This is a genomic window from Staphylococcus schleiferi (assembly GCF_025558325.1).
Lineage (GTDB): Bacteria > Bacillota > Bacilli > Staphylococcales > Staphylococcaceae > Staphylococcus > Staphylococcus schleiferi.
The window spans coordinates 865,072-1,095,757 of sequence record NZ_CP094712.1 but is presented as its reverse complement, the minus strand read 5'-3'; the positions used below and the strand labels follow the sequence as shown (position 1 = coordinate 1,095,757).

The window sequence follows — 230,686 nt, the reverse complement described above, 5'->3', positions numbered from 1 at the left end:
CGCGCTTCTTAACAAACGCTCGAAGTGTTCTTTTGAAGTAAATAATTTACCGTCATAAACGCGGATATATTCATAAATGCCGTCGCCAAAATTATAACCTCTATCGTTAAAAGGTACTTTTGCTTCACTTTCATCGACAAAACTTTGATTCAATAATATTTTTGTCATACTTATCCCTCCACACAAACCGAATAAATGGCCTCTAAATAAATGCTCGTTGCGTTGAATAACTGCTTCTTAGTAATATATTCATTTTTTTGGTGCATTAAATCTTCAGAGTCATCAAACATTGCTCCGAATGCGACACCTTTATCTAAATTACGGGCATATGTCCCGCCACCAATTGTAAATGACGGTTTCATATCGCCTGTTTGGTTACGATAGGCTGTTAATAGTTTTTGAATAAATGGATCATCTGGATTTACAAAGTGTGGTGTTTGGACTTTATGCAATTCAAGTTCAAAACCTTTTGCTACCAATTCTTTTTCAAATGCTGCAATCGCAGTATCAAAATCAAAGCCTTCTGGATAACGTAGGTTAATACCAAAAGTACCTCCATTTTCACGATCATAACGAATCACACCAGGATTAGTAGTGACATCGCCCATTTCATCAGAATGAAATTGCATATTCATTTTCTCTCCGAAATGTGACTCAAATAAGTATTGGTCACTCAATGCTGCCCATGCTTTCGCAGATTGATTTAAGTTTAATGTATTTAGGAAATGAATTAAATATAATCCTGCATTGACACCGATAGCTGGATCCATTGCATGTACAGCCTTACCGTACACACTTAATTTTAAAATTCCGCTGTCAACTTCATGTTCTCCTGTCAATTGATGCGCTGTTAAAAATGCCTCAAATCGTTGAATCGTGTCCGTCATATTTTCTTTAACTAAAATATGCGCATGTGCTTTATCAGGCACCATGTTGTAACGTTCACCAGATTCAAATTGTTGCAACTCAATTTCAGGTTCATCTTCATCAAGCGCTAATGTTCGTTGTTTAATATCAAAAGTTGTAATTCCTTTTTCACCATGAATTAACGGGAACTCTGCATCTGGTGCAATACCGATGGACGGCATTTCCTCTGTTTTAAAATAGCGCTCTGTACATTTCCAATCAGATTCCTCATCACTTCCAATGATAATATGTATTCTTTTTTTCCAATCCACATTCATATCATTAAGAATCTTAACTGCATAATATGCGGCGATGGTTGGCCCTTTGTCATCTAATGTCCCACGTGCAATAATGCGGTCTTCCGTTTCAACCGGGTCAAATGGATCTGTATCCCATCCGTCTCCAGCAGGCACAACGTCGACATGACCTAAAATTCCGAACAACTCTTCACCTTTTCCAATCTCAATACGACCTGCTAAGTGATCTGTATCAAATGTGTTAAATCCATCTCTTTCAGCGAGTTGATACATATAATCTAATGCCGCTCTTGGACCAGGTCCAACTGGTGCTTCTGCGGTAGCTGCTGCATCATCACGTACGGATTTAATAGATAAAAGTCCTTTTAAGTCTTCGATCATTTGCGCTTCATATTCTTGTACTTTTTCTCTCCACATGCTGATCATCTCTTCCTTTTTAATAGTTGTACTTTCTATTCTACATGAATTATTCAATAAACAACAGTAAAATTGATGGACTCACATTTTATTTTTCAAACATAATCAATCGTTTGCGACAGACGAAGCGCCATCTGTCCTCATCAGCACGCGGACACTCCTTTTTATTTTTATTGAATAAAAAAACGAACCAGTTCACTTGATATACACCAAATACTGATTCGCCGACAAATTCAAATTGAAATGTCTTCAATTTGAATGAACTAGGGTTGTAGAATTTTTGATACAAAACAACTTTGTAGTCAAATTTGTAATATTTCTCAACCCTAGAAAGTCATTGTAAAGCGATGAAATAACGCAATCACTATTGGTCGTTTAGACGTATATGTCATTCGTCATCTAGTTAAATGAATGAAAGTACACCAAAATGATTAATCGTTTCACAAATCCTTTACATTATGATTGATTCTTATTATTCAATTCTTCTTCAGTCACAATACGCAAATTATTTGCTGGATTACCGCCGCCTTCATCATCGAATTTGGCTGCTCTTTTATCCGTTGTGTCTTTAGTATCGTTATTTAACAACTGTTCTTTTTTATTATTAATAAAACCTTTTGGATCTTGCTTAGCTTCATTTACATAAGCTTTTGGATCCTCTTTCACTTTATTAAATTCTTGTGTCGCAGCTTCACCAAGTTGCGAAGCTTTTTCTTGTGCACGTTTTTTATAATCTTCTGGGTTTTCTTTATACTTGTTATATTCATTTTTTAATTTGTCACGGTTATCTTTATTAGAAAGTACAACTGCAGCAACAGCACTTCCAATACCGATAGCCGCTCTTAAAAATTTTCCAGATTTAGCCATGATATCACCTCAATTTTGTTTAGTGTAAGGTTACCCGGCTAACAAAGAATTAAACATTAATTTTTTGGATTCAAAGTGGGATAAAGCGTAGTTAATTCTTCAGCAGTCAACGCCCGACATTCACCTGGCTTTAGCGTCTCATCCAATTGAACATCACCAATGGCTATCCGCTTCAATGCCAGCACTTCATTATTAATCGCATGAAACATCCGCTTAACTTGATGATATTTTCCTTCTTGAATCGTAACAAGTGCCGTATTAGGAGGCTCTAATATTTCTAATTGCGCAGGTTTGAGTAATCCTTCTTTTAAAGTGATTCCTTTTTCAAAAGCGGTAATATCCGACATTTCAAGTTGTTTTTTAGCTTCAACCCAATAAGTTTTTGTAACATGCTTGTTCGGGCTCATTAATTCATGATTAAACTTCCCATCATTAGTAATGAACAATAAGCCTTCCGTATCTTTATCTAATCGACCTACAGGAAATAAATCTAAATGTGAATCGTCCTTCACTAAATCAATAACCGTTTGATGGACTGGATCTTCGGTTGCTGAAATAACGCCTTTAGGTTTATTCATCATTAAATATTGAAAAGGTTCCTATTGAACCTTTTCACCATTCACTTCTATTAAATCGGTATCCGCATCGATTTGAAACTTTGGACTTTTAATACGCTCTTGATTACAAGTTACAAAACCTTTTTTAATTAATACTTTGACCTCAGAACGTGTACCGAATCCCATTTGAGAGAGAAACTTATCAATTCTCATTATAAGAAACCAACTTTTTGACGAATTTTATTTGGAATATTACCTAAAAACTTATCTGCAAGTCTCGTTTTGATTGTAATACCACCGTAGATTAATGCACCAATAACTGCACAAATCACAGTTATGATGAATGCACCTACATGACTCGCTGGAGAAATAAAGAGTTGCAATACGTAATAGATAGCTTCTACGATAATCATCATTAAAAAGCCATAGAATAAAATTTTACATGTATCTAAAAGCGTGTCATAAAATTTAAAACGCGCATATTTTTTTAATACAACAAAATTACATAAAATCGCAAAGAGTAATGCAATTGCAGTACTTAAAATCGCACCAGCTGTTTCAAACATAATAATAAGCGGCATGTTTAATAAAAATTTCAATACGACAGAACCTAAAATGATAAAAACAGTGAGTTTCTGCTTATCAATACCTTGAAGCATTGAAGCAGTGACACTTAATAAAGAAATTAAAATTGCAACAGGTGCATAATAAAACAATAATCGACTGCCATCAATACTATATTCATAAAAAACAGTATATAGTGGCACAGCTAGAGACATAATCCCTAAACTTGCAGGTACAGTAATATACATTAAGACACCTAAAGCCGTTTGAATTTGGTGATGCATCTCTCTAAAATCACCTTTTTCATACGTTTTTGTAATAAAAGGGATCAAACTAATCGCAAAACCTGCCGCTAAAGACGTAGGTATCATGACAATTTTGTTTGTCGTCATGTTTAACATGGTAAAGAACATATCTTGTAAACGTGTTTCAACCCCAGCAATCGCTAAAGCATGATTGTGAGTTAATTGGTCAACAATCATAAATAATGGAAAATTCAAACTCACAATAACGAAAGGAATACTGTAAGATATAATTTCTTTGTACATATGTTTATACGAAACATCGATTCCTGTCGTATCGGATTCAACCATTTCATGTATCCCTTTACGACGTTTAATCCAGTACCACCATAGTGTCAAGATACCTGCAATTGCCCCAATTGCCGCACCAAAAGTTGCAATACCATTAGCTAATAAGACTGAACCATCAAAAACGTTCAATACAAGATAACTTCCTAAAAGGATAAAAATAATACGCGCAATTTGTTCTGTCACTTCTGAAAGCGCAGTTGGCCCCATAGATTTATAACCTTGGAAAACACCTCGCCAAGTTGCAAGTACAGGTATAAAAATCACCACAAAACTAATTGTTCTAATAATAGATGTTATTTGATCAACTGTCCAACCTGCTTTTTGATCGGTATTGTTTGCAATTGTTATTGACGCAATTGTTGGAGATAACAAATACAGTGCTAAAAAGCCTAAAATACCGGTGATACTCATCACCACAAAACTCGATTTGTATAACTTTTGACTGACACGATATGCGCCTAATGCGTTATACTTTGCCACATATTTTGATGCTGCAAGCGGAACACCTGCTGTCGCTACCGCTATCGCGATATTGTATGGCCCATACGCATAGTTAAAAGGCGCTAAATTATCGGCGCCACCGATAATTCGATAAAACGGAATAATATAAATGATACCTAAAACTTTAGTAATGAGGATACTTAATGTGAGTAAAAAAGTTCCTCTTACCAATTCCTTATTTTCACTCATAGCCAACCTACCTACTCTTCAATTTTTCAAACTCAAATTATAACACAATATGGTTATTATACACCGAATAAAGATATGTTAAAATCAAAATATCAACTTTAAGGGGTTTTTACAATATGTATCAATCAATCGTCATCGGCGGTGGACCCAGTGGGCTTATGGCTGCAATATCAGCGAGCCAACATGGTAAGTCCGTCCTATTACTAGAAAAAAAGAAAGGTTTAGGTCGCAAATTAAAAATCTCTGGTGGAGGGCGTTGTAATGTAACGAATCGTCTCCCCTATGCTGAGATCATTAAAAACATACCAGGAAACGGTAAATTTTTATATAGTCCCTTTTCTATTTTCGATAATCAATCCATTATAGATTTTTTTGAAACACGGGGTGTGCCTTTAAAAGAAGAAGATCATGGACGCATGTTTCCGGTATCGAATCAATCACAAGATGTTTTAGATGCACTCATCAAAACACTTCATGATCATCATGTCACTATTAAAGAACAACATGTGGTGACATCCGTTGAAAAGCAAGACGAAGGCTATTTTATAGTCAAGTTGCAAGATGGCACAACATATCAAGCTAAATCCATTATTATTGCAACAGGTGGCACAAGTGTCCCACAAACAGGTTCTACTGGAGATGGTTACCGTTTCGCTACGGCATTGGGTCATCATATTACACCACTTTTCCCAACTGAAGTCCCTATTAAATCAAATGCCCCTTTTATTAAAAAGCAACAATTAAAAGGGCTTAGCTTGAGTAATGTTGGGCTTTCAGTATTAAGAAAAAATGGTAAAAAAAGAATCACTCACCAAATGGATATGATCTTTACTCATTTTGGTATTAGTGGTCCTGCTGCTTTAAGATGTAGTCAATTCGTCTATTATGAACAAAAAGCACAACACCAAACACATATTAAAATGCAAATTGATGCTTTTCCTGATGTTAAAGAAGATGCATTAAAACAACAAATTGAACAAAAATTAAAATCTCAACCTGATAAACATATTAAAAATGCACTCAAGGGACTTATCGAAGAACGATACTTATCTTTTATAATAGATGAAGCGAACATTGACCCTCAAACGACTTATCATCATTTAAGCCAACAAAAATTGGCTGAACTCACGCATTTGTTAAAAGCCTTTACTTTCGATGTACATGGAACCCTCCCCCTTGAAAAGGCATTTGTCACAGGTGGCGGTGTTGATATTAAAGAAATTGTACCGAGCACAATGGAATCAAAGTTGGCACCTGGTTTATTTTTGTGCGGTGAAGTTTTAGATATTCATGGTTACACCGGGGGATATAATATAACAAGTGCATTGGTAACAGGTTATGTTGCAGGCTACTTTGCAGGATTTGTAGAATAATCACTGTTACATTGTTTAATATTCCAAAATAAAGACGAGGCTGAAACAAAAATGTCTCAATAATCGATGAAATCCGAGGTTTTCGTAAAAAACGAAAAATCTCGGATTTTTTCCTTATCAGGAATTAAAATAGATATTTCTATTGGTAGAGTTAATTGAGACATGTTATAATCTTTATACATAAGGCACCTCGTTAGTTTAGTTTTTGTTGTGATGAATTAAATTATACGAAAGTGCCTTATTTTTTTAAGTATAATGGTGAATGATTACATATATATAAGCGAAGTATTTATAGCGAGACTCCTGAGGGAACAGGACGAGCCGAAGACTACAGGCTGAGGCTGTCCCCTCGGAAAGCGAGCCTATATAATACGAAGCATGATAATAAAAAGGAAGCTCGAAGATGATTTTTATCAAAATCATCTTCGAGCTATTTATTTTGGTATTTATGTCCCAGACTCGTCTTTTAACTCTTCTTTAATAATCATATTAAATTATATAAGGTAGGAAACAGGATAACACTGGAAAATCCTTCGTTATCCCTGTCCACCATGAAGCGACACATCATTAGATGCGTTTATATTCTAAGCCCCCATCGCCCCATGCGTGCATACCACCTTCGATATTGACCGCATCAATATCATGTTGATTTAAATAATCTACAACCTTTGCACTTCGAACGCCCCCAGCGCAAACGACATAATATGTTGTATTTTTATTAAAATCTTCGAGCTTTTCAGGAATCTGATTCATTGGAATATGCTCCGCTTCAGGAATCATTCCCATCGCAACCTCTTCATCTTCACGAACATCGATGACATGAACAGGTTCTGAGCTCATAATCATTTCTTTTAATTGATCGACACTGATCTCTTTCACGCTTTCTCATCCTTTCAATTATTTCGCAACAATATTAACAAGTTTTTGCGGAACCGCAATCACTTTCTTAATCTCTTTACCCTCAATTACTGTTTTTACACTGTCATTAGCTAATGCCATTTGTTCCATTTCTTCTTTTGACAGATCTTTAGGAATTTCAACTTTCGCACGCACTTTGCCGTTGACTTGTAGTACAATCTCAACAACTGCAGCTTCAAGAAGGGATTCATCATAACTAGGCCATGGTTGGTAAGTAATCGTTGTCTCATGTCCTAAAATTGACCACAATTCTTCCCCTAAATGTGGTGCAATCGGTGCTAGCATTTTAACAAAACCTTCTACATAAGCACGAGAAATCGTCTCTGCTTTATAACAATCATTGATAAATACCATTAATTGACTGATTGCTGTATTAAAGTTAAGAGATTCAAAGTCTTCCGTTACTTTTTTAACTGTTTGATGATAAACATTTTGTAATGCCGGCGTCTCATCTTCAACAACTTTATCTGTTAATGTACCATCTTCATTTACGAATAAACGCCAAACGCGATCTAAAAAGCGACGTGAGCCATCTAAACCTTTTTCACTCCAAGAGATTGAAGCTTCTAAAGGTCCCATGAACATTTCATAAAGTCGTAAAGTATCTGCCCCATGAGAAACAATAATATCATCAGGATTTACGACGTTTCCTTTCGATTTACTCATTTTCTCATGACCTTCACCTAAAATCATACCTTGATTAAATAATTTTTGGAATGGCTCTTTAGTTGGAACCACACCTAAATCATAAAGCACTTTATGCCAAAAACGCGCGTAGAGTAAGTGTAATACCGCATGTTCGACGCCGCCAATATATAAATCAACAGGTAACCAATGTTTCAATTTTTCAGGGTCTGCTAACATTTGATCATTTTTAGGATCAATATAGCGTAAATAATACCAACAACTTCCAGCCCATTGTGGCATTGTATTGGTTTCTCGACGCCCTTTCATGCCTGTTTCAGGATCTGTAACATTCACGAAATCGTCTATATTTGCTAATGGAGATTCACCTGTACCAGAAGGTTTGATTTGATCCGTTTTAGGAAGCAATAATGGTAATTCATTTTCAGGTATAGTTGACATTGAACCATCTTCCCAATGAATAATCGGAATCGGTTCACCCCAATAACGTTGACGACTAAACAACCAATCTCGAAGTTTATAATTAACTTTCTTTTCACCGACACCTTTTTCTTCAAGGAGTTGAATCGCTTTCGCAATCGCATCTTCATTTTCAAGACCATTTAGCGCTTCAGAATGAATATGCGGACCATTACCCGTATAGTAAGGTGTGTCAGCGTCATTATCGATAACTGTTTTAACTGGTAAATTAAAAGTCTCAGCGAATTCATAGTCACGCTCATCGTGTCCAGGAACAGCCATTACCGCGCCAGTACCATAAGAAGCGAGCACATAATCTGCAATCCAAATTGGAATTTGTTCGCCTGTCATCGGATGAATCGCATAAGCACCTGTAAAGACACCCGTTTTTTCTTTCGCTAAATCCGTACGCTCTAAATCAGATTTTTTAGCTGCTTCGTCTTGATATTGTTTGACTACTTGCGATTGTTCAGTCGTTGTTATTTCATTGACTAAAGCATGCTCTGGACTTAATACTAGGAAAGTGGCACCATAGATTGTATCAGGTCGCGTCGTAAACACTTCAATCGCTTTTTCCGATTTCGCTTCTTTATAAATAACTTTGGCACCCTCTGAACGACCAATCCAATTTCGTTGCATGTCTTTAAGTGACTCTGGCCAATCCAAATCATCTAAATCTTCTAACAAACGATCCGCATACTCTGTAATACGGAGCACCCATTGTTTCATAGGGCGGCGTACAACGGGATGTCCTCCACGTTCAGATACACCATCTACAACTTCTTCATTTGATAGAACCGTACCTAATGCTTCACACCAGTTTACTGGAATTTCATCGATATAAGCTAAACCTTTTTTATACAATTGAATAAAAATCCATTGCGTCCATTTATAATAGTCTGGATCTGTTGTACTTAATTCACGATCCCAATCGTAACTAAAACCAAGCTCTTGAATTTGTCTTTTAAAAGTTTGGATGTTTGTACGCGTAAATTCTGCTGGATCATTACCCGTATCTAATGCATATTGCTCTGCAGGTAAACCAAACGCATCCCACCCCATCGGATGAAGCACATTGTAACCTTGCATTCTTTTATAACGTGACAAAATGTCAGTTGCAGTGTAGCCTTCTGGATGCCCAACATGTAAACCCGCTCCTGAAGGATATGGGAACATATCTAATGCATAAAATTTCTTTTGACCTAAATGATCTTCTGTTTTAAAAGTTTTGTTTTGTAACCAATACGTTTGCCACTTTTTTTCAATTTCTCGATGATTGTAATTCACTACTAAATCCTCCTATTCATAAAAAAACATCTCGAACTATTCTTCAATGGTAAGGGACGACTCATGCCGCGGTACCACCCTTATTCACGCTAAACGTGCACTTCATTAAAAATAGTTAGAGATGTTAATTATTATTTAATTACATTGGCAAGTTCACTTAATGTTTTCACTAGTTCGCACCACCACTAGCTCTCTTAAGAAATACAGTTAAGTTACTACTCCATTTTAATCACTTGAAAATAGCACAATTCCACTCAACATTTCACTTATAAATAAACATTGAGACGAAACCGTTTAAAACTATGCTTCCGATGACTTTAATCATTATCTATATTAAAAAATTTAACACAAATATGCAAGCCTCATTTTAGCATCGCTAATGATATAAAATCTTTGGATCCACTTTTCTATCATAGATAGACAAGAAAATCATTGCGATAACTAACAATCCTATCATAGATAAAAACATCACTTGCATATTAAAGAGGTCTACTAATATCCCACCGATTAGCGGACCGAAAGCTTTACCGACAGTCGAAGCTGAATTGACGATACCTTGATAGACACCTTGGCGACCCTTTGGTGCTAATGCATTTGCTATCGTTGGGACAGCAGGCCATACAAACATTTCCGCAAACGTCATAATGACGATACCTACGACAAAAATTGAAAATGATTTGGCAAAACTCGTCACTAAAAAGGATAATATAAAGACGAACAAACCAAAATATAATTGTTTTTTTAACTGCCCTTTGAAAAATTGAACGATGGGTGTAATTAAAGGTTGACCAATGAGTATCAAAACACCGTTAATGGTCCATAATAAACTATATTGACTCATAGAAATGCCAATACTTTGTGTAAATGAAGCAATCGTTGTTTGCCATTGAACATACGTAATCCAACAACAAGCAAACATGACACACAATAAAAGAAGTGCGTTAAAATGCTTTTTATTCTGAAGATGTGCAATTTCTTCAATCGTTTCGTGTTGCTTAACTGTCGCATGGTAATCCATGTTGAAATTAAATAGAGCGATGAAGAAAAATACAACATACATCGCAAGGTTTGCCATAAATATATAATTAAAGCTAAGTTCTGCTACGACACCGCCTAAAGCTGCCCCTAAAGCAACACCGATATTTTGGGCTAAATAAATGGCATTAAATGTTTGTCTCCCACCTTGTGGCCAAACAGCACCTGCCATTGCATAAATAGCCGGAATAATCATACCGCCTCCAAATCCAAGCATAATGAGCCAAACTGCATACCATGGCCATCCGTGAAATAAATTCAATAGGAGGGTTGCACATAAACTGATAATCGTACCCAGCATGATTGTTCGATAGCCACCCAACTTATCAAACAAAGTTCCACCTAACAAGTTACCCGCTATCATACCAAATGAATTCACCATTAATACAACACCGGCTGTACTTAACGATTTACCTAGAGCTTGACTCATATAAATCGTGTTGAGTGGCCATAAAAAACTCGCTCCCGTAATATTTATTGCCATACCAATTACAAGCCACCATATTTCTTTTGGCATTTTCATTGATGACACACTCCTTTTCTCTCTAAATCACACTATAACACGATTAGTCTAAAATATGTTAAAATCTTGAAATACAGTTAATAAGAATTTTAACACAGTATCAAAAAATCCGTTTTAATTATGAATTTTGAAAGGACGATAATCATGGGGGTTTATTTTCCATACGCATTTAATCAAAAACGCTATCACACATTAAACTATCTTCTAAAAAATAAATTTAATCAAAAAATATTCAAAGTGGCACTCGATGCCGGCTTCGATTGTCCAAATCGAGATGGAACTGTCGCACATGGCGGTTGTACATTTTGTTCTGCAGCGGGTAGCGGAGACTTTGCGGGTAATCGTGTTGATCCAATAGAAGTACAATTTAATGAAATAAAATCGCGCATGCATGAAAAATGGCATGAAGGCCAATATATTGCCTATTTCCAAGCATTCACTAATACACACGCACCTGTAGAAGTGCTCCGCGAAAAATTTGAAAGTGCTTTAAAACAACCTGGCGTCGTTGGTTTATCCATTGGAACACGTCCAGATTGTTTACCAGATGATGTTGTTGAATATTTAGCCGAATTGAATCAACGTACATATTTATGGGTCGAATTGGGTCTCCAAACGGTCCACCAGTCTACATCTGACTTAATCAATCGCGCACATGATATGGATTGTTACTATGAAGGTGTCGCTAAACTTAGAAAACATAATATCAATGTCTGCTCTCATATTATTAATGGGCTACCTGGTGAAGACTATGACATGATGATGGAAACTGCTAAAACTGTGGCACAAATGGATGTTCAAGGGATTAAGATTCACCTTCTCCATCTATTAAAAGGAACGCCAATGGTAAAACAGTATGAAAAAGGGTTACTTAATTTTATGTCTAAAACAGAATATATTCACTTAGTGTGTGACCAACTTGAACAACTGCCACCTGAAATGGTCGTTCATCGAATCACAGGTGATGGTCCGATTGATTTAATGATTGGACCAATGTGGAGTGTGAACAAATGGGAAGTATTGAATGATATTGATGCTGAACTTGAAAGACGTGGTACAGTACAAGGTCAATACTATGAAGCACAGGTACAACTATGATCGTTGAACGTATCCTCCCATTCGCAAAATCACTCATCCAAAGTCATATTACACCCGAAAGCGTTGTAATTGATGCAACTTGTGGAAATGGTTATGACACGCTTTTTCTAGCACAGGCCGTCCCTTCCGGTCATGTGTATGGCTGTGACATTCAAGCAACGGCAATTGAAAATACCGCGAAGAAAGTTGCCGATTTTAAAAATGTGTCACTTTACCAAACGGGTCATGAAAAAATTACCCAATATATTTCAGAGAAACATCACAATCGCATACATGCTGCACTTTTTAATTTAGGTTATTTACCTAAAGGAGATAAATCTATTGTCACACGGCCTTCAACGACAATTCAAGCGATAGAGCACATTTTTGAACTTTTGCAACCTCAAGGTATCATCGTGTTAGCGGTATATCCTGGGCACGATGAAGGTTATGAAGAAAGTCAAGCGCTATTGCAATATTTAACAGCATTTGATCAGCAAAAAGCACATATCTTGAAATACGAATTCATCAATCAACAAAATCGTCCCCCTTTTATTATAGGCATTGAAAAAAGATAAAACAAAAACGGGATTTGAGACGTTCTATGGCCTCAAATCCCGTTTTTATTATATATCGCAACCGTGTATAATGGAATTCAGTAAATCTTTTAAGTTTTGTTCTCGGTTTTCAATTTCACTACACGCAAAGTTAATCAATTCTTGTTTATCTTGTTCTTTTTCTTCATTAAAATGAATAATGACTGTTCTTTCATCATCAGATGGTCTTTCTTTTACTAGCCATTTCAACTCTACAAGATTGTTGAAAGTTCTTGTCCGTTTGTACGTTTTGACTTTGACATAATGATCCATGTCTTTTAATGTCATTGACCCCTTATCCCAAAGTGTAAGTAAAATCAAAAATTCTTCTTTTGATAAATGATACTTCTCCTCAATCGCTTCAAAAATATATTCAACCTCTTTTTGAAGATTATCTAATAACACAATATCGCTTACTTGATAGTTTTTCTTTTTAGCCATGATTAAGCCCCCATTCAATTAGACTGCCTATCATGAATCTTTACCCAAATTATTATAATTTAATCATAATGTATAAAAGTTTGATTTATTGGTAATAAATTAATTTTAAATCTTAAAATACCACTGACAATTCTAGGTTTGTAGTTATTTTTCTATGATTTCTATCAAACCGAAAATATCATAGATGATTATAAATGTAAATTAAATATGTCATAATCCAACACGCTTTCAATTGTGCATAAATAGATTCACGGTGACCATAGTCATGACGGATATATAAAATAAGAAAGCACCTCAAAAAACGTCTAAATGACTTTTGAAGTACTTTCTTTGGAAATTGAGAACTTATGTCCGCGTTTGTCTAAATTTTTATCTTAATTAATCAAAAAGATGATCGATAGATTGTTGCATATTTTTTAAGATATTCACTGATTTTTCAAATTTTTCTTTTTCTTCTTCATTTAAAGGTGTTTCAACGATGCGTGTTGCGCCTTCACCATTAATTACTGTTGGCACACCTGTGTATACACCACTATGGCCATACTCACCTTCTAAGTAACTTGATACTGTTAAAACTGTATTTTGATTTTTCAAAATCGCTTTAGAAATGTGCATTAATCCCATAGCTACACCATAATACGTTGCACCTTTTGCTTTGATAATATCGTATGCAGCATCACGTGTTTGTACGTAAATATCTTCAATTAGATGTGATTTTGAAGGATCATTTTTCAATTCATCATAAATTGAAACACCTGCAATTGTTGCACTTGACCATACTGGAACTTCAGAATCACCGTGTTCACCAATAATATTCGCATGAACACTGCTTGGTGCAACGTCAAATGCTTCACTAATTAAATGTTTAAAGCGTGCAGTATCTAAAATTGTGCCTGAACCGATGACTTTATGCTTAGGTAAACCAGAATATCTAAGCGTTACATAAGATAAAATATCAACAGGATTAGCAGCAATAAGGAAGATACCATCGAAACCACTGTCCATAATGGAAGTGATAATATCTTTATAAATTTTAGCATTTTTCTCTACGAGGTCTAATCGTGTTTCACCGACTTTTTGTGGAGCACCTGCGCAAATCACAATAAGATCAGCGTCACCACAATCGCTATATTCACCTGCTTTAACTTTTACAGGTGATTCAGCATATGGCGCGCCGTGATTTAAATCAAGTACATCACCAAGTACTTTGTCTTTATTAATGTCGATAATGACTAATTCATCAGCGACGCCTTGACTTACCATTGTAAATGCATAACTCGCGCCAACTGCGCCATTACCAACTAATACGACTTTATTACTGTTTTTTCCCATTGAAAAACACGCTCCTACTTTGCAAATTTATATTTATCACAATAATTGTGATTCTTTTCACATATAATCTACCATGTTTATCACAATATTTCAATAAAAATTTATTGTAATGCAAAGAGAAATTATTTTCCAATATTTGTCAATAGTTTAAAATAATTACTTAATACTATTTTCATCATCGATTAAATATCCTGCTGCGAAAACTTTATTATTTAAAAAGCTGAGGATATAACGCATAACGGCTTCACGTTCAGGTTCATTATGAATTTCATGCGCTAACCCTTCCCACGCTTTAAAATAAAGCTCATCGTAATTAAGATTATTCACAAATTGATAAGTTACTTTCGTATCTGAAATCACATCTTCTGTACCATACATGACGCACATAGGAATACACATGAATTGATTCATATGATCCGCAGTTTCTTTCATTGTTCTAATCACTTCTTTGTACCAATGGTAACTTACTTTCTTCAACATCATTGCATCATTTAATGTTTCTTCTTGAACTTCAGGATTTCGAGTCAAATCAGTGACTTGAAATCCGAGATCAAATTTGGCACTTTTAGAGACATCTCCAATGTTCGCTGTTAAGAAATTTTTACGTGTCTTATTACTATTATGAAAAGCCATCAATGGCGAAATTAAAATCAATCCTTCAATATCAAGTTGCACTTTTTCTAATAAATTGACACAAATGAGCCCACCTAATCCGACCCCAATAATAAATGTAGGAAGATGATACGCTTCTGCAATTTCAATCCACTCAAGTACCCGTTCTTGATAGATTTCAAAGCTTTCGATTTGGCCCTTATTCATACGTGACGTTTGGCCTTGTCCAGGTAAATCGCCCATAATCACATGATAACCATTACGTTTTAAATGTGTGATGACATAGGCGTATCTTCCTGTATGTTCTAACATATTATGAACAATAACGATGACGCCTTTAGCTTTATTATCTGTTTCCCATTTCCACATACAACATTACCCTTCCTTTACGTTCTTCCTTTTATTATAGCGTGATTTTATTCATGTTTGCGAATAAAAAGGAAATCATAAAAACAGGATAGAAATCTACTTGAGACGTAAATTTTCTATCCTGTTGATATGCGTCACTGACAACTATTAAAAAAGCGCGTGTGATCTTTAAATATTTACTATGATGCTGCGCTTTCCATTTTTAAGATAATTTAAAAGTTTTACGTATGAACGGTAAACGTAATAATAAAATTGCTAAAAGCAATTCATAAAAAGTAGGGAAAAACTTTGCGACTAACATTAAGAAAAATTGACCAATCAGTGAGCCATTTCCCTGAGAAGCATTAAAATTCGCTATAATACCAGCATCAATGAGATTCAACCCTATAATTACAACAGCTACAAGCCACAATCGGTGTGTCAGCACCCCCACAATTAAACCAATTAGAACTAAAATAATAAGTTCAAAAACAAAGTATTGTACAAACGTATCTAACTGCGTCCCAAATATATAAAATGCCATATCTCTAAACATGTTATAATCTCCCTTAAAAAGATTTCACTCTTATTTTAACATGCACATAACGATTGAAATTTAAAGATATCGTAAAGTTTCAATCGCGAACTTTACATTGCGTTAATATTTAGCACTGTTTACTTTTTAAAGCGCATCTTTACAACATTTTCACACCTACTTGATAATCATATGATACGTTTTAGTTGAAAATAAATTTAAATTGAAGGTGTCGTTAATGAAAATCATCGTTAAATGTGTGATTAGTTTATTGTTTTTGCTTATGATGCCCCTCTTTTTAGCACTAGCACAAGAACCGATTGATACTAATTTACAGAAACCACCACTCACCGTTTCACACAATTTATCATCTTAGTCACAAGTAACAAATAAAAAATTTAAATATTCATAATTCTAAAAGAAAAATAGATGCTAAAATTGTAATTATGTACTATGAAAACGTTTTCTTCCATTATCTGTTCATGATACACTATTATTATGACAATGAACAAAGGATATGGGAGGAATTGAAATGAGCTTAATCAAAAACTTTTTTATTACACTATCAAACAATGCTTATTTAAACTCATTAGCAAAAACTGTAGGACCTTCATTAGGTGCAAATAGAGTTGTTGCTGGTAACACGATAGAAGAGGTTGTCGCTACAATTAAGAAATTAAACGACAAAAATATTGCAGCAACCGTCGATAATCTAGGTGAGTTTGTCAATAATGAGCGTGATGCAATTGCAGCCAAAGAAAATATATTAAAAGTTATGGATGCGATTCACGAAAATCAACTCAACGCGCATATGTCGGTTAAGCTCAGCCAATTAGGTAGCGAATTTAATCGTGCCTTATGTTTTGAAAACATTGAAGAAATTGTTTCGAAAGCAAATCGCTATGATCATATGCACATTAACATCGATACAGAAAAGTACGATAGCCTTTTCGATATTACACAAACTTTAGATCGATTAAAACCCAATTATTCAAATATTGGAACAGTGATTCAAGCTTACTTATTTAAAGCAGATGTACTCATCGATAAATATCCAGAACTCCGCTTACGTTTAGTTAAAGGCGCTTATAAAGAATCACCACATATCGCCTATCAAACGAAGGAAGAAATTGATCAAAATTATATTCGACTTATCGAAAAAAGATTATTAAATTCTAAAAGCTTTACTTCAATTGCCACACATGATCACAAAATCATTAACCATGTTAAAAAATTTGTTGAGGACAATCATATTGATAAATCTCAATTCGAATTTCAAATGTTGTATGGATTTAGAAGTGATCTAGCAGAGTCGATTGCAAAGGAAGGATATAATTTTACGATTTATGTCCCTTATGGTGATGATTGGTTTGGTTACTTCATGCGACGATTAGCGGAAAGACCTCAAAACTTAACATTAGCCTTCAAAGAATTTGTAAAACCAAAAGTCCTTCTCTCTATAGGTGCAATTGGACTTGCAGTCGGTACATTATTTAAGCTGTTAAAAAATAAATAAAATAGTTTGACACTCATGTCAACTTTAGAAAGCCACAACATGCCAAAATAGTAGCTGTTGTGGCTTCTGCTTATTAATGTCACATTAACAAAATGGAGTGGCTGTCTCTATTGACATCATGTCTTAGCGCCACTCCACATCATCGTTTTCAATTATAAAATTTTGGTAATCGCTACGTAATTGAAATATGAGCGCTTTATTTCATTAAAACTGTTTTAATAAGTTAGCCATTTCTATTGCACCAACGGCGACTTCTGCCCCTTTATTGCCTGCTTTTGTACCTGCACGTTCAATAGCTTGTTCAATATTTTCAGTTGTTAAAACACCAAATATTACAGGAATGCCTGTATCGTCTCCCGCTTTAGCAATGCCTTTAGCAGCTTCGTTACAAACATAATCATAATGGGATGTTGCACCACGAATCACACAGCCAAGTGTAATCACTGCATCATATTTTTGAGTTTGTGCCATTTTCTTTGACACAATTGGAAGTTCGAATGCTCCCGGTACATAAGCAATATCAATATCGTCAGCTTCGACTTGGTGGCGTTTTAACGCATCAAGTGCCCCTTCGACTAAACGACCTGTGATAAAATCATTAAAACGACTTACAACAATCCCTATTTTTAAACCTTTACCTATAAGTTGACCTTCAAATTTCATTTTTCTTCCTCCTATATTTAAATCATATGTCCCATTTGTGTTTTTTTGACGTGCATATAATCATGATTGTGTTCATTTTCTTCAGCTATGAGCGGAATTCGCTCATCAATTTGAATTCCATAACGTTTTAAACCATGAAATTTTTCTGGATTATTACTCAATAAATGCACGCGCTCTACATTAAAGTGTCTTAACATTTGTGCTGCGATATCGTACTCTCTTAAATCTGGTTCAAAACCTAACGCTTCATTAGCGGAAACTGTATCATAGCCTTGCTCAATCAACTCATAAGCTTTTAATTTATTCATTAAGCCAATGCCTCTACCTTCTTGGGGTAAGTATAAAATCATGCCACCATGTTGTTCAATATAGGCCATTGCCGCTTCAAGTTGATCTCCACAATCACAGCGTGCACTATGAAAAATATCTCCTGTAGCGCAAGCAGAATGAATACGTACATTCATCGTTGGGTGAATCTCACCCTTCACAATAGCTAAATGTTCAGTACCATCTATATTCGAAGTGAATCCATACATATCAAAAGTACCAAATCGCGTAGGTAACTTAACTTTCGCTTGTTCCGTTATGATTTTACGATTCACTTTAATGTGTCCAACAAGATCCTCAATAGAAATCATTTTCAATTGATGCATCTCTTTGAACTGTTCAAGTTGCACGCCTTTAGCCATTGTTCCATCTTCATTCATAATTTCACAAATTAATCCTGCAGGTGTAGCACCCGTTAACCGTGCTAAATCAATAGTGGCTTCTGTATGACCACGACGTTCTAAAACACCATGCGTTTTTGCAATCAACGGAAATAAATGGCCCGGTTGGTTAAAGGTATGTTGGTCCATTTGTTCATCAATTAAAGCACGTGCAGTCTGCATCCTTTCAAAAGCGCTAATTCCAGTTGTCGATTGGATATGATCAATACTTTGTGTAAAAGCCGTACCATGTGGATCGTTATTGTGTTTAACCATTCCATCCAATCCTGCTTTTTCAGCGATTTCTTTTGTAATAGGTGCACATATGAGTCCTCTTCCATATTTAGTCATAAAATTAATGGTGTCATCGTGCATCCACTCCGTTATAGCAACAAGATCTCCTTCATTTTCACGATCTTCATCGTCTACAACAATAATCATTTCTCCTTTTTTTAAAGCATTGAGCGCTTCATCAATTGTATCTAATTTCATTACTTACGCCTCCATTAAAATCCTGCTTTCAGCAAATCTTCCATAGATAGGTCTGATTTTTGTGTTGCAATCGTTTGGACATATTTAAATAACATGTCTGTCTCTAAATGAACAGGATCTCCTTGTTTCTTCGTAGATAAAGTTGTCGCTTTTCTTGTTTCTGGAATTAAATGAATGTCAAAAGCATGAGGGTGCTTTTTAAAAATTGTTAAACTGATACCGTCAACAGCAATAGACCCTTGAGAAACCATTTGATTCATTAAAATAGTGGGTGCTTCAATCGTATAAATCCATTCATTTTGTGATGATTGAATTTGTTTGATACGACCTTTCCCATCTACATGGCCTTGCACAAAGTGACCTCCTAAACGGCCAGTGGCTAATAACGCGCGCTCTAGATTGACTTTATCGCCTGCCTTAAGTTCTGCAAGATATGTTTTATTTTCAGTACCTAAAATAACTTCCACTGAAAAACTGTTTGCGTTAAAAGTGGTTACCGTTAAGCACGTGCCATTGACACTTATAGAATCACCAATATGCATATCTGTTAATATATGTTGACATTGTATAGTCAGTTCAGTTGTGGGGTTTCGCTTTTGAATTTTTTCAATTGTACCTATTTCTTCAACGATACCTGTGAACATGGATTCACTTCCTCTTCATTCGTAATTTCATGTCGGTATCTATTATTTCACTGTGTACAATTTCAAATTGTGGTAGTTGGTCTAAAGGCATTACATCGTCTGTTTGATAAAATTGATATTTACCTTGACCACCTATGATTTTCGGGGCTAAATATAGGATGAAGTTAGTCACATCATGTGACGCTAAAAATTGTGATGTCACGTTCGGTCCGGCTTCAACAAGTATCCGACCGAAACCTTTTTGAAATAAATCTTTTAATATAAAATCAACATTTAATTGATTCGCTTTAATAATATGAATATGGTCTTTTGTCGATGTTAAACTATGGTTCTCGGTATAAATATAAATCGGTGTCGTTTCATCTTTAAAGAGTTGCGCATTCCAGTTCACGTCACCAGAACGCGAAAGAATGACTTTTGCCGGATGATGTCCGTCTTCAATACGCGTTGTCAAACTTGGATTATCTTTGCGAAGTGTCCCATTACCAGTGATAATGGCATCATGATTATGCCTCAAATTAAAAACATCTTGCTTTACAGCTTTTGATGTAATCCACTGACTCTCTTCAACATCTGTAGCTTGTTTGCCATCTATACTTGCACTGACTTTGACAGTTACAATAGGTCGTCCCTCTGATTTACTTTTGAAAAAGTCAGCATATAAATCCAAGGCTCGTTTCATCGGACGGTACTCTACATCAATACCCGCTTCTACCATCATTTGGTGACCCGCTGTATCTAAAGTGATATCTTTAGCTGCGTATACCACCTTTTTAATCCCTGTGTCGATGATTCTTTTGGCACAAGGCGGTGTACTTCCATAATGAGAACAAGGCTCTAATGATACATAAATCGATGCATCTTTTACATTTGCTTCACCAGCCATATCAATGGCTTGAATTTCAGCATGTTTGTCGCCTTTTCTTAAATGTGCGCCTAATCCAATGATTCTACCGTGTTTAACTACAACAGCGCCTACAGGAGGATTCGTTCCTGTTTGGCCGTTGACCATTTGTGCGAGTTGTATTGCTTGTTCTAAATAATTTTCCAATCTTTCACCTCAATAAAAAAACCACTCGTTTAAAATCGAGTAGTGGGAATTAGGAATCGCTATCTCTTAAAAGATAGACGTATTCATTTATCATTTGGTACGACAAATAAGCTTCACAATACTTTGTGAAAATGTCCTACCTATTCTTCCTCCCATCCAGACTCTAACTGTCGGCTCTAGATTCTCACTAGATCAGCCATATCGCTTTGCAATATGGGTCGCAGGCTTTAATTTACTGCCGGTTGGGAATTTCACCCAGCCCCGAAAGAATATATGAAATTGTATTGAGTATAAAAGATACGCATGGACTGTCGAAGTCCATGCGTCTATATTACCGTATCTTTTTAAATTTTACAATTGTTTGAATATAAAATCAGGAAATAAACTTATTCTATAAAAAATCATTATTAAATAATAATATAACTTACTAAAAATATGACTTGTCCTCTAACGCATCACAATCATAGTGACGCTTTAAAGAAAGTGAACCGAATCTTTTGAAAGAATAGATAAATCATGTTGTCATTTTCTAAGTTGAATGCCTTATTTTTTCTTTTTCTTCTTCTTGTCTTTTTTCTTTTTCTTCGCCTTTTTCTGCGCTTTCTTTTTCTCTTTTTCGAGCGCTTTTTTAGCTTTATACGTGTCATATAAATTGTCGACTGCCCTCACGGCTTGTTGAACAATCATTGTCACACCATTACGTTCAAAATTGACACCATTGGTAATTTGACCAATTGCTCTTAAGTTTCGCAAAGTTCCATACAATGGACTGATTACTTCATTTGTAGACGGCACGATTTGAATTCCACCCATTGGATGCGGTTGTATAATTTCTCGATTCGCAATATCCAACAACAGTGCATCGTCCTCATCTAACTGACTCAAATGTTTTTTCGGCCCCGTCGCATTGATGACGATACCCACTTTTAATTCATCCTCTTTATTTTTAAAGGCAAGTCGATATTTACCGTAATATTGGCGTACATTTTCGAGTCCAGATAATATTTCTAAATCACCAGCTTTAATTGCGTCAATCAACAATAAAGCTGTTTCTCTCGGCATCGGATTCGTATTTTCTTTTAAATATCTATGATACTTCGTTATAAATTGGGATTGATCTTCACGACTCAAACTGTTCCAAATCCAATCCATATTTTCTTTTAATGCCTCAAATACACTCTGCAAAGCCCCTAAATCTTCAGGATGATTCAAGTCATAATTTAAATCACGGACCGCATCATATTTTCGACGTTTAAGCAATTTTTGAAGTGGAATCTCTCGCACTTCACATTCTTTTTTAAATAATTCCACCGCTTCTTCTAATGGAACCACACCCATATTTTCTGCTTTTAACTGGTCAAAATTTTCAAGAGTGAGATATTTAAATTTAATCGTTTGCATCTCACCCCGAACACTTGGCAACTTACCACCACGACTCGCCATAATAATTGGCTTTTTCTGGTGGTGCGACAATGCATAACGAATGACGTCTAAACTTGCCAAACCCGTACCGATAATAGCAATTGTGTCATCTTTTTTAACTTCTGACAGTGTTTGATTAGCTGGATAAGGCGCTTGAATATAACCCTTTTGACCTTTGAGTTGGTAAGGGTCGTGATATGACATCGTACCAATTGTAAAAAACACATAGTCATAGTCTTTACAAGATTCCACTTCATCATCAGTACATACAACGATTCGCTTAGGAATGATTTCATTGGCTTGCTCTTCAATATACATATGTTTAACTTCTTTTTTAATTACATTTACATTGTCGAATGCATGATCAAATTGTTCTAGATAGCTTTTCATGTAATGACCAAATACATAACGTGGCAAATAGTCCGCATCACCGTAATTAAATGTATCTTGCTCGTTATACCATTCTCTAAATTCTAAAATATTATCGATATTCAATGACAGCATATCAACTGGTACATTGATGAGCAAATCCTCACTATCATTTTGAAAGGGCTTGCCTTGCCCCATATTTTCCTCGTTATCATAAATATCTAATTGAATTTTCTTAAAATGCTTGTATTTAACTAATTGTCTGAGCACACTCACACCTGCTGTGCCCATTCCTATAATGGCTACTCTCATCTTGCATCATCCTTATTTTAAGTATCTCATTCAAATTCATTATACCCTTAATGAAAAGAAATAATGAAAAAACGTTATTTTTATATGCGAATGTGATAAAGAACACTAAAAAAATTACTATGGTATAATAATCTCACAAGATATTTTTACCCTTTTTGTTTAATTGAAGATATGATATTAATATTCGGAGGCTTTGTCATCGTGTATAAAAAATTGGCTTTATTTATGTTAAGTTTGATTATTTTGTCTGGTTGTTCACTTCCCGGTTTAGGTGGGACTTCAAAAGATAGTGTAAAAATCACAGCACTATCGACGAGTGAGTCACAAATTATGGCACACATGGTTCGACTTAAAATCGAGCATGATACAAAAGGAAAAATCAAACCCGCAATCATTAATAATTTGGGCTCTAGTACGATTCAACATAATGCTTTAATCAATGGAGATGGAAATATTTCTTCGACACGTTATACGGGTACGGATCTTGTCGGTGCATTAGAAATGGACCCAGTCAAAAATCCTAAAAAAGCAATGGCGATTACTCAAAAAGAATTTGAAAAACGTTTCCACCAAACTTGGTTTGACTCTTATGGATTTGAAAATACTTTTGCGTTTATGGTCACTAAAGAAACAGCACGTAAGTATCATCTAAAAAATGTATCAGATTTAAAAAAACATAGCGATGAACTGCGTTTAGGAACAGATAGTACCTGGATCAAACGCGCCGGTGATGGGTATCCTGCTTTTACAAAAGCATATGGTTTTGATTTTGATACAATCCGACCGATGCAAATTGGTTTAGTGTACGACGCTTTAAAAAATAAAAAATTGGATGTGGCATTAGGTTATACTACTGATGGTCGTGTTTCAGCCTATGACCTTGTTGTTTTGAAAGATGATAAACACTTCTTCCCACCTTATGACGCGAGTGTCGTTGCAACAGATCAAATTTTAAAAACACATCCTGAACTCAAACAGTCTTTAAAAGATTTATCAGGTAAAATCAATACAAAACAAATGCAAAAATTGAATTATGAAGCAGATGGAGAAGGAAAAGAGCCTGCTGTTGTCGCAAAAGATTTCTTAAAAGCCCATCATTATTTTGAACATTAATTACGACAATATTTAATAGCTGAACTGAAAATGAAATTGAACAAGCTTATAATAGAGTGAGGTGATTGATTTTGATTAAAAAAATTGGTAAAGTGCTCATTTTAACAATTGCTTTATTTTTCCTCTTAGGACGTCGTAACAAAGCGGAATAATAAAGCATCGACTGTATCAACGCATATATAAAGCAACTTTGAATCACACATACACTTTCTTCCTAGAGTTATAACATAAATAAAGCGGAACAGAAACCTACACTCGAGTGTTTGGATTCTGTTCCGCTTTATTTTATTGATTATCATATATTCTTAAATTCTCTATAGACTAGTAATTTTTACCATCTTGATGTTTTTTGTCATCTTTATAAACATACCAGTTAAAATATTTACCTTCTGTTTTCATATCTTTGTAAAAATCTGCCATAATGACGGCGTTACTTTTCGCCCAATTAATATCTGTTGCATATTGATGTTCACCAGGATTTTTAGGATTCCATCTCATACTGTACAACGTATTCTGATTTGGGTTTGATAAGTAATGATCATGGATAAATTCTGCGCCACCATAAATCGCTTTTTCTGGTGTATCCCAGCCTTTTTTCTTCGCATATTTAGCACCTGTTTTAATAGGGTCTTCATCAAGTGCCCCAACACCATAAAAATTATAATATTTTTTACCGTCAATATCGACACCGTTCGACAACTCTGACATAACTGAGCCAGTTTCTAATAAAGCGTGTGAAATTAAGTAAACTTCATTCACTTGTTTTTCTTTAGCAGCATTTAAAAAATCATCCGTATGTGCCAATAATGTTGGATGATTTCTCAACATTCTTTTAATTCTGTTTTTATCAATACCTTGATATTTCGACAAATTTAAAAATTGATACTTCTGTCTCTTGTCATCCATAAACACCGAACTATCCATCGCATCGCGAATTTCTGAATCAGATGCGTCACGCCAATTCGTATGATTTTTATTTGAAACTTGTTGACTAGTATAGTTATCAATTTGTTTCTTTGCTGCCTTATCAAGTGTCACATCTAGTTTCTCAACTTGCTCTACTTGATTAACATGCTTAAAAAAGATTTGATCTTTAATCATGCTAAAAAAGAAAAAACCTGCAATAACAAAAATAATAAAAGACGCTATTACAGCAATTATCGAGCCATTTTTGTGCTTTCTCATAAACACACCTCTTCAGAATGTTTCATTTTAATTCATATATTTATTTTATCCGCTTGAAATCAAATTTTACCACCTTCAATGCATCTATACAACGAGATACCCCCGTTGTTACACATTCATAAAAAAATAGTAATGAATATGTAAAGTTCTTCATTACTATTCATCGCGATGATAATCCATCATAATGAAACTTGCAGCTTGAGAGCGGTTTTTATAATAATAACGTGCGAGATCAATCGTACCTTCGACTTCGCCATCTCGATACATCATTTGTTTTGTCATGTTGTTAATCATTACAAATTCTGAACGATCTCGGATAACATCTAAATCATCATTGCGCGCGAAAAAATGCTCTAAATTTAAATGATCGTAGTCCATAATTTCCTCCTCGAATGTTAACTAATAAATTAAATGTCATTAAAATGCATTCAACGACAAATATACAAAGAATTTAAACCTATTTGTCATTGCTAAAACTTGTATTAAACATAAAATAGCACAAATCGTGGAATGCCTCAATCTTTTAGCTGTGTTACAAAGGAAATGACCGGTCAGTTCATTTATTATTGAGGAGTCATGTCCATGCAATTTAATACACTTTATGTCCAATACTATAAGTTAATCCATTTTTTACTGCACAAGTATCATATTGATTATAATTATGATGAGTACTTTCAACTTTTATTAATCAAATTATGGTCTCTATCTTTAAAATATAATCCTTCTTTCAATCAAAGCTTCAAAAAATATATCACCTATCACTTACAATTCTATCTTATTGATTTATTACGTCAATCATCTCAAAAGCCCACACCGTTGCCGCTAGAAATGAAGCAAATAGAATTACAAACGACAGCTCTAAATACGACGCATTTGTTGTTAAGCGATTTAACAAAAACCTTGAAGCCTCCGGAACAGCAATGGTTGCGATACTATTTACAAGGCTATCGACAAAAAGAAATTCAACAGTTGATGCAACGTTCTCCGACTACAATAAGGAAATATAAGACGCATGCTTTGAAACACTTGAAGCAAGTTCTCACATATGAAGATATTAAGAAAGGATTTTAACAATGACGATACAATATGCGCACGAAACTATGCTTTACCTCAAAACTTCTGAAAATATAGAGTATCCACTTTTGATTAAATATGTATCTCATACGCACCATAGCCAGCATTCTCTTCATCGCTTCTTAAACGATTTGGCATTAGCGTCACAAAAAGACCTCCGCACTCAGAAAAATTTCTCTATGCAACTTTTAAATACGTATCATTTATCACCCTTCTATTTGAATCCAAGACTCATCCTATGCCCCATGCAACCTCAACGTGCACCTGTACAGATATTCATCAATATGGTTCAAGTCATCGCAGCCTCTTCTTATTTTGAACAAACGAAAGTCCATTTTGAACACAATATCACCCTCGTCGTCCCTATACCACTCATACAATTTATAAAAAAATGGAAAGATGCAATGATGCTTTCCAAATTATTATAGCTTTATTTTGCTTTATTAAATTTATAATCGATGAGTCGCTTTGTAAAATAGCCATTCGCTACTTTCATCAAATAGACAATGAGCACTAAAGAAATCAACGCACTTAACATAATCGTGATCACTAATCCTACTGATAAATTCATATTCGGTTGGATAAAATAATGGGCTGAACTTAAACATAAGAGTAATGCCCCTATAAACAGTCCTAGTAACAGCACATTGACAACAAACAAACCTATCAAAGTCATTGTTAAATAACTGGACGTTTTTAATTCATTCGAAAAAATATGATTCCTTAAATAATAGGAAACAAATCGCTGTGGTGTACGATATTGATTCTGTATATCATCCATGTCATGCGATTTTAAATATGTGCGCAGTGCTTTTTTCTCACGTTGATTAAGATACCATAAGTCTTTTTCAATTTGATGTTGAAATGCTTGATTCTGCATGTGCAACATAGGCCCCCTTTCATCTTTGTAGCATTTTCCTTGTTCACTTTATCATAACACAAACGCCTACCTTAATAAGCAACTCACTCATTAGAAATTAAAAAGTGACTGCATCTAAAGCATACACTCATGCTTCAGAAACAGTCACTTTTTTTAACGTTTAAGCTTGTTATAAACTTTTCGTAGCTTGACTCCCATAAAGGAAAAAGCCATTGAACTCATTTCAAATCTATCTCACAAGTTAAAAATTATAAGATACTTAATCCAGAAGATTTAATATCTTTCTCAAATCCTTTAACTGTATCTACAGATAATTCATTGATGTCACGTCCAATGTTAGACACTTTTTTCACAACGTCTGATGGACAAGTAATGATATCTGCACCAATTTCATCAGCTTGAATGACATTGAATAACTCGCGACAGCTTGCCCATAATAATTGCACGCCTTTTTTACTATGTGTCACTTCAACTGATTCTTTCATTAATGGCATAGGGTCAACACCTGTATCTGCAATACGTCCTGCAAAAACAGACACATATGTTTCTACACCTTCAGTGACAGCTTCAGTGATAGCTTTAACTTGTTCAATTGTATAGACAGCAGTGACATTTAATTTAACGCCTTTAGCTGATAATTTTTCAATTAATGGAATCATTGATTCGCCTTTTGTATTGACAACTGGAATTTTAACAAAAATGTTTTCACCAAATTGTTGGATGATTTCTGCTTCTTTTTCCATTGTTTCCATGTCATCGCCAAAAACTTCGAATGAAATCGATGCATCAGGAATTGCCTCTACTGCTTCTTTAGCAAATTCCACATAGTCTTTAACGCCAGCTTTTGCCATTAAACTTGGGTTTGTAGTAAAACCGTCTACCTCTTTATTTTGATAAGCTTTTTTCATTTGTTCAATATCTGCACCATCTGCAAATACGCGTACTTTCAATTCTGCCATTTTAAATAGCCTCCTTATTGCTGTTAATCCTATTTATAGTTATACCATTTTTAAGTCCTATTCTGCTATTTTAACGCTTTGCATTTGAACAACATTCGTTCAATTCACAAATAAAATATGATATGATTACTATCGATAAATAAAGGAGGCGCACTATGTCCAAATCAAAAAAATACTTTTACTTATCGGTATTGTTAATGCTTATTAGTTTTTATTTTAATACACAAAATCCTATGCTCGAAAAGCATTTTACTTCAATTGTAAAATTGATTTTTGTATGTAGTATTGTAAACTTCGTCATTTTAGTTGCATCCATCGTTTTTGCAGACAAATCAATCAAACATTTGCCAGAGCAACGCAGTTGGATACATAAAGCGTCACGAATACAACCGTGGATTCTTTTAGTGGTCATTTGTATTCATATTGTAAGTTCCCTATTTACCTTTGGTATTATTTAAATGACGCATGAAGCCATTTAAGGTTCAGGTGATTGCATGAAATATATTTATATCTTTATAGGTGGTGCGATAGGTGCATTGTTGAGATGGCAAATCAGTTTCATCCCTGTTGACTCACAGTTTCCAATCGGCACCTTTCTTGCTAATTTAATCGGGGCAATGGGTATGGGATATTTTACCCGTCTCTCTACAAAGTGGTTTACCCAACATCCTCAAGTCAAACAGGGCATAACAACTGGCTTTTTAGGGGCATTAACCACTTTTTCAACCTTCCAATTTGACCTCGTTCATTTAGCTGAATATGGTCATTTACTGATACTACTAAGTTATGCGCTCGTCAGTTATTGTTGTGGCATTTTATGCTGTTTTCTAGGTTATCGATTAGGAGGTTTTCACAAATGAATGTCCTACTATTATGTATAGGTGGCGGTATTGGGGCTGTCCTTCGAGCAATGGTAACAGCTCGCTTATCTAGCTTTGATTTTTTCAAAATACCGATAACTACCTTATTCGTTAATTTGTTAGGTTCTTTTCTAATCGGCTACCTTTTTCAAATTTATACTGCCTCACACGCAGCGCAATTATTTTTTGCTGTCGGTATACTGGGCGGTTTTACAACATTTTCAACATTATCATTAGAGTTATTACAAATGCTTCAACAGTCGAAAAAACGACTTCTATTTGTCACATATAGCGTCCTGCAATATGGTGCATGTTTTATCGCTTGTTGGTTAGGTGTCCAATTTCATTTGTAAAATAATTCATACATACTAAAACATAAACCCGAGATCTCGCTAACGTTGCGAAATCTCGGGTTTTTGATAGTTTTTATTGACCGTTAAATTGTAGAGGATCTGGTCCAATACGACGATCTTCATTGAGCGCATCTAAGCGACCCATCTGTTCTTGAGATAATTCAAAATCAAAAACATTTAAGTTTTCTTCAATACGACTTGGTGTGATTGATTTAGGTATTGTTACAACACCATGTTGTACATTCCAACGAATAATGACCTGTGCTGCTGAACGGTTTACTTCATCTGCAACACTTTTTACCGTCGCATCGTCTAGAATTTGTGCATTCATTAAAGGTGACCAAGATTCCATAAGAATATTTTGTGCATCAAGATACTCATGTAAAGCTTTTTGTGTCAAATATGGATGGAATTCAACTTGGTTAATCACAGGTTTGATACGAACATTGGCAAGTAAACGATCCAAATGTTCAACATTAAAATTACTTACACCAATATTTTTAACTTTTTGATCTTGGTAAAGATCTTCCATCCCTTTCCACGTATCAATCATTAAATCTTCATCAGTTCCTGGCCAATGTACAAGATATAAATCTAAGTAATCTAAACCTAAACGCGATAATGAAGCTTGATAAGCTTTTTCCACATTGTCACGACCATAATCACTTAACCAAAGCTTAGACGTAATAAACAAATCTTCACGCTTTAAGTCATTTTCTTCTAAAGCTTCACGAATACCTTCGCCCACTTTTTCTTCATTTTTGTAAATCATCGCCGTATCAATACTACGATAACCATGCTTAATCGCATGCTTAACCGCATCCTTCGCAGAATCATCATTTTCTACACGGAAAACACCTAAGCCCACCTGAGGCATACGATTTCCATTATAAAAAGACTTTTCATACATACAACATCGCTCCTTTACTCTATCCACCTTACATGCTATATCATTTTCAGCAGATGTTAAAGCCATTGAACTTGGGAGCGAGACAGAAATCTATTTGATTTCGTTGTCTCGCCCCGGCAAGGATGACTAGAGCTGGACAAGCTACCAAAGCGTAGAACAGCTCAGTCAGCTACTGCGCTTTCTACTTTTTCGTACGCTTATCATGCGAGACAGAAATCTATTTGATTTCGTTGTCTCGCCCCGGCAAGGATGACTAGAGCTGGACAAGCTACCAAAGCGTAGAACAGCTCAGTCAGCTACTGCGCTTTCTACTTTTTTCGTACGCTTATCATGCGAGACAGAAATCTATTTGATTTCGTTGTCTCGCCCCGGCAAGGATGACTAGAGCTGGACAAGCTACCAAAGCGTAGAACAGCTCAGTCAGCTACTGCGCTTTCTACTTTTTTCGTACGCTTATCATGCGAGACAGAAATCTATTTGATTTCGTTGTCTCGCCCCGGCAAGGATGACTAGAGCTGGACAAGCTACTAAAGCGTAGGACAGCTCAGTCAGCTACTGCGCTTTCTACTTTTTTCGTACGCTTATCATGCGAGACAGAAATCTATTTGATTTCGTTGTCTCGCCCCGGCAAGGATGACTAGAGCTGGACAAGCTACTAAAGCGTAGGACAGCTCAGTCAGCTACTGCGCTTTCTACTTTTTCGTACACTTATCATGCGAGACAGAAATCTATTTGATTTCGTTGTCTCGCCCCGGCAAGGATGACTAGATCTGGACAAGCTACCAAAGCGTAGGACAGCTCAGTCAGCTACTGCGCTTTCTACTTTTTCGTACACTGATCATGCGAGACAGAAATCCTATGTTATTTGGTATTTCTAAAAATTTTTGATTCCAATTCAACTAGCCATTTTGATCATTGAATCCTCTAAAAACAGTCAAAAAAAGAGGTCAAGACATCAATCTGTCTTAACCTCTAAATATTAAATGCTTCATCAAATGACAATAGACAACTTAATTAAAAGATTCAATTTCATCCATAATACTTTGAAGCGCATTAACATCATATTGAATACGACCATGGAAAACAAATTTGTTAAAGAACTCATTCAACTGTTCTGGACCTACTAACACTTTTGTTGTTCCTTGTGTTGCAAAGCTTGAAATCGTTACATCGCCTTCACGTTTTGGATTAAAATATAAAATCGTAGTTGGCGTATATTTTAAATCCAATTGACGTTGCAATTGTGTCGCAACTTGCTCAATATGATTGATTTGTTTTGTATAATCTTTGATTGAAAGTGCATTTTGTTCACCATCTTGTTGGTCCAGCACAACCATTTGTGGTGTTGATGGATCTAAATCTAATGTTTTGAAAACTTGCTCTAACATTGGATTTTCTGAAAATTGATTTTGACTTACGCCTTGATATACATGACCTTTTAAAAGTTCAGAATCAATAATATAAAGGCCTGTACGTGTCAAAACGAGATGACTAATACGTGTAATATCCTCTAAATCATTAGTGGGTAAAAAGATATTGGCCATGATATGCATATCTTCTGGTCGAATACGTTTTTCTTTGACTAATCTTTCACGTATTCCAAGTAAACGCATATCTGTCACATATTCACTACTATTTTTTGAAAATAATTTTAATGCATCAATTTCTCTATTTTTTGAAGAAAGCATTGTTTCATATTCTTCTTTATGTTGCGTGTCCGCTTTTTTCTTTTCAATTCGAACTTTTTCAAGCTCTTCTTCATGCTCATGAGTCAGTTGATCTTGCTTCGTTTGATATTGACTTGCGTAACTTTCTTTCGCTTTCTTTTTACTTTTGAGCGCTATCAAAAACAAAATAAAGAATAATGCTGCAATTACAATAGCAGCAATGAGGCCTATTTCGATTGGACCAAATTGTGTCATTTGCAATACCTTCCTTTTATCTACATTTCTACAGTTATTTCTATTATATTAAATAACTATAAAATTAGCGATAGTTAAAGCAATAAAATTTATTGTAAAGCAGAAACCGCTTCTTTTAATAATTCAATTTTATCTGTTTTTTCCCAAGGTAATTGCACATCATTTCGACCAAAGTGACCATATGCGGCTGTTTGTTTATAGATTGGGCGTTGTAAATCAAGCATTTTAATAATTCCAGCAGGTCTTAAATCAAAGTGATCACGTACGGCTTGAATTAAAGTATCCTCACTGACTTTTCCTGTGCCAAATGTATCGATAGCGATAGAAACGGGCTGAGCGACACCAATAGCGTAGGCAAGTTGCACTTCACATTTATCCGCAAGTTGTGCAGCTACAATGTTTTTTGCGACATAGCGCGCTGCGTAGGCTGCAGAACGGTCGACTTTTGTAGGATCTTTTCCTGAAAAAGCACCCCCACCATGACGGGCATAACCACCGTAAGTATCCACAATAATTTTACGGCCAGTTAAGCCTGCGTCACCTTGTGGACCACCAATGACAAAACGCCCTGTTGGATTAATGAAAAATTTAGTCTCTTCATCTAATAAGCTTGGGTCTACTGTTGGATAAATAACATACTCTTTAATGTCATTTTGGATTTTTTCTAATTCAATTTCTTCGTGATGTTGTGAAGATACAACAATTGTATCAATACGTTTGGGTTGATTTTGTTCATCATATTCAACCGTCACTTGGACTTTACCGTCTGGTCGTAAATAATCTAAAGTTCCATTTTTACGGACTTCTGATAAACGTTTCGATAATTTATGTGACAGGTCAATTGGTAATGGCATGAGTGTATCTGTTTCATTTGTCGCAAAACCGAACATCAAGCCTTGATCGCCAGCACCTGTATTTAACTCTTCGTCATTCATTTCATCACGATATTCTAAAGCGCGATCGACACCTTGTGCAATATCAGGTGATTGTTCATCTATCGCTGTTAAAACAGACATTGTTTTATAGTCGTAACCATACTTCGCACGTGTATAGCCAATCTCTTTAACTGTTTCGCGTACGACTTTTGGAATATCTACATAAGTGGAAGTAGAAATCTCACCCGCGATTAAGGCCATACCTGTCGTCACTGTCGTCTCACAAGCGACACGTGCATTTTTATCTCCTTTCAAAATTTCATCCAAAATTGCATCAGAAATCTGGTCTGCAATTTTATCAGGATGACCTTCTGTTACTGATTCTGAAGTAAATAAGCGTCTGTTGTATGTCATAATAAACTCCTTTATATAATGGATTACGAACATTCTCTCTCTGAGCTCAATAAAAAAAGAGCCTTTCAACACTATAAAATAGAGTGAAGGCTCTAACGTCCATTCGCTCTTATCGTTCAGACCATATTTGTCTGCAAACGGTTTGGCACCTTTCTTCGTTAAAAGAGGTTGCTGGGTTTCATTGGGTCCATGTCCCTCCACCACTCAGGATAAGAGAATCCGTTAGCACTATATTACATAACTTTTATCAGTCTGTCAATTTCGTACTTATGCACAAATCACTTCTAAAAACCTTTCCTATCTATAAGGTTGATGTTGAATACATCGATATTCATGTAAGAAGCCACTAAAAAAATGATAAATTTGAGTGAACCATTGAAACTTTCGATGAATTTAACGCTGAAGTCATAGTCATAATACGTAAAAATAAATATTTAATCTAAAATCTGTTATTTCCCCTTAAATATAGTAGGGATTATTTCTCTAATATGTTATACTCTTAAATTGTAAAGGCTTACATTCAACAAAATTCGGAGGGGATTAGATCATGTCATTCAATACTAGTGCGTTAGAGGCATTAATCGATAAGCCAAGTTCACATTTTCAACTTACAACAACCGAACTTTATAACAAAATCTTAAAGCGTGATGAAGCAGAGTTAACAGAACTCGGTGCCATCAATGCGAAAACGGGTGAATACACGGGGCGCTCACCTAAAGATAAATTTATTGTAGACAATCCACAGGTAAAAGACGATATCGATTGGGGGTCAATCAATCAACCGATTTCTGAAGAAAAATTTCTCAATCTCTACCATAAAGTTATTGATTACTTAAATGACAAAGAAGAATTGTTTGTTTTTAATGGCTATGCAGGAAGTGATTCAAATTCACAACTTAAACTGACAGTAGTTAATGAATTCGCATGGCATAATTTATTTGCACAAAATATGTTTATTAAACCAACTTCTAAAGAAGAAGCTTCAAAAATCAAAGCAGATTTTACATTAATTTCTGCACCTCACTTTAAGGCAGACCCAAAAATCGATGGTACACGCTCAGAAACTTTTGTTATTATTTCTTTTAAGCATAAAACAATTTTAATTGGCGGCACAGAATATGCGGGTGAAATGAAAAAATCAGTCTTTTCTGTCATGAACTATTTATTACCAAAACATGATATTATGAGCATGCATTGTTCAGCAAATGTTGGAGGTAAAGGTGATGTCGCTCTGTTCTTTGGACTATCTGGAACAGGTAAAACAACATTGTCAGCAGACCCAAATCGTAAACTCATTGGTGATGACGAACACGGTTGGAACGAGAACGGTGTTTTCAATATTGAGGGAGGCTGCTATGCGAAAGCGATTAATTTATCAGCTGAAAAAGAGCCACAAATTTTCAATGCGATTCGATATGGTACTGTACTTGAAAATTTAGTGGTTGATACACATGGATATATTGACTTTGATGATAATCATTATACTGAAAACACACGCGCTGCTTACCCGATTGACCATATCGATAATATTGTGCTCCCTTCTAAAGCATCTCATCCAAATACAATTATCTTTTTGACAGCGGATGCATTTGGTGTTTTACCACCTATCTCTAAATTAAATAAAGATCAAGCGATGTATCACTTCTTGAGCGGCTTTACATCAAAATTAGCGGGTACAGAAAGAGGCATTACTGAACCAGTCCCTTCATTCTCAACTTGTTTCGGTGCACCATTCTTACCTCTTAGAGCTGAAGTTTATGCAAATTTACTCGGTGACCTTATCGATAAACATACCGTTGATGTTTACCTTGTCAACACAGGTTGGACAGGTGGCAAATATGGTGTAGGTAATCGTATTGAATTGAAATATACAAGAAAAATGGTCAATGATGCGATAAATGGTGCGCTTAAAAATACACAATTCGAAAAAGATGAAGTTTTTGGATTGTCGATTCCTACTGAAATTGAAGGCGTACCGAGCACAATTTTACAACCTAAAAATACTTGGTCTGATAAAGAAGCCTATACTGATCAAGCACAACTTCTTGTAGAGCGATTCAAAGATAACTTCAAAAAATTTGGCGAAAATGCACAAGATTTAGAACTAAACGGTGGATTTAAATCGAATTAGAATATCACTGATTTATTTAAGCCATTTCATAATTATATGTATGCAAAAAAGCGCGTCCAGTTTAATTTAACGGGCGCGCTTTTATATTTTGTCATGCTGATAAATTATATTTTTAGTCGATCATCTTTATTCATGATTGATTGTCGTGTCGACGCATCCAATCCTGTATGAAAGCTAAAACTTTTTTCATGGCTTGTGGTCTCGGTACATGACCTTCATCATGTTGATAGAATGTTTCATACCGTGCGCCAATTTGTTCTAAATGTTGTTCCAAATAATACGCTTGATGAATACCGACTTGACGGTCTTGTTTACCATGAATAATTAAAATAGGAGGCGATTCAGCATCAATATCAGAAAGTGGATTTCGATTACGATAGGCTTGTATATCTTTTTTAGGATGCCCTACCATTCTTCTTAACATACCTCTTAAATCTACTCGCTCTTCATACATTAATTTTAAATCCGTAACGCCACCCCAAATTATATAGCTATTGGCTTTAACAGTTTGAAATGTAAGTAACCCTTGAATCCCACCTCTAGAAAATCCAACAAGATGCAGTGACGCTTGCGGATACATATTTTTTAACATCGTTGCGGCAACTACAACATCATTTAAATCTTTACCCGCAAATTCATCAAAACCTTGACTTCCGTTACTTCCTCTATAATATGGCACAAATACTAAAGTATGTGGGCTTATAAATTGAAGTAATCTTGCTAAACGAACGCGTCCTACTTGTCCTTTACCGCCACGTAAGTAGATTACGATTCTGTTCACATAAGAATGGGGTACCAAGCAGAGTCCTTTAACGTTAAGGTCATCAACACGATACGTCCATTCCTCCACTTTATGCGATAATAATTCACTAGGCATTCGTTTAGCTTTGATAAAAGCCAAGTTCTTTCATCCTTTCTACACATGCTAATATCGCAGGATCATTTAATAAATAACTTTTTTCATCATCTTTAATAGTATCTAATGACTTTGTAAGAATAGGTCCATACGTTTCATGATAATAAGTTTTATCTTCAATCTGGTCGACAAATACGACATAAACATCTTTTTTGAAACAATGTGATTGCCCTTGCACTTCATATTGCGCAATATAATAAAGCGCGTCTATCGTTGAGCCAGTTTCTTCATATAATTCACGTTGCACAGCCTCTTGACTCGATTCATTAATTTCACGTTTACCGCCTGGAAATTCAATCCCTCTATCTTTATGTCGCGTTAACACAAGATTTTGATTGTAAATTGGTAACGCTAAAACGTGTTCACCATTTTGTTCATCGTGATGATTTTTAAATTCAAGCACCACCGTTTGATGATGACTATCGGTAAACTTCACACCCCATACGCCCTTTCTATCTATGTTACAATATAACCTATTGAAGGAGGTTACAACTTGAAAACTTTGTTTATCAAACTGATTCGTTTTTATCAACGTTTTATCTCACCTTTGACGCCACCTTCCTGCCGATTCTATCCAACGTGTTCCAACTATACGTTAGAAGCGATTCAAGTTCACGGTGCATTAAAAGGAAGCTGGCTCGGCTTAAAACGAATTTTAAAATGCCATCCATTTCATAAAGGCGGCTTTGATCCTGTCCCTTTAAAAACATCTCATACGCATCACAACGCTAATAATAAAGAGTGATTCACTTCGGGCGGTTTAAAATATAACCGCCCATTTTTTAAAGTGCCCGATCCTGTTACAATATCTTCTTTAAAATAAAAACCGTCTTCAGGAATATCTCCTGCATAATTGCCCTCACGACTTAATAAAGCAGTGTAATATCGACTCAAACCACATTCGTACATACCACCTAAAACAAATTGTACATCTTCTTTTTTTAATCTCTCAATAATGGAGAGTACTCGATCAATCCCTCCTAAACGAAAAGGTTTCAATACAATGATACGAACAGCTTTACTTTGAATCCATTCCATAATCGCCTCTTCACTTGTCGCATGTTCATCGATCGCTATAGGTGGCAAGGACTGATCATCTATTTTGTCATCTAAAGATTGGAATGGTTCTTCTATATAAGCAAGTTGATACGATTTTAATTGTTTTAAAGTGGCTTCATCTTTTTGAGTTAGTGTTTGGTTAGCATCTGTAGAAACCGGAATCATCGGATACATCGTTGTGAGCATCTTAACTTGTGACAAAATGTCCGCATTCCATTTCAGTTTAATTCTCCCCGCTTGATCTAATTTCATAAGCCGCTGATTAAAATCACCATTAATTGTAATTGTCATTGGAATCGAAAAACATTCCAATGGATAAAACATCGGATACATAGCCATGATAATCGTTGCACGTGCAGCAGGAAATGGATCTAAAGTTGAAACGAGTTTTTGACCTTCACTAAAATTACGAATTTCTTGCCCTCTTACATTTTCAAACCATTTCTGTAAGGTTTGTTTTACATCCGTAATTGTCTCATGATGATACCAATCCGTTTCAAAAGCATTACATTCACCAAACCATAATTTGCCATGCTCATCTTGTAATGCAACAAACAACGTATGTCTATGTGTGAGTTTAATTTTTGCTGTTTGAATCGGATGTACAAATCGTGGGTCAAAACGGTAAAAATGAATGCCCATTAATTTCATTGAAATCCCTCATTTAACAAACGTCTTTGTAATTTACCAGTACTTGTATATGGAAGTGCTTTTACAAAATAAATAAATGCAGGTTGTTTATATTTGGCTAAACGCGCTTGTAAATATCCCTCAATATTTTCAATCGCTTGTTGTGCAACCACATATAAAATCGGTCTTTGTCCCCATACATCATCATCAATGCCCGTACACATCGCATCTTGAACTTCAGGATGTGATTTAGCTACAGATTCGATTTCAAAAGGATAAATGTTTTCGCCACCGCTAATAATTAAATCTTTGCGTCGATCATAAATAATGACGTCGCCATCTTCGTCCATACTCGCGATATCACCTGTTTTAAAATATCCTTCTGCATCAAAAGCGTTCTCAAGATGTGAAGGATATAAATAACCATTCATCACATTTTGTGCTTTTACATAAAGTTCTCCGTGCCCATTTTCGTCCGGAGATACGACTTTCAGATTAACATTTTCACTTGCATGGCCAACTGTATTCGGTTTGCTTTTCAACAACTGAGGTGAAGCTGTTAAAAATTGTGAACATGTTTCAGTCATGCCAAATGAATTATAAATCGGCAACTGATATTGTAGCGCCTGACGAATCAATTGTTCATCTAACTTGGCACCACCTAACAGTATTTTTTCAAGTTGATAAGGTTGATTGAGACCGTTTTGCATTAAACGCATTAATGTTACAGGAACTAAAGAAATATGCGTAATCCCTTTATGTTGAATAGCCTCTATAATAACATTTTCATCGAATTTTTCGAGTAAGTACACGGTAAATCCGTACTGCACACTTCTTAATAAAATACTTAAGCCTGAAATATGAAATAACGGTAACACTGCAAGCCACTTAGACGATGGACTAAAACCTAAACTTTCAATACAAGATTCTGCACTAAATTGGTGATTTGCGAAAGTTTGTGGAACTGCCTTTTGAGGTCCAGTTGTCCCCGATGTAAACATAATCGATGCAATTTGATTTTCAGATACAGAATGAGGAATATGAGGTACCTCTTCACTGATTAATGTACTTGAATATATAACTTTCGTTTTTGTTGTAAATAGGATATTCTGTGTACTGATAATTAAATCAATACCGATTGCATTCATTTGTTGGTCAATTTCATAGGCTGTTAAGCGATTGTTAATCAATGAAATTTCTATTTGATAAAGCCAAGCTGCATGTAAGAGCACAACGCTTTCAATTGAATTATCAATATATAGCCCCAGTCGTTGTCGATTTAAAGCCTTCAATGCGGCCCCTTTTTCAGTCGCTAACTGTAATAAGTCTTCAAATGTCAACGACTCTGATGGGGTCTCTATCGCAATTTTTCTCGGCTGTTGCTTGGCTTGTTGTACGAGCCAATGTTCCATATTCGTCTCCCCCCGAATAAATCTTAATAATACTATTATAGTCTTAATCGAACGCACATGCATGATATAAATCTAAATTTATTTTCATGAAGCAGCGAGAAATAAGATTGGGGATTCGTATTATTTTTATAAAAAATGGCAATTACGTTTTAAAGCAATTAAATAGTGGAATTTTAAAACTATCGTACAAATCAAGAAGAACCCTACAAATTCACTCTGATTTGTAAATATAGATCCATTTTTAATGCGTAAATTATTTCTCAATTGGAGGTGAAGCGTATGACTACGCCTACAGAAAAATTACTGGCTTCTTTAAGTTATTTTAGTGTTTTTTTCGCACCTATTTTATTTCCAGTTATCGTATGGATTGCTGCGGGACCACCAGTCTCCACACATGCTAAAAAGGCGCTACTTTATCACATTTTACCTTGGATCTTAATCCTCATTGCTGTTATTTGTTTTGGCTTAACTCAATCTTACAACCATACTGCAGCTGCCGTTCTATTCATCCTGGGTATTCTTACAGCTTTAGGAAGTGTATTTTATCTTATTTATAATTTATATTGCGGGGTTAAAGTACTTGTGACAGATGAGTAACATGTTGCTTAATAGATGCAATTTAAAGAACAATGTTGTATCGTTTTATAAACGAGTCGCGTTACCTATTGGAGGTTTAAACATGAAGCAAAATCAACCTAATTTAGCGATTTTTATTTCGATCTTGCCATTACTTGCTTACCTTTATTTACAAGGATTTTATGTTGTTATTTATAAAGAAAGCGCTATTGCTCGTGTTCTTGCAGTGTCTGGCATGCTTATTTTCACCATACTTTGTTCTATTGCAGTCTATAGTGCTTTTATCCACACGCAAAAAGATAAATCAAAATAATAAAATCCGAGGTTTTCAAACAGATGAATGAAGACCTCGGATTCTATCTTTTATTAAACGAGTTTTATTGATATTTCGTCTTTAATTAAATTGTTTTATCTTTTTTACGTTTTCGACCTATCATCACCGTACCTAATGTAAGCAATAATGTACCCATTAACCAGCCAGCTTGTGATGTGTTAGATGCTCCTGTATTTGGCAATTGTTTTTCAGTCTGGTGCTCACCTTTAGACATTGATTGGTTTTTCTTGTTCGTTGATGATTTCATCTGACCTTTACCTTGTTGTTGATCCGCTGGCGTTTGTACCATTGGTGGTGTTGGTTGCTCTGGTGTCGGTTGTTCCGCTGTTGGTGGTGTCGGTTTCTCTGGTGTTGGTTGTTCCGGCATCGGTGGTGTCGGTTCTTCTGGTGTTGGTTGTTCTGGCATTGGTGGTGTCGGTTCCTCTGGTGTTGGTTGTTCTGGCATCGGTGGTGTCGGTTCCTCCGGTGTTGGTTGTTCTGGCATCGGTGGTGTCGGCTCCTCTGGTGTTGGCTGTTCCGGCATTGGCGGTGTCGGTTCTTCTGGTGTTGGTTGTTCTGGCATTGGTGGTGCCGGTTCTTCTGGTGTTGGTTGTTCCGGCATCGGTGGTGTCGGTTGTTCTGGTGCTGGTTGTTCTGGCATTGGTGGTTCAGGATTCCAGTTCTTCAATGGGAAGAACCCTGCATCGATACTGTTATCGTCTTTCGTTACCTCGATTTTCGCCACTAAACCATCAGAATCTTTTTCTGTATTCGCTGTTGTATGTTTACTTGTTGCTTCGTATCCTTCTGGCGTTGTAAATACCACTTCGTATTTACCTTTTTTAACATTCGTGAACTGGTAGTGACCTTGCGCATCACTTTGCGTTTCTGCCACGACTTCACCTTGTTCATTTTTCAATGTTACCGTGACATTCGCTAATTCTTTTTCACCTTCATTTTGTACACCATTGTGGTCGCCATCTTCCCATACAAAATCTCCAATTGTGTAGGTTGGCTCCTCTGGGTTCCAGTTCTTCAATGGGAAGAACCCTGCATCGATACTGTTATCGTCTTGAGTTACTTCTATCTTCGCCACTAAACCATCAGAATCTTTTTCTGTATTCGCTGTTGTATGTTTACTTGTTGCTTCGTAGCCTTCTGGCGTTGTAAATACCACTTCGTATTTACCTTTTTTAACATTCGTGAACTGGTAGTGACCTTGCGCATCACTTTGTGTTTCTGCCACGACTTCGCCTTGTTCATTTTTCAATGTTACCGTGACATTCGCTAACCCTTTTTCACCTTCATTTTGTACACCATTGTGGTCGCCATCTTCCCATACAAAATCTCCAATTGTATAGGTTGGTTCAACTGTATCTTCTTCAAATGACAGAATGCCCATCTGTTGCCCACGTTCGATTTCTTTTGGAAGTTCTGATTCAAGGTAGATTAAATCACCATGTTCTTCAGTTTCAGTATCCACACCTGTATTCTTACCGTGAATAACATCGTTTGGAATAGAATCTTCAACTGTATTAATCACATTTCCGCCTTCTATGATGATTTCAGGTTGTGGTGGTACAGGTGCTACAGGTGGAACAGGGATATTTTCACCATTTCCATGACCTTTACCAGAATGAAGTTGAATGCCATCAATCCAGTTTAAAGTTACAGGATATCTATTATTGTATCGATAATTTTCAATTGAATTTTGCGTCACTTTTAAACTGATATCTCGGTTGCCATCAAATTCTCCTTCTAAAACGGCAATTAAAGGTCTTTCCACTCTGCTATCTGTAAGTGGTATGATTTCTAATCGATCCTGATTTGAAGCAATTTTGAAATTTGAAGTTACATTATTCAATGATTCAAGATGATTATGCATACTTTGATTTGGTTTTGAGCCATTAGTTATTTCATATATTTTCAAGCTTTGTTTACCAAAATCAATCCCACTATTTTTATCATTTATGAAAGTGACTTTTTGTAAATTGTATGATTTTGAAAGAGGATTAATGTATGTGATATGTTTAAATTTATGATTGGCTTTATCTAAAGTAATAAAAGCACCTTTTAAGCTAGAAATATTTGTAGCTGTGACTGGGTTTAAATAATTTACAGCCAAGTTTTTCTCGGATTTAAGGCTTCCAACTTCTGCTTTTACATTGATGTTTCCATTATTTAAAACTTTACTTGTATCAATAAATAAAGGCAACTCAAGGTTAACATTCACATTTGATTTATTATTTACAATGTCAGTAAACGTATATTTAATCTTATTACCTGCTACTTCACTTTGTGCTAATACGCCAGATTGACCTTCTAATAAAATATTTGCTGCTTTTTTATCAACAGATATACCATTTGTGTTAATGTTATCTGACAGTTCTACTTCGAAGAAATCTCCACTTCTTGTATTTTCAGGTAATTTCGCATTTAATTTTAAGTTTAATCTTTCCGCTTTTTGTGGATTGATAGCTTGTGTGCTATTAACATTTGTTAAATCAATTTTCACATTTTGAAGTTCTGTTGAAATGTTTTTTGCTACTTTACTTTGATCTGCCTCTTGCTTGTTGTCAGTTAACAGCGCTGGATTTGCTTGTGCTTCTATTTTTTCTTCATTTTTGACAGGTGCGACTTGTGACTTTTGCGATTCAGCTTGGACATTTTCTTTCTTTTTATTACTTAATGTTACTGCTTCTTCATTTTTAGTTTCAACTGGCTGTGCTGAAACAGCTTGAGGTATGACTTCTTCTTTTGTTGAGTCTCCATTTTCCTCACTTTGAAGAGCGAATTGCGCTAGTTCGTTATTCTCAGTTGCTTTATTTGCGTCAGTGGATTGTGGTGTTGATTCTGCAGTTGACTTCCCAGTTTCAACTGCTACAGCGGGCTTCGTTTCTTCTGATGCCTCTGCTTCATTATCTTGACCAATACCAACGATAAACATTGTCCCTAATAATATTGATGCTGCCCCAAATTTATATTTTCTAATTCCAAATTTTTGTTGATTATTCACTTTTTCTCTCCATCTCGTTCTTTTTGCGCAATATTTCCGATTACACTAAGCGCAATTGTATAACGTGATGATTCGAAAGACAATATTATTTGAAATAGTTAATAAAAAGTTTATATTTGCAATAATTTAAGGTGTGTTTATTTGGTTCGTGTTATATTTTTAAGAATTAATTTAGAAATAAAAATTCAGCATATATTTCGCATTTTTAATCTTTAACAGTAAAGCTTATCAGTTTTACTTTGCTACATTCCTAATTTATCCATTGTGTTTTCAATACTTTGATACATGTCTTTAAAATCTTCTAAACTTTCTTCTGGACTAATTGTACAGATTCTTAAAACATTCTCATCATTTAACATTGTCGTAAATATACCTGCAATATTGTATTTTCTTAGCGTTTCTGACAACAATATATTTTTTCTCTCAGATTCCTCTCGTTGTTCAGCTTTTACTTTAAATGTAACAATGCCAAGACTCGCGGCTGTTACAAGTTCTAAACGTTTAGATTGTTTCACTTGTGCTTCAAACCATTCTGCATATTTCATAGATTGGTTGATCATTGCGGATATTTTTTCAGTTCCAAACGTTTGCAATGTCATCCACAATCGAGGTCCCCGTGCAGGTCTTGTTAACTCAGGCCCCATATCCCACCAATCCGGTTTATCTGTTGTTGACTCTACGTCTTGTAGATATTCTCCTCCAGCACGATATGTATTTAGCAAATATCGGATATCTTTTACAAGACAAAACGCAATACCATAGATTTGGTATAACCACTTATGTCCATCCCATACAATCGAATCTGCTTTTTCAATGCCTTTCGCTAAATGACGTTGATTTGAAAGCACGACTGATGCACCATATGCACCATCAACATGAAACCACAATTGATATTTTTCGCAAATTCTGGCGATTTGATCTAACGGATCTATAGCACCTGTATTGGTCGTTCCACATGTTCCAATGACAATAATCGGGATTAAACCTTTTTCTTGATCAGCCTGTATTTGTCGTTCTAAATCGTCACTTTGCATCTGAAAACTCTCTGTATCAACGTAACGCCAATTTTCTTTGGGTATCCCTAATAAATGTAATGCCTTATGATTGGCAGTATGTGTTTGTCGCGTCATATATACAGTCGCTTTAGAAATATCATTAACGGAAACTTTAGCATCTCTTGCGGCAGCCAGTGCTGTAAAACCAGCCATCGTTCCACCTGATTCAAGAATGCCTCCCGCATGCTCACCTTTTAAACCTACTTGCTGAATCGCCCAATGAATTACCTCTTTTTCCATTGCACTTGCCCCAGGCGCTAAATGCCAACCACCCACGTGAGAATTATAAGATGTCGCAATCATATCTCCTAACCACGATACATACTCAGCTGGTCCCGGGATAAAACCATAATATCTAGGGTGTCTTAAATTCGCATCCAACTCTAATGCATCGATTTCTTCTTTCATAACTTCTTCGATTGGTCGGCCTTGAGATTGAATCGAGGATAAATTAAAAGGTTTACGAATCTCTTGGCGATTCAAAAACCCTCTTTTCGCATTAAAATCGCCTTGATTATAATGCTTGAAAATCTTATTCACAAATTGATTGGTTAACTTTAAAATTTCTTCCTCTTGAATTTTATGCATTTGATTTTGTTCATCATTCATATAAATCCCCCCAAGTTCATCCATAAAAGTTAATCACTAATTATGAAAATAACGATACAATATAAAAAATGTGTTAATTCATAACATTCCTATAGAAATCTACTTCAATGGGTAATATAACACTAAAAATCTTAAAGAGCCAGTCGTAAAAAGCAAAAAGAAGAGGCAAAATAAATGTTGCTTTGCCTCTTCTTTTTCATCTATATGTAATAGAACTATTAAGTTTTATAGATCTATAGTAATTTGTTGGATTTTTCTTACATCTACCGTGTCGCTCATACGGTGTTGTTGTAATTTTTTGTTTAACTCTATAGTCATTTTGTCTTTATCATCATCGCCTAATTTTATGACAATTTTACCGTCATTTAAGCCATTTTCATATAGGCCGTAATTATCAATAAGCTTTTTACGAAGTTTAAAGTCTAATTCTTTTAAAGACACTTCTTCTTTATTTATAGAAAAATCATTGATGTTTGATGAAGAAATAAAATCACTATTTTTTTGATTTACAACAATATTAGGTCTTTTTACATAATCACGATATACTTTTTGGTTAGTCTCAGTAATACCTCCTATAGATTTAATTTCAGCACTTTTATCAGTACCCTCTTGCACAACAAAAACATCTAAGCCCTTATATTGTTTCTCTTCATCTTGATATTTTTTAATATCATTACCGTCTAATGTAATTGTTAAAAGTACACTTTGTGGCGTTATAACTTCTAATTTTTTATTAGTTGTATAACCTGAAACATTGTAATATTCAAAACCTGGTTGAGAATAATATGATTTTAAATCTTGTGCTTCTTTATTGATTTGAATACTCCCATCACTAGCGAATGTTGCCGCATGACTTTGTATACCAACACCTGTTGTTAAGATACCTACAGCCAAGCTGACTTTTATAATTGTGGATTTTTTCATGATGTTTCTTCTCCTTCGTATGCTGTCATCTAAAGTGTGTCATTTAAGACTTTTTAATTATATAGAGATACTAGGAATTTTAGTATTAACCATTTTTTAAATAATTATTAACTTATGTTCTAACAATTTAATAAGTTAAACCCCTATTTTAGTTTTGCAACTTAAAATAAGGGTTTTCTTGATTATTTTATATTATATTTTATTGACCATTATACGCTTTATTGATCATTTTATTAAAACGATTTTGGTGTGCTTCACTTAATGTATTTACTTTTTGTTGTGCAGCAATTCTGTCTTGATAACGATGTGTGTCAACATATTGATTTACTAACGCTTCCGCTTCTCTTACATGATTACGTTTAATTGCACGTTTTTCTCTATCTGTGTAACCAGACGTATCACTTTGACTTAAACCATACAAGTAGCCTGATTTTTGGAAAGTAGTAGATTCGTCAATGTCAATTACATGACTTTCAGTGACAGTTTCCGTTTCAACAGTTGCTTGTTTCGGCTCCTCAGATTGAGATGTTTTTGAATTCTCTTGTTGTGAAACTGGTGCTGCTACTTTTTCAGTTTTTACCTGTGCATTGTCCATTTGTGCTTCCACTTTATCACTTGTTTTTTCACCGTTAACAGTAGCTAAAGATTTAAAATTACGGCCTTGAATCACTTCAAATTTTGTTTCATGTTTTATTTGTGGCGCAGCAACCATTGGTGTATGTACTGTTGTCTCAGTAAAAACTGGAGGTTGTGGCTTTACTGTTTGAGGCACTTCAATTTCCATAAAATTAAATGATGGTTGTACAGCTTTTGTTTGGCTAGATTGAGCTTGTACATCAGTATTTTTCTGTTTCAACGCTCTTGGATGTCTTAATCTTTCATCGTCTTTAGCTTTTTTAGCATCTTCTCTAAGTTTATTTTTTAAGTTTTCATCATTTTTATTTGTTTCAGTTAATACTGGTATGTCTTTGGGACGAGCTAAACCAATTTCTTCAAAAAATTCATCAATAATAGTTTCTAAGTCTTCAACTTTTTGATCTAACATCCTCTTATTTATTGGTTTTCTCCATTCACGTTCTTTTGTTTTATAACCAACTATCAAGTCAAGTCTTGTATACAAACTTTGTACATCTTCAGTCTTTGAAAAGGCTTGTCCCAACATTAAAATTTTATTCTCTAATTCGTTTATTTTAATATTTGCATCATATTGATCTTTTCTATTAAAGCTCTTTAAATCTTTATTTTTATTTTCTATGTCCTCAATTTCACGATCAAAATCGCTTTTATTTTTCTTTAAATCATTATAAATAGATATATCGTTGATAAGTCAAACCATAAGTGTTGCTTGCTAAAGCTTTACGATCTTTTTTACTTTTTTCTATCTGCTTTTCTTCTTTTAAAAAGAAATTCATAGCTTCCATTTCAGCCATAAAGCGTTGTTTATATTTTTTTACTGCTTGGGCGTATTCTGGTTCGTCATATTTTTCATAACCACTAATTGTTATTGAATGTATAAAATCTTCTAAGTTCTCTTTGTATTGCTTTGAGGTATAGGATAGCGTACTACTAGGCTCCATTATTGATAAAGCTTTAGATTGATACGGATTTTTCTCCCCGGAAACTATCGCAAAAGCTTCGCCTCCTACTAAAAAGTGTGAAGCGAGAACTGCACCCGCAGATAAAACAAGTAACTTCTTTTTCATTAATTAATCTCCCTTAATATGAATATATTTATAACCGCAAATTATTTTTTAATCTCCCAATTAATTAATTTGCGAGTTTTGATTATATACTGGTTTAAAAATAAGAGAAATTAAATCGGAATTAATTAATTTTTAACAATTCTTAAAGCGTTTAACAATTGATTAAGAAATAGTGTGCAAAACTTTGTTTCATGTCACATCATTCATTGAATCACTTACTTTAATTCTTAACTCAATTTTTAATATCTTATATACTTAATATTTCTTTACTAAAAATTATTGACCCAATATAAAGGTATCCATCTTTTTTTGTTTAAAGTATTCATCTATTTCCATCAATATTGGAAATGTGTTGAATTGTGAATGACTGATTAAAACGATGATATAATTGATGGCTTTATGCTGTTGCTTTAATAAATCCTGCAAAGCATTCGTAAAATTTCTTTTTCAGCAAAGCATACCCAATAAAGACTATAATACCAATGAAAAATTCTGGTTTAGACAAAATGTTGTTACTAAACCACGTAAAGCCATTTATAAATATTTGCATGTCTTTCCCTCCTCGCGCATGCACTAGTTATAGAAACGAAGGAAAAGGTAAATCATTATCCGTTGAAAATACATCATCAAAACCTCTAGGATAATGGTATTCAAAATCATCTTTATCTTTTGGAAATACAAATTTACCTCCTACTTGCCAAATATAAGGTTTAAAATTGTACTTTAACCGATTTTTCTTACTTTCCCATAACAGTAATAATTCTTTAGGATCTGCTTGGAAATTAGACCAAATATCGTGATGAACAGGAATCACAACATCCGCTTTTAAGCTTTCTGCCATTCTCAGCATATCTACAGATGTCACTTTGTCTGTAATCCCACGTGGATTTTCACCATAAGCCCCTATCACGACATTCACATCATTTTCATTTCCATGCTTTGCAAAAGCGTTAGAATAATGTGAGTCACCTGCATGATACAAAGTACCACCAGAAGTTTTAAATAGATAATTAACTGCAATCTGATCCATATCTACTGGCATTTTATCTTTTAAAGTAATTGAAGGATCCGCTGTAACTAAAGCCGTTCTATCAAATGCTTCTAACACTTGAATTTCAACACTTTTGACTTGCACGGTATCGCCAGGTTTGACTACGATACAACGTTCCTCGGGTACGCCCCATGATTTCCAAATATTCACCACTTCTTTAGGCCCAATAAATGGCACATCATGACGACTATTTTGTAATATAGCAGCCGCTGTATGGATATCGAGATGATCTGAATGAATATGTGTCACAACAAGTGCATCCGCTGTTCTTATTTCAAAAGGATCGATGACAAAAGGTTGAACCCTTAAGTTAGGTTGTAAATTTTGGCAACCGCTCATTCGTTGCATTTGGTGACCCTGTTTCATCTTTTGAACTTTTTTCGTACGCTTTCCAGTTCCACACCATAAATCACATAAAATATTCGTATCTTCATATGTTTTAAGCCATATTCCGGTACAACCTAGCCACCACATCGCAAATGTTCCCTTTTCAACGATTTCACTTTCAATCTCTTCGTTAAGCCAGGTTCCCCATTCAGGAAACGTGTTCATTATCCATTTTTCTTTCGTAATTTCATTGACATGACTCATGAATAACTCCTCCTTTATATAAATGTAAGCGCTCACTTTTGTATCAGTTTAAACGCAATATGTATAAAGCAAAAGTCCAATATGTGTACAAAAATTTTGTACATTATTGGACTTGTTTTAAGTAAGATCAGTTTGATAAAAAACTATTTCGCTATACCCGTCACACGGATAACTTTCAATCAGTAATTCAAAAATTTTGAAGTTAAATTGATATGTATCGTCATCATTCTAATAGTCATTTTTTCATAAAAAATAGCAATCAAGAAATGGTTCATCCCATTACCCAATTGCTATGTAATCGTTTAATTTAGCCAAGACCTAAAAGTTTACCTACTAATTCTACGCCATGTTGTACTGTACCCACAATCGCAACGCCCATGCTTGTCCAATCTTGTCCAATTGCAGAAGTCACAATATCAGTAATAGATTTGAATAATTCTTCCATTGTCTGCACCTCCTTTATGTTTCTATTTATATTTTATATTACATTTTAGATATTTTTATATTCATTTCTTAATTACATCGTTTTTATGCCTAAGTGTTAAATTTAATGTTACAAAATACAGTTAAGCATGCCTAAGTGTTTAATGAAACTAAATTTAGTTATATATTTAAATTAAACAGATGTGTTTTGTATGCTTTTAAAGCCAATCAAATAAAAAAGGCAGTAGCGCAAGAGTTAAGTACATCCTTTTGGATATGCTTTTCTCGATTCAAACGCTACGTGCCCTATATGATGATGATTTCAATAAATCCCTATTCTATGCTATCACACTCTTATAAAAATCTCGATACAACCCTTTATTTACCATCTGTCCATGACTTTATCGGTTTAGCCGTGTGATTTTGCCAGTCAACCTCATATATTGTTGTGAAAGTTTTTGGATCGTAATTTTTATAGTTTTCGCCTTTCCAAAAGAAACCATTCCATAAGATTTCATAAAAATCTGTTTCACGCTGGTAGGTCACTTTGAGACGTGTTTTTTTCTGATCATTGTTTTTATGTGAAAATACACCTAAAAATTCAGGATTAAAGTTGCCACGCGCCAACAATGGGATTTGGTATTCAGGAATAAAGTTTTGACCTGCATTCGCATTACTATTTCTTTTAGCTAAAAACAACTCATTACCATAGGTGCCCCCATTGTCTTCAGCATCTCTACCATAAGGACCCCAACCATTATTCATGAATTTATTCGCTTCTACACCCCAGCTCACTTGTTTATAATCCGTTCCTTGATTAATATATGTCCGATAATTCTTTTGCTTATAACTAATCGTTTCTGAAAAAGAATATTTGCCATTCAAACTTCCTGTTGGATTATTAGAGACATTAATATCCCCTCCACCGCCATAGCTGAGTGTTTTCTGAACTTGAAATTGATCTGTCTCATTTTTTGGTGCATAATCCACAAGTGTCGTTGAATCACCTTTTAAAGCACTTAAAGTTACGTTGTATTTGCCTGCCCATGGTAATACTGAGCTGTTATAGTCATTAGGATTGGGTTTGATATAGCCTGAATTGATCGTTCCTGTAGCTTTCAGAATTAAAGTTTCTTTATTGTAATTTTTATCCTCAATAAAGTTAAAATCCAATATTTGTGAAATTTTGAAGCGATCTGCATCTGCAGTAGCTGTCGTTTTAAAAATCGTCGTATTGCCATCAGCCGCTGAAGCTTTTACTGATGAAACCTCTTGTGCTGCTAAGGCTTGAGCTGAAAGTAATAAGAATGTGGCTGAAGTGAGAATGGTTGTTTTAATCAGATGATTTATTTTCATAATTGCTCCTACCCTTTCACTTTAATTTCATGCGTTTTCCAATTAATCTCATATTTTACTATAAAATTACGGTTTGTAAACGCATTGTGTGCACGACTCGCATCGATATAGCTTGCATGTGAATCTGGTATCTGTCTCCATATACTTGTGACATCTAAATTTCTGCCTAATGAAATTTCAATTTGAGATGTTTCGCTTGTATTTGGATCATGCGAAATCGTTGTTAAAAATGCTGGATTAAAACCGCTTAATACTAATGGCGGTAGTTCGCTGTCAGATACAAAGAAATCTCTGGCTTTATTGCGTATAGAATTCCCCCCGAAAAAGAGAAATTTATCATAAGCTGACACTTTTGTACCATCTATATTAAATTCATTTGCTTTAACTGCCCACGCCACATTTTTTGAATTTTGATTTGCTACTTCACTAACATAACTGGATTGATTATAACTAATTGTTTTTGTGTAATTGGATGATCCATTAATATTCAATGATAGATCCGTTTTAAATGAACCACCGATGGTATAGCCGAGTGTTTCTTTTACATCAATAGAATCCGTTCTATTTTTAGGTAAAAAGTTGATAATACTCGCATTTTGATCATCCACTTTAAGCGCTACATTATATTGAAATGGCCAAAGCATTTGCGCAATATATGGAAGTTGACGATTTCTTTGGTATCGCGTTCTAGATTTAACAAAACCCTGTGTTTTCACAATCAAAGCATCTTTATTATATTTTGGGTCTTTAATAAAATCGAATTGAATATTTTGAGTTACTCCCCATTTGTGACTGCTAATATCTTTAGTTCTTTTAATCACTTGTGCATTGTCACCAATATCTTGGTAAGCACTTGCCGCTAAAACTTCGTGCTGTTGTGCGACAATAAAAGATGCCATTAGACTAAAAATTGCCACACTTTTTAAAAGTCTACTCTTCTTCATTGTCTTAGCCTCGTTTCTAAAAATATTTTTTATTTCAATCTTATCTTATCACTAAAGTCCAAAAATATTTCTTAACTCTATATTAAATATTTATAAATAGTAATTGAATCAAAAGTTTTATAAAATCTAAATTCGAATTCCCTTTTGAATCAACCATTTCATCTGATTTCAAATAAAAAAGCCACTGGCGTACAGTAGCTTAAATCACACATCAACCAAGTATTATCGCTAGATAGCAATCTTCTAGATATCGATGGTAGCGTATTTCCTAATTAGACTTCACGGCACAGGTAACTTCTTATGTTGCAATGTCATCGATTTGTTAAAAAACCTATACCAAAAAATATTATAAAAATGATTAAAGGTATGAGCACTACTATATTAATCATATTTATAACAAACCAAATTAATCCCGTTTTATTTAACTGCTTATCTAATGAATTCATATTCCATGCCGAAAAGATTCCAAGTGCTAAAGACGTCCCGCCGAAAAATAACAATCAGTCATCTAAATTTTTAGTAAATATCACATATATAAATATGCCTATAAATAATTCATCACATTAACGAAATGTATTGCTTTAACCATATAAATCACACCTCCAAAGAAAAAATAACGAATAAGTTTCTTACATTATAAATTTAAACCACAAATAATCAATACCAACATTTAAAGTATATATAAAAAACTGCGTCTGCACAGCTTACAATTTTGAAACTTCAAGACCGAAAATACTTTTATTAGTAGATCAACTTATTTATGTACAGGTGCCTCAATTTTCTAAATTTTATTGTCTATAAGCTTTTAATACTTCAATAATAAAACAAATGGATTGATTTCATTCAAATATAAAAGCACTCTCGTTATAATTTATAGTTAAACAAATTATACGAAAGTGCTTTTATTAAATCTTTTCGATTGAACTCATCATTAAATATAACGTCTTAATAAGGTTTTGAAACTTCCTCTACTAATTTAGCACTATGATTTTGCCAATCAATTTCGTATACAGCACTAAATGTTCTTATTCCAAATCTTTTTTGATTTTGGCCTGCCCAGAAAAATCCATCCCAATAAATTTTATACAAATCTGTTTCGGCTTGATATGTAACTTTTAATTTTGTTTTCTGTTTATCGTCTTCTTTATGCGTTAAAACACCTAAAAATTCTGGGTTGAAGTTTCCACGTGATAATAATGGCATTTGATGTTCTGGGATAAAGTTTAGACCTGCATTACCACTTTGAGTTCTTGACTTCATGAATAATTCATTTCCAAATCTACCACCATTATCATCAGCATCACGGCTATAAGGGCCCCAGCCATTATTCATAATTTTATGGGCTTCTACTCCCCATCCCACATGTTTATCATTCGTTTTTCTATTAATAATTGTTCTATAATTCTCTTGCTTATAATTAATAGTTTCTGAGAAAGTATATTTTCCATTCAAACCGCCAGAGAGTTTGTTAGAAATATTAATATCTCCTCCCCCACCATAGCTTAATATTTGTTGAACTTGAAAATTTTCATTTTGATTTTTAGGTGCATAATCAACAATTGATGTTGAGTCATTATTTTCCGCAGTTAATGCGACATTATATTGTCCACCCCAAAGCAAGTGAGATGAATAATAATCATTGGGATCTGCCTTTTGGAATCCAGAATTAATATTACCAGTAGCTTTAACGATGAGTGTATCTTTATCGTAAGTTTTATCTTTAATAAAGTTTAAATTTAATATTTGAGATATTTTGTATTTATCAGAGTCAGCAGTGGCTGTTGTTTTATAAATTGTTGTTTTGTCGTTAACTTTTTCCACCTTAACAGGTTGAATCGCTTCTTCTGCAAATGCATGGCTTGTAAGTAATAGAAATGCTGTTGATGTAAGGATTGTTGTTTTAATCATTTTATTTATTTTCATAATTAATTTTTACCTTTCACTTTAATTTCATGTGTTTTCCAATTCACTTCATATTTGACTGTGAAATTACGATTCACAAATGCGTTATGTGTTCTTTTAGCAACTAAGTAATTTGAATAAGGATCTGGTATATGTCTCCAAACATTTGTAATATCCATATTTCTACCAAGTGAAATTTCTATTTCTGAAGTTTCACTCGAATTCTTATCATGTGACACTGTTGTTAGGAAAGAAGGATTAAATCCACTTAATACTAATGGTGGTAATTGATTATCCGGTACAAAATAGTCTCTTGGTGAATCATGATATGTGTTGCCACCAAAGAATAAATAGTCATCATAAGCAGAAACTCTTTTTCCATCTCTATAAAATTCGTTTGCCTTAACACCCCAAGCGACATTTTTAGAGTTTTGTTGCTCTACTTCACTGACATAGTTTGATTGATTATAACTAATTGTTTTTGTGTAGTTGGAAGATCCGTTGATGTTTATAAATGGATCTGGCTTAAATGTACCACCAACTGTGTATCCTAATGTTTCTTTAACATCTACAGAATCCGTTTTATTTTTTGGTAAGTAATTAATAATATTTGTATTCTTATCAGCCAGTTTTATTGAAACATTATATTGGAACGGCCAATACATTTGAAAGACACTTTTATATTGGAAATTTCTTTGATAGGTTGTACGGGGTTTTATGTATCCTTGCGTTTTAATAATTAAAGCATCCTTATCATAATTAGGGTCTTTTATAAAATCAAACTGAATATTTTGTGTTACACCCCATCTTTTACTACTAATATCTTGTGTCCTTTTAATGACTTGTGCATTGTCTCCAATGTCTTCAAAATCATTTGCTGCAAAAACGTCTTGTTGTTCAGCGACAATAAATGATGCAATTAAACTAAAAGCTGCTACACTTTTTAAAAGTCTATTTTTCTTCATTGCCCTTGCCTCTTTTCTATGATTTTTGATTACATTTTTATATTATCATTATTTTATACTAATATTTCTTAACTTATCCTTAAATATTTTAAAAAAATAATTAACCAAAAAGTTTTACAAAATATAGTTAACAAAGGCTTATTATAACAATGATTATGATAAAAAAGTCAGACACAACTTCATTACTTTCTATTATATTTAAATAGTTATTTGATAGCTTATTCACAAATTGAGTATGACCTTATCTTTCTTCAAATACTATTTTGATTATTAATTCCTTATATTGATATTTATACATTTTGACTAAATAGCCGATTCCTTTAAATAAAAATAGCAAAGTATTCACTCACATGAGTTTAATAAGAATGCTGCGAATAAGTATCTAAACTTTGATATGTCTGGCTTTAATAAATTAAAAAACGAGCCTGGGACATAAATACCAAAATAAATAGCTCGAAGATGATTTTGATAAAAATCGTCTTCGAGCTATTTATTATCATGCTTCGTATTATATAGGCTCGCTTTCCGAGGGGACAGCCTCAGCCTGTAGTCTTCGGCTCGTCCTGTTCCCTCAGGAGTCTCGCTATAAATACTTCGCTTATATATGTAATCATTCACCATTATACTTAAAAAATTAAGGCACTTTCGTATAATTTAATTCATCACAACAAAAACTAAATTAATGAGGTGCCTTATGTAAAAAGATTATAATATGTCTCAATTAACTCTACCAATAGAAACATCTATTTTAATTCCTGATAATGATTTATCCCAACATGTCAATGATATCGTTGAATCAATACCAGATATTGAATTCGAGGGATTCAAACACCATCGTGGTGCGACTGCTTACCATCCTAAAATGATGTTAAAAATCATTCTGTATGCCTACACACAATCTGTTTTCTCTGGACGTAAGATCGAAAGATTACTTCATGATAGTCTTCGCATGATGTGGCTTTCTCAACGTCAAACACCTTCCTATAAAACTATCAACCGTTTCAGAGTCAATCCTAAAATTGACGCGCTATTAGCTTCGCTATTCATTCAATTCCACCATCAATGTCTCAAACATCATTTAATCGATGACAAAGCCCTATTTATTGACGGGACTAAAGTAGAAGCTAACGCAAATCGCTATACATTTGTGTGGAAGAAAAGTATCCAAAATCATGAAGCTAAAATGAATGAAGACTCAAAGGCGTTGTATCATACATTAGTTAAAGAACAAATTATTCCCCAAATTAAAGAAGAGAATGATAATGATTTAACTCAAGAAGACATTCATTTAATTGGCACATACTTAGATAAAGAAATCGAAAGTTTAACACAAGAAATTGATAAAACTGAAAATGTAGAAACAAGGAAAATGAGACGGAAAGCTAGAACAGTCATAAAAAAGCATAAAAAGAAAATGGATGATTATTCACAACGTAAAGCGAAATATTGATATCAAAAGTCGATTCTTAAAGAACGAAATAGTTATTCTAAAACGGATCATGATGCCACGTTTATGAGAATGAAAGACGATCAAAGGTGACATATTCAACACACAAAACTGGCCATATGCGGAAATTAACGATGAGTTTATTTGTCCCAATCATAAACGTCTAGGATTTAAAAGGTATGCTTATCGACATAACCGTTATGAATTTAAAAGAGATTTTAAATTATATGAATGTGATGACTGTTCAGCTTGTCCATTTCGAAATCAGTGTATGAAATCTAATTCAAAAGCAAATAAAAAAATCATGAGAAATTGTAATTGGGAGTACTTCAAAGCTCAAAGTAATCAAAAGCTTTCTAAACCAGAAACACAAAAATCTACAATCAAAGAAAAATTGATGTAGAACCCGTTTTAGGATTTATGAAAGCTATTTTGGGGTTCAATCGAATGTCCGTGCGGAAGATAAATAAGGTCAAACGAGAGTTTGGCTTTGTCCTCATGGCATTAAATCTAAGGAAATTAGTCGCATCTAGTGCGGCTAAACTGATGATAAAAGGAAAAAATCCGAGATTTTTCGTTTTTTACGAAAACCTCGGATTTCATCGATTACTGAGACAATTTTGTCCCAGACTCTCTGAATTAAATCCTTAATGTTTCCTTTCATCAATTTTTCTTATCGGAACTAAATATAAACAAAACAAAGAAAACAAAAGGAATAATACCAAATGATCTAGTTATGATATTATAGTTCCCTGTTATTTGAGGCAAAATAAAAAAGGCAAGAGCTGTAACTATAAGCAAAACTAAATATATCTTTCTTTTCTTATTCATAATTACAGAACCACTCCAATAAATACTCTTGCTATAACCCCTGCTATTTGACGATTAAATCCATTTTGTACTAAATATTCAGTTATACCATCAAATAATTTCCCTTCAAATCCAGTCAAATAATCACAAAATTTATTTATAGATTGATAATGAAGAACAACTAATTGAGTACCAGTTCTCTTTTCTACTTGCTTAACTATGTTATCCCAAGCTTTTTGTCCAACTTTATTAACTACAGCTTTAATAGATTTAGCCCCAGCTTTAGCAGCTATCGTTGCTTTTCCTCTTTCTGCAACTCCATCTCTATATTGCTTCGCTTTAGATTTTAAAATCTCAGCTTCATTAGGATCTTTAAAAGAAGTTTTATTCTCTTCAATACTTTCTATCAAAGCATTTCCGATTTTTTCTCTTTGTTTCATTTCTTCATCAACTACTTTAACAGTTTCAGCATTAGCTTTACCTGATTCTACCGTAAAATATACAGGTCCCATTAAAAGAGAAATCGCAATAGTAGAAGTAGCAATCTTTCTTATATTTTTATACATTGTTAAAACACCTTATTCAGAATTTAAACCTCCCTTAATAAACATCCCAATATATAATATATCATACCGTTGCTTTATTCCAATGGCCTTATTGACGTTGAGCCTCTGAACCCTTAACAAACCCAAAACTTGTCGAATCGTCGGCTTAATAGCTCACGCTATGCCGACATTAGAGATGGTTTTCACTCTTTCACGTTGCTTTCTAGAGAACTTTAAAAAACAGTCTTCTAATTTATGTTTGCGACGATCAGGTAAAATATCGATGATATCATGGGTTACACTATCACAGTAAATAAAGCTCATCGCACCTTCGACATCTTCCGTTAATTTGAATTCGTCAAAAGCTAAGTGCTCAGCTAAAACATGATGTGCCTGCGTCTTCACCGAATCACTTACCTCTTTTAAATGGCGATGGACAGTTGAAGGTGATACACATAGACTTTCAGCGACATCCTTTTCAGAGATGACTTTAGATAGTTTCCGGGTCATCATGCGTTTGACCTCATTTGAGATGGTACATCGGGGTTGAATATAAGGTGTTTGAGCTGTAAAGGTTTGTTGACAAGCTTTACAGTAAAAGCGCTGTTTCTTCAATTTTAAATAGGCAGGTCTTTCAAAAATTAATCCCATATAAACTTTCGTTTTACGAAAACCGTGTTTAATAATTAAATGGGCATCATTTTTAATTCCACAACACGCACAAGCACTGGGATGATATGTCAATTGGCCTTCGTATAATAATGCCTTTACGTTTTTATGTACATGTAATCCTAGATTTTGAGTGATTTTTAAATTTTTGACTTTAATTCCAAGCATTTCTGATATATCATTATACATAGGCACAATATCTCCTTAATGGTTTGTTTAGTCACTTACAATTATAGAGATATTTGTGCTTTTTTAATATCAAAAATTAAAATAACGGTCAGTGAATATTTCGCCAACCGTTAAAAATATACAACCCAAAAAAGTAAGATAAACTTTTTTGGCGCCCTAGTGAAGAGCAAGAGCTAGTTGATTACTGGTCTAACCACTATTTAGTATGAATTATTAGTCACATTGCGCTTTATTTTTCTATAGATGTTTTGAAATCACAATCACCATACTCAAGGCATTTTATCAGCCTTTTTCTTTAACTTAAAATTCACTTTTAAATATTTGTGACTAAATTTGTGTTTTTGGCACCTTTATTCAGCCACATTGTGACCAAAAATTTTAAAAACTAAGTTCAGTATAGTTAAATTTAGTTCTCTATGTATTTCATATATTGGCGCCAAACCCTTGATACGACTAGGTTTTGACCCTTAAAATAAAAAAACACCGAAAAAGTAGTTTAAACTTCTTCGGCTCTTTACGGATGTAGAGTCTTTTTTATTTCTATTTTTTAACACCCACGCTGAGATTATCGCTCTCGTGCATCGAAAATTACTTTTACATACATAGATAGATATTAATGCACCAGAATGTTTGTTGTAGAAAGCTGTTTTAATTGATTAATCCAATGTATTAGACAAAATGAAGCGTATATGTTAATTTATAAATATAAAAGGCAACACACATGAAGTGTATTACCTTAGCGAGACCGTTAAAAAGACGGTGGATAAATTTAAGTTATAAAATAACCATCATGCTCTCCAAAGCTAGTGATGGTTATTTTTTGGATTTATTATTGATTGAGACCACTAAATGTATGAGCGCTACGGTAAATGAACCGAACCCTAACATAATCATTAGTGTATCTGCAATACTAATCATTAAGGCTTCTCCTTTCTAAAGATTTTGTTGATGCACTCATAGGCATCACCTCACTTTATACTAAGATAGCCACCATCTATCTAACTTTCTCACCACCTCATTTTATAGTGACACCAACATTTTGTCTAGGTATATTAAATTTATATTAGTATTTACATGATTAGCAAAAAGCACTCTTGAGAGCTGGCACAAGATAACTACTGATATGAATACTGTTCGTTTACACTTATGCAAGTGAAATAATTGATTGATAATGCGCTCAGTAAGTCAATAACAAACTAATACTCTATTACTAAATCCACTGGCTACCAGTAAAAAAGCCAAAATAACATTGATAATAGTTAATATTACCATTATAACTAATACTTTTTTTGAATCACTTTTCATTTTAACCCTCCTTTGATATAATGAAGAAAGGACACATAGGGGGGGATTCCCTATGTGTGAGAACAAGTTAATAAACTTATAGTTTCTAAAACTGTATGAGCTATGTTTAGATACAAAAGTAATAAACTAGCTTTTACAGTTTTTTCATCTCGTTCTCGTTTCTTTCTCTCAATACGCTTCAGCTATAACACCCCCTCCCTTTAGGAGCTTTTTGTCAGCATAGTCATCACCCCCTTTCATTAAATTTAAAAATTTTTTATTTCTTATTTATTTCTCGTTGCCAGTTCCATTCCATTTGCAATTCTCTAATCTCACTATCTAATAAACTTTCCATATCACCTTCAAGGTAATATTTTGTTAAGTAGTTTAAACAAGATTCATCTTTTTCACCTGTTTCATATGCAAATATAGCTTTCACTACTTCCTTGACCTCACTATTTTCTAAGATGTTTTAATTTCTTGATAGTTCATGTTGAACCCCTCCAGTTTTTAATAATTTATTTTGATTTCAGTTATTTATTGATTTGCTTAATCAAAATAGCCACAAGAAGAAGCGTGCAGGGCGAATGCAATGAGTTCATCTTGACCCTTAGCAAGCTTATGTAGTGATTGTTTGTATATGACAATAGACATTACAATCACTTTGTTGCTATACGATGGTGCTTAATCAATTTAACTGAAATCAATTGAGGATAAACTGGTTGCCAAAATGAAAATCACTTAACCCTTTCATTCATTGGATGGAGGGATTAAGTGCAAATAAAAAAAGCCTCACAATGTGAGACGTTTTAATTCTTCTATATTTAATTCATCATAATCAACAATACATGATACTAATTCATCAAAATTCAGACTTTCAGATTCTAATATCATTTCTTCTATTGATTCTAAATCTTGAACTTCTTTAATCATCATAGGTAAAGGTAATTCATAAAAAGTTATTTCTCTAACAAGGCGAAAGTTTTTAAAGTCTATATATACTTGAATTTCACCTTCTTCATTATCTAACTCTGTGTAGGCAATATCGCATCTTCCCTTATTCATGAGTTCATCAATGATTTCCTTAACATTTATATCAACTCCATATTCTTTATCCTGAAACAGTGCAATGTTTTCAGCTACTTTCTTTACGTCATTTTCAGAATAAATAATAAATTGTGTTGTGTTCATGTTGAACCCCTCCAGTTTTTTTAATAATTTGTTTTTGATTTCAGTTATTTATTGATTTGCTTAATCCACATAACAACAAAAATAAGAATGCAGGGCGAATGTAATTCGTTCATCTTGACCCTAGCATGCTTATATAGTGATTGTTTGTATATGAAAATAGACATTACAATCACTTTGTTGTTATAGGATGATGCTTAATCAATTTAACTGAAATCAATTAATCATCAACTGGTTATTAATATATGCACTTGATCTCTTCTTTGTTTTGAGGGATTAAGTGACTAAAATACCTAGTGATCGTTTGTAAATTAGATTTACAGTATTGACATAAGCAATCATCGTGCTGGCACAAGATTACATTTAAAATCTGATGTAACTTGTGAATGCGTCATGACTGCTTTAATAATGCGTCAGTAAATCTAATACAAACCATTACTCGTTCAACTGGTTACTAATATAAAAAAGCACTTAATCCATATTTTTCTGGACTAAGTGCTTTATTTTTTATGTATATTGTTGAAAAAATTACGTGATTGATTCCTTGTGACTAAACGACTCAAATCTTGTGACTATATTTACAGTTTTTCATTTTGTGACTAGCCACTTTGTGACCAAAAATTTCTAAAAGCAAGTTTAAGATAGTTTAATAACATTTTTCCAGGAATTATTGATAATCGAAAAAACCTTGATATAACTAGCTTTTTTAGCCAAATAAAAAAAGCACCAAAAAAGTAAGATAAACTTTTTTGGCGCCCTAGCGGAGAGCAAGGGATTCGAACCCTCGAGACGCTTTTGGCGCCTACACACTTTCCAGGCGTGCTCCTTCGGCCAACTCGGACAACTCTCCATAATCAAATTAAAAAAATCAGAAGCGATATTTCACTTCTGATTATATGACTCCTACGGGACTCGAACCCGTGTTACCGCCGTGAAAGGGCGGTGTCTTAACCGCTTGACCAAGGAGCCATGGCTCCACAGGTAGGACTCGAACCTACGACCGATCGGTTAACAGCCGATAGCTCTACCACTGAGCTACTGTGGAATAACAATGGAGCGGGTGATGGGAATCGAACCCACAACATCAGCTTGGAAGGCTGAGGTTTTGCCATTAAACTACACCCGCAGTCATAATAAACGATATAGGCGGTTGATGGGAATCGAACCCACGAATGTCGGAACCACAATCCGATGCGTTAACCACTTCGCCACAACCGCCGTGATTTAAGAAGTGGTTCAGGACGGAATCGAACCGCCGACACAAGGATTTTCAGTCCTTTGCTCTACCGACTGAGCTACTGAACCATATTACAAATGGCGGTCCCGACGGGAATCGAACCCGCGATCTCCTGCGTGACAGGCAGGCGTGTTAAACCGCTCCACTACGGGACCTTAAAAAATTGCGGGAGGCGGATTTGAACCACCGACCTTCGGGTTATGAGCCCGACGAGCTACCGAACTGCTCCATCCCGCGCTAATATTATTTCAAAACAACTTACTTATTTATCTTACCAAATTGTTAATCTAATGTCAACAATTTTTTAAATTTTTTAAAATATTATTGATTTAAAATAAATGATTTTAATGACTCCTACGGGACTCGAACCCGTGTTACCGCCGTGAAAGGGCGGTGTCTTAACCGCTTGACCAAGGAGCCAAAACATTAGAAATATTAACGACTTTTTAAGTATATAGTTTACGCTCAAAAACGTCAACGCCTTTATCACAAAAAAATGTGTAATATCCACCCCTTTTAAGTAAATAAATAAGTTAAGTGAGGAAATAATATAGTAGAACTTGAGTGATTTATGCTAAATGATGATGCATTTAAGGATAATAGACAGCTAAATCTATTAAATAATACACGTTGATTGCTAGATTGATAAGCTTCTTTCAAACAAAAACTCGATCTTATTTTTATTTATGGCAAAATCACGTGAATAATAACTGTCCACTCTTCCATAAATAAAGACTCTCAAGGCGAAAAAGGGTGCCTTGAGAGTAAATGGAATCTTAAACATGATTAGGAGAATACAAACATTATGTAGAAATAAAATGAATTCTACACCTAACATTATATTTAGGTTAACCTAATAATTCAAGCGATAACACTTTATTTTCAGAATTTGTACAAATTTTAATCTATTAATCAAAATTTGTTAATATTTTTTTCTTTAAAAATAAGAAAGAGTCATAGCCGTCTTGCTCACAAAAATGTCCGCCCTCTTCCTGTAAGTAAAACTTGGCATCTAACGCCTCACATAAGCGCTTCGTTGCTTCATAAGGTACCACTGTGTCATTTTTAGCAGCGATACCGAATCTATGTAGTATTTTATTTTGCAAATTTTCAAAGTCTACATCTTGTTGGACAAAAGGTTCGAGTTCAGGCATGTCAGAAATACCATCTTTAAAACCAGATACGATAGCTAGACTTCCAATATGATTGACATCTAAATCATTGAGAAATTTAAGCGTTGTAATAGCACCCAGACTGTGTGTGACAAAAATTGTATCACTATTCACTTCTGTTACATTTTGGTTCATATAATCTAACCAGACATCAACTTTAGGATGGCTTGAATCAGGTAAATTCAAAATTTCTACTTCATGACCTTCCAATTCCAAAGATTGCTTTAACCAAGGAAACCAATGCTTGGTGGAATCTGCTTGATAACCGTGAACAATATAAACTTTTGTCATTTTCAAAACTCCTTTTTTACTGCGCCAATAATAAATATCATACCATGCGAATAGGATATATTCACGTCTCAACGGTTGGAGCAGTAAAATAATGGATTATCCGTTAATGAATTCTTGTGTAGTTATTTTGACGCTCACTGTTTTCATTTCAAACGATTTTAATCATTTGAGCACTGTAAAGTGACACTTTATAAATAAAAATAGGTGTAAATCATTAGAAAATGATACACACCTCTCATTAAAAACTGATCAATTAAAAACAATCTCAGGACAGCTATTAAGCTTATTAAAAACAGTCCTCTAAGTTTAAAAACACGTTTTAAACCAATCTCGGTAATAATTTAGAAACCGCATCTTTCGCTTGTTGAATACAGTCAGGTAATCCTACCGCTTCAAAAGGCGCACCCGTAATTTGTAAGTGTGGATAATTCTCATATATATGTTGCTGTATTTCTTTGATTTTACCGATATGGCCCACATGATATTGAGGACTCGCATAAGGCATTTTATTAACAATAGTAAAATCGGGTTCACCATAAAAAGTCATCATTTGTGACAAATCTTTTTTAGCTATAGCAACAAGTTCATCGTCCGATTTCTCGTTAACAATGTTGTCACCTGGTTTACCAATATAAGCACGAATCAACACTTTACCTTCTGGTGTTGTATGGGGCCATTTTTTGGTTGTCCAAGTACATGCCGTAATATCTGTTTGACTAGTTCTTGCAATGACAAATCCTGTTCCATTGTATGTGTTTTTAATATTTTTTTCATCAAAAGCAAAGACTATAGTTGCCACTGAAGACGCTTGAAGTTGATAAAAATAATCAAATGTCGGATCACTACTGAACCAATCTCTAAACGATTGATGTGGTGTTGTCACAATAACGCCATCATAAAATACTCTTTCCTCTTGCGCTAGTTCAACAAAGTAACCCTTTTGTGTTGCCACTAAATCATGAACTTTTGTTTCATACTCGAAATTCACATCATGATTAACTAACCAACTTTCTAGTTGATTAATAAAGTCATTGAGGCCATTTTTGAATTGTTTGAACTGGCCTTGTGGTCCTTTATGATTATGATGCGCAAGTTGTTGTCTTTCCTTTTTAACTTGTTGCATCCCTTTAATAATACTTCCATGCTTTTCTTCTAAAGCTTTAAAATTAGGAAATGTGCTCATTAAACTTAACTGATCAATATCTGTCCCATAGATACCACTTAAAAGAGGTTCAATTAAGTTTTCAAGCATTTCATCCCCTAATCTTGCTCTAAAAAAGTGACCCACTGAAATATCATTTTCATCTTCCATTGCGATTGGTTTTAAAGAAAGATCTTTCAGCGCACGGAGTTTTCCTTTAAATGAAATTAACTTTGTCAGCATAAAAGGCTTTAAGTCCGTTGGAACCCCTAAAATGGATCCTCCAGGTATAGGATATAATTGATTATGCGCATAAATATAAGATTGACCTGTCTCATTAGTGACAATATCTTCATCTGACATACCGATTGATTTTGCTACTTCAGTCATAATGGTTTTGCGTCCCAAATAAGACTCTGGCCCAAGTTCAATAGTATAGCCATCACGTTGCACTGTTTTAACTTTGCCCCCTGCGCGATCCGTTGCTTCATAAACAGTAATCTCGACATGAGGATATTGGCTTTTAATAAAATATGCACTCACTAATCCAGTAATACCCGCGCCAACGATTGCAACTTTTGTCATTTTTCATCACGCTTTCGAAAAAATATTTGAAATTTCATCCACAATCGCTCCAATAAATAGAGGATGTGTGTCTGGCATAGGTGGGCGGTGATATGTGGCTCCGACATCGTCACATACAACCTTGCATTCATAATCATTATCATATAACACTTCTAAATGCTCCGCTACAAACCCAACTGGTGTATAAATAAAGTGTTGGTAATGATTTTTTTCATAAAGACTTCTTGTTAAGTCTTGTACATCAGGCCCAAGCCAAGGCGTACCCGTTTTCCCTTCTGATTGCCAGCCAACTGCAACATTTTGAATCAAAGATTGCGCTTTAATCAGTTTCGCTGTTTCATTTAATTCAAATGGATATGGATCGTTATTTTCTACAATCATTTTTTCAGGTAAACTGTGTGCAGAAACGATAAGTACGGTTTGATCATGTGCTTCTTTAGGAATATTTTCTAAAGTTTCATTCACGCGCATTGTCCAATAATCAATAAATTTCGGTTGCGCATAATAATGATTCACATGCTGTAATTGAATGCCATATTGATCCGCTTTTTCTTGAGCACGGCGATTATAAGAAGCAATAGAAAAATTAGAAAAATGTGGTGCTAATACAACCGTTACTGTTTCTTTAATACCATCATTGTGCATTTTGTCGATGGCGTCCTCAATATAAGGATGAATGTGTTTTAAGCCGATATACAACTTAAATGAAAGATCATCATAGCTGTTGTTTAAAGCTTCTAGCAATGCTTCTGCTTGTCTTTCAGTTGTACCTGCTAACGGCGATAATCCACCAATCGCCTCATAACGTGAAATCAAATCTTCCAACTCTTCATCTGACGGCTTTCTACCATGTCTGATATCAGTGTAATAGGGTTCTATATCGCTTTTTTGATAAGGTGTCCCATAAGCCATCACTAATAAACCTATTTCCTTTTTCATCTTAATCCGTCCTTTATATACTCGATTCTCTTAATTTTGCTTCGTATAATCGTGAACAAACTGTGATACACGACGCAATGTGTCAGGTTTCACTTCAGGAAAAACACCATGCCCTAAATTAAATATATGGCGCCCATGAGCCATCCCTTGATCTAAAATCGGCTTCAATCGAGATTCAATGACAGGCCATGGTGCAAGTAAGACGCTAGGATCTAAATTACCTTGTACCGCCTTAGTCACACCTCGATTTTTCGCCTCATTGATAGTAATTCGCCAGTCTAAGCCCAATACATCAATTGGTAATGAATGCCAAGACTCAATAAGATGACTTGCACCCACTCCAAACATAATCACTGGCACATCGTATGCTTTAATCCCTTTTAGTAATTTATCCATACAAGGCTTAATGTAATAATCATAATCTGCTTGATTCAAGGCCCCTACCCAAGAATCAAAAACTTGAATGAGCTGTGCTCCAGCTTGAATCTGTGCACCTACATAAGTAATAGACATTTCTGTTAATACATCCATCAATTTAAACCAAGTTGCCTCATCGCTATACATTAATGCCTTAGTCAAATTATAATTTTTAGAAGGCCCGCCTTCTATCATATAACTTGCCAATGTGAACGGTGCACCTGTAAAGCCTATCAGTGGAACATTTAATTTTTCTTCTGTTAATAATTTAATAGTGTCTAATACGTAAGGAACATCTCGTTTAGGATCAACCTTTCCTAAAGCTTCTACATCAGACATCTTTCGGATAGGGTTGGCAATCACAGGGCCAATACCAGATTTAATATCTACATCCACACCCATTCCTTTTAAAGGTGTCATGATATCTTTATATAAAACAGCTGCATCTGTTTGATATTGCTCAACAGGAAGTGCTGTCACATATGCACAAAGTTCAGGTTGATGTGTAATCTCAAACAGTGAATACTTTTCTTTTAACTTTCGATATTCTGGTTGAGAGCGCCCAGCTTGCCTCATGAACCATACAGGTGTATGCTGAACGGCGTCCCCCTTAATTGCGCGTAAAGTTGTATCATTTTTCGTCGTACTCATATGTTCCTCCTTAAACAACGTCATTCTTCACTAATATATCACATTACGACTTAATTCCTTTACCAACTGGCTCAAATGTCATAAAAAATTTAAAACTACATTTCATTTGAAATCTTTTCGAGGATTTACATACTTCATCGAATCGTACGCATCTCAAACGCCAAATGGATGTGAATTGCAATATAACAAAATTCAATATTCATTATAAATTGAAAAATGATTTAAGATGAGATAAACTCGTTGAGTGGGAAATTGATTCAATATTATTGAAGCTTCATTTATGAAAATTGAAGAAAACTACCAAGCCCAACTGAATCATCTTTGTTTTTATCTCAAATTTTTAGTAAAAGTATTGATGTTGCGCCGTTTTTAGCTGTTGTTTGTTTGCGCGAAATAACACATTTTCCACTAATCTTTAATTGTTTTTTAACTATGCATAAAATAGTGGTTATTTCAAAGAATACGGCTTATAATAAATGCAATAAGGAGGCGATCACCATGAAATTCTATATCACATACGGAACTTACGGATATTTACGCCAAATCCAACTTAACAATCAATCACATCAATTGCTTATTTTCTCAGGTGACGATCAATCCGTTATGATTGATGAAACAGAAAATGAGACAGTATTTCAACAACCTAAATCTTATCGCGTATTAACAAGATTAGGTAAACTATCAGCTGATAACTTTCATGCGCTTATTTCTATTCCTACAACAGAGGATCATAAATATCAATTAGAAAATAAACTTGAAAATTATGTACCAAGCTTAGATTCAAGTGAAGGTTTTAATAGCTTTAGATTACTAAAACCTATTCACAGTAATATTTATAAAGTTTTCTTTGGTTTTACATCACGTAAAGCTTATGAAGATTTCAAAAAATCTTCGGCATTTCGTGAGCACTTTTCAAAAGAAGGTGTTAGACCCCTTGCAGGATCTTCAAGTGCGCATGCTTCATATTTGGAACAATATTTCTATCCAATCAGTGAAGAGGATACAACTGAAGAATCATAAAAAGAAAAGTCATTTGATGCATGAATCATTTCATCCATGTCATCAAATGACTTTTTTAATCTTTTAATAAGCTTTCTTGATATTTCAGCTTCTTGATTGTTGCATTGACAGTTAAGTACCCTACTATAAAAAAGAGTATGAATAAGTAGAAATAGCTTATATTCAAAATGATATAAACGATGCTCAATATAATACCTATAATTAAAACTGTGTGCTGCAAAAATTTTCGATAACCTTCAATCACATGCATCTCTGAAACCGGCCAAACTTGTGGCCACAAACTATACGCTTCTTGCTTATAAAATTGAGACATTTGTAAAACGATAATATACATAGATAAACCGCCAATGATAGCACTTACAATTGGATGACTTAACCATATCATTAACGCGATAGCGATAATCACTAAGCGTAAAGTTAAATTAAATGCGTCGCGCCCTCTTAAAAAGTTTCTTTTAAATAGAAACGGATACATTTGTTTGTCATTAAATGGTTTTGGCGTTTTTAAAAGAAAATCTAAATAACGTCTTCGAACAGCTTGCTCTTGTATCCCTTTGACATCAGTAAACATATTTACAAATTTATAATAATTAATTTGATGTTGATGGGCTTGCTTAATCATAAACTCCCATGGGAAATGACTTTTTTGATTTAAACGGTTAAATAACACTATCAATGCGAGTAAAATGACAATGCTACCTACCCCTTTAATATCAAAAGGCCCCAGTATTAAATAGTAACCTGAAAGATAGACTAAAAATAGTATTAATTGCACTGACCAATTCTCAAGTCGATATCGGTACCATTGCCACTTGATGATTAACCCTAATAAAGGAAATATAAAAGCCATTAGAACCACAAGAATAAATGCATGCATACGGTCTGGATATACCGTGTGTACTAATGGATATGCAATGATAAGCAAAACAATCTGTAATGGTATACGTGCTAAATAACTATATTGGATACTCTCCTTTATATATGCACGCATTTGCTTTTCAAAAGGGAGTAAAAATAAGCGGTCTGCATCTTTAAGTAATGTTTTTAAAGGAAATAAAGACGTAATTGATAATACGATTCCGATTATGAGTGCGTAATTGACATCTTTTGGTACATTTTTTAACCACTGACCATAACCGAGTATAAATGCACCAAACAAAATGAGTAGAAACACACTGAAATGGCCATTAAAGATGAAACGATTATAATAATTTTTTTCAGCTCTAAGCGCTTTTAGTCTTTTTTGAAACAGTTCCTTTGCAGCTGTCATCATGAAACAGCTCCTTGTGTAACATGAATATAGATATCATCTAAAGTCGCGCCCGGCATTTCAGTTTGCTGACGTAATTCATCTAAATCACCCATTGCAACGATTTCTCCATGATCCAATATAATGAAGCGATCACAATAACGTTCAGCAGTCGCTAAAATATGTGTACTCATTAAAACGGTACGTCCTTCTTTTTTCTTAGCTTCCATTAAATCAAGCATAGATTGGATTCCTAATGGATCTAGCCCTAAAAATGGCTCATCAATGATATATAAATCGGGTTCTACAATAAACGCACAAATAATCATGACCTTTTGCTTCATTCCTTTAGAGAAATGACTTGGGAATACAGAAAGTTGTTCTTGCAAGCGAAATGTTTTTAATAGTGGTTCTGCACGCTTCATTGCCTCATCATAATCGATACCATAAGCCATTGCTGTCATTTCAATATGTTCTTTTAGCGTTAAAGCATCATAAATTACTGGCGCTTCTGGAATATAAGAGAGATGTTGTCTGTACGCATTAATATCTTCTTTAATATCAATGTCAGAAATGGACATTTCCCCTTCTGTCGGTGTTAACAATCCTAACATATGTTTAATCGTTGTACTTTTACCGGCACCATTTAATCCAATTAAACCAACGATTTCTCCATCTTTTAATTCAAAATTTATATTTTTAATCACAGGTTTCTTACCATAACCACCTGTTAAATGTTTTATATGCACAGTCATTAACTTGCACCTCCGTAATTTTTATTGTATCAAAAACATCGTTATAATTGCTATTTAATCGTCGTTGTATAAAATCGTTACATCAAAAGATACACATGCTATAATAATAATTAAATGAAGAAACGGGGGTACACAATATGACAAAAACAATTTTTTCTCAAATCATCGATTGGGAGATCCCAAGTTTTAAAGTGTATGAAAATGACTATGTTTATGCTTTTTTAGATATTTCTCAAGTTTCTAAAGGTCATACTTTACTTGTTCCTAAAAAACCATCTCCTAACATCTACGAAACAGATGCTGAAACAATGAAACATATCGGTGAGGCACTACCTATCGTAGCCAATGCAATTAAAGAAGCATTCCATCCAGATGGTTTAAATATTATTCAAAATAACGGTGAATACGCTTCACAATCTGTTTTCCACCTTCATTTCCATTTGATACCTCGTTATGAAAATGACATTGATGGCTTTGGTTATCAGTGGGATACACACGAAGACACAATAGACGACACTCAAAAAGCAGCATTAGCTAAAGAAATTGCCGCCCACATTTAATATGAATATTTTGCGTTCTATCGCTTAATTTCATTAGAATTGGGTATAGATATAAGAAAAACATTCGAGGAGGAAAACTATGAAAGCCGTTCGAATCACACTCGGTGTTGTAGCCGGAGTCGCAACAGGATTAGGCGTTGCATTGATTAAAAAAGATGGACAAACACGTATTGCGAATCCTAGACCTGAACGCCCTAAAACTGAATTAGAGCAAGAAGTGGATACAATAAAACAAAGTGTCAATGATATCGTAAACTATGTGACACAAATAAAAACTGAAAGCCAAAGTTTTGCTTCTTCTATTGGAGACGAAGTAAAAACGATGATTGGTGAATTCCAAGCGGATATTGACCCTAACGTGAAACGCATCCAAACACATATCGAAAATTTACAAAATCGTGGACAAGAAATTACAAATTTTCCAACAAAAAAATAAATTTTTAGTGTGTGATTGTTCATTATTCGATATAATATTTTTAGGCATGATACTTCAAAGTATCATGCTTTTTTATAGTCTGAGAAAGGAGCAACTCATCATGAAACAAAAACAACAACAAATTGAAGGGATGCTTTACACACATAAAATCGCGATGCTTTCTAAAGTGCTTTGGAAAAATGCAGAAAGCGATTGGCAAGCATGGTTGAGGAAGTCAGACATCACTATGAATGAACACTTAATTCTTTTGACAATATATGCATTTGAACGTGCTACAATTTCTGACATCTCTAAATATGGCGTGATGCATGTTTCAACAGCGTTCAATTTTGCTAAGCGTTTAGAACAACAAGAATTACTTTCACTTAAAAAAGATACAAGTGACAAAAGAAATACTTTTATAGTGTTAACAGAAAAGGGAAAGCAACTTGTTGAAGAGATATTTGATCAATATGATGAAAGTAAAAATCATATTTTTAATGTCTCTAAACAATATAAGGATGAAATGTTTCACCTTCCAAACTTTAGCGATGCCCATTACCTTGTGTCTAAATTACAAGGCAAAGAATTCATAGATGACGTTAATTTGTGTCAAGAAAATTTACGAAAAAATTTGCTTGACGAACAGTAAATTCAGGTAGATAATACCTTATATTACTGATGCAGAGGAGTATCCAAATGTTAAATTGTTTGCGTTCAATTGATATACATTCTAGATTTGGTTTACCTAGAATTGCCTTCATAAGTTTTGTAACAGTGGTTATCACTTTTTTTATAAGTTTTGAAGTGTTTCATTATTATTCAAATGTACCTTTTACAGATCAAAATTTTTTAATGTTTATTGTCTTAATGTTACTTATATATCCACTTCATAAACTGATTCATATTGTGATGGTGTTACCCTATTTCAAGCACCTAAAAACTTATAAGTTAATTCGTAAATCATGGATACCTTTATATAATATCTTTTTAGATAAACCGGTACGTAAGTTCTATTTTTGTATTTGCTTATTGATGCCACTTATCGTTATTACGTTAAGCTGTATCTTAATTGCACGCGCATTTCCAGAATATGGCCATTACTTTATGTTTTTACTGGCACTTAACGCTGGCTATTCTGTAATGGATATTCTTTACCTCAAAGTGATATTATTTTCGCATCAAGGTCATTATGTCGAGGAACATAGTAACGGATTTGTACTATTAGAACATAATTATCATTCATAAAAGTATAAAACCATTCAATCTGAACATCAAAGCCATCAAATTGTTAATCGATTTGATGGCTTTGACTTTGTTTTAAAAGCTTTTTTGTAAGATAAGCGTTTACGATTACATCATTTGCGCAACGATATGATTAACTCCAAAAACGACATTTTTACCCTATTCTTCTCTATTCTATAATAAAAAAATTCATTATATTTTGTTTTTTCTCATCTTTTAGTCTGATATTTACCCTTCATCGTTGGTCTGAGCCTGACATTATGGTATATTATTTGTGTTAATTTTAAAAATAAAGGAGCTCATAAGATGAAGAAAGGCATACAAAAATTAGTTATTCCTGTTACAGCAAGTGCATTATTACTCGGAGCATGTGGAAATGATGCCCCTACATCAAAAGGAGAAACTTTAATCTCATCTAAAGCAGGTGACGTTAAAGTTCAAGACGTTTTAAAAGAAATTGGTAACGAACAAATTGCAAGTGACTCTTTTAAAGTATTACTTAATAAAATATTAGAAGAAAAATATGGTAAAAAAGTCGATGATAAACAAATCGATAAAGAAACAGATGAAGAAATCGAAAAATATGGCGGTAAAGACCAATTTAAAAACTTATTAAAACAACAAGGTATGTCTTTAGATGAATATAAAAAGCAACGTAAAATGATTGCTTATCAAAAAGAATTACTTAATGACAAAGTAAAAATTTCTGATAAAGAAATAAAAGATAATACCAAAAAAGCATCACATATTTTAATAAAAGTAAAACAAGATAAAGATGATAAAGAAGGTTTATCAGACAAAGATGCTAAGAAGAAAATTGAAGAAATTAAAAAAGAAATTGATAAAAATCCAAAATCATTCGATGATTTAGCGAAAAAAGAATCTATGGACTCAAGCAAAGACAAAAATGGTAGTCTTGGTTATGTAGTTAAAGGTCAAACTGTAAAACCTTTTGAAAAAGCCTTATTTAAATTAAAAGACGGCGAAATTTCTGATATTGTTAAAACAGACTATGGTTACCATATCATTCGTGCAGATAAACCGACTGATTTTAACAAAGAAAAATCTAAACTTAAAGAAAAATTGATTCAAAATAAACTACAAAAAGACCCAGAAATTTTAACAAATGCTTATAAAGATTTATTAAAAGAATACGATGTTGATTATAAAGATCGCGACATTAAAAAAGCAATCGAAGACAACATTTTAAATCCTGAAGCGTTAAAAGAACAATCTTCTCAACAACAAGGTATGCAGGGTCAAGGCCAAGGTCAACAATTAGGTATGTAATACATATGCGGTTGGTTTAGCCTCATATAACACAAAAACAACGTCAGCACTTCACGATGCTGGCGTTGTCTTTTTTATACCAATTTGAAGCTATGTTATGCCCTCTTCATAACGAACATAAAAGAGGTTCTTCATTTTTTATGGTGGGATGACATAAGTCATCCTGCTTTTTTGTACAAAAATAGCGCAAATGCCTCTATAATTTTAAGTGACTAAACCAAAAATAAAGGAGACATATTGCGCCTATGTGTAATGATATATTAAAGTTACTAAAAATTAAAGATAATAATATTAAAATCACTAAAGTTGAAGAAGATGTAGTTATTAGAGGTAAGAAATCTAACGTCATCTTTGGTACCCTTTCATACAAGCCTATGACTTGTCCTCACTGTTATCATACGAATCCAAACCGAATACACAAACACGGAAAACGTTTATCGCGAATTACTTTTTTAAGATTCCAAGAGATAGCAGTGTATTTAAATCTGTTAAAACAACGTTTTAAATGTATGGTTTGTGGTCGGACTTTTACTTCTAAAACAAATGTTGTTGAGGATAACTGTTTTATCTCAAACCATGTTCAGAAAGCCATTATAGATAAAGCAACACAAGTTCGCTCAGAAACTGATATCGCAAGTGATTGTAACGTTTCTGCATCTTCTGTAAAACGTGTGATTCATAAAGTAAGCAATGCCACTTTTCAATAGTGAAATTGCTTAAATAGATTGCGTACCGAGTCGAGACTCCCGAGGCATAGAGCCGAAACCGAAAATCCATTTTGGCTTCTTATGAGCTACAATAAAAGCCAAAATTAGTTGAGGTAAGGCGCCTGGGAAAGCGAGACTCGAAGAAGCAATCGGAAGTTTGTGACTTAATTATTATAGACACATAACCACCATATAAAGTGTACAGCCATAAAAGAAGAGGTTAGGAAACGATTCCCAACCTCAATCTTCATCTTAGCTCATATTAATCCAATTTTTCTGGTTTATAAAATTGGCGATTCTCCAATCCAAAAATACGCTCTGTGAACTGTCCTTTATTAACCTTTTTAAAAGCTTTATCGAACATGTTCATTCGTGCATCAATGTTATCAATATAATTAAGAATTTCAGCTTCTTTTACTTGTGGTAACTTAGGAGAACCATACTCTAATTTACCATGGTGCGCTAAAATTAAATGGCGTAATAATAATATTTCTTCACCATCAACATTTAGCTCTCTTGCTGCATCCGCCACATCATCACTTGCTATAGAGATATGACCAAGTAAATTTCCTTCTAATGTATATGAAGTAGCAACAGGACCAGATAATTCTCTTACTTTACCCATATCATGTAGAATAATGCCACTATACAACAAACTGCGATTTAGTTCAGGATAAATATCGCATAAACTTCTAGCAATTTTAAGCATCGTTAATACATGATAACTTAGTCCACTAACAAAATTATGATGGTGTGAACTTGCTGCTGGATAAACAAAATAACGATCTTCATATTTGTTCAACAAATATCTTGTTACTCTTTGAAGTGGTGCATTTTCTATTTCAAAAATATATTCTTGCATCGCATCTTTGATTTCTTCTGGAGACATGGGTGCACCATCTATAAAATCTTGAGTACGCATGCCATCTTGGTCAGTAGCTAAACGAAACTGGTTCACCTTCATTTGTTTACGTCCACGATAATTGATGATATCACCTTTAACGTGAATGATACGTTCAGGTTGAAGTAATGGAATGTCCTCTTTAGACACCGTCCATAATTTCGCTTCTATTTCTCCACTTTTATCTTGTAAGTGAAGCGTCATGTAATCTTTTCCTTGTGCTGTAACCCCTTGAGTTGCACGGCGAATCAAAAAGAAGTGATCGACCGTATCTCCAGGTTGTAGTGTTTCAACATTTCTCATATTTAACGCCTTCCCATTCTATGTTTCTATCTTTTTTAATGTTACAAGTTGTTTAGTTGGTATATTTGAGTCACGTAAACATGTAAAATAGAGAATTTGGAATTCTTCAGACATGCCTCTTAAATATTTCATCATTCTTGAACGACGCTCTGCATCAAAATGCACAAATGCATCGTCAATAATAATCGGCAATGAATAATAAGGTTTTAATATTTTAATCAGACTAAGTCGAAGTGCTATATATAACAACTCTTTTGTAGATTGACTTAACTCAATTGGATGGTACATTTGACCATCTCGATGACGCACCATTACTTGTTCATTTTCGTATGTAACTTGAACATATTGGCCGTCTGTTAGTTCTGAATAAATATTCGTTGCCACATGAACAACTTGTGGTAATCGTTTATCTTTAATTTGTTTAATGTGTTCATCAACAAGTGCTTCGAGATAACTTAACGCTGCCCAATCATCTGCCGCAGCATTAAGTTGATTTTTCGAGAGCTCATATTGATGGCGTAAATGACGCAATGTATCATCTGTTTCCATATGATTGATTTGTGCAGATAAATCACTCACTTCACTTTGTATAGTGAGATATCTTTCATTATAGTCATCAATTTGCTCAGATAATTTTTGATATTCAGCATCAAGTTGTGCTGTCGTTTTTTCGCTTAATTTAGAACTTTTTTCATAACTATAATCTTGATTTTCAAGGAAATGTGTTAAGTCATTAAAGCGCGATAATCGTTTATGATAAGTTTGATAACGATCATGGTGTCTGTAATAACTTTCCTCATCTAATGCACCAATTGCGCCAAACAAATTATGAATAACACCTTGATTATCTTTTAAGCGTTGATTCAAATGTTTAATTTCGTTATCGATAAGCGAAATTTGTTCTAAATTATGTGAATGTCTTGTCATATCTTGATTTGCATTTTTCAACCATTCTCGGACATCATGAAATAATGTCTGACGGTCAAATTGTGATAAAGCTGATTCAATTTTTGATTTTGCTTCATCATAAAACGCCTCTAATTCATCATGTAATTGGGCTTTTGTCGCAGATAACGTACTTAAATGCTGTGCATGCTCTTTCAATTTTTGAATTGTTTCAATCGCATTTAATAATAAATCATCAGATAAATTTTGAGATACATGTAAATGCGTTTTCAGTTCTGATATGCTTTGAGATGACTTTTCATAATCAGTTTGTGCTTGCTCGTTTTGAATATTCAAATGATCTTTTTTCGTTTTAAGAATTGCAAGTTGTTGCTTTCTTTGAGTAATTTGATCACGTAATTGATATTGTGTCGACAAGTCGAAATCTAATTCATAATTATCTTCTAGTTGTTGTACTTCATGTTCTAATTGTGTAATTTCCTGTGAAAACTTCTCATTATGACCCACAGGTTTAGAACGGAACATAAAAATTGCGACGATAAATATCACACCTAGTACTGCTAAAACTACAGCCGGTACGAGTGCTTGAGAGAGAAACATAAAGATTGCGAATCCTATAGAGATCAGTGCAAGAATCATGGATGCAATACTCATATTTTTTTGCTTTTTATCTTTTTGTTGTTGTTCGACTTCGAATGCTTCTTTCATCTTCGAAAATAAATTACGCTTTTCACTTAATTCTAACAGGCGATGATCATAAATCTTTTTCTTTTCAAAGTTTTCATCACTCACAAGCTGTTCTTCTAGCTGTTCAATTTCATCTTCATATGACTGATATTCGATTTGATTTTCATCAATGTTACTTTTTAACTGCTGTAACAGTTGACTCTGGTCTCTTTTATTTCGTAACACTTCACTAGTATAACTTTTTTGTGCTTCTGAAGTGTCGATATTCTCATGCATTTCTTGCCAACCTATGTTGGACTGCAGACCAGACATATCCATTCGATGATTATTAATTTCACGATCGGTTTGTTTCAAATCAAGCGCTTTTTGCTTAATCGTATCTTCTTGTTTTGATACCCATTCAAAATTTTGATATAAATCTTGTTCGGGCACGAATAATTTATCGTTTTCTTTTTCAAGTTGACTTTTCTTTTCATCTCTTAAACCGATGTCTCTTTCAAGATGCTGAACCTGAATTTTCGCTGCTTCATAGCGATCAATTCCTTGCTCTGGAAATTCTAACGGTTCAATATTTAAATCCGCTTCTAACCCTTTCCATTCTTGGACCTGATCAATTAATGCAACTTCTTTTTGTTTTTCTTCAAAGAGTGCCGTAAGTTGACTCAAGTTTTCTTTCAAAGCTTTTAATCGTCTTGATGCTTTATCATGTTCTTCAGTAAGACGTTGATACGTTTCCAACTTCGCTGATTCTTCTCTAATATCAAATTCTAATTTTCTAATTTGCTCTAATTGCTGATTAATTTCTGGATTTTGTCCCGACTTTTTATATAGGTCTTGCTTTTTCTGATGAATTAATTCACGCATTCCAATAAACTCAGTTGAACCCAGTGCGCCCGCTTGCATTAAGAAATTTTGCAATTGTTGCTCACTCATATGTTTATGGATATCTTGCAATCCTAAAACACTAAAGGAGAAAATTTCTTGATATGTGCGCTTATTGATAAAATTGAGTTGCTGCTTTAACCAGCTTTCGTCTTTGATTGCACCATTAGGCATGAAAACTTTGACGTCTCCTACAGCACTTCCTTTGACACGTTCAACATCAACTTCTGAACCGTCATCCATAATCAATGTAACACGTCCACCGTAATGGTTCCCCATTCGAGGTTCTAATCTAGGCTCATTTTCTTTTTTAGTTGGAAACCCAAATAAAATTGAATGGATGAATGCTTGTAAAGTTGATTTACCTGCTTCATTTTCACCAAAAATTTCTGTGAACAACGGATTAAATTCAACTTTACGTTGGACAAATTGACCATAACCATAAATTTCAACTGATTTTATCTTCATGGCTTAATTGCCCTCCTTTAGTTCAGCTTCTATAATTGCTTCAGCACGTTCAATCAGTGCTTTTCGATCATGCTTTTGATAGTGATCTAAATATTTTGAGGCCTTAGGGTTCATATATAACTCAGATAATGCACGTTCGTAGACATCATCTTGCGCTATTAAATCTTCAGAAAGCTCATTCGCAATACTTGTTTGAGTGATTTCTAAATAATTGATTATCCATTCATCAATCATCACAAAATGGCGTTCATTTTCTTCATATTCTGTAACTAAAGTTTTTACTTGCTCTAAAACTTGCGCGTCAATACGCTCATCTCCGTGAACATTAATCTGTAAACGGTAGAATGCTCTACCTTGATGGCGTACACTATCTTTAAATTCTTGAATTCTTTCAAATAAAGCCTGCTGAGATACTGAGTCAATTTCAATCGTCGCACTTTCGAAACGTATAAACTGCGTCGGAACAAAGCGCGTTTTCAATGCTACATGGTCTCCCTCAACGATGAGGCAACCTTTTTCCCCTTGCTCTTTAAAATGACGCCCTTGAATATTACCGGCATAGTGAATTTCTGGCAAATCACTCAATTGCTGTCTTTTATGAATGTGGCCAAGCGCCCAATAGTGATACAATTTTGCATTTAAATCTTCTAGACGAAATTCGGTGTAGCGATGTGCAGTCTCCGCTTTACTATAAGTGCCGTGAAGCACACCGATATGTACTGTTTGACGATCCTCATTCGTCGGATAAAGATCGATTTTATTTTCATAGCTTTCTCTCTTTTCATAACTAAAGCCATGTAAATGTACATTTTCACCGGATTTTGTAATCGCTTGATAAGTTTCAACATCTTTAGAAAAAACAGTGACATTTTCAGGCCATTTTGATGTGATTTGATCAGAGAGTGGATCATGATTTCCATGTGCAATATAGACAAAAATTTGTTCTTTTTGCAGGCGTTCAAATTGTCCTTTTAAAAACATTTCAGCTTTTAACGTACGATTGTGCTGATCAAACAAATCTCCACTTATCACCATAAAATCAACTTCTTCTCGTAATGCGAGATCTATAATTTTTTTAAAGCTTTCATAAGCGCTATTTTCGACATCTTTCAATATTGTAGGATTTAAATAGCGTTTTGATGCAAAAGGGCTATCTAGATGTAAATCTGCACAATGCAAAAATTTAACCATTTAAGCATTCTCCTTTTTACTTTCTAATTTCATCTCTGTTTAATAGACTATGTATTCATTTATTTTATCATATTTTAGTTATATAAGTGTGAACCAAAAGCGCATTCTGCAAGAACTTTATCATCTTCATGACATAAAAAAAGAGCAATTCAGAAATCTAATCTTTATGCGTTAGATTTCTAAATCTGCCCTAATCAATTTAAACCGTCCCATCGATTGAAACGATTGTTCATTGCTTCATTTAATTCCTATCAACCACTATGGATTAATAAGAATGTAGCCCATAGAAAAATTAGTTTGCGTAAATTTCATCCAATGGTTTAACAATGATTTGGTTGATTTCTTGGAATACTTGGCTCATTTTTTGTTCAGCATTCATTAATTCAGAAATGTTGCTGTCTTTTTCGATTTGTTGCGCTTGTTCTTGCGCTTTTTGCAAGTCTTCCTCACCAATTTCTTCACCTTGCATTTGTTTTTGTTGGAAGTTTAATTGTGTTTCACGAAACTCATCAAACAATTTTTTAGAGTTTTCATCAGCTTCAACTTTAGCATAAGCATCTTTAATCGCTTTATACTCGTCACTTTCGCGTAATGCTTGTTCTAATTTGTTCGCGTAATCATATAAATTTACAGCCATTTCTATTCGCTCCTTGAGTTGTGTAGTTTAAGATTGAATTCTATCTCTTCCAATCTCTTTCCTTGCTTACGATACCACATTTTATACAGTTATACAAAGATTGCAATTAAACCTTGGAAAAATCCAATAATTCCGCCTAAAATGAAGCCTAGCAACATGATTAATTTGAGTTCTTTATTCGCAATTTCAAATATCAGCTGTTCAATATAGTCTAAATCAAAACGATTAATTTGCTCTTCGATAAGTCCTCGAATGTTAACTTTTTTCATGATTTGAGACAAACGACGCGACAATGTATCTATTATCATGTCTGTAATACGGTCTGCACCTTTTTCATGTAACTTTTCAAATAATGAAGGCACAAGTGTATTAAGTGGCTGATGTGCACGTTTGGTTAAATTTGCTTGTTTTAAGACATAGTCAGCCAATTGAATTTGAATCTGCTCCATGGCTTCAGGTTGAATAATTTCTTTTAAAGGTAACGCCTTTATACGCTCATACTCAATCTTCAATTGTTGTGCCAATATGTTTCTCGCTTTCGGATGATACGTTAATCGAACTAACTCTTTTTGTATTCGCTCAGCAATTGCTTCTTGTGTCATAAACATTTGGAGTAAACCAACGATTTTCCCTTTCTCAACAAAAAATGTTTCTAACATATCAGAAATATCGTGATAACCTTTTTCAGATTCAAGGTAATCTCTAGCTTTCGTTAATAAAAATTCATCTAATGAATCAACTTTTTTATCTAGTTGTTGCACAATTTTCTCTGGAAGCCATTGATTCATTCCTTGATCTTGATGACTTAAATACTTTTCATTTAACGTTTTATAAACGATACGTTTTAACTGTCTTTCTCCTGAAGCGACGATATCAATATCAAAGCGCTCAGCTAAACGTTGCAGTGTCACATGATCTTGTTCCAAAAGGCGAATCTGATCTTTTACCGTTTGGTTCATAGTTTCTTTTATCTCAGGCGTAACCAATTTCTCTTGAATCAATGCCTCAGTTAATAAATGATCTTCTATCACTTGACCAATTTTTTCGGCAATTTCTCCTCTTCTTTTTGGGATTAAACCCGGTGTAAAAGGAATGCGTTTACCAAAAATATAATATGCACGAAAAGGATGAAAAAGCATTTTAACTGCAATCATATTCGTTACGCCACCAATCACCGCACCTATGATTATCATAAATACAACAACTAAAATCGGTTGCATATTCATCTCTCCTTAATTAATCATCATCCATTGTTTTTATTGAACGTTTAAAACTTTAAAATCTATAAAATATGAAATATAGCAGTCAAAGCTTTAACAGTTGCTATTATACACACAATCCTCAATTATTATAAATTCAAACACTTTTTAATGAGATGATAGTGACGGCTTTCAATGCCTATATCAGATAAAAATAATTCCTTCAAAGCATGGTTACTCAGTCCATACTTTGAAGGAAGTTATTCAATGATTATTTATTCTATCATGATAATTTATTTTCAATCTTATGCGCGAATAAGATCTTCTTTAACATTACGTTGGAAGTATGTCTCAGCTTCTCTCAATTTAGGCGTCGCAAAAACAGGTTGTTTATCTGTATCTAGTACGCGATAAAGTTCACTCACTTTATTAGATTGAAGGATGAAACCACCTTTAGTATCAATTGTATCCCAATAAATATCACTAATTGTTGAATATTTTGGATATGCAGCTTGGTTTCTTGAAATGGTTTGAACAATTTCTAGTGGGTCACAACCAAAAGTACTATTTAAAACTTCTGAATCTCTAAATAATGCACAAATGGATACACATGTCGTCCAGTTAGGTAATACACGCTCTTTTTCAATTTGAACAAGTGTCTTTTTTGACAAGCCAATTGTTTGAGCCATTGTATCTTGTGTATACCCCGCTTCGATACGTACCATCTTAAATTTGGTTTGAATTAAATCAGTAAAACTTTGTCTATCCATATTTATATTACTACCTCTCTTAAATAAAAATTTATCCGCACACAAGCATTGCAATTCTACACAATTCTTGAAACACAAATTACATATTAATACAAAATAAGATAAATGAAAAGCATCTTTTTAGAAAACATTGAAAGTCATAAAAATGACATAATTAACACAAATCGCAAATATATTTTAACTTAATAACGTTTATTTAAGTTAAAAATAAAACATTGATATCTATACTGTTTAACGCTATACACACTTGCGCAACACGCTTCTAATATTCTATTGGGAATGCATACTTTCTATTCATTTATTTTGTACTTTTATGGATTGAGGCTTGATGACGCTCAATACCTATGTATCTTTACTACTTTTACTTAACTTACAATGTCAGCCAATTTCTCTCTCTAACGCTGCTTATCTTAAGTCGCAAATATGTGTTTAAGGATTTTATTATAACACAAATTAATAGTGTTACGAACTCAAATAAATAATGTTTTTGTGTTTATTTCATCTTACAATAAATCACTTTTTATGCATGAATCATGTTTGGCCTTGTATTTCGACTTTATAATTTATCTTTTTTAAACCATTTATGAAACAACGCATGAAATACAATCGAAAGGCCTATACTAAAAAATATAATAATAATTATGTTTACGATAAGTTGCCAAAGATGATCACTAGGTAAATACGAAAACAGAAAAAACATAGGTATAACAAAAACAAGATCTAACCAACCTAACTCTTTTAATGCTTCGTCTAGCTGATTCAAAATGTTGACCTCCCTTTCGTCAATTTATAATAAACTAACAATTTTTATACATGTGTATTATAATTTTGATTTCATATAAACAAAAATATCGGATGATTCAGGAATGTAATGATTTTCAATGGATTATACACATTGTATCATATGTTAAAAAATGAGAGGATACCTATAAAGAATCGATATTATTGGTGAGTTTTGGAACTTGCTTAGCTGTATGAGCGATAATTACAACAATATCGGCATTATTTGAAATGTTATTAACCGTATCGGTATGCTTGTTATAGCTTCCTTTTTTCAGACAGCATCTCGCTAAAGATACAAGACTTTAATACCTTTGACCTCTCAAATTTTCATTCGTCCATTCCCTTTATCTTCAATTTTTAATACAATAAAGAAATATTAAGCACTGATTATTTTAGTTCGTGCATTGCCCCATCTATTAAGGATATAGCACACAAAATCATAAATACTGCTAAAGAAGAGGTAAAAAAATGAATTCTAAAGTTATCATTTTAAAAGACGATGCTTATGAAGAAAGTAATGTATCTATAACATTTACATTAAAAAACATATGCATGGATGAAGGACTCAAAATTTATTACTTTGATGTCATGACTCGATTTGAAAATCAACAAATCGAAACAGAATTGGCCATTTTCGATGATGAAATTCAACGTTTGAAAGACGTAGAATTTACACAGCCATTAACTAAGCTTTATTTCTTAGAGCCTGATATTTCATTGACAGTCATAGAAGTTAAAAAGGACGAATTCTGTGTATACGTCACCTTAGATTCAGGTTTAAGAATGCATAATATTGCGACTGAATCAGGCTTATCCGTAAGGCTCAATGTAGCGAAATCATCATTTAAGCAGTTCATCAATGAAATAGCATCCATCGAAGCACACACATCATATTTGAATGAATAGTCTTAGCTCGTTTGGTCACGCGCGCAAGTTATATATTTCTTTCAATATCATCTCGATTTGTTACGCTTTAATCATGTTTTCTAGCCTTGCTTGTCGCTAAAAGTTGGATATTGCATATTCTAATTCTCTACTATAAAAGCAACGGTTAGTGCATTTTCACTAACCGTTTTGATAGATCATGTCTTCTGCTTCATTATTCATATGCGTTCAAAGAGGATTGAATTACTCGACATGCATATGCCCTTTCAACTTTTTACCTTCTCTTTCAGATAATATTAAAGCACATGCTGCATCACCTGTAATATTAACAGCTGTACGAGACATATCGAGTAAACGATCGATGCCTAAAATAATACCAATGGCTGCTGGATTTAATCCAACTGCTGTTAACACCATCGCTAACATAATCAATCCAACACCCGGCACACCTGCTGTCCCTATCGATGCAATAACAGCAACTGCTACGACTGTAACTAATTGTAATAACGTTAAATCTGCACCCATTAATTGTGCAATAAAAATCGTTGCTACCCCTTGCATGATTGCAGTACCGTCCATATTTATTGTTGCCCCTAAAGGCTGAACAAAAGAAGCAATTTCAGGTCGAACCCCCATTTTTTTCGTACATTCCATAGAAACCGGAAGCGCAGCATTCGAACTCGAACCCCCGAATCCGACAGTAATAGCTGGAAAGAATCCTTTAAAGAACGCAATGGGACTCCGTTTTGCTAATAATTTCACTGCACCACCATATACGACAAAGAAATGGATGACTAAGGCACCTAATACAACAATAAAATAAAGACCTAATTGTTTAATCGCGCCAAAACCTGCGCCTGTAAAGGCATGTGCAACTAAGCCGAACGTCCCAATTGGCGCAAATACATTCATAATCATTGTAATAATATACATCAACACATTATTAAATTGTTCAAAAAATTGATGTACGATCCGTCCTTTATCGCCTACCATCATAATCCCAATACCAATAAAGATTGCAAAAGTGATAATTTGAAGCATATTTCCACCACTCATAGCTTCTATCGGATTTTTTGGGAAGAAATTTATGACCGTTTGATCAAATGTTTGATTCACTGGAGAATCCGCCGCAGATTTTTGCCCCTCTAACTTTTTCTGATAAGCTGTTACTTCTTTACTTTTTAACAAATCTGAATGTCCTGCACCTGGTTTAACTATAAGTGCTAAACACATCGCTAAAGTGATTGCGAGTGCAGTCGTCGTTAAGAAAAATACAAGGGTTTTCAAACCAATACCACCTAGCAATTTTGGATCCCCTACACCAATGACACCAAGCACAATCGAAACAAAAACAACCGGTACAACAAGCATAAAAATCAAGTTTAAAAATACTTGTCCAATCACATTAAAAATATATTGATCTGTAAAAGATACAAATTTTCCCCCTTCGTAAAAATTAAAAATTGAACCTATCGTAATCCCTAATACTAATGCAACAATAATCTTGACTGTAAGCCCTTTAAATTTCATAATAGCCATCACCCTTATTACTTTTTACAATATTATAATCTGAAAATTGGCAATATAGCAATCATTTTTTAAATGACTAGATTTATCATGCTATTCATAGGATAATAGAAACATTGAGAATGATTTTTATTTTGATTCAATATTAATTCATTGATGTCAATTTTAATAGAGGTGTTATTGTTGCAAGTAGAAAACAGGATTTCCCAAGCTAAAAAAGGCGCAACCTTAAGCATCATCACATATACCATATTAACTTTATTAAAAGTCACATACGGTTGGCTAGCAGATAGTCGTGGTTTAACAGCGGATGGGATCAATAACGCAACAGATGTCATTAGTTCAATTGCCATCCTTATCGCTCTGCATATATCTATGAAACCAGTAGATAAAAACCATCCTTATGGGCATTATCGCTCAGAATTTATCGCTTCTTTAATCGCATCCTTTATTATGTTTGCTGTGAGTATTCAAGTGATTATTACTGGCGTAAAGCATTTTTATCAAGGTCAGTTTCATCAGCCGAGTCAATCAGCTTTAATTGTAGGCGTAATTTCAAGTTTCCTTATGTTTGCTGTCTTCCTCTATAATCGTAACTTAGCAAAAAAAGTTAAAAGCAATGCCCTTAAAGCAGCGAGTTATGATAACTTATCAGATGCTTTAGTTTCAATTGGGACTGTTATAGGTATTTTAGGTGTCTATATCGGAATTCCCATGCTAGATACACTGGCTGCAATAGTTATTGGTTTATTAATCATGAAAACAAGTATCGACATCTTTAAAGAAACAGCCATAACGTTAACAGACGGATACGACGTCGATGAACTCGAGCATATCGAGCAAATCATTTCGTCTATCCCTGGGGTCAAAGAAATTAGAGATATTAAAGCTCGAAGTCACGGAGTCATGTCATTCATTGATGTAACTATTGCTGTGGAACCCGAACTAAATGTCGTTGAAAGTCATCAAATATCAGATCATATTGAAACTAAGTTACAACAACAATTAGGTGAAGTCGAAACGATTGTGCATATTGAGCCGTATTTATATTAATAATGACCCATGATTGTATAAGCACCACAAAATAGGTGTGACAGTCATGGGTCATTTTAAGTTTTAAAACGATACATCTTTTGATTTTCAAACTTAGTGGAGACATTAAAGTATTAGAGTTTAATGTTTTCTTCACTACGAATTTTTAAATGCAAACTTGATAGATAAGTTCCTCTCACCTTAAAAATATTTATAATTTAAGCATTATAAACTTTGATTAGAAGGACAGAGTAGATGAAGTCCACCCTTATCAAAGCTGATAGTAATTTCTTTCCTAAGCATTTTATGTTGTTTCTTTGTATAAATGAATCAATTTGTACAAATGATAGCATAATCATTCAGTTATAGAATTTTCATTGAAATTGTATCTCAATTTGAAGTAGAAAAGTAAGATTAATATTCCTAAAGCACAAATGGCATAAACAATCGCATAGTTTAAAGGGATTAAGAAACCAAAAATGAAATATGACAATGGTGTTAAGGACGCATTCAGGCTCTGTATAATTGAAAATACTCTAGATTTAAATTTTTCATCTATCGTTTGCTGAAGTATTATTTGAAAAGGGATGTTATTTAAAGATACGGAAAAGCCTAAAAATGCATTAGCAATTAAAATAATAATAAATATATTCATCTCACTGATGCTATAAAAACGAGTTGACGCTACGATTAATAAAGAAAGTGATTGTAGAATCATAGAAATGATATATAACAATTTTAAGCGATTATGAATATTTAATATTGATAACAGAACGGATGAAATGACAATCGCTCCACCTATAGTACTTTCTGCGACACCTAAATAATTGGCTTTTAAGTTAAGAATTTTGATGATGATAATAGGTAATCCGACAATTAAAGAATTGCATAAAAAATTGATAAATAAGCTAACTATAAAAATGACTTTTAAATTATTGATTAATGACAAGTGCTTAAAACCCTCTATAAAGCTTGTTAAAAACTTTTGTTCCTTACTAATTGCATTACCACTTTTGAAAGTTAATAGAAGTAAAAGAAAAAATGCAATAAGTTCAGTTAAACTATTAATAAGCGCGAGTAAATTGATATTTATTATGGTAACTATAAATCCACCAATTATAGGTGTTAACAAAATTGATGATGATTGGATAGTTTGTCTTATAGATACTATTTTTTCTATGTAATCGCCAGTTATAAATTTTAAATTTGATGTAATGGTTATTTTTACTATTGAGTCAACAAATACGAGAATCATCATTGCGGTAAAAATCGTATACACTTCTTCGTTGTAAAATATGTAAAACATAAGTAGTGTACAGACACTTATAAATTGACCCATTAACAATATCTTTTTATTTGAAGTTCTGTCAATTAAGCTCCCTATAAATGGTGCTGATATTGTTGTTACAAACGCTAATACAGCTAAGTAACTCCCAAAAACTGAGCCAGATTGCGTGATTTTAAGGATATAAAAGCCACATGCAAAAGTAAAAATTGAAGAAAAAAATAATGAAATTGTTTCAAACGTGACTAAAATTATTGATTTGCGCATACATATCCCCCCTTTTAATATATAATACAATTGACTTGTTTAATTGAAAACATTTACATTTCAGAATTTTCTGTCTAAATATAAATTGTGAGAAATAAACAGTAATATTTATAATCTCACAAAAATTTATCTGAATTATAAAATAGCAACAGAGATAATCTTATAACGTTAATATTTGAAATTAACGGGTGTAAAGAAATAGTAGCAGAAAGCATTGATCTTAATATCGGGGGAAAAAGCGTCATTTCAATCTATACATTAAATAACGTCACAATATATATAACAAAAGACAATTTTTGGAATGCATACATTGTGACGTTAATTTTGTGAAAAATAATCGGTATGACCGTTGATGAACACACAAATTTAGTTATTTCTCCATATTTTACTCGAGCAGTTTAAATGAGGTTGTTTTCCATAGCATAAATGGCCGCTTGCGTGCGGTCATTGACTTGTAATTTAGAAAAAATATGACTGACATGTGTTTTAATCGTTTTTTCAGATACAAATAATGTTTCAGCAATTTCTTTATTTGTCTTACCTTTAGCCATTTCTTTTAAAACTTCCGTTTCACGTTTCGATAATTTATTAAGGATATGAGGCTTCGTGATAACAACATCCATCACATGTTGTGCATCTTCATGAATTACTTTCTCTCCATTTAAAACGCGTGTAATTGACGTCATTAATGCTTCAGGTTCAACATCCTTCATTTCATATCCATCAGCGCCAACCCGCATTGCAGACATGACGTGCTCTTCATCAACATAACTCGTTAAAACTAAAATCTTAATGTGCGGAAACCCTTCTTTAATATGTTGTATTAACGTAATCCCGTTCATCTCAGGCATGACTAAATCAACTAACACCAGATCGGGCTCAATTTGTTTTTCATTTAATGCATCCAATAATGATTGACCATTTCCAAAACTACCGGTCACTTCTATTTCATTTTGTGTTGACAATAAAAATTCTAAGCCTTGACGCACAATAAAATGGTCATCAACTAATGCAATTTTAGGCATAAAAAAGCCTCCCTTTGATGTTAAAGTGGTATCTTAATTTTAATCGATGTCCCTTGACGACTGTCAATATGCATCGTTCCTTTTATCATTTTAATACGTTGCCTCATATTCGATAACCCATGCTTATCGTAAACATCGATACGCGTAACGTCAAACCCCTTTCCTTCGTCTGAAATATCAACGGTTAGCAAGTCATCAGATTGATTAAGGACTACCGTAATTTTTGATGTATTGGCATGCTTTTTCGTATTGTTCATTGCTTCTTGAATGACGCGATAAATATGTGTCTCAATTTTGTTTTCTAAGTCAATCAAACCATGAACCGTAATGTCGATTTCTAAATCGATTAATTTCGCATAATTTTTAAGTGCGTGGACAATTCCTTGCTCTAACCCCACTGGCTTTAATTGCCAGATTAAAGCTCTCATTTCATTTACCGCATTTTGGCTTGTCTGTTCAATTTGGGCAAAAGCGCGTTGTGACGTTTCTTCTTCAGACATTTGCCCTGCTGCGTGTGCATTTAATTTTAAAGAAAACAACATTTGATTCACTGAATCATGTAAATCTCGAGCCAATCGATTACGTTCATTAATACGTGCCGCCTCTTTTTCTTGGTTGTTCAAGTCAATTCTTTTAATCGCTGAGCCAATTTGAAAAGCGACTGATTCTAAAAGTTCAAGATCTTCATCACTGTAATGTGTTGTAAAAGGTGTCGCAACATTTAATAAACCAAATTGCTCATTGCCTGATCTTAACGGAACCGTCGCGTGATGCGTTATATTATCAGTTTCTGTACTAAATTCACGACTGGCTAAGTTAATACGAGAACAGTTAATAATGTTAGAGGCTTTCGTCAATTTTTGATTATGATAAGATTGAACACACCAACATGAACCTTCTGTCATATATTTACAATGATGATGCGTAAGTGCTGGTGGTAGCGAGCGTTGTGCTTCTAATGTATGATAGCCTTCCGCATCAATAAAAAATATCCATCCCGTTGTGAAATCACTCCCCTTTACCAAATAATCTAAAGCACCATCAAGCATCGATTGTAATTCTGTTTCTTCATTGAGAAATTCAGCGATTTCTTTTAATAATGCTAATCGCGTTGGTTTTTCCACTTCATGCACACCTCTCTTCTACTTTTTAAAATTTAAAATATAAAACCGAAAAATATGTATTTAGTTTTATTATACACATCCCGCTTTCCCTTTAAAAACCATCAACACCATACTGATTTATGGTATGATAGAAACAATTAAGGAGGATACTATGAAATTTTCAGTTGCTGAACCGTTTGATCAAATGTCTATCCGAGACATTTTTAAATCATTAAAACTACCTAAAAAAGAACTCCATTTGTTGAATATGTCTAAAGCCATTACTGTTAATGGTCAACCCGCACAATTTCAGCAAACCGTTTCATCTGGAGATGTCATCTCAATTCCTGATGAGCCTGTGAAGAGTCAATATTTACCTAGTTATCGCTATGCACAGATTGTTTACGAAGATGATTATTTAGCGATTGTATATAAACCTAAAGGTGTGAAAACACATCCTAATGACTTGAAAGAAAGTAATACATTGATGAATCATATCATCTATACTTTAAATTGTGATTATGTAGAACCTATTCATCGTCTTGACCAAGAAACCGTGGGTCTATTAATCGTTGCTAAACATCCAATTGTAAAAAAAATACTCGACCGTATGTTAGAAGACAATATGATTCACCGCATTTATAAAGCACAAGTAAAGGCTTTATTACCGATTAAACCACAAACTATTGATATGCCGATTGGTAAAGACAAATTCCACCCGAATAAAAGACGTATTTCGAATACAGGTCAACGTGCAGTCACACATATTATAGAATCAAAAATGATCAAAGAAGGTGTATGTGAAGTCAAACTTAAACTCGATACTGGTCGTACGCATCAAATTCGTGTTCACCTTGCTGAAATAGGTCATCCGGTTCTAGGAGATCCGTTGTATAGTGATTCTAAGTTAAGACAATTACAATTAGAAAGTTATCAAATTGAATTCCAACACCCACTTACGCAGCAGCTCATCTCTGTTACAACGGACGATATTAAATAATACTTAATTTTATAGCATAAACATACAGAGGCTAGAACATCAATCCTAAAAACAAATTGCGCTAAGATGAATTTTATTAGAAGACCGTCTTAGCGCTTGATTTTTATGATAAAACCTCTTATTGAATGATTTCGTTTTTCGAAGTGACATTGTCAACCTGTAGTCTACGTCTCGTCCTGTTCCCTTAGGCGTCTCGACACCAATATTACTAACGTGATTATTAAGGCTGTACACTTTATATGGTGGTTATGTGTCTATAATAATTAAGTCGCAAACTTCCGATTGCTTCTTCGAGTCTCGCTTTCCCAGGCGCCTTACCTCAACTAATTTTGGCTTTTATTGTAGCTCATAAGAAGCCAAAATGGATTTTCGGTTTCGGCTCTATGCCTCGGGAGTCTCGACTCGGTACGCAATCTATTTAAGCAATTTCACTATTGAAAAGTGGCATTGCTTACTTTATGAATCACACGTTTTACAGAAGATGCAGAAACGTTACAATCACTTGCGATATCAGTTTCTGAGCGAACTTGTGTTGCTTTATCTAAAATGGCTTTCTGAACATGGTTTGAGATAAAACAGTTATCCTCAACAACATTTGTTTTAGAAGTAAAAGTCCGACCACAAACCATACATTTAAAACGTTGTTTTAACAGATTTAAATACACTGCTATCTCTTGGAATCTTAAAAAAGTAATTCGCGATAAACGTTTTCCGTGTTTGTGTATTCGGTTTGGATTCGTATGATAACAGTGAGGACAAGTCATAGGCTTGTATGAAAGGGTACCAAAGATGACGTTAGATTTCTTACCTCTAATAACTACATCTTCTTCAACTTTAGTGATTTTAATATTATTATCTTTAATTTTTAGTAACTTTAATATATCATTACACATAGGCACAATATCTCCTTAATCGTTGGTTTGGTCACTTACAATTATAGAGATATTTGTGCTATTTTTGTACAAAAAAAGCAGGATGACTTATGTCACCCCACTATAAAAAATGAAGAACCATTATTAAAACGTCTTTTTTCCTAAATAGGGATTTATCCAAACGTGTGTTTATCAAAAATTTAATGTCTCTGCTTCTTTTTACGCTGTAAACAAAAAAAGAGGACAGCGTAATCATGGCGATTTCTGTCCCCTTCTTTGAAAAGTTAAAGATTCACTTTTGTGTATATTATTTCCGCTTCAAATGATTTTTGACACGATTAATCCAATTCCGTTTTGATTGTACAGGTTGCCCCATTTTAATTACATTTGATTCAGCAAGTTTTGCGCCATAATCTTTAGCTTCTTGCATCAAATACTCTTGTGAGTTCAATGGTTCTAAATCATTTTCAATGTAATGATAAACACCTTGCGCATCTTGGTATCGTCCTTTTTGATTATCCGACAATTGAAGATTTAAAAATTCAACTAACCGCTTCGCAATTTGTTTGTCCAATATAGGGAATAAAATTTCAACACGTTTAATCATATTGCGCGTCATCATATCAGCAGAAGATAGATAAATTTTTTCATCTCCATTATTATAGAAGTAATAGATACGGGAATGTTCTAAAAAACGGCCAACGATGCTGACAACTTCTATATTGTCACTAACGCCAGGTATTCCTGGTTTCAAGCAACAAATTCCGCGAATAATTAATTTTACTTCTACACCTGCTTGAGATGCTTCAAATAATTTTTTAATTAACGCTTTATCAGTTAGAGAGTTCATTTTCATCATCATTTTACCATTGCCAAATTGACGATGACTTTCAATTTCTTGATCGATGCGCTCAATAAAAGAATCTCTAATTTCATAAGGCGCCACAATCAACTTATGATAATCCGGTTTCACCGAATAACCACTTAAATAATTAAAGAAATTCATTGCATCCTCACCAATTTCTGGATCAGTGGTAATGATACCCATATCGGTATATAATTTTGCGGTTTTATCATTGTAGTTGCCTGTGCCTAGATGAACAAATGGAACTAACTGATGGTTAATTCTTTTGACAACAAGTGTGATTTTACTATGCGTTTTAAGGTGCGTCATCCCGTACATGACGTGACAACCTGCTTCTTCCAACATTCTTGCCCAATGAACATTGTTCTCTTCATCAAAGCGTGCCTTGAGTTCGACTAGAACGGTCACTTGCTTTCCATTTTCTGCAGCATGTTTAAGCGCTTCGATGATAGGCGAATCACTACTTACACGATACAAAGTTTGTTTTATCGCTAACGTATTAGGATCCTCTGAAGCTTCCTTAATAAAGTCAACAATTGGATCAAATGATTCATATGGATGATGGAAGAAAATATCTCTTTTCATTGCTAAGTCATAAATATTATGACGCCCGAGTGATTGCGGGATTTGTGGTGTATAAGACGGATAAGTTAATGATTTTAATTTATGTGATAAATGATCGACCAACTCAAAAACAAACGTCAAATCGAGTGGCCCGTCTGTGTAATAGACATCCTGATGCTCTAATTCTAACGTATCGATTAACCAGTCCATATTCATATCACACGGTTCACGGTTGTCTATTTCCAATCTCACCGCAGCACCACTTTTTCGTTCTTTTAGAAAGCGCTCGATTTCTATGAGTAAATCTTCTGCGCCATCTTCATGAATCGTTAAATCCGCATTTCTTGTAATTCTAAAAGTATAGGTATTCAGTATTTCATACCCTTTAAAGAGGTGACCCATGAAAAAGGAAATCAGATCTTCAACTAAAACAATATATTGTTTGCTACCTTCATTAACTGTAATAAATCGTTTAAGAAGCGTCGGTATTTGAACGATCGCAGCATTGATTTCATTACCCGTGTCAATATCCACAAATATATTGAGTGTTTTATTATTTAATTTTGGAAACGGCCGATAAGCATCAATTCCCAATGGTGTCAGTGTTGGCAAAATGTTTGATAAAAAGATGCTTTCTAATTTTTCTTTAAGCGATTCGCTCAAAGATTCAGGTTTACTAAAATAGATATCGTGTGTTTTTAATTGTTCTATGAGCGTATTAAAACGTTCATATTGGAATTTTACATTCTGACGATTTTTCTTTTCAATTTCCTTAAGTTGCTCTTGTGGTGTGAGCTGTGTTTTATTTTCAGGTTTGTCGAAGCCCATTTTAACTTGATCTTTTAAACCTGCAACACGAACCATAAAAAATTCATCTAAGTTAGAGCTTGCAATGGCAATAAATTTAAGTTGCTCTATCAATGGGTTTTGAGAATCACAGGCTTCTTGCAATACTCTATAGTTAAAGTCTAACCAGCTCACTTCACGATTGTTATAATACTCCGGATGATTAATATCAAAACTTCCCTTTTCAATAGTCACTTTATTTGTTCACCCCATTAATCTTCTACGAAACATCACTTCGTTTATGTTCTTAGCGTAACATAAAAATCTAAAGTCATTTTTCAAGATTTTGTAAACACAATATTAATTTTAGTTTTAAGCACTTTTTCAATATGCTTTTTCTGACGATTGGCTTGGTATGACTCGGCGATAGGCTCGCCTTTATAATAAACATATAAATCATAAGCATCTTTATTTTGTTTTAACTCAACGCGACTCACACTATTCGTATTTGAAATATTAAGGGCATTCGTAAACTTAATCACACCACCTAATGTTTGAATCTCAGAAAGTTCATCATCACTAAACCATTTCGTCTCATCGCTATATATTTTTAACAACGTTTTGTTTTTATAGCTTGCTAATAGCGCAAGACGCACACGTTCTTTATGAGATAAACCATTAATACTTGAATTCGCAATGATATAGTACGTATGTTGTGAACTTGAATCTGCATCGATAAACTTACCAAGATAGTAAATATATGCCGCTTCAAGAAAAATTTGTTTTGATGATGCCTCAAAGTTCAATTTTCTAGCTTCTGACAGTTGATCAAGTAACGATTGTGCAAGTTTAACGCGTTGTTCCGCACCTGTTTCTTCAATTTTGTATTCGTTCGCAAGATGTCTTAAAGCATCACTTAAAACATTCGCTTTATTAAATTCATTTTTATGTTTTTTAGCAATTTGATTCATAATAAAGCCTTCACGAATCCCTTTTCTAGAGAAAGCAAATGCTTTTGCATGGATCATATCAAAAAGCACGTTAAATACAGCAACTGCCGGCAAAATAATATCGACACGGTCTCGGCTCAGCCCATCTAAATTTAATAATTCATCACGTGAATATTTCTTCAGTTTTTGATAAACTTCTTTCAGATCTTCATGTGCCATCGTGTAACCGTGAACACCAGCAATAGGATAATTATGTCCTGCTTGATGTACACGTGCACAGTTACGTGCCGAGCCGCCAATACCGATTAAATTAACCTCTTTATTTTGAATCCAATCTACTTTTTCAAATTCACCTTTTAAAAACTTCTCTATTTTTTTAATCGCATCTTTATCATTATGCTCCTTGCCTTCAAAAAACATTCTGATTAAAGTAACAACCCCAAACGGAAAACTGATGGCTTGTTTGATATTTTTATCTTCGAACAATGTCAATTCAGTAGAGCCACCACCGATATCAACTGTGATTCCATTTTGAATACTTGTCGTATGCGTCACAGCATATGCACCATAAAATGCCTCATCCTCTTCAGGAATGACAATGACTTTAATACCTAACTCTTTTTGAATTGATTTTAAAATTTGAGGTTGATTTTTGGATTGTCGTATCGCTGCAGTTGCGATTGGATATAGATGCTTGACTTTAAATTTATCTGCAACTTTTTTAAAACTACGCAGTGCGGTAGTCAATACATCAATACCTTCTTGTGTCATATTCTGATCATCATCCAAATATTGACTTAACCTTGCAGGTGTTTTAATATTTTGAATTTCATTTAACCCTGTACGTTCATCATATTGAAAAATAACCAAGCGAATCGTATTCGAACCAATATCTATTAAACCGTTTCGTTCCATGCTTTAAAAATGCCTCCAAACTATTTAGGATGAACCATATTTTCGGGTTTAATCCATTCATCAAATTGCGCTTCTGTTAAATGTCCGGATTGAATTGCTGCTTCTTTTAATGTCAAGCCTTCTTTATGTGCTTTCTTAGCGATGGCTGCTGCATTTTCATAACCGATATGAGGATTTAAAGCGGTTACAAGCATTAATGAACGGTTAAGATAATCATCAATATGTGAAGCAATCGGTTCGATTCCTACTGCGCAATTATCATTAAACGTGGTCATTCCATCTGCTAATAAATAAATTGATTGTAATGTGTTATGCAAAATCACAGGTTTGAAAACGTTGAGTTCAAAGTTACCTTGTGAACTTGAAATACCTACTACCGTATCATTACCCATGACTTGAACAGCCACCATCGTCAACATTTCACATTGTGTTGGATTAACTTTACCTGGCATAATGGAAGAGCCTGGTTCATTTTCAGGGATAGAAATTTCTGCTAATCCGGCACGTGGACCTGAGGCTAACCATCTAATGTCGTTGGCAATTTTCATTAAATCAGCCGCTAACGCTTTAAGCGTACCGTGTAATTGAACAACTTCATCATGCGCTGTTAATGCATGGAATTTATTTTCAGAAGAAACAAATGGATAGCCTGTATTTTCTGAAATATAAGCAGCTACTTTATCACCAAATTCTGGATGTGCATTAATACCTGTACCAACCGCAGTACCACCAATCGCTAAGTTGAGAATATGTTTTTTAGATTCTGCTAATAAATTGTCACATACCTCTAACATATAGCGCCAGCCACTCACTTCTTGACCGAGTGTAATAGGTGTAGCATCTTGTAAGTGGGTGCGCCCGATTTTAATAATGTCTTTAAATGCTTGTTCTTTTTGATAGAAAGTATCTCTTAAGCGCTTAATTGCTGGTTCTAATTGCGTCTCTACTTGATGATATAAAGCAACATGCATGGCAGTTGGAAAAGTATCGTTAGAACTTTGAGATTTGTTCACATCATCATTAGGATGTATTTTTTCATCAATCCCTTTAGACGCTAAATATTCATTTGCAACGTGGCTTACGACTTCATTAACATTCATATTGCTTTGCGTGCCACTTCCTGTTTGCCATACGACTAATGGAAAATGTTCATCTAACTCACCATTTAATATACGTTCACAAGCATAAATAATAGCATCTTTTTTAGCATCACTAAGTTTTCCTAATTCATGGTTTGCAAGTGCGGCTGCACGTTTTAATTGTGCAAAACCGTATATGACTTCGATAGGCATCTTCTCTTTACCGACTGGAAAATTCTGCTTACTGCGTTGTGTTTGTGCACCCCAATATTTATCTGCTGGTACTTCAATTTCGCCAAATGTATCGTGTTCAATTCTTACTGACATTGATCTCGCTCCCCTTTAATTTAGAATGTTATTCTTCAATTAAATTATAGCATTAATTGAAATGCCCATTCAATTCTGTTTCGGAGATAAAACAAAAAAGTAGTATGCGCTGCGTTTAATAGAATTAACGCGTTACAGACTACTTTTTAAGGATGAAGAAATAAGTAAGACTTATGCTTTTTCTTCTTTACGATGATTAAGAAATTTAATTTTTACAGCTTGAACAATAGCGATTGCAGATAATAAATATAAAATCAATCCAATGACCATTGTTATTGGGCTAAAATCGATTAATAACCCCCAAAAACCTTGTAATTGTTGATAAAAGTCAGCAAGATATATTGTCAATGCTACAGTAATCGCAATACAACAAATCACACTAATGACAATGCCTTTTTGATTTGCTCTTACAAAAGTTTGCGCACTGGCAGCACGGTCATCAATAAGACCATTGGATAGATTGAGTTGGAGTTGGACAACTTTGAACAACACAGGTAGATATAAAGTCCCTAAAGCAAGCGGAAATGCTTTGATAGACAATAGATTAATGATTGTTGATAATACAAGTAACAATCCCCATTTACGATATAATTTCATGTATGTCACCTTTCAAGTTTTTCTATAGACGCCCTTATTTTATCATATTTTAGTACAGCTCAACGACAAAACAAGGCGAAAGTTTACGATCAACTTTCGCCCCTGTTTTCCATCTTATAAAGACAATATGTGTAATTTTGATTAAAAGATTACTTATCTGATCGAATATCAGCATCATGATCTTGATTTAATTTATCTTGATCATTTTTTTCTGAAATTTGTTCCATCTCTTTGCCTAATTCAACGACATCATCAAAACCTTCGACCATTTCATTTTCATATTGTTTTTGATCATCTTTCATTAAATTGCCACCTCTAATTTATGCATATAATGAAGTAAAATAGGCTCTAACATCATCTGGTAAACCTTGTGCAGCCGCTTCATCAAGGACAACAGTCACCATACGATGTGTTTTTAATGTTGACGGAATAAAGCTTGTATTCCCATTTTCTTCATATAACTTTTGAACTTGTGCCGCTTTATTTGAACCTGTGACAACGACAATAATTTCACGCGCTGGCATTACGGCATCATTCATTGGTAACCCAATTTGTCCGTTTTCATCAATAGTTAATACTTGTAACGTTAATTTTCCTTTGTTATCTTTTGTTTTAGCATGATGGGCAATAAATGATTCAACATTGTCATCATCTGGAACTTCATGCACTTGTTTCTCTGGTACGCCTAATGATTTAAAAAATGACGCTTGCTTATCATAGTCCAAAATATGAATTTGACTAAAATCTACACTATGACGATCAACATCTTGTTTTAAAAAATTTAAAACCGGCGCTTGGTCTTCATTTAAATGGACACCTACAATTGAGGTAGGATTATTATTAAGCTGTTTTCTTAAGATATCTGCTGTATATTTTGCCACTGTTTCTGCATCTTTAAATATTTTAAAATTCATTGCCATTATCGTACACTCCTCTATTGTCCTTACTAGTCTATAACATTAATAACTACATACCCATTTTATTGACATATTAAAACATCATTCATTAGGCATCATGCTGACTCATGTTCACTTTCAATTATAACCTTTTTAGTCATTAAATTCTTGTGATAGCTGTCTAATCCTGTTGATTGACAGAACTATTGTAAATTTGGATAATTTTGCTGTCTCAATGCCTCATATACTAAAATAGCAGCTGTATTCGATAGATTCAGTGCACGGACATTTTCATTCATAGGAATACGCAAAGCTGTACTTTCATATTTTTCTTTGACCCAATCCGGTAAGCCCGTTGTTTCTTTTCCGAATATGAAATAATAATCTTCATTAGGATTTGAAAAATCTTGTGATGTATGATTTTTCGAACCAAATTTAGTGAGTAAGAAATACTGCCCTGCTGTTTGTTCGAAAAATGATTCAATATTATCATAATATGTAATTGAAACATATTTCCAATAATCTAAACCTGCACGTTTTAACATTTTGTCATCTGTACTAAAACCTAATGGTCGAATTAAGTGTAACTTTGTATCTGTTGCTGCACATGTACGTGCAATATTTCCTGTATTTGCAGGTATTTCTGGTTGGTATAATACGACATGAATTGTCATTATCCATCTCTCCTCATTTCTAAGCCTTTTAACATTTCAATTTGTACTTCTTCATCTTCATTTTCATAATGTGCCATAATATAAGGTTTAGCTAAATCGCCTTGAATTTGACCAATCGCCCAAAATGCAGTTGCTCGAATAAGCGGTCTCGGATCATTTTCTGCGACCTCTTTTAAATCTGGAATCGCATCTTCTTCTTTAAAATGTGCCAAAGCTATAATGGCATTACGTTGGATAGGTTTTTTGCCACGCCAAGCACCTGCAAGATGACCAAACGTATTTTTAAATGTTTTATTATTCATTTTCAATAATGGCACTAATCTTGGTTTTAAAATTTCTGGTTCTAATATAATATCATCTTGCTCAATATTAATCCCTCTATTTTTAGGGCAAACCTGCTGACACGTATCACAGCCGTACAAACGATTTCCAATTTTATAACGATATTCATCGGGCAAATAGCCTTTCGTTTGTGTTAAAAAGCTAATACATTTTTGACTGTTTAACTGATCGTCACCAACAAGTGCGCCAGTTGGGCAACGATCGACACATATTGTACAATCGCCACAACTCTCCATGATCGGATCATCAGGAGGAAACGGGATATTCACTAACATTTCACCTAAATAGGTATACGTCCCTAAATCAGGATGAATCACAAAGCTATTTCTACCTACAAAACCTAATCCTGCACGTTCAGTAACAGCTCTATCAGATAAAACACCGGTGTCAACCATAGACATCATCTCTGCATCGGGCACTTTAGCTTCGATAAATGCGGCTAACTTATCTAAACGCTTTCGCATAATGGCATGATAATCTTGTCCCCAAGAGGCCCGCGCAAACATTCCACGTCGGTCTCCGCGAACACTTTTAGGCGCATTTTTTAGTTTGTTTGGATATCCTACTGAGATGGCAATAATAGATTTTGCTGTTGGCAATGATAACTTAGGCTCTGTTCTTAAAGCAATATCTGATTCTTCAAACCCAGATGCATACCCTTTCGCATGGTAATCCACTAATTTTTGTTTCAACTCATCAAACGGGTCAGCTGTCGTAAAACCGATACGATTTATACCTATACTGTAGGCATACTCTATTATTTCTTCTTTTAATTGTAAGACATCCATAAACTCACCCCTTAAAAGTCACCACACTATTTTAACATATCTTTCTAGACCTGCGTTGTAATTCATTCAAGTTCTTTTTATTCGAATAAGCACAAAATAATAAAGAATGGCGTGCATACTCACCCATTGCTAGGCTATTGTCATTGCTTACGCCATTCAAATTATTTATAAATCATTATTTAACTAATACACGTTTTAAAAAGTTTTGTGTCCGTTGATGTTGCGGATTTTCAAAAACTTCATGAGAAGGTCCATCTTCAACAATATGACCATCCGCCATGAATATCACACGATCACTCACATTTTTGGCAAAGTCCATTTCGTGTGTCACAACCACCATAGTCATCCCTTCTTTTGCTAAAGATTTCATTACAGTCAACACTTCCCCGACAACTTCGGGATCAAGCGCTGATGTAGGTTCATCAAATAATAAAACATCAGGATTCATAGCAAGTGCACGTGCAATCGCAACCCTTTGTTTTTGTCCGCCAGACAATTGATTCGGATAGGCATCTGCTTTATCTTTAAGACCGACTTTGTCTAATAAATCGAGCGCATGGGCTTTTAAAGATGCTTTATCTCCTTTTTTCAATAAACTTGGGGCTAAAATAATATTATCAATGACTTTTTTATGCGGGAATAAATTAAAATTTTGGAAAACCATTCCCATTTTTTGACGTAGTTCATCAACTTTCGTCCCTTTTTCTGTTAAATCTCTTCCTTCAATAATGACACTTCCTTTTGTAGGAACTTCTAATAAATTCATACAGCGTAATAAAGTACTTTTACCACTACCAGACGGCCCGATAATAGCAACGACCTCCCCTTTATGAACTTCCATATCAATCTGCACTAAAACTTCATTGTTTCCAAACGTTTTATTTAATTCTTTAATTTTAATCACTGACTCTCATTCTCCCTTCAACAAAATACATCAAACGTGAAAGTGTGAACGTTAATACAAAATATAATACAGCCGCAATGAGTAATGGCGTAAATGGATCAAATGAAGCACCTTGTACCACTTGTGCATTAAACATAATTTCGCTCACACCAATAACGGATACGATTGATGATTCTTTGATTACAGTTACAAATTCATTCCCTAAAGCAGGCAGAATATTTTTAATCGCTTGGGGCATAATCACGGTTTTCATCGTTTGAGCATAACTCAAACCTAAACTTCTCGCCGCTTCGGTTTGTCCTTTATCAACTGCATTGATACCCGCACGTATAATTTCGGCAATATAGGCAGAACAATTAATGACTAAAGCTACGGCACCACATATAAAAGCGGAAATATCGAGTCCAAGAACTGCAGTTGTCCCGAAAAACACTAAAAATACTTGTACAAGTAAAGGGGTTCCCCGTAAAAACTCAATGTAAAAAGAAGCAATCCATTTTAATGGCTTGATTGAACTAATTTTCATTAATGCAATGACGGCGCCTAAAGCTGCCCCTAAGACCACACCGATGATTGAAATCAGAATTGTACTTTTTAAACCAGTTACAAAAAATGTACCGTATTTAGAGAAAAAGTTACCATCATTTTCCATTGCGTCCGCAGCTATTTTTTCGTATTTTGGCATTAGATGTTGATCTTTTACATCTGCAATTGTTTGATTTACCTTATCCATTAATTCAGGAGAATGTTTAGGTATCGCAATAGCTGTAGGTTTGTCAGAATCCGCAAATGATGCGTTAGAAAAAGTAAGGTCATCATTTTGTGTCAAATAAGCTTTGCTGACAGCACTGTCCATAACAATCGCATCTACTTTATTACTTTTTAATGATAAAATGACTTCTGGTAATCGTGTTAAAGATTGAATATCGGCATCTTCAATTTCATTTTTTGCTAACTCTTCTTGCGTCGTTTGTTTTTGGACCCCAATTCTCTTTCCTTTTAAATCATCCAAAGTCTGATAATGTGCTTTATCCTTTTTACGAATAACCACTTTTTGTTGAACAGTCATATAGTTATCTGAAAAATCAACTTCTTTTTTACGCTCATCTGTCGGTGTCATACCCGAAATAATCATGTCGATTTTTCCTGTTTTTATAGCCCCTAACAAACTATCGAATTGCATATTCACAATTTTCAACTTAACACCATTATCCTTGGCAATTTTTTTCGCAAGTTCAATATCGATACCTGCATATTCCCTCTCACCATGAACTGTTCTTTCAAATTCCATTGGTGCATAATCTGCTGAAAGTCCAACCTTCAATACACCTCTTTTTTTAATGACTTGCCATTGATCCTCGCTTGCAGCTTTTGATACGTGCACAAGAGGCGATTGACATATAAGTAACACAACTATAAATAGTGCTGTAATCAGCTTCCCCAAATACTTCATCTCAGGACCTCCTTTTAAATTTATTCATTATTATACATATTTGCGTAATTTTATGCAATAATAAATTTTAAAAACGCGCAGTTTATAGTGAATTCCCCAGCTTACGTGATTTTTGTATACATTTTTGTCTTATTGTTAACAGTCAATTGGGTGAAAATTGCAGGTGATTTATAAAGAATGAACAAGAGGCGCTATCGTATTGCTATATGAAGTTAAAGGAAAAATAGAAAGTAAAAAAGACTGAGTTATCGTCAAATAGGACGAAATCTCAGTCTTTCTAATTATATACTCTTTGTGTATTTGTTTATGTATTCCATAAAGAATAGTGTTTATTGTTTCGGAATCTCAAAACGATAAATATCATCACGATAACCTGGTAAAATATTTTTACACACTTGATGAACAAACCACGCGACCGTAAATGGAACAATAAAATAACCAAACAGGAGTAAAATCATATTCATCGTTGGATCTCCATCCATACGGTTAAATGCATTAATCGGACCTACAAATCCAGAGTAACCAAATCCCGCAGACATAGGTGTTCCTTTAATGCCTATAAGATAAGTAATTAATCCTGTAACAATACCGTTTATTGTAAGAGGAATCATAATAATTGGATGTTTGAAATAAACAGGAATCATCATTTTTGTAGCACCAATAATAAGAACAACGAGAACACCTGCTTTATTCACACGCAATGAGCCAACCAAGAATGTCATACTCGCAGCAACAATACCCATATTTCCTGCCCCACTCGCTAAGCCACTCAACGATACCGCCGTCGCAATAGCAACAAGAGAAATGGGCGTTACCATTAATAACGCAAAAGTTATTGCAATAAGAATACTCATTATAAGCGGGTTTAGCTCCGTAAAAGTCTGAATCATTTTACCTAAAGCTCCTGTAATACGGCTTATATAAGGCAGTGTTAATAGACCAACAATACCTGAAAACACAGGAATAATTATAGGTAAAATAATCATATCGAGTGAGCCAAATTTGCCATCTAACACTTTAAATAAGAAACAAGTGAGCATTACGATCAACATGACATTAATAATGTCCCCGACACCTTGCAAAATGAACTGGCTTCCTTTAAATTGAATGACACCCGAGCCAATCATTGCTGAAGTACCAGTAAATACAACACCTGAGCCAGAAAATTTAAACGCATGCGCAGCCAGTGCACCGATAATAAATGGCATAAACGACTGAATCACGACCACAATTTGATGGAGTTGCTCAAGGAGGGGTTGACCTTCTTTAAAAAATTTAAGCAATTCACCTAAAAATGCATTGGGTAATAACGCTATGACCACACCTGCTGCAACAGCATTTAAGATCACACTGAAGAAAGACTTGTTACTCGATTTTTCTTTTGAAGTCACTTGTTGTGTCCTCCTCTATTAAGAATAGCTTTATCATAATATAAGATATAGATTGAAACAATATGCAAATATAAATTTTAAACCAACCTTTTTCTATTACAAATTTTTCTAAAAGGTCTTAAATCATCAGCTATTAAGCTCTCAACGTTTAACACTCTACTAAAATTTATTTTCGTATAAATTCGTCACCTACAATGAAGTGAACATTTGCACTCTTTCAATATAACTTTATAGTTTGAATCATTTCATTATGAATTTAACTATCCTCAATGATTTTCAAATGATTATTACAATTCTAGTATAATTCTATTTTATTCTCTTTAACAATAGGTATGTAAAGGATTGAAACTAAAACAAAGTCAATCATTTTTATACTCTGAGCTTGATTAAAATATAGAGATATATATAAAACAATAAAAAAGAATAAGACGCTATTTCAACTCGATTTCGAAACCATATAAAATTGTGGTTTTATTTTGATATATCCTAGTGGTACTAAAAAAGAAGTTAAACAAATCCAATTGCTTAACTTCTACATATATAATATGATCCTGATCCGTTAAATAAAATAAACCAATTAATGTTGAATTAAGATGAAACACCTTAAGTTATACAGAAATGATTGAAATTAACGATATTTTTCTAGAGAATGCGTAACAATCATTTCACATAATTGTTCATAATTGATTCCATGCGCTTCAGCTTCTTGAGGAAGTAAACTTGTGGGTGTCATACCTGGTAATGAATTTGCTTCAATACAAAAAATATTATCATTACTGTCCATTATGAAGTCAACCCTACCATAAACTTCTAAGCCTAACTTTTTAAATACTTTCAAAGCAATATTTTGCATTCTTTCTGTTTGATCATCACTTATATTTGCAGGTGTAATTTCTTCTGTTGCACCTGGTTGATATTTATTTGAATAATCATAAAAGCCGTCTTTAGGTATTAATTCAATAATTGGCAACACTTTTTCACCTATAATTCCAACAGAAAATTCTCTTCCGGCTATTTTCTTCTCTATTAAAATTGTATCTGAATATTGTTTTGATAATGTAATAGCGTCTAATAATTCACGCTGATCATCGACAACTTTTACTCCAATACTCGAGCCGTTATCATTAGGTTTTACAACTGCAGGTGCTTTGATAGTATTAATATTTTCATTATTCATGATGCGCCACTCAGGAGTTAAAATATGATTGACAGTCATTAACTCTTTAGAAACTATTTTATCCATGGCCAATAGGCCACCTTTATACCCTGTGCCTGTATATTTGATATTGTATAAATCAAATATGGCTTGCAATTTACCATTCTCACCAATACCGCCATGAAGGCCCAAAAATACAATATCAGCAGTCTGACAGATATCAATGATATTATCTCCAATTTCATTTTTCCGACCATTGTTTTTATCAATTAATTCTTCTAAATCTGGAGCAACTTCAGGCACCTCATAATCATAAACAGATTCCCCATATTTATTATATGCTTCTTCAAAGTTCTTAACTTCTTTTAATCCTAAATATAAATCTAACATCAATACTTTATGACCATTTTTGATTAATGCATTTGCGATTTGAGCTCCTGAAGATAAAGAAACATCTCTTTCATCACTTAAACCACCAGCTAATACGATAATATTCATATAGTTTCTCTCCTAAAGACTATTTTATCCAGTCAAAATTTTCTGATTTTAACTCTATTTTACATTACTTTACTTTTGAATTCACAGCTCATTTTTAATTGATTACACTAAAATCTTATTAAATCAGACTATTTAGGCTTATACAATGGGTTTCTTATGGTTATAGAAATTTCGGTTCTTCATTTTTTATGGTGGGATGGCATAAGTCATCCTGCTTTTTTGTACAAAAATAGCGCAAATGCCTCTATAATTTTAAGTGACTAAACCAAAAATAAAGGAGACATATTGCGCCTATGTGTAATGATTGATTAAAGTTACTAAAAATTAAAGATAATAATATTAAAATCACTAAAGTTGAAGAAGATGTAGTTATTAGAGGTAAGAAATCTAACGTCATCTTTGGTACCCTTTCATACAAGCCTATGACTTGTCCTCACTGTTATCATACGAATCCAAACCGAATACACAAACACGGAAAACGTTTATCGCGAATTACTTTTTTAAGATTCCAAGAGATAGCAGTGTATTTAAATCTGTTAAAACAATGTTTTAAATGTATGGATGGAAAGTGTTACGCTTCTACAGAAAGTATGAGGATATCATTGCTTATACGATTGGAACCCCTCAATTCAATAATGGAGCGATTGAAGGAATTAATCAAAAAGTTAAACTGATTAAAAGAGTTTCATATGGCTATCGCAACTTTTATAACTTCAAAAATCGCATTTTTATTATTTTTAGACTGTATAAAAGACCAAAGAAAAAAGCAATGCCACTTTTCAATAGTGAAATTGCTTAAATAGATTGCGTACCGAGTCGAGACTCCCGAGGCATAGAGCCGAAACCGAAAATCCATTTTGGCTTCTTATGAGCTACAATAAAAGCCAAAATTAGTTGAGGTAAGGCGCCTGGGAAAGCGAGACTCGAAGAAGCAATCGGAAGTTTGCGACTTAATTATTATAGACACATAACCACCATATAAAGTGTACAGCCTCATTTCCAAGGTATTTGTAAGTGAATATAAAAAACACATTAAACAACAAAATAACGTTGCTTAATGCGTCATCGTCTCGCCAACCGACGTTGACAAAGAACCCCTATAAAAAGCCCCTAAACACAACGCTTAAGGGCTTTAATCTATACCGGTGGTCGGGGTCGAACCGACACGTCTGTGAAGACACGGGATTTTGAGTCCCGCGCGTCTGCCAATTCCGCCACACCGGCATAATCTAAAAAATCCAATACAACTATTGGAAAATGGAGCGGAAGATAGGACTTGCACCTATACCTCTTTCCGGGAAGGAAAGTGTTCTAGAATTGAACTACTCCCGCATGATATGCAATTGTTATTTTAAATAATGGAGCGGAAGATAGGACTTACACCTATACCTCTTTCCGGGAAGGAAAGTGTTCTAAAAATTGAACTACTCCCGCATATGTCATATCAATGGAGGCGGCAACCGGATTTGAACCGGTGAATAGAGGTTTTGCAGACCTCGGCCTTACCACTTGGCTATGCCGCCAAAAGTAACTGGGCTAGCTGGATTCGAACCAGCGCGTGACGGAGTCAAAGTCCGTTGCCTTACCGCTTGGCTATAGCCCATTAATTTTAAATAAAGGGCGGTTGATGGGAATCGAACCCACGAGTGTCGGAACCACAATCCGATGCGTTAACCACTTCGCCACAACCGCCATGGCAGGGGCAGTAGGAATCGAACCCACATCAAAGGTTTTGGAGACCTCTATTCTACCGTTGAACTATGCCCCTATTGATATGGTGGAGGGGGGCAGATTCGAACTGCCGAACCCGAAGGAGCGGATTTACAGTCCGCCGCGTTTAGCCACTTCGCTACCCCTCCAAGACATAATGCCGGCCAGAGGACTTGAACCCCCAACCTACTGATTACAAGTCAGTTGCTCTACCAATTGAGCTAGGCCGGCAAAAAGTGGTTCAGGACGGAATCGAACCGCCGACACAAGGATTTTCAGTCCTTTGCTCTACCGACTGAGCTACTGAACCATAATAATAATGGCGGTCCCGACGGGAATCGAACCCGCGATCTCCTGCGTGACAGGCAGGCGTGTTAAACCGCTCCACTACGGGACCTTTAAAAATAATTGCGGGAGGCGGATTTGAACCACCGACCTTCGGGTTATGAGCCCGACGAGCTACCGAACTGCTCCATCCCGCGGTAATAATATTTATAATGGCGGAGGAAGAGGGATTCGAACCCCCGCGAGCCGTTAAGCCCCTGTCGGTTTTCAAGACCGATCCCTTCAGCCAGACTTGGGTATTCCTCCTAATTATATGGACCTTGCAGGACTCGAACCTGCGACCGAACGGTTATGAGCCGTTAGCTCTAACCAACTGAGCTAAAGGTCCTAATAATATTCAACTAAAATTAGTGGCGGCGGAGGGGATCGAACCCCCGACCTCACGGGTATGAACCGTACGCTCTAGCCAGCTGAGCTACGCCGCCGTATATAGTTGTTACAATATTGAATTAAATATGGTGGAGACTAGCGGGATCGAACCGCTGACCTCCTGCGTGCAAAGCAGGCGCTCTCCCAGCTGAGCTAAGCCCCCATAATTAATGATGTTAAATCGGGAAGACAGGATTTGAACCTGCGACCCCTTGGTCCCAAACCAAGTGCTCTACCAAGCTGAGCTACTTCCCGGAAGGTATGTAGCGCGCCCGATAGGAGTCGAACCCATAACCTTTTGATCCGTAGTCAAACGCTCTATCCAGTTGAGCTACGGGCGCATGTTGCAATAATGGTGCCGAGGACCGGAATCGAACCGGTACGGTGATCTCTCACCGCAGGATTTTAAGTCCTGTGCGTCTGCCAGTTCCGCCACCCCGGCAAAACAATGGAGCAGAAGACGGGATTCGAACCCGCGACCCCAACCTTGGCAAGGTTGTATTCTACCGCTGAACTACTTCTGCATATGCGGGTGAAGGGAGTCGAACCCCCACGCCGTAAGGCGCTAGATCCTAAGTCTAGTGCGTCTGCCAATTCCGCCACACCCGCTAATGGTGAGCCATAGAGGATTCGAACCTCTGACCCTCTGATTAAAAGTCAGATGCTCTACCAACTGAGCTAATGGCTCTAAATGGTGCCGGCCAGAGGACTTGAACCCCCAACCTACTGATTACAAGTCAGTTGCTCTACCAGTTGAGCTAGGCCGGCTACTCTATTCAATTAAATGGTGGAGAATGACGGGTTCGAACCGCCGACCCTCTGCTTGTAAGGCAGATGCTCTCCCAGCTGAGCTAATTCTCCTATTATGTAAAATAACCTGGCACCGTCCTACTCTCGCGGAACGTCAGTCCGACTACCATCGGCGCTAAAGAGCTTAACTTCTGTGTTCGGCATGGGAACAGGTGTGACCTCTTTGCCATTGGCACCAGATTAAATTGAATGTTATACATTCAAAACTAGATCGTAAGTATACATTCACAAGTAAAACCTTATGAACAAATTTGATTAAGTCTTCGATCGATTAGTATTCGTCAGCTCCACGTATCACTACGCTTCCACCTCGAACCTATTTACCTCGTCATCTTCGAGGGATCTTATAACCGAAGTTGGGAAATCTCATCTCGAGGGGGGCTTCATGCTTAGATGCTTTCAGCACTTATCCCGTCCATACATAGCTACCCAGCTATGCCGTTGGCACGACAACTGGTACACCAGAGGTATGTCCATCCCGGTCCTCTCGTACTAAGGACAGCTCCTCTCAAATTTCCTACGCCCACGACGGATAGGGACCGAACTGTCTCACGACGTTCTGAACCCAGCTCGCGTACCGCTTTAATGGGCGAACAGCCCAACCCTTGGGACCGACTACAGCCCCAGGATGCGATGAGCCGACATCGAGGTGCCAAACCTCCCCGTCGATGTGAACTCTTGGGGGAGATAAGCCTGTTATCCCCGGGGTAGCTTTTATCCGTTGAGCGATGGCCCTTCCATGCGGAACCACCGGATCACTAAGTCCGTCTTTCGACCCTGCTCGACTTGTAGGTCTCGCAGTCAAGCTCCCTTATGCCTTTACACTCTATGAATGATTTCCAACCATTCTGAGGGAACCTTTGAGCGCCTCCGTTACACTTTAGGAGGCGACCGCCCCAGTCAAACTGCCCGCCTGACACTGTCTCCCAGCACGATAAGTGCTGCGGGTTAGAAATCCAATACAATTAGGGTAGTATCCCACCAGTGCCTCCACGTAAGCTAGCGCTCACGCTTCTAAGGCTCCTACCTATCCTGTACAAACTGTACCGAATTTCAATATCAGGCTACAGTAAAGCTCCACGGGGTCTTTCCGTCCTGTCGCGGGTAACCGGCATCTTCACCGGTACTATGATTTCACCGAGTCTCTCGTTGAGACAGTGCCCAAATCGTTACGCCTTTCGTGCGGGTCGGAACTTACCCGACAAGGAATTTCGCTACCTTAGGACCGTTATAGTTACGGCCGCCGTTTACTGGGGCTTCGATTCGTAGCTTCGCTTGCGCTAACCACTCCTCTTAACCTTCCAGCACCGGGCAGGCGTCAGCCCCTATACGTCACCTTACGGTTTAGCAGAGACCTGTGTTTTTGATAAACAGTCGCTTGGGCCTATTCACTGCGGCTCTTCAGAGCGTGAACCCCAAAGAGCACCCCTTCTCCCGAAGTTACGGGGTCATTTTGCCGAGTTCCTTAACAAGAGTTCGCTCGCTCACCTTAGAATTCTCATCTTGACTACCTGTGTCGGTTTGCGGTACGGGCACCGATATTCTAGCTAGAGGCTTTTCTCGGCAGTGTGAAATCAACGACTCGAGGAAACAATTTCCTCTCCCCATCACAGCTCAATCTTAATGAGTGCCGGATTTGCCTAACACTCAATCTTACTGCTTGGACGTGCACTCCAACAGCACGCTTCGCCTATCCTACTGCGTCCCCCCATCGCTTAAAACGAATATTGGTGGTACAGGAATATCAACCTGTTATCCATCGCCTACGCCTGTCGGCCTCAGCTTAGGACCCGACTAACCCAGAGCGGACGAGCCTTCCTCTGGAAACCTTAGTCAATCGGTGGACGGGATTCTCACCCGTCTTTCGCTACTCACACCGGCATTCTCACTTCTAAGCGCTCCACATGTCCTTGCGATCATGCTTCAACGCCCTTAGAACGCTCTCCTACCATTGTCCTACGGACAATCCACAGCTTCGGTAATATGTTTAGCCCCGGTACATTTTCGGCGCAGTGTCACTCGACTAGTGAGCTATTACGCACTCTTTAAATGATGGCTGCTTCTAAGCCAACATCCTAGTTGTCTGGGCAACGCCACATCCTTTTCCACTTAACATATATTTTGGGACCTTAGCTGGTGGTCTGGGCTGTTTCCCTTTCGAACATGGACCTTATCACCCACGTTCTGACTCCCAAGTTAAATTATTTGGCATTCGGAGTTTGTCTGAATTCGGTAACCCGAGAGGGGCCCCTCGTCCAAACAGTGCTCTACCTCCAATAATCATCACTTGAGGCTAGCCCTAAAGCTATTTCGGAGAGAACCAGCTATCTCCAAGTTCGATTGGAATTTCTCCGCTACCCTCAGTTCATCCGCTCACTTTTCAACGTAAGTCGGTTCGGTCCTCCATTCAGTGTTACCTGAACTTCAACCTGACCAAGGGTAGATCACCTGGTTTCGGGTCTACGACCAAATACTCATTCGCCCTATTCAGACTCGCTTTCGCTACGGCTCCACATTTTCTGCTTAACCTTGCATCAGATCGTAACTCGCCGGTTCATTCTACAAAAGGCACGCCATCACCCATTAACGGGCTCTGACTACTTGTAAGCACACGGTTTCAAGTTCTCTTTCACTCCCCTTCCGGGGTACTTTTCACCTTTCCCTCACGGTACTGGTTCACTATCGGTCACTAGAGAGTATTTAGCCTTAGGAGATGGTCCTCCTAGATTCCGACGGAATTTCACGTGCTCCGTCGTACTCAGGATCCACTCAAGAGGGTATTCGTTTTCGACTACAGGATTATTACCTTCTCTGATTAACCTTTCCAGGTTATTCGTCTAACAAATACTTTTGTAACTCCGTATAGAGTGTCCTACAACCCCAACAAGCAAGCTTGTTGGTTTGGGCTCTTCCCGTTTCGCTCGCCGCTACTCAGGGAATCGATTTTTCTTTCTCTTCCTCCGGGTACTAAGATGTTTCAGTTCTCCGGGTCTACCTTCTCACATACTATGAATTCATATGCGGATAACACGACATAACTCGTGCTGGGTTCCCCCATTCGGAAATCTCTGGATCAAAGCTTACTTACAGCTCCCCAAAGCATATCGTCGTTAGTAACGTCCTTCATCGGCTTCTAGTGCCAAGGCATCCACCGTGCGCCCTTAATAACTTAATCTTTTATGATTGAGCTTTCGCTCAATACACCAGTTATTAATTATGTGAGTCGTCTGTCGACGACTAGCGATAATTTTGTTTCAAGCTTTCGCTTGTCACTCGGTTTTGCTTGGTAAAATCTATACTTACTTATCTAGTTTTCAATGTACAATCAAATTAATGGTGGAGACTAGCGGGATCGAACCGCTGACCTCCTGCGTGCAAAGCAGGCGCTCTCCCAGCTGAGCTAAGCCCCCAAATATTTAAAATTAATGCACCATTCGGTTTTCAAATGGTGGGCCTAAGTGGACTCGAACCACCGACCTCACGCTTATCAGGCGTGCGCTCTAACCAGCTGAGCTATAGGCCCATTTGAATTTGAATCCTCAATCAATGAGCATTCAAAACTGAATACAATATGTCATGTTAATTCCGTCTATCACCTGTTGGTGATATTTCCGTATATTATCCTTAGAAAGGAGGTGATCCAGCCGCACCTTCCGATACGGCTACCTTGTTACGACTTCACCCCAATCATTTGTCCCACCTTCGACGGCTAGCTCCAAAATGGTTACTCCACCGGCTTCGAGTGTTACAAACTCTCGTGGTGTGACGGGCGGTGTGTACAAGACCCGGGAACGTATTCACCGTAGCATGCTGATCTACGATTACTAGCGATTCCAGCTTCATGTAGTCGAGTTGCAGACTACAATCCGAACTGAGAACAACTTTATGGGATTTGCTTGACCTCGCGGTTTCGCTGCCCTTTGTATTGTCCATTGTAGCACGTGTGTAGCCCAAATCATAAGGGGCATGATGATTTGACGTCATCCCCACCTTCCTCCGGTTTGTCACCGGCAGTCAACTTAGAGTGCCCAACTTAATGATGGCAACTAAGCTCAAGGGTTGCGCTCGTTGCGGGACTTAACCCAACATCTCACGACACGAGCTGACGACAACCATGCACCACCTGTCACTTTGTCCTCCGAAGAGGAAAACTCTATCTCTAGAGCGGTCAAAGGATGTCAAGATTTGGTAAGGTTCTTCGCGTTGCTTCGAATTAAACCACATGCTCCACCGCTTGTGCGGGTCCCCGTCAATTCCTTTGAGTTTCAGTCTTGCGACCGTACTCCCCAGGCGGAGTGCTTAATGCGTTAGCTGCAGCACTAAGGGGCGGAAACCCCCTAACACTTAGCACTCATCGTTTACGGCGTGGACTACCAGGGTATCTAATCCTGTTTGATCCCCACGCTTTCGCACATCAGCGTCAGTTGCAGACCAGAAAGCCGCCTTCGCCACTGGTGTTCCTCCATATCTCTGCGCATTTCACCGCTACACATGGAATTCCACTTTCCTCTTCTGCACTCAAGTTTTCCAGTTTCCAATGACCCTCCACGGTTGAGCCGTGGGCTTTCACATCAGACTTAAAAAACCGCCTACGCGCGCTTTACGCCCAATAATTCCGGATAACGCTTGCCACCTACGTATTACCGCGGCTGCTGGCACGTAGTTAGCCGTGGCTTTCTGGTTAGGTACCGTCAAGACGTGCACAGTTACTTACACATTTGTTCTTCCCTAACAACAGAGCTTTACGATCCGAAGACCTTCATCACTCACGCGGCGTTGCTCCGTCAGGCTTTCGCCCATTGCGGAAGATTCCCTACTGCTGCCTCCCGTAGGAGTCTGGACCGTGTCTCAGTTCCAGTGTGGCCGATCACCCTCTCAGGTCGGCTACGTATCGTCGCCTTGGTAGGCCGTTACCCCACCAACTAGCTAATACGGCGCGGGTCCATCTATAAGTGACAGCAAGACCGTCTTTCACTGTTGAACCATGCGGTTCAACATGTTATCCGGCATTAGCCCCGGTTTCCCGGAGTTATTCCAGTCTTATAGGTAGGTTACCCACGTGTTACTCACCCGTCCGCCGCTAACTTCAAAGGAGCAAGCTCCTCGTCCGTTCGCTCGACTTGCATGTATTAGGCACGCCGCCAGCGTTCATCCTGAGCCAGGATCAAACTCTCCATAAAAGAAGTAAGCTTGATATAGCTCGTTGATTGATTAAGTCAATCACTCTTCAAAGTACGTTAAAGTACTCAAATTATCGGAATTAACGTTGACATATTGTCATTCAGTTTTCAATGTTCATTTTTACCGTTACAAGAATCAATTATACTTTAAATCTTTTGTTGTGTCAACAATTATTTAAAAGTTTTTTTAATTCTTTGTTAATAAGTTGTTGTCTTTCATTCAACATTTATTATCTTATATTGTTATCAGAGAAGATTCAAGCGTTAATTTTACACTTTTAAAACCTGATTTACAAAGTAAAGTTAATTTAAATATTGTTTGCTCGAAACGACTTTTATATCTTATCAAGCAGAATGAAATACGTCAACAGAAAATAGAGATGTTTATTAATAAATATTACTATCATTTTGTAAACTGACGCGTTAAGAGAGAATTTTATATCTTTGCATAAGAAAAATGTGGTTTAAGGATGGATAATATGCACTAACTTTCACATAAAAGGTCTCACTTTATTAAAAAGAGGATTGACTTCTACTTATCATGATCGTTTTGTATCTAAAAGTCTGTACCGTAAAAGTCATAATATCACCACGGGAGCCATCAATAAAAAAGACGCATTTAATGAAAGGATGAGTCATGCACCTTATCATTAAATGCGTTTGAAAGTTTCTATGATTCTTTTTTCTTTTCTTCAGCTTCTTTACATGATTGACAAATTCCATATATTTCCATTCGATGGTGTGTTACATCGAAATGTGTGACATGTTGCGCAAGTTGTTCAACTTCATGCAATAGCGGATAATGAAAGTCAACGATTTTTCCACATTTTTCACATATCACATGATAGTGGTTTTGTGTATCGAAATCAAAACGACTAGAGGCATCACCGTATGTGAGCTCTTTAACTATACCTGTTTTCTTAAAAACTTTAAGATTATTGTAGATTGTAGCTACACTAATATTTGGAAAATCAGGCGATAATGCTTGATAAATTTCATCAGCAGTTGGATGTGAATGTGCTTTAATTAGGAAATTCAATATTGCTTGACGTTGTGGTGTAATACGAACGCCTGCTTTTCGTAAAGACGCTATTGACTCTTGTAATTGATGTTCATGAGATTCCAATTCAGCAGCCATTAGTTTCACCCGTCTCTCTAGTTAATAATAATTCTTACTTAATAACAATATAAAGGTTAGAGGCTGCTTATGTCAATGGATATGTTAATATCCTTTATTCACATCAACTACATTCTCATTAACTTCACCGTTATTGAGAAAATTTTCTAAATTATTTAAAAATATGTCTGTTGCTTGTTTCTTATTGTCATCACGATTTCCTGAAATATGTGCCGTAATATAAACATTATCAAGATCATATAATTTAGATGTAGCTTCTAATGGTTCTTTGTCAAAAACATCCAAATAAGCTTTTCTTATCTCATGTTCTTTTAAACTATCTACTAAAACCGCTTCTTCAGTAATCGTTCCCCTTCCAATATTGATGAACAAAGTATGTTGATTCATCGCTTGGAAATCTTCACGTTTTAATAAATGATAAGTTTCCTCAGTCTCTGGTAATAAGTTGACTATAATATCAGCTGATGCATAAATCTCTTGGCGTCGAGCTAACGAGTCAGTTTGATCGAAATAGTCAGCCTCATGACCAGTCGTATTAAGTCCTATTGTCTCCATACCTAAAACTTTAGCAACTTGTGCCGCTCTCTGAGGTATTTTACCAGTACCTAAAAAAAGAATACGTTGTCCACTGACAGATGGTGTTACACGTTTATGATTGTAGATTCTATCTTGTTGCTCGCTATATGCTTCTTTCAGTTCTTTATAGTCATCTAAAATATAAGCAAATAAAAATTCCGTCAATTGCTGTGCATGGACACCCCCTGCGTTCGTAAGCGTAATGCCTCTTTCATTCAACGTTTCAAAAGGTAGCGTATTGACACCCGTTGCATACCAAGCAATCCATTTTAAGTTTGGTGCGTTTTCTATAAATGCTTGATTTACTTCTGCGTGATAAGTAATTAATACATCCATTTCTTTTTGAATATCATGAGGTAATTCTGATGGGTGCTTATAAAAATGAAATGACACATCTGGATAAGCTTCTTTTAGACGCGATTCTTGATCATCTAATCGCATTAAACTGACAACAATCATATATACCTCACCCTTCTAATATAGCTTTTAATTGCTCCATCTGTTCCTTAACTTTAACTTTTTCAATTACATCTAAAACTTTACCGTCTTCGTCAATCACAAACGTCGTTCTAACAATACCCATCGATTCTTTACCAAAAGACTTCTTTAATTGATATACACCCACTGCTTCAGATAATTGATAGTCTTCATCTACGAGTAAGTCGAAATTCAAATCATGCTTTTGAACAAAATTTTGATGCTTTCGTTTAGAATCACCACTAATCCCATAAACTTTGACATCCAAATCATTAAAAAAGCTTAAATTATCTCTAAAGTCACATGCTTCTGTTGTACACGTCGGTGTGTTATCACGAGGATAAAAATAAAGCACTGCTTTTTGACCTTTTAATGTATCATTTGTAATCCATTCATCATTTTGTGTTTCTAATTTAAATTCTGGAAATTGGTCGCCTTTTTTTAACATCACAATCCCTCTTTCTAATAACGTTTAATTTTATGATACGATAAGAGGTGAAAATATTAAATTAAAAGAGGTTGGTTAAATATGAAATTTACATTAAGTGAAGCACTTCAGAAACAATCTGATGAATATATATTAGGCGGTGTGAACTCCCCTTCCCGTTCTTATAAAGCAGTGGGCGGTGGGGCACCTGTTGTTATGAAGTCTGGTAAAGGTGCATATCTCTACGATGTGGATGGTAACCAATATATTGATTATTTACAGGCATACGGTCCAATTATTACAGGACATGCACATCCTCATATTACGAAAGCAATTCAAGAACAAGCTGCTCTTGGCGTATTATATGGAACACCGACAGAACTAGAAATTGATTTTGCACGTAAATTACGTGACGCAATCCCTTCTTTAGAAAAAATACGTTTTGTCAATTCTGGTACAGAGGCCGTGATGACAACCATACGTGTCGCAAGAGCATACACAAAACGAGATAAAATCATTAAATTTGCTGGTTGTTATCATGGACATTCCGATTTAGTCCTAGTGGCTGCAGGAAGTGGACCATCTCAACTTGGTTCTCCTGATTCCGCAGGTGTACCAAAAAGTGTCGCACAAGAAGTGATTACCGTGCCTTTCAATAATGTTGATGCCTTTAAAGAAGCAATGGCACATTGGGGCAATCAAGTTGCAGGTGTACTTGTAGAACCGATTGTCGGCAATTTCGGTATGGTTGAGCCGCAACCTGGCTTTTTAGAAGAAGTGAATCGTATTACACATGAACACGGTGGTCTTGTAATCTATGACGAAGTGATTACTGCTTTTCGTTTCCATTATGGCGCTGCGCAAGATTTATTAGGCGTTTATCCAGACTTAACAGCATTCGGTAAAATCATTGGTGGTGGTCTACCGATTGGTGGTTATGGTGGCCGTCAAGATATTATGGAACAAGTCGCACCTTTAGGGCCTGCTTATCAAGCGGGTACAATGGCAGGTAATCCATTATCAATGAAAGCAGGTATTGCATTATTAGAAGTGTTAGAACAAGACGGCGTATATGAAAAGCTTGATCAACTTGGTAAAAGACTGGAAGAAGGCTTACAAGCAGCAATTGATAAATATAATGTAAAAGCTACAATTAATCGAATTCGAGGGGCGTTAACAGTCTACTTTACAGATGAAAAAGTCACACATTATGACCAAGCAGATGCTTCTGATGGTGAACAGTTCGGTAAATTTTTCAAACTTATGCTCAATCAAGGCATCAATTTGGCACCTTCTAAATATGAGGCTTGGTTCTTAACAACAGAACACACAGAAGCCGATATCGATAAAACAATAGCTGCTGCCGATTATGCATTTAGCCAATTGTAAACTTCTATATTGAAAAATGCGCTACAACAGTGTATAACATGATTAAACATATTCAATATTAATTGAAATATAACATAAAGGAGCGCGATGACTTGAAACTGGGAGCTCGAATATTAAAAACCGGTATCGCCATTATACTTGCGGTTTCAATTGCTTCATTGTTACCCGGATCAACAGGCATGGTGACTGTAGCAGGCATTGCAGCGGTTGTTGCGATGCAGCCTAGTGTCTATCGTACTTTTAAAACAATTGTTGACCAATTTCAAGGTAATGTAATTGGCGCATTACTTGCTGTAACAATGGTTACGATATTTGGTAACAATGTCATCATTATGGGTGCGACAGTGATTTTGCTCATTGCTTTACTTTTTAGAATGAACATTGCGCACGTTGCAACTTTAGCTACAGTCACTGCCCTCGTCATTATGGGGCAACACAATGGATCGTTTTATATATCCGCATTTTATCGTTTTTCACTTGTCATGATTGGTGTCATCAGTTCTTTTATCGTCAATTTAACATTTTTACCTCCGAAATTTGAGACAAAAATTTATTATAATTCATTAAACATTTCAACGGATATTTTCAAATGGTTTAATTTAGTCCTAAATGATGCAACGGAGTTTAATCATGTAAAGCAAGATTTGGAACATTTACGACAAAGAATCGTAAAACTAGAACAATTTTTAGAGTTTTATAAAGAAGAACGCGTTTTTACAAAAAAACAGGTCTTTGCTCAAACACGTAAGAAAATTTTATTTAAAGAAATTGTTTTATCGACACGAGATGCATATGATGTTTTACGTCGCATGAATCGTTATCAAAACGATCTCGTCCATCTCAGTCATTCGTTACTACTTCAAATTAAGTTAGAGATTGACGAACTAACACAGTTTCATGAGCAAATTTTAATTAGTATTACTAAAAAAGCAAAATTTGACGTCTCGCACGATCAGCAATTTGTACCCAATCCTCTTAAAAAAGATATTATGACAGCATTTCAAGATGAAGTGATTCATAATCCGAATCCTTGTGGGTTCTCTTATGCGAATATTATGCATATCATCTCTTCATTAGAAGAATATCGTTATAATCTAGAACATTTGGACCGATTGCGTGTTAGTTATTTTAAATATCATGCAACTGATCCGGATATTGATATAATTGAAGAGGACTTTGACTTATAAAGAGACATTGCCTGTTTTTTATAAACGGCGTTAAAAAAGACGACTATCCACATCAACACTTTAATGTGAGATGAGATAGACCGTCTTTTTTATTTTTATTCCATCAAACTGTCATTGACCAGTTTGAGTTGATAGCGTTTGATAGTATCCAATTGCCCATTTTGGTGTTTAATCGTCACATGTTCAGGTCCAATTTCTGTTGGGCTTTCGACGCCAACTGCTGCAGCAATATTAAACAAGCCCTCATGCAAACTCGTAATATAATTAACAACACGATATTGTTTTTCATCTACCACTAAAGCACGTTCCTTCTTTGCATCCGTTGTCGCTACACCCGCCGGACAAGTATTTTTATGACATTGTTTACTCATAATACATCCAACACTAATCATCATCGCTCTCGCAACATTGACTAGATCTGCCCCTAACGCTAAAGCAATGGCAATTTTATCAGGTGTAATTAATTTTCCAGAAGCAAATATTTTGATACGTTCTCTAATTCCATGCGTTTTGAGCAACCCGTCTATGATGGGTAAAGATGTAAATAAAGGTAATCCTACACCGTCTTGCAATTCCTGAAAAGATGCGCCAGTACCACCTTCGCCTCCATCTATCGTAATAAAATCAGGATAAATGTCTAAATGTTTCATCGTTTCAATAAGTGTTACAAATTCATTTGCATGTCCTAATACCATTTTAAAGCCTACAGGTTTTTGACCTAACTGACGTAACTCTTCTAGCCATTCTAATAAATCTTTGGCATTTTGTATAAATTCAAAACGGTTAGGGGAATCGATTGTTTCATACGGTTTAAGTCTTCTAATTTTAGCAATCTCTTCAGTTACTTTTTTACCTTCAATATGTCCCCCTCTTGTTTTAGCACCTTGAGCAAGTTTAATTTCAAAAGCTTTTACTTGTTCTTTTTTGGCGATTTCAACAAATGCTTTTGAATCAAATTGACCTTGCTCATTTCTAACACCAAATAGTCCTGGTCCAATTTGAAAAATAATATCCGCTTCCCCTTTTAAATGATGTGGAGAGAGTCCACCTTCACCTGTGTTCATCCATGTGTTCGCCATGCCTAGACCTTTTGAAAGAGCGGTAATCGCATTCTTCCCTAACGCACCATAGCTCATACCTGATTGACCGACAAGACGCTTAGCAAAATAAGGGTGTTCAATATTCTCGCCAATTTTAACGTACTGTTCAGGTGATAGTAGGAAAGGATCCACATTCTTTTCAACCGCTTTTTCTTTACGATTAACGAGACCCTCATTTTTTATTTGATACAAGAAAGTCGTAATTTGATGTGTATTATCCACTTTTAAAGCAGGTTTTTGTGTTGGAAACATTGCATTGTTAATAAAAAAGCCATGTTGATAATTTTTTTGTGTCCCGAAACTCGCACCTCTATTTTTATATTTCCCTGCTAAAACAATATCTTGATAATCTAGTCTAGAAAAAGGTTTATCTTCATTATCATTTAGAAAAAGATATTGTCTTAATTCAGGACCAATATGTTCAAGAAAATATCGGACTCTCGCAAGAACTGGATAATTCCTTAAAACGCTATGTTGCTTTTGACCTTTATCAAAAATTAAAAATGCTACTGCAGCGATGATTAAAAATAGAAGTAACCCCACTAAAATGATATTGACGATCAATTGCAATATTGTTAGAAAAGACACTGGCCCATCCCCTTATATTTTTGATTGTATTATACCCTATATTGTATCGTCATATCATATTTAAAACCTTTTTTAGTTTCAATTCACGAACACGAGTGCTTTCTCATTTAAAGCAGAATAACCAAAGTTCTAAAGAGTATCTTTTTAAGTTTCATTACTAAAAAAAGAGCAAACTAGAAATCTTAATTCAACAAAGATTCCATTTGTTTGCTCTAATTGAATGCCCGTTTTTAATTATTAAAGATTTTGTATTGAATAAAGTCGCTCATAAGCGCCTTGCTTGTCAATGAGTGTTTGATGTGAACCTTGTTCTACAATTTCACCATTTTCAATAACTACAATTTTATCGGCGTGTGTGATGGTTGACAGGCGGTGTGCGACAATGATGGTAGTTCGATCATGACTTAATGTATCAAGTGCTTCTTGTATGATTGCTTCACTTTCTAAGTCGAGTGCACTTGTTGCCTCATCAAGAATCAAGATAGGTGGATCATTTAAAAAGATACGTGCAATAGACAATCTTTGTTTCTGTCCTCCTGATAATTTCACACCTCGTTCGCCTACTTCAGTATCATAGCCTTGTGGTAAATCCATAATAAAGTCATGTGCATTTGCAAGCTTAGCAGCCTCAACCACTTCTTCAAAAGTTGCGTCAGGTCGTCCGAGCAAGATATTTTCTTTTACTGTATCAGAAAATAAAATATTGTCTTGTTGTACCATACCGATTTGTCGTCTCAAACTACCCGTATCGAACGCTTTAATGTCATGCCCATCAATGGATATATGGCCCTCTGTCACATCATAAAATCGCGGGATCAAATTGATTAAAGTTGACTTACCACCTCCACTCATACCTACAAAAGCGACTGTTTCACCATGTTTAATATCTAAATTCAAATGTTTTAAAACATCTTTTTCATTAGGTTGATAGCGAAAAGAAACATTTTCTATTTTGATGTGTCCTTCTTTAATCGCTATCGGTTTTGCATAGTCAGTATTTTTAATATCATACGGTTCATCAAATAATTGAAAAACGCGGTCCATTGATGCAAAACTTTGTGTCAATGTAGTAAAAGAAGAAACGAGTCTTCGTAAAGGCCCATAGAGTTGTTCTAAGTAACTCACAAATGCGGCAAGTGTCCCGACTGTGACTGAACCTGTAATTGCTAAATAAGCACCATAGCCGATTACAATTAATGGACCGATATCAGTTACTGTATTGATTGCTGAAAAAGAATAGGCGTTCCAACGTGTATGTTGAAATGCTTTATTTAGAAAATTTTTATTTCGATGATCAAAGTTTTGTGCTTCATTATTTTCAATAGCAAAACTTTTAATGACTGCCATACCATTTACACGTTCATGTAAAAAGCCTTGTGCTTCAGCTAATTTTTGTGAACGTTGACGTGTCAGTGCTCTTAATCTGCCAAAGAAAAAATACACAGTTAGTACATAAAACGGCAAGATGACAATCGCCGCAAACGTTAACTGAACATCCAAAAAGAACATGACAGACAGTGCGATAATAATGGTGATACAATCGAGCCAAATATTCATCAGGCCTGTCATAATAAAGTCTTTTGTCTGTTCTACGTCATTAATGACACGGGAAATGACTTCACCCGCTTTATTATTCGCATAAAATTTAGCACTTAAAGCTTGAAGATGATCATACAATTTTTTACGTATATCATATAAAATTTTGTTACTTGTCCACTGTGCCATATATTGTCTCAAAAACTCAATAGGTGGACGTACAATTACAAAAATAAATGCTGCAATTAACATTGCAACAAACAGTCTCATTAGTTTATCATCCACAGTAAGAGCAGCATTGTTGATGACATCATCAATGACAAACTTGATGAGGAGTGGTATGAGTAAAGGAATACCAAATTTTAATATCCCTACAATAATTGTCCCAAATATTAGCCATTTATATGGCTTCACAAACTCTAAATAACGCTTAATCATGCGCTTGCCCCCCAAAAATTATATGCTTCCAATTAAGAATTTGTGCGTACATTGTTGTTTATTCGTTTTCTAATGTGTCAGCTATTTTACGCTTTGCTTCAATTAAATAACCGCAAGCATTATCATTTTGCTGACCCTTATTTGTTGATTCAAATAGGCAATCTGTCAATATGACGTGATTGTATTGAGGTAAAGTACAACGATTTGAACGGGAGTAAGACGGAACACTATTCGCTTCCAAATCTTACTCCCGTATTTAAAATCATTGTTCAAACTCTGTACATCATCCGATGTATTGAATGACATCGGCTTAAACAGACTATGTAAGAAGTTGTTTTCACACCGTCTACTACATCACATATCGAGCCATTTGCAAAATAAAATTAAACTTCAAAATTGACGAAATTCTTTATACTAACACGCTTACTTTTAAATATTTTTATATTTTTGAAAACGTTGACGCCATACTTTGATAAAATCTGGGGCAAATGGTCCCTTTTTCTGTTCAATCCATTGTTGAAGAATATCGACATTTCGTCTTAAAATCAAATCAATATCTTTCGGATAATTCATTTGATTCATATGTTGTTCATATTCATCCTCATCAAGTAAGTGATATTTTCCATTCGGATAGACTTTGATATCTAAATCATAGTCAATATACTTAAGGGCTTCTTCGTCGCAGACAAATGGAGAGGATAAGTTGCAGTAATAGTAAATGCCATCTTCTCTGAACATACATATGACGTTAAACCAATATTCTGAATGAAAATAGACAATCGCGGGTTCACGCGTTATCCAAGTTCGGCCATCACTTTCGGTCACTAATGTATGATCATTTCCACCAATAACCACATCGGCTGTTCCCTTGAGGATAGTCGTTTCTGACCAGACACGATGGATTTTGCCATCATGTTTATAAGATTGTATCTTAATCGATTCCCCTTCTCGAGGTACACACGACTTGACCACTTGCCACACCTCCTTAATTGTTATAACCTCGACTATTATATCACAATCAATCCGGTTACTTAATTATTCAGCTTGATGAAGCTTTTTAAAAATTTTAGTCATTGGGACCGGAAAAGAATAGTGTTCTTTTTGTTCAGGCACCAACCAAAGTCTTCCTTCTGCCACCTTGCGTTCATCTTCTTGAGCAATTTCTGCTAAATGGACATGAAGCTTCCAAGTAAGGTGTGTAAATTGATGCTTTAAGGTCATGATTTCCTTTTCTTTAATTTTTAATGAATCTACGATAACAGCTTCAGATGGCGTTTGACTAAGTTGTTCAACCATTGGAAATTGCCACATTCCTTTTAACAACGAAGACGTTCTTTGTTCAATTAAATAACGGCCTAGATGGTCTTGAATCACATAAACATCAAAGTTCAATTCTTTTTTCTTTAGTTTTTTAGTTTTCACAGGACGCTCTAACACTGTCCCATTTGCATATGCTTCACAGTGATCTTGAACTGGACAAAATATGCACAGGGGTGATTTCGGCGTACAAACAAGCGCGCCTAATTCCATCATTGCTTGATTAAAATCGCCTGCTTCAGAAGCAACATACGGCAATAGTTCTTGTTCATAAGCTTTTCGTGTCGATTGTAACGCTGTATCGCGACTATCATCATTCAAACGAGACCACACACGAAAAACGTTGCCATCTACTGTGGCTAACGGTAAACCATAAGCAATACTCATCACTGCCGCTTGCGTATAAGGACCAACACCTTTTAAAGATAAAAATGTATCAGGATGCTGAGGTACAATCCCGTTGTGCTGAGCAACGACTTCTTTAGCAGCTGTATGAAAATTACGGGCACGACTGTAATACCCCAAGCCTTCCCATAATTTTAATACGTCTTCTTCTTGTGCTGCGGCTAAATCTTCAATACGTGGAAATTGTGTAATAAAACGTTGATAATAATCTCTAACCGTATCGACTTGTGTTTGTTGTAACATGACTTCACTTACCCATATGTAATATGGATTTTTAGTTTCTCTCCAAGGCATCTGTCGTTGTTCGAGTGCAAACCATTCTAACAAATGCGGCTTAAAAGAAATTTCGTTTAACATTTCTATTCCCCTTTTAAAATTTGAATAATTTACCTTCAACTCAGTTGTAGATTATAATAAGATTAAGATATTTTGAAAAGAGTGAGACAATATGGATACAGCTACTCATATTGCTATCGGTATAGGCCTAACAGCAGTAGCAACAACAGATACTGCGCTAGGCGGAAATTTTGCTGCAACTGCTACTGTATTAATTGCTGGTTCGTTAATTCCTGATAGTGATACTGTACTAAAATTAAAAAATAACGCAACCTATATTTCGAATCATAGAGGGATTACCCATTCTATTCCATTTACAATCTTTTGGCCATTACTACTAACCTTATTAGTATATGTCTTTTTTAAAGATTTAGATCCACTTCATATTTGGCTATGGGCACAACTCGCTGTATTTTTGCATGTGTTTGTCGATATATTTAATTCATACGGGACACAAGCATTGCGACCTATTACAAATAAGTGGATTCAACTTAGCGTCATTAACACATTTGACCCTATTATTTTTACAATTTTGCTCATCGGTATTTTATTATGGGCATTGGGGTTACATCCGTATGTTGTTTTCGGACCTGTGCTGATCATCTTGATTTTTTATTACATTCTGCGCTTTCAAATGCGTTTCTGGTTAAAAAAACAAGCATTAAATCAAGTAGAACATTTAGGCACACCAATTAAAGTCTTTGTGGCACCGACCATTCGCTTTAAAGAGTGGCGTATTGCAATTCAAACAGAAAAACATGATTACGTCGGGCGTAGTTATGGTCGAAGCATCGTGTTTAGTGATAAAGTTAAACGCCAACCTTATCCAAGCCCAGAAATTATGCAATATGCACAATATGATCATAATATAAGAGCATTTTTAAATTTTTCTTCGATTTATCGTTGGCATATTAAGCATATTGATAATGAGACAACAGAGCTCCGATTTATTGACTTACGGTATTTAAAGAAAGGACATTATCAATTTGTTGCTATTGCCCATCTCGATAAAGAAATGAAAGTTGTACATTCGTATACGGGTTGGGTATTCAGCGAAGAAAAGCTGATGAAAAAGTTATATGCCCATTAAATCATATATGACAAAACCTAGTCTCTATTGTAAGGGACTAGGTTTTTTATGAATTTCACTCAATCCATTAATCAAATTAAGATTTAAGTTGTTGATGTTCATTGGGTCTCAACTGTGTCACATAATCCTTCAATGCGAAACTAAAGACAATCATTAAGCCCATAAAACAAAAGAAGTAAATATGATATCCCAAGTTATTAATCGCATCTTTACCTATAATCACGGACTGCTGCATGCCGTTCACTAAATAAAAAATAGGATTCAGCATCAACAACCGCGTTTGCCATCCTCCATCTGGAATATACAAAATAGGCGATAGACAAAATACGATTAAAGAAACGATATAAAATACTTTATCTAACTTTGGATATAAAATATAAATCATTCCTAATAAAAATGAGATCACTGTAATAAAAAACAAACTCATTACAATATAAAACAATACACCAATCACTGTTGTGTCTGTATTAAGAGGTTTTAACCAAGCCATCACAAGCGTTAATATAAGCAAGACTAAACTATAGAGTGCACTCGACAATAACACGTGAAGAAACGGCGTGCTGTTGTAATGACGTGTCACATAATAGTCTCTTGGAAAAAAACGGTAATTAATAAAGATGGCAATCCAAATAACGGCGAAAGTCATTAAGCCTGTAAGTCTATAATCTATTGTTGCTAATTTGACATCAACAGTCCCTATTCTCCTAAAAATCATCGTGATGATAAATGTCAGTAGGATACCTATAGCGAAAGTCAATAACGTCCACTTTCTATGCATTTTTAGGCGATATATACTATGTCGGTATATTCTAGGAATATTTTTGTAAAAACGAATTAAATTCTCAACCATTTTTCCACCTACAATTCGATATAAAGCCATTTTGAATTTTTCAAATCTGCAATAAAATAGCCCTCATCCGTTTTTGTTATCCATACATCACTTTTAATATGGTATTTGTCTTCTAATTTCGACTTGTCCACAATCGGATACGTAAAGCCCATTAAATGATTACGGTCGTCAAACAACATTGCAATCGGTTGTTCAATAACAGGCTCAACGAAGCGGTCTTTCTTTCCTGGTACAAGTGTATCATTCACTTTCTCATGTGATTTATGTAATTCCCCATTAAAGTAATCGACATAGTTGATATAATTACTTTTCATATAAGGTTCTAAATCTTTACGCTTCACATCTTTGTATAAAGCAGCAGGATTAAAATATTCAAATTTTCCTTTATCAGCTTTATAAAAAGAACCGTTAACTTGTATTTTATATGTCGCTTTATTTTCACCTACAATAGTTGCTATCGCATAATGTGGCATGGTGATTGTTTTGCGCCCATGCTCTAACGATGTCAAAGTGACCGAACTCTCATTGACAATCCCATATGCAAGTTTTTCTTCATAAGGATCTTTTGCTTGTTTGGAAATTGTAGGTTGCGTTGTTATTTGTGTGCTGTCTATTTTACCTATCCCACTGATGACGAGGAGACTTGCCGCACACATGCCAACCAAAAATAAAATAGACCATAACCAAATTCTCGAAAGAAAGGCAGGTGGTTTTGCGTGATGATAACGCTCAATTCTCTTAAAATTGTATGTGAGTTCCGGCATTCTACTGCGATTTCTTTTCCAATCTTCATCAAAATGCTTTTTCTCCTCATCTGTTTTAAGGGAATCCATATCACGTTGATGTGCCATAAATTTAGGATAAACTTGGCTAATGGCACCTTCTTTTCTTAATTGACCATGTGATATCCAGGCCAAATAGTTGCTCACAGCTTTCACTTTATCGACATCATTATCGATTGTAATCCACGTCCACTCACGCTCAACATATTCTTGCATCATTAGTTGTGCTTTTTCAAAAAACGCTTCATTCAAATAACTTAAAATATGACTTAATATCACAATTTCAGCATCAGAAGAACGGGCCAAACTAAAAAGCAATTGTGCATATTGTGCATCTGTCAGTTGGCTTACTCGCTCTGTTTTAACCTCTTCTAGATGTGCATATTTAATAATTTGTGACACCTTGTGTGCAGCCGCTTCATAAGGATAAAGTTGAACGACGTCACTGACATAATCTTCAACCGTTGTATCCTCAACTGATTTTTGATTCATATTCGCATAAAACATCGAAGCTTTTCTTACAATTCGACCTTTATCAGGTTGAACCGTGCCTGCTAATATTTCACCTACTAGTGACTTGGAAGCATCCGCTTCCCCGATGATACCTAAAGCTTCACCTTCATAGACATATAGCGAAATATTATTCAGCTCAATATCTTCGGGCTGATAACTAAAAGGTTTAAGCACATTTTGTTTTTTTTGATTGCGATAATAATGTGTTACATTAATCATCTTCAAGACAATTGAACTACCCATGCGCGCTACCCCTTTTATAATTTTAATAATGAAATTGGCAATCCTTCTTCGGGGTCACTATGATTAATTCTAAATCCCCAAGCAAAGATTCCTTTTAAACGTTCAACTTTAAAAAAGTCTTCTGTACCATCTTTCAATTTATATATTTTACCTATTTCTATCTTATCTGTATCGATAAGGTAGCTTTCAGCAATAACGACTTTATTGGCATAGACATCATATTCATTCATGATACCGTTCATTTCTGCTTTTCGCATTTTCTCTTTACTCGTTTGGATCACATGTAAAATCTCTTGCCTATCCATTTCACTTAAACGTTTATCACTCATTTTCGATACCACTTTCTGATAATTTTTGTCTAATCTCATCGTATTGATAGCCTTTTCTCAACAATCCTTCTACAGTTTTCATATAGAGGTGTTGCCCACTGTATTTCTTCTGATTTTTATTATAGACTTTCTCTAAATCACGTTGCAATAATTTGTCTATCATTTCTGAATCCTGTTCTATTTCGAGTTGATCCATTACTTTATAAATTGTATCTAAACGATACCCTTTTTGTTGAAGTGATTGTTGAATTTTCAATTTCACCTTGGAGACAGGCCCCTTTTTTTGTTTCATAATTTTTTCAGCTAATGCCACAATAGCATCGATTGGCTGCTCTTCTTCATATAATTGAACGCCTTCATCAATTAAGTCCGTTTCTATGCCAGCTTCTAGTAACTTCTGTCGAAAGATTTCAGGCCCTTTATCCGTCGTACGAAGTAATGTATTTTTTAAGCTTATCATATAGTCACGATGATCAATTAATTGAAGATGTTCACAATAATCTATCGCACGTGCGATGACCGCCTCTGGAAAGTCTTGCTTTAAGAGATGTAATTTAATCTCCTTACGTGTACGTTTGCGATAAGATAAGTATTGCATGGCTTGATTAATCGCTTGTCTATCATACTCTTCTTGATTAATCGCATCGATTTGTTTTTTATCGACGATGTCTCCCTTTTTTAAATTAAAGGCTACAAGCGTATCCATAGAAATACCCATTGCAAAAACTTGATCTATATAAATATTAAATCTCTCTTTATTGTTTTTTTGAACTTCTATTTTAGTTATCTCATTCATCTTATCACCCCAAATCATCACAAAAGGGAGTGGAACAGAAATCGATTAGATTTCATTGTCCCACCCCTGTCTGGTTGACTCACATTAAGCATGCTTAATATAAGCTAGACTTAACTCGGCCATTTACTATCAATGGATCAATTTTAAAAACTTTTATAGCACTCTTTTATTATGCCATATATTTGTGTTAAGCACCAAGTTGTTGCAATGCCTCAGTGTATTGTTGTTCACTAATATAATTTTGTTGCTTCATTTTTTCTAACGTCATTTTAGTTCGATTTATAAAAGCGGGTGACATATCATTAACATCGTAAACTGAAGGTGCATTCACTTTGCTTGCAAGGATTGCACTTTGTAACACGGTGATTTGAGGTAAATTTGTATTTTGTTGATTCGTTGTTGTTCCGAAATAATAACGTGCTGCAGATTCAATCGTATAATGATTGTCTCCATAAAAAATATTATTCATATAATAACTTAAAATCTGCTCTTTACTATATGTTCTTTCAATGCGTCTCGCAACAAACATTTCTTTTAGTTTTCTTGTTACCGTCTGTTGGTTATCATAATAAAAGTTTTTAGCAAGCTGTTGGGTAATCGTACTTCCGCCTTGCAAACGATTTTTATCTTTTATCGACGCAAAAATGGCTCGAATGCTCCCTTTATAATCGACACCCGAGTGATGGTAAAACCGTTTATCTTCCACTGCAATAAAAGCACCTCTCGTATATTTAGGCATTTGCGATGCACTCACATAACTGTCTTTTTGCTCGATACTTTTTAAATCAGATACATCCGCTTGCTGTGAGAGCATATACATCAAACCAATAAACAATGCAGCAATAAAAATTAAGACAAAAATCAATGTACGAAAAATGCGTCTTGGCTTCTGTTTTTTAGGCGGTTGACCTACAGGCTGGTAATACGTATTGTAATGCGGCGCATTGTCATGGGGTTGTGCGGCAGACTTCCCCATTCGGTCTTTTCTTCTCATCCATGATGACCTACTTTCTCAATTTCAATTCACTAATTACTGTGAGTTTATCAAGTCCTATGAAATTTATCTATATATTTAATCAAAAATCAGTCTGCAGGATGAGGTTAAGCACGTATTTTGAATATTGATGTATAAAATGAAAAAATGGGTATATCAATCTTATAGGTTACTATATTGGAAAGGGAGTCGTAATAAAATGGGAAAAGTTAAAGCGAATATGGCACTTATAGAAGCATTAAAAGCTTGGGATATCGATCACGTATATGGTATTCCTGGTGATTCTATTGATGCAGTTGTGGATGGTCTTAAAAGTGCCGAAGATTCAATCAGATTTATTCATGTACGTCATGAAGAAGTTGCGAGTCTATCAGCTGCAGCTTATACAAAACTTACAGGTAAAATTGGGGTTGCTTTAGGAATAGGTGGTCCTGGTGCAGTACATTTATTAAACGGCATGTATGATGCGAAACTCGATAATGTACCGCAATTAATCCTCTCAGGACAAGCCGACAGTGATAAACTTGGGACAAAAACATTCCAAGAAATTAATTTACCGAATTTATTTGAAGATGTTGCTGTATATAATTACCAATTAAAAGACAGTGATGCTGACAATGTCTTTCAAATTGTAGATGAAGCTATTCGTACTGCCTACGAAAAGAAAGGCGTTGCAGTACTTACACTTCCAAACAACATTTTGAATACTAAAGTCGATGATAACTTCCCTTCTGAAGTTAAGCCTTATCAAAAAGAAAGACGCCAACCCGCTACGCATGAAATTCAAAAAGCCGCACGTTTATTTAACGACAGTAAACGACCTGTCATCCTTGTTGGTAAAGGGACTGAAAATGCGAAAGCAGAAGTACGTCAATTTATAGAAAAAGGTAAAATCCCTACAATTGTCACATTGCCGTCTAAAACAATTGTCGGCGATCAGCATCCTTATAATTTAGGAAATATCGGTAAAATTGGTACAAAACCGTCATATCAAGCGATGCAAAACGCAGACTTGCTTATTTTAGCGGGGACAAATTATCCGTATATAGACTATTTACCTAAGAAAGATATTCCAGCTATTCAAATTGATGAAAACCCTGAAGCTATCGGACATCGTTTTAATGTTGATGCCCCAATTGTCGGTGATAGTCAACTGGCACTCCAAGCACTGATCGAAGCGATTGATCCGGTTTCTGACCGTCCATTTTTATCTGAAATGTTAGACCATAAAGAAACTTGGGAAGGCTGGATGAAAGAAGACAAGAAAAATACAGCTAAGCCTATACGTCCAGAGCGGTTAATGGATGCGATTAATAAAGTAATCACTGACGATACGGTTATTGCTGCTGACGTAGGAACATCTACAGTATGGTCTACACGTTACCTAAATCTTGGCGTTAATAACCACTTTGTTATTTCAAGTTGGCTCGGTACGATGGGCTGTGCACTTCCAACTGCGATTGCCTCACGCATTGCCTATCCAGGTCGCCAAGTGATTGGTATTACGGGAGACGGTGCTTTTGAAATGGTAATGCAAGACTTTGCTACCGCTGTTCAATACCGTTTGCCGATGGTACTATTTGTGCTCAACAATACGGAATTATCATTTATTAAATACGAACAGCAAGAAGCTGGAGAATTAGAATATGGTATAGACTTTAGTGATATGGACTTTGCTAAATATGCAGAAATTTGTGGTGGCGTTGGTTATACACTTGATAATCCTGACGACATTGATGCTATTGTACAAACAGCTGTACAACAACATAGACCGACTATCGTTAATGTTTATGTCGATAAAAACGCTGCGCCACTCCCTGGTAAAATTATGCCAGAACAAGCGCTAAATTATGCAAAATGGGCATATCGTAGTTTAACTGAAGATCGTAAATTTATTTTTAACGAAATGCCGTCACTGTCTACAGCTGTTAAACGTTTCCTTTAATTAATCGATTGTACAAATGCTAATATTTCCAAGCATCAAAGAGCTATATTGAAGGCGAAGAAAATTTCAAATTACGAAAGGCATACAGGTTTTTTGCTTGAGAATTTGTATCCTAGCTAGCACTCGGAGCGAGTTGGAAATCCATTCGATTTCTACCTCGCTCCTTTTTATTGACCGCTTCTTCCTTTAAAAATATATTTCTGATTAAGACGTAAAAAACTACCGTCAAATAAGATTTGACGGTAGCCTTCATTAATTGAATCTTGAATTATTTTAATGCATTCACAATTTCTCTGTTAAAGTCATCTAAGTCATCAGGAACTCTACTTGTCACTAAGTTTTTGTCCACAACAACTGACTCATCCACCACTTTAGCGCCTGCATTTGATAAATCTTTACGTACGTTAAGCACTGCAGTCAATGTACGCCCTTTTAATTCATCTGTATCAATTAAAATTTGTGGGCCATGACAAATGGCAAATGTTGGTGCGTCTTCTTTTAAGAAATATTTTGCGAAAGTACCATATCGTTGTTCTTCATCTCCACGTAATAAGTCTGGAGAAAAACCACCTGGCAATAATATCGCATCATAATTTTCAGGTTTTGCATCAGCAATACTTACATCTACAGTTGCTTTTGCACCATGTTTACCAACAACTTCTGAATTGGCAGTATTTCCGATTACTTCTATTTCATGTCCAGCTTCTTCTAAAGCTTCTTTTGGACTTGTAAATTCAATATCTTCAAATTGGTCTGCTAATAATACTGCTATTTTTTTGCCATGATTCAATCACCTTTCTTTATTGTATCTAGTGTATTAAATACCCGGATTGAATTTGACTAAACATCACAAAATAAACTATTTACGTAACTGACTTACTTTTACTTCAAGTTGGTCTAGTAAATGAATCCACTCATCGATATCTTCAACGCTCACCTCATCAGGTTTGGTATGTTCTAATTCTTCTAAAATTTGAGATAATCTTTCTTTTATTTGATTCATCGTTTGTGGCTCTTTCATACTTTGCGATTCTCCTTTATAATTGCATTGTCATAGCTATATTAACATGAATTTGATATTCCTCAATAGCCAATATCAAACAATCATGTATTTTAAGATGAGGAGTTTTGATTATGATAAGCACCAAAAAGGATCCTATTACTATTAAAAATGATCCGTGGGAACCCTATTCAGATATCAATCGATATGGGCAACCTGTACTGAGTAATGTTGAATTTACAACAACTAATTTGTGCAATATGCGTTGCAGCCACTGCGCCGTGGGTTACACATTACAGACGAGAGACCCCGACCCGCTTCCAATGTCACTCATCACGCAACGATTAGATGAAATTCCAACTTTACGCACGATTTCTATTACTGGCGGAGAACCTATGTTTTCTAAAAAGTCTATTCGTGAAGTTGTTAAACCATTATTAAAATATGCCGAGCAACGGGGTATTTATGTACAATTGAATTCTAATTTAACCCTACCTTTAGATCGATATTTAGATATTGCTGAATATATCGATGTTTTACACATTTCACATAACTGGGGCACAATTGATACATTTACTGAAGTTGGATTTGGCGCAATGGACAAGCAGCCCCCATTAAAGGCGAAATTAAAACTCTATGAACAGATGATTTCAAATGCTCAAAATTTAAGTCGTCAAGGGATGTTTGTGTCAGCAGAAACAATGTTAAATAAAAGTACTTTACCTTATTTAGAATCAATTCATCATGAAGTGATTCACGATATGAAATGTCAACGTCACGAAGTGCATCCCATGTACCCTGCTGATTTTGCGAGTCAATTGGAAGTACTCGATCTTAAAACGATGAAATCTGCAATCTCACATTTATTAGATGTGCGCGATAAAGACACTTGGATGTTGTTCGGTACATTACCTATTTTTCCTTGTTTACAAGATGAAGCTGATGCACAATTAAGAGAAAAATTAAAACAAGCGCCAAATGTATCGACACGAAATGATCCAGATGGCAGAAGCCGTTTAAATGTGAACGTATTTACGGGTAACGTCATTGTTACAGATTTTGGCGACGAAACCGGTACGATTTCAAACATTAAACAAGATCGTTTAACAGATGTATTTCAACGTTGGATGGCGACGCCACTATCAAAATCGATCAATTGCCATTGTCCTCAATTTGAATGCTTAGGTCCTAACATTCTATTTAAAAATATGTATTACTCAAATGTTGATTTTAAAAAACAAGAACAACGGATGCACCAAATTTTTTCTTAATCCATTGAAAATATCCATATGCTAAAAAGGCAAAGATGTGTTTACAAAAGTAGAAGGGTCACTTCTGTAAATCATCTTTGCCTCTTTTTTAACTCAACGCTACACGTATTTTTCAATTACGCTTCAAATTTTGTATTTAAATCAGTCTAAAACGACATTCCATCGGGACTGATGCAACTCTAAATTAATCGTTTTTACTGTTTACGTTTTAAGTCAGAAATAAATTGTAATGTTTTTTTGCTTTCTTTTCTTCTTTCTTTACGACGTTTCACACGCACTTCAGCTGTTTCATGAAACCATTTTTCAGCTTCAGTTTCTGGATAAATGTCAGGTACTTTTGTAGGTTTGCCATCTTCATCCAATGCAACGAATGTTAAAAAGCTTAATGCCGCTAACTCTTGCTTATTATTATGAATATCTTCAATCATAATTTGAACACAAATCTCCATCGAAGAACTGCCGGCATATGACACCATAGCGATATAAGTCATGATATCGCCATTTTTAATCGGTTTTAAAAAGTCTACAGAATCCGTTGAAGCAGTGACAACGGTATTATTTGCATGCTTCATCGCACAAATTGCAGCAATCTCATCGATATTGGCCATCATCGTACCGCCAAACAGCGTGCCTAGGTGATTTGTATCCGTCGGAAATACTTGTCTAGATTTATATACTTTTGAATCTTTCATTGCTCTTTTTTCTACATTTGTCATATTCTAAACCTCTTTTTATATCAATTTGCCCAATTTCCATCTTTGAAAACTAACTCTTCAGATCCATCTACTTTAACGCCATATATATTCAAATCACGACTACCAATCATAAAGTCAACATGTTTCAGTGAATCATTTAAGCCATGTGCTTTTAATTCTTCGCTCGTCATCTCTGTACCGCCTTTAAGGTTAAATGCATAAGCTGCACCTAATGCGATATGACAAGAGGCATTTTCATCAAATAATGTATTATAAAAAATAGTATTACGATTAGATATCGGTGAATCATCAGGAACTAAAGCCACTTCACCTAAGCGACGTGCACCTTCATCTGTATCTAATAAAGAGGCAAGCACTTCTTGACCTTCTACCGCTTCAAAATCAACGACACGACCTTCTTCAAATGTCAGTTTAAAGCCATCAATAATTGTACCATTATAACTTAAAGGCAATTTATTCGAAACCGTGCCATTCACGCGTCGGCAATCAGGCGCTGTAAAGACTTCTTCAGTTGGAATATTAGCGATAAATGCTTGGCCATCAGGTGTATAGCTCGTTGCATCTTCCCAAATATGGCCTTTCGCCAAGCCAACGACTAAATCTGTACCTTCAGAGATAAAATGAAGTGCATCATAAGCTTTATCATTAAGGTAATCGGCTTTCTCTTTTAATAATTGTGTATGTTGCTCCCAATTGGCGATCGGATCATTCCCGTCGACTCTGACGATATTCAATATATCATCTAAAAACTTCGCAAAAGCAGCTTGTGGCTCTAAATCTGGATAAACTCGCTGCGCCCATGCTTCTGATGGATAACAAGCTACCACCCAAGGAAATGCATTCTTTTGTGATTCCACCATATACGGTTTAAAAGCATGACTATGATTTAATTGAGCGGCTTTTAATTTATTCGTATCTATTCCATTCAATAAATTAGGATCTTCAGTAATCAGTGCTAAGTTACTTGCACCACGATTCGCATAATCCATACGCTCTTCTACATCATAGGCCTTCACATCTTTTTCAAAAAATGAAGCTGGTTCATATTCATATGCATAACGTTTGAGTTGTGGGTCGGCGTATTTCACTCTGACGTCAGAAGCACCTGCAAGATAAGCTTCTTCTACGATACGTCTCGTAAAATCTACAGCCTCAACTGTTGTTCTGATAAACACGGGTTGCCCTTTCTGAACGTTCATTCCAACGTTGACGAGTAATTTTGCATATTGTTGTAATCTTTCTTCAATTGCCATTAAAATACCCCCAATTGTCTATTTTCTTATATCACCCAATGCCTCCGTAATACCAGACATTTCACGAGGTGTAAAATCCTTTTTCGTTGTTACAAAAGCATAAATATCTTCTATATCTTCGCGATGGGATTCGCTGTAGTTATCCGGATCAATTAAACCTGGATTGACTAAGTTTAATCGATTGCGTATTTCTATAATCATTTCTTCAATTGTCTTTGACATGATGACCATCCTTTCGTCTACAATATTTTATCAAAGTGACGAATGTTTGAAAAATTTTTAACAGAATTACTTTCGTATTGTTTTAAAAACAGCTAAAATGGGCATATAGATTAGGACACGGAGGTTATCTACATGACAACAGTTGCTTTTGTATGTTTAGGCAATATTTGTCGATCTCCAATGGCTGAAGCAATTATGCGCCAACGCCTTAAAGATCGCAATATTGACAACATTGAAGTATACTCAAGAGGTACGGGCAAATGGAATTTAGGAGAGCCCCCTCATGAGGGTACCCAAAAAATTTTAAATGCGCACGACATCCCATTCGATGGTATGATTAGTGAATTATTTACAACACAAGATGATTTTGACTACATTATTGCAATGGATCAAAGTAATGTAGATAATATTAAAAAAATTAATCCTCATCTTAAAGGGAAGTTATTTAAATTATTAGAGTTTAGTGATATGACAGAAACAGATGTGCCTGACCCATATTACACAAATAATTTTGAAGGTGTCTATGAGATGATACAATCTTCTTGTGATCATTTAATAGACTATATTATTCAGGATACGCGAAAGGAGTAACAACATTATGCAAAACAAATTATTACCGGGGATTTTAATTGGCGCTACAATTGGTGGAGCGATTGCATTGATTGACAAAAATACACGTCGTTCACTTAAATCATCAGTTCATCAAATTAAAACAGGTGAACGTTCAAGCGAACCTTCTAAATTTGGAGAATTAAAAGATGAGTTCTTCTATTGGAAAGATACAATTGATGAAATTCGTCGTAACAATCCAGAATTAGAACGTTCATTACGTCAAGCTAAAGATACATTTGTTGAACGTAAAAACAATAAACAAATTGGTTTATAAGTAAATGCTTTTAAACAATAAGCGGGGATAAGAGCACAGCAGATTCACGTCAACTTCAATACCGCATGTCAACGTTATGAACGTATGAGCTACGATAGCGAGATAACAACAAGTTAAAAGAAGTTTGAGTTTCACTTATTTGTTGATGGATTATGGTTGCTCACGCGCTTTATGCCGTAAAAGAGGTACAGTTCGTTGGCGTTACGCTCTTATCATGGGCAATTTCAATGCATTCTTTTAGAATGTACTCAGAGATTGCCTTTTTTAATATCAAAAGAAGGAGCTTCGATATGTCAAAAAACGAAGAAAAATCAAAAAGCATTGTAGATGAGGTGAAAAGTAAGTTCTCAAATGAGCATCACTCTAAAAATGAGGGGCAGCATCCTAATCGTAAAGGCGATGCAAAAGGTGAAATTGAAGAAGACCGCATTTATGTTAAACCTCAACAGTTTCAATCTAAAGAAGCATCAAAAGACAACCAAACCTTCTTTGTCTCAAGAATAAACAAACCAGTAAAATATACTGACCGCCCTAATTTTGTGAGTTATTTGATTTATCGTATAGGTAAAGATGATGCCTCTGGTCTCGCAGCACAGTTGGCATATTATTTCATGCTTTCATTGTTCCCAATGCTTATCTTTATTTTATCTTTAGTTCCAATGTTCAATATCGATCGACAAGCAATTATTGATCAAATTAAAGATAAAGCGCCTGCTGATACAGCCTCCATCATTACGAGTATCATTAATGATGTCATGGGCAATGCTAGTGGCGGATTGCTCTCAGTCGGTTTAATTTTGGCTTTGTGGACAGCTTCGAACGGTATCACTGCGTTAATGAATTCTTTTAACGTCGCATATGATGTTGAAGATAATCGTAACTTTATCGTATCAAAGGCATTAGCGGTATTTTTCACTTTACTCATTGGAATTACCCTACCTGTCACACTCGTTCTATTTACTTTTGGTCAACAAATCGGGAACTTGTTATTTGGGCCACTCGGTTTAGACGATCAAGTGCGCTGGGTATTTAGTCTTATTCGAACAGCGTTACCCGTATTAGTCATATTTATTGTATTTATGATTTTATATACCGTTGCACCTAATGTGAAAATCAAATTAAAATCCGTACTCCCTGGGGCGTTATTTTCAACAGTTGCATGGATTTTAGGTACACTTGCTTTTGGTTTCTACGTTTCAAACTTTGGGAACTACTCTAAAACTTATGGCAGTATCGGTGGTGTCATTGTTTTAATGCTTTGGTTATACATCACGGGCTTCATTTTAATTATCGGAGCAGAAGTGAATGCGATTGTACATCAACGTAAAGTGATTAAAGGAAAAACACCTGAAGAAGAAACGTATGATGAACTTGAAGCTCAAAAAGAAGAAGATTTAGCAACTGCGTACAACAACTACGGGACACAATCAGATAAATTTGAACAACATCAAAATCAAGATGAACAATCATCAGTAGATCCAGAATCTGAAAAAGTTGAACATTCACACACTGGACGTTCAAAGCATATTAAAACAACTGACGATAAATAAGACGGATTTGAAACACATTGGAGGCGCTTAGGGTGACATTATTAAATCAAATTTTAAAATATAATAAAGACTTTGTGGCAAGCAAAGCTTATGAACAATATAGTACAAGTAAAACGCCATCTAAAAAAGCTGTATTGCTGACTTGTATGGATACACGTTTACAAGATTTATCGACAAAAGCACTTGGTTTTACAAACGGGGATTTAAAAGTCGTTAAAAATGCTGGTGCTACAATTAGTCATCCTTATGGTTCAACGATGCGTAGTTTACTTGTTGGTATTTATGCACTTGGTGCTGAAGAAATTATTATTATGGGGCATAAAGATTGTGGTATGGGGAATATTGATGTCGACGCCGTTATGAATACAATGGAACAAAGAGGTGTCGATCAAAAAACGTTTGATATATTAGAACACTCTGGCATTGACGTTCCTAACTTTTTAAAAGGCTTTGATGACGTTTATGAAAATGTTAAAAAGAATATACAAATGATTTATTCCCATCCCCTATTTGACAAGAAAGTACCTGTTCATGGATTAGTCATTGATCCGCACACGGGTGCGTTAGATCTCGTCCATGATGGCTATGGGAAAAATTCAATCTAATGCTATTAAAGAAGCGGGACAGAAGTCAAATCGATTTCTGTCCCACTTTCTATATTATTCAATTAATCCATGTTGAAAGGCATAAATCACTGCTTGCGTACGATCTTGCACTTCTAATTTACTTAAAATATTACTCACATGTGTTTTCACTGTTTTAATCGTAATATGTGAAGCACTTGCGATTTCTTGATTTGAATACCCTTTTGATATCAATAATAGGATTTCCATTTCACGCTCTGTCAGTAACTCATATAATTCCGCTCTTTGTTTCATGCGATTGCGCATTTTCACAAGGACTTCTGCTTCAAATACAGACTCGCCTTGACTTGTTTTTCGTATCGCTTCAGCAATATCACTTGCACTTGTCGTTTTAAGAATATAACTATCGACACCTGCATCTAAGGCACGATAAACTTCTTTATCCTCAATATAACTTGTAAGCATGACCACTTTAATATGTGGTAAGTCTTTTTTGATTTGTGTTGTCGCTTCAACACCGTCCATGTCTGTCATCACTAAGTCCATTAAAATTAAATCCGGATGAAGTTCATGTGCTTTTTGAATAGCCTCTTTCCCTGAAGCCCCTTCCCCTACAACCTCAATATCCGGTTGCGTGGATAAATAGCTAGATATTCCAATTCTAACCATTTCATGATCATCTACAAATAATACTTTAATTGTCATTATGTACCTCCTTATCAAGTGGTGCCTTTACTTCTATTCTCGTCCCAGCGTCTGGCAATGAAACGATATGAAAGGTTGCCCCGATTTCTATTGCACGTTCACGCATATTTTTAAGTCCATAACTTTGCTCTAATTTGTCATCTACATTAAAACCGATACCGTCATCTTGAATACGCAACAATAAATAGTCTTCACGATTGAGCAATTCGACAGTAACTTGTTTCCCTTTAGCATGACGTAATGTATTAGAGATGGCTTCTTGAGTGATTCGAAATAAGTGGTCTTCTATCCCTTTTGGCACTTCAAATTCGTCAATTTCTTGTACAACTTTCATTGGAACTTTTCTTTGTAGATCTGTAACTAATGATTTAATACCTTCACCTAACGAGCGGTCTTTAAGTCCTATCGGTCTCAAATGTAACAATAACGCCCGCATCTCCAACTGAGAATCTTGGACCATTTTCTCTAAAGTTGGAATTTGCTGATCGAGTGGTGGGGTTAACTCTGTTTCTTTAATCGCGGATAACATCATGCTTGCCGCAAAGAGTTGTTGGGACACACTATCGTGTAATTCCCTAGCCAACCGTTGTCTCTCATCTTCAATTATTTTTTTCACTTTCAAATCGTTCATATTATAAGATTCGTTCGTTAAATTTTGAGTTTTAATACGCATTTTATGAAGTTCTTGATTCAAAGGAACAAGGGCTTGATACAGTTCAATCGTCTCATTATATAATTCGATATGTTGGTCATTGATCCCTACTGTTTCCCCTTCAAATGCACGTTCAATTTGTTGCTTCAACCAATCATTTTGTTGATTGATTTTATAGGCAAGTACGCTACCTACAATGATACAAAGAAAGATAACGATTAAATTTAAAAAGATAAATACGGGAATCCCAAAAATCTGGGTATAAAACATGCCTTGAAAATAAATGATATTAGTAAAGACTTTATCAATAAAGAAAAAAGCAGTAAACATACTGTAGACTAAAATCAACATTGAGCCTATGGCACGAACGTAATGGTTCATCGATAAACCACCTCAACATCACCTATAAATGTTGAGACGAAAATATTAACCGTATAATTTTCAGCTTTATGTTGTGAAGTTAACTGGATGTTATCATTTTCGATTTTGCATTGTTGGCGGTCGAGCGTCACTTTACCATAGAAGGCAGAAACATTTAACTTTACATTGTAATTTAAAGGAACAATGACTTGTACTTTACCTACAATATGGCGAATCACAACATGGTTTTGCATCTTTAAATTGGCCGCTTTTGTCATGTCTATTACGATATCACCCATGCCATGCTGAATTTGCAAATCTTCCCATTTATACACATAAACCGGTGTTTTTTGGTCACCAAACCATTTTTGTTTAATAAAACTATGTTTTTCAGTCGCATCATCCGTAGATAATATTTCTAAAGGTTTACGTTTATAAATAATATAACGTACCGCTACGATGATAATAAAAATAAATAAAATAATCAGCGTGTATTTATTGGACAGTAATGTAAATAAAATCATTAACGTCCCAATCCAAAAACAAAGCAATCCACGCACTTTATGAAAATAAATATAACCGACATACATTAAAATACTACCGAGTAATAACACAAATAAAAAGCCGATTTTTTCAAAAAAGATATAGTAAAAATTGGCTATAATCATTAGAGCAGTAAATATAATGAGCAACTCGGTCGAAATATATTTTTGTGTCATATTTCCACCTTTCTAGTATGCACGCAACAATAATTGAAGTAAATCACATTCCCTCTTTACGTAATTTTTATCTTCATTCAACTGTTGATAAAATGACTCCAATTGTGCATACTCTTTTTCAATTTCGTTCAAATCATCTTTAATTGTATTAATATCAACGCCATAAATATTTTTTGCGCATTGAATATGATGTTGATCCATCAGATCGATATATTTATTTTCTAATTCAATTGTTCTTCTGTCAATCATCAACTGTAACTGCACTTTTTTATGCTGCATATAATATAATGCTTGGTCGATATCGTGTATTTTCAAATCTAAGTGGTTTAAATATTGACTGAATACTTGATGATAAAGTTCGTAAAAAAATCTTTCAAAATAGGCTCTTAATAGTTGTACCATAATCAAATCACCTCATATGTTACCCCTATTATAAAATGGTCCTGCGCCTTAAGGAATAGGCTACAGAACCATTTCTATTTAAGACTTAAGTCTCAATCTATTCAGCATCGATGCTTTTTGTTGTTAATACCGGTCCATCTTTTGTGACGATTACCGTATGCTCAATTTGCGCAACAAAACTTTTATCTTTAGTTTCAAACGCCCACTCATTTTTACCTTCTGTAACATAAATTGCATTTGATGAAATAAAAGGTTCGACTGCAAGTACCATACCCTCTTTGAGCAACGTTTTTTCTTGAGGATCAAAGTAGTTTAAAACATGTGCGGGTGCTTCATGTAAAGATTCACCTACACCATGACCTGTTAAGTTTTTAATGACTTTCAAATCATTTTTACGCGCTGTCGCATGAACAGCTTTCCCGATTTGGCTTAACTTTGCGCCTGGTTTTACTTTTTTCATGGCAGCATCAAATGCTTCTTGAGCGACTTCACATACTTTATGTTTAATTTCTTGATCTGTCTCGCCTACGACAAATGAAATACCTGTGTCTGCATAATAACCATTTTTCAATGCAGATACATCAATATTTACAAGATCTCCTTCATGGATCACACGTTTGCTTGGAATTCCATGTGCGACTTCTTCGTTCACACTAATACAAGTTTGGCCAGGAAAATTTTCATCATGAATCGGCGCAGAAATCGCACCTGAAGCTTCAAACATATCTTTCGCAATATTATCTAGCTCTTTCGTTGTAATTCCTGGTTTTGTTGCTGCTTTCATAGTATCTCTAATATTTGCGCAGATTGCACCAATTTCTTTTAAAGCTTGTAATTCTTCGTCAGTTTTTACTATCATTTTTATCCCGTTCCTTTTAAAAATTTATACAGTCCTTATTATAACAAAAATTTTTTGATATACTAATAATGAACTATGGAACAGGAGATTTTGAATTATGAAGGATAAATGGTATAAAAATTTAGTAGGTGCCCGCACAATCAAAACCGGCTTAGCAACTTTTTTAACTGCATTATTTTGCTTATCACTGAATCTAAACCCCATCTTCGCTATTTTATCAGCAGTTGTGACAATAGAACCCACCGTTAAAGCTTCCATTCGAAAAGGTTATAAGAGGCTTCCCGCCACAGTAATGGGCGCATTTATCGCTGTCGTCTGTACATATTTTTTAGGCGATGATTCAGCGTTTACGTATGGTTTGACCGCGACACTTACCATTTTATTATGTATCAGATTTAATTTACATGTTGGTGTGACCGTTGCCACTTTAACCGCACTTGCGATGATTCCAGATATTCACGACAATTATACATTCAACTTTTTTTCTCGCTTACTTACTGCAATTATTGGCTTGGTCACGGCTGGATTGGTCAACTTTGTGATCATGCCTCCCAAATATTACAATCAAATTGATGCCTTAATCGAAAAATCTGAAAGAGAAATATATCATCTATTTGATGAACGGATGAAAGAACTCATGTTAGGTTTATTTCAATCCGATAAAAGTGATAAAGCAGTCGAAGCACTTCATGTGTTAAACACTCGTATCGAAGAACTTCTAGGTTATCAACGTGATGAATTGAAATATCACAAAGAAAGAAATCACTCTGAAGAATGGTTGCGTCTTCGTAAACTGACCAACCGTGCACATGAAAATCGATTGATGATTACCCATTTATCCAACATCATCTATTTACCAAAAGATGCGATGATGCTATTTAGTCATGATGAAAAAATCGCTATTATTACAATCTCTCAACGTATTGATCAAATTTTTAAGTGCGGAACGCTTATGCCCGAAAGAAAGGCAGCTACAACACTTAAAAACTCAGTTAAAAGTTTAAATGACTTTGATCAAAACCAAGTTAAAAGTCATACCATTTATGAGATATTGTTGATATATCGTATTTTACTGTTGCGCTATAAAGTGAATTAACATGGCTGATGTATTTCTATTTAATACTAAAAACTACCAATAAATAAAAAGTGATTTTAACTAAAATTAGTTAAAATCACTTTTTAATATATTTTTATTACAATTAATTTTTAAAATTAATTTAAAACCAAATCTTCAAAATCATATATCCGGTATTTCATCGTATTTTTTAAATGTAATTGATTTCTAGACCACGAATCATATTTTTCATATAACAGTAAAATTTTAGAGTTTTTAGTTTCGGTTAGTGCAGAATAGGAATAACCATCATTTGCATTATTTACTTCTTTATGTTTAACCCAGTCTATATAATTTGAACCATTTTCCACAAAGCCTATCCATATTTGACCATTATTTCTTCCTGTAGTCGAATTCGGTGAACTTTAAATTATTACATCTTTACCTTCAACTTTTTTTGAAGCTTTTATTACTGACAGTTGTGTCCCGTATCTAGTTTGTTTTATTTGATTAAGATATCGTACTTTGTCACATGTATTACCATGATCATAACTTGTCATATAACCGATTTTACCTGTAGTAGTTCGTAAAAACGCTTTTATTACACCTGGTTTCAATTCAATCATTTGCGCTTCAACAGTTGCATTTTTAAAAGGTAGCTCTGCTTTTGTAGACTTCCATGTGTAACCATGATCATCGCTGTATATAAAGATTAATCCTTGACTTGTATATGATGAAAATATTAACCGCCCATTAGATGTTGCTAAACCTTGACCTGGACTTAAATACGTTGCATTATGATTCAATCCTAAAAATGGCGGTAAAATCATTGGATGATTCCAGTTTTTTCCATCATCACTTGTTGTGTAAGCTAAATAATTCGTAGGTGTTACTTTAAAAATAGAATCTTTATAAAAAATATTCATTTTAACTTTCTTGCCATTATGATACTCTTTTAGTTCATTACCATTAAATCTCACTGAATATTGAGTTACGTACTGATACTCACCATTTTTTAGAATATTATAATTCTCATCTACTTTATATTCAGTTGGTTTTTGTTGCTTATCATTAAATATTAAACCATCTTCTCTGATGGAATAGTCATAATTATTGTCATTCTCAAATTTTAATTTTAAATAATAATTTTCATTTATTTTTTTAAACCCTGAATCATTTTTTAAAGCATTATTATTGCCTACACCTGCTGGCATCATGTCAGCCATTAAAAAAATTGTATTAGTCTTTTTGTCTTGTACTATAGCAGAATCGATAAATGAAGCACTGCCCTGAATTTGCTTGTTTTTACCCACATTATCTCTAGGCCAGTCAATTAATTGATTTTCATAATCTTGGAAATGTAAAGCTAATTTTGGAGAAGACCAAGTTTCACCATCTTCACTTATAGATGTTGCAATATTAATTTTACTCTTAGCATCATGAGTACCACCATAACGTGCGTCAGCACTAGCAATAATATTTCCATTGTTTAATGTATATAACACAGGAATTCTAAAATAATTTGCTTGGGTTTCATCTCCTGCAGTAAAAATATCTTTATCCATTGTAACTTTATCCTTCGCTAATGCATTTATATTAGTTATCAAAAACATACTCAATAATAAAGATATCAACAAAAGTAAAGAAAACTTAAATAAATATTTCATTAAATGTTCACTTCAGTTCTTTCTCGTTCTTCTCTTAATTCTCTAGCAATTCTATCAGTGGTTTTCTTATTCATAGGATAACCAAATATTAAAATTAGCGCCGCCACTAAAAAAAGAACGGCAGGTAATAAGTTAGAAAGCATATAAATTCTTTCTTGAACAATTGCTGATTGCATTACTCCTCCACTTGTAGAAGATTGATAGCCGATTACTGCTAACATAAGTCCCACGATTCCTCCTGAAAATGCTTGCGCTACTTTTCTAGCAAAAGAATTCAAACCATAGACTGTACCATCTTCTCGTAAACCTGTGTGATACTGATGCGCATCAATAACATCTGTAATTAACGCCCAAACAATAACATTGAAAACTGAGTATCCTATTGTTGCAAAAAACATTAATGATACGTACACCCATGGGTTCGTTGTATGCAAGAAAAAGAGTATGAAAAACATTAGTGAAGAAAAAGGTAGTGCTACCATTGTGACCTCTTTCTTTCCGAATCTTCTGACAAAATAAATTGTAGGTGCTGCTACTAAAATAACTGTTCCCCAATTAAATAACATTGCTACTGACATTGCTTTTGGATTATGGAAATAATCATTAAATAAGTATGTTGTAGTTGTGCCGTACAAAATTTGTGTAAGTACTACAAAAAAATCAACGATAATTAATATCAAAATTGCACGATCCGTAAATAATCCTTTTAACAAACGACCGATAGTTACTTTTTCTTTTTTCTTAATCTGTACACGTTCTACTAGCATTTTATTGATAATTATATAGACCACAAATGCAATGCTACAGCAAATTAAAGCAATTATAAAAAATCTCATTCCTGAAATTGTTTTTTCACCATGTTCATTTGTTTTGTATATAAATATTGGAATTAGAAATCCAGTTGTAGACATACCAATAGCTGCCCCTACACTTCTAAATGTCGATAAGGCTGCACGATCATCCGGATGGTCACTAATTGCTGCTGCCATAGAACCATATGGTATATTAATAGCCGATAATACAACCCCAAAAATCAAATAAGTAGCAAAAACATAAATAATCTTAGAAACGTCATTCCAATCATTGACTAAAGGTAAGAAAAGTAATAATGAAATCAAGCAAAAAGGATACTTCATTCGTCTAATCCATGGCTTAAACCGGCCTTCAGGCGTCAATTCCGCAATGTCTATCATTCTTCCTACAGAAATATCAGCAAATGCATCAATAATTCTTGAAATCATAAATAATATTCCTACAATACCACCAGCAATTCCTAATACATTTGTATAATAAATCATTAAAAAGCTATTTACCAAACCTAGAATAGCATCATTACCAATATCACCTAACATATATCCTATTTTATCTTTGATTCCAAAAGGTTTTGCATCAACTTTTATTGCAGTCATTTTGTTATCATCTGCGCTTGTAATTTTTTTGACTTCCATTTCTAACACAACCTTCAAAATGATTAATATAAAACTTTATATTGATTTTTCTATAATCTCACTTAACGCAACTTTTCTATCCTCTACACTTGATAATGTTGCAGCATCAGCTGTAGCAATTGCTTCCTCAGCAGCAGTCCCGTCTAAAAGTTTCAAATATTCACTAGTGACCTCTTCACCATGTAAAACATTATTAAAAAATTCCATTTCTTTATGAATTAAAGTATTTAACCATAAAGGTGTTCGTTTTCCAGGATGGCCGTACTGTATAGCACCATCCATTTCTGTTCCATGATATATTTGAGTACGGTTATCATCCTCTTCTTGTGTTTCGTGAATTAGAAAATGTGTTTCCTCGCCATTTACTTTCAAAGTTCCTCCAGTGTCATATAAGTTAAGCATTATTGCCCCTTTTGTACCTTGAATCATTACATAATGCTCACCCCATCTAAATGCCGAACCCCATTCTAAGTGAGCATATCTGTTACCAGAAAATTCTAAATTCATTAATATAAAATCATCTTCATCACCAAATTCATCTCCTTGATGTGCGATATCAGATGCAATCATCGATACCTTTTCTGGTAATCCTCCCATAATAAACTGAACACAATCTAATTCATGAATATGATGATACAAATGACCACCTGATTGATCTTTCATTTTCTTCCATGAAATATTTGATTGAGCTTCTTCCCAACCATTTCGTGTTGTTTTAACAAAGAGTATATCCCCAATAGCACCTTGATTTATAAGATTTTTAGCATGACGAACGCCATTAAAGAAATTCATAATATGACCCGCCATAAATGTCACGCCTGCTTTTTTACAAGCATTTACCATTTCAACACAATCTTTATAATTTAAAGCTATTGGCTTTTCACAAAAGACATGCTTCTTATTCTCTGCTGCTTTTAATACAGATTCTTTATGAAGATGATTAGGTGTAGCTACAATAACGCAATCCACTTCATTATCAGTCACTAATTCATCTAAATGATGAGCTTGTTTACATTCTAATTCTTTAGCAATCTCCTTTCCGTTTTTCGGGTCAAAAACAGAAATAATCTTAGCCCCTTTGTTTTTTTTCATTGCTCTTGCAAGTTCAGCACCAAAATAACCCGTTCCGACAATACCGTATCCAATAGTTTTTTCCGACATACTAAAACCCCTTTCAAATAGATGTAAGCCTTTCCAAAAATATACATTGAATAGAATTATATTTCAATATTTATTAAAATTTTGAAAGGTGTTTCAATCCAAGCCGGAATTTATCTTTATTAATAGGTAAATATTAATTTATATTTCAGAAATTTCCTGTTTTTTATCTATAATTGTCTCATATATAATTAGGAAGCCAGTAAATGAATTCTTATGAAAACATTTACTGGCTTCTTTTTTAAAACATAGTTTAAATTATATAAAACTTTAACTTTTATTTTTACGCGCTCGATCTATTAATACTTGTTTAGCTTGTTCTTCTTCAGCATTATCAACATGAAGGGGTTCAAACGGAATACCTTTTCGTTCTGCAGCAGCTTTCAATAAGTAGTCCGTCATCTCATGATTTTTTGGTAAAATCGGACCATGTAAATAGGTTCCTAATAAATTTTTATAATGTAGACCTTCTTTTTTGTCTGTATCATTATTACCATAACCATAAGTCACAGTCCCTAGCGCATCATATTGATGATACGTACGTCCACCATGATTTTCAAAACCTACAATCGTACCAAAAGTCTCACTTTCGATTACAATGTCCCCTGTCAATCGCTCTTGATTCGCCTCTGTATAAAAATCAAGAATGTGTAAACCTTCGAGTACTTCACCGCTTGGTGTAATATATTTTTCTCCTAAAAATTGATATCCACCACAAACTGTCAATCCTGGCATCCCATCTTCAATGGCTGTCTTCAACTCTGTTTTTATTTTGCGCAATGACTCAGTCGCTAAGCTTTGTTCTCGGTCACTGCCACCTCCGATAAAAAAGAGGTCCGCTTTTGATAAATCAATATCACTTGTATCGTTGATATCTACGACGTGAAGTTGAATATTTCTTTGTTTTGCTCGATATTTGAGCGCCATAATATTACCAATATCACTATATAAATTTAATTTATCTGGCATAAAATGATAAACCGTTAACTCATGCATTAGGCTCATCCTCCTCAAACGAGCGATTTAATTGTTCAAGCATTGGTGCTAAAGACGTATAGTTTGGAATCGCAACTGTAAAACTTTCATAATTCATAGTCATTGCTGTAGCTTTATAGATATCTTTTTCAAGAATAATTGGAACAGTTACTTCCGCAATTTTTAAGCGTAATTGTAATTCTTCCGCTCTTGCCCCAGTCACAATAATCGCTTCAATTTCTTGCTCGCTTAACTTTTCAAAATCCGCATCATAAATCCATGATGTATCTTTACCATCTGCCGCAAAATCATTTAAGCTGATTACATATACTTTCGATTCATTTAATTTCTCTCCCATCGCAATGGAAGCATTCATACCAGCAGGGTTTTTAGCTAAATTAATGAGGGCTTTTTTTGTACCACTTTCGAAATACTGCATTCGACCATTATCAGACGTATATGTTTCAAAGCCTTTTTTAATAGCATCATTATCTAAACCAAGGTCTCTTAAAACTGTATAAGCTGCTAACGCATTATACGCGTTAAAATCCCCAGCTATTTTCATGTCGAATGTCGCATCATTAACATTCATTTTAATAAAAGGATTAATTGTAAATGATTTCACTTCGTATTTCGGAGTTTGACGATTGAAACCACATCGACATGTATAGTGTCCTAGCTGATTATAATGAATATGGGAATAGTTTAAAAGCGCCCCACAACTCGGACAGTATCGGCTTTCATTCATCGTAGACTGTTCAAATGTATACGCATGTGCTTTCATGCCATAATATGTGACATGATCACTCGCAATTTTCAAACGACTGACGAATGGGTCATCTGCATTTAATAAAAGATGAATACCTTTACCTTGAATCGCTGAAATAATACCGTTCACCATAATATCAATTTCTCCAAAACGATCCATTTGATCTCTGAAAAAATTAGTAAAAACCATTTTCGTTGGCGTCATTTCCTTTAAAACACGTGGTATTGAGCCTTCGTCAATTTCTATAATTGCAATTTTTGTTTGATTTGAAGATTGAACAATGAAAGCTGAAGTGATACCAGCTGCCATGTTTGCACCTTCATTATTGTGAATAATCTCAATGTTATTCGCTCTTAATGTATGACCGATTAAATTAGAGGTCGTCGTTTTACCATTTGTGCCACTCACAAATACAACTTCATCAACACGACCTGCTAATTTACGTAAAATATCTTTATCAATTTTTCTCGCAACTTGACCTGGCAAATCTGTCCCTTTTCGGCCTGTTGCACGACTTGCTTTTCTGGCAAGCTTTGCCATATGAATTGCTGTCCATTGTCTCATAGCACTTTCTCCTCCAATTTACTTAAAACATTATACCATGACGCGCGATTTTACAAAATAAATTAAACGATGATAGATTAACACCCCTATTTTTAGGATATATTTATAGTCACCCACTCGAATTGCATTTTTGCATCAATGATTGAAAAAGGGTAAAATGTCTGTGGGGCACAATCTTACAATGGGGTGACTTTTATGTTAAATCAAAAATTACTAGATGCTTTAAATCAACAAATGAATCATGAATACTTTGCAGCTCATGCGTATATGGCTATGGCTGCATATTGTGACTATCATTCTTATGAGGGCTTTGCAAATTTCTATATAGAACAAGCTAAAGAAGAACGTTTCCACGGTCAAAAGATTTATGATTACATCAATGATCGCGGTGAAAAAGCGGTATTCAGCGACTTGAATGCACCTAAAGTTGACTTTAATTCTATACTTGAAACATTTGAAGATGGACTCAAACAAGAACAACATGTCACAAAACATTTTTATGAACTCTCTGAAATCGCGCGTGAAGAAAAAGATTATGCGACAATTTCATTTTTAAACTGGTTCTTAGATGAACAAGTTGAAGAAGAAGCAATGTTTGAAACGCATATCGATTATTTAAAACGTATTGGTGATGATGCAAATACGCTTTATTTATACGAAAAAGAATTAGCTTCACGTCGATTTAATGACCAAGCATAATTGAAATAAAAATCAGTTATATTCAGCAAAGTCGGTTGCTGTTAAACAACGATTTGTATTTTTTATCATGCGAAACTTTTAAAATTAAATGAGACATCCATCTTTACGCTATCGTTTTGATGGATGTCTTATTTATATTCATCATGCAATCTATCATTATGAAAATTATTTTTATGATTTCTTAGATTATGTTAATATTTATATATCTTTTTTAACGGAGTTGAATGACATGGCGACTAATGCCTTTGTAGCACTCGATTTTGAAACTGCCAATTATAAAAGAACAAGCATTTGTTCAGTGGGAATGGTCAAAGTGGTTGATAATCAGCTGACTGAAACGTTTTATACATTGGTCAATCCGAAAGATTATTTCTCACCACAAAATATTAGAATACATGGTATTCATCAAAATGATGTACAAGATGCACCTGATTTTGCATATGTGTATCCTTATATGATGCAATTTATAGATGATTTACCTGTTGTCGCGCACAATGCTGCGTTTGATATGTCTGTATTGCATGCTAGCATTCAAGCTGCAAATATGCAAACGCCTCCAATGACTTACTTTTGTTCTTATCAATTATCAAAACGTACTGTTGCTTCTAAACGACACGGCCTTAAACATATGATGTCACATTTTAAATTGGACTTTCATGGGCACCATGACGCTTTAAATGATGCTAAAGCATGTGCCATGATTACTTATCGCCTTTTAAAACACTATCCAAGTTTAGAAAATGTGCTTCAAATTTACGGTAAGCAACTGACCGATAAAGATTCATTATAAATAATCATAAATGGTCATATTTCGAAAAAACGCATCTTGCAAACTACCGACTGTGACCCCGATTAATCGAATCGGCGTATCTGCTTCTTTAAGCTCATAATAAAGTTCGTAAGCCACTTGATAAATGTCTTCCGCTTCTCTGACCGGTGTATTTAAACTTCGCTGTTTGGAATAATTTTCAAAGCGGTCCGTCTTAATTTTCACTGTCACAGTTCGCCCCGCTTGATTCAATTTTTCAAGTCGCTCAGCAATTTTATCACACAGCATTTCAATTTTTTGTAATATCTCTTCGTCATCATTCGTATCGATTGAAAAAGTACGTTCTGCCCCCACACTTTTCCGAATCCGCTCTGATTTAACACTTCTCTGATCACGACCCCGTACACGCTCATAAAGATGTTGCCCTTTCTTTCCAAAAAGTTGCACAAGCTCTCTTTCTGATTTTTGATATAAATCTTTTCCAGTAAAAATATCATGTTGTTGCATCTTCGCTTTTGAGGCCTTCCCTACACCTGGAAAATCACCGATATCTAACCCCATTAAAATATCATGTACATTGTCATAATCAATAACTGTGAGTCCGTTGGGTTTATTCATACCACTGGCTAATTTGGCAAGAAATTTATTATATGAGACACCTGCGCTTGAAGTCAGCTTCGTTTTCTCATAAATGTCTCGACGTATAAATTGAGCAATACGTGATGCAGGAAGGTCGGGGCGTACTAAGTCAGTAATGTCTAAAAAAGCCTCATCTAAAGACAAAGGTTCCACTTGATCTGTATAACTTTTAAATATATCCATAATTTGTTGGGAAACTTCTCGATACACTTCATATCTCGGCGTAACATAATAACCGTCCGGGCATAACTGGTGCGCTCTCGCCATAGGCATGGCTGAATGTACACCAAAAGCTCTAGCTTCATAAGATGCTGTAGAAACCACACCCCGCCCACTTGCTTTTCCACCCACAATAACGGGCTTTCCTCGTAATTTCGGATGGTCACGTACTTCCACTTGTGCAAAAAAGAAATCCATATCAATATGAATAATACGACGCTCACTCATATAACACCCTCCTCTCATCCATCGCTTTCCTTCACATGCTTTAATTTAAACGGACAGATTCATTTTGTTCTATCAATTTGATTGATGTTTAAATCTAACTCGTAAAAATCGCGCTCCATTTACTCAGACAAATATGATTATAGCTACATCAAAACATTTAATATTGCAAAAACAAATTAACCCCAATTATTCAATTATCAAAAATAATTATGCTATAAGTTGCTAAAAAATACTATAATAAAAGAGATTAGCAACAATACAGCCTACCTCACAAAGGAGATGTAAACCTATGCTATTAACAGCCATCAATTTGATTTATTTACTCATTATAAAATTAATGCACCATGCGCTAAAGAATCATATTGGTGATCAACCCAACTTATGGATTGGTTTTAGAACACCTACAACATTTAAATCCACTGAAATTTGGCTATTTGCTCAGCGCCAATCTTTAAAGGATTTTTTCAAGATCAGTATGATTTCACTCATCATCGGCATCGGCTGGTTGATTTATGATTTACTTCATTTTATTCAAGAAATGTCAATCATCATTCAAGCTTTTCTCATTATCTTCATCTCTCTTATCATCGTTATTACAACAGAGATTAAAGTACGAAAATTTGCTAAGACACAGCAAAAATAAACACCTTTTTAGCATCCAAATTCCCTAGATAATGATGTTAGACCAGCTGACTTTATAACTCATTTCATAATAAAAATCGACTACACTTTAATGAACGGTGCACTGTGACATGCCGTTCGTTTTAGTGTGGTCGATTGTTGATCTTCACATGTGCATTTATCATCGAAGATTTTAATCATTCATTTTATGAGTATAGTGTGTTGGCTTCTGTTGATATAATATTAATCCATCTTCTGTCATTTCAAAATACTGTGCTTTTTTATCTTTCAACGCGATAAAAACAAGGTAAAAAGAAATTAAACAATAACCCATGTAAATCGCAAAAACAAATATAACAGATGTATAAGGCAGGTTGATGAAAATAACAAATAACAATAAACAAATTAAAACGGATGGCAGTAACATTACCGTTAAAAACGTAATTCGATTAAAGAAATACTCAGGCAAAAATGTTAAAAGTACACCGTTTTTCAGTTGATAAGAACGTGATTGCTCATTTGAAATCATCTTAAAAAGTAATGTTTTCATCCCCTCATGAAAACAAACGATAACCAAAAACCCTAAAATACCAATAATTATATTTGTAAAAAAGCGTTGTTCTTGAATTGTAGTGACAATCATCGCCCATTTATAACTCAATACAATAAAAGCTAACACAACTATAACCTGAAGCAATAAGAAGCGCTTCATCACTTGCCTATTATGAAAAAGGTCAATTCTATACATGCATTCACCCTCTTATGATGTATCTGTTATCTCTATTATAACTTACAATTGTATACAGTTGTAGCGACTAAAGCCCTATTTTCTTTCTAAAAGTGCCACAGTTTCAACATGTGTTGTATGCGGAAACATATCTACTGGCGTTATCTCTTTTAGTTCATATTGATTGGTAAGACTTTCGATATCTCTTAACTGCGTACTTGGATTACAAGAGACATAGACAATGCGTTGAGGTGCAAGTTGATTCAAAGTCTGAATAAATGTTGCGTCACAGCCTTTACGAGGGGGATCGACCGTAACAACATCGGGTTGAATACCTTCTTTCTGCCACTTCAAGATAACATCTTCAGCAGTCCCCGCAACAAATGTCGTATTAGAAATATGATTTTTTTGTGCATTTCGTTGCGCATCTTCAATCGCTTCAGGTACCACCTCTACCCCATACACATGTTTCGCATGCGGTGCCATAAATAAGCCAATTGTCCCTATGCCACAATACGCATCTAGTACCGTTTCACGACCTGTTAACTTTGCATATTCGAGTGCTTTCGCGTATAACTTTTGTGTTTGTGTGACATTAATTTGATAGAAAGACAAGTCTCCAATTTCAAAAGTAAGCTGTTCCAATTGATCTTCAATGATTTCTTGACCATAGATTGTTCGAGATGTTTTTCCCATAATCACGTTGGATCGATCGCGTTGAAAGTTCAACTTGATACTTTTTATATTTTTAAATTTTTGTGTTAATGCCGCTACAATTTCATCTTGATATGGAAGTTTCGTCCCATTTATCACAAAGATAACCATAATCTCTTGTGTATAATAGCCTTTTCTAACAACTAAATGACGGACTAATCCTTTATGTTGTTGTTCATCATAAGGCGCGATGTGATATTTTTTTAATAAATCTTTCACCATAGTCATCATTTCATTTTGATCATCATATTGAATGAGACACTGTTCCATATCAATAATTTGATGACTGCGTTGACGATAAAAACCCATTTCGACTTCATTGTGACGCCCCGCACCTACAGGAATTTGTGACTTATTACGATAATGCCAAGGGTGCTCCATTCCAACTGTAGGATGAATAGGCACATGCGTCATCTTCCCTTTGTGATGGAAAAGATTAATCACTTGTTTTCTTTTCATCTCCAACTGCGCTTCATAAGAAAGATGTTGTAATTGACACCCGCCACATTGTTGATAATAGACACAAGGCGGTTCGACACGGTCTTGACTCGGTGATTGAACTTCTATTAACTTCCCTATCGCAAAATTCTTTTTAACTTTAATAACTTTATATTTTATTTTCTCATCGACTAAAGTTTGTGGAATAAATATTGGATAACGTTCCTTTTTGACTACACCATGCCCTTCATGTGTGAGATCCACAACTTCCCCTTCATAAACTTCATTTTTTTTAACTAAATCCATGTTATTCAACTCACTTTTTCGAATTAGAAGTTCTTTTAACCAAAGATAAAGGAGTGGAATCAAATCTAACACTAGATTTAAAATTCCACCCCACGTTGATGTGTTGTTTCATCAAGATAGTATAACACGATACGATGGTGACACTTTATCCATTTTATTCAGACTGCGTCGGTTCGTCAATCAGTAATTCATTGCGATCTTGCCCTGGCGAAAAGACCTCGATATGACGGACTAAGTTTAAAAAGTTCGCCGGTAACTGACCCCCGTACTCACCATCTACATTTAATGGCATATCGCTGAACGAGGAAATATTAATCGACTGTGCCTTATGGTAGTGTACTTTTGGATGTTTAATATGTTCCCCTCTAGAAGCCAAAGTCATAATATGACCGAGTTCAGCTAAATTTGCTTTTTCCACAATTAATAAAGTAAATTTACCGTCATCTAATTTGGCATCCGGCACTAGTTTTTCAAATCCTGCCATCGAATTCGTTAATCCAAGTAGGAATAACATGATTTCACCCTCAAAAACATGTGAATCATATTCAATTCGGACATCAACCGCATGCATCTGTGGCAACATTTCAAATCCTTTAATGTAATATGCAAATGGGCCAACTATTGATTTTAACTTGCTAGGTGCCTCGTACGAAACTTCTGTGATTTTACCGCCACCTGCTAAATTAATAAAATAGCGACTATTCATTTTTCCAATATCGACTTGAACTGTTTTGCCTTCCAAAATGACATCGACCGCTTCAAATATATCTGTAGGTAGATGAAGCGCTCTTCCAAAGTCATTAACCGTTCCCATAGGAATCAATCCAAGTTTGGGACGTTGTGGTTTTTCGGCAATACCATTCACGACTTCATTTAAAGTCCCGTCACCACCTGCAACAACTAACAAATCATAATGCGCATCTATAGCTCGCGCAGCTTCTTCCGTTGCATCGCCTACCCTTTGCGTGGCATAGGCACTTGTTTCATAACCAGCCTGTTCCATTTTAACAAGTACGTCAGGCAAAGCTCGTTTAAACATTTCTTTTCCTGATGTAGGATTATAAATTATTCTCGCGCGTTTTCTCATTTCTATCCCTCAATTTTTCAATACTCACAACTTATATTATAGTAAACATTGTTGTATTGAAAGCTAAAAACGTTTAAATTTAATCAAATTTATTCAAAGTAGCGACTGAGCCTCTATTGCTTCCCTGATACATAGACAATTAGCGATGATGTTAAATGTATTTGGATGGAGTTTATCTAACTATTTTTATGCATTTAAAGCATTTATTTATGATTAACCTTTACTTCAAAATTAATCATTTTAAGCCACTTTATACTTACGATTTTATTTGATTAACAACCTATAATCATATATTTGTTTATAAATATTATTTAAGAATTTTTGCAGTGAAATGATTATTCGGAGGTAACCTAGTGAAAAAAGCAAAAGAAAATTTAGATATTTATATAAGAAGCTTACCTTTTTTAGGCCTGATAATTAGCTGTTTCTCACTTATATTGTTTTTCTTTATTTTGAAAGCCGATGGAGATTTTTTTGTCATTTTTGCTTATTGTTTAGTGCCATTATTTGTTAATACATCTGTGTATGCTGTATATATGCTTTTTAAAAAGAATCTATAAACAAACAATCATTTTTTTAGTAGATAGGACATTTATGATTTTTAGACTAAAAATTTAGATAGATACGTTTCTACTTGAGGAAGTCTATTTTTAAATAGAAAAAACGGGGCTGAGCATAAAAACCCAGTCCCGTTTGTTATATTAAATTAAACCTTTATTGCTTTTCTAATTCTTGTTTTAACAATTGGTTTGCTAATTGTGGATTAGCTTGTCCTTTAGATAATTTCATGATTTGACCTACTAAGAAGCCCATCGCTTTTCCTTTTCCGTTTTTAAAGTCTTCAACAGATTGTGGATTATTTGCAATTGCCTCTTGAACAAATTTAAGAATTTCACCTTCATCTGAAATTTGAACTAGGCCTTTATCTTTCATGATTTGTTTAGCATCCCCACCATTTTTAGCTAATTCAGGGAATACTTTTTTCGCAATTTTGCTACTCATCGTACCATCTTGAATCAATTTGATCATGCCTGCTAAATTCGTTGGTGTAAGTGCTGTATCTTGTAATTCAATTTGGTTTTTATTTAAATATTCATTAACTCCGCCCATTAACCAGTTTGAAATGAGCTTCACTTCTGCACCTTCAGCGACTGCTTTTTCAAAGAAGTCAGACATTTCTTTTGTTAATGTTAGAACGTGTGCATCGTATTCAGGTAAACCATATTCTTTTACATATTTATCTTTACGTGCATCTGGAAGTTCAGGAATTGAAGCACGAACACGCGCTTTCCAGTCTTCATCAATGTACAATGGCACGATGTCTGGTTCTGGGAAATAACGATAATCATCTGATGCTTCTTTAACACGCATCAAGATTGTTTTGCCTGTTGATTCCTCGAAACGACGTGTTTCTTGTAGAATTTCGCCACCATTTAAGAGTTCTTCTTCTTGGCGTTTAACTTCATATTCTAAACCTTTACGAACATTGTTAAATGAATTCAAGTTTTTCAATTCGGCTTTTGTACCAAATTTTTCTTGTCCGTATGGTCGTAAAGAGATGTTCGCATCACAACGTAATGAACCCTCTTCCATTTTACAGTCAGATACGCCTGTATATTGAATGATAGAACGTAATTTTTCTAAATAAGCATATGCTTCTTCTGGTGAACGAATATCAGGTTCTGAAACGATTTCTACAAGTGGTGTCCCTTGACGGTTTAAGTCAACAAGTGAGTAGCCGTTTTTATGTGTCGATTTCCCTGCGTCTTCTTCCATATGCAATCTTGTAATACCAATACGTTTTGTTTCACCGTTCACTTCAATATCAATATAACCATTTTCTCCAATGGGCTGATCTAATTGAGAGATTTGGTAGGCCTTTGGATTGTCTGGATAAAAATAGTTTTTACGGTCAAACTTAGATTCTGTAGCAATTTCCATATTTAAGGCCATCGCTGCACGCATTGACCAGTCCACTGCACGACGGTTAACCGTTGGTAAGACACCAGGGTAACCTAAATCGATCACGGTTGTGTTTGTATTTGGCTCAGCACCGTATGCTACTGGTGCATTCGAAAACATTTTTGAGTCTGTTTTCAATTCAACATGGACTTCAAGTCCGATTATTGTTTCAAAATGCATTGATTGCCACTCCTTATAATTTTTGATATTGGTCGTGTAAATTAAATTGCGTTTCGTATTGATGTGCCACACGGTAAACTGTTTTTTCATCAAATGGCTTACCAATAATTTGTAAACCGATAGGACGACCATTTTCTGCTAAACCACAAGGTATAGAGATACCAGGTAACCCTGCTAAGTTGACAGGCGTAGTTAACAAATCGTTTGCGTACATTGTCAATGGATCGTTGATTTCAGCTCCAATATCAAATGCGACAGTTGGTGTTGTAGGTCCTAAAATAACATCATAGTCTTCAAATACACTTTCAAAATCTTGTTTGATTAATGTACGGACTTTTTGTGCTTTTTTATAATAGGCATCATAATAGCCTGAACTTAATACATACGTACCTAATAAAATACGACGTTTTACTTCTTGACCAAAACCTTCACTTCTTGAAAGTTTGTATAATTCTTCTAATGTTTGGGCTTCTTTAGAGTGGTAACCATAGCGAATACCATCAAAACGTGCTAAGTTAGATGATGCTTCCGCTGAGGCAATCACATAGTAAGAAGGGATCCCATAAGATGTTCTAGGTAATGATACTTCTTCAACGATTGCACCTAAAGATTTGAACGTTTCTGCCGCTTTCAATACCGCTTCTTTGACTTCTGGGTCGACACCTTCGCCGATATATTCTTTAGGTAGACCTATTTTCATTCCTTTAATATCTTGACCAATTTCTGATGTAAAGTCAGTTGATCCATCTGGAGCACTTGTTGAATCCATTTCGTCTTCACCAACGATAGCTTCTAAAACAAGCGCATTATCTTTCACGTTTCTTGTAATTGGGCCGATTTGGTCTAACGAAGAGGCAAATGCGACAAGACCGTAACGAGAAACACGACCGTAAGTTGGTTTCAAACCAACGACACCACAGTAGGCTGCAGGTTGGCGAATAGAGCCCCCTGTGTCAGTTCCTAATGTGAATGGTACCAAACCAGCTGCGACTGCTGCTGCTGAACCACCTGAAGAACCACCAGGTACCGCTTTATGATCAAATGGATTAACAGTTTTTTTGAAATACGACGTTTCTGTAGATCCACCCATAGCAAACTCATCTAAGTTGACCTTACCGATTAACACACCATTTTCATGATGGAGTTTTTTCATCACTGTAGACTCATAAATCGGTACAAAGCCTTCTAACATTTTACTTGCACAAGTTGTCTCAAGACCTTCTGTGATAATATTGTCTTTGATCCCCATAGGAATACCAAACAATTTACCGTTGATTTCGCCTTTCGCTTGTAATTCATCTAATTCTTCGGCTTTTTTAATTGCATTTTCTTTATCTAATGCTAAAAATGATTGGATTGTAGGATCAGTTTCTTCGATTGCTTGATAAATATCTTTCACAATTTCTGAAGGCTTAATTTGATTCTCCTTGATCATCTTTTGCAGATTTTCAATAGACTCATAACGGATGCTCATACTTATGCGTCCTCCCAATTCATAACTGCCGGTACTTTAAATTGCCCAGCCTCAACTTCTTTGGCATTACTCAATACTTTTTCTTGTGGCAACCCTTGTCCTGCCACGTCTTCACGTAAAACATTTTGTAAATCTAATACATGATGCGTTGGTTTCACATTTTCTGTATCGACAGCATCAATTTGATGACAAAAATTTAAAATACCTTCTAATGTTTGCTGCATATCACTTGTTTCTTCTTCAGTCACATTTAAACGCGCAAGATTAGCAATATGTGCAACCTGGTCTTTGGTAATTTCAGCCATGATGATATAGCCTCCTTAAAAATACTCTTTTATCTATAAATTGTACCAAATTCTAAGCTAAAAATCTAAAATATTTAAAAGTTCATCAAACCCTTTACTGGCCGCTAATATGATTTTTTCTTAGTCATCTCCTTTTTTGCTATGGCCGTTCAAAATTCAAATGATTTAATTAGTCGATTCCAAGTCGTCCGCTAAAACTGTTTAAACATGAATAATACCATCGATTCATCATCATCAACTGTTCCCTATATATTTCGAAATTGTTTTTATCTTAAAAAGCGAAATACTGCTGTTCATTCATTTTTTATTCTGTATAATAAACCATATGTCACTTAAATTAAAAGGGGAGGATTCATATGTTTTTAGTTGGTTCTACTTTATCTAGCCAAGTCAATCCAGATTGGCAAACTTACGTTATGATTATCATCTATTTTGCCATCTTACTTGGTATTGGCTACTACGGATACAAACAAGCAACAAGCAACTTAAGTGAATACATGTTAGGTGGCAGAAATATTGGACCGTGGGTCACAGCATTGTCTGCTGGTGCATCCGACATGAGTGGTTGGATGATTATGGGGTTGCCGGGAGAAGTGTACTCAACAGGTTTGTCCGCGTTGTGGCTTGCCATCGGTTTAACTTTAGGTGCTTATATTAACTATTTAGTCGTTGCACCAAGATTACGTGTGCATACTGAATTAGCAGGCGATGCAATTACATTGCCAGACTTTTTTAAAAACCGATTAAACGATCAATCCAATTTAATTAAAATTATTTCTGGTTTAATTATTGTAGTTTTCTTTACGCTTTATACGCATGCTGGACTTGTTTCAGGAGGAAAGTTATTCGACAGTGCGTTTGGCCTAAATTATCATACTGGCCTCGTGCTTATCGCTGTCATAGTCATTCTCTATACTTTCTTTGGTGGTTATCTTGCTGTTTCAATTACAGATTTCTTCCAAGGGGTCATCATGTTAGTGGCAATGGTTATGGTCCCAATTGTCGTCTTACTTAAACTTAACGGATTAGATACTTTTCATTCCATCGCAGAGATGAAACCGACAAACCTCGATTTATTCCGCGGTACAACTTTGATTGGTATTATTTCATTCTTTGCTTGGGGATTAGGTTACTTCGGTCAACCTCATATTCTCGTTCGTTTCATGTCCATTCGTTCGATTAAATTATTCCGCTTCACACGCCGTATCGGTATTAGCTGGATGGCTGTCGGTTTATTAGGTGCCGTATTTGTTGGTTTATTAGGAATCGCATTTGTACCGGCTCAAGGTGTCACAATTAAAGACCCTGAGACTTTATTCATATTGATGAGCCAAGTCCTCTTCCATCCTTTGGTGGGCGGATTCTTGTTAGCCGCTATTTTAGCAGCCATTATGAGCACAATTTCATCACAATTACTCGTCACATCTAGTTCATTAACAGAGGATTTCTACAAGCTCATTCGTCAAGACAAAGCAAATACAGAAAAGCACGAAAAAGAATTTGTTTTAGTTGGTCGAATCTCAGTAATCATTGTAGCATTAGCTGCTATTGCAATTGCGTGGACACCAAATGATACGATTTTAAATTTAGTAGGAAATGCGTGGGCAGGTTTTGGTGCTGCATTTGGGCCTTTAATGATTTTATCTCTTTATTGGAAAGGCTTGTCTCGAACAGGCGCAATCAGTGGTATGATTGCTGGTGCACTCACAGTAATATTATGGATTGTCTTTGCACATCCTTATGGAAAGTTCAATGACTTCTTTAATTTATATGAAATCGTTCCAGGTTTTCTAGCAAGTTTAATTGTTACAATACTCGTCTCTAAAGTTACGAAAAAACCAGGAGATTTTGTTGAACAAGACTTAAACGAAGTCAAACGTCAACTTCAAGAAGCGAAAGCACATTAATAACGCTTGATTGCATTGCACACACTATTCACTATAAAAAGCATCTGGAAAATAAATCCCAAAATAAAGAGGAAGCGCTAAGATGATTATTAATAGACAATCATCTTGGCGCTTCCTTTTTATAATAAAATTTCGTATTGAATGCGTTCGCTTTCCGAGAGAACAACCTCATCCTATAATCTTCGGCTCGTCCTGTTCCCTCAGGAGTTCTCATCAAACCGTTAATTTTGATAAATATGAATTTGAGGCGATTTATCATCTTTTGTTTTTGAAATAAGTGCACGGGATTCGCTTCCGTCTTTAATATGGATTTCGTAATTATCGACTGCTTTGAAGTCTTTTTCCGCCAATTGTGTTACATATTGTGTAATACCAATTAACTCAGCCTTGCCATAATAGTCAATAGGTAAATCCACTACAAGTTTTTTTACTTTTTTATGTTTAAATTCTGCTTTACCAACTGCTTGTGTAAAGTTAGAAAAATAGGATTGTAAACTATTGTTAAAGTCTTTGAAGTTTGCATTTAAATTTTCATTTAAATCTTCTGCATCCCCTGAAGGTAGTAAAACCGTTTTTTGATCTAATTTTTGCCATTCAGATAATTTAGAGCCATTTTCTTCTGAAGTGGCATAACTTACAAAATGGCCGGGTATAATGTCTTCTTGCCCAGACTGGATATAAACAGCAAATGTAATTGGTATATCTTTCAAGTCTTCATTTTCTCGCAGTCTTGATAGAATTTCCTCAGCCATTTCTTGTCCTTTTTCTTTAACTTCTTTTTTGTCTAACTTTTCATTGTAGGTCTCACCATATTTTTCTTTTTGATAGTAATAAATACTATTCATCGCAAGACCTATTGTCATACCTTTAATATTATTACCTTTTGTATCACCATTATCATAATAATCTTGTTCTAGGATGTTAGAGAGATAGGCTGGCGAATTTTTAGCGATTTTTTCTTCATCGCTTTCGCCATTTACTGAAGGATTTAAACCTAAATTTTCAGTCGCATTTTTCTCTTTCTTTTCTTTATCGCTCATTTTATCCAATTCTTTTTTTGTATATTTAGGCTTAAGATAGGCTTTAATGGTATCTTTGTCTAAATATTGACCATCTTGATAAAGATAATCATCAGTCGGATAGACCGTTTTACTGATATCAAGCAGACCATCTTCAAAATCTTCTCCATTATAGCTATTCGCCATATTTTCTTGAATAAGACCACGCGCTTGACTTTCTTTAAAAGGAAGGATTGTTCGATAATCGTCTCCTTGAACATCTTTATCAGTCGCAATTTGTTTCACTTTATTTCGATCTTGTTGTTGAGATTCGGTGTTTTGCTTTGAAGATTTGGAATCTTTATCATTAACAGGTGAACACGCTGTTAACACAAGCGATAAACCTAAAACAAGCACAATTGACTTTTTCATCGCCTAACTCCTTACGCTTTAATTTCGGATTGTTTCTCTATAAAATCTTGTTCCGTCCACACCATTGTACCAAGTGATTCTGCTTTTGTTAATTTTGACCCTGCATCTTCACCTGCAATAACTAAATCTGTTGATTTTGTAACACTACTTGTAACTTTTGCACCTTGTAATTTCAACCAATTAGAAGCTTCCGTTCTTGTCATTTGTTGTAACTTACCTGTGAGAACAATCGTTTTACCTGCAAACTCTGGATGACCCTCGATTTCAGATAGTTTTTGACCTTTAAAAGTCATATTCACATCTTTCGCCTTCAACTTTTCAATGAGTGCACGAATATCATCATTTTCTAAGTAAGTAATCAGGGACTGTGCTAATTTTTCGCCCACATCATAAATTGCAACAAGTTCTGCTTCTGTTGCTTTAAATAATCGGTCCATCGTTTCGTACTTTTCTGCGATGACTTGACTCGCCTTTACACCCAAATGACGAATCCCTAAACCAAACAATAAATGTTCTAACGACTGTTCTTTTGATTTTTCAATCGCATTAAGTAAATTTTGCGCTTTCTTTTCACCCATTCGTTCTAACGGCAACAAATCTTCTTTTGTCAGATAAAAAATATCACCTACGTCTTTAATAAGCTGTTGCTCATACAGTTGTTCAATAATTTTCGTACCTAGACCATCGATGTTCATCGCTTGTCTTGATACAAAATGAATTAACCCTTCAACGAGTTGTGCTTGGCACTTAGGATTAATACAGCGCAGTGCAACTTCGCCTTCTATGCGCACTAATTCATGGCCACAACTTGGGCAATGTGTCGGCATATGATATTTAACTACATCATCTGTGCGTCTATCAAATATCACACGCACCACTTCAGGGATAATATCTCCTGCTTTTTTCACAACAACACTGTCACCAATACGTATATCTTTTTCATGAATTAAATCTTCATTATGCAAAGAAGCTCTTGAAACGGTTGTTCCAGCTACACGTACTGGCTCTAAAATTGCGGTTGGCGTCACTACGCCTGTTCGCCCGATACTCAGCTCAATATCTAATAGGTCTGTAATGACTTCTTCAGCTGGAAATTTATAGGCAATCGCCCATCTAGGAGATTTTTGAGTAAAACCCATTTCCTCTTGATAATCGATACTGTTAACTTTGATAACGATGCCATCAATATCGTAAGCTAATTGCTCACGCTGTTCTGTCCAGTAATGAATATAGTCAATGACCTCTTGCATTGTCCCTTTTTTACGTCGCTCAGGGTTGGTTTTAAAACCGAGAGTGTCCAATTCATCCAGCGCTTCACTTTGAGTTGTTGCGTCTAATTCTGTAAAGTCATTGATACTGTATAAGAAAATATCTAATTTTCTTGCAGCTGCTAATTTTGAATCTAACTGACGTAAAGAACCCGCGGCTGCATTTCGTGGATTGGCAAATGGTTGCTCACCACGTTCTGATTTAGCCTCATTAAGCTTCAGGAAAGATTTTCGTGGCATATAAGCTTCCCCTCTAACTTCAAAAGAGATGTTCTTTTTTAAAGTTAAGGGAATAGCTTGAATCGTTTTTAAATTCTCTGTAATGTCCTCTCCAGTCGTACCGTCGCCTCGTGTTAATCCTTGAACAAATTTACCATTGACATATTTCAAGGAAACAGCTAAACCGTCGATTTTCAGCTCACACATATATTCCACTTCTCCGACAGCATCTCTTACTCGTTGATCAAACTTTTTTAAGTCTGCTTCGTTAAATGCGTTCGATAAGCTCAACATTGGCGTATCATGACGAACTTTTTCAAATGATGACTGTGCTTGTCCCCCTACTCTGACAGTGGGTGAATCAGAAGTTTTTAGTTCAGGATGATTTTCTTCAATATCAATAAGCTCGTGCAACAATTTATCATATTCACTGTCAGGGACACTTGGGTTATCTTGAACATGATATTCATAGTTATACTGATGTAGCAATCGGTGCAAAGTTTCAACACGTTGCTTTAGTTTTGTCATCCCTTAATCCTCCTTTTTTGAAATCGGTGCAAATTGCGCTAACAAACGTTTAGGTCCTTCAGATTTAAAAATAATATCCAATTCAACTGAACCGTTTTTATTATTTACGTTGGACACCATACCTTCACCCCAAGTTTTATGCGTCACTTTATCTCCTACTTTCCAATCTGATGAAACAGCAGATTGGTTACGATTTTGAACTGTACGCTGGCTAAATCCACGTTTAACTGGCTTTTTACGTGATCCTATTGTTGTAGATTGACGTTGTTCAGGGAGATTCAACAGAGATTCTGGGATTTCGTTCAAAAAGCGAGATCTTGGATTGGCTTGTGGTCGTCCATATAACGTCCGAGATGAAGCATGGGATAAATACAACTCTTCTTCAGCTCGCGTAATGGCCACATAACTGATTCTTCGTTCTTCTTCCATTTCATGATCATCTTCACTTTTGATTGCACGTATATGCGGAAATATTGACTCTTCCATCCCAATAATAAATACAACTGGGAACTCTAATCCTTTCGCTGAGTGCATCGTCATCAAAGTAACGCCATCTTCTAAGTTGGCTTCATCCACATCTGCAACCAATGATAAATCTGTTAAAAAGTTAATTAATGATTGCTCTTCTAGCGGCGTATTTTCTTCATAATCATGAGGAACAGACATAAATTCATCGATGTTTTCCAATCGACTTCTCGCTTCTAACGTTTGTTCACGTTCCAACATTTCACGATATCCAGATTTTTCAAGCACTTCTTCAACTAATTCTGTAATCTCGAGAAACTCTTGCTCTTTCATTAAATGACTCATCAGTTCATAAAATGTTGCAGCAGCTTGAGTCACCTTTTTAGATAAACCGATAAAATCAACCTCTGCGAGCGCTTCAAACATACTCATATCATTTTGAGCTGCATAAGTGGCAATTTTTTCAACAGACGATGGACCAATCCCTCTTTTTGGCACGTTGATAATGCGCTGTAAACTAACATCATCGGCACTATTTGCGATAAGACGTAAATAACTTAAAAGGTCTTTGATTTCTTTCCGATCATAGAACTTTTGTCCACCCACCATGACATAAGGGACATTAGATTTCATAAACGTTTCTTCGAGCACACGTGATTGGGCGTTTGTGCGGTATAAAACTGCGATGTCTTTATACTGTTTCCCTTTTTTCTGTTGCTTTAATATCTCTCTGACAACAAATTCAGTCTCGTCTCTTTCACTTACCGCTTCGTAGTAATGAATTTTTTCACCTTCTTGGTTAGCTGTCCACAAGCCTTTAGGTTTACGCTCAGTGTTGTTTCGAATCACTTCATTCGCTGCAGTTAAGATGGTTTTAGTAGAACGATAATTTTGTTCAAGATAAATTGTGCGTGCATTTGGGTAATCTTCTTCAAATGATAAAATATTTTGTATATCTGCACCACGCCAACCATAAATGGATTGGTCTGAGTCACCCACGACACATAAATTTTTAAACTTTTGCGCAATTAAATTTACTAAAGTATATTGCGCTTTATTTGTATCTTGATACTCATCTACATGTATATATTGGAATTTGTTTTGATAGTAATCTAACACATCAGGAACACGCTCAAATAATTTAATTGTGGTCATAATTAAATCATCAAAATCTAACGCTTGATTTCGAATCAGTTGCTTTTGATAACCTTCATAGACCGTAGCGACCATTCGACTATAAAAATCATTCGCCTCTTCCATCGCATGTGCAGGTGTTTTCAATTCATTTTTTAATTGGCTAATTGCACCAATAAACATACGTGGCTCATACTTTTTAGGATCAATATTATTCGCCTTTAACACATCTTTAATAACTGATTTTTGATCAGTGGGGTCAATGATTGTAAAATTTCGTTCAATCCCTATTCGATCTGCATCTCGACGTAAAATACGTACACACATCGAGTGAAAAGTCGACATCCAAATAACTTCTGCTGCTTCTCCCACTAACGCTTGAACACGTTCTTTCATTTCTTTTGCTGCTTTATTTGTAAATGTGATGGCTAAAATGTGGTAAGGAGATACATCTTTTTCATCTAGTAAATAAGCTATGCGGTGTGTTAATACGCGTGTTTTACCTGATCCCGCACCTGCCATAATTAAAAGCGGTCCTTCAGTTGTTCTTACCGCTTCACTCTGCTCTTTATTCATATTCTTTACGAGTGGATTCATTATGTTCTCTCCTTTATTTTAGTCGTTTTAATTGCTGCTTTAATATCTTCATAGATAACATTACCCACTATAATTGTATCTGCAATCGCTGCCATTTCTTTCGCTTTTTCAAAATTGGTAATCCCACCACCGTAAAAGAGTTGGGTATGCTCTAATTCATCTTTGGCAGCTTGTACCATCTCAGGTTCACCATATTGACCGCTATATTCGATATAAAGGATAGGCAACCGGTACAGTTTTTCAGCCATTTGAGCATACGCAATCACATCATCTTCATCCAAGTTTGCCGATGCTTGCGTATGTCGACTCACTTGACTATCCGGATTTAACACGACATAACCTTCAAAAATCAATTCATCAAAATTAATCATATGACCATACGCCTTTAAGGCACGATGTAGCAAGCCGTTATGATATGTCACATCGTTACTGTTCAAAACAGTAGGTATAAAATAAAAATCAAACCCTGGCATCGTGCTCTCAAGATTTGAAATTTCTAATGCTAATGGTAATGGGTAACGGCGCACACGACTCATCAAATGTATGACATTATCTTCTGTCACTTGGTCCGTGCCACCTATCATAATTGCGTCTGTATTCGACATACAAATCATCTCTAAATCTTCATCTGAAATCTCTTTCGCTGGATCAAGTTTAAAAATGTGACGCCATTCTTTTATATCATACATGAACCTGACTCCTTTATTTTTCGTAACTTATATTATAGCACTTTTGACTATTGATATCTAAAGTTCATCATCTTTTCAATATTGTTTTTCAATTCATTTTTTGAGCCCTTTTTGAATAGAGAAAAGCCCATTGATATATGTATTCATAATTGCAGATTATCCGCAAAGCACTGCTCACAAAAAGTGAGACCGTATACGGTGAGCAATACGATCTCGTTTATCAAAAATAGCATGAATGCTTCTCTACAAAATATGGTGCACACTTAAAAATACTCCTTACAACTTCCATTAATGGAAATGCTGTAAGGAGCATGATTAATATAGTGTTTTAGTGCTTTACATTTCTGTTTCAATGTTCATACGCTCTAATATCATTGTATAGGCATCATTGCCCCACTGTAAAGAGCGCTTCACACGTGAAATTGTAGCTGTTGAAGCACCAGATTCTTTTTCAATTGTTGCATAGGTATAACCTTGCTTAATCATTTTGGCAACTTGAAGTCTTTGAGATAAAGATTGTAACTCATTGACAGTACATAAATCGTCGAAAAATTGATAACATTCTTCTCGTGTTTCTAATGTCAAAATCGCATCAAACAACTCATCTAATGCTTTTCCACGTAATTTTTCAATTTGCATGCAAACAGCCCCTATTTATATAATCTAACACTACTTAACCAATTAAATCGTTTTTGAGCCATTTATTTACTCTAAGCCGACTCTTTTAAATATTGTATCAACTTGATTGAGGTGATGTCTAGGGTCAAAGCAAGCATCTAAAGCTTCTTTTGATAACTTGTCAGTAATTCGCGTATCTGCTTCTACAAGTTCTCTAAATGGTGTTTTTGTTTCCCATGATTCCATCGCTTTTGGTTGAACAAGGTCATAAGCTTCTTCACGAACCATTCCTTTATCGATTAAAGCTAAAAGGACGCGTTGTGAGTAAATTAAACCGAATGTTTTATTCATATTTGCAGTCATATTTTCTTCATAAACTGTTAATCGGTCAATAATATTTGCAAAACGATTTAAGGCATAGTCCAATGCTATTGTAACATCTGGTAACATAATGCGCTCAGCTGAAGAGTGAGAAATATCACGTTCATGCCATAAAGCTACGTTTTCGTATGCAGTTGTTAAGTAACCACGAATAACACGTGCAATACCAGTGATGTTTTCAGAGCCGATTGGATTACGTTTATGTGGCATTGCTGAAGAACCTTTTTGACCTTTTGCAAATGATTCTTCAACCTCACGTGTTTCTGTTTTTTGTAGGTTACGCACTTCGACAGCAAATTTTTCAAGAGAAGTTGCAATTAAACTTAATGTTGCAATATAGTATGCGTGACGATCACGTTGCAATGTTTGTGTAGAGATTGGCGCTGTTCCAATTCCTAAATGTTTACAAACGTATGCTTCAATTTCAGGTGGGATATTCGCAAAAGTACCGACTGCACCACTCATTTTACCGACTTCTATTTCTGTTCTTACACGTTTGAAGCGTTCTAAATTACGTTCCATTTCCGCATACCATAGCGCCATTTTCAAACCGAATGTAGTCGGTTCTGCATGAACACCATGCGTACGCCCCATCATCAAAGTCGTTTTATATTTTTTAGCTTTAGCTGCTAAAATTTCAATAAAACGTTCTAAGTCCTTTTCGATAATGTCATTCGCTTGTTTGATTTGATAGCTTAATGCTGTATCAACCACGTCAGTTGAAGTTAGACCATAATGAACCCATTTGCGTTCTTCACCCAAAGTTTCTGAAACTTGTCTTGTAAAAGCAACAACATCATGGCGTGTTTCTTGCTCAATTTCTTTTGCTCGTTCAACATCTACACGCGCATGTTGACGAATTTTTTTAACTTCATCTTTTGGAATGTAACCCAGTTCACTCCAAGCTTCACTAGCAAGAATTTCAACTTCTAACCATGCCTCATAACGGTTTTGATCAGTCCAAATTTGAGCCATTTCTTCTCTTGAATAACGTTCAATCATCTTATATAAACTCCAATCTTCTAATTTAGTTTCATTATATCAGAACTAAAAATCATGTACATTATCTATTCAAACAAATTTATCGTTCGTAATCAAGTATAAATATAGCTAATCTTACATTATACTCATGCTCAAAATGGTTAATTCACGAACTATAATTTATTTCGGTTCACGAATGTACGCTTTCGATATAGGATGGATTACCAGATTTTTTGATTTAATGTATGGGACAAAAGATTCTTAAGTTCTCAAAAAAGCTTATTATGACTCCATTCCCGACAAGCGTAGACATTTAAAGCAAAGAAAAATGAGTCAAGACGACATCACATCTCAACTCATTTTCTTACATTTTTATTTTTTAATTCTAATGACGCTCTATTTTCTTACCTGTAAATTCTATTTCTTGTCTTAACACTTCAATCTCGCCATTTGCATTTTCTTTAAATACAGGCTTTTCAAAACGCTTGACCGGCATATAGCCAGCTGCTCTCATTCTAGCTAAACAATCTTGAATCGTTTCATCCGCTTCCACTTTAAATTTCATCTGTATCATACGCCTTTACTTTTTTACTTCTAACGCCTTTAACCCAAAATCCACCATGGATATTACGTGGCTCATATGCAATAATAAATGCTTTTGGATCCAGTTGTTTAATGGTATCCATCAGTTTTAATTCATAGCGACGTGGCGTTAAAATTTGCATGACTAAGCGGTCACCATCACGACCATGTGCGCCAAAATGCGTGACGCCATAACCTAAATCACGGAGTTGTCTTGGTAAATCTAACTCATAATCTGCTGTGGTCACATTCACTACAGAATAGCCAAGTGCCAACTTTTCTTCAATTTTCATACCAACGATTATACCAACAGAAAAACCGAGTGCATAAGCGATCACGTTTTGAAATTGATCTAAATTTGACATTACCATTCCTAAACCAATGACATAAACAAGTACTTCTACAAAGCTGACAACAGCTGCGATATAACGATAACCTTTAAGTGTTAATATCATTCGCATTGTTAATGCTGTCACATAAGCGACGTTGATGGCGAATATCGAGATGAGCATCATCCAAGGATTATCATTGATTACACTCATACGCAACCTCTTTTCATAATAAAATCTAGCTCATTGTATCAAGTTCACATTATTTTGTCATTACATTTATTTAGGCCACGTATAACGTGTGTAAGCCAATTCACGTTTATGTGCATTTTTTATATAATGTTGTTCAATGATAGCCGCTTCTTCAGGGCGAACTGTTTTTCCTTCTAAATAATCATCGATTGCATGATAAGTGACACCCAGCGCCTCTTCATCTGGCAATTGTGGCTTGTCATCTTCTAAATCTGCAGTCGGCTGTTTTTCATATAAATGTGCTGGCGCGTTCAAATACGCTAAGAGTTGACGACCTTGTCGTTTATTAAGACCGAAAAGTGGCGCAATATCAGCTGCACCATCACCGTGTTTCGTAAAAAAGCCAGTAATATTTTCAGCTGAGTGGTCTGTACCGACAACAATACCAGATAAATTTGCAGCAATCGCATACTGTGCTTTCATACGTTCACGTGCTTTTTCATTTCCTTTTTGAAAATCAGTCAAATTGATACCGGCTTGTTTTAACGTTTCAACACTTTGGTCGACAGCTGGTTTAATATTCACAGTGATAATACGGTCAGGCGCAATAAAGTTGAGTGCATCTTCAACTTCATCGGCATCTTTTTGAACGCCATACGGTAATTTCACTGCAACAAATTGAATATCTCTTCCAGAGTTTGCCCGCATTTCTTCTGCTACAAGTTGAAGAAGTTTTCCAGTTAATGTAGAATCTTGCCCTCCAGAGATGCCTAACACTAACGTGCGCACAAATGGATGTGATTGAACATATTGTTCTATGAAATGTTTAATTTCCTTAATCGTTTCAGCACTATCAATGACAGGTTTCACCTTCATTTCATCTACAATGATAGACTGCATTTTACTCATAGTCATAACGGTCTTCCATCTCCTTCACATTTTCAGCCACTTCAAATATACGTTTTTGCTTATTTTCCCAACATAAGGTACTCAAATCAACTGGATATTCTTCAGGATTTAAATAGCGTTTATTTTCTTCCCATAGATAATTTAAATTGTTTTTCAAATAGGCTTTTGCTTCTAATTCTGACGGACAGTCATAGACAAGTTGCCCTTCTTTAAATATATCATGGTGCAAATCAATCGCTTTAAAATGCTTAATACGCTTCATTTTATACGTATGAATAGGATGAAACATTTTAAGCCGTTCTTCTTGATTTGGGTCTTCGTGGTCTAAAGTAATATAATCCCCTTCAGATTTATTGTTTTTCGTATTAATGATACGATAAACTTTCTTTTTGCCTGGTGTCGTTACTTTTTCAGCATTGTTTGATAATTTGATGCGATCCACAAGCTGGCCATTAGCATCTTCAACCGCAACCATTTTATAAACTGCGCCTAAAGCAGGTTGTTGGTAGCCCGTAATTAATTTAGTACCCACACCCCAAGAATCTACTGCAGCACCTTGAGCTTTTAAACTAGCAATCGTTTGCTCATCTAAGTCATTTGAAGCAATAATTTTAGCATCTTTAAAACCAGCTTCATCGAGCATTTTACGAGCTTCTTTCGATAAATAAGCAATGTCACCAGAATCCAGTCGAATGCCGATAAAGTTAATTTGATCACCGAGTTCCTTAGCGACTCTAATCGCATTTGGTACGCCTGATTTTAACGTATGGAATGTATCAACGAGGAAGACACAATTTTTATGTCTTTCAGCGTATTTCTTGAAAGCTGTGTATTCATCGCCATAAGTTTGTACAAATGCATGCGCATGTGTACCAGAGACCGGTATATTAAATAATTTTCCTGCACGGACATTACTTGTTGAATCAAAACCACCAATAATAGCTGCTCTCGCACCCCAAACCGCAGCATCAAATTCATGTGCACGTCTTGTCCCAAATTCCATTAAAACGTCGTCTACCGCAACTTGTTTAATTAAACTTGCTTTAGAAGCGATTAACGTCTGGAAATTGATAATATTTAATAGCGCCGTTTCAATAAGTTGTGCTTGAATAAGAGGTGCTTCTATACGCATGAGGGGTTCATTACTGAAACAAAGCTCACCCTCTTGCATTGAACGGATATTACCCGTAAATTTTAATTCTTTTAAATAGCTCAAAAAGTCATCTTGATAACCAATGGACTTTAAATAAGCCATATCTGATTCAGAAAAATGTAAGTTTTCTATGAATTCAATGACACGACGTAATCCATTAAAAACAGCATAGCCACTCCCAAATGGCATATTTCTAAAATATAAATCAAAAACTGCTTTACGTTCATGAATGCCATCAAACCAATAAGATTCAGCCATATTGATTTGATACAAATCGTTGTGCAACATTAAACTATCATCTTTATATTGATACATGATGTTACTCCCACTTCTCCTTTAACAATCGTTTTTATCATACCTATAATATCACACAATATCGTGGGATTCTTTATTCGACACTGCAATTCTGTGGAATTTGGTCTATTTAAAAGGCTCGGGCTTCCATTCCAACAAATATAGTACTTTCATATCATTTAATTAATGAACGTGATCGAATGTGCGCTCATATAATAGGTTCAGTTAAAAAGTTAAGGAAATCGGCTTGAGATGGGCATTGGGTGTATCACATTCAAATTAAAAGTTCGACAAGTTCGAACCAGATTCAAAAGCATGATAAAGTGAGTGAGTAAGAAGCCATATTATAAATTAACACGTTCAACTGATACAAAATTGTGACAATTCAGCTAAACGTGTCACGACATCATATAAATTCATTATAATATCCATTGAGGTGGGCATATGTTAAAAGAAGCACAAGCATTTATTAAACAAATGTATGAAGAATTAAATTTACCAATACAAGCGCGTGATCGCCGTTTAGAGGAAATTGCAGCATCCATTAATGAGACGGGGACTTATACACATACTTCAGAAGAATTAACATATGGTGCCCGTGTGGCATGGCGCAACTCAAATCGTTGTATTGGTCGTCTTTTTTGGGAGAGTTTAATCGTTGAAGACGCGCGTCATATTAAAGATGAAGCATCATTTATAAATTCGATTTGTTCGCACATTTCTACAGCGACGAATCATGGCCGTATTAAACCTTATATTACAATTTATGCGCAATCTGACGTTGAAGGCCCAAAAATATTTAATAATCAATTGATTCGTTATGCGGGCTATGAAGATAAGGGAGATCCATCTGAAAAAGAAATCACGCAACTCGCCCAACATCTCGGATGGTCAGGTGAGCATACAGATTTTGATGTATTACCTTTAATATATCAATTACCGGGTCAAAAAATTAAATATTATGAATATCCTAGTGACTTAATCTTAGAGGTTCCTATTAGTCATACACAATTCCCTAAAGTTGCTGAGTTAGGTATAAAATGGTATGCGGTACCGATTATATCAAATATGGATTTAAAAATTGGTGGGATTACTTATCCAACTGCACCATTCAATGGTTGGTATATGGTGAATGAAATTGCAGTTAGAAATTTCACAGACAGTTATCGTTATAACTTATTAGAAAAATTTGCCACAGCCATGGGATTTTCTAATTTACGAAACACTTCTTTTAATAAAGATCGGGTGTTAGTTGAAATCAATGATGCTGTCTACCAATCTTTTAAAAATGCAGGCGTTTCTATGGTTGACCATTTAACTGCAGCTAAGCAATTTGAAAAATTTGAACAAGCCGAACAACAACAAGGACGAACTGTAACAGGAAAATGGTCATGGTTAGCACCCCCATTATCTCCAACTTTAACTTCAAATTATCATCATGGTTATCAAAATGAGATAAGAGTCCCTAACTTTTTTTATAAAAAATCGTCATCATCTGGGTGTCCATTTCACTAAATTCGTGTACAATAAAGTACAAATATCGGTAAGGGAATGATTGCATGACACTTTATTATTTAGGTCCTAAAGGGACATTTTCCTATTTAGCCGCACTCAAATTGATGGCTCAATCACAACAAGACGACGACTGCTTAGTTGAAAAAGATAATTTATATGAGGTCATGACTTCACTCCAAAAAGAAACAACAGCAACTGCCATTGTCCCAATAGAAAATTCGATAGAAGGAACAATCAATGTCATTGCAGATACATTGACTGATTATCCCTTTGTCGTCGTGGATGAAATTTTGTTAGATATTGCGTTTGCTTTATATGGATTACCTGAGCAATCGCTTGCGGATATTACAAAAGTTTATTCGATTAGTCCAGCGATAAGTCAAACGCAAAGATTTATCCATGCGCATCAATTTGATTATGATTATACACCGAGTACTGTCGCTTCATTGAGAGAAATCAATGCAACGACCGGTGCGATTGCGCCCATTGGAAGCGGAGAAATGTATGGTTATCATGCTCTTCAAACGCATATCGAAGACTATCCACATAATATGACACGCTTCCTTGTCCTCAAACATGCATCTGAAGTGGCGCACCAGTCAGGTAAAGATTGGTTGCTAGTCATTACACCTACTGAAGACAAACCAGGACTTCTCGCAAATATTTTAAATACTTTTGCGATGTTCCAGGTCAACTTAAAATGGGTGGAATCTCGACCTTTAAAAACGAAACTCGGTATGTATCGCTTTTTTGTACAGGCCGAGTGTCCTCTTGATGAAACGGTCAATAAAATCACAACCATTTTAAAAACGCTCGACTTTGAACTAAAAAACTTGGGTCGGTTCAATTAATCACTTTATTTATTCCCTTTTCATACCATATCAAATGACGTAATTGGATTTGCTTTTATCTTTAGCATTTCCAATTCAAGTCATTCAATGTCGCTATCATCCACTCTCTCTTTTACATCCTATGCGCTCATTCTAGTTCATCCAATATGAGTTGACTGACATCGTGTTGATTGAGATGAGGTAACTGTCTGTTTTCTGCAATCGTCAATTCATTAATAGCAGTCATTTGATTCGCTTGATTGTCTCCTAAAAATTCATTCCCGATGATATAGACACCTTTGTGTGGCGCATCTTTATGGCTTCTAATATGCAGTGGATCTTTCTCAGAAATATTGACGAATTGATTGTGCATGACGTAAAACGCTTCTCCCCCTTGTTTCCCTTCAAAAGTACCATCTAAAGTTTGCATATCTTGGCCTTTATAAACACCTAAATAACGAATTCCCCCACTACAATTTAAAAACAAATTATTATGAATCAAGATATCTTTCCCTTTTAAAGGTGTGAGCGCATAATCTTGCGTTGAATCAAAGATATTATTTTGGATAACAATATTCTCATAAAAATAATTATAACGTCTTGCATGTGAACCAATTGCACGATTCCATGATTGCATTTGCCCTTCGAATGAATTTCCAAAATAACAATTCTCAATCACTACATTTTTAGTAATCGTGCCATCATTCACTCCAAATTTTGGAAAAGCACCTTCGACAAACATATCAAGTTGAATTGCTTCTGAGAACCAACGATCCCCATTCACATCATAAAAACCTAAAAAGTTACAATCATGAATATAGACACCATCTAATCCACAAGCGTCCACACCATGCCCACCTACAATATTTTTAAAAGTGATATGGCTTAATTCAATATCTCGGGCATGACCTATGCACATTGCTGTATTATTATAAGGATAGTGCACACCATTCATATTGAATGTGCCACCTTCTATCTTAATATGGCTATTACCATCATATTGATAGTACTTTTTTCGACTTGAGCCATTTTTTAATAATGCGTCTCGACCAACCCTTAATAATTCCGCTTCTGCATCTAATATTAAAGTTGTACCTTCATATATTTTTAAGGCTTTAGCGATATGATATGTACCTTCAGGGATATAAACAGTCACGTTCCTTTTTTTACCTTTATTTAAAGCACGTTGAATGCCGATCGTGTCGCGCAATTTATTTTTTCCAGTTGCACCAAAATCTAAAATATTTAAAATCATTTTCGTGCCATCCTTTCTGAATTAAGTTATACTATGAATAATGTTGTTTAATTTCTATATACCCTTTTTAGGAGGATGTTTAATGTCAAAAAAAGCTTTAATTGTAGTGGATTATTCTTATGACTTTGTGGCTGATGATGGGAAATTGACTTGCGGTGAAGCGGGTCAAGCGATTGAGCCTTTTATCGTAGAGCGCATTCAGTCTTACCATCAATCAAAAGAGAACATTTTCTTTATGATGGATTTACATTATGAAAATGATCCTTATCATCCTGAGACGAAAAGTTTCCCACCACACAACATTGAGGGAACACATGGACGTGATCTTTATGGTCGTGTACAAGAAATATATAACCAAATTAAAGACGAATCACACGTCTATTTTATAGATAAACGACGTTACGATGCCTTTTATGGTACTCCGTTAGATAGCTTATTACGTGAACGCCATGTTGATACACTTGAAATTGTAGGTGTTTGTACAGATATCTGTGTCCTTCACACTGCAGCAAGCGCATATAATTTAAACTATCAACTGATTATACCTAAAAATGGCGTGGCATCATTCAATTTAACGGGCCATGAATGGGCTTTAACACATTTTAAAGATACTTTAGGCGCAGCGGTAGAATAATTACTGTTTGCCATGCTAAAATAGATATGAATATAGTAAAATAATAAGGAGATTGAATAATGACAACATATATTTTTGGTCATCAAAACCCAGATACTGATGCCATTTGTTCGGCAATCATCATGGCTGACTTTGAACAACAACACGGTAATAAAGAGGCCAAAGCCTTCCGTATTGGAGAGTTAGGTCCAGAGACACAATATGCATTAGATTATTTTAATGTGGAAGTACCTGAATTGTTGACAGATGATTTAACAGGAAAAGACGTTATTTTAGTGGACCACAACGAGTTCCAACAAAGTGCTAAAACAATCGAGAAAGCAAAAATTCATCACGTAATTGATCACCATAGAATTTCAAACTTCCAAACTGCTGGTCCATTATATTACCGCGCTGAACCTGTTGGTTGTACAGCGACGATTTTATACAAAATGTATAATGAGCGCAACTATGAAATCCGCCCTCAAATTGCAGGGTTAATGGTGTCTGCTATTGTATCAGATAGCCTTTTATTCAAATCACCAACATGTACAGAACAAGATGTTAATGCTGCAAAAGCATTAGCAAAAATTGCAGATGTGAATTTAGAAGAATATGGCTTGAACATGTTAAAAGCAGGCGCTTCTACTACAAACAAAACAGAAGATAGCATTTTAAACACAGATGCGAAATCTTTCAGTATGGGTGAACATACTGTACGTATTGCACAAGTCAACACTGTCGATATCGATGAAGTTATCGCGCGCCAAGAAGCACTTGAAAATGCAATGAATAAAGCAAGCGCTGAAAACGGTTATGATATCTTCGTTCTTGTTATTACAGACATTTTAAACAGCAATTCTAAAATTATTGTTGTTGGTGCAGAAAAAGATAAAGTCGGAGAAGCTTTCAACACTGCTCTCGATAACAATACAGCATTCTTACCTGGTGTTGTATCACGTAAGAAACAAATTGTTCCACCTATTACTGAAGCTTTATCATAAAGTTTAAAATCAAATGAATAGGATGTGGTTGCATGACAAATCAAATTAAAGCAGGACATCACAAGTTTTATATTGGTGAAAATGAAAACACACCGCAAGCTGAGATTACATTTAAGTATCTTGATGAAAATACAATCGATGTCAACAAAACTTTTGTTGATCCATCACTCCGTGGCGGTGGCGTTGCAAAAAAATTATTCAACGAAGTCATTCAAAAAGCCGAAGATGAAAACTTAAAAATTGTTCCATCTTGTAGTTATGTGGCGCGTCAATTTGAAAAAGATAAATCTCTTGCACCGCTTTTAGCTGAGTAAGGAGAACTTTAATACAAGTGTTTCTTGATGACTCACAAGGTGCATGGTTGTGCATTCTATCTAAATGATTGAGCCATTTTAAGTGTCCATGTCATTTTTATGTTATACACAAATATTTTATCTTTTTAACTTGGGGCCGAGAATACGAAATCTAAACGTGTAGTCAGATTTCTATTCTGGTCCCTTTCTTTGTATCTGATGTTACCATCAAATCGATACTCACCTTATGCTGTGTCATTTATATTTGATTGAATACACATCTCATACAAAGATAACTAGCATACCCTCTCATTAATAAAACATCATTTGAAAGGAGTTATCTCATTGAACAGCTACCAGAAGCAATTTGATGCAACGAAAGACTATTTTCGATCAGGCATCACCGTGTCCCTCAAATATCGTAAAAAAGCATTAAAGCAATTATCAAAGCAAATTAAATTACATGAAGATGCCATACTAGAGGCTTTAAAAAAGGATCTAGGCAAAAATGAAGTAGAAGCTTATGCAACTGAAGTGGGCTATACATTGAATAGCATTAAACATACCCGTAAATCATTGAATAAATGGGCCAAAAAACAATCTGTAGACACCCCTTTATTTCTCTTCCCTACTAAAAGCTTTGTCATTAGTGAGCCTTTAGGTACCGTGTTGATTATTGGTCCATTTAACTATCCTTTTCAATTAATTTTTGAACCTTTACTTGGTGCAATTGCTGCAGGCAACACCGCTATCGTGAAACCGTCAGAACTCACACCTCATGTGGCCGAAGTCGTTGAAACTATTATCGCAAATAGTTTTGAGCCAGAATACGTCAGCGTCGTGCAAGGTGGTGCAGATGTGATTCAAGCACTTTTACAATTACCTTTTGATCATATCTTTTTTACCGGTAGGGCAAAATTTGGCCAAATTGTTTATGAAGCGGCTGCAAAACAACTTATACCAGTGACATTAGAACTTGGCGGAAAATCACCTACAATTATAGATAAATCCGCTAACTTAAAAGTAGCAAGTGAACGAATTTGTTTTGGTAAATTTATGAATGCGGGTCAAACTTGTGTAGCACCTGATTATGTGCTGATTGATGAAACAGTAAAAGCGGATTTTATTAAAGCTTTGACGACGACAATACGTGAGTTTTATGGACGCGCGCCCCATGAGAGTGAGGATTTCGGGCGTATTGTAAACGAACGTCATTTTAATCGTTTAGCACAATTGATTCAAACCCATGAAACTAAAATTATTTTAGGTGGTGAAACGGACGCGACTGACCGTTATATTGCACCGACTCTGATTGATAACGTAGTAGCTTCAGATGCCATTATGGCTGATGAAATATTTGGTCCAATTTTACCAATTATGACTTATCAAAATCTTGATGAAGCCATTCAATATGTTCAATCAAAACCTAAACCATTATCGTTATACTTATTTAGTGAAGATGAAAATACAACTAATCGAATACTTACTGAACTATCGTTTGGTGGCGGTGCCATTAACGATACTTTACTTCAATTAGCAAATCCAAACCTTCCTTTTGGTGGTGTAGGTGCGTCAGGCATCGGGCGCTGCCATGGACGTTATTCATTTGAAACATTTTCACATCAAAAACCTTATATTTTTAAAACAACTAAATTGGAGACTGGGTTACTATTTCCCCCTTATAAAGGTAAACTGGGCTACGTTAAAAAGTTATTTAAAAAGTAATCTTCTCTTTCAAATGCGTTAACATAAAAGCACATGCGAGAATATGACAATCATCATTTTTGCCATTCTCAGCATGTGCTTTTTCGTTATCTTTTTGTGCTTTTATTCGCTATTAGAGGTCGGTTTCGTCTAAAAATTTAACACAAACACCTTCCTCTGCAACTTGTTGATCATCTTTTAATGTCAACAATCCCGTGTCTCGATTTCTTTCAAATACGACAATTTTAGAGTCTTCTTCTTGATGTGCCACAACGAGATATGCATCGTCAGGAGTAATATTGAAATCTCTTGGAAATACACCGCCACTTGAGACAATATCAACCAATTCTAGTTTGCTACCCTCAGCTAATACTTTGAAAATTGCAAGACTATCATGCCCGCGGTTACTAATATATAAGTAACGTTGGTCATGTGAAAGATGTACTGCAGCTAATTTAGTCGGATGTAAGAAATCTTCAGGAATCGTTAAATGACGTTCCAATTCAGTGAATCGACCGTCTTCATATTGCATTACAACAACCGTATTTGAAAGTTCATTAACCACATAGGCGTAACGTCCTGTTTGATGATAAGCAATATGTCTAGGGCCATCACCAGGTTCTAATTGTGTGCGATATGCAACTTCCATACCTTCAGAACCATATTGATATGTCACTAACAAATCCGAACCTAAATCAACAGCTACCGCATATTGATGATCAGGTGTGACATCTAAATAATGCACATGGGATTTTTCTTGACGCTCTATGTTCGGCCCATGCGGATAATCATGGCTGATTTCTCTAATTAAGCGTTTAACAGTGTGGTTTTCAGCATCTAATTCATAAATACGTGCGACACCATCTCCATAAACCGCTTCAAAAGCATATTTTCCATCTGGTGATACCGCTACATAACAGCCAGAGCCTTTAAAAGATTCCAAACAAGTACTCTTTTTTTCTAAGCTTCCATCTTTATTAATCTTGAAAGAAGCGAGGCCAGCGTTTTGATCGTCTTTCGTAATGGCGAGTAACATATCTTGATACTGTGTCAAATAGGTCGAGGCATTTAATTCATATCCTGTTTCAACTTTCTCAACAATACCTTGTTGATCATCTAACTCAAATCGAAAAATACCTTTTCCATTTTTCTTAGTATAAGAACCAATATATCCTTTTGTCATGTTGTACCCCTCTCAAATTTCTTAATGCTATTTTATCAAATTTTAACACGCTGTCCCATTACGAAGGTATAATGCGCAACTCACCGTCTTCAGCTGTCCACACTTTCCCCATTGATGTGATGCCTTTCATACCTTCAAAATATTTAAACCCCAATGTTTGAACTAAATGATTTGAACATAAATTACTCATGCAATATGTACGACGAGGATCAAATAGAGGATTTCGATATAATCTTTTTAACAATCGACAAAAACTGAGCGGTTTCGAAAAGACAAACCATATATCTGGCTCATTTTCAACAAAAGCACGCTCAAATTTTTTCATACTTTTACAATCTTCTTTCCACTCGACAACTCTGATTACAAACTCTGAACATCCCGTATGCATCAAGACCTGTTCTAATAAGTCTTTAAATTGGTAAGCATTTTCTCTTAATTGTCTATCATCACTGACACCAATTGTAATATTGCTTGTCTCATAGTGTGTCTGGAAAACGGCCTGAATCATATCAAGAAAGCGTTGTTCTTGATAGCGCTCATTTAATAATTGTTGATTTAACAATGCTAATTGAAAGTTTGTCGATTCATTAAGTTGATATGAAATTAATGCATTACGTGTTTGATACAAACTGATCACCTTTATAATAAAAATTTTCAAAGCCTTTATTCATTCAGTGTTCTAATTGTCTGTATAAAAAAGAGGTAGGACCGAAATCTAAAATTTGATTTTGATTTCAAAGTCGCTACCTCCCGTAAATGTTAATCCGGCAAATCAAAAATCACATTGGAGCAACGTATAAAGACGAGCTCAAAATAACTAAATGTGATCTTTTTCAACGCGCATTAAAATTGAATTGTTCAGTTGTTATGCTTTAGTTAACATTAGACTCAATGTCAGATACAATCTCTTTTGTTTTATTTTCGATATCTTCAAAGTCCTTTTTGAAAACATATGCGAGTACAGCTGCACCCACACCGAAGACAACAGTCACTGTAGCTGTGAAAATAAAGATAAACTTAAATAAGCCCTTAATAAAGTTCCACATAAATATTTCACCTCATCATCATTTATTTAATATCATCATAACATAAAATATTACAATCATTAACTACATACCCTATTCTTGACTGTATTAATCAGAAATCAATTTAATTTTTATAAGCAATATGTTACATTAAGATTAACTTAATTGTGAAAGAGGTTTGTTAAATGCCATACATATCATTAATGAGTTCGTGGAAAAGCAATGATATCGAGAGTATAGAAAATATGGTAGATGATCGCGTATTAGCATACTATATTAATGAGCTAGGTGAGGCACAATCATTATCAAAGTCAACGCTCATTCACATGTTACGAAAACGCATGCAGCAAGTGATGGAGAAAAATGACCTCCAATGGAACTTTGAAATTATCCATCGTGCCCATGTGCGAGGCAGTCAATTAATTATTTTTTACGTTTATTCGTTAGAAAATCCTGACTACAAGCGCACTTCTAAAACAATGGTTACAATGACTTTTGGAGGGGCTTCAGGTGAACAACATCGTATTAAAACAGTCTATATCACACCAAATGTAATAGATGTCAATCAATAAATGAGGAATGTCGCGTAATAGCACCACATATTTCAAACATAACTATTTATGATATTAAACACAAACTCGGACGATACATAACCTTTCGTCCGAGTTTTATATCATCCATTTATAGTTAGTCCTCAATGCAATCATCACCGTGTATAATTTTTGTAAAACCAATGTTTAACCTTAATATAGTAATTCCACATAAAACTCCCCCCTTATCCCTATTCACATACGACTTAATATGATGTTAAATTTATTATAGTAGCGCCATGAAGTGAATACCATTAAAGAATGATTACAACCATTTAACAAATTATGTTAGCGAGATTTCAGAGAGGACGATTTTTATGCAAAATGTCACATCGGATATTTTAAGCTTTAGAGGAAACCATTACGATTACGGTGTAATGACAGGGCAGTGGCTTCAAACGACAGCGTTATTAAAAAATAGAAATAAAGAATGGAAGAAACGAGTGCCTCGCTTCGATATAGATATCGAAGAAACTTATCACATTTATCAACAATATGCACCTCGGATTTGGGAAGAAATAATGGGAATTCAAGATGTATTAAAAATTCCAACACGACAAGCGATTTTAAATTTCGCACACTACCGCTTCACAACACTGCCAGATAGTGGGTGTTCGGTTTACATTGGACAAGATTATTTAGTGAGAAATTACGATTATCACCCTGCAACATACGATGCTAGGTATCAGTTGTTTGAACCGCATGATGACGGTTATGCTCAAATTGGTCCTATGTCTCGAGTGACAGGTCGCATGGACGGAATGAACGAATGTGGTTTAGTTATGGCTTACAATTTTATGCATCGTAAAAAGCCAGCGAATGGATTTGTTTGTTATATGGTTGGCCGTCTTGTCTTAGAAAATTGCAAAAATGTAGAAGAAGCCGTGGCCTTTTTAAAAGAAATTCCTCACCGGAGTTCATTTAGTTATATCGTTAAGGATGCAACTGGCGCACATGCCATCGTTGAAGTTTCTCCGAGAAGTATAGAGGTTCGTTATGATCAAACTTGCACCAATCACTTTAAATTGTTGACGCATGAAAATCGCAACTATACAAAAGAATCTAAAGAACGATTAGGTCGCCTTGAAAATCAAATTTCACAAGCACATGAAGACCGCTTTGAAGTCTTTAAGCGGTTCAATCAACCCCAATACGAAATATATAGTAAATTATTTAAAAGCTGGAGTGGGACTATTCATACTTCTATGTATGACCCCCATCAATTACACGCTTGGATTGCATTAGGTGAAAGTCGAGATCCGATTAAAATTGATTTTGGCGCTTGGTTAAAAGGCCATGATCTAACGGCAAATCAAATTGAAGGTCGCATTGATACAGAAATTCAATTTGCGACAGAATAAATAAAACACGCCATAAATAGATGACACAGTTGTCATCCATTTATGGCGCTTAATCGATTTCATTCATTAATCTACCGTAATGTCCCCATGATTTGTGTAAAGTTCAACTTTATGCTCTCCTTTACCATTTTTACCATGCTTTAAATGTTGATTTTTAATATGTGCATGACCATGTTCTGGATTTAACGATAGCATGACATTATGAGGCGTTTTTCGATAATTTAAATCGATATTCCCTTTTTGCGTAGAGCCTTTAAAATCACATTCTGTTTCCATATCATTCATGACGATATTTCCTTGCTTAATTTTAAAAATACTTCTATGAAGTGCGGATCGGTTAGCATTAATCTGACCATTTTCAACACTGATTTCACTTTGACTCAAGTGACTATCATGAATGTTCACTAACGATTCATGACCAATGATTTTAGTATGTGAAAATTGACTATGATTAATCGTCACTTCACCTGAGCGTTCGTTCCAAAACTTCGCATTCTGGCTATCAATCCCATCAGCTTGTATTTTAGCGAAACCAGTTGAAACATTCAGCTCTTTCAATTGTGCTGATGGAACAGTAATCACAATGTAATTATCTTCTCTATTGAAAGGATTTAAATTAGGTTCCTTTCCTCTAGAATGTTTAATTTCTGCGATATTTAACGTTTTGTTCTGCTTCGAAACGCTCAAATCTTCTTTACCTTTATATGTGACATGAAACTGTTTGCCTTCAACAATTTTGACATCAGCTGATGCCATATTCACGATAAGTTGATTAATTTCATTTTTAGCATATGTTTTTTCTACTTTTTCAATGGATTGTTGCTTTTTTTCAAATCCAAACCATACGATGGTGCCTAATATAAAAGAGACTAAAAAACAACTCAAACCAAATATAAATAATTTTTTCATGGCTACGATGTTCCTTTTTTAATAAAATTGACATTCCATTTCAAATATCTTATGAGTAAGTTTCGAATTGCAATGATGAATTTTATAATCATGACCAGGAACATAGCACCCAGTCCTAAATAAGCAAAGCTAAAAAGATAATTGCTTAATGAAAAGCTGTATAACCCTGACCATATGTTCATAATGAGTAAGAGTAACGGGGATAGCAACATTCCTAATGCAATAAAAGTGCCTAACAATGTAATAATCATTACAAAAAACAAAGGTACCAGAATGAAAAATAAAGTGATGACACTCATCCCTATTGTCGCAAAAACAGCATGCGCAATGTGTGCTACATCAGGTTTATTTTCCGCATTTTTAACAGCATATTTAGCATATTGCTGCTTTGCAATTTGCTTAGGTGTATCTAAAGTTTTAACAATGGCGTGGTCAGTTTTCCCTTTACGTCCTTCTTGATAAAAATAATTCTCGTACGTATTCATCACTTCATCAATTTTATCATCGGGTAAACGATGTAGTTGATATTCTAATTCATTTAAAAATGTGATTTTATCCATCGTCTTCCCCCTTTTAACTCTAATATTAAAAATTATAAGGACTCATACTTTAAAATTAAATAGTTTGATTAAATTTGTATTGTAAATGTCATATTCTTAATTTGTCGTAATCTTTTTAATTTTCATCAAATTATTATACTGTTATAATGTAAGTCAAGGGAGGGGTTATTATGGCACATTTAAAAACATATTACGCACAATCTAAACCTTTCGATCAGTATATTCAAGACATGTCTCAAAATCAGTCCGAACTCCAATCGATTTATCATCAATTTGAATTACCTTCAAACGATAGTCGCATTGAGCAACTTAAAGAAAAAGGTTATCGTTATGTTCTTGTCATTACAGAAGATTGGTGCGGTGACGCTATGATGAATAATGCAATTCTAAAGCATATCGCTGAGGGTGCAGATTTAGAAGTGCGCGCTTTTTATCGAGATGAGAATACAGATCTCATCGACCAATATTTAACCAATGGTAAATCACGTTCAATACCCATTTACATTTTTATGAATGAGAATTTTGAACAAAAAGCGGTATGGGGCCCGCGTGCACACACAGTTCAAAAATTTGTAGAACAAGTCCGTTCGGAATATTTACCTGATAAAAATGATCCAAGTTTTGATGATAAACAAAAAGAAGTCCATCAAACGATTCATAATCGTTATGCGACAGATCCTTCGTTTTGGAATGAAGTCTATGAATCTATCTTATCTCGACTTATTTAAATATAATCACTCACATGTTCGGACATGATGATGGATTTAATGCACTGAAGGTTTCAAAAAACTAACGCCTCGAATCGAGTATACGTTTAACCAAACCGTTCTCAATTCGAGGCATCGTTGTTAAATAATCTTAATATTATCTTTCATTTTTAATTGATTCTACCTTTTTTAATTGTTATTCCGCTTATAACCCTTTTTGGATAACCTCACTTTTATTAGATGATAACACTCATGAGATAAACAAATCCTAAGCCGCTCACAGAAATAATGGTTTCGACAAGTGACCATGTTAAAAATGTTTCTTTTACAGTCAGTCCAAAATATTCTTTAAACATCCAAAATCCTGCGTCATTCACATGTGAACAAAAGATACTGCCTGCTCCTATTGCTAACACAACTAATGCTAAATTCACGTCTGTCGTTTGCAATAAGGGTAAGATGATTCCTGTTGTCGAAATTGCCGCAACTGTCGCTGAACCAAGTGCCAGTCTCAGTAGTGCCGCCACTAACCAAGCGAGTAAAATGGGTGATATGCGAACATCCGTAAAAATATGCTCAACGGCACCACCTACACCACCATCAATTAAAATTTGCTTGAACGCACCACCAGCGCCAATGATAAGCAGCATCATGCCAATTGGATAAATCGCTTCTGTCAACGTATTCATGACCTGTTTAGTCGACTTACCACGCAAAATTCCCATACTAAAGATTGCAAATATCACTGCTATTAACATGGCGGTACCTGCATTCCCTACAAAATATATGATTCTTTCTAGGTGGTTTTTCGGTCCTGACTCATGACCTGTCACTAATTGCCAAATGGTAGCAAATAACATTAAAAGAACCGGTAACAGCGCTGTAAATGTACTCAATGCAAAATTGGGCAATTTTTCATCTTCAAAGGACTTGGTTGCACCGAGTGATGATATATCTCCTTCTCTTTCAAAAGCACTTCGCGACAAATAAGGTGCAATCTTTACGAATAGTGGTCCAGCAATCAAAGTGACTGGTATTGCAATGATAAAGCCATAAAGGAGCACTTTCCCAATAGGTGCATTTAACTCTTTAGCAATAACAACTGGCCCTGGATGCGGAGGCAAAAAGCCATGTGTAACAGAAAGTGCTGTAACCATGGGTAAGCCCATTTTTAATTGAGATACATTCATTCGTTTAGCAATGGTAAAAACTAACGGAATTAATAAAACGAGTCCGACTTCAAAAAATAAAGCAATTCCAATCATAAAAGATGCAATCACCATCGCCCATTGCACATATTTTTTACCTAACTTTGCAATGAGGGTGTCGGCGATTTGTGTCGCCCCACCACCGTCCGCTAATAATTTACCTAACATTGCGCCTAAACCAAATATTAAAGCAATATGACCTAAAGTTCCGCCTATGCCCGCTTCAATAGTTGTTACAATTTTATTGTATGGCATTCCTAGTAAAATACCCGTCAACATGGCTGTAATAATAAGCGCAATAAAAGTATTTAATTGGAATTGCATAATGAGTAATAATAAAACGATGATACCGATGAAGACGCTGATTAGTGGCCAAAATTCATGTAACATTGTGTTCCCTCCCTATTTATCTTTTAACTGATTTTGAAATTGAGATAAAGTTTGATAAGCATAATTCAAATCACGACTAATCTGTATAAAAGCAGATGCTAATTCTTGATAGAGATTGACATTCTTATCATGAGGGACATGTTGGTGGGTAGCGCCCATCCATGTTTCAACGATAGAATAATCTTCAATATGATTGAGCGCTTTTAAACCTAAAACACAAGCGCCGAGACATGAACTCTCATAACTTTTAGGAATTTCTACTGTACAATCAAAAATATCAGCCATCATTTGTCTCCATAAATGACTTTTTGAAAATCCACCTGTCGCCTTAATTTTTTGAGGGACTTCCTCCATGACTTCAACTAAAGCTAAAAATACTGTGTAAAGATTAAACAAGACACCTTCCATTACAGCGCGTATCATATGCTCTTTTTTATGTGACAACGTTAGACCAATAAAAGAGCCTCGCGCATTAGAATCCCACAACGGCGCGCGTTCACCTGTCAGATAAGGATGAAAAAGTAAACCATTTGAACCGGGCGGCACAGTTTGTGCAATACGGGACATGACATCGTATGTATCAATTCCGAGTCGCTTTGCTGTTTCAATTTCACTGGCAAGCAACTCGTCTCTTAACCATTTCAACACAACACCACCATTATTAACGGGTCCTCCAATAACATAATGATGTTCATCAAGGACATAGCAAAATATACGTCCCTTTTCATCTATAACTGGATGGTCAACTACCGTTCGTATTGCACCCGATGTCCCAATCGTGATGGCGACTTCTCCTTTTTCTATACTATTGACACCTAAATTAGAAAGAACGCCATCGCTCGCCCCAACAACAATCGGTGTTTGAATTGAAAGACCAAGTTGTTGGACAGTAAAATTATTTTCTATAGTTAATACTTTGGTAGTTTCTACCAATCGTGGTAGTTGGGAAGCTGAGATATTTAGTAAATCTAAAACGGATGCGTCCCAATCTCTATTTTTCAAATGATAGAGCCCTGTGGCTGAAGCAATAGATTCATCCATCACCCATTCTCCAGTTAATCTGAATAATACATATGACTTAATATCTACAAAGTAACGTGCTTGATTAAAAAGATCTAGAGACTCATTTTTTAACCACCACAGTTTAGAAAGTGGTGACATCGCATGAAGTGGCGTGCCTGTACGTTTATAAATCTCATGGCCCTCATAATGCTTACGCAAGTCTTCAGTAGCAAAACGAGCACGATTGTCTGCCCATGTCATACTGTTTGTTAAAGGTTGGTTATTTTCATCAATAAGTAAAAGACTGTGCATTTGTGCGCTGAATGAAATAAATGCAACGTCTTCACTCGAAACTTCACTTTCAATTAAAACGGACTGTATCGTTTCAATCACTGCTTTAAAAATCACTTCCGGATCTTGTTCAGAAATATCTACTTCAGGTGTCAGTAATGGGTATTCAATTTGTTTTTTTAATTGTATACGTCCATTCGTACGATATAAGACCGCTTTTGTGCTCGTCGTACCAATATCTACACCCATCATAAAATCTTTCATATTTTCATGCTCCTTTCTCTCACTACTGTGCCCAAAAAGCACCGATATCATCATTTAAATCTTTAAAATTCAGCTCAAATGCTTGATACATCTTTTTTCTATCTTGTGCTTCAATGGCTTTTACAAAGAGTTCATGGTTCGTAATAATTCGCTTAAAATCGATGACATTTGTGTCCATTCTGCGCTGCATACTGATATAAATCATACAAAGCATTGTCGGCTTCATTTGTTTCCATAAGTGTGTTAAATAATGATGTTCACATGCCCGTACCATAGTTTCATGGAAGTTTAAATCATTTTCCGTAAAGCTTATCGCATCTTCAAACTTCAAGCTTACTTTCATCATTTCAAGCGCTTGATACATCGCTCGCACAATTGTATCCAAATCATCACGTTGAACGACCTTTGTAAAAGCAAATGATTCAATCATTAACCGTATATCCGTCAATTCCTGTCGTTGCTGCTCTGTAAAAGGCACAATTTCTGCTCCCATACGTTCTAAGCGAATCAAGCGCTCTTGTTTTAAAATTTTAAATGCATCTCTAACAGGTGAACGACTCACATGAAATTCAGCAGCCACTTGATTTTCAGTTAAAATCTGTTCTGCTGAGCGATCCCCGTTAATAATATCAAGGCGTATTTGTGCCGCGATTGCTTCGCCTTTTGATACTTCTGTTAACCATTTTTTTGGAAATTCCATTCGATCACCTCAACTTGTATACAAGTATTCTAGTCTAAATCCTCCTTTTTGTAAACGCTTTCTATGTAAAACTAAAAAATAAGATTGAAATCTAAAACATGCTTAGATCTCAATCTCATTTACAATTTATATCGCTTTCTATTTTAAATAGATGATTTTAGATATCTTTCTTACTAATTAAAAGAAAATTAGCAATAAATAATACGACGATGGATGCCGCATTGATAAACCATTGCCAGTTTGAAAAAGTTAACCCACTGTCTAAAGATTTTTCACTTAAATAGCTAAACGGAATGTATTTCAACGATTTTTGAATATCATCCCCGATGACAGGAATCAACGGAATAAATGGTTTCATGACTGGTAATATAAGCAACAGTAAAATACCTAATGTATAGACTAGTGCTGGTTTTTGAACAATTAAATTAATTAAAAATAACAGTAAACCATACACAAAGAAAAGAATTAAATAAAAGACAAGCAACTTCCATATATTCTGATTATTAAGTTCTTCGCCTTTGGTTGTCCATTGAATTAAATATGTCACGATTAAAACAACAGCAGTTGTAATTATTGAAATAAGCGCGATTGAACAACATTTTGCAATAAAATAACCAACGCGATTTCGATAGTGATTCAAAAAGAGTTGAATTGTGCCTTGACCACTATCACGTGTAATCGTTTTGATTACAAATAGTAAACCAATTAACGAAAAGAACCATTTCCCCACACTAAAAAGTGTATTCGCATTGACAGGTTTATCGTGCGTAACAAGGATTGCCATTGTAGTAATCAGCGGTGCGACACCCAAAATAATCGCTAAATATGTAAGTGGACTCTTCAATATGCTAATCATATCGAATTTAACTAATTGCAATATTCTCATTGTTCGTCACCTCGTTGATTAATATTAAAGTATGTGTCACGCAATGAAATTTTTCTTGTTTCAATATACGTTGGAAATATTTGTTTTTGTGCTAAACCTTCTAAAAACGCTTGATAATTACTTTGCGCATTCAAAATAATTTCTCCTGAATCTTTGTGTGATTGTGCTACTTTAAAATGATCTGTTAAATAGTAAAGGGCTTCTTCAAAGTCTTTTGAATCAACTTTGACAATCGTTTGATTTGCAGATTGACCATTTGACATATCGACATCTTGAACAAAGTGACCATCTCTTAAGAAAACAGCACGATCACAAATTAATTCTATATCTTCTAATTTATGACTAGATATTAAAATCTTCATATCTAATTGTTTTACAAGTTGTTGAATTGTTTTTAAAACATCGATGGAACCGTCTGGGTCCATCCCATTTGTTGGCTCATCCAATATTAAATATTTCGGTTTATTCATTAAAGAAACTGCAATTGCTAATTTTTGTTTCATCCCCATTGAATACTTTTTCACTTTTTTCTTAATATAAGATTCCATGCCAAAAGCTTTAACAATTTCATCTGTATATTGTTTATCAAAGCCTTTCCCTAACACTTGAGCGAAAAGTTTTAAGTTATACAATCCTGTCTTATTATCATAAAGTTTAGGATGTTCAATTAAATAACCAATACGCTCATCACTTGAGGTTTTGACTTCACCCGAATAATTAATAATATTACCGTTCATAATTTTCATAAGTGTCGTTTTACCTACACCGTTTTTTCCTATAAGACCAACAATATGACTATCATTAAAAGTAAAATCAATTTGATCGATGACAGTATTGTTGTTATAACGCTTTGTAATCTGCTTTAACTCCATTCACATGCCCTCCTACCATCTCTAAAAGCTTTTAGTTAAAATAATAAACGTCTCTTTCAACAATAACATTTATAATGAATAAGACAAAATGATAAATTAAATCGTAATATCATTTAGATTCTATTATATATTATTTCTTTGATTTCGCTCAAAAAAATTCTCTGCTCATTTAAAATGAAAACAATATCTTTTCAATTTAAATTACTTTTATTTAACATACCCAAATTATGACAATAATAGCAAAGTTGACAAATAAACTGAAAGAATAATTAATTCTTCTTATATATAATATCAACAAAATATTAAAGTCTTCCCCTATATTGTGACATATTTTTTCTACTGATAGATAGGATTCGAGCTCATTTTTACATCATTTTTACAATGAACCTCATTTATTTGATTGTTATTACTTTTGTGTTAAGGCTAAATTTAAAAGATTAACTTTTTTGATACCATATGATTAAGTCATTTTAATAAGACTTAAAATCAATTATTGACAGTGTTAATGATTGGTAATTGGAAAGCAAATAGCAGAAAGGTAAAGTAGCGTCTTAGTGCTGAATGACACAAGTAGGAGGGTCAAAATGACTATCAAGTGCTATAGTATTTGACTTCACAGTCATTTTTGACAACATTAGATTGCATTGATGCTAAATGCAACAAGCTATTATGAGAATTTGAATGGATTATTTTAAAAATGGCCTTACTTTTGTTGCTTTTTACGATCATTATTCCGACTAATAAAAGCACAAATCATAAATAAAATCGTTGCAACGAATAATTTAATCGCTGCACCTTCTTGATTTATAAATTGTAAAATAATACCTAAAATAAAAATGATGAGTGCAATCACTACAAATATTTTAGTTAGATGTTTCAATCATTTCACCTCTTTTTATTCATTGATTTCACTTTAGAAAAAGCCAATTTATTTGTCAATCGTTTATTTGACTTATAGTTAAGTTTGTAACTACTTTTAATTCATCATTATATTGTTTGCTTCAAAATATCACACATGCTAATATAAAGTTGTATCCACACATGATTAAGAACCCCAAACTTGTTGCCGCAAGCTTGGGGCTTTTTAAATACTTTACTTTTTGGTTTTTGAGGTAGTTTCGTCATCCTCATCGTCTGAATGGTGATCATATTGTCGCCATTTAGACTCAAACCAACATCTAAAAATAATTAAAATACCACAAGTGATTAATGACATTAAAAACTCTGTCCACTGCATGATTAAGAACACCTCCTACTTTGCGAAGCCATTTTTATTTTTAGCACCAAAAATGTAGGGAAAGGTGGCTAAATTTATTTTAACACAAAATAGCGAACGTGTGTTCTGTTTTGGTATTTAATTTTTTTAAACCCACACTAACTGTAACTTTAAATTTATAACTTTTCACTGTATGATAGACATATATATTATGAATTTTAAGAAAGAGGTCGAAATGAGATGAACCCTTTAGCGCTGCAATTGAATGAACAATTAACAGAGAATCAACCTATTATTTTAGATATGCTTTCTGATTTAGGGAAAAACATGTATTATCCAAAAGGCATTTTAACGCAATCTGCTGAAGCAAAATCTACGCAGTATAATGCAACGATTGGAATGGCAACAAATTCTAAGGGGAAATTATACACTGAGTCACTCTACAGTATGTTTAATGAGCTTAATACAGACGAAGTTTTTTCATATGCGCCTCCCCAAGGTTTAGGTGAGTTACGTGAGCTTTGGCAACAAAAAATGTTGAAAGAAAATCCTGATCTTTCTGCTGATGCGATAAGTTTACCGATAGTCACTAACGCACTTACACACGGGCTTTCTTTGGTTGGCGACCTTTTTGTAAATCCCGGAGATACGGTTTTACTTCCAACGCATAACTGGGGGAACTACAAACTTGTTTTTGGTGTGCGTCATCAAGCAGAAATCAATACTTACCCTATTTTTGATGAACAGGGTCACTTCACAACAACTGAACTTGTGAATACACTTAATCAAATTAATCAAGACAAAGTCATCATGGTACTCAACTACCCTAACAATCCAACAGGTTATACCCCTACTGAGAGTGAAGTTAAAGCCATTGTTAAAGCCATTGATGACTTAGGACGTCGTGGCGTGAATGTTGTGACAATAGTTGATGATGCATATTATGGCTTATTTTATGAAGATGTGTATACACAATCTATCTTCACAGCATTGACACAACTCAACAATTCTCGTGTATTACCCGTTCGTTTAGACGGCGCGACGAAAGAATTTTTCGCATGGGGATTCCGTGTAGGTTTCCTTACATTCGGTCTTTCTAATGACACAACAAAAGAAGTGTTAGAAGCTAAAATGAAAGGATTAATCCGTAGCAATATTTCTAGCGGTGCTTCACCAACGCAAGCGGCAGTACAACACGCACTAAAAAACAAAGCTAATTTTGATCAAGAAATTCAAGAAAATATCGATACACTTAAAGAACGTTACGAAGTGACTAAGGAAATCGTTTATCAAGATGCTTTTAAATCACTATGGCAACCTTACGACTTTAACTCCGGCTATTTCATGGCACTTAAAGTAAATGGTGTTGACCCAGAACAATTAAGATTACACCTCATCGAACATTATTCAATTGGTATCATTGCTTTAAATGACACAGATATTCGTGTCGCCTTTAGTTGTATCGAAAAAGATGATTTATCACATGTTTTCAACTCAATAGCAGAAGCAATTAAAGCGTTACAATAATCAACTATAGACAGGGACATCTCTTACAATGTTTCCTGTCTTTTTTATCAAATTTGGGGGTTGCAATGGAAATCAATGTCAAACAACCTAAACAATTTTTAACAAAAGCAAGTGGATTCCTAAAGGATTATACGCATACGCTCAATCCATATATGGGCTGCCAATATGCGTGTTCGTATTGTTATGTGAGGAAGTCGCCAATCTCGTTATTTTCTGGTAAAAATTGGGGTGATTGGGTGACAGTTAAAAATAACGTTAACCATCAATTTCAAAATGAGTTACAACGTGCTAAAAGAAAAGGACCCGTGACGATTTTTATGTCCTCTTCAACAGATCCTTACCAGCCGCTTGAAAAGAAATACGAAATTACAAGAATACTACTCACATCAATGGCCAGTCATCCACCTGACTTTTTATTTATTCAAACACGTAGCCCACTCATCCAACGTGATATCGACATTTTAAAAACCTATCCCGGTCGATTTATTGTAAGTATGACCATTGAGACAGACCGAGAAGATATGGTGCGTTATTTCACACCACAAGCACCTAGCATTCAATCAAGATTCAATGCGCTCAAAAAATTACGTCAGGCAGGTATCCCAACGCAAGTCGCTGTGGCACCTCTTTTACCTTGTACGACAAACTTTCCTGAAATCTTAGCGCATTATACAGATTATGTCACAATAGATGATTACTTTATGGGCGATGGGTCAAATGGTCGTAGAACTGAATCATTAGGTATGCGTCATATGTATCAAGCATTACATTTAGAAGATTGGTATCAACCTGACGCCTATCAATATGTATTGAAATTGATGCAATCTCGCTTTTCTAAAACACATATTTCAGTTAGTGTTGATGGTTTTAAACCGACTGAATTCTAATTACTGAACGGAGATGAAACAACTTGTCATATTATTATCAACATCTACACACACCACTTGGCGTCATGACCGCAATTGTTAACGCTCATGATAAATTAGTTGGTTTAGCTTTTAATGACTCGAAAGACTACCAAACGTTATTGAACAAATTAAATGGGCAGCATAAGTTGATACACCGCTCTCAACATGATTTAATTGATCAACTTGCTCACGAATTAGAAAGTTATTTTCACGGACACTGTCAATCATTTAAAACGCCAATATCATTTGAAATCGGCACCCCTTTCCAACAAAAAGTTTGGCGTACCTTACAACAACTCCCTTATGGAAATAAAGTAAGTTACGGGGACATTGCTCAAATGATGAGACATCCTAAAAGTACCCGTGCCGTGGCTTCAGCAATTGGTCTTAATCCTGTATCTATTATCATCCCGTGTCACAGGGTCATTAGAAAGGATGGCCAGTTGGGTGGCTTCAACAGTGGATTAAACAGAAAAATACGTTTATTAACATTGGAGGGTCATTTGAATGAATAAAAGACAATTTGAAATATTAGCAGCACTTATTGCAGCACCTACTGTCAGCCCACCCGCAAGAAATACAAAACCCCTTCAACAAAAGATTGCAGAATGGCTTAAATCGATAGGATTCGACACAACACAAATCCCTTTTTACGACAATGATGAAATTATTGTTGCCACATTAAAAGGCAAAAATGAACAGGCCCCAAAACTCATATTGAATGGACATGTAGATGTTGCAGAAGTTGAAAGCGAAACATTTTGGCATACAAATCCATTTGAACTTGTTGAAAAAGAGGGTTATTTGTATGGAAGAGGTGTCGCCGATATGAAAGGTGGTATGTCTGCGTTATTTTATAACCTTGAACGCCTTTATCAAGATGGCGTTCAGCCTGAAGGAGATATCATAGTTCAATCAGTTGTCGGTGAAGAAGTAGGCGAAGCAGGAACTAAAATTGCGTGTGAGCATTCACCGAAAGCTGATTTAGCACTCGTCCTAGATACAAGCGAATCTATCGCAATGGGACAAGGTGGCGTGATTACCGGATGGATTACGATACAAAGTGATGTCACAATCCATGATGGTGCTCGGAGTCATATTATACATGCTGGCGGTGGTCGTCATGGCGCCAGTGCCATTGAAAAAATGGTGAAAATCATTCAAGCGTTACAAGAACTTGAGCGTCATTGGGCTGTGACGAAATCTTATCCCGGTATGCCAAGTGGTGCCAATACGATTAATCCAGCAGTCATTGAAGGTGGACGTCATCCCGCATTTATTGCGGATCAATGTAAACTTTGGATTACTGTGCATTTTCTACCTCACGAAAATTATGATGATATTATTAATGAAGTTGAAACCTATTTAAATAAAGTTGCAGAAAGTGATTTATGGCTGCAACACCACCCACTTCAGTTTGAATGGGGTGGCAATTCAATGATAGAAGATAAAGGAGAAATATTCCCTAGCTTTACCCTTCCCGTTAACCATCCGGGCTACCATTTACTGGAACTGGCACATGAAAAAATTCATCAAGCCCCGCTTCAATCAACGATGAGTACCACTGTTACAGATGGCGGTTGGACAGCAGATTTTGGCATCCCAACCATTTTATATGGACCCGGAGAATTAAATGAAGCACATGGAACAAACGAAAAAATTGAAATCAAATCACTTGAAGATTATACAGAAGTGCTTTATCACTTTTTGAAAAGCTGGTATAAAAATCCAGTCAAAGCAACTAGCGAACAATAGCATGCTAAACATTAAAATAGCGTATGATATGAACAACACGCTCATATCATACGCTTTATAATTATTATACTTCCTTAAATCATTTATCTTATCCTTAATTGTCCAATTTTCATTTTTGTCTTTCTAAATCGTTTATATTTCAATCTAAAACACTATTTTTCTGGAACAATCCAATAACCATCTTTATTCTCTTTTGCTAGCACTTTTTTAAATTCTTTAGAATGATAAGCTTTTTCAATGTCTTTCACCCATTGCTGATCTTTATTTTTTTCGTTCACAACAACTTGTAAATATAAATCATTAATCAAATCTTCTTTTAATAATCCTTTTGAAGCATCTAAATGAGAAGCGTAAACAATTGAACCAGGAATAACGCCATAGTCGACATCATCTAAAACTCTTGGAATACTTGCAGAATTCATCTCCTTAATATTGAGATGTTTAGGATTTTTTATAATATCTTTTTTAGTAATAGTAATATCGTTCTTTTTAGCATCTATTTCAATCCATCCCGCTTTTTCTAATAAACGAAATGCACGCGAAGCATTTGAAGGGTCTTGCGGAATCGCAATTGTGTCCCCTTCTTTTATTTCTTCTAAAGAAGTATGTCGTTTCGAAAAGATTTGAGTTGGAACAGTTGGTATTTTGGTGATATTCGTTAAATTTGCATCTCTTTCTTGATTAAAAGTATCCATATAGGCCTTATGTTGATCCACGTTCACGTCAACACTACCTTCCTGCAGAGCAACGTCTGCTTGCAGTAACTCCGTAAAATCTTTGTTTTTAACCGTATAACCTTTCTTTTCTAATTCAGGCTTTATTCCTTTTAAAAAGAGTTCACTGTACGGTCCAGGTGATGTGGCAACTGTAATTTCCTTTTTATCTTTCTCTTCATGACCGCAAGCAACTAAAATCAAAGACAAAAGCAAAGTCAGTAATAGAAATAAATTTTTTCTCATTGCACTTACCCCTCATTCCATTCTTTTGGTGTAATAAAGCCTTTATATTTATTTTGCTTTTCATACCAAGTTTTAAATTCATCTGAGTAATATGCTTTTTTAAGTGCTTTTGCCCACGCCTTATTTTGATCTTTTTTATTAATGGTCAGTACAACTTTGTGCTGTTCTGGCGTTTTTTCCACAATCAAACCATCTGCGATAACCTTATGCGCATCTGCAATATAGTTTCCATTGACGATACCATAATCTACATCATCTAAGGAACGTAAAACTTGTGCAGAATGAATCTCTTTAAACTTTAAATGATAACGATCGGGTTTTACACTTTTAACATTGAAATTGACCGTTCCCGCATCTTTATCAATTTTCACCCATTTTAGCTTTTCCAAAATTCTAAATGCGCGTTCTTGGTTCACTGGATCATTAGGTACGGCTATCGTTTGACCATCTTTAACGTCATCTAGAGAATGATGTTTCGTCGACCAAATCGATTGTGGTGCAGTCGGTACGTGATTGTTCACAATCATTTCTCCATTTAACTTTTTGTTCATACTATTCATATAAGCCCGACTTTGATGAACCGTAGCATCAATTTCTTCATCAACCAAAGCTGGATCAACTTGATCATTTTGAGAAAAAGTTTTAATTTTTACATCGTAACCTTCTTTTTGAAGAATAGGTAAGATTCCTTTTCTAAATTGCTCTTCATAAGTCCCCACACCAAACCCAATAGTAAATTTTTTATCACTGTTACTATCTGAGTCAGACTTACCACAGCCAGCCACAGATATAACGATAAATCCTATAATCAAAACATATAAAAATCGCTTCAAATGACTCCACCCCTTTAATTCTTATTATTCTTATCGGTTTTATAAATATAATAGCATTTTAAACCTTAAAGTCAATATGTTTTTAATTCAGTTTAAATGATAATTTGAATCAAATTAAATGGTAGAGCATGCAGTGTTAAGGGTTATATTCTTCATCATTGAGTAACATAAATCATTTAGAATCTAAACGTTTTTATAGACAAAGTACTTCAAAAATGATTATAAAAATACGTTTACTTTTATGATCTATTTGTTTCTAGTGATTACTTAGTCATAATATTTATTAAAGGCCATTTCTTTGTTTAAGATGCATAAATGTTAAAAATAAAATAAAACCATTTAGTAAGAGGTGTGTGTAATGAAAACCACGATTTACTTCATAAGCACTTTCAACAGCAATAGTTTAAATACATAAAAAAGGCGTCACCAAAAGCTAACAAAACTCTTGGAAAACGCCTTTATTAATAGAATTTTTAGTGCGAAAATAAATTGCAAATTACGGAAGAATGGAGTAAAAAGATGGCTGTCAGTAAAACACCTATAAGGATACTAGCAAAACAATTTTGTTTTTAAATTTCTATATATAGTTTAAATTACAGTCTGCTCTCTGTTTAGTATGTTTTAACTTTATAAGCATTATTTTAAAAATTCTTCTAACTCACTAGCAATATGATGACCTTGCTGTAAAGCAGCATTAGCAATATCTTCTCGCAAATCAGGATTCATCGTATTAAACCCGTATTTTTTTAATATTTCTACAACCGAATTATTTGGTTTTACTACAAAAACTTATTTACTTTTAGACTTCATTTTATCTATTAGTTTATCTAGTTCATATGGCACGGTATAGGTAGATTCGTTGAAAAGATGATAACTTTATCAACATCATCAATCACATCTGGATGTTCCATGGAATATGATGTTATTGTCGTACTCACTTGCGAACCAGCAGAAGTACCCACTACATAATCAGAGTCCTCTAAAAATATCTTTTTATCATCTAAACCCTTAAGGACACCTAAATGAAAAGCTATACCATAATGACCTCCGCAACCTAAAATTAAAGCTTGTTTTTTGTCATTATAAGACTCGCTTTTTTGAAATAATTGGTTCTTTAAAGTTTAAATCTAACAAAGCGGAAATACAAATAAAGTTAAATTATACTTCACTTTCCGTGCCACAAGTTCGAGCTTTTATGACGCACAGTCTTTTTAATTTAGTTTCTATGCTAAATGAGACTGGTGATTTAACTGCCAGTTCTATTTGACATAAAACCTAAAAAAGACGCTTCCCAATAGTTCAATCGTCTTTGGAAAACGTCTCAAAATAATTATTTTAAATGTCCGTTTAGTTCATCTGAGTTGAAGGGCATTTTTATTTTTTTGGATTTTTATGTCATTATTATGTCATATAGAGTTTACAAACGCCGTCAAATCAATATTCATAAGTGATTTTACATCATACCTGGCATGCCGCCCATTTGTGGCATGTCATTTCCTTTTTCTTCAGGTATATTTGCGACTACCGCTTCTGTAGTAAGGAACATTGCAGCAACGCTCGCAGCATGTTGTAATGCTGAACGTGTCACTTTAGTTGGATCCACGATACCAGCTTCTAACATATTGACCCATTCATCTGTTGCTGCATTATAACCTACACCTGGTTCTGCATTTTTCATTCTTTCTACGATGACAGAACCTTCTAAACCAGCGTTTTCCGCAATTTGGCGTACTGGGGCTTGTAAAGCTTTTAATACGATATTGACACCTGTAGCTTCGTCGCCTTCTGCATCAATTTCTTCAACATTTTTGAAGATATTCATTAATGCTGTACCACCACCTGCTACAATACCTTCTTCTACCGCAGCGCGTGTTGAGTTCAATGCATCTTCAATACGTAATTTACGTTCTTTTAATTCTGTTTCTGAAGCAGCACCTACTTTAATTACAGCAACACCACCTGCTAATTTAGCAAGGCGCTCTTGTAATTTTTCACGGTCAAAATCAGAATCAGTTTCTTCAATTTGTGCTTTAATTTGGTTTACACGTGCATCGATATTTGCTGAATCTCCGTCACCATCAACAACAGTTGTGTTGTCTTTAGTGACTTCAACTTTGCTTGCTGTACCTAACATATCGATTGTAGCTTCTTTTAATTCTAAACCAAGATCGTCAGTGATGACTTGAGCACCTGTTAAGATAGCTAAATCTTCTAACATCGCTTTTCTACGGTCACCAAATCCTGGTGCTTTTACTGCAACGGCAGTAAATGTACCACGCATACGGTTCAATACTAAGTTTGTTAAAGCGTCGCCTTCAACTTCATCAGCAACAATTAAAATTGGGCGATTAGATTGAACGATTTGCTCTAATAAAGGTAGGATATCTTGGAAAGATGAGATTTTTTTATCCGTGATTAAAATATAAGGTTTTTCTAACTCAGCAGTCATTTTATCCGAATCAGTAACCATATATGGAGATTGGTATCCACGATCGAATTGCATACCTTCCACTACATCTAATTCAGTATTAAAACCGCTTGATTCTTCAATAGAGATAACACCGTCATTACCTACTTTTTCCATAGCTTCAGAAATATAACGACCTACTTCTTCATCAGCTGCAGAAATAGCACCTACTTGCGCGATTTCTTCTTTATTTTCTACTTTTTGAGAAATATTATGAAGTGCTTCAATCGCTACAGCTACCGCTTTATCAATACCTTGACGGATACCTACTGGGTTTGCGCCACTTGTTACATTTTTAAGTCCTTCTTGAATCATAGCTTGTGCTAAAACAGTCGCTGTTGTTGTACCGTCACCAGCTATTTCATTCGTTTTATTTGCAACTTCTTGTACTAATTTTGCACCCATGTTTTCATATGGATCTTCTAATTCGATTTCTTTAGCGATTGTTACCCCATCGTTAGTAATTAAAGGTGCTGTAAATTCTTTGTCTAATACGACATTACGTCCTTTTGGTCCGATTGTTACTTTTACAGCATTTGCAAGTTTATCTACACCACGTAACATCGCTTGACGTGCATCTTCAGAGAATTTTAATTCTTTTGCCATTCAGAGTCCCTCCGTTGTTTAATATTCATCTGTTTTATTTATCTATTATTCAATAACTGCTAAAATTTCGTCTTCACTTAACACTAAGTATTTTGTATCGTTTCTTTTAATTTCAGTACCTGCATATTGTTGAAACACAACACGGTCACCCACATTCAATTCAGGTTTTAAACGTTCCCCATTTTCTAAAATGCGTCCTGGACCTACAGCAACGATTTCACCTTCATTTGATTTTTCTTTCGCAGAATCAGTGAGAACAATACCACTTTTCGTTGTTTGTTCTTGCTCTTTTTTCTCAATAACCACACGGTTTCCTAATGGTCTAAGCATGTGTTTGTGCCTCCTTATGTTGAACATAAATTTAGCACTTCAAGTTCTTAAGTGCTAATACATTTCTATAATAATCAAATTTGGTCAAAAATTCAAGCGATAAGTTTATCTCGGTTAAATCATAACTTTTTCGCTTTATAACTATGTAATTCGGCGCTATTTTTCTATCTATGATAAAATGATAGCATTGAATGGAGGAATAAAATGAATCGTATTTTAGTTTCTATATTAACGGTTGTATTTTACATACTTGCATTATTCACACCTACTTTCGCAAACGCTTTAGGATGGATAGATACACAACATCGTACAACCGCTTTGCACCAAACCATTTACATCCAATTGATTGCTTTTTTATGTGCAGCAATTATTATTTTAGTGATGCAATATACTGTTAAAAATAAACTTAAGTTTGAATTAGAACAAAAAGAGAAGAAACGTTATATTATCCCATGGATATTGGCTGGTTTAGGGATTGTCTATTTTGCACAAATTATCGTGAATGTATTAAGTGTTCTTATTTTTGGTACCAATCCAGTAAGTGAAAATACTTTTAGAATTTTAAAAGTTGCACGCGAAATGCCTATTATGATTATTTTAATTGCTATCATTGGCCCTTTACTAGAAGAATTTGTTTTTAGAAAAGTGCTATTCGGTGAAATCTATAACGCCATTCGAGCAAATAAAACGATTAAATTTTTAATCGCAACGACAATAAGTTCATTATTATTTGCCGTTGCACATATGGATTTTTCACATTTACTTGTTTATTTTGTTATGGGTGTCATATTTTCTGCCTTTTATATTTACACAAAACGTTTAAGTGTTTCAATCGGTATTCACATGGCTCAAAATGGCCTTGTCGCTTTAATCCAGCTAACAATGCCTGAAAAGCTATTAGAAGATGCGATGAAACAAGTTCAATTCATTCAATTATTTGTCATTCACTTCTTATGATTAATCTCACATATTGATACTCGCACTAATCAATCTTTTTACTTGTTAGTAAAGTAATATTGAAAAAGAGATGAAGTTCATTTTGAGCTTCATCTCTTTTTTATTCAATATTTAAATATGATGTCTTCTACGCCATAATATATAGCTAATTATACTAACACAACCTACTGACAATGCGCCTACCAATGAGATTGACTTCAAACTAAACGTATGTTTCGTATCAGTATCTTCATTATTCATATTCTTTTCTGTTAAGTTTTCACCATGTTGCTCAATTTTTTCAACTTTATCTTGTTGATGATCGTTTTCAACTGTTTTATCTGATGGCTTTTTTAAATCTGGCATAGAGCCAACTTTACCTGTAATTAACGCTAAAACTTGTTTATCGAGATTATTATAATATTTTTGTGTTGATAACGGATTAAAATATTGAAATCTAAAGTAATCCGAATTTTTTTGTAACTGATTTAAATAACTATTATTTAAAAACTGTTGCTTCTGATTGAGCTGTTGAACACTGAAATCAGCCAAATTTCCAGTTTGCTTAAGATTCTCTATTTGTTCTGTAAATAATGGATTATACTTATAACCCGTACCAATCAATTTTGAATAACGTTGATAGAAATCATTGTTTGATTGATTGTTACTTGCTTGATTTTTAGGTATAAAATGATCGGCTGTCCCATTAGGTTGGTAATGTGGAATGTTTGGATACGGAAACTGACCATTCGTGTTGGGTTGCGCCGGTCCATTTTGATGTGATGGATAGTTCGGATGACTTGTTGAGGCTCCTCCGTTTCCACCTTGCGTATTACTATCTTCTGGTTTTGGCGTATCAGGCTTTGGTTTAGGCTTTTGTCCTTGGTCAGACTGTTGATCTGAAGCTGGTGGCTTATCATCATGCTTAGGTGGTCGTTGATCCGAATCTGATGGTTTATCGTCATGTTTAGGCGGTTGTTGGTCTGAGTCTGACGGCTTATCATCTTTATCTGGCGATTCATGATCTGGTTTTGAAGGTAAATTGCCATCTTGAGATGAATCCCCTGTTTCATCTTTAGGAGGTGTTTCTCCACCTTGAGGTGACGTTTGACCTTGATCGGATGGTTGCGTATGATTCTCAGGTTTTATGGGTGCAGGATGTTCGTTGCCTCCATTATTACCATTTTGCTGAGATTCCTCGCTCTGTGTTTCCTCTTGAGAAGCATTGTTTGATGACGATGCATGTTCATTTTCTTGTTGAGTTTCGGATTTTAATTGTTCCGATTCTTTCTTATTTATTGTTGGTGCTTGTACATTTGTAACAGGCACAGAATTTGATTTTCCAATGCGATTATAACTTTCCTGTGTTGAGGAAGGTGTCGCAGTATATTGATGATTTACATTGTTATTTTGTAAAGATTGATTTTCTTTGTTTGTTGTTTCTTTATTTAGTAATGTCGTTTCATTGTACAGTCCGCTTTCACTTAAATACGCATTAGAATGAGATTGAGCATCATCTGTCATCGCATACGCGTGCGCATTTACATTTAAAAGTGGTTGGGTTAAACACAATAATCCCATCGTGTAGACCCCTGTTTTAGTAATCACTTTCCTAAAACTAGGCACTTTACGTCCAGACATCGACATCAACTCCTATTTTTAAAGTTGCTCGTAAAAGACAGTATATACAAAATCCTCTCTTAATTCCATCCTTATTGAAATAGAATTGCATACAAGACTCACTTTGTTTAAAATTTCTAACTTTAGTAAAATATATAGTAAAGATTGAAGTGAGGAGAATTGATCATGAAAATCCAACTTTTTCAATTTAATGTTGTTCCTGTAGACGCTGAAAAAAACCAAGAAAAAATTGCATCATTGTTTGAAAAACACATTAAGTCTAATACAGATGTCATTGTACTACCTGAAATGTGGAACAATGGCTATGCACTCTCAGAATTACAAACAAAAGCAGATAATGAATTAGCACAAAGTTACCCATTTATAAAAAAATTAGCACAACAGTATCAAGTCGATATTATTGCCGGTTCTGTCTCAAACAAAAAGAATAACGCCGTTTTTAACACTGCATTTGCTGTGAATCAAGCGGGCGAGAAAATCTATGAATATGACAAAATCCATCTCGTTCCCATGTTAGATGAACCTGATTACTTAGCTGACGGACAAAACGTTCCTTACGTTTATACCTTAACAGACGGTACAAAAGTTTCTCAAATTATTTGTTATGACTTAAGATTTCCAGAATTAAGTCGCTACCCTGCTGCAACAGGTGCAAATATTATTTTTTATGTCGCCCAATGGCCAGATGTTCGTCTTTCACATTGGAGACAGTTACTACAAGCTAGAGCAGTTGAAAATGATATGTATGTCGTTGCGGTTAATGGTTCAGGAAATGATGGTAAAACAACGTATGCCGGACATTCGATGGTGATTGATCCAAATGGACAAATTATAGAGGAAGCAGATGCACAAGAAGCGGTTTTAACAGTCGAATTAGATTTAAATCTTGTAACCGAACAAAGAAAAGCTATACCAGTATTCGACAACATAAGACCAAGCATTTACAAATACGCAACGCGAAGTGAATAAAATGAATACAAAAAAACAGGCGAGTTTGGGAGGGACTCGCCTGTTTTATCCATATTAAGGGAATGTTTAATTTACAGTTATTCTATTCAATTAATTGGGGATGTTATTAATTATGAAAAAATTTAGTGAATTTACCGATTATTAATATTGCTACAATGGCTTCTTAAATAGAAACCTAACTTTTACTTTTTACTTCAGCCTAAGTAAGGAAAAAGATAATAACAGCACTTAAAAAATACTATTATTTATTAGTGAATTTTTTAACTGTTTCTGCAATAAGTTTAACGAAATCTAAGATAGTACTAATGATATCTCCTGCCATTGTAGTGCACCTCCTTAATTATAAATAAATTCCAAAGACTTTAATAGATTGTTGCAGCCTTAGTTATGTAAGCTGAGCGAAGAATACATAAACTAAGATGTTCTGACTTTAACTTAATTCGGTACAATTTGTTTAAATCACTTTAAAATCCACAATTAAAATGATTAAAACAAAATGACTTTACCAAATCACTGTTGTGATTCTATATATATTAGAACATGGCTTTATAAAATTGTGTTAATTATTGCCTAAGTTATCATTTTTACTTCTTAACTGTTTAATATTTATGGTAATATACATATATATTTTATAAAAACTACAGTTAGGAATATAAAATGAACAGTTAGGCAAAAAATGTATTAATACATTAAATGTAATTTATAATGTAGTTAAGGAGGAAGGCTATTTGCACATTATAGATGACGTCATTGAAAGACTTGCACGAAAGTTACAAGCACATCAAAATCTTAGTCATATTGAATTTTTGAAAGTACGGTTAGGCATGCAGATAGTGGCGATTAATTTATTTAAAGGCATTGTAACTTACGGTCTTGCACTCCTGTTAAATATTTTTTTATACACGCTCTTCGTTCATATTATTTTTCTTATATTAAGAATTTTTTCTCATGGTGCACATGCAGAAAGTTCACTTATGTGCCATGTTCAAAATATTCTATCTTTCGTTCTTATACCATGGATAATCATCCAATATGACATTCCATTTATTTATTTGTTATGCTTAAGTGTAATAGGATGGTTTATTGTTGTTATATTTGCACCAGCAGCAACTCAGAAGAAACCTATAAAGCAAAGTAAAATAAAAGGACTTAAGATTAAATCAATTATTACTGCAACAATATTACTTGTATTATCATTATTTTTTCCGTCACCATTTGACAAGCTAATTACTTATGCAGTTACATTGCAGTCCATAACGTTATTACCTATATTTAATAATAAGGAGGAAATTTAATTATGAAATTTCTAGACTCACTTTTAAAACTTTTAACTAATGTCTTTGCTTCTATTAGTACTTATGCTAAATATCCACTTTGTATCGGATATTTTTACGAACCTGAAATCCCTGATGAACTTTTAGAAGAAGAAGAATAAAATGTGGAAAGCGTGTATAAACATTGAATCCAATAATCTCAACAATAATTATTGTATTTCAAACAATTATATTTACTTCAATCACGAGTATTATTCCAAAATATAGATATACAAAAAGGGATTACATTCTTATTTTATTAGGAATTGTAGGTCCCTCGCTTGTTTTTTACTTTGTTTTTGGTCAAAATAGTTTATTTTACTTAGTGATTGGATTTTTTGTATTTTACTATAAACGACAAAAAATTATGGGTATTATAACAGTATTAGTAACTATACTAGTATTAATTGTTAGCAATTTTCTAGGCGTACTTGTTTTTGCGTTTTTTATTAATCATGGTATTAGTACTAACGCTGGGTTTATTATTTATATAGTATTCTACACTATTTTTTGTTATTTTTTTGCTATTTTGTTTGTTGTTATATTTAACAAGTTCAAACTTTCGTGGCTTCACTTAAATAGATTTTATTTAACTATTTTAATTTTATTTTTAACAGTTGGTATTTATATATTCTTCTATCAAATGCCTAAATCAGCAAGTTCTATTAATGAATTAAAAACATTTGGCATTGTGTATTTTGTATTATTATTGGCTTTTACAATTATTTTCATAATGACAACATTAACGATATCTCGAGAAATCGGATACCAACACAAAAAACAAGAGGCAGAAGATTATTATAAATACACATTAGAAATGGAAAAGGTTAATAATCGAATGCGCAAGTTCCGTCATGATTACATTAATATTTTAGCAACAATGTCTGAGTACTTGCGTGAAGATGATCTAGAAGGTCTGAAAGAGTATTATCATAAAAATATTAATCCCCTAAAAGGACATTTTGAAACAAATTCTTTAAAATTAAATGGGATTGAGAAGTTAAAAGTGCGCGAAATTAAAGGCGTTATCACTACTAAAATTTTATCAGCTCAAGAAAATAATATCGAAATTAGCGTTGAAGTTGCTGATGAGATTTCATCTATTAATATGGAAATTATTGATTTGAGTCGTGTTTTAGGTATTATCATGGACAATGCAATCGAAGCTTCATTGACGGTTGAAGACCCAATGATTCAAATTGCATTCATTAAAACAGAGAATTCTGTTTTAATTATTATCATGAACAAAGCGCCAAAAAATATGCCAAAATTACATACCCTCTTCCAAGAAGGCTTTTCAACGAAAGGGAAAAATCGCGGTATCGGTTTATCGACTTTGAAAGAAATTACAGATAAGACAGAGAATGTTTTGCTTGATACAACGATTGAAAACCAATATTTTATACAAAAAATTGAGGTCATGAACGATGATGATTAAGGATGTGCGTAACTATGAAAATATTGATTTGTGAAGACGATCCAAAACAACGTGAGCGCATGGTATCCATTATTGAGAACTATATCATGATTGAAGAAAAACCTATGGAAATCGAAATTGCTACAGATAATCCATATGAAGTGTTAGAAGCTTCTAAAAACATGAGTGATATTGGCTGTTATTTTCTAGATATCCAATTAGAATCTGATATTAACGGGATTAAACTCGGAAGTGAGATTCGTAAGCATGACCCTGTTGGTAATATCATTTTTGTAACAAGCCATACAGAATTGACTTATTTGACATTTGTGTACAAAGTTGCAGCGATGGATTTTATTTTTAAAGACGATCCTGAAGAATTACGTACACGAATTGTTGATTGTTTAGAAACTGCATTAAAACGCTTAGATTTATTAACGAAAGATAAAACTGTTGAAACGTTAGAACTGAAACGCGGCAGCAATTCTGTTTATGTTCAATATGATGATGTGATGTTTTTTGAATCATCACCTAAATCACATCGTTTGATTGCACATTTAGATAATCGTCAAATTGAATTTTATGGCAATCTTAAAGAATTAGCGCAAATTGATGATCGCTTTTTTAGATGTCATAATAGTTTTGTACTCAACAGACATAACATAAGTAGTGTAGATTCTAAAGAACGCATTGCATATTTTAAAAATGAAGAGTTTTGTTATGTTTCAGTACGTAATTTAAAGAAAATATAAACAAGCAGGAAAAAAATCACCTGCTTGTTTTTTTATTGCCTTGTGTTCATTTCTAGATTATTCTTCTGGTATTTCTGTCGCAATATCAAATTTAGTCATTTTTAAATAGACTTGACCCGAATCCGTAACGACTTTAATTTTATTCGATGTAGTTTTCGGGAAAATGCGTGAAGTTAACACACGTTCACCTTCGTTGCAAAAAATTTCAATACTCGATGTATCTACAAATATACGTAATTGTTTTAACTCTGAGTTCAAACGTGTACTTCTTGATGTTCCTTCTACCGGAAATGGTAGTGCACCACTGTCAAAACGCTCGAGTATGACTTCTTTCGTTGCTGTCTCATAACGAATGACTGTCGCTTCATGACTAGAAGCGCGTAACTGTAATTCAAAAGCAGAGGATTCGTTTTCTAAAATATCAACAACCAGTTCATACTGGACCCCTTCATAGGGGTGGAGCTGTTTAATAAATTTATTAGCATAGCCTAGTGCTGATTCTTCGTTACTGCGCAATTTTCTCAAATGCATATGAGGTTTTTGTTTCAACATTTGATTTTCAATAGTCAATGTTCGAGGGAGTGTAAGACAGTGTGCCCAACCATCGGCATCTGTTGGGTACTCTACATCAGGTAAACCCATCCATCCTATTAAAACGCGTCTCCCCGCTTCATCCTCCATCGTTTGAGGTGCATAAAAATCAAAACCTGCATCTAATTCTTGAAAATCACCATGTTCGAATACGAGTGTTTCAAAATCTAATGTTCCTACAATATAGCCACTTAAATGGTTATTTTGATATGGGTCAGATTCCACACCTTCAGTGCAGAATAGTAAAATGTCTTTTCCATGAATTTGAAAATAGTCTGGTGAAGTCCACGTATGCCCAAAGTTCTGTAATTGTGTTTTAATTTCACCTTTAAAATGCCAAGGTCCTTCTGGTTGATTTGCGACATACATGAGAAGACAACCTGTTAAGTCTTCACGTTGTGCACCAATCACAGCATATAATTGATCTCCTTTTTCAAATACTTTCGGATCACTAAACTGCTGTGTATAACCTTCAGGTGGCGTACTGATTGCTGATGGAGATAATTTTTCTACTGTTCCATCGCCTTGTACTTTAGCAATGACTTGGCTATTTTCAGGCTCCCAATTTTCATCTCTATGGCTTGCAGTATACATATAATAAAGCGATGACTGATAAGAAAATGCACTACCGCTAAGTACGCCATGACTGTCATATGTCTGATCAGGACGTAAAACCGTACCCTTATCTTTGAAAGTCACTAAGTTTTCACTTGTTACTTGTCTCCAATATTTTAAGCCCTCTACTGGTCCTAAAGGAAACCACTGATGTGCGATATAATATTGGCCTTTAAAAAAAATTAAACCACTCGGATGACTGAGTAATCCTGTAGGTGGTTGAATATGAAAAATTTGACGATATGGAGAAGACTTTACTTTTTCCTGTAATGCTAAAATTTCCTTTTCATCTACTTCCTCATATTTACGATATCGCATTTCGCGACTCCATTGTTCCATAAGTATCCTCCTTATCTCATACTGCTGATCATATATGCCACCTGTTGTCACATATAAAACCAAACCTTGCACCTATTTTGATAATTTGCTGTTAATATGATACGACGCATTAAACATGTTAGAGTTATGTAAAATTAAAAAAGACGCTACATTTGAGCATCATGATTTTAATTTGCATTGGAAAAGTAAGCTGTCCCCACCTTAGCTCCTCCATATGATCTCAGTAGCTATTTTATCATAAAAATGTTTAAGCATGTCCTAAAATTAAGACCTTAGACCCTTTTATATTGCTTTATCTTAATATTTTAAACTACAATATCGTACAAAAAGCAGCTGAGTCACACCCCAACTGCTTTTTAACATATAGATTATTCAACTATTATTGATCGTGCTATCTTTTAGGCCTTTTGAATCGTAATCGTCCAAGACGCATGATCTACTTGTTCAAATTCAGTCACTGGATAATTTTGCTCTGCTGCCCAATTGGGAATAGCCTCTGTAGCTTGTGTACAGTCAAAGTCAATTTTCAGTTCATCGCCTAGTGCTAATTCTTCCATCTTTTTTTGTGCTTCAATTAAAGGAAATGGACAAACCATACCCACCGTTCCGAGTTCATATAACATTGTGAAGCTCCTTTCGTTTCATTTTTAAAAATTAACAGATTGTGTTGATGAATGCTTTTGTTGTTGGCGTGCTGCTTTTAAAGGCTTCACAAATAAGAAATAGCTCATAAACCATGTCCCTAAAATCATAGCCACTAAAGCAATCCAACCTTGCCACGATAATGCAGCAGTTGCAACTAAACCATTACCTATTGAGCATCCACCTGCGAGCGCTGCACCAAACCCCATACAAGCACCACCAATGACACTATTACGTATTGTTTTAATATCCGGTAGTCGCCACTTAAATTCTCTTGAACCGCGCGCTGCAATATACGATCCTATAAAAATACCTAAAACAAGAAAAACACCCCAGTCAATAAAAGAAACGTTTCCTGTTGTTAAAAAGGCGATTAAGTTCGCAGATGGTGTGGTTATACCTAGCCCACCTTCTCTACCTGTTGAAATGCTCATTGGCCAAGCGATAAGTGCAATGAAACCAATCGCAATCGCTGCAACAAAAGGATGAAATCGCTTTTCAAATAAAAAGTGACGTATCCCTGTATAGCGTGGTTTTAATTTAGATATAGCAATTTTTGATTTTGGCTTTTTCAACGTGGTCATAACCAAAAATAGCGTAACGCCAGTTAATAAGATTAACCATATCCAACTGGGTATCCCTGTAGATGTCGCCATGTCCGCTTCATAAACAGTTTGTTTATTAATAGTATCTTTCAGCGGTAATAGAACACCATATTTTGAGATTGCTGCAAATAGAGCATACATGAAAAGTGCTATCCAACTACCAATTAAACCTTCCCCCGCACGGTACCATGTCCCAGTGGCACAACCGCCTGCAAGAACAATCCCAATACCAAAAATAAATGATCCAACAATCGTGCCTACGACTGGAAATGTACCATTATCTATCGTGATAACACCCAATGAAGTTAATACATATAAGCCAATAGCTTGGATGCTAATCGCAATAAGCAACGCATAAAACATCTTATTATTTTTTTGAACGTACATATCTCTAAAGCCACCCGTTAAACAAAAACGCGTACGTTGCATGACAAAACCGAGTAAACTTCCCACAATCAATCCACTTATCACAGTCCAGATCAATATTCCTACCTCCTATATCCGATTAATATTATAGGTATTATAGAAAATAAGATCTTACTTTTCAAGTGCATTTCTAAAATAAATATAAAAATATATATCTTTTTCTCAAGTTCATTTGATTACATTTGTATTTTTAGACATCCATGCTCCAAGACCTGTCCTATTCTCACTAAAAAAAGAGTATAAAAATCTAATATCATCATTAGACATTTATACTCTCTTCAAAGCGCTATGTTTTAATTTGCTGTTCATCCAAACAAATCTTTTTGTATGTATGGATAATTATCATAAAAGGTTAATCATTATAATTTTTCATAAAGAATAATAATGATTGTAATTCCACACCTAAATCAATTTGATGTACTTGTACAGATTGAGGTACGTGCACACGTTTCGGTGTAAAATTAAGTATTCCTTTCACACCTGCATCTACAAGTGCATCGGCCACTTCTTGTGCCACCCTTCCTGGTGTAGCAATAATAATGACTTCTAACGCTTCAGTTTCAACGGTACTTTTTATCTCGTCCATTGATTTTACCGTCACATCACCCACTTGCGTACCAATGATTTCCTCACTGATATCAAAGGCTTCAGTAATGGTCATATCATCGTGAATTGAAAAGTTATAAGTGATTAATGCCTTACCTAAATTCCCTACGCCAACAATGCCTATTTTGATTTCATCAGAATCACTTAACTCAGATTTGAAGAATTCCAATAGACTATCAATATTGTAACCATAACCTTTTTTCCCAAGCTCTCCAAAATATGAAAAATCTCGGCGAATTGTTGCAGAATCTATATTTAAGCCTTCACTTATCGCTTTTGAATTCACACGATCTTCACCTTTAGCCTTTAAAATATTGACAAATCGGTAATATAAAGGGAGACGTTTTAAGGTCGCTCTAGGAATTTTATTGCTTTCTTTTCCCATTTTAAAGTCCTCCGTAGTCTTTCTTATGCGTGCACTCATATACATAGTATGTGATAATAATTATAACTTAATTTTATGGTTATGAAAACATTAAGTACTTGATACATATAGGGTTTATTGTACAATAATTAAGAATGAAAGGAGCATGCCATATGATTTTAATGCAATTAAGTCACGTCACCAAATCGTTTGATGGTGAAGAGATTTTTGAAGACGTCAACTTTGAAGTAAAAACCGGCGAACGAATTGGCATTGTAGGACGTAACGGTGCGGGTAAATCAACATTGATGAAAATCATCGCTGGTGTTGAAAACTATGATTCAGGCCATATCTCTAAAATCAAAGGCTTGAAATTAGGCTATTTGACACAACAAATGACATTAAATACCCAAAATACAGTCTTCGAAGAAATGGCCAAACCGTTTGCGCATGTTCAATCCATCTCAGAGCGTATGAAAGATGAAACCGATTGGCTTGCAACTCATGCGGATATGTATGAGTCAGTAGAATATAAAACGCATATTGATCAATACGAAAAGCTCTCAAATGAATTTGAACAGCTTGAAGGTTATCAATATGAAAGTAAAATTAAAACTGTTTTAAATGGACTAGATTTTAGTGAAGCAGATTATCATCGTCCGATTAATGATTTTAGTGGGGGACAAAAAACACGCCTATCATTAGCACAAATGTTATTAAGCGAACCTGATCTGCTTCTTTTAGATGAACCGACGAACCATTTAGATATGGCCACAACAGAATGGCTAGAAGATTATTTAAAATATTTCAAAGGCGCTATCGTTATTATTTCGCACGACCGATTCTTTTTAGATAAAATCGTGACTCAAGTTTACGATGTTTCATTGGGAGAAGTTAAACATTATGTCGGCAATTACGCTAAATTTATCGAATTAAGAGATCATTATTATCAAAAACGTTTAGCTGAATATGAACGACAACAAAATGAAATTAAACGTCTTGAAACTTTTGTGGAAAAGAACATTACACGTGCTTCCACGAGCGGTATGGCTAAAAGCCGTAGAAAAACTTTAGAAAAAATGGAACGCCTTGAAAAGCCGATGTTAGACGCTAGAAGTGCGAACATTCAATTTGATTTTGATCGCAATACTGGAAATGATGTCATGCACATTCAAGATTTAACGATTGGATATGTCGCCCCTATTACGCAACCTATACGATTTGAAATCAACAAAGGGGATCATATCGGTATTATCGGACCTAACGGGGTAGGTAAATCTACTTTAATTAAAACTTTAGCCAAACGTCTTCCACCTTTGTCAGGACAAGTAATTGACGGTGCAAATCTTAAAATTGGCTACTATGATCAAAAACAAGCAGAATTTCGTTCAAACAAAACAATTTTAAATTTTGTGTGGGATCAATATCGTCAAATGCCTGAAAAAGATGTGCGTGCCGTTTTAGGACGCTTTTTATTTACGCAAGATGACGTATTAAAAGTCATCAATGATTTATCTGGCGGTGAAAAAGCACGCTTGCAATTGGCATTACTCATGTTAGAACGTAACAATGTGCTCATATTAGACGAACCGACAAACCACTTAGACATTGATTCTAAAGAGATGTTAGAGCAAGCTTTAAAACATTTCCAAGGAACACTCATTTTTGTTTCGCATGACCGCTATTTTATCAACCAATTGGCGAATCGAATTTTTGATTTAAACGAAAAAGGTGGCACGCTTTATTTAGGGGATTATCAATACTATTTGGAAAAGCTAGAGCAACAACAAGCCCTTGCCGCTTACGATAACCAACAAAATCAAGCGACGGTTGAAGTAGATTCAAGCACTCAGCCAACGACTTATCAAGATCAAAAGACGCTTCGTCGTGAAAAGCGTAAAATAGAGCGCCAAATTGAAAATGATGAAAGCCAAATTTCTGAGTTAGAAGACAAGATTGCGGCGATTGATTTGCAAATGACAGATGAGGCTGTCATTAATGATTTCGAAAAAACACAATCTCTAGCTGAAGAACGTCAAAAAATCGAACAAGCATTAGAACAAGTGATGACAAACTGGGAAGAATTACAACTTTTGTTAACTGAATATGAAGATTAAGTGAAGTAAACCGAGTAAAATTTTCTACTCGGTTTATTTTTTTAATCACCTTCTGTTTACATTTCGTCCACATATGAAATGGCATAACACCAACTATCCACAAAGTTATCCTCATTATCCACAAGTTAAAGGCTAGAATATTCTATCCTTATGCACAACTATATACAACTTATCCCCAATTTTACGCCAATGTTATACACAGGTTCTTAACAACTTGTGCATAAGTACGCATGTTCTCTATTGACTTTTGCTTAATCAGAAAAGTGATCTTGAAATGTGAAATTTAAGCTATTTAGAGTTATATGTCTATATAAACAAACATCTAATTTTTAATGGTGATTAGAATGTATCACTTTTCTTTGATAAAAAAGGTGAGACAGAAATCGTTTGATTTCGTTGTCTCACCCTCAAAATAAAGTTGCAGTTTAAAAACGTAAAGCATTCATTATTCATGATCTAAATACATTTCAATATCCATACTGCTTTTACCATTTAACGCCATATCCCCACGTATTCCTTTTTCGTAAATATAATGGGCTGCTGCTCCAATCATCGCAGCATTATCCGTACATAAACGTGGTTCTGGAATCGCGAGTTCTATGCCTCTTTCACGCGTAGCTTGCTCTAAAGCTTTGCGAAGCCCTTTGTTACTTGCTACACCTCCAGCTACTATCAACTGTTTAACGTTGTAATCTTCACAAGCACGCATCGCTTTTCCAACGAGCACTTCCACTACGCTATTTTGAAAACTTGTCGCTACATTTTCAGGAATCACTTGTTCACCCTTTTGCTTTAGATTATGCAATTTATTAATCACTGCACTTTTCAAACCACTAAAGCTAAAGTCATAACTCTCAGGCTCTAGCCATACACGAGGAAATTGGTATGTGTCCTCACCTTGCGCGGCTAATCGATCAACCGCCGGGCCACCAGGGTAAGGTAAGCCAATAGTCCGTGCGACTTTATCATAAGCTTCGCCTACTGCATCATCTCGTGTTTCACCAATAATCTCAAATTGTAAATGATCTTTCATATAGACAAGCTCCGTATGTCCACCCGAAACAATTAATGCAATTAATGGGAATTTCAAACCTGTTCCAAGTTGGTTTGCATACACGTGCCCCGCTATATGATGGACCGGTATAAGCGGTTTATCATTAGCAAAAGCTAGCGACTTAGCAGCATTGACACCCACCAGTAACGCACCAATAAGACCTGGGCCTTGCGTTACAGCAACTGCATCAATCTGGTCCATTGATTTGTCTGCTTGTTGCAATGCATCTTCAATGATTAATGTTATATTTTCAACATGATGACGACTTGCGACCTCAGGGACAACACCGCCAAATCGTTTATGACTGTCAATTTGACTTAACACACTATTACTTAAAATTTCTGTACCGTTTTCTATTACACTGACACTTGTTTCATCACAACTTGTTTCAAGTGCCAAAATCGTTGTATTCTCAGTCATTTAAACTCACCCACATGACTAACGCATCCTCTCCATCACCATAATAATTTTTTCGTTTACCGCCATATTCAAAACCAAGTTTTTGATAAACATGCTGTGCGACATGATTATCTTCACGTACTTCCAAACTCATAACCGTTGCGATTGAAGATGCAAAATTAATAACATATTTTAATAATAATTGACCTAATCCGTAATCTCTATACTCCGGATCAATAGCAACTGTTGTAATTTGGGCTTGGTCAACTACGATCCATAAGCCTAAGTATCCGATAATTTTATTTTCGAACTCTACAACAAAATAATGGGCAAAATGATTTTGCTCCAATTCATAATAAAACGCGTCAATCGTCCACGAACTCTTTTTAAAGCTTATCTGTTCAAGGTCAAAAACAGCTGGAACATCTTCAAGCATCATATGTCTTATTTGAAGTTTCTCTTTTATTTCTGTTGATCCATCCAATTTTGTTCTGCCTCCGATAACTTTAAATATTGCGGTACAAACGTATGAATCTCACGCGGTTCACCTTTATATCGATACATTTTATCCGCTCTAGGCGGTTCAGCGATACATTGATATCCTTCGAGTTCATTTGTGAAATGTGTGACATCATCACCAATAAAGATAATATTCTCATTATTAGACCATTGTGAAATTAATTGAGATAACGCAATATGTTGATCTTCCATAACAGCGACTAACTGTTCATCTTGCCATTGATAAACACCTGCAAAGACATTCCCTCTTCGGGCATCAATGATTGGGATAATATAGGCATCTGAATATTCGATATTCGCAGCAATTGCCTTTAATGAAGAGACACCATATAACTGTATGCCTAAAGTGTACGCTAATGTTTTAGCCGTAGTGACACCAATACGCAATCCTGTATAAGAACCTGGCCCTTCTGCCACAATAATTTCATCTAAATCTTTTGCTTTAATTTCACATTGCGCAAGTAAAAACTCGATTAATGGCATTAATTGTATAGAATGATTGCGTTTAACCGTTGTAGTATGTGTGACTAAAACTTTGCCATCTTGTAAAACAGCAACTGATAAAGGTTGATTCGCGCTATTAATAAGTAAACTATACATGTGTCATTTGCTCCTTGATTTCTTCAAAATGTTGACCTTTTGCCTCGAGTTCGATTTCTCGTTCATCTTCATTGATCACTTTAATGTTAATTTTTAAAAATACATCCGGTAAATAATCTTTAATAAACGTACTCCATTCAACGACTGTAACTGCGTGGTCATTAAAAAATTCATCAAACCCTAAATCTTCATCGGAGTTCTCAAGTCGGTAGCAATCCATATGATGAAATTTTAAAGTGTCTCCTTTATATGACTTAATAATGTTAAAGGTCGGTGAACTGATGTGACGTTTGACCCCCAACGCTTTTCCGATAAATTGACTTAAAGTTGTTTTACCAGCGCCAAGATCACCATCTAATAACAACACATCTTGCGCTTTTAGAAGTGGTGTCAGTAAATTAGCGAACCTCTGCATTTCTGCTATATTTTTTATTCTCATACTTTCCGCACTCCTGACTTAATTTTCCTATCTATTGTAACAAATTTTTTTCTATTTGACCTTATCTGATTCTTGACATTTACTTTGAAATAAGAATGACGCTTAATTAATGTGTTTTAAGATTATTTTCAGAAAATTTTACATTTACTGTTGACTTAGAAGAAAAGATGCGTTAAATTTATAACACGTAATTTTTAGACAATTCTCTAAATTCTAAATTTTACTCATTCTCGTAATTGATAAAACCAATATAATTCAACATACATCACATTCGATTTTGAAGGGAGCGTTAGACAATGAAAACATATCCATGTATGACCCATACACAACAAAATAATATTGTCATTTTAATTTTACGCTCAGGACTGGAGCATTAGTAGAAATTTTACTAATCGCTTAAGTCCTATTTCTAATTGAATGGGACTTAAAGATACGTCCCAACACCAATTGGGGCGTATCTTTTTTTATTTTCAAAAATCAAGGGAGGCCATACAGATGAGAAGTGACATGATTAAAAAAGGAGATCAACAAGCACCGGCCAGAAGTTTATTACATGCGACGGGACAAATTAAATCCCCTACTGACATGAACAAACCTTTTATCGCTATTTGTAATTCATATATCGATATTGTTCCTGGTCATGTACATTTAAGAGAATTAGCTGATATCGCCAAAGAAGCGATTAGAGAAGCGGGTGGCATTCCATTTGAATTTAATACAATTGGTGTCGATGATGGCATTGCGATGGGCCATATTGGGATGCGTTACTCATTACCAAGCCGTGAAATTATCGCAGATGCAGCAGAAACAGTTATCAATGCCCATTGGTTCGATGGTGTCTTTTACATTCCAAACTGTGACAAAATCACTCCTGGTATGTTACTTGCAGCAGTGAGAACGAATGTCCCAGCTATATTTTGTTCTGGCGGTCCTATGAAAGCAGGATTGTCTTCCCAAGGTAAAGCATTGACACTCTCATCTATGTTTGAAGCAGTTGGTGCATTTAAAGAAGGTTCAATGAGTAAAGAAGACTTTTTAGAAATGGAACAAAACGCATGTCCGACTTGTGGCTCATGTGCAGGAATGTTCACTGCAAATTCAATGAATTGTCTAATGGAGATTTTAGGACTGGCATTACCATATAACGGCACAGCATTAGCAGTGAGTGATCAAAGAAGAGAGATGATAAAAGAAGCCGCAAAACAGTTGGTAGAAAATGTCAAAAATGATTTAAAGCCTAAAGACATTATCACGAAAGAAGCAATTGATGATGCATTTGCACTTGATATGGCGATGGGTGGATCTACAAACACTGTACTACATACGTTAGCGATTGCCAATGAAGCAGGCATTGATTACGACCTTCAACGGATTAATAATATCGCTAAAAAAACACCGTATTTATCTAAAATTGCACCTAGTTCAGCATATTCAATGGAAGATGTCCATCAAGCGGGCGGCGTACCGGCAATTATCAATGAATTAATGAAAAAAGACGGTGTCTTACATCCTGACCGGATAACTGTCACAGGACGAACACTTCGAGAAAACAATCAAGACAAAGAAATCACGAATGATCAAGTCATTCGACACTTAGATTCACCTTATGATCAGCAAGGTGGGCTATCTATTTTATATGGCAATATCGCTCCAGATGGTGCAGTCATTAAAGTTGGCGGTGTAGATCCATCCATCAAAACCTTTACAGGAAAAGCGATTTGTTTTGATAGTCATGACGAAGCGGTCGCAGCTATTGATAATCATACTGTGCGTGCAGGACATGTCGTTGTCATTCGTTATGAAGGCCCTAAAGGTGGTCCAGGAATGCCTGAAATGTTAGCCCCTACTTCATCGATTGTAGGACGAGGTTTAGGCAAAGATGTGGCATTAATTACAGATGGTCGTTTTTCAGGAGCAACACGCGGTATCGCTGTCGGTCATATTTCACCAGAAGCCGCTTCAGGTGGCCCTATTCGCTTAATCGAAGACGGCGATGAAATTACAATCGACCTCACTCACCGCACTTTATCCTTAAATGTATCACAAGACGAACTTGAAAAACTAGATGCGCAACAACAATCCTTTAAAGCAAAAGTAAAAACAGGTTATTTAGCAAGATATACCGCGCTTGTAACGAGTGCTAACACAGGTGGCATCATGAAAGTACCAGATGAGTTACTTTAAAAAGATGGAGGGATTCAAGATGACAAACACTGAAAAAGCAACGGATTATGCACAGACAGAGCAGTTGACTTCAACATTGCAACCACAGACACACACGTTGAAAACTGGTGCAGAATTATTGGTCGAAGCATTTTTAGAAGAAGAAGTTGAGTATATTTTTGGTTATCCAGGCGGTGCCGTTCTACCACTCTATGATACTTTTTATAACGGACAAATTCGGCATATCCTTTACCGTCATGAGCAAGGTGCCACACATGCTGCAGAAGGCTATGCGCGTGTGAGTGGTAAACCCGGCGTTGTCGTAGTAACAAGTGGCCCAGGTGCGACAAATGCGATGACAGGTATTGCAGATGCTTATAGTGATTCTTTGCCTTTAGTTGTCATCACGGGTCAAGTTGCAACACCCGGTATCGGTAAGGACGCTTTTCAAGAAGCTGATATTTTATCAATGACGACGCCAATTACGAAACATAACTATCAAGTTCATGATGTAAAGGATATTCCTAGAATTGTAAAAGAAGCATTCCATATTGCCAATTATGGTCGAAAGGGACCTGTCGTTATCGACTTTCCTAAAGATATGGGCGTCCTCTCTACTGAAACGACAAACGACAAAACAGTTAATACGCCTGGCTATTATGTGAACCACAAACCTGAAATTGATGAAATTCAAAAATTGACTGCATTATTAAAATCAGCCAAACAACCAATTGTTTTAGCGGGTGCCGGTGTGAACTTTTCAAAATCAAATGAAGCCCTCCTACAATTTGTTGAAAAATATCAAATTCCTGTAGTGACTACTTTACATGGCTTAGGTGCTATTCCTTTTTCCCACCCCTTATTTCTTGGGATGGGCGGCATGCATGGTTCCTATGCGAGCAATATGGCACTAACGGATTGCGATTTACTCATTAACTTTGGTTCTCGTTTTGATGACCGTCTTGCAAGCCAACCAGAATCATTCGCACCACATGCCAAAATTGTCCATGTTGATATTGATCCATCTGAAATTAACAAAATTATTAGAACTGATTTAGGTATCGTTGCTGATGTAGGTGCCGTATTAGCTGCATTATCAAAGTATCGTATTGAAGTTCCCAATCATCAAGATTGGCTCAATACTGTTAATGCCAATAAATCAAAGCACCCATTCAAATATCTTCCGTCTGAACAACGCGAATTCAGCCGACCGCAACGGGTTATTGAATACATTGGTGAGATTACAAAAGGAAAAGCTTATGTCGCAACTGATGTCGGCCAACATCAAATGTGGGTGGCTCAATTTTATCCATTTGAAACCTATGGTCAACTCATTACAAGTGGTGGCTTAGGAACGATGGGCTTTGGTATCCCAGCAGCAATAGGCGCTCAATTTGCGAAACCTTCTGACACAGTCGTGGTTTTTGTTGGTGATGGTGGCTTTCAAATGACGAATCAGGAAATGGCCTTACTCAATGAATTTAATTTGAAAATCAAAATTGTTCTCATTAATAATGGCACACTCGGTATGGTTAAACAGTGGCAAGACAAATTCTTTAATCAACGCTTTTCTCATTCTGTATTCAATGATCAACCTGATTTTAGAAAATTAAGTGAAGCCTATGGGGTTAAAAGCTTTTTAATCGATGACAATCAGAAACTTGAATCGCAAATCGATGCAGCCTTTCTTCATGATGGCCCAGCGTTAATTGAAGTTAGAATTTCACCAACGGAACCTGTATTGCCAATGGTTCCAAGTGGTAAAGCAAATCATGAAATGGAGGGCTTACTATGAAGCGAACGTTTAAGTTACGTGTCTTTGACAAAGCAGGAACGTTGAACCGATTAACCAGCCTATTTGTTAGACGCCAAATTAATATCGTAAGCATTACAGCTACCCCTACTTTAGAGGAAGGTATTTCAGAAATTACTTTTATCGCGGAAGTTCCAGATAATGAAAAACAAAGAACAATTATTCAACAATTAGAAAAGCAAGTAAATACTCTTCTTGTTCAAGATATAACAAGTACCAACAGCTTTAACAGAGAATTACTTTTAATTAAGTTAAAAAAGCCTTTTCAACAATCCGACTTGATGCAAGTTATCGAACCTTATGATGCGCTAGTTTCTGTATTAAAAGAAGATGGGCAATATACGTTTATTCAAGCGACAGGCCCTCAATATACGTTAAATCAACTTCTTGACGATCTATCATCATTTCAAATTGATCAAGTCGCACGCACAGGCACAGCAGCAATTATCTAAAAATATGTACATATGGAGGTCGTTTAATATGGCAAAAGTATATTATGACAATTCAGTTGAAAATGATGCATTACAAGGAAAAAAAATCGCAATTATTGGTTATGGCTCTCAAGGCCACGCTCATGCACAAAACTTAAAAGATAATGGTTACGACGTGGTCATTGGAATCAGACCGGGTAAATCTTTTGATCAAGCAAAAGAAGATGGCTTTGATGTATTCACAGTTGGTGAAGCCGTTCAACAATCTGATGTCGTTATGGTTTTATTACCAGACGAAATCCAAGGTGATGTCTATAAAAATGAAATTGAACCTCATTTAGAAGCGGGTAATGCCCTCGCATTTGCACACGGCTTTAATATTCATTTCAATGTGATTAATCCACCAAGTGATGTCGATGTGTTTTTAGTTGCACCAAAAGGGCCGGGTCATTTAGTTCGACGTACATTTGTTGAAGGCTCAGCAGTCCCTGCCCTCTTTGCTGTTCACCAAGATGCATCAGGACAAGCTCGAGATTTGGCCTTAAGTTATGCAAAAGGTATTGGCGCAACACGTGCAGGTGTATTAGAAACCTCTTATAAAGAGGAAACAGAGACAGATTTATTCGGTGAGCAAGCAGTTTTATGTGGTGGGGTGACACGCCTCATTCAAAGTGGTTTCGAAGTTTTAGTTGAAGCTGGTTACCAACCTGAAATTGCATATTTTGAAGTTTTACATGAAATGAAATTAATTGTTGACCTCATGTATGAAGGCGGACTTGAAAATATGCGCTATTCTATTTCAAATACTGCAGAATTTGGGGATTATGTATCTGGACCACGTGTCATCACAGAGGATACGAAAGCCAACATGAAAGCTGTACTTAAAGATATTCAAGATGGTCGTTTCAGCCAACGTTTCATTGATGATAATCATAATGGATTTAAAGACTTTAAATCTATGCGACAAGCACAACAAGATCATCAAATTACACAAGTAGGACAATCATTGCGTGAGATGATGCCATTTATTAAATCGAAAAGCATTCAGAAATAATTGTTAGGAGTGATTGAAAATGTCTAGTCATATTCAAATTTTTGATACAACACTTAGAGATGGCGAACAAACACCTGGCGTCAGTTTTTCATTTGAAGAACGGTTAAAAATAGCAGAACAACTCGAAAAATGGGGTGTCGATGTAATTGAAGCAGGCTTTCCCGCTTCAAGTCAAGGTAGTTTTGATTCTGTAAAAGCAATTGCACAAACCTTAAAAAAGACAACTGTGACTGGATTAGCCCGATGTCGTGAAGCTGATATCGATGCTGTATACGAAGCGACTAAAGACGCAGTCTCCCCTTCTATACATGTATTTATTGCGACAAGTCCGATCCATTTGAAGTACAAATTAAAAATGACGGAAGATGAAGTATTAGCTGCGATTACGAAATATGTCACTTATGCAAAAGAACGTTTTGAAGTTGTCCAATTTTCACCTGAAGATGCTACAAGAACACCGTTACCTTTCTTAATTCAAAGTGTACAAGCCGCTGTTGATGCAGGTGCTACTGTAATTAATATACCTGATACTGTCGGTTATACGTTTCCAACTGAATATGGCTACATTTTCAAAACATTAATTGAAAAAGTAAAGACTACGCAACCTATTACTTATAGTGCGCACTGTCATGATGACCTTGGTTTAGCAGTTGCCAATAGCATGGCCGCTATTGAAAATGGCGCTACACGTATTGAAGGTGCCGTCAATGGTATTGGCGAACGTGCTGGCAATACTGCACTCGAAGAAGTTGCACTAGGCTTATATGTCCGACAAGATCACTACCAAATTCAAAGTCGAATCAATCTTGAACTGACAAAGCAAACTTCTGATTTAGTAGCACGCTATGCTGGTTTGAGAGTTCCTCGTAATAAAGCAATTGTAGGTAAAAATGCTTTTAGCCATGAGTCTGGTATTCACCAAGATGGTTTTCTTAAAAATCCTGAAACCTATGAGATTATGACACCTCAATTAGTCGGTGTGAAAAATACAGAATTACCTCTTGGTAAATTATCAGGTAAACATGCATTCCAAGAAAAATTAAAGGCTTTAGGTTACAACATTGATGTAGAGGAACAAAAGACGTTGTTTAAATCATTTAAAGATATTGCGGATAAGAAAAAGCATGTCACAGATCAAGACATTCATGCGTTAATTCAAGATAGTGAACATGATAAGCATGCCCAATATCATCTTGATGCATTACAACTTCAATTCGTTTCAAATGGTTTACAAAGTGCAGTCGTCGTCATTAAAGATAACGCTGGACAAGTTTATCAAGATTCAAGTATAGGAACAGGCTCTATTTTAGCTATTTATAATGCAGTAGACCGCATTTTTAAAGTTGAAACTGCATTATTAGATTATCGCATTGATGCTGTAACTGAAGGTTCTGATGCACAAGCTGAAGTTCATGTCCGTGTAGAAGTCAATGGACAAGAATATACAGGGGTTGGCTTTGACCATGATATTATCTATGCGTCATGTAAAGCCTACGTAGAAGCTGTAGCTAAATCAACAACGCCTGTGGTCAAGGTAGGTGCTACAGAATGACATTCAACCTTGTTGCACTTCCAGGCGATGGTATTGGACCAGAAATAATGGCAGGCACGTTAGAAATTCTTAACGAGCTTGCCACAAAATTCAATTTTAACTGTCATGTCGATACTTATGATATAGGTGGTTGTGCCATTGATCGCTATGGCACACCTTTGCCTAATGAAACACTACATGCTTGTCAAAATGCGGATGCTATTTTGTTAGGTGCCATCGGTGGTCCTAAATGGGAAAATCCCGATTGTCGTCCAGAGCACGGCTTACTTCAACTTAGAAAAGCTTTGAATTTATACGCAAATATACGTCCCACTCGTGTAACACCTTATACAGTGGACTTGTCACCTATTAAACGTGAGATTGTTAATCAAACCGATTTAATCATTGTAAGAGAACTCACTGGAGGGCTTTATTTTGGTGAACCGCGTTATTTTAATGCAAATGAAGCAGTAGATACACTGGCGTATAGTAAAGCGGAAATAACGAGAATTGCACATACTGCTTTTAAACTTGCACAATCTCGTCGAGGAAAATTAACTTCTGTCGATAAAGAAAACGTGTTATCAAGCAGCAAACTTTGGCGTAAAACGATTAATGAAGTTGCACAGCACTATCCAGACGTCGAAGTGGAACATTTGCTTGTTGATGCATGTAGTATGCATCTCATTAAACGACCTGCTGAGTTTGACGTCATCGTAACAGAAAATTTATTCGGAGACATTTTAAGCGATGAAGCCTCAATGTTACCTGGTTCGTTAGGACTTTCCCCTTCTGCAAGCTTTAGCACAAATGGGC

210 protein-coding genes, 35 tRNA genes, 3 rRNA genes, 4 pseudogenes, 2 riboswitches and 1 other annotated feature (2 of these 255 running past the window's edge) are annotated in these 230,686 nt (G+C 35.1%); of the genes and pseudogenes, 67 read left to right on the top strand and 185 right to left on the bottom strand.

What is annotated here, in order from left to right; translation table 11 throughout:
- The 5 genes and pseudogenes from dat to MUA40_RS05120 all read right to left on the bottom strand — a co-directional run.
- Positions 1 to 168, bottom strand: partial view of a D-amino-acid transaminase gene (gene dat, locus MUA40_RS05140; protein ID WP_167733074.1) — the beginning only. Its footprint begins 681 nt before the window's first position; only the first 168 of its 849 coding nucleotides appear in the window; it begins with the start codon at positions 166 to 168; its stop codon lies off the left edge, out of view.
- Between the two features lie 2 nt (positions 169 to 170).
- Positions 171 to 1,580, bottom strand: a complete 1,410-nt coding sequence (pepV, locus tag MUA40_RS05135) for a dipeptidase PepV (RefSeq protein WP_016425375.1) — start codon at positions 1,578 to 1,580, stop codon at positions 171 to 173.
- Between the two features lie 456 nt (positions 1,581 to 2,036).
- The gene (locus tag MUA40_RS05130) at positions 2,037 to 2,447 is read right to left on the bottom strand and encodes a YtxH domain-containing protein (protein WP_016425376.1); all 411 of its coding nucleotides are present in this window, start codon (positions 2,445 to 2,447) and stop codon (positions 2,037 to 2,039) included.
- Between the two features lie 56 nt (positions 2,448 to 2,503).
- A pseudogene (locus tag MUA40_RS05125) lies at positions 2,504 to 3,217 on the bottom strand (pseudouridine synthase).
- Positions 3,217 to 4,851, bottom strand: a complete 1,635-nt coding sequence (locus tag MUA40_RS05120) for a putative polysaccharide biosynthesis protein (RefSeq protein ID WP_016425378.1) — start codon at positions 4,849 to 4,851, stop codon at positions 3,217 to 3,219. The pseudogene MUA40_RS05125 and the gene MUA40_RS05120 overlap by 1 nt, the downstream one beginning before the upstream one ends.
- 116 nt (positions 4,852 to 4,967) lie before the next feature.
- Between MUA40_RS05120 and MUA40_RS05115 the strand changes: the two genes are divergently transcribed.
- Positions 4,968 to 6,224, top strand: a complete 1,257-nt coding sequence (locus MUA40_RS05115; protein ID WP_016425379.1) for a BaiN/RdsA family NAD(P)/FAD-dependent oxidoreductase — start codon at positions 4,968 to 4,970, stop codon at positions 6,222 to 6,224.
- Between the two features lie 567 nt (positions 6,225 to 6,791).
- Here MUA40_RS05115 and MUA40_RS05110 read toward each other — a convergent pair.
- The 3 genes from MUA40_RS05110 to MUA40_RS05100 all read right to left on the bottom strand — a co-directional run bounded on the left by MUA40_RS05110 (position 6,792) and on the right by MUA40_RS05100 (position 11,091).
- The gene (locus MUA40_RS05110; protein ID WP_167733022.1) at positions 6,792 to 7,103 is read right to left on the bottom strand and encodes a rhodanese-like domain-containing protein; all 312 of its coding nucleotides are present in this window, start codon (positions 7,101 to 7,103) and stop codon (positions 6,792 to 6,794) included.
- Between the two features lie 18 nt (positions 7,104 to 7,121).
- Positions 7,122 to 9,533, bottom strand: a complete 2,412-nt coding sequence (gene leuS / locus MUA40_RS05105; RefSeq protein WP_016425382.1) for a leucine--tRNA ligase — start codon at positions 9,531 to 9,533, stop codon at positions 7,122 to 7,124.
- A 49-nt stretch (positions 9,534 to 9,582) separates the two neighbouring features.
- Positions 9,583 to 9,771 (bottom strand) — a binding site (T-box leader).
- A 138-nt stretch (positions 9,772 to 9,909) separates the two neighbouring features.
- Positions 9,910 to 11,091: an MDR family MFS transporter gene (locus MUA40_RS05100; protein ID WP_167733024.1), complete on the bottom strand. Its 1,182-nt coding sequence runs from the start codon at positions 11,089 to 11,091 to the stop codon at positions 9,910 to 9,912.
- A gap of 144 nt (positions 11,092 to 11,235) precedes the next feature.
- Here MUA40_RS05100 and mnmL point away from each other — a divergent pair, with 144 nt between their 5' ends.
- Positions 11,236 to 12,189, top strand: coding sequence for a tRNA modification radical SAM protein MnmL/YtqA (gene mnmL, locus MUA40_RS05095; protein WP_016425384.1), 954 nt, complete (start codon positions 11,236 to 11,238; stop codon positions 12,187 to 12,189).
- The gene (gene mnmM / locus MUA40_RS05090; protein WP_016425385.1) at positions 12,186 to 12,746 is read left to right on the top strand and encodes a tRNA 5-(aminomethyl)-2-thiouridylate-methyltransferase MnmM; all 561 of its coding nucleotides are present in this window, start codon (positions 12,186 to 12,188) and stop codon (positions 12,744 to 12,746) included. Before mnmL ends, mnmM begins: the two co-directional genes overlap by 4 nt.
- A 48-nt stretch (positions 12,747 to 12,794) precedes the next feature.
- On the opposite strand, the gene MUA40_RS05085 is transcribed toward mnmM, so the two are convergent.
- The 4 genes from MUA40_RS05085 to MUA40_RS05070 all read right to left on the bottom strand — a co-directional run bounded on the left by MUA40_RS05085 (position 12,795) and on the right by MUA40_RS05070 (position 16,053).
- Entirely contained in the window at positions 12,795 to 13,205 is a 411-nt protein-coding gene (locus MUA40_RS05085; protein ID WP_167733026.1) for a transcriptional regulator, SarA/Rot family, read from the bottom strand.
- A 378-nt stretch (positions 13,206 to 13,583) separates the two neighbouring features.
- Complete coding sequence (locus MUA40_RS05080; RefSeq protein WP_167733027.1) at positions 13,584 to 14,537, bottom strand: L-lactate dehydrogenase; 954 nt, start codon at positions 14,535 to 14,537, stop codon at positions 13,584 to 13,586.
- 156 nt (positions 14,538 to 14,693) lie between these two features.
- Complete coding sequence (locus MUA40_RS05075; protein WP_016425388.1) at positions 14,694 to 15,518, bottom strand: alpha/beta fold hydrolase; 825 nt, start codon at positions 15,516 to 15,518, stop codon at positions 14,694 to 14,696.
- Positions 15,519 to 15,720: 202 nt separating this feature from the next.
- Positions 15,721 to 16,053 carry a hypothetical protein gene (locus MUA40_RS05070; RefSeq protein ID WP_016425389.1) on the bottom strand — a complete coding sequence of 111 codons (333 nt, stop codon included), beginning with the start codon at positions 16,051 to 16,053 and terminating at the stop codon, positions 15,721 to 15,723.
- A gap of 511 nt (positions 16,054 to 16,564) precedes the next feature.
- Between MUA40_RS05070 and MUA40_RS05065 the strand changes: the two genes are divergently transcribed.
- Entirely contained in the window at positions 16,565 to 17,548 is a 984-nt protein-coding gene (locus MUA40_RS05065) for a proline dehydrogenase family protein (RefSeq protein WP_126496595.1), read from the top strand.
- A 204-nt stretch (positions 17,549 to 17,752) separates the two neighbouring features.
- Here MUA40_RS05065 and ribH read toward each other — a convergent pair whose 3' ends face one another.
- The 5 genes from ribH to MUA40_RS05040 form a co-directional block, all read right to left on the bottom strand.
- Entirely contained in the window at positions 17,753 to 18,211 is a 459-nt protein-coding gene (ribH, locus tag MUA40_RS05060; RefSeq protein ID WP_016425392.1) for a 6,7-dimethyl-8-ribityllumazine synthase, read from the bottom strand.
- Between the two features lie 17 nt (positions 18,212 to 18,228).
- Positions 18,229 to 19,410 (bottom strand): bifunctional 3,4-dihydroxy-2-butanone-4-phosphate synthase/GTP cyclohydrolase II, encoded by a 1,182-nt coding sequence (locus MUA40_RS05055; protein WP_016425393.1) that lies wholly within the window; start codon positions 19,408 to 19,410, stop codon positions 18,229 to 18,231.
- 14 nt (positions 19,411 to 19,424) lie between these two features.
- Positions 19,425 to 20,054 (bottom strand): riboflavin synthase, encoded by a 630-nt coding sequence (locus MUA40_RS05050; protein ID WP_016425394.1) that lies wholly within the window; start codon positions 20,052 to 20,054, stop codon positions 19,425 to 19,427.
- Between the two features lie 4 nt (positions 20,055 to 20,058).
- Positions 20,059 to 21,105 carry a bifunctional diaminohydroxyphosphoribosylaminopyrimidine deaminase/5-amino-6-(5-phosphoribosylamino)uracil reductase RibD gene (ribD, locus tag MUA40_RS05045; protein WP_167733028.1) on the bottom strand — a complete coding sequence of 349 codons (1,047 nt, stop codon included), beginning with the start codon at positions 21,103 to 21,105 and terminating at the stop codon, positions 20,059 to 20,061.
- A gap of 140 nt (positions 21,106 to 21,245) precedes the next feature.
- Positions 21,246 to 21,378: riboswitch (FMN riboswitch) on the bottom strand.
- A gap of 270 nt (positions 21,379 to 21,648) precedes the next feature.
- On the bottom strand, positions 21,649 to 23,208 hold the full coding sequence (locus MUA40_RS05040; protein WP_126496597.1) for an FAD/NAD(P)-binding protein: 1,560 nt from the start codon (positions 23,206 to 23,208) through the stop codon (positions 21,649 to 21,651).
- A gap of 225 nt (positions 23,209 to 23,433) precedes the next feature.
- On the opposite strand from MUA40_RS05040, the gene MUA40_RS05035 reads away from it, so the two are divergent.
- Positions 23,434 to 24,321: an osmoprotectant ABC transporter substrate-binding protein gene (locus MUA40_RS05035; RefSeq protein WP_037559299.1), complete on the top strand. Its 888-nt coding sequence runs from the start codon at positions 23,434 to 23,436 to the stop codon at positions 24,319 to 24,321.
- Positions 24,322 to 24,642: 321 nt separating this feature from the next.
- On the opposite strand, the gene sagB is transcribed toward MUA40_RS05035, so the two are convergent.
- Both sagB and MUA40_RS05025 read right to left on the bottom strand, forming a co-directional pair.
- The gene (gene sagB / locus MUA40_RS05030; protein WP_016425398.1) at positions 24,643 to 25,506 is read right to left on the bottom strand and encodes a peptidoglycan release complex glucosaminidase SagB; all 864 of its coding nucleotides are present in this window, start codon (positions 25,504 to 25,506) and stop codon (positions 24,643 to 24,645) included.
- A 156-nt stretch (positions 25,507 to 25,662) separates the two neighbouring features.
- Positions 25,663 to 25,884, bottom strand: a complete 222-nt coding sequence (locus MUA40_RS05025; RefSeq protein WP_016425399.1) for a hypothetical protein — start codon at positions 25,882 to 25,884, stop codon at positions 25,663 to 25,665.
- A 204-nt stretch (positions 25,885 to 26,088) separates the two neighbouring features.
- Between MUA40_RS05025 and MUA40_RS05020 the strand changes: the two genes are divergently transcribed.
- Together MUA40_RS05020 and MUA40_RS05015 are read left to right on the top strand one after the other, a co-directional pair.
- On the top strand, positions 26,089 to 26,577 hold the full coding sequence (locus MUA40_RS05020) for a sigma-70 family RNA polymerase sigma factor (RefSeq protein WP_016425400.1): 489 nt from the start codon (positions 26,089 to 26,091) through the stop codon (positions 26,575 to 26,577).
- 2 nt (positions 26,578 to 26,579) lie between these two features.
- Positions 26,580 to 27,008 carry a hypothetical protein gene (locus MUA40_RS05015; RefSeq protein ID WP_016425401.1) on the top strand — a complete coding sequence of 143 codons (429 nt, stop codon included), beginning with the start codon at positions 26,580 to 26,582 and terminating at the stop codon, positions 27,006 to 27,008.
- A gap of 2 nt (positions 27,009 to 27,010) precedes the next feature.
- Here the strand turns inward: MUA40_RS05015 and MUA40_RS05010 are convergent, their stop codons facing one another.
- Positions 27,011 to 27,460, bottom strand: a complete 450-nt coding sequence (locus MUA40_RS05010; RefSeq protein ID WP_016425402.1) for a hypothetical protein — start codon at positions 27,458 to 27,460, stop codon at positions 27,011 to 27,013.
- A gap of 248 nt (positions 27,461 to 27,708) precedes the next feature.
- A complete protein-coding gene (locus MUA40_RS05005; RefSeq protein WP_016425403.1) occupies positions 27,709 to 28,419 on the bottom strand; it encodes a transaldolase in 711 nt (236 codons plus the stop codon).
- 155 nt (positions 28,420 to 28,574) lie between these two features.
- Here MUA40_RS05005 and MUA40_RS05000 point away from each other — a divergent pair, with 155 nt between their 5' ends.
- The 3 genes from MUA40_RS05000 to MUA40_RS04990 are packed head-to-tail and all read left to right on the top strand — an operon-like array spanning position 28,575 to position 29,632.
- On the top strand, positions 28,575 to 28,877 hold the full coding sequence (locus tag MUA40_RS05000) for a hypothetical protein (protein WP_016425404.1): 303 nt from the start codon (positions 28,575 to 28,577) through the stop codon (positions 28,875 to 28,877).
- Between the two features lie 36 nt (positions 28,878 to 28,913).
- Positions 28,914 to 29,279, top strand: coding sequence for a fluoride efflux transporter CrcB (gene crcB / locus MUA40_RS04995; RefSeq protein ID WP_262569972.1), 366 nt, complete (start codon positions 28,914 to 28,916; stop codon positions 29,277 to 29,279).
- On the top strand, positions 29,276 to 29,632 hold the full coding sequence (locus MUA40_RS04990) for a fluoride efflux transporter FluC (RefSeq protein ID WP_016425406.1): 357 nt from the start codon (positions 29,276 to 29,278) through the stop codon (positions 29,630 to 29,632). The genes crcB and MUA40_RS04990 overlap by 4 nt, the downstream gene beginning before the upstream one ends.
- A 73-nt stretch (positions 29,633 to 29,705) precedes the next feature.
- On the opposite strand, the gene MUA40_RS04985 is transcribed toward MUA40_RS04990, so the two are convergent.
- The 3 genes from MUA40_RS04985 to metK all read right to left on the bottom strand — a co-directional run bounded on the left by MUA40_RS04985 (position 29,706) and on the right by metK (position 33,753).
- Positions 29,706 to 30,542, bottom strand: a complete 837-nt coding sequence (locus MUA40_RS04985; protein ID WP_126496599.1) for an aldo/keto reductase — start codon at positions 30,540 to 30,542, stop codon at positions 29,706 to 29,708.
- 1,010 nt (positions 30,543 to 31,552) lie between these two features.
- Entirely contained in the window at positions 31,553 to 32,464 is a 912-nt protein-coding gene (locus MUA40_RS04980) for a nuclease-related domain-containing protein (protein WP_016425408.1), read from the bottom strand.
- 89 nt (positions 32,465 to 32,553) lie between these two features.
- Entirely contained in the window at positions 32,554 to 33,753 is a 1,200-nt protein-coding gene (gene metK, locus MUA40_RS04975; RefSeq protein ID WP_126496600.1) for a methionine adenosyltransferase, read from the bottom strand.
- Between the two features lie 106 nt (positions 33,754 to 33,859).
- Positions 33,860 to 33,969, bottom strand: a riboswitch (SAM riboswitch).
- A 331-nt stretch (positions 33,970 to 34,300) separates the two neighbouring features.
- Between metK and pckA the strand changes: the two genes are divergently transcribed.
- Positions 34,301 to 35,884: a phosphoenolpyruvate carboxykinase (ATP) gene (pckA, locus tag MUA40_RS04970; RefSeq protein WP_167732826.1), complete on the top strand. Its 1,584-nt coding sequence runs from the start codon at positions 34,301 to 34,303 to the stop codon at positions 35,882 to 35,884.
- A gap of 130 nt (positions 35,885 to 36,014) precedes the next feature.
- Here the strand turns inward: pckA and MUA40_RS04965 are convergent, their stop codons facing one another.
- Both MUA40_RS04965 and ytkD read right to left on the bottom strand, forming a co-directional pair.
- Positions 36,015 to 36,785, bottom strand: coding sequence for an alpha/beta hydrolase family protein (locus MUA40_RS04965; RefSeq protein ID WP_167512900.1), 771 nt, complete (start codon positions 36,783 to 36,785; stop codon positions 36,015 to 36,017).
- Positions 36,766 to 37,236: an RNA deprotection pyrophosphohydrolase gene (gene ytkD, locus MUA40_RS04960; RefSeq protein WP_126496601.1), complete on the bottom strand. Its 471-nt coding sequence runs from the start codon at positions 37,234 to 37,236 to the stop codon at positions 36,766 to 36,768. The genes MUA40_RS04965 and ytkD overlap by 20 nt, the downstream gene beginning before the upstream one ends.
- A 57-nt stretch (positions 37,237 to 37,293) precedes the next feature.
- Here ytkD and yidD point away from each other — a divergent pair, with 57 nt between their 5' ends.
- Positions 37,294 to 37,545: a membrane protein insertion efficiency factor YidD gene (gene yidD, locus MUA40_RS04955; protein WP_167732828.1), complete on the top strand. Its 252-nt coding sequence runs from the start codon at positions 37,294 to 37,296 to the stop codon at positions 37,543 to 37,545.
- On the opposite strand, the gene menC is transcribed toward yidD, so the two are convergent.
- Complete coding sequence (menC, locus tag MUA40_RS04950; RefSeq protein ID WP_167732829.1) at positions 37,521 to 38,510, bottom strand: o-succinylbenzoate synthase; 990 nt, start codon at positions 38,508 to 38,510, stop codon at positions 37,521 to 37,523. The genes yidD and menC overlap by 25 nt on opposite strands.
- On the bottom strand, positions 38,507 to 39,901 hold the full coding sequence (menE, locus tag MUA40_RS04945) for an o-succinylbenzoate--CoA ligase (protein WP_016425415.1): 1,395 nt from the start codon (positions 39,899 to 39,901) through the stop codon (positions 38,507 to 38,509). The genes menC and menE overlap by 4 nt, the downstream gene beginning before the upstream one ends.
- Positions 39,902 to 40,180: 279 nt before the next feature.
- Here menE and MUA40_RS04940 point away from each other — a divergent pair, with 279 nt between their 5' ends.
- Both MUA40_RS04940 and MUA40_RS04935 read left to right on the top strand, forming a co-directional pair.
- Entirely contained in the window at positions 40,181 to 40,498 is a 318-nt protein-coding gene (locus tag MUA40_RS04940; RefSeq protein WP_016425416.1) for a magnetosome magnetite crystal formation protein family, read from the top strand.
- A gap of 82 nt (positions 40,499 to 40,580) precedes the next feature.
- The gene (locus tag MUA40_RS04935) at positions 40,581 to 40,790 is read left to right on the top strand and encodes a hypothetical protein (RefSeq protein ID WP_016425417.1); all 210 of its coding nucleotides are present in this window, start codon (positions 40,581 to 40,583) and stop codon (positions 40,788 to 40,790) included.
- A gap of 85 nt (positions 40,791 to 40,875) precedes the next feature.
- Here the strand turns inward: MUA40_RS04935 and MUA40_RS04930 are convergent, their stop codons facing one another.
- The 12 genes from MUA40_RS04930 to MUA40_RS04875 form a co-directional block, all read right to left on the bottom strand.
- A complete protein-coding gene (locus MUA40_RS04930) occupies positions 40,876 to 43,806 on the bottom strand; it encodes an MSCRAMM family adhesin SdrC (RefSeq protein ID WP_262569969.1) in 2,931 nt (976 codons plus the stop codon).
- A 242-nt stretch (positions 43,807 to 44,048) separates the two neighbouring features.
- Positions 44,049 to 45,470: a pyridoxal phosphate-dependent decarboxylase family protein gene (locus MUA40_RS04925; protein WP_016425421.1), complete on the bottom strand. Its 1,422-nt coding sequence runs from the start codon at positions 45,468 to 45,470 to the stop codon at positions 44,049 to 44,051.
- Positions 45,471 to 45,695: 225 nt separating this feature from the next.
- Positions 45,696 to 46,394: an exotoxin beta-grasp domain-containing protein gene (locus tag MUA40_RS04920; RefSeq protein ID WP_016425422.1), complete on the bottom strand. Its 699-nt coding sequence runs from the start codon at positions 46,392 to 46,394 to the stop codon at positions 45,696 to 45,698.
- Positions 46,395 to 46,593: 199 nt separating this feature from the next.
- Positions 46,594 to 47,649 (bottom strand): coagulase domain-containing protein, encoded by a 1,056-nt coding sequence (locus MUA40_RS04915; protein ID WP_262570078.1) that lies wholly within the window; start codon positions 47,647 to 47,649, stop codon positions 46,594 to 46,596.
- A gap of 46 nt (positions 47,650 to 47,695) precedes the next feature.
- Entirely contained in the window at positions 47,696 to 48,097 is a 402-nt protein-coding gene (locus MUA40_RS04910; RefSeq protein ID WP_262569967.1) for a hypothetical protein, read from the bottom strand.
- A gap of 397 nt (positions 48,098 to 48,494) precedes the next feature.
- Positions 48,495 to 48,647: a PTS transporter subunit IIC gene (locus MUA40_RS04905; protein ID WP_228446232.1), complete on the bottom strand. Its 153-nt coding sequence runs from the start codon at positions 48,645 to 48,647 to the stop codon at positions 48,495 to 48,497.
- Between the two features lie 27 nt (positions 48,648 to 48,674).
- Complete coding sequence (gene ulaG, locus MUA40_RS04900) at positions 48,675 to 49,739, bottom strand: L-ascorbate 6-phosphate lactonase (RefSeq protein WP_167732832.1); 1,065 nt, start codon at positions 49,737 to 49,739, stop codon at positions 48,675 to 48,677.
- A 307-nt stretch (positions 49,740 to 50,046) separates the two neighbouring features.
- The gene (locus MUA40_RS04895; RefSeq protein WP_016425425.1) at positions 50,047 to 50,184 is read right to left on the bottom strand and encodes a beta-class phenol-soluble modulin; all 138 of its coding nucleotides are present in this window, start codon (positions 50,182 to 50,184) and stop codon (positions 50,047 to 50,049) included.
- A 356-nt stretch (positions 50,185 to 50,540) separates the two neighbouring features.
- Positions 50,541 to 51,518, bottom strand: coding sequence for a beta-channel forming cytolysin (locus MUA40_RS04890; RefSeq protein ID WP_262569965.1), 978 nt, complete (start codon positions 51,516 to 51,518; stop codon positions 50,541 to 50,543).
- A gap of 8 nt (positions 51,519 to 51,526) precedes the next feature.
- Positions 51,527 to 52,462: a beta-channel forming cytolysin gene (locus MUA40_RS04885; RefSeq protein WP_167732833.1), complete on the bottom strand. Its 936-nt coding sequence runs from the start codon at positions 52,460 to 52,462 to the stop codon at positions 51,527 to 51,529.
- 945 nt (positions 52,463 to 53,407) lie between these two features.
- Positions 53,408 to 54,385 carry a beta-channel forming cytolysin gene (locus MUA40_RS04880; RefSeq protein ID WP_016425428.1) on the bottom strand — a complete coding sequence of 326 codons (978 nt, stop codon included), beginning with the start codon at positions 54,383 to 54,385 and terminating at the stop codon, positions 53,408 to 53,410.
- A gap of 2 nt (positions 54,386 to 54,387) precedes the next feature.
- Positions 54,388 to 55,329: a beta-channel forming cytolysin gene (locus MUA40_RS04875; protein WP_167732834.1), complete on the bottom strand. Its 942-nt coding sequence runs from the start codon at positions 55,327 to 55,329 to the stop codon at positions 54,388 to 54,390.
- Between the two features lie 712 nt (positions 55,330 to 56,041).
- Here MUA40_RS04875 and MUA40_RS04870 point away from each other — a divergent pair.
- Positions 56,042 to 57,419, top strand: a pseudogene (locus MUA40_RS04870) (transposase).
- Between the two features lie 190 nt (positions 57,420 to 57,609).
- Here MUA40_RS04870 and MUA40_RS04865 read toward each other — a convergent pair.
- From MUA40_RS04865 to hemE, 18 genes and pseudogenes are all read right to left on the bottom strand, one after another.
- The gene (locus tag MUA40_RS04865; RefSeq protein WP_016425431.1) at positions 57,610 to 58,152 is read right to left on the bottom strand and encodes a hypothetical protein; all 543 of its coding nucleotides are present in this window, start codon (positions 58,150 to 58,152) and stop codon (positions 57,610 to 57,612) included.
- Between the two features lie 171 nt (positions 58,153 to 58,323).
- Positions 58,324 to 58,989, bottom strand: a pseudogene (locus MUA40_RS04860) (transposase family protein); the annotation flags it as partial.
- Positions 58,990 to 59,802: 813 nt separating this feature from the next.
- Positions 59,803 to 59,907: a putative holin-like toxin gene (locus MUA40_RS04855; protein WP_016425433.1), complete on the bottom strand. Its 105-nt coding sequence runs from the start codon at positions 59,905 to 59,907 to the stop codon at positions 59,803 to 59,805.
- A 643-nt stretch (positions 59,908 to 60,550) separates the two neighbouring features.
- Positions 60,551 to 60,712, bottom strand: a complete 162-nt coding sequence (locus tag MUA40_RS04850) for a hypothetical protein (RefSeq protein ID WP_016425434.1) — start codon at positions 60,710 to 60,712, stop codon at positions 60,551 to 60,553.
- A 353-nt stretch (positions 60,713 to 61,065) separates the two neighbouring features.
- Positions 61,066 to 61,464 carry a hypothetical protein gene (locus MUA40_RS04845; protein WP_016425435.1) on the bottom strand — a complete coding sequence of 133 codons (399 nt, stop codon included), beginning with the start codon at positions 61,462 to 61,464 and terminating at the stop codon, positions 61,066 to 61,068.
- A gap of 758 nt (positions 61,465 to 62,222) precedes the next feature.
- A tRNA-Ser gene (locus MUA40_RS04840) sits at positions 62,223 to 62,311 on the bottom strand.
- A 47-nt stretch (positions 62,312 to 62,358) separates the two neighbouring features.
- Positions 62,359 to 62,430, bottom strand: a tRNA-Glu gene (locus MUA40_RS04835).
- Position 62,431: 1 nt separating this feature from the next.
- Positions 62,432 to 62,506, bottom strand: a tRNA-Asn gene (locus tag MUA40_RS04830).
- A 7-nt stretch (positions 62,507 to 62,513) separates the two neighbouring features.
- Positions 62,514 to 62,587 (bottom strand) — tRNA-Gly (locus MUA40_RS04825).
- Positions 62,588 to 62,606: 19 nt separating this feature from the next.
- Positions 62,607 to 62,679: transfer RNA gene (locus MUA40_RS04820), tRNA-His, on the bottom strand.
- A 14-nt stretch (positions 62,680 to 62,693) separates the two neighbouring features.
- Positions 62,694 to 62,766: transfer RNA gene (locus MUA40_RS04815), tRNA-Phe, on the bottom strand.
- Between the two features lie 10 nt (positions 62,767 to 62,776).
- Positions 62,777 to 62,853, bottom strand: a tRNA-Asp gene (locus MUA40_RS04810).
- A gap of 8 nt (positions 62,854 to 62,861) precedes the next feature.
- Positions 62,862 to 62,935, bottom strand: a tRNA-Met gene (locus MUA40_RS04805).
- Positions 62,936 to 63,046: 111 nt separating this feature from the next.
- A tRNA-Glu gene (locus MUA40_RS04800) sits at positions 63,047 to 63,118 on the bottom strand.
- Between the two features lie 488 nt (positions 63,119 to 63,606).
- Complete coding sequence (locus MUA40_RS04795) at positions 63,607 to 64,161, bottom strand: RBBP9/YdeN family alpha/beta hydrolase (RefSeq protein ID WP_016425436.1); 555 nt, start codon at positions 64,159 to 64,161, stop codon at positions 63,607 to 63,609.
- A gap of 319 nt (positions 64,162 to 64,480) precedes the next feature.
- Positions 64,481 to 65,887, bottom strand: coding sequence for a protoporphyrinogen oxidase (hemY, locus tag MUA40_RS04790; RefSeq protein ID WP_262569959.1), 1,407 nt, complete (start codon positions 65,885 to 65,887; stop codon positions 64,481 to 64,483).
- A 6-nt stretch (positions 65,888 to 65,893) separates the two neighbouring features.
- The gene (gene hemH / locus MUA40_RS04785; protein ID WP_167733060.1) at positions 65,894 to 66,826 is read right to left on the bottom strand and encodes a ferrochelatase; all 933 of its coding nucleotides are present in this window, start codon (positions 66,824 to 66,826) and stop codon (positions 65,894 to 65,896) included.
- Positions 66,827 to 66,856: 30 nt separating this feature from the next.
- Positions 66,857 to 67,894: a uroporphyrinogen decarboxylase gene (gene hemE / locus MUA40_RS04780; protein ID WP_262569958.1), complete on the bottom strand. Its 1,038-nt coding sequence runs from the start codon at positions 67,892 to 67,894 to the stop codon at positions 66,857 to 66,859.
- 498 nt (positions 67,895 to 68,392) lie between these two features.
- Between hemE and MUA40_RS04775 the strand changes: the two genes are divergently transcribed.
- The gene (locus tag MUA40_RS04775; protein WP_016425440.1) at positions 68,393 to 68,914 is read left to right on the top strand and encodes an antibiotic biosynthesis monooxygenase family protein; all 522 of its coding nucleotides are present in this window, start codon (positions 68,393 to 68,395) and stop codon (positions 68,912 to 68,914) included.
- A gap of 55 nt (positions 68,915 to 68,969) precedes the next feature.
- Here MUA40_RS04775 and ecsB read toward each other — a convergent pair whose 3' ends face one another.
- The gene (gene ecsB / locus MUA40_RS04770) at positions 68,970 to 70,187 is read right to left on the bottom strand and encodes an ABC transporter permease EcsB (RefSeq protein WP_394802126.1); all 1,218 of its coding nucleotides are present in this window, start codon (positions 70,185 to 70,187) and stop codon (positions 68,970 to 68,972) included.
- Complete coding sequence (gene ecsA / locus MUA40_RS04765; protein ID WP_016425442.1) at positions 70,184 to 70,918, bottom strand: ABC transporter ATP-binding protein EcsA; 735 nt, start codon at positions 70,916 to 70,918, stop codon at positions 70,184 to 70,186. The genes ecsB and ecsA overlap by 4 nt, the downstream gene beginning before the upstream one ends.
- Positions 70,919 to 71,055: 137 nt before the next feature.
- On the opposite strand from ecsA, the gene MUA40_RS04760 reads away from it, so the two are divergent.
- The 6 genes from MUA40_RS04760 (at position 71,056) to MUA40_RS04735 (ending at position 75,135) form a co-directional block, all read left to right on the top strand.
- Positions 71,056 to 71,478 carry an HIT family protein gene (locus MUA40_RS04760; protein ID WP_016425443.1) on the top strand — a complete coding sequence of 141 codons (423 nt, stop codon included), beginning with the start codon at positions 71,056 to 71,058 and terminating at the stop codon, positions 71,476 to 71,478.
- A 79-nt stretch (positions 71,479 to 71,557) separates the two neighbouring features.
- Positions 71,558 to 71,914, top strand: coding sequence for a YtxH domain-containing protein (locus MUA40_RS04755; protein WP_016425444.1), 357 nt, complete (start codon positions 71,558 to 71,560; stop codon positions 71,912 to 71,914).
- A 100-nt stretch (positions 71,915 to 72,014) separates the two neighbouring features.
- On the top strand, positions 72,015 to 72,545 hold the full coding sequence (locus tag MUA40_RS04750) for an HTH-type transcriptional regulator Hpr (protein ID WP_016425445.1): 531 nt from the start codon (positions 72,015 to 72,017) through the stop codon (positions 72,543 to 72,545).
- 47 nt (positions 72,546 to 72,592) lie between these two features.
- Positions 72,593 to 73,141, top strand: coding sequence for a DUF3267 domain-containing protein (locus MUA40_RS04745; RefSeq protein WP_016425446.1), 549 nt, complete (start codon positions 72,593 to 72,595; stop codon positions 73,139 to 73,141).
- Positions 73,142 to 73,444: 303 nt separating this feature from the next.
- Entirely contained in the window at positions 73,445 to 74,428 is a 984-nt protein-coding gene (prsA, locus tag MUA40_RS04740; RefSeq protein WP_016425447.1) for a peptidylprolyl isomerase PrsA, read from the top strand.
- Between the two features lie 245 nt (positions 74,429 to 74,673).
- Positions 74,674 to 75,135, top strand: a complete 462-nt coding sequence (locus MUA40_RS04735) for an ISL3 family transposase (protein ID WP_016426333.1) — start codon at positions 74,674 to 74,676, stop codon at positions 75,133 to 75,135.
- A gap of 262 nt (positions 75,136 to 75,397) precedes the next feature.
- Here the strand turns inward: MUA40_RS04735 and yhaM are convergent, their stop codons facing one another.
- The 7 genes from yhaM to MUA40_RS04700 all read right to left on the bottom strand — a co-directional run bounded on the left by yhaM (position 75,398) and on the right by MUA40_RS04700 (position 83,842).
- Positions 75,398 to 76,339 carry a 3'-5' exoribonuclease YhaM gene (gene yhaM / locus MUA40_RS04730; protein ID WP_016425449.1) on the bottom strand — a complete coding sequence of 314 codons (942 nt, stop codon included), beginning with the start codon at positions 76,337 to 76,339 and terminating at the stop codon, positions 75,398 to 75,400.
- A gap of 18 nt (positions 76,340 to 76,357) precedes the next feature.
- Entirely contained in the window at positions 76,358 to 79,282 is a 2,925-nt protein-coding gene (locus tag MUA40_RS04725) for an ATP-binding protein (protein ID WP_016425450.1), read from the bottom strand.
- Positions 79,283 to 79,285: 3 nt separating this feature from the next.
- Complete coding sequence (locus MUA40_RS04720; RefSeq protein ID WP_167733045.1) at positions 79,286 to 80,473, bottom strand: metallophosphoesterase family protein; 1,188 nt, start codon at positions 80,471 to 80,473, stop codon at positions 79,286 to 79,288.
- A 292-nt stretch (positions 80,474 to 80,765) separates the two neighbouring features.
- Positions 80,766 to 81,110 carry a YlbF/YmcA family competence regulator gene (locus MUA40_RS04715; RefSeq protein WP_016425452.1) on the bottom strand — a complete coding sequence of 115 codons (345 nt, stop codon included), beginning with the start codon at positions 81,108 to 81,110 and terminating at the stop codon, positions 80,766 to 80,768.
- A gap of 89 nt (positions 81,111 to 81,199) precedes the next feature.
- Positions 81,200 to 82,330: a DUF445 domain-containing protein gene (locus MUA40_RS04710; protein ID WP_262569956.1), complete on the bottom strand. Its 1,131-nt coding sequence runs from the start codon at positions 82,328 to 82,330 to the stop codon at positions 81,200 to 81,202.
- Positions 82,331 to 82,614: 284 nt separating this feature from the next.
- Positions 82,615 to 83,079 carry an XRE family transcriptional regulator XdrA gene (gene xdrA, locus MUA40_RS04705; RefSeq protein WP_016425454.1) on the bottom strand — a complete coding sequence of 155 codons (465 nt, stop codon included), beginning with the start codon at positions 83,077 to 83,079 and terminating at the stop codon, positions 82,615 to 82,617.
- Between the two features lie 556 nt (positions 83,080 to 83,635).
- On the bottom strand, positions 83,636 to 83,842 hold the full coding sequence (locus MUA40_RS04700; protein WP_016425455.1) for a DUF6007 family protein: 207 nt from the start codon (positions 83,840 to 83,842) through the stop codon (positions 83,636 to 83,638).
- A gap of 488 nt (positions 83,843 to 84,330) precedes the next feature.
- On the opposite strand from MUA40_RS04700, the gene MUA40_RS04695 reads away from it, so the two are divergent.
- Positions 84,331 to 84,768: a hypothetical protein gene (locus MUA40_RS04695; protein ID WP_016425456.1), complete on the top strand. Its 438-nt coding sequence runs from the start codon at positions 84,331 to 84,333 to the stop codon at positions 84,766 to 84,768.
- Between the two features lie 222 nt (positions 84,769 to 84,990).
- Here the strand turns inward: MUA40_RS04695 and MUA40_RS04690 are convergent, their stop codons facing one another.
- Complete coding sequence (locus MUA40_RS04690; protein ID WP_262569953.1) at positions 84,991 to 86,277, bottom strand: dicarboxylate/amino acid:cation symporter; 1,287 nt, start codon at positions 86,275 to 86,277, stop codon at positions 84,991 to 84,993.
- A 180-nt stretch (positions 86,278 to 86,457) separates the two neighbouring features.
- On the opposite strand from MUA40_RS04690, the gene MUA40_RS04685 reads away from it, so the two are divergent.
- Positions 86,458 to 87,327 carry a cation diffusion facilitator family transporter gene (locus MUA40_RS04685; protein ID WP_016425458.1) on the top strand — a complete coding sequence of 290 codons (870 nt, stop codon included), beginning with the start codon at positions 86,458 to 86,460 and terminating at the stop codon, positions 87,325 to 87,327.
- 334 nt (positions 87,328 to 87,661) lie between these two features.
- On the opposite strand, the gene MUA40_RS04680 is transcribed toward MUA40_RS04685, so the two are convergent.
- From MUA40_RS04680 to MUA40_RS04670, 3 genes are all read right to left on the bottom strand, one after another.
- Complete coding sequence (locus MUA40_RS04680; protein WP_016425459.1) at positions 87,662 to 88,858, bottom strand: MFS transporter; 1,197 nt, start codon at positions 88,856 to 88,858, stop codon at positions 87,662 to 87,664.
- Between the two features lie 398 nt (positions 88,859 to 89,256).
- Entirely contained in the window at positions 89,257 to 89,883 is a 627-nt protein-coding gene (locus tag MUA40_RS04675; RefSeq protein WP_016425460.1) for a response regulator transcription factor, read from the bottom strand.
- 20 nt (positions 89,884 to 89,903) lie between these two features.
- Positions 89,904 to 91,007 (bottom strand): GAF domain-containing sensor histidine kinase, encoded by a 1,104-nt coding sequence (locus tag MUA40_RS04670; RefSeq protein ID WP_262569951.1) that lies wholly within the window; start codon positions 91,005 to 91,007, stop codon positions 89,904 to 89,906.
- Positions 91,008 to 91,158: 151 nt separating this feature from the next.
- On the opposite strand from MUA40_RS04670, the gene MUA40_RS04665 reads away from it, so the two are divergent.
- Complete coding sequence (locus MUA40_RS04665; RefSeq protein WP_167733050.1) at positions 91,159 to 91,986, top strand: RluA family pseudouridine synthase; 828 nt, start codon at positions 91,159 to 91,161, stop codon at positions 91,984 to 91,986.
- Between the two features lie 431 nt (positions 91,987 to 92,417).
- On the opposite strand, the gene MUA40_RS04660 is transcribed toward MUA40_RS04665, so the two are convergent.
- From MUA40_RS04660 to MUA40_RS04600, 13 genes are all read right to left on the bottom strand, one after another.
- Complete coding sequence (locus tag MUA40_RS04660) at positions 92,418 to 92,879, bottom strand: transposase family protein (RefSeq protein WP_155976476.1); 462 nt, start codon at positions 92,877 to 92,879, stop codon at positions 92,418 to 92,420.
- Between the two features lie 286 nt (positions 92,880 to 93,165).
- Positions 93,166 to 95,328 carry an RNA degradosome polyphosphate kinase gene (locus MUA40_RS04655; RefSeq protein WP_126496427.1) on the bottom strand — a complete coding sequence of 721 codons (2,163 nt, stop codon included), beginning with the start codon at positions 95,326 to 95,328 and terminating at the stop codon, positions 93,166 to 93,168.
- An 83-nt stretch (positions 95,329 to 95,411) separates the two neighbouring features.
- Positions 95,412 to 96,938: an exopolyphosphatase gene (gene ppx, locus MUA40_RS04650; RefSeq protein ID WP_016425466.1), complete on the bottom strand. Its 1,527-nt coding sequence runs from the start codon at positions 96,936 to 96,938 to the stop codon at positions 95,412 to 95,414.
- A 20-nt stretch (positions 96,939 to 96,958) separates the two neighbouring features.
- Positions 96,959 to 98,344 (bottom strand): class II fumarate hydratase, encoded by a 1,386-nt coding sequence (gene fumC / locus MUA40_RS04645; protein WP_262569950.1) that lies wholly within the window; start codon positions 98,342 to 98,344, stop codon positions 96,959 to 96,961.
- A gap of 171 nt (positions 98,345 to 98,515) precedes the next feature.
- Positions 98,516 to 98,941 (bottom strand): hypothetical protein, encoded by a 426-nt coding sequence (locus MUA40_RS04640; RefSeq protein ID WP_016425468.1) that lies wholly within the window; start codon positions 98,939 to 98,941, stop codon positions 98,516 to 98,518.
- Positions 98,942 to 99,090: 149 nt separating this feature from the next.
- Entirely contained in the window at positions 99,091 to 99,243 is a 153-nt protein-coding gene (locus tag MUA40_RS04635; protein WP_016425469.1) for an SAS053 family DNA gyrase inhibitor, read from the bottom strand.
- Positions 99,244 to 99,261: 18 nt separating this feature from the next.
- Positions 99,262 to 99,861, bottom strand: coding sequence for a 6-phosphogluconolactonase (locus MUA40_RS04630; protein WP_016425470.1), 600 nt, complete (start codon positions 99,859 to 99,861; stop codon positions 99,262 to 99,264).
- Between the two features lie 179 nt (positions 99,862 to 100,040).
- Entirely contained in the window at positions 100,041 to 100,511 is a 471-nt protein-coding gene (trmL, locus tag MUA40_RS04625) for a tRNA (uridine(34)/cytosine(34)/5-carboxymethylaminomethyluridine(34)-2'-O)-methyltransferase TrmL (RefSeq protein WP_016425471.1), read from the bottom strand.
- Complete coding sequence (gene queG / locus MUA40_RS04620) at positions 100,511 to 101,641, bottom strand: tRNA epoxyqueuosine(34) reductase QueG (RefSeq protein WP_262569947.1); 1,131 nt, start codon at positions 101,639 to 101,641, stop codon at positions 100,511 to 100,513. The genes trmL and queG overlap by 1 nt, the downstream gene beginning before the upstream one ends.
- Positions 101,642 to 101,816: 175 nt before the next feature.
- Positions 101,817 to 102,545: an amino acid ABC transporter ATP-binding protein gene (locus MUA40_RS04615; protein ID WP_167733053.1), complete on the bottom strand. Its 729-nt coding sequence runs from the start codon at positions 102,543 to 102,545 to the stop codon at positions 101,817 to 101,819.
- Entirely contained in the window at positions 102,538 to 103,998 is a 1,461-nt protein-coding gene (locus tag MUA40_RS04610) for an ABC transporter substrate-binding protein/permease (RefSeq protein ID WP_126496414.1), read from the bottom strand. Before MUA40_RS04610 ends, MUA40_RS04615 begins: the two co-directional genes overlap by 8 nt.
- A 329-nt stretch (positions 103,999 to 104,327) precedes the next feature.
- Entirely contained in the window at positions 104,328 to 105,389 is a 1,062-nt protein-coding gene (locus MUA40_RS04605; protein WP_016425476.1) for a PTS sugar transporter subunit IIC, read from the bottom strand.
- A gap of 628 nt (positions 105,390 to 106,017) precedes the next feature.
- Positions 106,018 to 107,043, bottom strand: a complete 1,026-nt coding sequence (locus MUA40_RS04600) for a D-alanine--D-alanine ligase family protein (RefSeq protein ID WP_016425477.1) — start codon at positions 107,041 to 107,043, stop codon at positions 106,018 to 106,020.
- A 562-nt stretch (positions 107,044 to 107,605) separates the two neighbouring features.
- Here MUA40_RS04600 and MUA40_RS04595 point away from each other — a divergent pair.
- A pseudogene (locus MUA40_RS04595) lies at positions 107,606 to 107,842 on the top strand (transposase); the annotation flags it as partial.
- A gap of 341 nt (positions 107,843 to 108,183) precedes the next feature.
- Here MUA40_RS04595 and MUA40_RS04590 read toward each other — a convergent pair.
- From MUA40_RS04590 to bcp, 32 genes are all read right to left on the bottom strand, one after another.
- Positions 108,184 to 108,267, bottom strand: a tRNA-Leu gene (locus MUA40_RS04590).
- A 34-nt stretch (positions 108,268 to 108,301) separates the two neighbouring features.
- A tRNA-Gly gene (locus MUA40_RS04585) sits at positions 108,302 to 108,375 on the bottom strand.
- Between the two features lie 27 nt (positions 108,376 to 108,402).
- Positions 108,403 to 108,477 (bottom strand) — tRNA-Gly (locus MUA40_RS04580).
- Between the two features lie 14 nt (positions 108,478 to 108,491).
- A tRNA-Cys gene (locus MUA40_RS04575) sits at positions 108,492 to 108,566 on the bottom strand.
- 8 nt (positions 108,567 to 108,574) lie between these two features.
- Positions 108,575 to 108,646 (bottom strand) — tRNA-Gln (locus tag MUA40_RS04570).
- Positions 108,647 to 108,662: 16 nt separating this feature from the next.
- Positions 108,663 to 108,735, bottom strand: a tRNA-His gene (locus tag MUA40_RS04565).
- Positions 108,736 to 108,737: 2 nt separating this feature from the next.
- Positions 108,738 to 108,811: transfer RNA gene (locus tag MUA40_RS04560), tRNA-Trp, on the bottom strand.
- Between the two features lie 7 nt (positions 108,812 to 108,818).
- A tRNA-Tyr gene (locus MUA40_RS04555) sits at positions 108,819 to 108,902 on the bottom strand.
- 9 nt (positions 108,903 to 108,911) lie between these two features.
- Positions 108,912 to 108,984, bottom strand: a tRNA-Thr gene (locus MUA40_RS04550).
- A gap of 6 nt (positions 108,985 to 108,990) precedes the next feature.
- A tRNA-Phe gene (locus MUA40_RS04545) sits at positions 108,991 to 109,063 on the bottom strand.
- A 10-nt stretch (positions 109,064 to 109,073) separates the two neighbouring features.
- Positions 109,074 to 109,150 (bottom strand) — tRNA-Asp (locus tag MUA40_RS04540).
- 11 nt (positions 109,151 to 109,161) lie between these two features.
- Positions 109,162 to 109,235, bottom strand: a tRNA-Met gene (locus MUA40_RS04535).
- 16 nt (positions 109,236 to 109,251) lie between these two features.
- Positions 109,252 to 109,344: transfer RNA gene (locus MUA40_RS04530), tRNA-Ser, on the bottom strand.
- An 8-nt stretch (positions 109,345 to 109,352) separates the two neighbouring features.
- Positions 109,353 to 109,426: transfer RNA gene (locus tag MUA40_RS04525), tRNA-Ile, on the bottom strand.
- Positions 109,427 to 109,449: 23 nt separating this feature from the next.
- A tRNA-Met gene (locus MUA40_RS04520) sits at positions 109,450 to 109,523 on the bottom strand.
- A gap of 31 nt (positions 109,524 to 109,554) precedes the next feature.
- Positions 109,555 to 109,630, bottom strand: a tRNA-Ala gene (locus MUA40_RS04515).
- Positions 109,631 to 109,648: 18 nt separating this feature from the next.
- Positions 109,649 to 109,722, bottom strand: a tRNA-Pro gene (locus MUA40_RS04510).
- Positions 109,723 to 109,734: 12 nt separating this feature from the next.
- Positions 109,735 to 109,808, bottom strand: a tRNA-Arg gene (locus MUA40_RS04505).
- Between the two features lie 12 nt (positions 109,809 to 109,820).
- Positions 109,821 to 109,909, bottom strand: a tRNA-Leu gene (locus tag MUA40_RS04500).
- Between the two features lie 7 nt (positions 109,910 to 109,916).
- Positions 109,917 to 109,991: transfer RNA gene (locus MUA40_RS04495), tRNA-Gly, on the bottom strand.
- A gap of 3 nt (positions 109,992 to 109,994) precedes the next feature.
- Positions 109,995 to 110,076 (bottom strand) — tRNA-Leu (locus tag MUA40_RS04490).
- A 3-nt stretch (positions 110,077 to 110,079) separates the two neighbouring features.
- Positions 110,080 to 110,155 (bottom strand) — tRNA-Lys (locus MUA40_RS04485).
- A 4-nt stretch (positions 110,156 to 110,159) separates the two neighbouring features.
- Positions 110,160 to 110,235 (bottom strand) — tRNA-Thr (locus tag MUA40_RS04480).
- A 17-nt stretch (positions 110,236 to 110,252) separates the two neighbouring features.
- Positions 110,253 to 110,328, bottom strand: a tRNA-Val gene (locus MUA40_RS04475).
- 14 nt (positions 110,329 to 110,342) lie between these two features.
- Positions 110,343 to 110,457: ribosomal RNA gene (gene rrf, locus MUA40_RS04470) — 5S ribosomal RNA — on the bottom strand.
- Positions 110,458 to 110,528: 71 nt separating this feature from the next.
- A 23S ribosomal RNA gene (locus tag MUA40_RS04465) occupies positions 110,529 to 113,452 on the bottom strand.
- Positions 113,453 to 113,611: 159 nt separating this feature from the next.
- A tRNA-Ala gene (locus tag MUA40_RS04460) sits at positions 113,612 to 113,687 on the bottom strand.
- A 36-nt stretch (positions 113,688 to 113,723) separates the two neighbouring features.
- Positions 113,724 to 113,800 (bottom strand) — tRNA-Ile (locus MUA40_RS04455).
- 105 nt (positions 113,801 to 113,905) lie between these two features.
- A 16S ribosomal RNA gene (locus MUA40_RS04450) occupies positions 113,906 to 115,457 on the bottom strand.
- Together the 16S, 23S and 5S rRNA genes with 26 tRNA genes alongside form the textbook arrangement of a ribosomal RNA operon.
- Before the next feature lie 670 nt (positions 115,458 to 116,127).
- Entirely contained in the window at positions 116,128 to 116,595 is a 468-nt protein-coding gene (gene perR / locus MUA40_RS04445) for a peroxide-responsive transcriptional repressor PerR (RefSeq protein WP_016425479.1), read from the bottom strand.
- 84 nt (positions 116,596 to 116,679) lie between these two features.
- A complete protein-coding gene (locus MUA40_RS04440; protein ID WP_016425480.1) occupies positions 116,680 to 117,630 on the bottom strand; it encodes an NAD(P)-dependent oxidoreductase in 951 nt (316 codons plus the stop codon).
- Positions 117,631 to 117,637: 7 nt separating this feature from the next.
- On the bottom strand, positions 117,638 to 118,096 hold the full coding sequence (gene bcp / locus MUA40_RS04435; RefSeq protein WP_016425481.1) for a thioredoxin-dependent thiol peroxidase: 459 nt from the start codon (positions 118,094 to 118,096) through the stop codon (positions 117,638 to 117,640).
- 81 nt (positions 118,097 to 118,177) lie between these two features.
- Between bcp and MUA40_RS04430 the strand changes: the two genes are divergently transcribed.
- Positions 118,178 to 119,464 (top strand): glutamate-1-semialdehyde 2,1-aminomutase, encoded by a 1,287-nt coding sequence (locus tag MUA40_RS04430; RefSeq protein WP_167732679.1) that lies wholly within the window; start codon positions 118,178 to 118,180, stop codon positions 119,462 to 119,464.
- 92 nt (positions 119,465 to 119,556) lie between these two features.
- On the top strand, positions 119,557 to 120,651 hold the full coding sequence (locus tag MUA40_RS04425; RefSeq protein WP_016425483.1) for an FUSC family protein: 1,095 nt from the start codon (positions 119,557 to 119,559) through the stop codon (positions 120,649 to 120,651).
- Between the two features lie 95 nt (positions 120,652 to 120,746).
- Here MUA40_RS04425 and MUA40_RS04420 read toward each other — a convergent pair whose 3' ends face one another.
- The 4 genes from MUA40_RS04420 to mutY form a co-directional block, all read right to left on the bottom strand.
- Complete coding sequence (locus tag MUA40_RS04420; RefSeq protein WP_126496347.1) at positions 120,747 to 122,339, bottom strand: FMN-binding glutamate synthase family protein; 1,593 nt, start codon at positions 122,337 to 122,339, stop codon at positions 120,747 to 120,749.
- A 237-nt stretch (positions 122,340 to 122,576) separates the two neighbouring features.
- Positions 122,577 to 124,313 carry an ABC transporter ATP-binding protein gene (locus MUA40_RS04415; protein ID WP_167732682.1) on the bottom strand — a complete coding sequence of 579 codons (1,737 nt, stop codon included), beginning with the start codon at positions 124,311 to 124,313 and terminating at the stop codon, positions 122,577 to 122,579.
- A 429-nt stretch (positions 124,314 to 124,742) separates the two neighbouring features.
- Complete coding sequence (ntdP, locus tag MUA40_RS04410) at positions 124,743 to 125,285, bottom strand: nucleoside tri-diphosphate phosphatase (protein WP_126496349.1); 543 nt, start codon at positions 125,283 to 125,285, stop codon at positions 124,743 to 124,745.
- 63 nt (positions 125,286 to 125,348) lie between these two features.
- Positions 125,349 to 126,392 carry an A/G-specific adenine glycosylase gene (gene mutY / locus MUA40_RS04405; protein ID WP_016425488.1) on the bottom strand — a complete coding sequence of 348 codons (1,044 nt, stop codon included), beginning with the start codon at positions 126,390 to 126,392 and terminating at the stop codon, positions 125,349 to 125,351.
- Positions 126,393 to 126,483: 91 nt separating this feature from the next.
- Here mutY and MUA40_RS04400 point away from each other — a divergent pair, with 91 nt between their 5' ends.
- Positions 126,484 to 127,461, top strand: coding sequence for a metal-dependent hydrolase (locus MUA40_RS04400; protein ID WP_126496352.1), 978 nt, complete (start codon positions 126,484 to 126,486; stop codon positions 127,459 to 127,461).
- Between the two features lie 76 nt (positions 127,462 to 127,537).
- Here MUA40_RS04400 and MUA40_RS04395 read toward each other — a convergent pair whose 3' ends face one another.
- From MUA40_RS04395 to sgtB, 5 genes are all read right to left on the bottom strand, one after another.
- Positions 127,538 to 128,311, bottom strand: coding sequence for a hypothetical protein (locus MUA40_RS04395; protein ID WP_016425490.1), 774 nt, complete (start codon positions 128,309 to 128,311; stop codon positions 127,538 to 127,540).
- 8 nt (positions 128,312 to 128,319) lie between these two features.
- The gene (locus MUA40_RS04390) at positions 128,320 to 129,849 is read right to left on the bottom strand and encodes an ATP-binding cassette domain-containing protein (protein ID WP_167732685.1); all 1,530 of its coding nucleotides are present in this window, start codon (positions 129,847 to 129,849) and stop codon (positions 128,320 to 128,322) included.
- A 14-nt stretch (positions 129,850 to 129,863) separates the two neighbouring features.
- Positions 129,864 to 130,178, bottom strand: a complete 315-nt coding sequence (locus MUA40_RS04385) for a YfhH family protein (protein WP_037559167.1) — start codon at positions 130,176 to 130,178, stop codon at positions 129,864 to 129,866.
- The gene (gene recX / locus MUA40_RS04380; protein ID WP_037559169.1) at positions 130,171 to 130,974 is read right to left on the bottom strand and encodes a recombination regulator RecX; all 804 of its coding nucleotides are present in this window, start codon (positions 130,972 to 130,974) and stop codon (positions 130,171 to 130,173) included. The genes MUA40_RS04385 and recX overlap by 8 nt, the downstream gene beginning before the upstream one ends.
- A gap of 187 nt (positions 130,975 to 131,161) precedes the next feature.
- Entirely contained in the window at positions 131,162 to 131,968 is an 807-nt protein-coding gene (sgtB, locus tag MUA40_RS04375; RefSeq protein WP_016425494.1) for a monofunctional peptidoglycan glycosyltransferase SgtB, read from the bottom strand.
- A 199-nt stretch (positions 131,969 to 132,167) separates the two neighbouring features.
- On the opposite strand from sgtB, the gene MUA40_RS04370 reads away from it, so the two are divergent.
- Entirely contained in the window at positions 132,168 to 133,913 is a 1,746-nt protein-coding gene (locus MUA40_RS04370) for a pyruvate oxidase (protein ID WP_167732688.1), read from the top strand.
- Positions 133,914 to 134,181: 268 nt separating this feature from the next.
- On the opposite strand, the gene MUA40_RS04365 is transcribed toward MUA40_RS04370, so the two are convergent.
- Together MUA40_RS04365 and MUA40_RS04360 are read right to left on the bottom strand one after the other, a co-directional pair.
- Positions 134,182 to 134,703: a type 1 glutamine amidotransferase domain-containing protein gene (locus MUA40_RS04365; RefSeq protein WP_167732690.1), complete on the bottom strand. Its 522-nt coding sequence runs from the start codon at positions 134,701 to 134,703 to the stop codon at positions 134,182 to 134,184.
- A gap of 69 nt (positions 134,704 to 134,772) precedes the next feature.
- On the bottom strand, positions 134,773 to 134,934 hold the full coding sequence (locus MUA40_RS04360) for an SE1561 family protein (RefSeq protein WP_262569940.1): 162 nt from the start codon (positions 134,932 to 134,934) through the stop codon (positions 134,773 to 134,775).
- A 113-nt stretch (positions 134,935 to 135,047) separates the two neighbouring features.
- On the opposite strand from MUA40_RS04360, the gene yfkAB reads away from it, so the two are divergent.
- Entirely contained in the window at positions 135,048 to 136,184 is a 1,137-nt protein-coding gene (gene yfkAB, locus MUA40_RS04355) for a radical SAM/CxCxxxxC motif protein YfkAB (RefSeq protein ID WP_262569938.1), read from the top strand.
- 194 nt (positions 136,185 to 136,378) lie between these two features.
- On the opposite strand, the gene MUA40_RS04350 is transcribed toward yfkAB, so the two are convergent.
- From MUA40_RS04350 to MUA40_RS04340, 3 genes are read right to left on the bottom strand one after another with little or no spacing between them, the layout of a single operon-like run.
- Entirely contained in the window at positions 136,379 to 136,900 is a 522-nt protein-coding gene (locus MUA40_RS04350) for an acyl-CoA thioesterase (protein ID WP_016425499.1), read from the bottom strand.
- Between the two features lie 20 nt (positions 136,901 to 136,920).
- A complete protein-coding gene (locus tag MUA40_RS04345) occupies positions 136,921 to 138,153 on the bottom strand; it encodes an aminopeptidase (RefSeq protein WP_016425500.1) in 1,233 nt (410 codons plus the stop codon).
- Positions 138,154 to 138,171: 18 nt separating this feature from the next.
- Positions 138,172 to 138,375, bottom strand: coding sequence for a DUF1128 family protein (locus MUA40_RS04340; RefSeq protein ID WP_016425501.1), 204 nt, complete (start codon positions 138,373 to 138,375; stop codon positions 138,172 to 138,174).
- 132 nt (positions 138,376 to 138,507) lie between these two features.
- On the opposite strand from MUA40_RS04340, the gene MUA40_RS04335 reads away from it, so the two are divergent.
- From MUA40_RS04335 to MUA40_RS04320, 4 genes are all read left to right on the top strand, one after another.
- Entirely contained in the window at positions 138,508 to 138,966 is a 459-nt protein-coding gene (locus MUA40_RS04335; protein WP_016425502.1) for a low molecular weight protein-tyrosine-phosphatase, read from the top strand.
- A gap of 7 nt (positions 138,967 to 138,973) precedes the next feature.
- Entirely contained in the window at positions 138,974 to 139,261 is a 288-nt protein-coding gene (locus tag MUA40_RS04330) for a YtxH domain-containing protein (RefSeq protein WP_016425503.1), read from the top strand.
- 290 nt (positions 139,262 to 139,551) lie between these two features.
- Entirely contained in the window at positions 139,552 to 140,811 is a 1,260-nt protein-coding gene (locus MUA40_RS04325; RefSeq protein WP_016425504.1) for a YihY/virulence factor BrkB family protein, read from the top strand.
- Positions 140,812 to 140,843: 32 nt separating this feature from the next.
- Entirely contained in the window at positions 140,844 to 141,416 is a 573-nt protein-coding gene (locus tag MUA40_RS04320) for a beta-class carbonic anhydrase (RefSeq protein ID WP_016425505.1), read from the top strand.
- 54 nt (positions 141,417 to 141,470) lie between these two features.
- Here MUA40_RS04320 and vraR read toward each other — a convergent pair whose 3' ends face one another.
- From vraR to map, 5 genes are all read right to left on the bottom strand, one after another.
- Positions 141,471 to 142,100, bottom strand: a complete 630-nt coding sequence (gene vraR / locus MUA40_RS04315; RefSeq protein WP_016425506.1) for a response regulator transcription factor VraR — start codon at positions 142,098 to 142,100, stop codon at positions 141,471 to 141,473.
- Positions 142,090 to 143,133: a sensor histidine kinase VraS gene (gene vraS / locus MUA40_RS04310; RefSeq protein WP_050330549.1), complete on the bottom strand. Its 1,044-nt coding sequence runs from the start codon at positions 143,131 to 143,133 to the stop codon at positions 142,090 to 142,092. Before vraS ends, vraR begins: the two co-directional genes overlap by 11 nt.
- Positions 143,130 to 143,831 carry a cell wall-active antibiotics response protein VraT gene (gene vraT / locus MUA40_RS04305; protein WP_016425508.1) on the bottom strand — a complete coding sequence of 234 codons (702 nt, stop codon included), beginning with the start codon at positions 143,829 to 143,831 and terminating at the stop codon, positions 143,130 to 143,132. Before vraT ends, vraS begins: the two co-directional genes overlap by 4 nt.
- A 12-nt stretch (positions 143,832 to 143,843) precedes the next feature.
- A complete protein-coding gene (locus MUA40_RS04300; RefSeq protein WP_016425509.1) occupies positions 143,844 to 144,233 on the bottom strand; it encodes a hypothetical protein in 390 nt (129 codons plus the stop codon).
- 97 nt (positions 144,234 to 144,330) lie between these two features.
- On the bottom strand, positions 144,331 to 145,092 hold the full coding sequence (gene map, locus MUA40_RS04295; protein WP_167732697.1) for a type I methionyl aminopeptidase: 762 nt from the start codon (positions 145,090 to 145,092) through the stop codon (positions 144,331 to 144,333).
- 97 nt (positions 145,093 to 145,189) lie between these two features.
- Between map and MUA40_RS04290 the strand changes: the two genes are divergently transcribed.
- A complete protein-coding gene (locus MUA40_RS04290) occupies positions 145,190 to 146,188 on the top strand; it encodes an FUSC family protein (RefSeq protein ID WP_194368683.1) in 999 nt (332 codons plus the stop codon).
- Between the two features lie 383 nt (positions 146,189 to 146,571).
- Here MUA40_RS04290 and MUA40_RS04285 read toward each other — a convergent pair whose 3' ends face one another.
- The 5 genes from MUA40_RS04285 to murT form a co-directional block, all read right to left on the bottom strand.
- Positions 146,572 to 147,711 (bottom strand): exo-alpha-sialidase, encoded by a 1,140-nt coding sequence (locus MUA40_RS04285; protein WP_242678349.1) that lies wholly within the window; start codon positions 147,709 to 147,711, stop codon positions 146,572 to 146,574.
- A 101-nt stretch (positions 147,712 to 147,812) separates the two neighbouring features.
- Positions 147,813 to 149,261, bottom strand: a complete 1,449-nt coding sequence (locus MUA40_RS04280) for an MFS transporter (protein WP_262569936.1) — start codon at positions 149,259 to 149,261, stop codon at positions 147,813 to 147,815.
- Between the two features lie 36 nt (positions 149,262 to 149,297).
- On the bottom strand, positions 149,298 to 150,422 hold the full coding sequence (locus tag MUA40_RS04275) for a Gfo/Idh/MocA family protein (RefSeq protein WP_016425515.1): 1,125 nt from the start codon (positions 150,420 to 150,422) through the stop codon (positions 149,298 to 149,300).
- 267 nt (positions 150,423 to 150,689) lie between these two features.
- Positions 150,690 to 151,415 (bottom strand): lipid II isoglutaminyl synthase subunit GatD, encoded by a 726-nt coding sequence (gene gatD, locus MUA40_RS04270; RefSeq protein ID WP_016425516.1) that lies wholly within the window; start codon positions 151,413 to 151,415, stop codon positions 150,690 to 150,692.
- Complete coding sequence (gene murT / locus MUA40_RS04265; protein WP_016425517.1) at positions 151,408 to 152,727, bottom strand: lipid II isoglutaminyl synthase subunit MurT; 1,320 nt, start codon at positions 152,725 to 152,727, stop codon at positions 151,408 to 151,410. Before murT ends, gatD begins: the two co-directional genes overlap by 8 nt.
- 195 nt (positions 152,728 to 152,922) lie before the next feature.
- Here murT and MUA40_RS04260 point away from each other — a divergent pair, with 195 nt between their 5' ends.
- Positions 152,923 to 153,426: a ferritin gene (locus MUA40_RS04260; RefSeq protein WP_016425518.1), complete on the top strand. Its 504-nt coding sequence runs from the start codon at positions 152,923 to 152,925 to the stop codon at positions 153,424 to 153,426.
- Positions 153,427 to 153,655: 229 nt separating this feature from the next.
- Entirely contained in the window at positions 153,656 to 154,216 is a 561-nt protein-coding gene (locus MUA40_RS04255) for a 3'-5' exonuclease (protein WP_037559172.1), read from the top strand.
- On the opposite strand, the gene dinB is transcribed toward MUA40_RS04255, so the two are convergent.
- Complete coding sequence (gene dinB, locus MUA40_RS04250; RefSeq protein WP_126496274.1) at positions 154,211 to 155,281, bottom strand: DNA polymerase IV; 1,071 nt, start codon at positions 155,279 to 155,281, stop codon at positions 154,211 to 154,213. The two genes, MUA40_RS04255 and dinB, sit on opposite strands and share 6 nt — an antisense overlap.
- Positions 155,282 to 155,570: 289 nt before the next feature.
- On the opposite strand from dinB, the gene MUA40_RS04245 reads away from it, so the two are divergent.
- On the top strand, positions 155,571 to 155,924 hold the full coding sequence (locus tag MUA40_RS04245) for an SdpI family protein (protein ID WP_016425521.1): 354 nt from the start codon (positions 155,571 to 155,573) through the stop codon (positions 155,922 to 155,924).
- Positions 155,925 to 156,095: 171 nt separating this feature from the next.
- On the opposite strand, the gene MUA40_RS04240 is transcribed toward MUA40_RS04245, so the two are convergent.
- The 3 genes from MUA40_RS04240 to MUA40_RS04230 form a co-directional block, all read right to left on the bottom strand.
- Positions 156,096 to 156,650 (bottom strand): metalloprotease family protein, encoded by a 555-nt coding sequence (locus MUA40_RS04240; RefSeq protein ID WP_016425522.1) that lies wholly within the window; start codon positions 156,648 to 156,650, stop codon positions 156,096 to 156,098.
- Between the two features lie 75 nt (positions 156,651 to 156,725).
- Entirely contained in the window at positions 156,726 to 158,087 is a 1,362-nt protein-coding gene (rlmD, locus tag MUA40_RS04235; RefSeq protein WP_194368674.1) for a 23S rRNA (uracil(1939)-C(5))-methyltransferase RlmD, read from the bottom strand.
- Between the two features lie 154 nt (positions 158,088 to 158,241).
- Positions 158,242 to 159,174: a diacylglycerol kinase gene (locus MUA40_RS04230; RefSeq protein ID WP_016425524.1), complete on the bottom strand. Its 933-nt coding sequence runs from the start codon at positions 159,172 to 159,174 to the stop codon at positions 158,242 to 158,244.
- Between the two features lie 353 nt (positions 159,175 to 159,527).
- Here MUA40_RS04230 and MUA40_RS04225 point away from each other — a divergent pair, with 353 nt between their 5' ends.
- On the top strand, positions 159,528 to 159,734 hold the full coding sequence (locus tag MUA40_RS04225) for a hypothetical protein (protein WP_016425525.1): 207 nt from the start codon (positions 159,528 to 159,530) through the stop codon (positions 159,732 to 159,734).
- Positions 159,735 to 159,888: 154 nt separating this feature from the next.
- On the opposite strand, the gene gatB is transcribed toward MUA40_RS04225, so the two are convergent.
- Genes gatB through gatC form a run of 3 tightly spaced genes read right to left on the bottom strand, consistent with a single transcriptional unit; the run spans position 159,889 to position 163,095 of the window.
- Positions 159,889 to 161,316: an Asp-tRNA(Asn)/Glu-tRNA(Gln) amidotransferase subunit GatB gene (gene gatB / locus MUA40_RS04220; RefSeq protein WP_167732701.1), complete on the bottom strand. Its 1,428-nt coding sequence runs from the start codon at positions 161,314 to 161,316 to the stop codon at positions 159,889 to 159,891.
- 13 nt (positions 161,317 to 161,329) lie between these two features.
- The gene (gatA, locus tag MUA40_RS04215) at positions 161,330 to 162,790 is read right to left on the bottom strand and encodes an Asp-tRNA(Asn)/Glu-tRNA(Gln) amidotransferase subunit GatA (RefSeq protein WP_016425527.1); all 1,461 of its coding nucleotides are present in this window, start codon (positions 162,788 to 162,790) and stop codon (positions 161,330 to 161,332) included.
- Positions 162,791 to 162,792: 2 nt separating this feature from the next.
- Positions 162,793 to 163,095 carry an Asp-tRNA(Asn)/Glu-tRNA(Gln) amidotransferase subunit GatC gene (gene gatC / locus MUA40_RS04210; protein ID WP_194368673.1) on the bottom strand — a complete coding sequence of 101 codons (303 nt, stop codon included), beginning with the start codon at positions 163,093 to 163,095 and terminating at the stop codon, positions 162,793 to 162,795.
- 356 nt (positions 163,096 to 163,451) lie between these two features.
- On the opposite strand from gatC, the gene putP reads away from it, so the two are divergent.
- The gene (gene putP, locus MUA40_RS04205; RefSeq protein WP_016425529.1) at positions 163,452 to 165,002 is read left to right on the top strand and encodes a sodium/proline symporter PutP; all 1,551 of its coding nucleotides are present in this window, start codon (positions 163,452 to 163,454) and stop codon (positions 165,000 to 165,002) included.
- A 221-nt stretch (positions 165,003 to 165,223) separates the two neighbouring features.
- Here the strand turns inward: putP and MUA40_RS04200 are convergent, their stop codons facing one another.
- The 10 genes from MUA40_RS04200 to MUA40_RS04155 form a co-directional block, all read right to left on the bottom strand.
- The gene (locus tag MUA40_RS04200) at positions 165,224 to 166,432 is read right to left on the bottom strand and encodes a CamS family sex pheromone protein (protein ID WP_016425530.1); all 1,209 of its coding nucleotides are present in this window, start codon (positions 166,430 to 166,432) and stop codon (positions 165,224 to 165,226) included.
- Between the two features lie 11 nt (positions 166,433 to 166,443).
- Positions 166,444 to 168,447 (bottom strand): NAD-dependent DNA ligase LigA, encoded by a 2,004-nt coding sequence (gene ligA, locus MUA40_RS04195; protein WP_016425531.1) that lies wholly within the window; start codon positions 168,445 to 168,447, stop codon positions 166,444 to 166,446.
- Positions 168,448 to 168,450: 3 nt separating this feature from the next.
- The gene (gene pcrA / locus MUA40_RS04190) at positions 168,451 to 170,643 is read right to left on the bottom strand and encodes a DNA helicase PcrA (RefSeq protein ID WP_262569933.1); all 2,193 of its coding nucleotides are present in this window, start codon (positions 170,641 to 170,643) and stop codon (positions 168,451 to 168,453) included.
- Complete coding sequence (gene pcrB / locus MUA40_RS04185; protein ID WP_016425533.1) at positions 170,643 to 171,332, bottom strand: heptaprenylglyceryl phosphate synthase; 690 nt, start codon at positions 171,330 to 171,332, stop codon at positions 170,643 to 170,645. Before pcrB ends, pcrA begins: the two co-directional genes overlap by 1 nt.
- A 336-nt stretch (positions 171,333 to 171,668) precedes the next feature.
- Positions 171,669 to 171,971: a YerC/YecD family TrpR-related protein gene (locus MUA40_RS04180; protein ID WP_016425534.1), complete on the bottom strand. Its 303-nt coding sequence runs from the start codon at positions 171,969 to 171,971 to the stop codon at positions 171,669 to 171,671.
- Positions 171,972 to 172,037: 66 nt separating this feature from the next.
- Positions 172,038 to 173,333: an adenylosuccinate lyase gene (gene purB / locus MUA40_RS04175; protein ID WP_016425535.1), complete on the bottom strand. Its 1,296-nt coding sequence runs from the start codon at positions 173,331 to 173,333 to the stop codon at positions 172,038 to 172,040.
- A 364-nt stretch (positions 173,334 to 173,697) separates the two neighbouring features.
- Complete coding sequence (locus MUA40_RS04170) at positions 173,698 to 173,877, bottom strand: NETI motif-containing protein (RefSeq protein WP_016425536.1); 180 nt, start codon at positions 173,875 to 173,877, stop codon at positions 173,698 to 173,700.
- The gene (locus MUA40_RS04165; protein ID WP_016425537.1) at positions 173,867 to 174,436 is read right to left on the bottom strand and encodes a DUF2179 domain-containing protein; all 570 of its coding nucleotides are present in this window, start codon (positions 174,434 to 174,436) and stop codon (positions 173,867 to 173,869) included. The genes MUA40_RS04170 and MUA40_RS04165 overlap by 11 nt, the downstream gene beginning before the upstream one ends.
- Before the next feature lie 66 nt (positions 174,437 to 174,502).
- Entirely contained in the window at positions 174,503 to 175,324 is an 822-nt protein-coding gene (gene nadE / locus MUA40_RS04160) for an NAD(+) synthase (protein ID WP_037559307.1), read from the bottom strand.
- Positions 175,317 to 176,792: a nicotinate phosphoribosyltransferase gene (locus MUA40_RS04155; RefSeq protein WP_016425539.1), complete on the bottom strand. Its 1,476-nt coding sequence runs from the start codon at positions 176,790 to 176,792 to the stop codon at positions 175,317 to 175,319. Before MUA40_RS04155 ends, nadE begins: the two co-directional genes overlap by 8 nt.
- 423 nt (positions 176,793 to 177,215) lie before the next feature.
- Between MUA40_RS04155 and MUA40_RS04150 the strand changes: the two genes are divergently transcribed.
- Positions 177,216 to 178,286, top strand: coding sequence for a nitric oxide synthase oxygenase (locus tag MUA40_RS04150; protein WP_016425540.1), 1,071 nt, complete (start codon positions 177,216 to 177,218; stop codon positions 178,284 to 178,286).
- A 44-nt stretch (positions 178,287 to 178,330) separates the two neighbouring features.
- Positions 178,331 to 179,137: a prephenate dehydratase gene (locus MUA40_RS04145; RefSeq protein ID WP_016425541.1), complete on the top strand. Its 807-nt coding sequence runs from the start codon at positions 178,331 to 178,333 to the stop codon at positions 179,135 to 179,137.
- A 127-nt stretch (positions 179,138 to 179,264) separates the two neighbouring features.
- On the opposite strand, the gene MUA40_RS04140 is transcribed toward MUA40_RS04145, so the two are convergent.
- Complete coding sequence (locus MUA40_RS04140; RefSeq protein ID WP_167732707.1) at positions 179,265 to 180,371, bottom strand: glycosyl hydrolase family 28-related protein; 1,107 nt, start codon at positions 180,369 to 180,371, stop codon at positions 179,265 to 179,267.
- An 82-nt stretch (positions 180,372 to 180,453) separates the two neighbouring features.
- Between MUA40_RS04140 and MUA40_RS04135 the strand changes: the two genes are divergently transcribed.
- The 4 genes from MUA40_RS04135 (at position 180,454) to MUA40_RS04120 (ending at position 184,006) form a co-directional block, all read left to right on the top strand.
- Positions 180,454 to 181,005 carry a cysteine hydrolase family protein gene (locus MUA40_RS04135; protein ID WP_016425543.1) on the top strand — a complete coding sequence of 184 codons (552 nt, stop codon included), beginning with the start codon at positions 180,454 to 180,456 and terminating at the stop codon, positions 181,003 to 181,005.
- A 56-nt stretch (positions 181,006 to 181,061) separates the two neighbouring features.
- On the top strand, positions 181,062 to 181,988 hold the full coding sequence (locus MUA40_RS04130) for a manganese-dependent inorganic pyrophosphatase (protein WP_187364099.1): 927 nt from the start codon (positions 181,062 to 181,064) through the stop codon (positions 181,986 to 181,988).
- A gap of 32 nt (positions 181,989 to 182,020) precedes the next feature.
- On the top strand, positions 182,021 to 182,302 hold the full coding sequence (locus tag MUA40_RS04125; RefSeq protein WP_016425545.1) for a GNAT family N-acetyltransferase: 282 nt from the start codon (positions 182,021 to 182,023) through the stop codon (positions 182,300 to 182,302).
- A 324-nt stretch (positions 182,303 to 182,626) separates the two neighbouring features.
- Entirely contained in the window at positions 182,627 to 184,006 is a 1,380-nt protein-coding gene (locus MUA40_RS04120) for an aldehyde dehydrogenase (protein ID WP_262569927.1), read from the top strand.
- A gap of 112 nt (positions 184,007 to 184,118) precedes the next feature.
- Here MUA40_RS04120 and pglS read toward each other — a convergent pair whose 3' ends face one another.
- From pglS to MUA40_RS04105, 3 genes are all read right to left on the bottom strand, one after another.
- Positions 184,119 to 185,168: a 6-phosphogluconolactonase gene (pglS, locus tag MUA40_RS04115; protein WP_016425547.1), complete on the bottom strand. Its 1,050-nt coding sequence runs from the start codon at positions 185,166 to 185,168 to the stop codon at positions 184,119 to 184,121.
- Between the two features lie 58 nt (positions 185,169 to 185,226).
- Entirely contained in the window at positions 185,227 to 185,796 is a 570-nt protein-coding gene (locus MUA40_RS04110; RefSeq protein ID WP_167732710.1) for a hypothetical protein, read from the bottom strand.
- Between the two features lie 244 nt (positions 185,797 to 186,040).
- On the bottom strand, positions 186,041 to 186,214 hold the full coding sequence (locus tag MUA40_RS04105) for a hypothetical protein (RefSeq protein ID WP_016425549.1): 174 nt from the start codon (positions 186,212 to 186,214) through the stop codon (positions 186,041 to 186,043).
- Positions 186,215 to 186,378: 164 nt separating this feature from the next.
- Here MUA40_RS04105 and MUA40_RS04100 point away from each other — a divergent pair, with 164 nt between their 5' ends.
- Together MUA40_RS04100 and MUA40_RS04095 are read left to right on the top strand one after the other, a co-directional pair.
- A complete protein-coding gene (locus MUA40_RS04100; protein WP_016425550.1) occupies positions 186,379 to 186,765 on the top strand; it encodes a hypothetical protein in 387 nt (128 codons plus the stop codon).
- Positions 186,766 to 187,100: 335 nt separating this feature from the next.
- Positions 187,101 to 188,144 carry a C45 family autoproteolytic acyltransferase/hydrolase gene (locus MUA40_RS04095; RefSeq protein ID WP_155976481.1) on the top strand — a complete coding sequence of 348 codons (1,044 nt, stop codon included), beginning with the start codon at positions 187,101 to 187,103 and terminating at the stop codon, positions 188,142 to 188,144.
- 66 nt (positions 188,145 to 188,210) lie between these two features.
- On the opposite strand, the gene MUA40_RS04090 is transcribed toward MUA40_RS04095, so the two are convergent.
- Positions 188,211 to 189,053, bottom strand: coding sequence for a DUF4097 family beta strand repeat-containing protein (locus MUA40_RS04090; RefSeq protein ID WP_167732711.1), 843 nt, complete (start codon positions 189,051 to 189,053; stop codon positions 188,211 to 188,213).
- Positions 189,054 to 189,055: 2 nt separating this feature from the next.
- Positions 189,056 to 189,613 carry an HAAS signaling domain-containing protein gene (locus MUA40_RS04085; RefSeq protein WP_016425553.1) on the bottom strand — a complete coding sequence of 186 codons (558 nt, stop codon included), beginning with the start codon at positions 189,611 to 189,613 and terminating at the stop codon, positions 189,056 to 189,058.
- Positions 189,614 to 189,783: 170 nt separating this feature from the next.
- Between MUA40_RS04085 and MUA40_RS04080 the strand changes: the two genes are divergently transcribed.
- Positions 189,784 to 190,341, top strand: a complete 558-nt coding sequence (locus tag MUA40_RS04080) for a thioredoxin family protein (protein ID WP_016425554.1) — start codon at positions 189,784 to 189,786, stop codon at positions 190,339 to 190,341.
- 215 nt (positions 190,342 to 190,556) lie between these two features.
- On the opposite strand, the gene MUA40_RS04075 is transcribed toward MUA40_RS04080, so the two are convergent.
- From MUA40_RS04075 to MUA40_RS12120, 7 genes are all read right to left on the bottom strand, one after another.
- Positions 190,557 to 191,918, bottom strand: a complete 1,362-nt coding sequence (locus MUA40_RS04075; RefSeq protein WP_167732712.1) for a gluconate:H+ symporter — start codon at positions 191,916 to 191,918, stop codon at positions 190,557 to 190,559.
- A gap of 12 nt (positions 191,919 to 191,930) precedes the next feature.
- Positions 191,931 to 193,475, bottom strand: a complete 1,545-nt coding sequence (gene gntK / locus MUA40_RS04070; protein WP_167732713.1) for a gluconokinase — start codon at positions 193,473 to 193,475, stop codon at positions 191,931 to 191,933.
- A gap of 22 nt (positions 193,476 to 193,497) precedes the next feature.
- On the bottom strand, positions 193,498 to 194,175 hold the full coding sequence (locus MUA40_RS04065; protein ID WP_016425557.1) for a GntR family transcriptional regulator: 678 nt from the start codon (positions 194,173 to 194,175) through the stop codon (positions 193,498 to 193,500).
- Positions 194,176 to 194,332: 157 nt separating this feature from the next.
- On the bottom strand, positions 194,333 to 195,061 hold the full coding sequence (gene pmtD, locus MUA40_RS04060) for a phenol-soluble modulin export ABC transporter permease subunit PmtD (RefSeq protein WP_016425558.1): 729 nt from the start codon (positions 195,059 to 195,061) through the stop codon (positions 194,333 to 194,335).
- Positions 195,058 to 195,933, bottom strand: a complete 876-nt coding sequence (gene pmtC, locus MUA40_RS04055; RefSeq protein ID WP_016425559.1) for a phenol-soluble modulin export ABC transporter ATP-binding protein PmtC — start codon at positions 195,931 to 195,933, stop codon at positions 195,058 to 195,060. Before pmtC ends, pmtD begins: the two co-directional genes overlap by 4 nt.
- A 703-nt stretch (positions 195,934 to 196,636) precedes the next feature.
- The gene (locus MUA40_RS04050) at positions 196,637 to 196,813 is read right to left on the bottom strand and encodes an SE1626 family protein (protein WP_016425560.1); all 177 of its coding nucleotides are present in this window, start codon (positions 196,811 to 196,813) and stop codon (positions 196,637 to 196,639) included.
- Between the two features lie 213 nt (positions 196,814 to 197,026).
- Positions 197,027 to 197,170 (bottom strand): Trp-rich small protein, encoded by a 144-nt coding sequence (locus tag MUA40_RS12120; RefSeq protein ID WP_194373700.1) that lies wholly within the window; start codon positions 197,168 to 197,170, stop codon positions 197,027 to 197,029.
- 219 nt (positions 197,171 to 197,389) lie between these two features.
- On the opposite strand from MUA40_RS12120, the gene MUA40_RS04045 reads away from it, so the two are divergent.
- The 4 genes from MUA40_RS04045 to MUA40_RS04030 all read left to right on the top strand — a co-directional run bounded on the left by MUA40_RS04045 (position 197,390) and on the right by MUA40_RS04030 (position 201,339).
- Positions 197,390 to 198,676, top strand: coding sequence for an aminotransferase class I/II-fold pyridoxal phosphate-dependent enzyme (locus MUA40_RS04045; RefSeq protein ID WP_016425562.1), 1,287 nt, complete (start codon positions 197,390 to 197,392; stop codon positions 198,674 to 198,676).
- Positions 198,677 to 198,741: 65 nt separating this feature from the next.
- On the top strand, positions 198,742 to 199,563 hold the full coding sequence (locus tag MUA40_RS04040; protein WP_016425563.1) for an SPL family radical SAM protein: 822 nt from the start codon (positions 198,742 to 198,744) through the stop codon (positions 199,561 to 199,563).
- Positions 199,564 to 199,586: 23 nt separating this feature from the next.
- On the top strand, positions 199,587 to 200,099 hold the full coding sequence (locus MUA40_RS04035) for a methylated-DNA--[protein]-cysteine S-methyltransferase (RefSeq protein ID WP_016425564.1): 513 nt from the start codon (positions 199,587 to 199,589) through the stop codon (positions 200,097 to 200,099).
- Complete coding sequence (locus MUA40_RS04030) at positions 200,092 to 201,339, top strand: acetylornithine deacetylase (RefSeq protein ID WP_167732714.1); 1,248 nt, start codon at positions 200,092 to 200,094, stop codon at positions 201,337 to 201,339. Before MUA40_RS04035 ends, MUA40_RS04030 begins: the two co-directional genes overlap by 8 nt.
- Positions 201,340 to 201,491: 152 nt before the next feature.
- On the opposite strand, the gene MUA40_RS04025 is transcribed toward MUA40_RS04030, so the two are convergent.
- From MUA40_RS04025 to groES, 5 genes are all read right to left on the bottom strand, one after another.
- A complete protein-coding gene (locus tag MUA40_RS04025; protein WP_016425566.1) occupies positions 201,492 to 202,298 on the bottom strand; it encodes a MetQ/NlpA family ABC transporter substrate-binding protein in 807 nt (268 codons plus the stop codon).
- A gap of 5 nt (positions 202,299 to 202,303) precedes the next feature.
- Positions 202,304 to 203,131: a MetQ/NlpA family ABC transporter substrate-binding protein gene (locus MUA40_RS04020; RefSeq protein ID WP_016425567.1), complete on the bottom strand. Its 828-nt coding sequence runs from the start codon at positions 203,129 to 203,131 to the stop codon at positions 202,304 to 202,306.
- A gap of 827 nt (positions 203,132 to 203,958) precedes the next feature.
- Positions 203,959 to 204,165, bottom strand: a complete 207-nt coding sequence (locus tag MUA40_RS04015; RefSeq protein WP_262570075.1) for a hypothetical protein — start codon at positions 204,163 to 204,165, stop codon at positions 203,959 to 203,961.
- A 419-nt stretch (positions 204,166 to 204,584) separates the two neighbouring features.
- Positions 204,585 to 206,204 (bottom strand): chaperonin GroEL, encoded by a 1,620-nt coding sequence (groL, locus tag MUA40_RS04010; protein WP_126496285.1) that lies wholly within the window; start codon positions 206,202 to 206,204, stop codon positions 204,585 to 204,587.
- Positions 206,205 to 206,249: 45 nt separating this feature from the next.
- Positions 206,250 to 206,534, bottom strand: a complete 285-nt coding sequence (gene groES, locus MUA40_RS04005; RefSeq protein WP_016425569.1) for a co-chaperone GroES — start codon at positions 206,532 to 206,534, stop codon at positions 206,250 to 206,252.
- A 204-nt stretch (positions 206,535 to 206,738) separates the two neighbouring features.
- Here groES and mroQ point away from each other — a divergent pair, with 204 nt between their 5' ends.
- The gene (gene mroQ / locus MUA40_RS04000) at positions 206,739 to 207,491 is read left to right on the top strand and encodes an intramembrane glutamic endopeptidase MroQ (protein ID WP_016425570.1); all 753 of its coding nucleotides are present in this window, start codon (positions 206,739 to 206,741) and stop codon (positions 207,489 to 207,491) included.
- A 111-nt stretch (positions 207,492 to 207,602) separates the two neighbouring features.
- Here the strand turns inward: mroQ and MUA40_RS03995 are convergent, their stop codons facing one another.
- On the bottom strand, positions 207,603 to 209,111 hold the full coding sequence (locus tag MUA40_RS03995) for an SdrH family protein (RefSeq protein ID WP_016425571.1): 1,509 nt from the start codon (positions 209,109 to 209,111) through the stop codon (positions 207,603 to 207,605).
- Positions 209,112 to 209,276: 165 nt separating this feature from the next.
- Between MUA40_RS03995 and MUA40_RS03990 the strand changes: the two genes are divergently transcribed.
- Positions 209,277 to 210,080: a carbon-nitrogen family hydrolase gene (locus MUA40_RS03990; protein ID WP_262569921.1), complete on the top strand. Its 804-nt coding sequence runs from the start codon at positions 209,277 to 209,279 to the stop codon at positions 210,078 to 210,080.
- A gap of 241 nt (positions 210,081 to 210,321) precedes the next feature.
- On the opposite strand, the gene MUA40_RS12115 is transcribed toward MUA40_RS03990, so the two are convergent.
- Positions 210,322 to 210,402 carry a delta-lysin family phenol-soluble modulin gene (locus MUA40_RS12115; RefSeq protein WP_154840309.1) on the bottom strand — a complete coding sequence of 27 codons (81 nt, stop codon included), beginning with the start codon at positions 210,400 to 210,402 and terminating at the stop codon, positions 210,322 to 210,324.
- Positions 210,403 to 210,808: 406 nt separating this feature from the next.
- Here MUA40_RS12115 and MUA40_RS03985 point away from each other — a divergent pair, with 406 nt between their 5' ends.
- The 4 genes from MUA40_RS03985 to agrA are packed head-to-tail and all read left to right on the top strand — an operon-like array spanning position 210,809 to position 213,562.
- Entirely contained in the window at positions 210,809 to 211,375 is a 567-nt protein-coding gene (locus MUA40_RS03985; protein WP_167732715.1) for an accessory gene regulator AgrB, read from the top strand.
- A gap of 2 nt (positions 211,376 to 211,377) precedes the next feature.
- Positions 211,378 to 211,515 (top strand): cyclic lactone autoinducer peptide AgrD, encoded by a 138-nt coding sequence (agrD, locus tag MUA40_RS03980; protein ID WP_016425574.1) that lies wholly within the window; start codon positions 211,378 to 211,380, stop codon positions 211,513 to 211,515.
- 23 nt (positions 211,516 to 211,538) lie between these two features.
- Positions 211,539 to 212,831 (top strand): quorum-sensing sensor histidine kinase AgrC, encoded by a 1,293-nt coding sequence (gene agrC / locus MUA40_RS03975; protein WP_016425575.1) that lies wholly within the window; start codon positions 211,539 to 211,541, stop codon positions 212,829 to 212,831.
- Between the two features lie 14 nt (positions 212,832 to 212,845).
- On the top strand, positions 212,846 to 213,562 hold the full coding sequence (agrA, locus tag MUA40_RS03970) for a quorum-sensing response regulator AgrA (RefSeq protein WP_126496535.1): 717 nt from the start codon (positions 212,846 to 212,848) through the stop codon (positions 213,560 to 213,562).
- A 57-nt stretch (positions 213,563 to 213,619) separates the two neighbouring features.
- Here the strand turns inward: agrA and MUA40_RS03965 are convergent, their stop codons facing one another.
- The 4 genes from MUA40_RS03965 to MUA40_RS03950 form a co-directional block, all read right to left on the bottom strand.
- On the bottom strand, positions 213,620 to 215,107 hold the full coding sequence (locus MUA40_RS03965; protein WP_016425577.1) for a sucrose-6-phosphate hydrolase: 1,488 nt from the start codon (positions 215,105 to 215,107) through the stop codon (positions 213,620 to 213,622).
- 398 nt (positions 215,108 to 215,505) lie between these two features.
- Positions 215,506 to 215,730, bottom strand: coding sequence for a sulfurtransferase TusA family protein (locus tag MUA40_RS03960; protein WP_016425578.1), 225 nt, complete (start codon positions 215,728 to 215,730; stop codon positions 215,506 to 215,508).
- Positions 215,731 to 215,754: 24 nt separating this feature from the next.
- On the bottom strand, positions 215,755 to 216,837 hold the full coding sequence (locus tag MUA40_RS03955) for a YeeE/YedE family protein (protein WP_167732716.1): 1,083 nt from the start codon (positions 216,835 to 216,837) through the stop codon (positions 215,755 to 215,757).
- Between the two features lie 295 nt (positions 216,838 to 217,132).
- Positions 217,133 to 217,771, bottom strand: a complete 639-nt coding sequence (locus MUA40_RS03950) for a redox-sensing transcriptional repressor Rex (protein WP_016425580.1) — start codon at positions 217,769 to 217,771, stop codon at positions 217,133 to 217,135.
- 152 nt (positions 217,772 to 217,923) lie between these two features.
- On the opposite strand from MUA40_RS03950, the gene MUA40_RS03945 reads away from it, so the two are divergent.
- Complete coding sequence (locus MUA40_RS03945; RefSeq protein WP_167732717.1) at positions 217,924 to 219,867, top strand: ABC-F family ATP-binding cassette domain-containing protein; 1,944 nt, start codon at positions 217,924 to 217,926, stop codon at positions 219,865 to 219,867.
- 445 nt (positions 219,868 to 220,312) lie between these two features.
- Here the strand turns inward: MUA40_RS03945 and tsaD are convergent, their stop codons facing one another.
- The 4 genes from tsaD to tsaE are packed head-to-tail and all read right to left on the bottom strand — an operon-like array spanning position 220,313 to position 222,878.
- Complete coding sequence (gene tsaD / locus MUA40_RS03940) at positions 220,313 to 221,341, bottom strand: tRNA (adenosine(37)-N6)-threonylcarbamoyltransferase complex transferase subunit TsaD (protein WP_016425582.1); 1,029 nt, start codon at positions 221,339 to 221,341, stop codon at positions 220,313 to 220,315.
- On the bottom strand, positions 221,334 to 221,804 hold the full coding sequence (gene rimI, locus MUA40_RS03935; RefSeq protein WP_016425583.1) for a ribosomal protein S18-alanine N-acetyltransferase: 471 nt from the start codon (positions 221,802 to 221,804) through the stop codon (positions 221,334 to 221,336). The genes tsaD and rimI overlap by 8 nt, the downstream gene beginning before the upstream one ends.
- The gene (tsaB, locus tag MUA40_RS03930; RefSeq protein WP_016425584.1) at positions 221,783 to 222,439 is read right to left on the bottom strand and encodes a tRNA (adenosine(37)-N6)-threonylcarbamoyltransferase complex dimerization subunit type 1 TsaB; all 657 of its coding nucleotides are present in this window, start codon (positions 222,437 to 222,439) and stop codon (positions 221,783 to 221,785) included. The genes rimI and tsaB overlap by 22 nt, the downstream gene beginning before the upstream one ends.
- Positions 222,432 to 222,878: a tRNA (adenosine(37)-N6)-threonylcarbamoyltransferase complex ATPase subunit type 1 TsaE gene (gene tsaE, locus MUA40_RS03925; protein ID WP_016425585.1), complete on the bottom strand. Its 447-nt coding sequence runs from the start codon at positions 222,876 to 222,878 to the stop codon at positions 222,432 to 222,434. The genes tsaB and tsaE overlap by 8 nt, the downstream gene beginning before the upstream one ends.
- Before the next feature lie 495 nt (positions 222,879 to 223,373).
- Between tsaE and ilvD the strand changes: the two genes are divergently transcribed.
- The 6 genes in view from ilvD to leuB are tightly spaced (at most 28 nt apart) and all read left to right on the top strand, a layout consistent with a single transcriptional unit that may run on beyond the window.
- Entirely contained in the window at positions 223,374 to 225,062 is a 1,689-nt protein-coding gene (gene ilvD / locus MUA40_RS03920; protein ID WP_262569920.1) for a dihydroxy-acid dehydratase, read from the top strand.
- Positions 225,063 to 225,081: 19 nt separating this feature from the next.
- On the top strand, positions 225,082 to 226,836 hold the full coding sequence (gene ilvB, locus MUA40_RS03915; RefSeq protein WP_016425587.1) for a biosynthetic-type acetolactate synthase large subunit: 1,755 nt from the start codon (positions 225,082 to 225,084) through the stop codon (positions 226,834 to 226,836).
- The gene (gene ilvN / locus MUA40_RS03910; RefSeq protein ID WP_016425588.1) at positions 226,833 to 227,306 is read left to right on the top strand and encodes an acetolactate synthase small subunit; all 474 of its coding nucleotides are present in this window, start codon (positions 226,833 to 226,835) and stop codon (positions 227,304 to 227,306) included. The genes ilvB and ilvN overlap by 4 nt, the downstream gene beginning before the upstream one ends.
- Before the next feature lie 28 nt (positions 227,307 to 227,334).
- The gene (ilvC, locus tag MUA40_RS03905; RefSeq protein WP_228446197.1) at positions 227,335 to 228,339 is read left to right on the top strand and encodes a ketol-acid reductoisomerase; all 1,005 of its coding nucleotides are present in this window, start codon (positions 227,335 to 227,337) and stop codon (positions 228,337 to 228,339) included.
- 19 nt (positions 228,340 to 228,358) lie between these two features.
- Complete coding sequence (locus MUA40_RS03900; RefSeq protein ID WP_016425590.1) at positions 228,359 to 229,891, top strand: 2-isopropylmalate synthase; 1,533 nt, start codon at positions 228,359 to 228,361, stop codon at positions 229,889 to 229,891.
- Positions 229,888 to 230,686 carry the 5' portion of a 3-isopropylmalate dehydrogenase gene (gene leuB / locus MUA40_RS03895; RefSeq protein WP_016425591.1) on the top strand. 251 nt of this gene lie beyond the right edge of the window, so 799 of the gene's 1,050 nt are visible here — the first part of the coding sequence; it begins with the start codon at positions 229,888 to 229,890; its stop codon lies off the right edge, out of view. The genes MUA40_RS03900 and leuB overlap by 4 nt, the downstream gene beginning before the upstream one ends.

What these genes read in the sequence shown, in the direction of transcription:
- ilvC (WP_228446197.1), top strand. Translation starts at nt 227,335, where the DNA reads ATGGCAAAAGTATATTATGACAATTCAGTTGAAAATGATGCATTACAA.
- MUA40_RS04985 (WP_126496599.1), bottom strand. Translation starts at nt 30,542, where the DNA reads ATGTATGAAAAGTCTTTTTATAATGGAAATCGTATGCCTCAGGTGGGC.
- MUA40_RS04260 (WP_016425518.1), top strand. Translation starts at nt 152,923, where the DNA reads ATGTTAAATCAAAAATTACTAGATGCTTTAAATCAACAAATGAATCAT.
- MUA40_RS04335 (WP_016425502.1), top strand. Translation starts at nt 138,508, where the DNA reads ATGACAACAGTTGCTTTTGTATGTTTAGGCAATATTTGTCGATCTCCA.
- groL (WP_126496285.1), bottom strand. Translation starts at nt 206,204, where the DNA reads ATGGCAAAAGAATTAAAATTCTCTGAAGATGCACGTCAAGCGATGTTA.
- MUA40_RS04920 (WP_016425422.1), bottom strand. Translation starts at nt 46,394, where the DNA reads ATGAAAAAATCCACAATTATAAAAGTCAGCTTGGCTGTAGGTATCTTA.
- MUA40_RS04680 (WP_016425459.1), bottom strand. Translation starts at nt 88,858, where the DNA reads ATGCGCAAATCAATAATTTTAGTCACGTTTGAAACAATTTCATTATTT.
- crcB (WP_262569972.1), top strand. Translation starts at nt 28,914, where the DNA reads ATGAAATATATTTATATCTTTATAGGTGGTGCGATAGGTGCATTGTTG.
- MUA40_RS03950 (WP_016425580.1), bottom strand. Translation starts at nt 217,771, where the DNA reads ATGGGAAAAGAAAGCAATAAAATTCCTAGAGCGACCTTAAAACGTCTC.
- MUA40_RS04710 (WP_262569956.1), bottom strand. Translation starts at nt 82,330, where the DNA reads ATGCAACCGATTTTAGTTGTTGTATTTATGATAATCATAGGTGCGGTG.
- ecsA (WP_016425442.1), bottom strand. Translation starts at nt 70,918, where the DNA reads ATGACTGTGCATATAAAACATTTAACAGGTGGTTATGGTAAGAAACCT.
- xdrA (WP_016425454.1), bottom strand. Translation starts at nt 83,079, where the DNA reads ATGGATAGACAAAGTTTTACTGATTTAATTCAAACCAAATTTAAGATG.
- MUA40_RS04395 (WP_016425490.1), bottom strand. Translation starts at nt 128,311, where the DNA reads ATGGTTGAGAATTTAATTCGTTTTTACAAAAATATTCCTAGAATATAC.
- tsaB (WP_016425584.1), bottom strand. Translation starts at nt 222,439, where the DNA reads ATGTATAGTTTACTTATTAATAGCGCGAATCAACCTTTATCAGTTGCT.
- menC (WP_167732829.1), bottom strand. Translation starts at nt 38,510, where the DNA reads ATGAAATTAATGGGCATTCATTTTTACCGTTTTGACCCACGATTTGTA.
- MUA40_RS04100 (WP_016425550.1), top strand. Translation starts at nt 186,379, where the DNA reads ATGCCATACATATCATTAATGAGTTCGTGGAAAAGCAATGATATCGAG.
- MUA40_RS04230 (WP_016425524.1), bottom strand. Translation starts at nt 159,174, where the DNA reads ATGAGAAAACGCGCGAGAATAATTTATAATCCTACATCAGGAAAAGAA.
- MUA40_RS05070 (WP_016425389.1), bottom strand. Translation starts at nt 16,053, where the DNA reads ATGTTTAGAGATATGGCATTTTATATATTTGGGACGCAGTTAGATACG.
- purB (WP_016425535.1), bottom strand. Translation starts at nt 173,333, where the DNA reads ATGATTGAACGTTATTCAAGAGAAGAAATGGCTCAAATTTGGACTGAT.
- vraT (WP_016425508.1), bottom strand. Translation starts at nt 143,831, where the DNA reads ATGACACAAAAATATATTTCGACCGAGTTGCTCATTATATTTACTGCT.
- pmtC (WP_016425559.1), bottom strand. Translation starts at nt 195,933, where the DNA reads ATGGAGTTAAAGCAGATTACAAAGCGTTATAACAACAATACTGTCATC.
- metK (WP_126496600.1), bottom strand. Translation starts at nt 33,753, where the DNA reads ATGACATACAACAGACGCTTATTTACTTCAGAATCAGTAACAGAAGGT.
- MUA40_RS04440 (WP_016425480.1), bottom strand. Translation starts at nt 117,630, where the DNA reads ATGATTGTTGTCAGTTTAATGCGATTAGATGATCAAGAATCGCGTCTA.
- MUA40_RS04090 (WP_167732711.1), bottom strand. Translation starts at nt 189,053, where the DNA reads ATGAAAAAATTATTTATATTTGGTTTGAGTTGTTTTTTAGTCTCTTTT.
- MUA40_RS05080 (WP_167733027.1), bottom strand. Translation starts at nt 14,537, where the DNA reads ATGGGAAAAAACAGTAATAAAGTCGTATTAGTTGGTAATGGCGCAGTT.
- MUA40_RS04720 (WP_167733045.1), bottom strand. Translation starts at nt 80,473, where the DNA reads ATGGTTAAATTTTTGCATTGTGCAGATTTACATCTAGATAGCCCTTTT.
- MUA40_RS05020 (WP_016425400.1), top strand. Translation starts at nt 26,089, where the DNA reads ATGCAATTTAATACACTTTATGTCCAATACTATAAGTTAATCCATTTT.
- MUA40_RS04940 (WP_016425416.1), top strand. Translation starts at nt 40,181, where the DNA reads ATGACTACGCCTACAGAAAAATTACTGGCTTCTTTAAGTTATTTTAGT.
- MUA40_RS04385 (WP_037559167.1), bottom strand. Translation starts at nt 130,178, where the DNA reads ATGAGTGATAAACGTTTAAGTGAAATGGATAGGCAAGAGATTTTACAT.
- MUA40_RS05025 (WP_016425399.1), bottom strand. Translation starts at nt 25,884, where the DNA reads ATGGACTACGATCATTTAAATTTAGAGCATTTTTTCGCGCGCAATGAT.
- ilvN (WP_016425588.1), top strand. Translation starts at nt 226,833, where the DNA reads ATGAAGCGAACGTTTAAGTTACGTGTCTTTGACAAAGCAGGAACGTTG.
- mutY (WP_016425488.1), bottom strand. Translation starts at nt 126,392, where the DNA reads ATGTTAAACGAAATTTCTTTTAAGCCGCATTTGTTAGAATGGTTTGCA.
- pepV (WP_016425375.1), bottom strand. Translation starts at nt 1,580, where the DNA reads ATGTGGAGAGAAAAAGTACAAGAATATGAAGCGCAAATGATCGAAGAC.
- agrA (WP_126496535.1), top strand. Translation starts at nt 212,846, where the DNA reads ATGAAAATATTGATTTGTGAAGACGATCCAAAACAACGTGAGCGCATG.
- dinB (WP_126496274.1), bottom strand. Translation starts at nt 155,281, where the DNA reads ATGAGTGAGCGTCGTATTATTCATATTGATATGGATTTCTTTTTTGCA.
- MUA40_RS04925 (WP_016425421.1), bottom strand. Translation starts at nt 45,470, where the DNA reads ATGAATGATGAACAAAATCAAATGCATAAAATTCAAGAGGAAGAAATT.
- MUA40_RS04030 (WP_167732714.1), top strand. Translation starts at nt 200,092, where the DNA reads ATGAATAAAAGACAATTTGAAATATTAGCAGCACTTATTGCAGCACCT.
- MUA40_RS04755 (WP_016425444.1), top strand. Translation starts at nt 71,558, where the DNA reads ATGAAAGCCGTTCGAATCACACTCGGTGTTGTAGCCGGAGTCGCAACA.
- tsaE (WP_016425585.1), bottom strand. Translation starts at nt 222,878, where the DNA reads ATGAGAATAAAAAATATAGCAGAAATGCAGAGGTTCGCTAATTTACTG.
- MUA40_RS04025 (WP_016425566.1), bottom strand. Translation starts at nt 202,298, where the DNA reads ATGAGAAAAAATTTATTTCTATTACTGACTTTGCTTTTGTCTTTGATT.
- tsaD (WP_016425582.1), bottom strand. Translation starts at nt 221,341, where the DNA reads ATGACTGAGAATACAACGATTTTGGCACTTGAAACAAGTTGTGATGAA.
- gatC (WP_194368673.1), bottom strand. Translation starts at nt 163,095, where the DNA reads ATGGCTGAAATTACCAAAGACCAGGTTGCACATATTGCTAATCTTGCG.
- MUA40_RS05130 (WP_016425376.1), bottom strand. Translation starts at nt 2,447, where the DNA reads ATGGCTAAATCTGGAAAATTTTTAAGAGCGGCTATCGGTATTGGAAGT.
- MUA40_RS04415 (WP_167732682.1), bottom strand. Translation starts at nt 124,313, where the DNA reads ATGATTAAGCGTTATTTAGAGTTTGTGAAGCCATATAAATGGCTAATA.
- MUA40_RS04155 (WP_016425539.1), bottom strand. Translation starts at nt 176,792, where the DNA reads ATGTATCAATATAAAGATGATAGTTTAATGTTGCACAACGATTTGTAT.
- mroQ (WP_016425570.1), top strand. Translation starts at nt 206,739, where the DNA reads ATGAATCGTATTTTAGTTTCTATATTAACGGTTGTATTTTACATACTT.
- MUA40_RS04745 (WP_016425446.1), top strand. Translation starts at nt 72,593, where the DNA reads ATGTTAAATTGTTTGCGTTCAATTGATATACATTCTAGATTTGGTTTA.
- hemH (WP_167733060.1), bottom strand. Translation starts at nt 66,826, where the DNA reads ATGAAAAAGGAAATAGGTTTATTAGTGATGGCTTATGGGACACCTTAT.
- MUA40_RS05040 (WP_126496597.1), bottom strand. Translation starts at nt 23,208, where the DNA reads ATGAGAGTAGCCATTATAGGAATGGGCACAGCAGGTGTGAGTGTGCTC.
- MUA40_RS04610 (WP_126496414.1), bottom strand. Translation starts at nt 103,998, where the DNA reads ATGAAGTATTTGGGGAAGCTGATTACAGCACTATTTATAGTTGTGTTA.
- pglS (WP_016425547.1), bottom strand. Translation starts at nt 185,168, where the DNA reads ATGACAAAAGGATATATTGGTTCTTATACTAAGAAAAATGGAAAAGGT.
- MUA40_RS04635 (WP_016425469.1), bottom strand. Translation starts at nt 99,243, where the DNA reads ATGAAAGATGATCAAAAACAATATGAAAATGAAATGGTCGAAGGTTTT.
- MUA40_RS04675 (WP_016425460.1), bottom strand. Translation starts at nt 89,883, where the DNA reads ATGCCTAAAATTGCATTAGTTGATGACCATTTTATTGTGCGTCAAGGC.
- MUA40_RS04735 (WP_016426333.1), top strand. Translation starts at nt 74,674, where the DNA reads ATGTGTAATGATATATTAAAGTTACTAAAAATTAAAGATAATAATATT.
- MUA40_RS04350 (WP_016425499.1), bottom strand. Translation starts at nt 136,900, where the DNA reads ATGACAAATGTAGAAAAAAGAGCAATGAAAGATTCAAAAGTATATAAA.
- MUA40_RS03995 (WP_016425571.1), bottom strand. Translation starts at nt 209,111, where the DNA reads ATGTCTGGACGTAAAGTGCCTAGTTTTAGGAAAGTGATTACTAAAACA.
- MUA40_RS04885 (WP_167732833.1), bottom strand. Translation starts at nt 52,462, where the DNA reads ATGAAGAAGAGTAGACTTTTAAAAAGTGTGGCAATTTTTAGTCTAATG.
- MUA40_RS05085 (WP_167733026.1), bottom strand. Translation starts at nt 13,205, where the DNA reads ATGGCTAAAAAGAAAAACTATCAAGTAAGCGATATTGTGTTATTAGAT.
- sagB (WP_016425398.1), bottom strand. Translation starts at nt 25,506, where the DNA reads ATGAGAAAGCACAAAAATGGCTCGATAATTGCTGTAATAGCGTCTTTT.
- hemE (WP_262569958.1), bottom strand. Translation starts at nt 67,894, where the DNA reads ATGAGTACGACGAAAAATGATACAACTTTACGCGCAATTAAGGGGGAC.
- ribH (WP_016425392.1), bottom strand. Translation starts at nt 18,211, where the DNA reads ATGAAATTTGAAGGTCAACTTATAGGTAAAGGTTTAAAAATAGGGATT.
- MUA40_RS03965 (WP_016425577.1), bottom strand. Translation starts at nt 215,107, where the DNA reads ATGGAACAATGGAGTCGCGAAATGCGATATCGTAAATATGAGGAAGTA.
- MUA40_RS04715 (WP_016425452.1), bottom strand. Translation starts at nt 81,110, where the DNA reads ATGGCTGTAAATTTATATGATTACGCGAACAAATTAGAACAAGCATTA.
- MUA40_RS04145 (WP_016425541.1), top strand. Translation starts at nt 178,331, where the DNA reads ATGACACTTTATTATTTAGGTCCTAAAGGGACATTTTCCTATTTAGCC.
- MUA40_RS04045 (WP_016425562.1), top strand. Translation starts at nt 197,390, where the DNA reads ATGAACCCTTTAGCGCTGCAATTGAATGAACAATTAACAGAGAATCAA.
- MUA40_RS04325 (WP_016425504.1), top strand. Translation starts at nt 139,552, where the DNA reads ATGTCAAAAAACGAAGAAAAATCAAAAAGCATTGTAGATGAGGTGAAA.
- MUA40_RS04690 (WP_262569953.1), bottom strand. Translation starts at nt 86,277, where the DNA reads ATGAAATTTAAAGGGCTTACAGTCAAGATTATTGTTGCATTAGTATTA.
- MUA40_RS04855 (WP_016425433.1), bottom strand. Translation starts at nt 59,907, where the DNA reads ATGATTAGTATTGCAGATACACTAATGATTATGTTAGGGTTCGGTTCA.
- MUA40_RS04240 (WP_016425522.1), bottom strand. Translation starts at nt 156,650, where the DNA reads ATGTATAGAATTGACCTTTTTCATAATAGGCAAGTGATGAAGCGCTTC.
- MUA40_RS04170 (WP_016425536.1), bottom strand. Translation starts at nt 173,877, where the DNA reads ATGAAATTTAAAGTGGAAGCGGATGAAACGATTCAAGATTGTTTAGCT.
- MUA40_RS04795 (WP_016425436.1), bottom strand. Translation starts at nt 64,161, where the DNA reads ATGACAAAAGTTTATATTGTTCACGGTTATCAAGCAGATTCCACCAAG.
- perR (WP_016425479.1), bottom strand. Translation starts at nt 116,595, where the DNA reads ATGGCTGCTGAATTGGAATCTCATGAACATCAATTACAAGAGTCAATA.
- MUA40_RS04760 (WP_016425443.1), top strand. Translation starts at nt 71,056, where the DNA reads ATGACAAAAACAATTTTTTCTCAAATCATCGATTGGGAGATCCCAAGT.
- pcrA (WP_262569933.1), bottom strand. Translation starts at nt 170,643, where the DNA reads ATGAATCCACTCGTAAAGAATATGAATAAAGAGCAGAGTGAAGCGGTA.
- menE (WP_016425415.1), bottom strand. Translation starts at nt 39,901, where the DNA reads ATGGAACATTGGCTCGTACAACAAGCCAAGCAACAGCCGAGAAAAATT.
- MUA40_RS05005 (WP_016425403.1), bottom strand. Translation starts at nt 28,419, where the DNA reads ATGGCAGAATTGAAAGTACGCGTATTTGCAGATGGTGCAGATATTGAA.
- ppx (WP_016425466.1), bottom strand. Translation starts at nt 96,938, where the DNA reads ATGGAACGAAACGGTTTAATAGATATTGGTTCGAATACGATTCGCTTG.
- MUA40_RS04125 (WP_016425545.1), top strand. Translation starts at nt 182,021, where the DNA reads ATGACAAATCAAATTAAAGCAGGACATCACAAGTTTTATATTGGTGAA.
- MUA40_RS05000 (WP_016425404.1), top strand. Translation starts at nt 28,575, where the DNA reads ATGTCCAAATCAAAAAAATACTTTTACTTATCGGTATTGTTAATGCTT.
- MUA40_RS04200 (WP_016425530.1), bottom strand. Translation starts at nt 166,432, where the DNA reads ATGAAAAAGTCAATTGTGCTTGTTTTAGGTTTATCGCTTGTGTTAACA.
- pckA (WP_167732826.1), top strand. Translation starts at nt 34,301, where the DNA reads ATGTCATTCAATACTAGTGCGTTAGAGGCATTAATCGATAAGCCAAGT.
- MUA40_RS04695 (WP_016425456.1), top strand. Translation starts at nt 84,331, where the DNA reads ATGAATTCTAAAGTTATCATTTTAAAAGACGATGCTTATGAAGAAAGT.
- rlmD (WP_194368674.1), bottom strand. Translation starts at nt 158,087, where the DNA reads ATGGATTTAGTTAAAAAAAATGAAGTTTATGAAGGGGAAGTTGTGGAT.
- MUA40_RS04890 (WP_262569965.1), bottom strand. Translation starts at nt 51,518, where the DNA reads ATGAAAATAAATCATCTGATTAAAACAACCATTCTCACTTCAGCCACA.
- ligA (WP_016425531.1), bottom strand. Translation starts at nt 168,447, where the DNA reads ATGACAAAACTAAAGCAACGTGTTGAAACTTTGCACCGATTGCTACAT.
- MUA40_RS04905 (WP_228446232.1), bottom strand. Translation starts at nt 48,647, where the DNA reads ATGCAAATATTTATAAATGGCTTTACGTGGTTTAGTAACAACATTTTG.
- MUA40_RS05120 (WP_016425378.1), bottom strand. Translation starts at nt 4,851, where the DNA reads ATGAGTGAAAATAAGGAATTGGTAAGAGGAACTTTTTTACTCACATTA.
- bcp (WP_016425481.1), bottom strand. Translation starts at nt 118,096, where the DNA reads ATGTTAAAAAAAGGCGACCAATTTCCAGAATTTAAATTAGAAACACAA.
- MUA40_RS04085 (WP_016425553.1), bottom strand. Translation starts at nt 189,613, where the DNA reads ATGGATAAAATCACATTTTTAAATGAATTAGAATATCAACTACATCGT.
- groES (WP_016425569.1), bottom strand. Translation starts at nt 206,534, where the DNA reads ATGCTTAGACCATTAGGAAACCGTGTGGTTATTGAGAAAAAAGAGCAA.
- fumC (WP_262569950.1), bottom strand. Translation starts at nt 98,344, where the DNA reads ATGTCAGTAAGAATTGAACACGATACATTTGGCGAAATTGAAGTACCA.
- MUA40_RS04725 (WP_016425450.1), bottom strand. Translation starts at nt 79,282, where the DNA reads ATGAAGATAAAATCAGTTGAAATTTATGGTTATGGTCAATTTGTCCAA.
- MUA40_RS05055 (WP_016425393.1), bottom strand. Translation starts at nt 19,410, where the DNA reads ATGAAATTAGATACAATTGATGAAGCGCTCAATGCTTTAAAAAAAGGA.
- MUA40_RS04080 (WP_016425554.1), top strand. Translation starts at nt 189,784, where the DNA reads ATGGCACATTTAAAAACATATTACGCACAATCTAAACCTTTCGATCAG.
- MUA40_RS04255 (WP_037559172.1), top strand. Translation starts at nt 153,656, where the DNA reads ATGGCGACTAATGCCTTTGTAGCACTCGATTTTGAAACTGCCAATTAT.
- putP (WP_016425529.1), top strand. Translation starts at nt 163,452, where the DNA reads ATGTTTTTAGTTGGTTCTACTTTATCTAGCCAAGTCAATCCAGATTGG.
- MUA40_RS04430 (WP_167732679.1), top strand. Translation starts at nt 118,178, where the DNA reads ATGAAATTTACATTAAGTGAAGCACTTCAGAAACAATCTGATGAATAT.
- MUA40_RS04990 (WP_016425406.1), top strand. Translation starts at nt 29,276, where the DNA reads ATGAATGTCCTACTATTATGTATAGGTGGCGGTATTGGGGCTGTCCTT.
- mnmL (WP_016425384.1), top strand. Translation starts at nt 11,236, where the DNA reads ATGGGGGTTTATTTTCCATACGCATTTAATCAAAAACGCTATCACACA.
- MUA40_RS12115 (WP_154840309.1), bottom strand. Translation starts at nt 210,402, where the DNA reads ATGGCAGGAGATATCATTAGTACTATCTTAGATTTCGTTAAACTTATT.
- MUA40_RS12120 (WP_194373700.1), bottom strand. Translation starts at nt 197,170, where the DNA reads ATGCAGTGGACAGAGTTTTTAATGTCATTAATCACTTGTGGTATTTTA.
- trmL (WP_016425471.1), bottom strand. Translation starts at nt 100,511, where the DNA reads ATGACAATTCATGTCGTATTATACCAACCAGAAATACCTGCAAATACA.
- MUA40_RS05010 (WP_016425402.1), bottom strand. Translation starts at nt 27,460, where the DNA reads ATGCAGAATCAAGCATTTCAACATCAAATTGAAAAAGACTTATGGTAT.
- pmtD (WP_016425558.1), bottom strand. Translation starts at nt 195,061, where the DNA reads ATGAGAATATTGCAATTAGTTAAATTCGATATGATTAGCATATTGAAG.
- MUA40_RS04065 (WP_016425557.1), bottom strand. Translation starts at nt 194,175, where the DNA reads ATGGAATTTCCAAAAAAATGGTTAACAGAAGTATCAAAAGGCGAAGCA.
- MUA40_RS05115 (WP_016425379.1), top strand. Translation starts at nt 4,968, where the DNA reads ATGTATCAATCAATCGTCATCGGCGGTGGACCCAGTGGGCTTATGGCT.
- MUA40_RS04245 (WP_016425521.1), top strand. Translation starts at nt 155,571, where the DNA reads ATGCTATTAACAGCCATCAATTTGATTTATTTACTCATTATAAAATTA.
- MUA40_RS04285 (WP_242678349.1), bottom strand. Translation starts at nt 147,711, where the DNA reads ATGGATAAAGATATTTTTACTGCAGGAGATGAAACCCAAGCAAATTAT.
- gatA (WP_016425527.1), bottom strand. Translation starts at nt 162,790, where the DNA reads ATGAGCATCCGTTATGAGTCTATTGAAAATCTGCAAAAGATGATCAAG.
- MUA40_RS04390 (WP_167732685.1), bottom strand. Translation starts at nt 129,849, where the DNA reads ATGGGTAGTTCAATTGTCTTGAAGATGATTAATGTAACACATTATTAT.
- MUA40_RS04165 (WP_016425537.1), bottom strand. Translation starts at nt 174,436, where the DNA reads ATGAGTGTAATCAATGATAATCCTTGGATGATGCTCATCTCGATATTC.
- MUA40_RS04980 (WP_016425408.1), bottom strand. Translation starts at nt 32,464, where the DNA reads ATGACACAATTTGGTCCAATCGAAATAGGCCTCATTGCTGCTATTGTA.
- MUA40_RS03900 (WP_016425590.1), top strand. Translation starts at nt 228,359, where the DNA reads ATGTCTAGTCATATTCAAATTTTTGATACAACACTTAGAGATGGCGAA.
- MUA40_RS04750 (WP_016425445.1), top strand. Translation starts at nt 72,015, where the DNA reads ATGAAACAAAAACAACAACAAATTGAAGGGATGCTTTACACACATAAA.
- MUA40_RS04600 (WP_016425477.1), bottom strand. Translation starts at nt 107,043, where the DNA reads ATGAATATTATCGTATTAGCTGGTGGTTTAAGTGATGAAAGAGATGTT.
- MUA40_RS05035 (WP_037559299.1), top strand. Translation starts at nt 23,434, where the DNA reads ATGTTAAGTTTGATTATTTTGTCTGGTTGTTCACTTCCCGGTTTAGGT.
- MUA40_RS04775 (WP_016425440.1), top strand. Translation starts at nt 68,393, where the DNA reads ATGAAATTCTATATCACATACGGAACTTACGGATATTTACGCCAAATC.
- MUA40_RS04095 (WP_155976481.1), top strand. Translation starts at nt 187,101, where the DNA reads ATGCAAAATGTCACATCGGATATTTTAAGCTTTAGAGGAAACCATTAC.
- MUA40_RS04290 (WP_194368683.1), top strand. Translation starts at nt 145,190, where the DNA reads ATGAAGGATAAATGGTATAAAAATTTAGTAGGTGCCCGCACAATCAAA.
- MUA40_RS04105 (WP_016425549.1), bottom strand. Translation starts at nt 186,214, where the DNA reads ATGTGGAACTTTATTAAGGGCTTATTTAAGTTTATCTTTATTTTCACA.
- MUA40_RS05075 (WP_016425388.1), bottom strand. Translation starts at nt 15,518, where the DNA reads ATGTGGAAATGGGAAACAGATAATAAAGCTAAAGGCGTCATCGTTATT.
- ilvB (WP_016425587.1), top strand. Translation starts at nt 225,082, where the DNA reads ATGACAAACACTGAAAAAGCAACGGATTATGCACAGACAGAGCAGTTG.
- gatD (WP_016425516.1), bottom strand. Translation starts at nt 151,415, where the DNA reads ATGCATGAGTTAACGGTTTATCATTTTATGCCAGATAAATTAAATTTA.
- MUA40_RS05065 (WP_126496595.1), top strand. Translation starts at nt 16,565, where the DNA reads ATGAGCTTAATCAAAAACTTTTTTATTACACTATCAAACAATGCTTAT.
- MUA40_RS04895 (WP_016425425.1), bottom strand. Translation starts at nt 50,184, where the DNA reads ATGGAAGAATTATTCAAATCTATTACTGATATTGTGACTTCTGCAATT.
- yhaM (WP_016425449.1), bottom strand. Translation starts at nt 76,339, where the DNA reads ATGAGAAATGTTGAAACACTACAACCTGGAGATACGGTCGATCACTTC.
- prsA (WP_016425447.1), top strand. Translation starts at nt 73,445, where the DNA reads ATGAAGAAAGGCATACAAAAATTAGTTATTCCTGTTACAGCAAGTGCA.
- MUA40_RS04140 (WP_167732707.1), bottom strand. Translation starts at nt 180,371, where the DNA reads ATGATTTTAAATATTTTAGATTTTGGTGCAACTGGAAAAAATAAATTG.
- murT (WP_016425517.1), bottom strand. Translation starts at nt 152,727, where the DNA reads ATGAGACAATGGACAGCAATTCATATGGCAAAGCTTGCCAGAAAAGCA.
- yfkAB (WP_262569938.1), top strand. Translation starts at nt 135,048, where the DNA reads ATGATAAGCACCAAAAAGGATCCTATTACTATTAAAAATGATCCGTGG.
- MUA40_RS04040 (WP_016425563.1), top strand. Translation starts at nt 198,742, where the DNA reads ATGGAAATCAATGTCAAACAACCTAAACAATTTTTAACAAAAGCAAGT.
- nadE (WP_037559307.1), bottom strand. Translation starts at nt 175,324, where the DNA reads ATGAGTAAAATGCAGTCTATCATTGTAGATGAAATGAAGGTGAAACCT.
- MUA40_RS04340 (WP_016425501.1), bottom strand. Translation starts at nt 138,375, where the DNA reads ATGTCAAAGACAATTGAAGAAATGATTATAGAAATACGCAATCGATTA.
- ilvD (WP_262569920.1), top strand. Translation starts at nt 223,374, where the DNA reads ATGAGAAGTGACATGATTAAAAAAGGAGATCAACAAGCACCGGCCAGA.
- MUA40_RS03960 (WP_016425578.1), bottom strand. Translation starts at nt 215,730, where the DNA reads ATGTTATATGAACTCGGAACGGTGGGTATGGTTTGTCCATTTCCTTTA.
- MUA40_RS04400 (WP_126496352.1), top strand. Translation starts at nt 126,484, where the DNA reads ATGGATACAGCTACTCATATTGCTATCGGTATAGGCCTAACAGCAGTA.
- MUA40_RS04865 (WP_016425431.1), bottom strand. Translation starts at nt 58,152, where the DNA reads ATGTATAAAAATATAAGAAAGATTGCTACTTCTACTATTGCGATTTCT.
- MUA40_RS04630 (WP_016425470.1), bottom strand. Translation starts at nt 99,861, where the DNA reads ATGGCAATGAATTTTAAAATATTTAAAGATGCAGAAACAGTGGCAAAA.
- MUA40_RS04665 (WP_167733050.1), top strand. Translation starts at nt 91,159, where the DNA reads ATGAAATTTTCAGTTGCTGAACCGTTTGATCAAATGTCTATCCGAGAC.
- map (WP_167732697.1), bottom strand. Translation starts at nt 145,092, where the DNA reads ATGATAGTAAAAACTGACGAAGAATTACAAGCTTTAAAAGAAATTGGT.
- MUA40_RS04660 (WP_155976476.1), bottom strand. Translation starts at nt 92,879, where the DNA reads ATGTGTAATGATATATTAAAGTTACTAAAAATTAAAGATAATAATATT.
- MUA40_RS03990 (WP_262569921.1), top strand. Translation starts at nt 209,277, where the DNA reads ATGAAAATCCAACTTTTTCAATTTAATGTTGTTCCTGTAGACGCTGAA.
- MUA40_RS04880 (WP_016425428.1), bottom strand. Translation starts at nt 54,385, where the DNA reads ATGAAAATAAATAAAATGATTAAAACAACAATCCTTACATCAACAGCA.
- MUA40_RS04150 (WP_016425540.1), top strand. Translation starts at nt 177,216, where the DNA reads ATGTTAAAAGAAGCACAAGCATTTATTAAACAAATGTATGAAGAATTA.
- MUA40_RS04370 (WP_167732688.1), top strand. Translation starts at nt 132,168, where the DNA reads ATGGGAAAAGTTAAAGCGAATATGGCACTTATAGAAGCATTAAAAGCT.
- MUA40_RS04640 (WP_016425468.1), bottom strand. Translation starts at nt 98,941, where the DNA reads ATGAAATTATATCGTAAATGGGGATTGTTACTTGTATTATCAACAATC.
- ulaG (WP_167732832.1), bottom strand. Translation starts at nt 49,739, where the DNA reads ATGAGTCATGTCAATGAAATTACGAAAGAAAAATGGATAATGAACACG.
- mnmM (WP_016425385.1), top strand. Translation starts at nt 12,186, where the DNA reads ATGATCGTTGAACGTATCCTCCCATTCGCAAAATCACTCATCCAAAGT.
- gntK (WP_167732713.1), bottom strand. Translation starts at nt 193,475, where the DNA reads ATGAAAGATTTTATGATGGGTGTAGATATTGGTACGACGAGCACAAAA.
- MUA40_RS04360 (WP_262569940.1), bottom strand. Translation starts at nt 134,934, where the DNA reads ATGAAAGAGCCACAAACGATGAATCAAATAAAAGAAAGATTATCTCAA.
- MUA40_RS04910 (WP_262569967.1), bottom strand. Translation starts at nt 48,097, where the DNA reads ATGAAAAAGAAGTTACTTGTTTTATCTGCGGGTGCAGTTCTCGCTTCA.
- MUA40_RS04180 (WP_016425534.1), bottom strand. Translation starts at nt 171,971, where the DNA reads ATGCAAATTGAAAAATTACGTGGAAAAGCATTAGATGAGTTGTTTGAT.
- hemY (WP_262569959.1), bottom strand. Translation starts at nt 65,887, where the DNA reads ATGACAAAAGTTGCAATCGTTGGCGCGGGTATTACTGGATTAGTGAGT.
- pcrB (WP_016425533.1), bottom strand. Translation starts at nt 171,332, where the DNA reads ATGTATGATATAAAAGAATGGCGTCACATTTTTAAACTTGATCCAGCG.
- MUA40_RS04135 (WP_016425543.1), top strand. Translation starts at nt 180,454, where the DNA reads ATGTCAAAAAAAGCTTTAATTGTAGTGGATTATTCTTATGACTTTGTG.
- MUA40_RS05100 (WP_167733024.1), bottom strand. Translation starts at nt 11,091, where the DNA reads ATGAAAATGCCAAAAGAAATATGGTGGCTTGTAATTGGTATGGCAATA.
- MUA40_RS04345 (WP_016425500.1), bottom strand. Translation starts at nt 138,153, where the DNA reads ATGGCAATTGAAGAAAGATTACAACAATATGCAAAATTACTCGTCAAC.
- MUA40_RS05050 (WP_016425394.1), bottom strand. Translation starts at nt 20,054, where the DNA reads ATGTTCACAGGTATCGTTGAAGAAATAGGTACAATTGAAAAAATTCAA.
- agrD (WP_016425574.1), top strand. Translation starts at nt 211,378, where the DNA reads ATGAAATTTCTAGACTCACTTTTAAAACTTTTAACTAATGTCTTTGCT.
- vraR (WP_016425506.1), bottom strand. Translation starts at nt 142,100, where the DNA reads ATGACAATTAAAGTATTATTTGTAGATGATCATGAAATGGTTAGAATT.
- MUA40_RS04845 (WP_016425435.1), bottom strand. Translation starts at nt 61,464, where the DNA reads ATGAACACAACACAATTTATTATTTATTCTGAAAATGACGTAAAGAAA.
- MUA40_RS04300 (WP_016425509.1), bottom strand. Translation starts at nt 144,233, where the DNA reads ATGGTACAACTATTAAGAGCCTATTTTGAAAGATTTTTTTACGAACTT.
- MUA40_RS04330 (WP_016425503.1), top strand. Translation starts at nt 138,974, where the DNA reads ATGCAAAACAAATTATTACCGGGGATTTTAATTGGCGCTACAATTGGT.
- MUA40_RS03945 (WP_167732717.1), top strand. Translation starts at nt 217,924, where the DNA reads ATGATTTTAATGCAATTAAGTCACGTCACCAAATCGTTTGATGGTGAA.
- MUA40_RS04875 (WP_167732834.1), bottom strand. Translation starts at nt 55,329, where the DNA reads ATGAAGAAAAATAGACTTTTAAAAAGTGTAGCAGCTTTTAGTTTAATT.
- vraS (WP_050330549.1), bottom strand. Translation starts at nt 143,133, where the DNA reads ATGAACCATTACGTTCGTGCCATAGGCTCAATGTTGATTTTAGTCTAC.
- gatB (WP_167732701.1), bottom strand. Translation starts at nt 161,316, where the DNA reads ATGCATTTTGAAACAATAATCGGACTTGAAGTCCATGTTGAATTGAAA.
- MUA40_RS04935 (WP_016425417.1), top strand. Translation starts at nt 40,581, where the DNA reads ATGAAGCAAAATCAACCTAATTTAGCGATTTTTATTTCGATCTTGCCA.
- MUA40_RS04075 (WP_167732712.1), bottom strand. Translation starts at nt 191,918, where the DNA reads ATGTTACATGAATTTTGGCCACTAATCAGCGTCTTCATCGGTATCATC.
- MUA40_RS05015 (WP_016425401.1), top strand. Translation starts at nt 26,580, where the DNA reads ATGACGATACAATATGCGCACGAAACTATGCTTTACCTCAAAACTTCT.
- MUA40_RS04275 (WP_016425515.1), bottom strand. Translation starts at nt 150,422, where the DNA reads ATGTCGGAAAAAACTATTGGATACGGTATTGTCGGAACGGGTTATTTT.
- recX (WP_037559169.1), bottom strand. Translation starts at nt 130,974, where the DNA reads ATGAATGAGATAACTAAAATAGAAGTTCAAAAAAACAATAAAGAGAGA.
- ecsB (WP_394802126.1), bottom strand. Translation starts at nt 70,187, where the DNA reads ATGATGACAGCTGCAAAGGAACTGTTTCAAAAAAGACTAAAAGCGCTT.
- sgtB (WP_016425494.1), bottom strand. Translation starts at nt 131,968, where the DNA reads ATGAGAAGAAAAGACCGAATGGGGAAGTCTGCCGCACAACCCCATGAC.
- MUA40_RS04280 (WP_262569936.1), bottom strand. Translation starts at nt 149,261, where the DNA reads ATGGAAGTCAAAAAAATTACAAGCGCAGATGATAACAAAATGACTGCA.
- queG (WP_262569947.1), bottom strand. Translation starts at nt 101,641, where the DNA reads ATGGATGTCTTACAATTAAAAGAAGAAATAATAGAGTATGCCTACAGT.